The following is a 221,267-nucleotide window of genomic DNA, read 5'->3' on the forward strand; positions in this document are numbered from 1 at the left end:
CGGCCATGAGCCCAGCAGGGTTGCCCTTATAGGGGTCCACGGCTTCGGCGCGCACCACTTGCAGAACCTCGAAAGGCTCCAGGCCAACGGCGTCGTCCGCCTTGTTGCCGTGGCAGATCCGAATCCGCCTGCCCCCGGCGCCCTCCCGCCCGGAACCGCTGTATTCGGCACCTTGGACGAACTCCTGGCGGGAACCCCGGCGCTGGACCTCGTCATTGTGGCCACTCCGATCCAGACGCACGCGCAACTCGCCCTCTCAACGCTCGCCTATGCCGATTTGTACCTCGAGAAGCCTCCGGTCGCTTCCCTCGCCGATTTCAATCGTTTGCAGGAAGCCGCCACTGCGGCCGGCAGGAGCGTCCAAGTCGGCTTCCAGAGCCTCGGATCCCGCGGCCTCCAGGCCATAGAGGAGTTGCTTGCGGAAGGAGAGATCGGCACGCTTCTGGGCATCTCGGCCACCGGGCGTTGGGTGCGTGACCGCGCCTATTACAAACGCTCCCGCTGGGCGGGCAAACGCAGCCTTGACGGCATCGACGTCGTTGACGGTGTAGCGACCAACCCGCTGGCCCACGCCATCGCCACCGCCCTGAGGATCGCGGGAGCGCGGACGGTGGACGATCTTGCCTCTGTGGAAACGGACCTGTACCGCGCCAATGACATCGAATCCGACGACACCTCCGTGATCCGGATCCGCACGGCTGCGGGCCTGCCGATCACGTGCGCGCTCACCCTCTGCGCCGCCGAATCCGTGGAACCGTACATCACCCTGCAGGGCAGCGAGGGCACGGCGAAGTTCTATTACACCGAAGACCGCCTCACGGTCAGCTCTGCCGCCGGGACGCGCGAAACCGTGTACAGCCGGGTGGACCTCACCGAGGACCTGCTGGAGCATCGCCACCAGCAGCGCTCGACGCCGGTTACGGGAACGATCAGCCCCGCAACCGGCGCGCCGCTGATCAGCCCGCTCGCGGACAGCGGCGCCTTCATGCAGGTCCTGGAGGCCATCCGCACCGCGGAATCTCCCGCACTGATCCCGGAGCAGTACGTCACTTGGGAGGGCGAAGGTGACGGCGCCCGTGCCGTGGTCGACGGAATCGAAGACGCCCTGGAACGCGCGACGGCGGCGCACGCCACCTTCAGCGAACTTTGCTTGCCTTGGGCGCGGCCAGCCGTCGACGCCGGAAGGCCGGTTTTGAGCCTGTCCGACGGCGGCGAGCCTGGCGCCTTTGCGATTGAAAGCGGCCAGGCCGCCGTCGCATTGGCAACCCTGCAGAGCGGCGCCGGCCTCGCCGCGCGGCTCTCCCCGCGGCCCTATCTGCACCCGGTCCGAACCCTCGTCGGAGTCACCGTCACCGACCATCTGCCAGCGGACCACTCCTGGCACCTCGGCGCGGGATTCGCCTTGCAGGATGTGAACGGAACCAATTTCTGGGGCGGCAAGACGTATACCCGCGCTGCCGGCCGTTACGAAGAACGGCAAGACCACGGGCGCATCATCGAGGTGTTCACCACGTCCGGTCCAGGCCATCTGGAGCAGGAATTGAGCTGGCAGGCACCGGACGGCGCAGAACTTCTCCGCGAAGGCCGCGCCACCCGCTCCCGGCAGCTTGACCACCGCACGTGGCAACTGGAGCTAAGAACGGAGCTGACCGCCGTCGTCGACTCCTCACTTGGCAGTCCCGGCTCGAACGGCGCCCTCGCAAGCGGCTACGGCGGCTTCTTCTGGCGTTTGCCCGCCTCCGCCGGGGCAGAAGTCTTCACAGCGGAAAGTCGCGGTGAACCCGAAGTCCACGGCTCGGCGTCGCCATGGCTGGCCTGGGCAGCAGACTTCCCTGAAGGTCCCGCCACACTGGTGTTCGCCGCCCCGGCCGAGGCGCAGGATCCTTGGTTCGTTCGGATGGCGAATTACCCAGCAGTGGGTTCGGCCCTGGCTTGGGAGCGGCCGGTGGACCTTGCGGCAGGCGAATCCTTGGTCCGCACCTTCGCGGTGTGGATCGTCGACGGCAGGCTGTCTCCGGCCGAGGTCGCCGAGCTGCTGGCCGGAGGTTCCGCCGCAGGATAAGCACGCAGAAAGGCGGGGGCTCAGTTCAGTTCAAACTGAGTCCCCGCCTTTTGTATTGGGTGCCTAGGCGTACGGAACCACGAGTTCCGCGTAGAGCTGTTTCATGGTTTCCAGGACCGAATCGCCGTCGGCGTCCCAGATGTCCTGGTTGAAGATTTCCACTTCGATGTCGCCCGTGTAACCGGCGTCGCGCACCCAGGTGCCGATCGTCGCGAAGTCGATCACTCCGTCGCCCATCATGCCGCGGGACAGCAGGGCGTCGGCAGCGATCGGAAGGTTGAAGTCGCACACCTGGTAGGAGGCGATCCGGTTTTCGCGGCCGGCCCGCTGGATCTGTTGCTTCAGTTCCGGATCCCACCACACGTGGAAGGTGTCGACGGCGACGCCAACCGCCTTCGCGTCGTACGGTGCGGCGAGGTCGAGTGCCTGGCCCAGCGTCGAGATGAGGGCCCGGTCCGCGGCGTACATCGGGTGCAGCGGTTCGAGCACCAGCCGGACCCCGTGTTCGACGGCGACGGGCACCAGGTCCTCGAGGCGATCGGCAACGCGCTGGCGGGCTGCGACGACGTCCTTCTCGCCCGGGGCGAGCCCGCCGACCACCAGGAACAGCTCCCGCGTATCGAGCGCCACGGCTTCCAGGATGGCCGTGCGGTTGTCCGCCAGCGCAGCCGCCTGCCCTTCGGCGTCGGCCGCTGTGAGGAAGCCGCCCCGGCAGAGGGACGAGACGCGAAGTCCGGCGTCCTTGATCAGCTTGGCCGCCTTCTCCAGGCCGGTGTCGGCGACGATGTCCCGCCACGGTCCGATCGCAGGAATTCCGGCCCGGACGCAACCGTCCACGGCCTCGGCGAGGGTCCATTTCTTGGTGGTGGCGCTGTTAAGTGACAGCCGTGAAAAGTCGCTCATGCGCCAACTCCGTTGATGCGGAGGTAATCCGACATCCGGAAGGCTGCCAGTGCGGGATCGCGCAGGAGCCCGGCCTGGTCGGCGAGTTCGAAGGTGCGCGCCAGGTGGACCACGGAGCGCCCCGAGTGCAGTCCGCCGACCATTTGGAATCCGGGCTGCTTGCCATTGAGCCAGGACATGAAGGCGATCCCGGTCTTGTAGTAGAACGTCGGTGCACTGAAGATGTGTTTGCCGAGTTCGCGGGTGGAGTCCAGGATGGCGCGCCCGTCCGCGGCGTCGCCGGCGTCGTACTTCTGCAACGCCACCGAAGCGGCAGGGTAGATCGCGGCGAAGATGCCCAGCAGCGCGTCCGAGTGGTGGACGCCGTCGCCGTCGATCAGTTCCGGGTAGTTGAAATCGTCGCCGGTGTAGAGGCGGACGTCTTCCGGCAGGGCTGCGCGCAGTTCAACTTCATGGGAAGCGTCCAGAAGCGAGACTTTCACGCCATCCACTTTGTCCGCGTGATCGCGGATGAGGCCAAGGAAGGTGTCTGTTGCCTCGGCGACGTCGTCCGAGCCCCAATAGCCGGCCAGTGCGGGGTCGAACATCGTCCCGAGCCAGTGCAGGATGACCGGTTGGTCCACTTCGCTGAGGAGCGTGGAGTAGACGTGCAGGTAGTCCTCGGGGCTTGCAGCCACTTTGGCCAGCGCCCGGGACGCCATGACGATGACCTTCGGTCCGGCTTCGCTCACGACGGCAATCTGCTCGCGGTACGCGTCCAACACTGCCTTGATGCCCGCGGGACCCTCGGGAACAGAGTCAAGGTCCAGCTGGTCCGTTCCGGCGCCGCAGGAGACGAGGTCCTGGACGCTCTTGCCGGCAGTGGCGGCGTTGCCGGACGCCACGACGGACGCAGCTTCGACGCCGGTTCGCTTGATGAGCTGCTGCGTGGCGGCCCAGTCCAGGCCCATGCCGCGCTGGGCGGTGTCCATGGCATCGGCAACGCCCAGGCCGTAGGACCACAGCTCGTGCCGGTACGCCATCGTGGCGTCCCAGTCCAAGTGCGCCGGGGCGCCCGGGGTGTTGTCGGCCGTCGTTTCTGGGATGACATGTGCCGCGGCGTAGGCGCGCCGGGACGTCAGCGGTGCCGTCGGCCTGGACCACGACGTGGCCGGCTGCACCTTGTAGAGGCGGGTCCCGCCGTCGTGGTTTGGAAGCAGAAGGGAAGTCATCAGAGCACGATCTCCGGGATATCAATGGTGCGGCGCTCGGCCGAGGACAGCAGTCCGAGTTCGGCGAGCTGCACGCCGCGGGCGGCGGAAAGGAGCCCGAAGCGGTGTTCCCGGCCGGCGACGACGTCGCGCAGGAATTCTTCCCACTGCAGCTTGAAGCCGTTGTCCAGATCGGCGTTGGCCGGGACTTCCTGCCACTGGCTGCGGAAGGACTCCGTGACGGGCAAGTCCGGGTTCCAGACCGGCTTGGGCGTGTGGGCGCGCTGCTGCGCCACGCACTTGTTCAAGCCCGCGACGGCTGAACCGTGCGTGCCGTCGATCTGGAACTCAACGAGTTCGTCGCGGTAGACGCGGACGGCCCAGGAGGAGTTGATCTGTCCGACGACGTCGTCCCCGCCCGGGGTCTCGAGCTCGAAAATGCCGTAGGAGGCGTCGTCGGCCGTGGCCTTGTATTCCTTGCCCTGCTCGTCCCAGCGGGCCGGGATGTGGGTGGCGGTCTTGGCGTTGACGCTCTTGACCTTGCCGATGATGCCTTCAAGAACGTAGTTCCAGTGGCAGAACATATCCGTTGTCATGCCGCCCCCGTCTTCCTTGCGGTAGTTCCAGGACGGGCGCTGCGCTGACTGGACGTCGCCTTCGAAGACCCAGTAGCCGAACTCGCCGCGGATCGAGAGGATCCGGCCGAAGAAGCCCTCGTCCACGAGGCGGCGCAGCTTCACCAGGCCAGGCAGGTACAGCTTGTCGTGCACCACGCCGGCCGTGACGCCGGATTCCTTGCCGATACGGGCCAGTTCGATGGCTTCCTCCAGCGTCTCCGCCGTCGGCTTTTCAGTGAAAATATGCTTCCCGGCGCGCATGGCCTTCTTCAGCGTCGCGGCGCGGAGGCTGGTCATTGACGCATCGAAAACGACGTCGACCGTGGGGTCGCTGATGACCGCGTCGAGGTCGGTGGACCACTCGGAAACCTTGTGGAGTTCGGCGAGTTCGCGGATCTTCGCCTCGTTGCGGCCCACCAGGATCGGTTCGACCTGGACGCGCGTGCCGTCCGCCAAGGTGAAGCCCCCGGCGTCCCGGATGGGGAGGATGGAACGCAGCAGGTGCTGGCGGTAGCCCATCCGGCCGGTGATGCCGTTCATGGCGATTCTTATCGTCTTTGTTTCGTAGCCCATGAGTCCTTCTTCAGGTGGAAAGTTATGAGATGGGAAAGCGCATTCCCAATGCATTCATGATGACACGCAGCTCGAGGTCTGGCAATCGCTTTCCCAAGGCCGGTTAGCACTGCAATAATCGGATGTTGCTGAAAGTGCCGAGGCTGAGGCTTTTGAAGAGGAGTTGTCCGTGACTGCAAGCACGCTGTCCGAAGTGGCCAAACTGGCCGGCGTCTCCCCCGCCACGGCCTCCCGGGTGCTCAATGGTTCCGCCAGGACACCCGCACCGGAGATCGCCGAGCGCGTCCGGCAGGCGGCAGACACCCTCGGCTACATCGCGAACGCCCAGGCCCAGGCCCTGGCGAAATCGAGCACGGGGCTCATTGGCCTGATCGTGCACGACATCGCGGACCCATATTTTTCCGCCATAGCGCAGGGCGTCCAGGCCGCAGCGCGGCAGGAGCGCCGCATGGTCCTGCTCGCCACCACCAACGGCACACCCGCCGAGGAGAAGGAAGCTGTCGCCGCCTTCGCTGCACGGCGGGCCGAGTCGATCGTCATCGCAGGATCGCGTTCAACACGTTCCGAAGACGCCCGCGCGAACACCGAGCTAGCCGCCGAATTGGACCGTTACTGCCGCAACGGCGGGCGCGTGGGCGTCGTCGGGCAAGCGATTCTAGGCGTCGCCGAAACGGCAAACTACCGCACCATCGCGGTCCCTAACGAGCAACTTGCGCGGGATCTGGCGCGCGCATTGGCGCGCACCCACAAAGGGCCGTTCGTCATTGTGGCCGGGCCGGAGGGGCTGACCACTTCGGATGAGCGCGTCATGGGATTCCAACGAGGCTTGTCCGACGCCGGCCAGCCCGCCGCGGATGTTGTGCACGTCGCGTTCAACCGGAACGGCGGTTTCGACGCCGGCATTGAACTGGCCTGGCGGATCAAGGCGTCCGACGGATCGGGGTCGGATCAACGCTTGTGCATTTTCGCGACCAACGATGTCATGGCCATCGGCGTGGCCGCCGCATTGAGGGACCAGGGGCTCAGAGTCCCCCATGACGCCGGCCTCGCAGGGTTCGACGACATCGAATGGCTCCGGGACTTCCGGCCGGCGCTCTCCACCGTAAGTCTGCCGCTGGAAGAAATCGGACGACTGGCAACCATGGCGGCCCTTTCCGACGACGACGGCGATCCTTCCGCCGTCGCGGGCAGCGTCACCCTCCGCAGGAGCACGAGTTCGCCCTAGTTCCCCGGGTTCGCGGCGGCTCTACCGATGACCCGATCATGCCGGGCCGATAGGTCCCGCCGGTGTGACCGGCGCAACAACTTAACCTTGACAGCGGGGCTGTGCGGGTGTCTGATGGAAAGCGCTTACCAGATGGGAAAGCGCATACCAAGCGGAAGTTCACTCCGATTCTTGCGATGGCGCTGCACTCCTACTGGAAACCACACCCAAAGGCGGGAAGGCCCTTCCAGTGGCCCCAACGACTTGTCCAAAGGAGGACAATATGAAGATCGACGCGAGCAGGCAGCGAAGTTCAATCGAACCGCGACAGTCCAGCACCACGAGGAAGGCGGCAGCCAGCGGCTGGATCGGCAGCGCCCTTGAGTACTACGACTGGTTTATCTATGCACAGGCCGCCGCGCTGGTGTTTCCCGGCGTCTTCTTCCCCTCGGGAAACCCGACCGTTGCGCTGATCGCTTCGCTTGGCACCTACGCCGTGGGCTATGTAGCCCGCCCCATCGGCGCATTCGTCCTGGGACAGTGGGGCGACAAACATGGCCGCAAGAACGTTCTGGTCTTGGCCATGTTGATGATGGGCGCGTCGACCTTCGCAGTCGCATTATTGCCCACCTACGGCCAGGTCGGCGTCTTGGCACCCGTCTTGCTGGTTGCCGTCCGGCTCATCCAAGGCTTCGCGGTGGCCGGCGAACTGAGCGGTGCCAGCGCCATGATCGTGGAGCACGCACCTTTCGGCCGCCGGGGCTTCTACGCAAGCTTCGCGCTCCAGGGCACCCAGGCCGGGCAGATCATCGCCGCCGCGGTCTTCCTCCCGCTCTCTGCCATGCTCTCCAGTGAATCGTTCAAATCCTGGGGCTGGCGCATTCCGTTCCTCCTCAGCGCCCTTGTGGTGTTCGCCGGGTACATGATCCGCCGCCGGGTCGAAGAAACCCCCATCTTCACCGAAGAAAAGGCGCACCAAGAGATCCCGAAGATGCCGATCGTCCGCGTGCTGCGCGAAAGCGGTCTCGACGTGGTTCGCGCAATCTGCATGACCCTGGTCAACGTCGTCGGCGTCACGGTGGCAGTGTTCGGTGCGGCTTACGCCACCCAGCCGGGCTACGGCGTCGGCATGAGCACTACCGTCTACCTCTGGATCCCGGTCCTGGCCAACGTCGTCGCGCTGGCCCTCATCCCCTTGTTCGGAGATCTGTCGGACCGTTTCGGCCGCAGGCCGTTGATGATCTTCGGCTCATTGAGCTCCGGGGTGCTGGCCTACGCCTACCTGTACGCGGTCAGCCAGAACAACGTACTGCTCACCATCATCCTCTCGATCCTCATGTGGGGCACGCTCTACCAAGTCTGGAACGCAACGTTCGCCAGCTACTTCCAGGAACTCTTCCCCGCCCGCACGCGAGTCACGGGATTCGCCATCTCGCAGAACATTGGCCTTGTCATCACCGCGTTCCTTCCGAGCATCTTCACGGCAATCGCCCCGCCGGGGTCCGCGAACGTACCGCTCATCATCGGGTCCATCTGCTTCGGAATCTGCATCATCGGAGCCGTGGCTGCCTGGTCGGCCCGGGAAACGTACCGCATCCCCCTCAATCAGCTGGGCACGCCGGACGCGACGCCGGTTCCCCGCGAGGAGTACCGGCGGCTCAGGAGCGGCACCCGGTAAGCTGCGCGATTTGCGGTGATTCGCGGGCTTTGAATGAAACGATTCACAGTAGGAGGAGAACCCACATGCGCATCTGCTTCCGTTCCTCGGTCAAACCCAGCCAGATTCCCGAATATCGACGCCGTCATGCGGTCGTATGGCCGGAGATGCTCCGAGAACTCAAGGCGGCCGGCTGGAACAACTATTCGTTGTTCCTCGCCGACGACGGGCTGCTAGTGGGATACGTGGAATGCGACGATTTCGACGCGGCACGAGCCCGCATGGCCCTGACTGATGTGAATGCCCGTTGGCAGGCAGAAATGGCACTGCTGTTCGAAGACGACGCACGGGCGCCGGACCAGGGATTCGTCCAACTCACGGAAATCTTCAATCTCGAGGACCAGTTGTCCAGGGACTGAGGCCTCACGCTCAAACCGGGGCTTGTTTCCCATCGCCGCGCTTCAAGCTCCGGCCTGGGAAACGAGCCCCGGAATGGCGCCCTGTGCCGCCGTCAAAGCGGCGTCCCGGAAACCCCTCAAACGATCGCGGAGACCCCTGTCACGGCCCGGCCCACGATGAGCGAGTTGATCTCGAACGATCCTTCATACGTGTAGATCGCCTCGGCATCGGCAAAGATCTTGGCCATCCGGTAATCGGTCACGATGCCGTTCCCGCCCAGGATGGACCGGCCCATCGCCACGGTTTCGCGCATCCGGGCGCTGCAGTACGACTTGGCCAGTGCCACCTGGGCCATCTGGGCTCCGCCGTGCCGCACTCCCTTGCTGTCCGTGTAAATGTCCTCCTGCAGCTGGGCGATCCGCACCATCATGCCCATGCTGGCCACGGCGTTGCCGAGCATGTCCACCAATTGCTGCTGGATGAGTTGGAACTTCGCAAGCGGGCGGCCGAACTGCTGGCGGTCAAGCGCATACTGGCGGGCGACGTCGAATGCCGCCAACTGCTGCCCCACGGCCTGCCAGGCCACCATGAGCCTTGATCCGCGCAGCAGGTGGTTGGTGTCGCTGAAACTGTTGATCCCGGAAAAACGATCCGCCTCGGCAATCCGGACGTCTTTGAGGACAATGTCGGCGTTTTGCACGGTGCGCAGGGCAATCTTGTTTTCGATCTTGGTCCGTGTCACCCCGGGCAGCGTGCCGTCCACGATGAAGCCGCGAATAGCGCCGTCGGCTTCGTCCCGGGCCCATACCAGCATGTGGTCGCAGAACGTCCCGTTGCCGATCCAGCGTTTGGCGCCGTTCAGCACCCAGTAGTCGCCGCCGTCGTCGGCTCCCCCGGCGACCCGGCGGGCCACCGTCTGCAGGCCGCCGGCCACGTCGGAGCCGTGGTCCGGTTCCGTGAGCGCGAACGCTCCGGTGGTCCGGAGGTTGGAGGCGTCGTCGAGGTAGCGGTCCTGCTGGTCCTTGGAGCCGAACTCGTAGAGCGCTTCGATGAAGAGGTCGTGGTGGACCATGAAGAACGTGGCAATGGAGGTGTCCACGCGGGTCATTTCCGCGATCACCAACCCTGCGAACAGGTTGCTGTAGCCGCGGTGCGTGGGGGTGCTCAGGCGAAGCGCGGCGAGCTTGGGCAGGATGTGCGCCGGAAACTCGGCCTTGTCCCACCAGTCCTTGGCATACGGCGCGATTTCCGTGGCCAGGAATTCCCGGAGCTCGTTGAGCTTGCGCTGTTCCTGGACGCTGAGGAGAGACTCGAAATCGAAAAAATCTGCCGAAGGCAGGGAACCTGCCGAAGGTTCGACGGCGGCCGCCAGCTTGTGGGCCTGGCTCACTTCGGTGCCATCCGGATCGCGCCGTCGAGGCGGATGGTTTCGCCGTTGAGCATGGCGTTTTCCACGATGTGCGCCACGAGGTTGGCATACTCGGCGGGGCGGCCAAGACGGGCCGGGTGCGGTACCTGCTGGCCGAGGGAGAGCTGTGCGTCCTGGGGCAAGCCGGCCAGCATGGGTGTTTCGAAGATGCCCGGTGCAATGGCCACGACACGCACCAGCGAGCGCGCAAATTCACGGGCCAGGGGCAACGTCATCGCGGCCACGGCTCCCTTTGACGCGGCATACGCAGGCTGCCCGATCTGGCCGTCGAAAGCCGCCACGGAGGCCGTGTTGATGATGACACCGCGCTCCTCCCCACCGAGCTCGGTAGACGCAGGTTCGTTTTCGGCCATCGCGGCGGCAGCCAGGCGGATCACGTTAAACGTGCCCACGAGGTTGATCTGGACGACCCTGTTGAAGTTCTCGAGCGGCAGCACGCCGTCTTTGCCGAGCACCTTGCCCGGGGTTGCCACGCCGGCGCAGTTGACCAGGATCCGGAGCGGGCCCAGCGCGACGGCAGCGTCGACGGCGGCCTGCACCTGCTCTTCATTGGTGACGTCGGCGGGGACGAACACGGCCCTGCCGACGGCGCCCGAGGCATTGAGTTCGGCGGCGAGGGACTCCCCGGGAGATGAGTGGAGGTCAAGCAGCACCACGGATGCTCCGGCGTCGAGCAATCGCCTTGCGGTTGCGGCCCCCAATCCCGAAGCCCCGCCGGTTATCAACGCAACTGCGCCCTTGATGTCCATCCATCCTCCTCGATGCAGAACCAAAATCCGTTAATGAATGTTAACTGAATCACTTTGATTGTGCACTGGAGAGGGGCCTGCGGCCAAGCGCGCGGCGTTAGGCTGTCACCATGTCCGCCCCCGAGACGCCGCACCGCTCCTCCGGAACACCGGATTGGGCCGCGCGAGCCGACCACGCCGCACGTTCGGTGACCCGGCATTTCGGACGGCGCCTCCTCTTGCTTCCCGGAACGCATCTTGCGGCGTCGGTCCGGCCGTCAACGCGTTTTCCGGGTCAGCCCTGGAACTACTGGTGGCAGGCGCATTACGTCGATTGCCTCGTGGACGCCGGGTTGCGCGAACTGGCCTCGGGATCAAGGTTCGACGGCGGTGATCGCCCTAGCGCTGGCGAGCTCGCTTCACGCCTGGTCACCACTATCCGCTTGCGCAATTTCGTGCGCTACGTCAACAGCTACTACGACGACATGGCATGGCTCGCCCTCGCCGTCCTGCGTTTGGACTCCCTGGCCGGGCGGGCGCACAAGCCGGGCCGCCGACGCAACGCCCGGCTGCAGAAAATCCTCTCACCGCGGTTCGAGTTGGCCTCCACGGACGACATGGGCGGAGGCACCTTCTGGAGCACCAAACGCGATTTCAAGAACACCCCGGCCACAGCGCCGGTGGCCCTGCACTTCGCCCGGACCGGCAAGCAGGACCGGGCCCAAAGGCTCCTGGACTGGCTTGATGCCACGCTCTTCGAACCCACCCGCGGCCTGTATCTCGACGGCGTTTGGATCAAGGAGGGCAAGCTCGTCCTCGCAGAAGAGATCTACACCTACAACCAGGGCCCCGTGCTCGGCGCCTTGTTGGAGTTGGGTGGAGACGCGAACCTGGGACGCGCGGCCGCCCTGGTGGCCTCGGTGGCCGAACACTTGACCGTCCCCGGTCCGTCTGACGGGCCGGGGAGGCTGGTTCTTCGCGGCGAAGGCACCGGCGACGGCGGACTCTTCACCGGGATCCTCGTCCGCTACCTGGCGCTCGCCGCCGGAGACGTGCGGTTGCCCTCCGTTACCCGCATTACCGCCGGGCATCTCGTGCTCAACACCGCGGAGGCGGTCTGGGCGGGGCGGACTGTGCGCACCGACGCTGCCAACTGGACGTCCGTGAAAGACGACGACGGCTGGCTCATCTTCTCGACGGAACCCCAGCGTCCGGCCGCCGAGACGTATCCGGAGGGCACCGCCGTCGAACTCTCCAGCCAACTTCAGGCGTGGATGCTGCTGGAAGCCGCCACGCGCGTCCGGCAAATTGTCAGTGCCGGGGCCTAGTCTGGAGCTGTGAACCCGATCCCGAGCCCGATACCTGTCACCGTGGTCGGTGCACCGCCGGAATGGTGGCAGATCGTTGGCGCGCTCAGCCCGCTCGCTGTCCTGGTTGCGGCGATCGTTGCCGCGATCGTTGGCCTCCTGTCGCTGCGGCAGAAGGCGCGGGCGGATAACAGGTCCGAATGGTGGCGTCGAGCTCAATGGGCGCTGGACGCTTCCCTGTCCCGCAGCCGCTCGGAGGCCGAAATGGGCCAGAAAGCCATCGAGATTCTGGGCCAAAGCGAACTCGCGTCACGGGAGGAACTCGCCCTCCTCAAAGTGGGCACAGAGGATGAGCTCCTGGCAGCTGCCACAGCATCCGAAACCCGCGCCGTCGCCCCCTCGCAGCGTCCCGATTCGGTGAGCGCTGAAGACCGCAAGGTCCAGATCGCCGCAGCAAAGGCCAGGGTCTTGCTGGACCAGCGGCTCGGGGAAGACACTCCAGGCTGGATCGTCGCTCTATCCCGAGAGAAGCCCGAAAAGCCCGAGTAGATCCCCGCGGTTACTCTGCCACCGCGGGCCTTTTCTTCTGCGGATACGGTGTCTCCTGCCGGGCCAACATCTCGACAAAGCCAGCGATCTTCCTGGCCCGCGTTTCCGCCTTCTTCACAGAGTTGGTGCGGTAGATCAGGGAATAGCGGTTGACCGCGGTCAGCACATCGAACATCGCCTGGGCCGCGGGAACTGCGGCGATGGCGGCCGCGAGGTCCTCCGGGACTTCCGCGTCCGCTTGGCCCACGTAGGCGGCTTCCCAACGCCCGTCCGCTTTGGCGCTGTCGACGGCGGCCCATCCGGCCGGGGTCATCTTGCCTTCAGCTTCCAAACGGGCAATGTGCCCCACGTTCCTTTTGGACCATGGGCTTTTGGGGCCGCGCCGGGTCATACGCTGGAAGACGCTTTCGTCGTCGCGCCTTCTGCCTTGGCCGTCGATCCAACCGAAACAAAGGGCCTCATCCAAGGCAGCGGCGTAATCGAGTTCCGTCACGTTGCCGCCCTTCTTGTGCAGCACGAGCCACACGCCAGGGCTATCGGCGCCGTTCTCTTCGAGCCAGGACCGCCACTCGGCAGCGTCTTTGACGATCAATTCTTCAAGTTCAACAGCCATGGCCCCATTCTGGTGCCAGCTAGGCTGTGACGAAAGCCCACGCACTACATGCCCAACCCTCGCTCACCTATATGGGCGCTTCCCGAAACGCCCGCTCATATATATCGGCCTTTCTCGAAACGCCCGCTCACCAATACTGGCCTTTCCCGAAACGCCCGCTCACCTCATCTGAGCGCGGGATCCCGATTTTGGCCACATACGTGAGCGAGCGTCGCCCGAATGGGCGATATAGGTGAGCGAGCGTTCCGGGGTTTGGGCTCGACGCAATCCTGGCTGTCTGATTCGTACGGCATGGAACTGCATGGGATGGGGTAGAACTTAACCATGAGTGTTCGTACCCCTGACCCGTACTCCGGTTGGCTTTCCGATGAAGACCTCTTCGAAGCCCGCGGCCGCCTCCCCATGGTTTACGTGGAGGCGGTTCCCGTGCGCCTGGATCCACTCGGATTCGTCAACGAGGTAGGTACCCTGCTCCAGGGCGACGCCGACGGCACCATGGTCCGATCCTTCGTGTCCGGCCGCGTGCTGTACCGCGAAACCATCCGGGCCGCGCTTTTGCGGCACATGGAAAAGGACCTCGGGCCCCTGGCCTTCCCCCAGTTGCCCGTCAGTCCCGTGCCGTTCACGGTGGCCGAATACTTCCCGGCGCCGTCGCAGACCGGCTTCACGGACGACCGCCAGCACGCAGTGTCCCTGGTCTATGTCATCCCCGTGACGGGCGAGTGCGAACCGCGCCAGGACGCCCTCGAGCTGACGTGGATGACGCCGCAGGAAATCCTCAGCGACGACGTCCAGCAGGAATTCAGCGGCGGTCGAGGCAATCTGGTACGCCAGGCCTTGGCTTTTGCCGGCGTCGGACAGTAGCGGCAGCGCGGGCAGTAGCCACCTCCCCGATTTGTCGGGTGGGTTTTATAGACTGTTGGGCGGACCCCAAGAGAACCAAAGGACTTCCGATGACTCACAGCCCGGCCGGCCAGCAGTACCGTGAAAAGCAGGCTGGGGCCCTGCAAATCGGGGACTACCTGTTCCTCCCTGGGGAGGGTCCCGCGGAGGAAATCACGCACGTCGAGCTCGAACACGACGATTTCGGCGTGCCCGCACTCATTCTGGTGACCACGCTCGACGGCGGAAAAGTGCGGATCGCGATCGGGTCCAGCGTCCCGGTGGGCGAAGCAGCTGTCGTTCCCGACGACCACGCGCTGCCCACGGAAGATCCGGCCACGCTTGCGGAGCCGGTTTCCGGCGACGCGCCCGACGCCGGTACCTCCGACGCCGGTGACTCACCCGCGGAAGCCGTTCCAGCCGTCGTCGTACCTCCCTTGCCTCCGGTGGCACCGACTGTCAGCCGGCCTGCGGGGCCGGACCCCGAGCAGCTCGCGCTGATCCCGGAACCGACCGACTCGCCGGAGGACGTCGTGGCCGCCGCTGCCGAAGCGCACCCGGGCAGGAACGGCGTCGCGGTACTGAGCGAACGCCTCATCAAGGGCATCAACACGAAGTCGGGAAGCTGCCTGCGGGATCTGAGCGACCTGGCCCACGATGTTTTCATCGAACTGCGGGATCCGGACCACGCCCTCGCGGTGGCCGATATTCTCAACGTGCTCCCCTACGACGGAAACCGCGACCGGTGGATGTCCGTTGAACGTTCCCTCGCACTTTCCAGCTTCATTTGCCGCGAGCTCGGCCAAACGGAACGCGCGGAAGTCTACGATCAACTCCTGCAAGCGCCGGACACCGTGGAGACAGACCCGTTCAAGGCCCGGATCGCCGCCAAGGTCCGGCAGCGCGGGCTCAACGAACCGAACCTGTACGACAAGGAAATCTTCCGCTCCATCGACAACGGCAACCGCGATGCCGAGCGTGAATGGCGGCTGCTCCGGCTCGAAACCCTGCTGTTCCTCCGTTCGCACGGCGGCTCGAACACCCTTGGCGTAGGTGAACTCGATCACCGGATCGCGAACGAACTCGAGGCCGTGCGGGCCTAGGCGCTATCGGAGGATTTCGCAAGACCTGTCGCGTTCGCGCCAAGGGCGGTAGATTCGGGCCATGACGAACAATCTGAGCGTTGTTGTTAATGCCGACGCGCAGCAAGTTTGGACTTCGCTGCGCGAACCGTCGCTCGTGGCTCAATGGCACGGCTGGGAGGCCGACGAGCTTGCCGACGAAATCAACCAGATCTACTTCAGCACCGCCGTGGTCGAGGGGCCTGACCACACAAGCCTCACGGTGAACGGCGGGGACGTCTTCGAACTGACCCCGGTCAGCGGAGGCACCGAAGTCCGCGTGACGCGGGCCGCCTTGGACCACGATTCCGAATGGGCCGCGTGGGACGAGGACATCACCCAAGGCTGGCTGACCTTCCTGCACCAGCTCCGATTCGCCCTGGAACGCCATCCACACGGGCACCGGCGTACGCATTTTGTCTCCCTGCCCGGCGGTAGCGGCTCCGGGATCCAGAAACTTGGCCTGGCCAACGTCCCGGCTCCCGGGGAGGAATACTCACTCACGCTCCCCACAGGCGAGGCCCTTTCCGGCAAGGTCTGGTTCCGGAGCAACCACCAGGTTGGCCTCACCGTTCACGGTTATGCGGAACACGGGGATGGGCTGCTGATTGTGGCTGACCAGCCGGTGATTCCGGAGAAGAGGCCCGACGGCGGCACTATCGTGATCGCTTCGACCTACGACCTGGGCGCGGCCAGTCTGGACTCGATCCGCTCCCACTGGGACGGCTGGAAGGCTGAGAACTACCCCACAGAGGTGCATTCGCACTGACGATTCACGCTCCGGGGCTGGCAGACTGTAACGGTGCCAGCCGATTCTTCACTGCCTGCTTCCGGGTCTAACTCCAAGTCCGATCCTTCCGCGCTCGGGGCTGCCCTTCAGTCCGCATTTTCCTTCGAGGTAGGTACGCGGCTCAGCGAAACGCGCCCGCCGTCGTCGGGCCCTTTGAACGCCGACGGCGACAGCCGCCACGGCGGCGGCAAGCGCGGGGAGTTCCTGGGCCGCACCGGTACCATCACCACACCGCACGGCCAGATCCAGACGCCCGCGTTCATCGCCGTCGGGACCAAAGCCACGGTCAAAGCCGTGCTGCCCGAATCCATGAAGGAGCTCGGCGCGCAGGCTTTGCTGGCCAACGCCTACCACCTATATCTGCAGCCTGGACCGGAGATTCTGGACGCGGCGGGCGGACTCGGCGCGTTCATGAACTGGGACGGGCCGACGTTCACGGACTCTGGTGGATTCCAGGTGATGAGCCTCGGCTCGGGGTTCAAGAAGGTCATCGACATGACCTCCGTGGATGCGTCCGGGCCTGACGACGCCGTGGCCCCGGGCAAGGAGAGGCTGGCCCACGTGGACGAGGACGGCGTCTGGTTCAAGTCGCACTTGAACGGGGACCGGCACCGTTTCTCCCCGGAGATCTCCATGCGGGTGCAACACCAGATCGGCGCCGACATCATGTTCGCCTTCGACGAGCTGACCACGCTGCAGAACTCGCGCGGCTACCAAGAGGAATCCCTGGAGCGGACGCGTCGCTGGGCTGAGCGCTGCGTGGTGGAGCATGAGCGGTTGACAGCTTCCCGGGTGGGCAAACCCTACCAAGCCCTATTCGGCGTCATCCAGGGTGCGCAGTACGAGGACCTTCGCCGTAAGGCCTGCCGGGACCTTGGCGGCATGCCGTTTGACGGTTTCGGCATCGGCGGTGCCTTGGAGAAGGAGAACCTCGGCACCATTGTGCGTTGGTGCAACGAGGAACTTCCCGAGGACAAGCCCCGCCACCTCCTGGGCATCTCCGAGCCGGACGACATCTTCACGTCCATCGAAAACGGCGCCGACACCTTCGATTGCGTCTCCCCCACCCGCGTGGCCCGCAACTCGGCGTTCTACACTCCGTCCGGTCGGTACAACCTGTCCGGGGCGCGCTACAAATCGGATTTCGGACCCTTGCAGGATGGTTGCGACTGCTACACCTGCGCCAACTATTCGCGCGCGTATATCCACCACCTGTACAAGGCGCATGAATTGCTCTCGCATACGCTCATCTCCATCCACAACGAGCGCTTCGTGGTGAAGATGGTGGACGACGCCCGCTTGGCCATCGAATCCGGGGACTTTTTCGAGTTCAAGGCCGAGACCTTAGGGCAGTACTACTCGTAGGTCTCGGTCGCTTCCCGCCGTCGAGATCGCTGGAACCGTGCCCTCGCGCCTGGAACCACATCAGGGGCGGTCCGCGGTCGTCACTCCGATCACCAGGAGCACCACGTTGAGCACGACGGCGGGCGTGACCAGCAGCTCCGGGGCGTTGAACAGCATGCCCAAAGCCAAAGGGACCAGGGCGAAGAGGCACAGAACGTAGCCTCGGATCCTGGTTCCCAGCATGGCGGGTCCGCTCCGTCCAAGCTGCATCAGGTACACCAGCTTGGTCAGGTCTTCCTGCTGGCGGAAGGCTCGTCGCAGCATCCCCGCGCCCAAACCACCGCCCGCCGCCGCGCCTAGGACGAGGAGCTCCACCCGGAAGCCGCCCGCCAGCACGAAGAATCCGGCAGCCGCCGTCGTCCACAAACCCATCAGCATGACCGGCAGCGCGACGTGGACCCAGCGCGAGGCCGTCCTGGAGATCGGCAGGAGGGCGTCGAGGCTGGGAGCCATGCGCAACTGCCAAAGCGGCCCGGCCGCCGCGGTGGAAGAGAATATCGCTGCGGCAAGCAGCAGAGGAAGCAGGATGATAGGTGAATCGAACGTCCGGACCAGCCCGGTCAAGGGAACGACGGCGAGGCCCAGGCCCCAGCGCCACAGCCGGGCGGGTTGTCGAGCGAGCACGGTTGCCTCCGCGTGAAAGAGCGCGCCCGCTGCCGTGCGCGGCGTCCCCGGGAGCTTCACCCGGCTCCGTTTGCCGCCGCTGGAAAGCGAGGCACTGAGCTCCCCCGTGTCCATTAGTGTGAGCGCAGCTTGGACATGTCCCCTCGCGGACCCTGCCTTGAGCAGCGATGTCGTGCGGACGCTGGAGAGCTTGTTTCGCATGGCGAGCGCCGCGGCCATCAAAGCGACTGCAGGGGCGACGGCGAAGACCCAGTTTCCTTGCAGCGTCCCGAAAAGCATTGCTCCGAGTGCGGCCGAAGCGGCAGCCAACAGCCACGAGGTTGCCCGGCCTTGCGGCCGGGCGGGCGTCTGCGGCCGGCCCGGCGCTGCCAAGCGGGTCTGGGCGAACGCGGCCAGCGCGAGGATAGCCGCGCCTGTCAGTGCCCCTGCCAGGACCCGTCCGGCAAACACCACCGCGTTCGAGCCGCTGATGACTGCTACCGGAATTGTGGTGAGGGCCCCGACAACGGCGGCAGCCCAGACTGCGCGGCGCAAGCCTCGGGCTAGAAGCGGCTCGCGGTTGATAGCCAGCGAGTACCACCAGTGCCGCTGATTCGCCGTGATGGCCAGTGGCCCGAGCCTGCCCGCCACCCAATAGGCCGCGAGGCCCAAGAGCCCGAACCCGGCCACTAGGCCGTATTCAACAGAGACGACACCGTAGCCAGCCGAAATCAGGTGACCGCCGAAGCCATGCTCCGCTGCGGCAGTGAGCCCATTGAGGAGGCCTGTCGCATAGATCAAGCCGACGCCGAACGTCAGGAACTGGATGTATAGCTCGTTGAGCCTGGAAAGCAAGGACTGGCCGCGCGGGCGGATGACCTTGCGCGTGGCACTCTCGGGGTCGAAGTCCACGAACTCCGGCTGCGCTACGGCAGCAGTAGACATGCTCACCTGCGGATCCTCGCCACAGCCTCGTCGGTGCTAACCACGCGTGCCCCGCCGTCGTCTACTATTACCGCCCGGGTACACGCCGCTTGGGCGACGTCCGCATCGTGAGTGACCATGACGACGGCGGCACTCTTCTTGGCAGTCCGCGCGATCCGCTGCGCGAGCAGGCCGCGCATGCGGGTATCGAGCCGCTGCTCCGGTTCGTCCAGGACCAGCAGCTCGAAGGGGCGGATAAATGCCGAGGCCAGCAGGAGCTTGCGGCGCTGTCCCGAGGAAAGCTGATCGGGAAACGCATCCGCCACCGTTTGGAGCTCGAAGAAGCCGATCTCTCCCTCTACGGCAGCATCGGGGTTGGCGAGGCCATGCCCCCGGGCCACCAAGGAAAGGTGCTCGCGGACCGTGAGTGAATCAAAGTAGGCATCCTCGTCCAGCAGGACCGAGACCTTGCTGCGAAAGAGGGCCGAGCGGTCGTCCGGCATCAAGCCAAGAACGTGGGCATCGCCCTCAATGGCAGCCTGCGCGCCTATCATCGTCCGCAGCAGAGTGGACTTGCCGGCACCGTTTTCGCCCACCATCCCGAGCACTTGCCCGGAGAAAACCTCGACGTCGAGCGGCCCGCACACTGCATGCTCGCCATAGCCTGCAACAAGATTCTCGGCCGTGAGCACGGCGTTTCCCAGCTTCATCCTCTGAAACTACCGGACTTCCCTGCGGTTCACCTGAGCCAACAACGCCCGCTCACATATATGGCGTCCTGAGCCAACGCCCGCTCACATATATCGCGTCCCGGGCCAACGCCCGCTCACATATATCGCGTCCCGACCCAACGCCCGCTCACATATATCGCGTCCCGACCCAACGCCCGCTCACATATATCGCGTCCTGAGCCAACGCCCGCTCACATATATCGCGTCCCGAGCCGACGCTCGCTCACATATGCGGCCCGCGTCCCGGATTCACTGCTCAGGCCCAGTAGCTTGGCTCGCGCTTCTTGATCCAGCCAATGACCAAGGACGTCACGGGCACAAGGATGTATTGGACACCGGTCTTGTACAGGAACCCGGTCAGTAAGTAGTTGATGAAGCTTCCAAAGTCTGTGATGCCGATAACCGAGGCAGCGATGCTGCAGAAGATGAGCGTGTCCACGAATTCCCCCAACCCGGATGACCCCATGAGCCGGGCCCAGAGGGTTCTCTCACCCGAACGGGCTTTCATCTTGACGAGGATCCACGAGTTGATGGTCTGACCGGCGAAAAACGCCAGCAACGAACCTAGGACGATCAACGGGACGGGGCCCAGCGCTCCCTCGATGGCTGCCTGTTTGGCGGTGCCATAGTCGTCATTGAAACCGGGCAGCGCGATGATGATCCAGTAGCAGAGCGACGCGAATGCTGACAGGGCGAACGAGGTGACGATCGCTTTGCGGGCAACCTTGAATCCATAGATCTCGCTCATCACATCGCCGAGGATGTAGGCAAGCGGGAAGAGGAAGAATCCGCCGTCGGTAATGATCGGACCGAAGACGACGCCTTTGGCAGCGCCAATATTGGACAGGATCAGCACGACCGCCATGCATGCCAGCATGATGCCGAAGTACGGAGAGCCTATCGACGCGAAGCGCGGCGCGGGTTTACTCAGGGTCTGGGATTCTGATGATGACGTCATCGCTTGTCCGTTCATAGTGGTTCGCGCAGGCGGCCGGAGTTGGCACGGCGCCCCGCTGTATTAGCACTGGTGGTGGACCCGCCTGCAAAACCGCGGAGCCTCCCCCATTCTCGCATCGAGGAATCGAGAATTGTCAGGCAAACTCGCCACCGCCCACGATACTCATCTCCCCAGGTGAGCGAGCGTCCAGCCAAAACCCGACATACGTGAGCGAGCGTCCAGCCAAAACCCGACATACCTGAGCGAGCGTCCGGCCAAAACCCGACATACGTGAGCGAGCGTCCAGCCAAAACCCGACATACCTGAGCGAGCGTCCGGCCAAAACCCGACATACGTGAGCGAGCGTGGGAGTCGCCCGGAACGTCTTCGACCCCCTCTGGCGGGGCGGCGCGGGCTAAGGCAAGCTTGGTCCAAGACGGGCTGACCGGCGGGATTTGGGACGGAACGAGGGACGCGCATGGCGGAGCACTTTGACACGGTGGACGAGTACATCGCGTCGCGTCCAGACGAGGTTCGACCCATCCTTCACGAGATTCGACGGCGGGCCCTGGCAGCGGTGCCCGGAGCCGGGGACAGGATCAGTTACGGTATCCCCACCATCACGCTCGACGGCCACTATGTGTTGTATTTCGCGGCGTGGAAGCACCACATTTCCGTCTACCCAGTGCCCGACGGCGACGCGAACTTTGAGCGGGAAATCGCCCCATTCCGGGCGGCCAAGGGCACATTGAAGTTCCCCCTAGGGAAGCCGATGCCGTATGGGCTCATCGAAAAAGTAGCAACGCTCCTGGCTGAGCGCGAGCGGCAGCGGGGCGGCTACTGACAATCGGCCGGTGCGGGGGTACGGTACAGCCATGCGCCGCGATGAGCTCGAGCACGCCATCCGGGCCGCTACGGATATCATCCACGGCGACCGGGTGATCGTGATCGGCAGCCAGTCAATTCTGGGATCCTTCACGGAGGACCAGTTGCCTGCGTCCATCACCATGTCGGATGCCGTCGACATCGCCCCGTTCTCCGACGACGACGCCGGCACACTTGCTGACAGCATCGACTCCGCCCTTGGTGAGTGGTCACCCTTCCACAAGGAGTTCGGTTTCTATGTCCAGGCAGCCGAAAGGGAGACCGCGGTGCTCCCGGAGGACTGGGAGTACCGCCTTGTCGGTGTGCGCAATGAGCGGACCCGGAACAGCACCGGGCTTTGCTTGGATCCCTACGATCTCTGCGCGGCGAAGCTCATTGCGGCACGCCCCAAGGACCACGCGTTCGTTCTGGCACTCATCGAGTCATCCCTCATCGACCGCGTCCGGCTCGTCGACAGAATCAGGCTGATAGACCCCTCCGAGCCTCGCCGCGCTGCGGCTTTGTCTTGGGCCATGTCCGTTTGACCCGGGCCAAACCCGTCCGAAACCGCAGGAGCAAGGTAATGACCAAGGTAGTGGCGTTCATGTCGATGTCCCTCGACGGCTATGTGGCGGATCTCGAGGACGGCGTCGACGAGGTCTTCGACTGGTACTTCGCAGGCGACGTCGACGTCCCTACCTTCAACCCGGGTTTCACATTCCATGTTTCTGAAGCGAGTGCCCAATACCTGCGTGCCCTAATAGGCGATGTGGGCGCGATGCTCACCGGGCGACGCACCTCAGACCGGGCCGACGCTTGGGGCGGCCAGCACCCGTTCGGCGTGCCCGCGTACGTCGTGACTCATCGGATGCCCGAGGGGTGGCCCCGTTCCGACTCCACCGTCCATTTCGTCACCGACGGTCTGGAAAGCGCTGTCGCGCAGGCAAAGGCCGCGGCCGGCGACAAAATCGTCGTCATGCACGGGCCGGACACCATTCGGCAGTGCCTCGACGCCGGCCTGCTCGACGAGATCCGCATCGACCTGGTTCCACTGCTGCTTGGATCCGGCATCCGGTTGTTCGATCGGGTTGAGAACGCGCCGGTCACTTTGGGCGACCCGACCGTCGTCGAGGGTGTTGGCGCCACGCACTTGAGCTACCCGGTCCTCAAGTAGCGGGGCTGTCCAAGCTGCCGGAATCCAAAAAGTTGCGTAGCGTGACGCGCCTCGCACGAAACTACCCCGAGTGCGCCTCCAGAAACGCGTACACCTCGGTCTCGTCGACGCCGGGGAACGCGCCCGGCGGCATGGCGGCCAGGAGATGCGAGTGGGCCCGGGCGGACGGCCAGGCGTTGCCTGCCCAGGATGAAGCCAACGACGCCGGCGGGCGCTTGCAGCAGTTCGGGTCCGGGCACGTCGAAGTAGCCCGCGCCGTCGTCTCCCTCCCGCGGAACCACTTCACGTGCTGGTACGGCACGCCGATGCTGAGCGAAAACTCCCCCGCCGCCGAGCGCTCGGTTCGGGCCGTGCACCAATACGTGCCGGAGACGGTGTCGGTGTATTGGCTGTAGGCGCTGAACTTGTCCGGAACGTCGAATACGGCACGCGAAGTCCACGCCTTGCACGCCGGTTGGCCCTCGATGGCGCCGGTATGGTCCTGGGGGAAGGCCACGCCGTCGTTCTCGTAGGCCTTGTAGATGATGCCGCTCTGGTGGGTCTTCTGGAAGTGCGTCGTGATGCCCAGGTGTTTCGTGGCGAGGTTGGTGAAGCGGTGCGCCGCGGTTTCGTAGGAGACGGCAAAGGCGTCGCGGATGTCCTCGACCGCGATCTCCTTGGCGGCTTTCGCCTTTTGGAGGAACTCCAGGGTGGCGTGTTCGGGCAGGAGGAGCGCCGCGGCGAAGTAGTTGGTCGCGACGCGCTGCGCAAGGAAGTCGCCGTAGTTCTTGGGCGTTTCGTGGCCGAGCACGTAGTGGCCCAGGGCCTGCAGGAGGACCGAACGGGGATCGTGGTCCTGCCGCTGGCTCTGCGTGAGATAAATTCGGTGATTCTTAAGATCGGTCACCGAACGGGTGGAATGGGGCAGGTCGCCCACGTGGTGCAGGGTGAATCCGAGGTGGTCCGCGATGTCTGCAATGACGTGCTGGCTCAAGGGACCGGTCGTGTACCCAACCCCTTTGAGGACCTTCTGCGCTTCGGCCTCGTACTCCGGAAAATAGTTGCCGCGCTCACGCATCATGGCACGCAATTCACCGTTCGCGCGCCGGGCCTCTTCCGGCGTCGCGACCTGCTCGTTGAGCCTGCGCTCAAGCTCCTGCAGAAGGCCCACTTGCGACTCCAGTACATCGAGCGGGAGCCGCGAGCTGACGCGGATTTTCGGCAGGTTCAGCGACTCATACAACGGCCCGCGCTGGTACCGTTCCAGCTCGATTTCCAGGGCCGCGCGGCGGCTGGGCGGTTCCGCTCCGAGCAACTGTTCGATGCCGACATTCAAAGCCGCGGCAAGCTGCTTCAACAAGCCCAGTTTGGGTTCCCGCTTACCGTTCTCGATGAGGCTCAGCTGGCTGGGGGCGGTCCCGACGGCGGCGCTCACGTCGTCGAGGGTCAGCCCGGCCTGCTTGCGCAGATACCGCACGCGGCGGCCGAGGCTGATGACGTCCAGTTCGGCGTCGGAGGCGGACGACGACGGCGGCGGTACTTCGCGGTTCCAGCTCACAGGTGACATTTCTTGAGGATACGCGAAGAAGTGCGTTTCTTTCCATGCTTTTTATCTAGCAAGCCCCTTGGAAGTACTGAAAAGTAAGAACTACGGAAACCCCGGCCGGCCTGAACTGCAAAGGCGCAGCGAAGACCGGCCGGGGCTACATACACCGCAACACGCCAAAGTAGCGTCAAAGGAGACAGAACAATGACCGCAGCATTTGAACCAGAGCAGCCCACCTCCGCTCAGCAGGCCGCCGCACTGGAGCTCGAATGGGCTGCCAACCCGCGATGGGAAGGCGTCACCCGCGATTACTCGGCCACCGACGTCGTCCGCCTCCGCGGCCGCGTCTCCGAAGAACACACCCTGGCCAGGCGTGGCTCCGAGAAGCTGTGGAAGCAGCTCAGCGAGGAGGCTGCCACTGGCGGTTACACCAACGCCCTCGGTGCGCTGACCGGTAACCAGGCCGTGCAGCAGGTCAAGGCCGGGCTGCGGGCCATCTACCTTTCCGGTTGGCAGGTAGCCGCGGACGCCAACAACTCCGGCCACACTTACCCGGACCAGTCGCTGTACCCGGCGAACTCGGTCCCCACCGTTGTCCGCCGCATCAACAACGCCCTGCTCCGCGCCGACCAGATCGAATTCTCCGAGGGCATCCAGACCGTCGAGGACTGGCTGGTCCCGATCGTCGCCGACGCCGAAGCCGGTTTCGGCGGCCCGCTGAACGCCTACGAACTCATGAAATCCATGATCCAGGCCGGCGCCGCGGGCGTGCACTGGGAAGACCAGCTCGCGTCCGAAAAGAAGTGCGGCCACCTCGGCGGCAAGGTGCTCATCCCCACCCAGCAGCACGTCCGCACCCTGAACGCCGCCCGCCTCGCGGCCGACGTCGCGGGCACGCCCTCGGTGATCATCGCCCGCACCGACGCCGAGGCAGCAACGCTGATCACCTCCGACGTCGACGAGCGCGACCAGGAATTCATCACCGGCGAACGTACCGCGGAGGGCTTCTACAAGGTCCGCAACGGCATCGAACCCTGCATCGCCCGAGCCAAGGCCTACGCCCCGTACTCCGACCTCATCTGGATGGAAACGGGCACCCCGGACCTTGAGCTGGCCCGCAAGTTCGCCGAGTCCGTCAAGGCCGACTTCCCGGACCAGATGCTCTCCTACAACTGCTCGCCGTCGTTCAACTGGCGCAAGCACCTGGACGACGCCACCATCGCGAAGTTCCAGCGCGAACTCGGCGCCATGGGCTTCACGTTCCAGTTCATCACCCTGGCCGGCTTCCACGCCCTGAACTACTCGATGTTCGACCTCGCCCACGGCTACGCCCGCGAAGGCATGAGCGCCTACGTCGAACTCCAGGAAAAGGAATTCGCCTCCGAGTCCCGCGGCTACACCGCAACCAAGCACCAGCGCGAAGTCGGCACCGGCTACTTCGACGACATCGCAACTGCGCTCAACCCGAACGCATCAACCCTGGCCTTGGTGGGATCCACCGAAGAAGGCCAGTTCCACTAATCCCCAGCCGCCCCCTCCACTCGCAAGCTCGCGAGGGAACCCGGCGGCCGTGGGCCCACTCCCCAACTAGGTAGCAGTAGGTGTCGTTTTGAGCCCCCAAAACGACACCTACTGCGAGTCAGTTGGGACCCTCAAGAGGAGAACTCCCATGAACAGCTTCACCGACAATTACACGATCAACGGCATCACGCTGACCGCCCAGCCCATTCACCGGCAGAACGAGGTCCTTACTCCCGATGCCCTCGAGTTCGTGGCAACCCTGCACCGCGCGACGGCGGAGCGCCGCCAGGAGCTGATGCAGGCGCGGCACGCCCGCCGCGGCCAGATCGCGAGCGGACAGGATCCGCGGTTCCTCCCGGAGACGGCGGACATCCGCAACGATCCGAACTGGCGCGTCGCTCCCCCGGCCCCGGGCCTGGAAGACCGCCGAGTGGAAATCACCGGACCGGTTGACCGGAAGATGACCATCAACGCGCTGAACTCGGGCGCCAAGGTGTGGCTGGCCGACATGGAAGACTCCTCCACCCCCACCTGGCGCAACGTCATCCAGGGCCAGCTGAACCTCACCGATGCGCTGGAACGCCGGATCGACTTCACGTCACCGGAAGGCAAGGAATACAAGCTCCGTGCCGCCGAGGAGCTGCCCACCATCGTGGTGCGGCCCCGCGGCTGGCACCTGCCGGAGAAGCACATGCTCATCGACGGGAAGCCCGTTGCCGGTGGCGTGGTCGACTTCGGCCTGTTCTTCTTCCACAACGCCCGCCGCCTGCTCGCACAGGGCAAGGGCCCGTACTTCTACCTGCCCAAGATCGAGAACCGCCTCGAGGCCCGCCTCTGGAACGACATCTTCATCCAGGCCCAGGACCTCCTCGGCATCCCGCAGGGCACCATCCGCGCCACGGTGCTGATCGAGACCATCACCGCGGCCTTCGAAATGGAAGAGATCCTCTACGAGCTGCGCGATCACGCTTCGGGACTGAACGCCGGCCGCTGGGACTACATCTTCTCCGTCATCAAGAACTTCCGCACCCGCGGCCCCCGCTTCGTGTTGCCGGACCGCGCCCAGGTCTCCATGACCCAGCCGTTCATGCGCTCCTACACCGAGCAACTCGTCCGGGCGTGCCACCGCCGCGGCGCCATGGCGATCGGCGGCATGGCCGCTGCCGTCCCGAACCGCAAGGACGAGGCTGCCAACACGGCAGCGTTCGAGAAGGTCCGCGCTGACAAGACCCGCGAAGCCGGCGACGGTTTCGACGGTTCCTGGGTCGCGCACCCGGATCTGGTTCCGGTGTGCCGCGAAGTGTTCGACGGCGTACTCGGCGAGCGTCCGAACCAACTGGACCGCTGGCGCGAGGACGTCACGCCAGACGACCGCGCGCTGATCGACGTCGCCTCCACCGAGGGAACCATCACCGAGACGGGCATCCGGAACAACATCGAAGTGGGCATCCGCTACATCGAGTCCTGGCTGCGCGGCAACGGTGCCGTGGCCATCCACAACCTCATGGAAGACGCAGCCACGGCGGAGATCTCCCGCTCGCAGCTCTGGCAGTGGATCTACTCCCACGCCATCACCGACACCGGTGAAGTCATCACCCGCGAGTGGATCAACGATCTCCTGGACGAAGAGTTCGCACGCCTGGAACGCTTCGACGACGACCGCTTCAACGACGCCCGCAGCATCTTCGAAGAAGTCACCCTCGCCGAGGAGTTCCCCACCTTCCTGACCATCCCGGCCTACGCCCGCTACCTCACCGAAGCCCGCGAGGAAGCGACCAAGGAAGAACTCGTCGCCGCCTAGAACAGCAGACAAAAGCCCCCGCCGCTGGGCTGCCTGCACTCTTCGCAACAAGTGACCCCGATGGTCGGGGAGGCAGCCCAGCGACGGAACCCCGCACCAAGCAACTGGCTCGCAGTTGTTGTCGTTTTGAAGCCTCATAACGACAACAACTGCGAGTTAGTTGGGTACGACGGCGAGACTCGCCTACCGTCGTGAGCGGACCTAGCGTTGACGGGCCACCCAGCGCACCGAGAGGGTGGTGCAGACGCAGAACGCGGCGACCGAGCCAAGGATCACCAGGAGCGGCACGGTCCAGCTGCCGGAGATGCCGTGCACGTAGCCGATGATGGTTGGCGCCAGGGCCGCGAAGCAGTAACCCACCCCTTGCACGACGGCGGACATCTTGCCTGCCGAGGCTTGGTCGCGGGCGAACTTGATGATGGCGATGAAGATGACCGTGATGCCGCCACCCTGCGCTACTCCACCGAGGGACGACCATAGCCACCACCAGCCCGGGGCCAACAACAAACCCAGGGGAACCGTGAGCCACAAGGCACCCAAGGTGGCCGCCACCGCCGTCGTACTGGCGAAACGGGCGAGCAGCGGCACGCCGAGCCCGCCCACAATCGCGAAAATCTGGAACAGCGACGATCCCGCGCCGGCTTGCGCTGTGCCCATGCCAAGCTCATCGGCCAGGAAGCTTGGGAGCCACGCCGTCACGCCGTAGTACGAAAACGCCTGGCCGGCGAAGCCGAGCGTCAGGCCAACGGTCAGCCAGCCAACACCGGAAGCCTTGCCGCCCCGCGAGCCCGAGGCGGCCGGCACCGCAGCGGGAACGAAAGCTTGCCGGGCACCGACAGTGGGGATCCAGAACAGGATGGCCGCCAAGGCCAGGAGGGCACTCGCCGCGAGGGCAAGCCGCCAGCCTACGAGTTCGGCGAGCGGGGCAGTGGCCACCGAAGTCAGGAAGGACCCGATGTTCAGCGCAGCCGTGTACACACCCATCGCGGTTGCCTGGCGTCGCGGCGCGAAGTCCCGGCGGATGATGAGCGGCACTGCGATGTTGCCGATAGTGATGGCAAGGCCGATGAGGACGGTGCCCACCATGACCGGAACACCTCCGCCGCTGGAGCGGATCACGACGCCGGCCAGGACACCCACCAGCGTGAGCATCACCGCGAATTCGGCTCCGAGCCTGCGTCCGGCCATTGAGGCCAACGGCGCGGCGAGCGAGAAGCAGAGCACGGGAATGCCCGTCAGCAGCCCGAGTTCCACGGGCGAGAATCCAAGATCCCGTTTCAGGGAATCCACCACCGGCGCCACCGCGACGAACGGTCCCCGCATGTTGAGGGCGATGAGGCCTATGCACGCGAGGATCAGCCAGCCTCGCGGGACCTTGGCGAGGAATTGGCCGGTCATGGGGCGCAGTGAAGGGCAGGGAAAGTAGGCATCACCTTCATTGCTATCACGGCATGCCGCGGCCGAACGCCATAAGACGCCCGTCAGCCCGTTGCTTGGAGCGTGGCTTCAATCACGGCCGGGGACAAAACGTGTTGGGTGACCATCTGGCTCGCACCGAGGATCGCGGCCTGGTCGCCCGCCATCGAGATGCCGATGCGCAGATGCGAGGTGGCCAAGGGGAGGGAGCGCCGGTAGACAACTTCGCGGATGCCGGCCACGAGGTGCTCGCCAGCCTCCCCCACGCTGCCGCCGATGACGATCATGGAGGGGTTGAGCAGGTTGACCACGGTTGCCAGGACATCGCCGACGTCGCGTCCCGCCTGCCGGAGTGCCTGGATGGCCTGGAGGTTCCCCTCGGCTACGAGCCGCAGCACGTCGCCGCCGTTGGTAGCCGCCAGGCCCTGGGCTTGCAGCTGGCGCGCGACGGCGGGTCCGGAGGCGAGTGCTTCAAGGCAGCCATAGTTCCCACAACGGCACAGGACGTCGTCGCCGCGGGGAACCCGGACGTGGCCTAGGTCCCCGGCCGTTCCGTTGGCGCCGCGCTGCAGTTCACCGCTGCTGATGATGCCCGCGCCGATGCCCGTCGCGATTTTGATGAAGAGCAAATTGTCGTGGTCCGGCCAATACGCCGTGCGTTCGCCCAGGGCCATGATGTTGACGTCGTTGTCCACCAGGACGGGAACGGGCAGTGAGCGCTGCATGTAACGGACTACATCGAATCCGTCCCAGCCGGGCATGATCGGCGGTTTGATCGGCCTGCCGGTGTCGTGTTCCACGGGGCCGGGCAGTCCGATGCCGATCCCGGCAAGGTCTTCAAGGTTGCGGTCGGCTTCGGTGAGAAGCTCCCGCCCTGCCGCCACCACCCTGCCGAGCACCACGTCGGGACCGTCTGCGACTTCCTGCGCGAGGCGCCGCTCGGCCAGGACTGTTCCGCCGAGATCGGTGACCGCGACGATCACGTGCGTCGCTCCGACGTCGACCGCCAAGACAACCCGGGCCGCAGGGTTGAAGGCAAAGCGCGACGGCGGCCTGCCGCCACTGGAACTCGCCTCACCGGCAGGGCCCACCAGTCCCGAATTCATGAGGGCGTCGATGCGCGAGGCGACCGTGGAACGGGCCAGTCCGGTAGTGAGGGCGAGTTCGGCGCGGGTTCGTGCCTGGCCGTCGCGAAGAAGCTGAAACAGGTCTCCTGCACGCGAAAGGCTCCCGGCGTCCTGTACGGCGCCGTCCTTGCCGGGGTCTTTTCCGGGTGCTGAGGTCATGCATCAGTGATAGCACGATTGCTTATGGGTGTCACGCAGCAAAAGATTGTCGACTGATTTTCAACTTTTGCTTGCTCATCGTCAAAAGTAGTCGTAGGTTGTTTGTGAGAAGGGTCACGTAGCCCACAAAGCCACGCTGACACTCAGAGACTCCGTTTACGAAGAGGTAACTGATCTTGTCCAGCCAGTCACAGGCAGCACCTTTAGGATCACCACAGCCCCTCGGTGTCGGCATCCTTGGCGCCGGCCCGGTCACCCAAGCAATCCATCTTCCTTCCCTGGCCCGGCTCCGGAACATCCTGGAAGTCCGCCACATCATGGACGTCGACGCCGCGGTTGCCGAATCGGTCGCAGCACGCGTCGGCGCCAACCACAGCACCAGCATGGACGCGCTCCTGGGCGATCCCGACGTCGACATCGTCGCCATCTGCAGCCCCCACCAGTTCCACGCGGACCAAGTGATCGCTGCGTGCCGCGCGGGAAAGAAGGCCGTCCTCTGCGAAAAGCCCTTCGCCATGAGCGGTGAGGAAGCGGCCCGGATTTCGGCGGTCAGCGAGGAGACCGGCGTGCCGATCATCGTGGGCGCCATGCACACTTTCGATCCAGGCTGGCTCGCAGCCGAAGCCAGATGGGGCGATCTCCCCGAGAACGTCCACACCATCCGTTCCTCCATCGTCCTTCCGCCCAACGCCCGCTTCGAAGACTTCGCCACCGAAATCATCACGCGTCCTGCAGGGGGCACCCCTGACTACAGCGACGTCGAGGTCATCAAGAACGCCCTCCGCGGCGGCATCATGGGACTCGCCATCCACGACCTTCCCCTCATCCGCCGCTTCACCCCGGATTTCGAAGACCTGGAGGTCTTGCAGGCACGCCACGTACGCCCCTTCGGGTATGTGATCTCCCTGCGAGCCGGTGACCGGATTATCGAGCTCAGGGCAGCGATGAACAAGACGTGGAAGCCGGAATGGGCCTTCGAGGCGATCTCGGACGAGGCAGCCCTTCGCGTGGACTTCACCCCTTCCTACGTGCAGGCGGGTTCCGCCGTCGCAACCATCACCCGCGGCACCACAAGCACAACGTACGGGCCGTTCGAGCACAACGGCTATGAGGGCGAATGGCGCGAACTCGCCCAACTGGCCCTCGGAACCAAGCAACCGCCGTCCGCCGAAAGCCTCATCAATGACCTCACCTTCGCGATAGCGATCGCCGACGCCACAGTGGACATCGCCGCGGCCGAGCACGCGAACAGCCATGCAGGAGCCCGCTCATGAGCCCCCATTACACCGTCACTGCCACTCCGCAGGCGGAAGAGAGCGGCGCCGTGGCACTCGCGGTCGCTTCGCTTCCGGCGAGCTTCGGCCCGGTGGCAATCGGGGAGGCCGCACGGGTATCCGCGATCGACGGCGCTCCTGGCTGGACTACTGAGGCAGTCAAGGCGATCGACGGCGGCGCGTCGGGCATCGTCGTCGTCAACCCGGTTCCGGAAAACACCGCCGCTCTGCTCAACGCCGCTGGGGCAGCCGGCGTCGCGGTTGTCCTGGACCAGCGCTGGGCATCCAACCCCGGTCTGGCCGGTGCCGAAGACGCCGTCCGCTCGGTAGCTGGTCGTGCCGCCATGCTGGACACGGTCGCGACGGCCGCGGCAGGCACGGATCCGGAACGGCTGCTGACCGAGCATCTCGCCGCCGTCGTACGCGTCACCGGTCAGCTGGACGCGCTTCGCGTCCTCCGCCGCGGCACGCACGGCTACACAGTTTCCGGGCGCCTCGCCAACGGCGCTCCGGTTTCGATCCAGGGCGTACTGAGCAACTCCCGGCCCGCCGGCGTCGACTTCCGCCTCTACACCGACGACGGCGGTGTCAGCATCGCGGTCCCGGAACCGCTTGCTGCCTGGCCGGCGGAAGTCCGGGCCACCGGGCCCCAAGGAGAAATCCTCCTGCCCACGCTTTACGAATCCGCCCACCGCACCACCTGGCGCCGCCTCAAGGAACACCTCGACGCCGGTACTCTCACCTCCGATCTGGCTGGCTTCGGGCGGCTGACGGAATCCATAGCGCACCTGACCTGAACCCGCACTTCTCCTCAACTACGCAACCAGCACCATCGAGCAAAACAGCACCAAAAGCAATCATCAGCCTTCTCGACGACGAGCCGGACCGCACCGAACGCGAAGACCACGCAGCGGTCCCGAAAGGAATAATCATGAATGTTCAGTCCGAAGCCAGCCGCAATTTCTCCCGCAGGGGTTTCCTCGGCCTCACGGCGGCGGCAGCGGCTGTCCCCCTGCTCGCAGCCTGCGGAGGCGGTTCCAGCTCGAGCTCCGCCGGCGGCGCCATCAAGTTCTGGGACATGCCGTGGGCCACCCCGGCCTATAACGATGCCGCGAAGAAGATCGCAGAGAGCTACGTACCCACAGGCAGCAACGGCAAGGCCAGCTACCAGATCATCCAGTGGAACAACTTCTACCAGACCTTCTCCTCGGCCATCGCGTCCAAGACCGGGCCTGCGGTGTCCACCGGTGGCGGTTTCCAGGCCTTCCAGTTCGACCAGCAGGGTCAGATCGCGTACGCGGACAAGGTCATCGACGCGCTCAAGAAGAACGGCCAGTTCGACGACTTCCTGCCCGGCGTGCTGGACCCGTTCAAGTCCGACAAGGGCTACGTCGCCGTTCCGTGGCAGCTGGACATGCGCGTCTTCTGGTACCGCAAGTCCCTCTTCGACCAGGCCGGCGTCGCGCTGCCCACCGACTGGGCCTCGCTGCTTGACGCAGGCAAGGCACTGAAGAAGATCGGCGCCTTCGGCTTCGCCACCGGATCCGGCGCCGGGAACAACATCGGCAACCACTCGATGATCATGATGATGGTCAACAACGGCGGTGGCGTCTTCACCAAGGACGGCCAGCTGGACGTCATGAACGACCGTAATGTGGAAGCCACGGAGTACCTTCTGGAGCTGGTCTCCAACGGCATCATCGACCCTGCTGCAGTCAGTTACACGACGGACAACCTCAACGCGCAGTGGAAGGACAAGAAAGCCGCCTTCGGCCCGTATGTCCTGGGCGTGCCGGCTCGCGTCGGCGACACCTCCGGCGACATCATGGTTGCCAGCCCGATTGCGGGCCCGCACGGCGACAAGCACGGACTCGTTTTCCCGAACAACATCATGATGTACAAGAACACCCCGTCCCAGGAATCCTCCGAGGCCTTCCTGACCTACTACATGGGACAGCTCAAGGAGCTGTGGCGCCAGAAGCTCATGAACGCCCTGCCGGTATTCAAATCCATCACGGAGATGCCCGAATTCACAAGCGACGCCAACAACGTCAAGATCGTCAAGGAATGGCAGCCCATCGCCAAGACCTTCGCGGCGCAGGGAACCTCGCTCAATGCCAACCTCGCTGTCCTCGACGGCGGCCAGGCACTCAACCAGTTCACCCAGACCATCCTGACCGGCAAGACCGACGCCAAGACGGCGCTCACGGCCTTCAAGACCGGCCTCGAGTCCGTCATGAAGAAGTAAAGCCGTCGCCATGTCAACCACCACAACACAGTCCGGCCTCGCCCGGGCCCGTCGTGGGCTCGCTCCCGGCGGGTCCGGCGGCGGGTCCCTGAACCGCAAGAGCAAACTTTCGGGGCAGACCAAGCGGACGTTCTTCTGGCTCTTGCTGCCCTCGGTCATCCTGCTCGTCCTGATTCACGGCTACCCGCTGGTCTATGCCGGCGTCCAGGCCACCCACGACGGCTCCCTGATCGACACCGGCAACTTCGTCGGAGCCGACAACTTCGGCCATGTCCTGACCTCCCCGGCTTTCTGGAAGGCCGCCCAGTTCACCCTGTGGTTCACGATCGTCGGCGTCTTCGGCTCGTGGCTGGTTGGCCTTGGCCTGGCCCTGCTGCTGCGCACCAAAATCCCGGCGGGCGGGACCTTCAAGGTCCTGCTCCTGCTGCCCTGGGTGGTTCCGATCGTGGTCTCCTCCACCGCCTGGAACTGGCTCGTCGCTACCCCGGACAGCCTGATCCCCTCCATCTTCCGCAACCTTGGATTGGGCACGCCCCTGTTCCTGGCGGACCCCCACTTGGCCGCGGTCATGGTCATGGTGTTCAAGGTCTGGGTCAGCTTCCCTTTCATGATGATGATGATTTCGGCAGCACTGGCCTCGGTAGACACCACCGTGTATGAAGCCGCCAGCATGGACGGTGCCAGCAAATGGCAGCAGTTCACCCAGATCACCCTGCCGCTGATCGCCCGCTCCACCTACATCAGCTGGATCCTGATGACGATCTTCTGCGTCAACGACTTCCCCACGATCTACCTCCTCACCGGCGGCGGACCCGTGGACGCCACTACCTCCCTCGTGGTCCTGGCGTACCGCACGGTCTTCCAGGACTTCCAGACCGGTCCCGGCGTTGCCATCGCCTTCCTCATGACCCTCACCCTCGTCGTCGTGTCGGTCTTCCTGTACCGCCAGATCCGAAAGTCGAGCGTCGAATAATGAGCGCAGTACTCCACGCCCACCCCGAATCCGGACCCGCGCTCGGTGTCGCAGGACCCGAGAAATCCCGCCGCGTCCTCTCCGAAGCAGGCATGCGCGGACGCTGGTGGCGGTTCGTCCTGATCCTGGCCATCACTGCCATCGTCCTGGTCCCCATCATGGTCACCGTGGTCCTGGCCCTGACCCCGGGCCCCAACAGCACCGCCACCGGCCTCACTTTTGAGAACCTCAGCAACGTCTTCTCCGAGACCCTGGCGGCCACCTGGCTCAAGAACAGCCTCATCACCACCGTCAGCACCGTGATCGTCGCCGTCGCCGTAGCCGCACCTGCCGGCTATGTCCTCTCCCGCGGCCGGTCCAGGGCCGTTTCCGGCTACTCCCTGCTGCTGTTCGTCATGCAGTCCCTGCCGATCATCACGTCCGTGGTGCCGCTGTTCATCCTGTTCGCAAACCTGGGACTCGTGGACAACCTCATGGGACTGATCATCATCTACGTCGGCTCGACAATGACAGTCGCCACCTGGATGATGGCGGCCTACTTCGACTCCATCCCGGTCAGCCTCGAGGAAGCATCCTGGATCGACGGCTGCTCGGTCTTCGGATCGTTCACGAAGGTGGTGCTGCGCAACTCCCTGCCGGGCATCCTGTCCACGGCCATCTTCGCCTTCCTGTTGGCCTGGAACGACTACCTCGTAGCGATCGTGTTCCTGCGCTCCAACGAAATCTTCACCCTCCCCATGGGCGTCCAGTCGTTCTTCCAGCAAAACCAGACCGACTGGTCCGGCGTCATGGCCCTCGCGGTCATCATGATGCTCCCGCCGATCATCGTCTTCGCCACCCTGAACAAGTACTTCAGCGTCGGCGGCATCGGCGGATCCCTCGCCGGCCGCTAACAGCCGGTACCCGAACTTTTCACGCAACTGACAACGCAAAGGAAAACCATGTCTTACTCCATCCAGCTGTACACCCTGCGCAATGCCATGCAGGAAGACCTGCCGGGCACCATCAAAAAGGTTGCCGAGATCGGTTACACGCAGGTTGAACCCTACAATTTCGTGGCCACGGCGAAGGAGCTCGGCGCTGCGCTGAAGGAGAACGGGCTGAGCGCCCCGTCCGGTCACGCGCCGTTGCTGAGCCAGGACCAGGACGAGATCTTCGCAGCCGCCAAGGAACTCGGCATCAGCACGGTCATCGACCCCTACCTGCCTGCCGAGCACTGGCAGAAGGCCGAGGACATCCAGGCCACCGCGGCCAAGCTCAACGCCGCCGCCAAGAAGGGCGCCGAATACGGCATCCGCGTCGGCTACCACAACCACGCCTGGGAACTTGAGTCCACCATCGAGGGCCAGACCGCCCTGGAGTACTTCGAAGGCCTCCTTGACCCGGAACTGGTCCTGGAAGTGGATACCTACTGGGTATCCGTCGGCGGCCAGAACCCCGTGGAACTGCTCGCCCGCCTCGGTGACCGCGTGAAGTTCATCCACATCAAGGACGGCCCCGGCACCACGGACACCAAGGCCCAGCTGCCGGCAGGCCAGGGCACCATCCCGGTGCTCGACGTCGTTGCTGCCGCCAAGTCCCTGGAAGTCGGCGTCGTGGAGTTCGACGACTACGCCGGAGACATCTTTGAAGGCATCGCCGAAAGCCTCGCCTTCCTTCAGGACAACGCAGCACAGGAAGTGAACGCATGAGCGCCGCAACGCACCAGTCCACACCGTCCACCCGGCGGGGGCCCGTGGGCGTCGCCGTGATCGGCGCGGGCAACATCAGCAAGGCTTACCTGGACAACCTGACAGTCTTCCCTGACCTGAAAGTCCACGTCATCGCGGACTTGTTCGAGGAAGCCGCGGAAGCGCGGGCCAAGGAATACGGCATCCCCGAGTGGGGCGGCGTGGACGCGGCCCTGAACCATCCCGACGTCGAGATCATCGTGAACCTGACCATCCCGGCCGCGCACGTCGAGGTGGCCACGGCCGCCGTGAACGCCGGCAAGCACGTCTGGACCGAGAAGCCGTTCTCCCTGGACCGCGAATCCGGGCTGGCGCTGCTGAAGACCGCCGACGCCGCGGGCATCCGCCTGGGCTGCGCACCGGACACCTTCCTGGGCGCAGGACTGCAGACCGCCCGGCGGATCATCGAACGCGGCGACATCGGCACCCCGCTGACCGCGCTGACCATGTTCCAGACCCCCGGCCCGGAATCCTGGCACCCGAACCCGTCGTTCCTCTTCGCCCACGGCGCAGGCCCGCTCTTCGACATGGGCCCCTACTATGTCACCGCGCTGGTCCAGACCTTCGGTTCGGTCCGCAAGGTCGCCGCCGTCGGGTCGAAGGCCAAAGACGTCCGCGTGGTCGGTTCCGGGCCCAAGGCAGGGGAGGAATTCCCCGTCGAGGTCCCCACCCATGTCTCCGCGATGCTCCAGTTCGAGGGCGGCGCCTCCTCGCACAGCGTCTTCAGCTTCGAATCCCCCCGCCTGCGGATGGGCTTCGTGGAGATCACCGGCACCGAGGGCACCCTCGAGCTGCCCGATCCGAACTACTTCGACGGCGACCTCAAGCTCTGGCGCGCCGGAGCCGAGGAAGCGGAAATCATTCCCGCCACGGGACCGGCCAACGGCCGCGGTATGGGCGTGCTGGACATGGCCCGGTCCCTGCGCGCCGGTGTTCCGCACCGCGCCCAGGGAGCCCTCGCCTATCATGTGGTCGATACCCTGGTTTCCATTTCCGAGTCCGCCGAAACCGGCACGTTTGTAGGCGTCGACAGCTCCGCCGTGACCTCCCAAGCCCTCCCCGAGGACTGGGACCCGATGGCCGCCACCCTCTAGGAATCACTCATGACTAGCTCCGCCCCTACCCCCACCACCCCTCACGACGGCGAACCGGTTAAGACAACCCTGGGTGTTGCCGCGATCGGCTACGCGTTCATGGGCAAGGCCCATTCGAACGCGTGGCGGAACGTGGGCAGCTTCTTCGATGTTCCGGCCTTCGAGCAGAAAGTGCTCGTGGGCCGGGACCCGGAACAGGTCGCCGAGGCCGCGGCCCGGTACGGGTGGAGCGAGTCCGCCACGGACTGGCGCCAGGTCCTGGAACGCGATGACATCCACATCGTGGATATCTGCGCCCCGGGCTGGATGCACGCCGAAATCGCCATCGCGGCGTTGGAAGCGGGCAAGCACGTGCTCGTGGAGAAGCCCCTCGCGAACACCCTGGCCGAGGCCGAAGCCATGACGGATGCCGCGCGGGCAGCCCGCTCGCGCGGCATCCAGTCTATGATCGGCTTCAACTACCGCCGGGTACCGGCCCTCGCGCTGGCCCGCGAGCTCATCGCGGAAGGCCGGCTGGGCACGGTCCGGCACGTCCGTGCGGCCTACCTGCAGGACTGGCTCGTGGACCCGGACTCCCCCATGACCTGGCGGTTGAACAAGGAAACCGCCGGATCCGGCGCGTTGGGCGACATCGCCTCCCACGCCATCGACCAGGTCCTCTTCCTGCTCGGGGACACAGTCACCGAGGTCTCCGGCCGGCTGCACACCTTCGTGGACAGCCGCCCCGGCGCGGACGGTCCGGAACAAGTAACGGTCGACGACGCCGCCTGGGCCACGCTGACCCTCGCCTCCGGGGCGGTCGCCTCCGTGGAAGTCTCCCGCATGGCCACGGGCAAGAAGAACTCGCTCACGATGGAAATCTACGGCGACAAGGGCTCGCTCCTGTTCGACCTGGAATCCATCAACGAACTGGGTTTCATGGACGCCACGGTGCCCGTCCGGGAGCAGGGCTTCCGACGCATCCTGGTCAACGAACCCGAACACCCCTACATGGACGCCTGGTGGCCCCAGGGCCACGTCATCGGCTGGGAACACACCTTCACCCACGAAATCCGCGACTTCCTGGCAGCCATCGACGCCGGGACCCCGCCGTCGCCGTCGTTCGAGGACGGGCTCGCCGTCCAACAGGTCCTGGCCGCCATCGAAGAATCCGCCGATGCCAAGTCCGCGATCATCCAGGTCGCCGGGCACTGACAGCCCTGGCCTGAGGCACGCCCCGAAACTTTTCCCTAGGAGAACCAATGCCCCGCCCGTATACCTTGTTCACCGGCCAGTGGGCCGACCTGCCCTTCGAGGAAGTCGCCCGCCTCGCCTCAGGCTGGGGCTATGACGGCCTGGAGATCGCCGTGTCCGGCGACCACCTGGACGCCTGGCGCTGGGACGAACCCGGCTACGTCGAATCCAAGCTCGCCATCCTGGACAAATACAACCTCAAGGTCTGGGCCATCTCCAACCACCTCAAAGGCCAGGCCGTCTGCGATGACCCCATCGACTTCCGCCACCAAGCCATCGTCGGCGCCAAGGTCTGGGGCGACGGGGACCCCGAAGGCGTCCGCCAACGCGCCGCCGAGGAAATGAAACACACCGCCCGCCTCGCCAAAGCCCTCGGCGTGGACACCGTCGTCGGGTTCACCGGCTCCTCCATCTGGCAGTACGTCGCCATGTTCCCGCCCGTCCCCGAGAAGGTCATCGAAGCCGGCTACCAGGACTTCGCCGACCGCTGGAACCCCATCCTGGACGTCTTCGACGAATGCGGTGTCCGCTTCGCCCACGAAGTCCACCCGAGCGAGATCGCCTACGACTACTGGACCACCGTGCGCACCCTGGAAGCGATCGGGCACCGCGAAGCGTTCGGGCTGAACTGGGACCCCTCCCACTTCATGTGGCAAGGCATCGACCCCGTCTCCTTCATCTGGGACTTCAAGGACCGGATCTACCACGTGGACTGCAAGGACACCAAGCTGCGCCCCACCGGCCGCAACACCGTCATGGGTTCCCACCTGCCCTGGGGCGACCCCCGCCGCGGCTGGGACTTCGTCTCCGCCGGACGCGGCGACGTCCCCTGGGAATCCTCCTTCCGCGCCCTCACAGCGATCGGCTACAACGGCCCGATCTCCGTGGAATGGGAAGATGCAGGCATGGACCGCCTCCACGGCGCCCCGGAAGCCCTCGCCGCCCTCAAGAAGTTCGACTTCCCGCCCTCGCAGACCTCCTTCGACGCCGCCTTCAGCCAGGACTAACCACCCCTGCGGTTAGCGCGAATTGGCAGCAGATGACCCCAAAATCCGATTTTGCGGGCATCTGCTGCCAACTCGCGCCCCGAGTTCTCCCGAGGAAGCACTGTGATACGAACCCTCCAACCCGGCCAGCGCTGCGAAGTATGGATCGCCTCTGCGACCGGCACGTCCGAGCTGGCCTTCAACACGGACAATTTGCTCCTGGAGGCACCCAACTGGACGCTCGATGGCCAGGCCCTCATCCTCAATGGTGACGGCGCCCTGTGGCGGCTGGATCTTTCCGGCGGACTCGAAAAGGTAGCCATCACCGGCATCCCCGACCTCAACAACGACCACGTCCTCGCGCCCGACGGCACCACCATTTACCTCTCGGCGAATGACGGCCACATCTACAGCGCAGCCCTCGACGGCGGTGAGGCCACGAAGATCACGGACGACGACGGGTGGTTCCATTTCCTCCACGGCGTCAGCCCCGACGGACAGACCCTCGCCTACGTGGGAATAGAAGCAGGGGATTTCACCCAGCCGGGCCGGCTCATCACGATTCCAGCAGGGGGCGGACCAGCGTCCGCAATCGACGTCGACGGCCACTGCGACGGCCCCGAGTACTCGCCCGACGGCGAATGGCTGTACTTCAATACCGAGGCCTTCACGGATCGGCCGGGCCACGCCCAACTTGCCAGGGTGCGGGCCAGTCACCGCGGCACGCCAGAGCGCCTGCTTGAAAGCGGCACCGTTGACTGGTTCCCGCACCTCTCGCCCGACGGGCGCCTGGCCAGCTACATCCGTTTCCCCGGCGGCACGGTGGGCCACCCCGCGGACTTGCGGGTCGACGTCGTCGTTGTTTCCACGAGCGACTGGGCCACTCCGCTCCACACGTGGCCCCTCTTCGGCGGCCAGGGAACCCTCAATGTCAACAGTTGGTCACCCGACTCAACTAGGTTCGCCTATATCGCCTATCCAGGCGATCTCTCAGAAGGGGTCTCATGACCGACATCGCCGCTGTTGAAGCATTGGCAGCGCTCAAGCGCCAAGAAGAGGAGCTGATTTTCACTTCCTTCGATCACGGAGACGCCTGGAGGCTCGGCTCACTGTTGACCAACATGGCCCAGGAGGCCGGTCACGCGATCGGCATCGATATCCGGCGCCCCGGGCTCATTCTTTTCCGAGCTGCGTTGCCCGGAATCACACCGGACCAGGAATCGTGGATCGCACGGAAATCCGCACTCGTCTTGCGAATGGAAACAAGCAGCGCACTTGTCGAAGCCCGACTGTCCTCCGCCGGTATCGATCCGGTAGCCAGCGGGTGGCTCGGCGCCGACTATGCCGTGACAGGCGGCTCGTTTCCCGTGCGGGTCCGTGGCGTCGGCGTGGTCGCGGCTGTCACTGCGTCAGGCCTTTCATCGCAGGAGGATCATGACCTCATTGTCGAAGGGATCCGCCAACATCTCACCGCTTAGGCAAGAACTTCCGCCAAAAAATTGTTGAACAATTCTTCCATGTGATGCATCATTGGTTGTAGACCCCGATTGAGATCGGGATCACAAAGCCCGCCCAACGTTCCATGGAGGAACCATGTCCGCGACCACTTCGCCAAGTCCAACAAGGCGCAGCAAACCCTCGGCAGGCGCCATCAAGGCCTTCATTGCCAGCGTCACAGGCACCTCCCTGGAGTACTACGACTTCGCCATCTACTCCGTTGCCTCCGCGCTCGTCTTCCCCAAGATTTTCTTTCCCACGAACGACGAAACCACGGGCCTCCTGCTCTCCTTCTCGGCCTTCGCGGTGGGTTACCTCGCCCGGCCCATTGGCGGCGTTGTCTTTGGCCGGCTCGGAGACAAGATCGGACGCAAGAACGTCCTGGTCATCACCCTCATCCTCATTGGCGCGGCCACGGTCCTCATCGGCGCGTTGCCGGACTACCACACGATCGGCATTGGAGCCACGATCATCCTGGTCCTCCTTCGCTTGGCCCAGGGCATCGGCGTCGGCGGCGAATGGGGCGGCGCCGTGTTGCTGTCCAGCGAGTACGCCAATCCCAGCAAGCGCGGATTCTGGTCGTCCGCGGCCCAGATCGGGCCGCCCGCGGGCAACCTGCTGGCCAACGGCGCACTGGCTGTCCTCGCTGCCGTCATGAGCAACGATGCCTTCATCGCTTGGGGTTGGCGCGTGGCCTTCCTCAGTTCGGCCATCCTGGTTGCCTTCGGCCTGGTCATCCGGCTCAAGCTCGAGGAAACCCCGGTTTTCAAGGCCATCGAAGCCACCGGCGAACGGCCCAAGGCTCCCATCAAGGAAGTCCTCACCACCCAGTTCCGTCCCCTCCTCGCCGCCGCGCTGTGCCGGATCTGCCCCGACGTCTTATACGCGTTGTTCACCGTCTTTGTCGCGGTCTACGCCACCAAGGAACTGGGGATGACCACCGGCAACGTCCTGGGTGCAGTCCTGGTGGGCTCGGCATTCCAGCTGTTCCTGATCCCGGCCGCAGGAGCTGTCACGGACCGGTTCAACCGCCGGCTCGTCTACGGCATCACCGCTGCTGCCACAGCCGTGTACATCCCGTTGTTCTTCCTCATGATCCAGTCCCGCTCCGTCCTCCTGTTGACTGTCGGCGTCGTGATCGGCCTCGGGCTGCACGCCTTCATGTACGGTCCGCAGGCGGCCTTCATCACGGAACAGTTCCCGGCCCGGCTCCGCTATGCCGGAAGTTCCCTCGCATACACGGTGGCGGGCGTAGTGGGCGGAGCTGTGGCACCGTTGATCTTCACCGCCCTCTACGCCGCCACCGGTAACTGGATCCTGATCGCCGCATACCTGCTCGCCACGGCCGTCGTCACCATTGTCGGCCTCGCTTTGGGCAGGGATCCCGAGCCGGATGAGGATCTTCGCCTGCTTGCGGAAGCCCGCGCCTAAGCAGCCCGGCTCCGCGAGCGGAAAGCGGGCGGGCCACCGCCGTCGTAATCTTTCCTGAAATGCCCCTTAAGATCAGTCTTGAGGGGCATTTCTGCGCCCGATTGCCAGAGAGGACCGCATGAGCCAGACAATCCGTGAAGCAACAGCGGACGACGCCGGACGGCTGGCGGAGCTTGCCGCCGTCACCTTTCCGCTCGCCTGCCCGCCGGACTCCTCGCCCGAAGACATCGCCGCGCACCTGCGCAGGACGCTGAGTGCGGAGAAGTTCACGGAATACCTTGCCGATCCGGACGTCACCATCCTGGCCGTCGACGCCGCCGGGGAACTCCGCGGCTACAGCATGCTCGTGGCCCGGCCCACAACCGATACCGATGTAGCGTCGGCCCTGACGCTCAACCCCTCCACAGAGCTGAGCAAATGCTATGTGCATCCGGAACACCACGGCCTCGGTGCTGCCGCCGAACTCATGAAGGCCACGTTGGACCGCGCTGCCGGCTCGGGTGCGGCCGGGGTGTGGCTGGGCGTCAACAGCCAGAACGCCAAGGCCATCCGCTTCTATGGGAAGAGTGGATTCAGGAAGGTCGGGACCAAGTCGTTCCGCCTGGGCGATACCGTGGAGCACGATTTCGTGATGGAGCGGGCGGTCTAGGACGCCGGGCTGTGACCAGTCCAACAGCCCCTTCCGGGAATGCCCGGGCCCCGCTTCCGGTTGTCGCCACCATGAAGATTGAGATCTGGTCAGACGTCGCTTGCCCGTGGTGCTACATCGGAAAGCGCCGGTTCGAAACAGCCCTTGCTGAATTCCCGCACCGCGACTCGGTCGAGATCCAGTGGCGCAGCTACCAGTTGGATCCGAGCATCCCGGAACACTACGACGGCACAGAGCTCGATTACCTGAGCAAGCGCAAGGGCATGGACCCCGCGCAGGTCAGCCAGATGTTCAAGCACGTGGCGTTGCAGGCAAAGGGCGAGGGCCTCAACTACCGTTTCGACGACGTCGTGGTGGCCAACAGCTTCACGGCACACCGCCTCATCCACTTGGCTGCCGCCCACGGCAAGCAGGACGAAGCCAAAGAGCAGCTCCTGAGCGGCCATTTTGAACACGGCGAGGACATCGGAAGCCAGGAATACCTGGCCAAGCTCGGCAGCGAGTTGGGCCTGCCGCAAGCCGAGGTCGCGGAGCTGTTCAGCACCGACAAGTACGCAGAGGACGTCCGCGGCGACATCGCCGAAGCCCGGATGCTCGGCGTCACCGGCGTGCCGTTCTTTGTCATCGACCGCAAGTACGGACTCTCCGGCGCGCAGCCCTCAGAGGTCTTCACGCAGGCCCTCGCGCAGGCATGGCAGGAAGCGAATCCCCTGGTCGCCGTCGGCAGCCCCGACGCCGACGCCTGCGGCCCGGACGGCTGCGCGATCTAGAACCTTTGCGCGAGCTGGCAGCAGGTGACCCCAACGGCGCGTTGCAAGGTCATCTGCTGCCAGCTCGCGCCGCACACACCCAACTTTGCTGACAGATCCCTGTAAAGTGTCTGTATGCCTAGGATTACGGCCGCCAGCAATGCGGCGCAACGCGCTGAAACCCGACGCCGGGTCCTGACAGCTTTCGGGGAACTGCTCTTCACCCACGGCCTGCCCGGCTTGACCATGACCGACGTCGCGCGGCACGCCGGCGTCGGCCGGACGGCGGTATACAACTACTACGCCGACATGGAACAGCTCCTCATTGCGTACGCGCTCGACGAGACCGAGCGATTCCTGGGCGATCTGCGCGAATCCCTCGCCGCACTGCAGAACCCGGTGGACCGCCTGGCCCTCTACGTGCGCGCCCAGGTGGAAGACCTGAGCCGCCGGCACCTCCCGCCGGGCCCTGCGATGGGGGCTGTCCTCTCTCCCGCTTCCTTTGCCAAATTGGCAGATCACGTCGGCGAACTCAACCTGCTGCTCCAGGACATCCTGCGCGACGGAATCGCAGCCGGCTACCTCCCGCCCACAGACGTCGGCCAGCTGGCGAGGCTCATCCACGGAACTCTTTCCTCCAGCGCGGCACGCGGCAATGCCGCGATCGGAACAGAGCTGAACGAGCTTGAGGAGCGGTTAGTCCAGACCGTGCGGTTCATCCAGTTGGGCGCAGGAGCAAGGTTCGACGACGACGGCCGGCCCGCGCGCTTGGCATGACCTTGCCGCGGGGCCTTGCCGCGGGGCCGGCGGTAGCTGGCTCAGTCCATGGAAGGCCAACGCTACGGCGTCGGCATTACCGGCAGCTTCGCGTTGTCGGCGATCCGCTGCTCCAGACGGGGACAACTGAGCTTGCCCGGGGTGTTGTCCACGAGCTCCGGCGGCACCAGTGCCGAGAAGCCGGGCGCGAGGATGAGGTCCACGGAGGCATCCGTCCGTTGGTCCTGGAAGTAGTCGGTGCCCGCGATGTTCCGCTGGATGTTGAAAGCCGCCGCTTGACCGCCCGATCCCGAAACAACCATGGCCGGGCCGGTGTAGCTGGTGGTGGAGTTATCGACCGTGCCGACGTTGTATCCCCGGGCCTTCAACTGGTCCGCAATGTTCTTGGCCAGACCGGCCCTGCCGGCGGCATTGTAGATGTTCACGCTGATCTTGTTGTTGGGCATGTAGTCGAAAACAGTGGCAGGACACACTGCCGCCGGCACCTGGCTTGCAACGGCGGAAGGGAAACGGATCACGCCGTTGATGACTGCCCAGGCGCCCACGAGTCCGGCAACCACCAATCCGACGAGCAGCGCGAGAACGATCCCATGCAAGAGGCGGCGGCTGAACCACCCAGGATGGCTCTCGGGTCCAGGAGTCTCGGCAAAAGTTGCCCGGAGTTCCGGCCCGGTGACAACCCGATGCCCGTGCAGGATCGCCACGTCTTTCTGACGACCGGGACGTTTCCGGCGCTTCCTCGGGTCCGCATTTTCGGACACTGCCACTTGCTCCTCCGGGATTGTTTCGTTAACCATCTATCACCAAGACCCGGGCGTGGATGGCCGTACGCTGGTGGAGCGCAGTACGGACTGCACGGTGGAGCCCGTCTTCGAGATACAGCAGGCCTTGGTACTGCACTACATGTGGGAAAAGGTCGCCGAAGAAGGTTGAATCCTCAGCCAACAGTGCTTCCAGGTCAAGCGTGCGTTTGGTGGTGACGAGTTCATCGAGCCGGACAGGACGGGGCGGCAGCGAGGCCCAGTCCTTGGGCGTGGAAAAACCATGGTCGGGGTACGGGCGTCCCTCGCCCACAGCTTTGAATATCACTTTGCAAGCCTAAAGAAGTAAGGCGTCCAAGGGAACTTATGAGAAGTCGGTCACCAAGGTTGTGGCCAAAAGGTAACCGTTGACGGACGGTGCGAGCTGAAACAGGGCCGGCGGCCGCCGTCGGCCTTCACACCGCTGCCGCCACGGACTAACAGAGACGCGGGGCTGACAGAATGGGTTCATGACTGCTTCAATGCCAGGCACGCACCCGGCTGCTCCCGCCCTCGCACTCCTCCTCGACGTCGACGGCCCTGTCGCGAGTCCCGTGACGCGCGACGTGAAGCCGGAAATCATCGCCGACCTCGTGAGCTTGGCATCCGCAGGCATCCCCGTCATTTTCAACACCGGCCGTTCAGACGCTTTCATCCGCGAACAGGTCATGGCACCCATGATTGCCGCCGGAATGCCCGCGGGAACGGTGGTCCATGCGATCTGCGAGAAGGGCGCGGTGTGGTTCAGCTACACCTCGGGCGGCCCGGGACCCATCCATGTGGACCACGCCCTTGCTGTTCCGAAGGCCTACGGCGACGACGTCCGCCGTATGGTGGCGGAGGACTACGCGACGCACATGTTCTTCGATGAGACAAAGCGCGCCATGGTGTCGGTGGAACAGCATCTGGACGTCTCAAGTGACGATTACCTGGCCGAACAGAAGCTCTTCGACGCGGATGCTTTGGAGCTCATGGGCAGGCACGGGCTCTCCGCCGCGCTCCTGGATCACCACGCGCCAGAGTCCGACGACGCCGCCGACTACCGTCTGGATCCCACCATCATCTCCACGGACATCGAGTCCATCCGGCTCGGCAAGGACCTCGGCGCGAGCCGCGCGGTGGAGCTCCTCGCAGCCCAGGGAATCACCCCGCAGGCCTGGCGGACAGTGGGCGATTCGCGCACGGACTACGCCATGGCGGATTGGCTCCACCACAATGACCACAGCGTCAAGCACGTCGACGTCCGGCCCGCCGACGGCGTGCCCAACAAGCCCTACGATGTTCTTACAGCCACAGACCTCGGCCTGGGCGACGACATCATTCACGACGACGCCGGAGGCGCATTCCTGCGCAGTTGGCGTGAAGCCTTAGTGGGCTAGGTCCACCAAGCTCGCGCGAACCACAACCTTTCGGAGAAAAGCCATCACAGACATGGACCAGCAAGCAATCTACTTCGGTAGCCCCCCGTCCGACGACGATGCGGTCGTTCCTGAACCAACATCGCCCGCGGTCGACGCGCGCCTCAAGCACCGCCCCGACGTCGTCCGCCACCGCGGCCGCTACAGCTTGCTGAACCAGAACCGCACGCCGCAGCAGGTGATGGTCGAAGACCTCCTCGTCATCCGCGCCGCGCTGGACGCGGCAGGGCTGGACTTCATCCTGGTCCGCGGCAACGACCACCGGCCTGTGATCGCCGTCGATTGGAAGCTCCGGAAGAAACTGCGCCAGGCTCTGGTCTCTGCTTTCCGGAACGAGCCGTTCTACTCCATGACCGTTGACGCGCGGAAGAAATCCACGTTGCTCGTAGCCGATGGCGAACTCTCAAGCAACCGGAAGGCCAGGATCTTCCGGCTCTTCCGTCCACGCGTGGAACCCGGGGGCGGGCTGACTTACGGTCCTTCCTTGGGCGTGCAACTGGAATTGTGGGAGTTCGACGGCGATCAGCTCGTGTTGCCGGTGGAGAACTCCCTGACCCGGCGAACCATGCTGCGCCAGGACGCTGTCCGGGGCACAGTGGAACGCCACGGGCTGAGCTGGCCGACCATCGAGAACATGTTCGCGGACCACGCGAGCGACATCGACTTCGACGTCGACATCGTCTTTTCATGGGTGGACGGCAACGATCCCGCATACATCGCGGCCCGTCGCGAGCAGATGAAAGACGCAATCGTGGGCGAGGGCGACGCCCACGAGGCCCGTTTCCGGCAGATCAACGAGCTCAAGTATGCCCTGCGCTCCGTGTACATGTATGCGCCTTGGATTCGCCGGATCTACATCGCCACGGACTCCCCCGCCCCGGAGTGGCTGGCCGAGCACCCGAGCGTCAGGATCATGCGCAGCGAGGAATTCTTCAAGGACCCCACAGTGCTGCCAACCCACAATTCCCAGGCCGTGGAATCCCAGCTGCACCACATTGAGGGCCTCTCCGAGCACTTCCTGTATTCCAACGACGACATGTTTTTCGGCAGGCCCGTTGCACCGGACATGTTCTTCACTCCCGGCGGCATCACCAAGTTCATCGAAGCCTCCACCCGGATCGGACTGGGAGAGAACGACGCCGAACGCAGCGGCTTCGAGAACGCTGCCCGCGTCAACAGGAAGCTTCTCTGGGAGCGGTTCGGGCGCATCACTACGCGCCACCTGGAGCACACCGCAGCGCCCCTTCGGCGCAGCGTGATCGCAGAGATGGAGCGCGAGTTTCCGGCCGAATTCACCAAGACAGCGGCCAGCAGGTTCCGTGCGGCGGACAACATCTCCGTGACCAACTCGTTCTACCACTACTACTCGTTGCTCACGGGCCGGGCCGTGACGCAGACGGCAGCCAAGGTCAGGTATGTGGACACAACCCTGTGGTCCGGGCTGCACTACCTGCCCACCTTGCTCGCCAAACGCAATGTGGACTTCTTCTGCCTCAACGATGGGAGCTTCCCCGAGGTGGCTGCCGACGAAAGGGCCGGACTCGTGACGGACTTCATGGAGAAGTACTTTCCGGTCAAGGCGCCCTGGGAGAAGTAGGCCCCCTAGCGTCGAGTCATCTCCGGGCTCTTCGCGTCGACCCTGGAACCGCGTTCGTGGGTAGCTCTCTGGGGAATCCGGATGCCTGCTTCGGCGAGCCGACGCCTCGTGGCTTCCGGGCTGACGTACTCACCGACAGTCGGCGATTTGCCCAACGGCACCACCGAATGCACGATCGTCTGCTCGTAAACGTGGACAAGGTTGAACGCTTGGGCACCGTCACGGCCGCGGGTCCCGCCCTGCGGAACGTTGAGGTCCTGCGTGTAACAGCTCGCGGAAGCCACCGATACGGGGACACCGGCGAACATGGCCGTAGTGGAGTAATGCAGGTGGCCGCCCAGGATGGAGCGGACATCCGAATTGCGCACGACGTCGGCCAGCGCGGCTTGGCCGCGCAGCTCCACGAGGATCGAGAGATCGAGGACGCTTGGGACCGGAGGGTGGTGGAGGGCAAGGATCGTGCCGTCCGGAGCCGGCGTCGCAAGCTCCGATCCCAACCAGTCGAGCTGGCTCTGGCTTAGCTCACCGTGATGGAAGCCGGGCACGGAGGTATCCAGTGTGATGATCCGCAGCCCGTTGACGAAGTAGCTGTGATCCACCGGCGCGTTATTGTCACTCTGGTCGAAGAGGCCCGCACGGAAATTCGCCCGATCGTCGTGGTTTCCCATCGCCCAGATCACCCGCGCTCCCATCTCTCGACAGGCAGGTTCGACGATCGACCGGAGTTTGGCGTAGGCACCGGGCTCACCCTGATCGGCGAGGTCCCCGGTGAAGATTACGGCGTCGGGGCGGACCTTCGACGCATGCACTTCCGAAAAGAGTTGCCTGAGGTGGGCTTCACTATCAACCGCGCCGTAAAGGGGTTCCGACCCTCCCAACAGATGGGAGTCGCTAAGGTGCAGAAGTACGTGTCCTGGCCGCGGGTACTCGGCCTCGATGAGCTCCATTACTACCTTCGGGTCGGTAGGAGACGGCGCCTCCAGTGTCTGCCCCAATAAACCCAATCCAACCAGACAAAAGGCTAACGCAGGGTAACTTACGGTCGGAATGTTGGAAAATTACTCGCGTTGCCCCCGCGATCCTCGCTCACTTACAGGGCCACTTTCGACGACGCTAGCTCACCTTTGACTGCATTCCACCGAACGCTCGTTCACCAATAAGGCCATCCCACCCAACGCTCGCTCACCCAAGGTGAGCGAGCGTCCGGGGTTAGCGCCCGACGGCGGGCTGCCGCATCGGAGTGCCGCAACCCGCCGAAGTACGCTCAGCCGGCTCGTCATCGATCTGCTTCAGTCCGAAGGAATCCCCCCGCTCACGGTCGGCAAAGACCTCGGCCGCCCGGACTTCGATGCCTGGCGTGGTTACCCAGGAGGACCCTTTATCATGCGGGGCTCCAGCAGCCGATAGCCCAGCACTCACCAACGACGACATAAGTGAGCGAGCGTTCGCCAAAAAGGCGATATAGGTGAGCGAGCGTCGGGGTTGCGTGGTCCGGGGAACAAGCCCCGGAACAGACCCTCTTGACTGAAACATGTGCCGCCCCTCACAATAAGCGAATGGCTTTCACTAAAGAAGAGGCGGCCCTCATGCCGTCCGCGCCCGTCAGCGTTGACGGCGGATTGAAGAAGAACGCAATCGGCACTCGCGACATTGTGTTCATGTTGGTGTCAGCGGCCGCTCCGCTGACCATCGTCGTCGGCATCGCCCCGCTCGCCCTCGCGGTGGGCGGCGTCGGCGCTCCCTCCATCTACATCGCCGCGGCTATCGGCCTGGGCCTGTTCGCCATCGGTTTCATGGCGCTCACCCGCCACGTCCGCTCGTACAGCGGCTTCTACGGCTACATATCGAAAACCCTCGGCCGCGTGGTCGGCCTCGGCTCCGGCCTCACCGCTTGGATGAGCTACAACGGCCTGCAAATCGGCCTCTACGGACTGCTCGGTATTCAAGCCAACCTCGCCGTCAAATCCTTCACCGGCGTGGAACTTCCCTGGTGGCTCTACGCGATCGTCTCAATCGGGGCCGTCTGGTACCTGGGCTGGCGCGGGATCGACGTCGGCGCCAGGGTCCTCGCCGTCCTGCTCACCCTCGAAACCGCGATCGTTGCCATCGTCGCCGCGTTCGTCCTGGCCCAAGGCGGCGCACACGGCATCAGCTTTGAATCATTCAGCCCGCAGGCCATCTTCTCCCCGCAGTTCGCCGCGGTCCTGGGCCTGGGTTTCTCCGCCTTCATGGGATTTGAATCCGGAGCCCTGTACCGGGAAGAAGCCCGGGACCCGGACCGCAGCGTCCCCCGTGCCACTTACATCTCCGTCGCCTTCATCGGCGCGTTCTACGCCTTCGCCGTCTGGATCATCGTCCAGGCCTTCGGAGCTGACGCCGTCCAAGCGTTCGCCGCCGGCCACCTCGACGCCGGGGACACCGCCTACATCGCAGCGGGCAACTTCGCGGGCGGCTGGTGCGTGAACCTGATGAGCGTGCTGATCGTCACCAGCATCTTCGCCGCCCAGCTCTCCTTCCACAACACCATCAACCGCTATACCTTGTCCCTGAGCCGCGAGGGCATCTTCCCGAAGCGCTCAGGCCGGATCAGCCCGCGATACCGCACCCCCTCGGTGGCCGGCTTCGACCAGACCCTCCTCGCGCTCGCCCTCGTGATCGGCGCGGCCCTGCTCCAGCTGGACCCGTTCACCCAGTTCCTGATCTGGACGAACACCCCGGGAGTGATCGGCGTCCTCCTCCTGCAGGCACTCACGGGCGTCGGCGTCGTGGTCTTCTTCACCCGCCTCAAGGACCACGGCCTTCGCTGGTACGTCATGCCTTCCGCCGTAGCAGCCACGATCATCATGTGCGCGGTGACCTACCTGATGGCCAACAACGCCCAATTGCTCACCGGCCTCCCGGCCGGGGACCCCGTCAACACCACACTGCTCGTATTTGCACCGCTCTTGTTTGCGGCAGGAACCGTGCTGGCCCTCGTGCTACGTAAGGTCAACCCGGCGGCCTACCAGCGCATCGGCCACGCCGAGTGATCCCGGAGCCTAGTCTTGAGGAATGCAGACTCCCAGCAAAACCAGCCAGCTAGGACGGCCCCGGACACCAAGGCTCTCGCGGAAGGCGATCGGCCGCGCGGCCCTGGAGATGTTCGAGGAGGAAGAGAGCCTCTCGATCCCGCGGCTCGCGGAACGCTTGGGCGTCAGGCAGTCATCTTTCTACAAGCACGTCACGGGTCGCCAAGAGATCATCGAGCTGGCCCGTGGCGCGCTCGTGGACAGGGCTCCGATGCCCGAGTTGCCGTCCGGCAGCCTCGACGACGTCATCCGCGAGATCTTCGACTCCCTCCGCAAGGCCTACAGCCTGGTCCCGGCACTCCTTCCCCTCCTGCTCACGCAGCCGGTGTCACACCCGGCGGCCTTGGAGCGATACGACCAGTTTGTCGAAGCGTTCGAGATCGCGGGGGCACCCCGGCACCTCATCATTCCCGCGTTGGAAACCCTCGACAGCGCAGCGATCGGCGCGAGCCTCGACGCAATGACGATGGAATCCGCATGGAGCATCAACCAAGAGGAGGAACGCACTTATCCCCATCTGTTTGCGGCAAAAAAAGCCGTGGCAGAGCACCCCGTAGACCGCTTCGCGTTCCTGGCCGATGTCCTTTCGGCCGGATTGAAGGCGGCCATCGACGACGACTGATCCTCACCGGGCCGGCGTCGGAAACCCGAACACAACAAGGAGTTACATCGTGACCACGCCCGAGCCCATCGATCTCGTCATCTTCTCGTCCAGCATCCTCGACGGTGAGGCGCTCACTGAGACCGCCGGTTTCGTCGCCATCTCACATGGCCGCATCGCGTACGTCGGCCGCGCCGAGGCTGCCGATGAATGGACCGCACGAGCCAAACAGGTGATCGACGTCGGTGACGCAACAGTCTGCCCCGGCCTGATCGACGCCCACATCCACCCCATCCATGGAGCGGAAATAGCCCGTGGCCTTGACCTGGGCGGGATCACCGAGCTCGACGACGTCCGCGTAGCCCTTGCGTGGTACGCAGCTTCCACGCCGCACGCCGTCGGCTCCGATTGGTTGTTCGCTTGGGGCCTCGACCCTGCCATCTTCGGGGATGCGGTCTTCGACAACTCCCTCTTCGACGGCATCCTCGACGACGAACTCGTGTTCATCACCCTGTTCGACGGCCATGCCTCGCTTGTGTCCGACGCCGCCCTCAAGCTCGCCGGCGTCACCGGAACGGAAGAACTGCCCAGCACCGGCTACGTCGGCCTCGACCAGCACGGCAAGCCCAACGGCATGCTCTACGAAATGGCCGCCCAGGAGCTCGTTCGCCGCGTCCTTCCCCAGCCCTCCTTCGAGCAGCGCGTCAACGAACTTGGGAAGCTCCTGCGTTCCATGGCAGAATCCGGGCTCGTAGCGGGCCAGATGCTGGACTTCGGGGCCCCGGACACCCTCGAAGTGCTGGAGGCCCTGGAGCGCAAAAGCGAGCTCGCCATCCGGCTGCGGATCTCGCCGTGGGTCATGCCCGGCGCCACCGAGGAGGACCTGAAAGCCATGCTGACGATGCAGGGCCGGCACGGGAGGCGCTGGCACGTTCACGGCATCAAGCTCATGATGGATGGCACCATCGACAACGGCACGGCGTGGCTCTTTGAACCCGACACCCACGGAGAATCACTCCACCCGCTCTGGCACGATCCGGAGGCCCTTGCCGCAGCCATGAAGTTCTTCCACGAACACGGCATCCCCACCACCACGCATGCCATCGGCGACCGGGCGGTGTCCTTCGTCGCGCGGACCATCGGCGCCCTTCCCAAGAACGGCACGGTCCACCGGATCGAGCACATCGAGTCCATCCCGGATTCGGTCTTAGCGGAAATCATCAGCGCGGGTGCCGCAACGAGCCTGCAGCCGACGCATTGCGCCCTCTACAGCCGCGCCGACCACACCGACAACTGGTCCCGCAGGCTTGGCAGCGAACGGGCCAACCACGCGTGGCGGACCCGCGATCTCCGCGCCGCCGGAGCCATCGTCGCACTCGGATCGGACTGGCCTATCGCGCCTTTCGACCCGCGGGCGATCATCGCCTCAGCGCAGACGCGCCGACCGGCCGGCCGGCCCGACGTCGAGCCCGTCCAGCCCCAGCAGGCGCTGTCCGCGCGTGCCGCTCTCGAAGGTTACACGAGCCAATACTGGCGATCGGTCGGCGAGGAAGGCGGAATCGTAGAGAGCGGAGCCCGCGCCGATCTGACGGTGGTCCTACACAATCCGCTGACCACCGCGCCGGACGAATTCGCGCAGACGCCGGTGATCCTGACGGTTGTTGACGGAGAAATCGTTGTTGACAACCGTCAGACCCTCGCCAGTGGCATCGCCGACCTTGGTGAGGAATCTTTCCAGCCTGCTTAAGCGAGAGCCTCTTCGAGTGCCTCGATGAGCTCTTGGGAATCGGGCTCGACGACGGACGGGAAGCGGGCGATTACCTCGCCTTCGCGGCTCACGAGGAACTTTTCGAAGTTCCACTTCACCTTCTGCGGTTTGGAGCCGTCGGCCGTCCGGGTGAGTTCGGCGTACAGGGGGTGCTGCTCCTTGCCCCGGACCTTGGACTTGCTCGCGAGCGGGAACGAGACTCCGAAATTGCGCTGGCAGAAGTCCGCGATCTCGGCGTCGGAACCCCGTTCCTGGCCGGCAAACTGGTTGCACGGCACACCCAGAATCTCGAATCCACGGTCGCGGTATTTGCCGTAGAGCTCCTCAAGTCCCGAGTACTGGCGCGTGAAACCACACTTCGAAGCCACGTTGACTACCAGTACGGCTTTGCCCTCGAAACGCCCGAAGTCGGCCTGGGAGCCGTCGTTGAACGTCAAGGGGATGCTATAGATCGGGGACATTGAATCGCTTCCTTACGACGTGGAACCTTGGCAAACTGCCGCATTCGAGTCTACGCGCGGCTGGACGGGCTCCAGGAAGGCGATGACTTCTACGGCTAAGGGGCCGTAGGGGTGGTTTTGGTAGTTACGGTAGCCGACGGCTTGGGGCTGGCGGGCGCTGACGGCGTGGGTTTGATGGGTGCCGGCGTCGTGGGCGCCGGCGGGGGCGACTGGGTGTGTGTCACGGTCGGTACCGGCGCGGGAAGGCTCGACGTCGGCGCCACCGTGGGCGGTACCGTCACCGTGGGCGGTGCGGTCACGGTGGGAGCCTGAGTCACGGTAGGGCTCGGCGTCTTGCTTGGAGTGGGAGTGGCACTCGGCGAGGGCGTCGCGGTCGGGGTGCCAGTCCGCGGCGCACTCGGGGTGCCAGTCCGCGGCGCACTCGGGGTGGCAGTCGGCGTCGCGGTCGGGCTCGGCGTCCCCGTTCGGGTGCCAGTCGGACTCGCCGTCGGACTACCAGTGGGTGACGCCGTCGGCGTTTGCTTGCCTGTAGCAGACGGGCTCGGCGGCACAACCTTCGCTTCCTGCACTCCGCCGGTCACCGCCTCTCTCGAGGGCACGGCTCCCGGGTCAGTCGGCACGGCCCCGGGGATGGACCAGACAGACCCCGCCGAGGTCGCGGTGGCGGAACCTGGCTGGTAGCTGACCATCGGGATATCGCCGAGGGGATCCACCTGATTGGTTGGCAGGAACGTCCAGTTCATAGGGTTGGTGTAAACGCCCTTGAGGATCGTCTCGAAGTGCAAGTGGCAACCGGTCGAGGAACCCGTGGTTCCCACTCTGGCAATGACCTCGCCTACCCGGACCGATTGCCCCTTGGTCACTGCAATTCCCTGCAGGTGGTTGTATGTGGTGACAAGGCCGTTGCCGTGATCAATTTCCACGCGGTTGCCGCCACCCCACGGGTGCCAACCCACGGCCCGGACAACGCCGGAGTCGGCTGCGTAGACGAGCGTGCCGCAAGCCGCGGCGAAGTCCTGGCCCCAGTGGAACTCACCCGGTAATCCGGTGAAAGGATCGATCCTCAACCCGAAGGGAGAGCTCGGAAGCAGCGTTTCCAGCGGCGCGTAGAGTTTACCGGCAGGGGGCCGGTCGAGGGAACTCGACGAGACGTTGAGAGTGCCGACGCCGTTCTTGTCGAGGGTTTGGACCGGGGAACGTTCAAAAAACACCGTGGCTTTGTCACCTGCCTGGACCGGGGCCGATGTCACGCTTTGAGGCGCGGCCTCCTGCGCGCTGGACGCGGCACCATCGGTGGGCAGCATGCCGGGTTCGACTTGGCCCGTGGCCAAGGATCTGTCCCTTGCCGGTCCGCCCAAGCCCGGGCCCTGGAAACCAAAAGCGAGGATCACCACGACAGCGAGGAAGCAGGCCGAAAGGACCCGTCCAAATTTTCTTGTGAGCACCAGATCGACAATCCGGTCAGACTCATGATGCTTTCCCACAGCGGCTCCTGAGACAGGCGCTCATCCCCAGTACGGGCGCGCTTGTCCCATTGTGGCCGCTATGAAATTGATTGGGAACACTCGACTTCATACTTGGCCGGTCCGCGAAACACTCGCCGGACCGTAGCGGGCTACTCGCCGAGGTTCTCTTTCAGCAGCGCGCGGTGCTCGACGGCGGCATCCGAATGCAGCGCGCGGCCGGCGTCGGTGAGCTCGAGGTACAACGAGCGGCGGTCATCCGCGCAGGTTACGCGCGAGACGAGTCCGGCTTTCTCCAAGCGGTCGACAACCTTGGAGACGGCGCTCTGGGTCATGGGAGTCCGCTCCCCGAGTGCCTTCATGCGGCAGGCGGAGTCGACGCTTTCGGCAACGAGATCGAGGATTTCGAATTCGTTGAGGCCGATGTCGAACTTGGCTTCGAGGGCGCGGTCGATGGCGGCCGCGGTGCGGAAGTACGAGTTCTGGATGCTGCGCCATTGCTCAACCAGCTGGCGATCCTGCGTTGTTGCCATGGTGCGATTCTAGTCGAAACCCCAAATAAAGTCCACGTCATAAGATTCCTAGTCATATTCCTTGTCATTGAATGACGCGTCATATAGATTGATTTCCATGACTTCCCCAAGCACCCTCACTAGATCTGCCGAGCAGCTCCATACAGCCGTCCGCTGGACCCGGGCCCAGTGGCTGCTGCTAATGGTGGTGTGCACGGTCCTGGCTCTCGACGGCCTGGACGTTTCCATGGTGGGCGTGGCCCTTCCCTCCATCGGCCACGAACTCCACCTCGGAACCGATTCCCTGCAGTGGATCGTTTCCGCTTACGTCCTGGGCTACGGGAGCCTGTTGCTCCTGGGCGGGCGGCTCGCCGACCTGTTGGGCCGGCGTCGGATCTTCCTGATCGCCTTGACCGTGTTCGCTGCGGCTTCACTCCTCGGCGGCCTCGTGAACGATCCCACCCTCTTGATCGCGACGCGCTTCGTCAAGGGCCTGGCCGCAGCGTTCACCGCCCCTACCGGGTTCTCCATCATCACCACCAACTTCGATGAAGGCCGTGAGCGCAACAAGGCGCTGTCCATCTTCACCACGTTCGGCGCGAGCGGCTTCTCACTCGGGCTGGTGGTTGGCGGGCTCATGACCAGCCTGAGCTGGCGCTGGACCTTCCTCGTATCGGTACCGATCGCCGTCGCCGTCGTGCTTCTCGGCATGTTGTTCATTCCCCGGGACAAGCCGTCCACGGAAGAGAGTGGCCATGATGTCTGGGGCGCAGTCACCCTCGCGCTCGGCATGCTTGGCCTCGTGTACACCCTGGTTTCGGCTCCGGAGAAGGGCTGGGGATCTGTGGCAACAATCGCCGGATTCGCCATCTCTGCTGCCGTGCTGGCAACCTTCGCCGTCATCGAAAACCGCGTCAAGCACCCTCTCATCCGCTTCGGCATCCTTCGTGAAGGCTGGGTGGCGCGCGCCAACCTGAGTGCGGTTGGACTGTTCGGTTCCTATCTGAGCTTCCAGTTCATCCTCACCATGTACTTGCAATCGGTCCTCGGCTGGTCTCCCCTGGGCATGGCACTTGCCTTGCTTCCCACCGGGCTCCTGGTGGCAACGAGCGCACCCTTCGCGGATAGGTTCATCGAGAAATTCGGAGCTCCGAAGCTCATCCTCACCGGCCTGACCGCCATGGGACTGGGCTACGTCCTGTTCCTCCGCGTGGGAACCTCACCCAACTACGTCCTGGACATCCTGCCCTCGGTGATCCTGCTGGGCATCGGGTTCGCCTTGGCCTTCCCATCCATCAACGTCCAAGCCACCGCTGGAATCCGGGATTCGGAGCAGGGGCTGGCCGCCGGACTCATCCAGACCAGCACGCAGGTTGGTGCAGCCCTTGTCCTTGCCGTGACGACGGCCCTGGTGAGCGGGCATGACACCGGCGCAGGCACCAGCAACACGCTCAGCGCCGCGGCCATGCTCGATCAGTACCGGCCCGGCCTGGTCTTGAGCGCTGCCGTGGCAATCGCGGCGCTGCTGGTGGCAGCGTCCCCGGCACGCCGCCGTCGGGCGCTTGCCGAGCAACCCGCGGCCTAAGCGGACTCGCGTAAAAGGTGCCGGCCCGCTGTTTCCACAGCTGGCCGGCACTTTTTGCGTTAACACGTCGGCCCCTTGCGCCAACAGGATGCTGCGCAACAATGGACCATGGTCAACTTCCTGAAGAAGTGGCAAGCGGAGCTGCGGATGACTTTTACGGGTCACCCGCAGTCCACGCCTGACTGGGTGCTGCGGCTTGCGGAGGGAAACGACCCCGGATACCACCTTCCCGGCTCGGCCGTCTGGGCCGTCCACGGGTCCATGTCCACGATCGTCGCGGGAATCCGGGTGCTGCTCATGCAGTCCCTGCACCCTGGTGCCCTGGCGGGCGTATACGACCATTCAGGCTTCAAAAGGGATCCCCTCGGCCGGCTGGCAAATACCATCCGCTGGATATTCACCGTGAGCTACGGCTCCATGGACGCAGCCCACACGGCAACCCATTTCGTGCGACGGGTCCATGATTCCGTCAAGGGCAGCTACGTTGACGCGCACGGACAGGCCCGCGAGTATTCAGCCAACGACCCCGAGCTTCTCCGCTGGGTCCACGTTGCCTACGCGGATTCCTTCGTGGCCGCGCACCGGATCTGGGGAGGTGCGGTCCCCGGCGGCGCCGACGCCTACATCCGCGAGTGGGCCCAGGCCGGCCGCCTGATGGGAGTCGAGGACCCTCCCCTGAGCCTCGCGGAAGTGACGGCGGAAATGGACCGCTGGTACGCCTCCGGACATCTCCGCGCCGACGAGCGGCTCCGGGAAACCATCGATTTCATCCGATATCCCCCGTTGAAAGCGTCGCTGCAACCCGGTTACCGGATTTTGTTCGCCGCGGCCGTGTCCAGCCTTGAGCCCCGGTACCGGGAACTGTTGGGGCTGGAAAAGGCCCGTTTTGGCCCCATCCCGCTGCCGTCGATTCTTGCCGCGCGGGTGGTCCTCGCCGTCGTACGCCTCACTTTGGGACGCAGCGGCCCCAGCGAGCAGGCCGCCCGTCAGCGGTTGCGGCGCTTGGGGTACGAGGCTTAGACGCAAAGAAGCCCGGCGGAGCGGCTGGTGCCGTCCCGCCGGGCTTTTTGAGGAATCGCTAGATCAGCGCGTCCGACAGGTGGTTCGGCGTGCCGAAGCGGTGCGCCGTGATGCTGATGGCCTGCTCGTGCAGGAACGGCAGCATCTCGATGCGTCCGGCCGGGGTCACCGTGCCGTGGTAGATCGCGACGTCGGGACGACCGCCGGTGGCGGCGCTCAGCGCGCTGCTGTCCCCGCCGATCAGGCGGATGCGGCCACCGTTGATGCCTGCCGCGGAAGCCAGCCATTCGGCGTCGTTCTGGATGCGGGTGCTCACCCCGAGTCCCGCGAACGCTGCGATAACGGCTTCGGGAAGCTCGACGGCGGTAGACACCGTGAGTGCCGAACCCGCCACTGCCCCGGCTGCCACGACGCGAAGCAGGTCCACGAGCTTCCCGCCCTCGGACAAGCGGATGGTCACGGGGAAGGCCCGGTACCGGAAGACGTTGCGCTCGGCACTCAGGCCGGAGACGTCCTTGCGGGTGCCGAATTCCGTGGCCCATGCCGCGGCGTCGCTGAAGAGCGCCTTCTGCAGGGCCTCCGCGTCGCTGGCCTCAACAAGCGGGCCTGCGGCCTTGGCCGCGGCCAGGATCGAAGCCGCCGCACCCTTGAGCGTTGCACCGCGCTTCGCGGCGGGCTCGGCAGGGAGCCAGCTGCCAAGTCCGACCAGGTAGTTGGGTCCGCCGGCCTTGGTGCCTGCGCCCACGGCCGACTTCTTCCAGCCGCCGAATGGCTGCCGCTGGACGATGGCGCCCGTGATGCCGCGGTTCACGTAGAGGTTGCCGGCCTGGATGGTGTCCAGCCAGACGCCCATTTCATCGGAATCGAGCGAGTGCAGTCCGGCGGTGAGGCCGTATTCGATCTCATTCTGGATGGCGATGGCTTCTTCCAAGGTGGACGCGGTCATCACGCCGAGGACCGGGCCGAAGAATTCGGTCAGGTGGAAGTAGGATCCGCGCTTGACGCCGAACCGGATGCCCGGGGACCACAGCCGGCCGCTCTCATCGAGCTTCTCCGGCTTCACGGCCCAGGTCTCGCCGTCGCCGAGGGTTGTCAGGGCGTTGAGGAGCTTGCCGTTGGCCGGCTCGATGATCGGGCCCATCTGGGTGGTTGCCTGTTCCGGGTAGCCCACCTTGAGCGAGCGGGCTGCATCCACGAGTTGGTTGTGGAAGCGCTCGGAGGTGGCAACGGAGCCTACCAGGATCACGAGCGAAGCGGCGGAGCACTTCTGTCCGGCGTGCCCGAAAGCCGAGTACACGACGTCCTTGGCGGCGAGATCGAGGTCCGCGTGCGGAGTGACGATGATGGCGTTCTTGCCCGAGGTCTCCGCGAGCAGCGGGAGGTCCTGCCGGAAGGAGCGGAAGAGCTCGGCGGTCTCGTAGCCACCGGTGAGGATCACGCGGTCAACGCTGGGGTGCGAGACCAGTTGGGTGCCCAACTCGCGTTCTTCGAGCTGCACGAGCGCCAGCACTTCGCGCGGCACACCAGCTTCCCAAAGTGCGTCCACCATGACGGAACCGGAGCGGCGGGCCTGCTTTGCCGGTTTGATCACGACGGCGGATCCCGCCGCGAGTGCCGCCAGCGTGGAGCCTGCGGGAATCGCCACCGGGAAGTTCCACGGCGGGGTCACGACGGTGAGGTTCGCTGGAACGAACGTGGCGCCGTCGACCGTTTCCAGGTCCTTGGCACGCTCGGCGTAGTAGTGCGCGAAGTCGATTGCTTCGCTGACTTCGGGGTCGCCCTGTTCGATCGTCTTGCCGGTCTCGGAGGCCATGACCTCAAGAAGTTCGGCGCGGCGGGATTCCAGAATGTCGCCTGCCCGGTGCAGGATGGCTGCGCGCTCGGCGGCCGGCATGGCTCCCCAAGCTTTGCCGTGTTCGACGGCGGTGGCAATAATGCGGTCCAGCTCCTGGGCGTCCCTGACCTTGCTGGCTTCAACGATCGCGTTGCCGGCGGTGGAGCCCGTAATGCGCTCCAGGATGGCACGGCCCCAGGCCCGGTTGGCGGGCAGGGCAGGATCGGTGTCCGGCGTGTTGGCGAAACCATGGTTTGGCATGGCGGCCGCAAGCTTGTTGCGGTCCTGTGTGCGGTTGGGGGCCGGAACGGCGTCGTCCAGCTCCGCGAGGGAGGCGAGGAAGCGCTGCTTCTCGCGTTCGAACAGGGTTTCATTCTCGCTGAGCTCAAACACGGCGGACATGAAGTTGTCCTGGCTGGCGCCTTCTTCGAGGCGGCGGATCAGGTAGGCGATGGCGACATCGAACTCGCCCGGGTGCACCACCGGTGTGTACAGCAGGAGGCTGCCGACGTCCTTGCGGACAGCCGTGGCTTGGCCCGTGGCCATGCCGAGGAGCATTTCGAACTCAATGCCCTCCGTGACCCCGCGCTCCTTGGCCAGCAGCCACGCGAAGGCAACGTCGAAGAGGTTGTGGCCTGCGACGCCGATGCGGACCGCATCGATGTGCTCAGGGGTGAGCGCGTAATTGAGGACTCGCTTGTAGTTGGTGTCCGAATCCTGTTTGGTGCCCCACGTTGCGAGCGGCCAGCCCTGGATGGACGCCTGGACCTGCTCCATGGGCAGGTTGGCACCCTTGACGACGCGCACCTTGATGGGAGCGCCGCCGTTTGCCCGGCGTGCCGCAGCCCATTCCTGCAGTTCCTGCATGGCCGAGAGCGCGTCCGGGAGGTAGGCCTGGAGCACGATCCCGGCCTCGAGGTTCTTGAATTCGGGCTTGTCCAGGATCCGGGTGAACACGGCCATGGTCAGGCTGAGGTCCTTGTATTCCTCCATGTCCAGGTTGATGAACTTGGGCTTGGGAAACGATGCAGCCAGCTTGTAGAGCGGCGTGAGCTTCTCGACCACGTGGTCCACTGCTTCATCGAAGGCCCACAGCGAGTGCGGGGCCACCGTGGAGGACTCCTTGATGGAGACGTAGTCGACGTCGTCACGCGCCAGGAGCTTGAGGGTTCCCTCAAGCCTGCGGCTGGCTTCGCGTTCGCCCAGGACGGCCTCGCCCAGCAGGTTCACGTTCAGGTGGACGCCGTTCTGCTTAATCTTGGCGATGGCCGGGCCCAGTTTGGCGTCCGTGGCGTCCACAATCAGGTGGCCCACCATGTCGCGCAAGACCTTGCGGGCGATCGGAATGACTACCTGCGGAAGAACCGGAGCCATGACACCGCCGGTGCGCACGGCGGCACGCATGTACCAGGGCAGGAAGGCCGGGACCTTCGGGGCAAGCTTCGCCAAGTTGCGGCCGGCGACGGTCAGATCCTCTGGGCGGATGACGCCGTCGACGAATCCCACCGTGAAGTCCAGGCCATTCGGGTCCTTGAGGACGCCGGCGAGGCGCTGGGCGGAAACGTCAACGGGCACCTTCGAGGCTTCGGTGAGCCAGTGTCGAACCAGTTGGATGGCTTCGTGGGCCAACTCCTGGAGGTGTCCGGATTCCGGGGTGGACTGCGTCCTGGCGTCGATGCTCGAATCCCGGGTTGGTGTGCTCATGCGCTTCGTTCCTTTTGGTGCGGAGAGGGCTTTGTTTCCATCAGTATGGATCTACAATCAGATTAGGAAAAGCGATCTTTTCTGAAGAATATTCATTAGATTTCTCGACCCTTCTGGAGAGCCGAATGCTGGATGTCCGCAGGCTGCGCCTGCTGCACGAATTGAAGATCCGCGGAACGCTCGCAGAAGTGGCCGACGCGATGAAGTACAGCCCGTCGTCGGTGTCCCAGCAGCTGACCTTGCTGGAGAAGGAAGCCGGCGTGAAACTGCTGCGAAAGTCGGGGCGACGCGTGCAGCTGACGGCGCAGGCCGAGATCCTTGTGGAGCACGCGGCATCCTTGCTGGCCACCCTCGAGCGGGCAGAGACGGATCTCGCGGCGTCTCTCTCCACAGTGACGGGAACAGTGCGGCTGGCCGTGTTCCAAACCGCCGCCCTGGCCCTCATGCCGGACTTCCTCACCATCATGAAGGGCGAGTACCCCGAAGTGCGCGTAGAGATGATCCAACGCGAACCCGAGACTGCGCTCTATGAAACGTGGGCCCGCGACTTCGACATCGTGGTGGCCGAGCAATACCCCGGACACGCGGCACCGCACCATCCCGGCCTGGACCGCGCAACCCTGACCAGCGACGCCATCAGGCTGGCCACTCCCCCGATTGGCCTTGGCGGCGAATCGATCTCCTCACTCGCGGACACGGCTGCGCTGCCATGGGTCATGGAACCGCATGGCGCGGCGTCCCGGCACTGGGCGGAGCAAGCATGCCGTTCCGCCGGTTTCGAGCCCGACGTCCGCTACGAAACCGCCGACCTCCAAGCGCAAATCCGGCTCATCGAGTCCGGCAATGCCGTGGCCCTCATGCCGGACCTCGTCTGGACGGGGCGGACCACGCCGGTCCAACTGCTTGACCTGCCGGGACTCCCGAAGCGGACAGTCTTCACCTCAACGCGCACCGCCGGCCGGATCCACCCGGCAATCCTGGCGTGCCGCGAAGTGCTGGAACGGGTGGCTGCGGAACGGATGTAGGGCAGGGGTTGATTGGCTGGCGCCCTCGGATTCTGCACGATCATTCTGCCCGCAGGGGCAATTCGAATAGAGCCGGAACGCAAAAAGGCCCCGGTCCAAAAGACCGGGGCCAAACGCGGAGAATGGGGTGTGTAGTTTCACGACATAGTTCACACATGAGTCGGGTCATCGTTCCCGGTTGACGCTTCACCGGTGAGTCGGGACATCGTTCACGCCCCGGGCGCGGCGAGCATGTTTCATGTCGAAGCAGAAAGTGATCGTCCTTGCAGTCCGTGACCAGGGCCTGAGCGTCGCGGATGCGGCCCGCCGCTATGGAGTCAGCCGCCGCTGGGTCCATGAACTCCTCAGGCGCGAAGCCGAAGGGGGCATCGACGCCGTCGAGCCCCGGTCCAAACGCCCGCTGAGCAACCCGCGCCGAACCACCGACGCTGTCACCGGCCGGGTCCAGGCCCTGCGGCGGGAACTGGACGCTGCCGGCCTGGACGCCGGGCCCGTGACGATCGCCTGGCACCTTGGACGTGAAGGACTACACGCGCCGTCGACCTCCACGATCCGCCGGATCCTGCACACCGCGGGCCTGATCGCCCCGGAGCCGAAGAAACGCCCGAAGTCCTCCCTGCACCGCTTCGAGGCGCCCCAGCCCAACGAAACCTGGCAGTCCGACTTCACCCACTGGGCCCTGGCCGACGGGACCGATACCGAGATTTTGAACTTCCTCGATGACCACTCCCGCTACCTGCTCGCCTGCGCCGCGTTCACGCCCGTCACCGTCACTGCGGTGGTGTCCACCTTCCTGGCCGCCGCCGCGGAACACGGGTTGCCGGCCTGGACCCTGACCGATAACGGCATGGTCTACACCACCCGCCTGGCCGGCGGAAAAGGGGGGCGCAACGCCTTCGAACACCAGCTCCACGCCCTGGGCATCACCCAGAAAAACGGCTCACCCAGCCACCCGCAGACCCAGGGAAAGATCGAACGCTTCCATCAGACCCTGAAGAAATGGCTCACCGGCCAGCCCCGCGCCCACACCCTGGCGGACCTGAACGAACAACTGGACAAGTTCCGCCACATCTACAACCACGAACGCCCCCACCGGGCCCTGAACCGCAGAACACCGCACGAGGCCTACACCGCGACCCCCAAAGCAGCACCGTCCGGAGCGAAACAAGGAGACCACTGGCGCCGCCGCATCGACCGCGTCGACCGGTTCGGGAAACTCACCCTCCGCCACGCCGGACGGCTCCGCCACATCGGCATCGGGCGGGCCTACGCCGGCAAACACGTCCTGATGCTCATCCACGACACGGACGTCACGATCAGCGACACGGCCACCGGAGAGATCATCCGCGAACTCACCATCGACCCCGCCCGCGGCTACCAACCCAGACAAAGAAAAACACCCCGGTCCGAAGACCGGGGTGTTACCGATGACCCGACTCATCCATGAAGGATGTCTCGACTCACCACAAACGCGGAGAATGGGGGATTTGAACCCCCGCGTAATATCGCGTCATAAAGCTGTTTTTGCGTATATCTAGCGGGAAACGACTGCATGCGGTTTTGTGATCCGGAAGCCGATTTTGCGGGTTTTGTTGACGGCGTCAACATCTAGAATCGCCCGTTCTGGCCATCATGCGGCCATCCTCAACGCAGCTTCACGAACGGCACCAAGCTCAGACTTTGTGAGCGTCTGAAGGTACGTTTCGAGCACGCTCGGCAAGACGCCAAGCTCGGCAGCCACTGCCACAGTTGATTGTTGCACTGCCGCCGCCGTCAACACGCGGTCGAACTCAATCAACCGGCAGGCCGCCCACCTGTTCGCCAAGGCCTCCTGTTTGCCGGTCACCCCCACATGTCCGTAATAGGCGTGTCCCAGCTCGTGCATCAGCGTGCACGCTGACTGGATCGGTCCCAAACCAGGCCGAAGCGTGACAAGCCGTCTTTGATGGTCATAGGCACCCCACCAACCGGCCGGCGTCACAGCGGTCCTCACACGCACCCCCATCCGATGGGCAACAACCCTAGGGTTCATGCGGTAGATCGTCGTGTGCAATATTTTCGTCCCCCTTGTAAGCCGCCAAATCATAAGCACCCTGCTCCGACATTTTTGAGTAGTCAGGATCCTCGTCAGGGTCGCCTTCTTTAGCGGCCAGTTCGACCCACTTCGGGTTAATGAACTCTTGGTACCGCTCAAACCTCTCGGCATTCCAACTCGAGGCCCTGTCGCCCCTTCGAGATGCCCGACTTCTAAGCTCATTGAGTAGGTCAGTGTCAGAAAATGGCATGAGTAAGTGCGCCCGTCTTGCTTCGGGATGAAGTCCAGGTTCTGGGAAGCCTGCGGGCTTTGCGGGTTCAGCCTCTTGCGCTGCACTGCCTTCCTCGGCCCATCGGTTCTGAACCTCTTCAGGCGGCAGGGTCTCCTTAAAGGACTGGAACGACGCTTCGAGGTCGAGAGCTTCACGGATAGCACCACCAATAAGCTTTTCGACTCGCGGCACGCGACGGGCCGGGACGCCACTGGTTTCCCAGTTCACGATCGTCCGCGGTGACACATCCAGGCGTTCGGCAAGCTCTGCCTGAGTCAGGTCTAAGTGGTTCCTCGTGAGCCTCAAGTCTTCTGCGCTAATCTCCATACCCTCACGTTATGGCAACTCAAGGCAACTTCGCAAGGCAAACTTTCCGGAAATTACACGGTTTGCGAAAGAACTTTGTTGCGTAACTTGCTTAAGTTGCGCTTAGTTGCTTAGAGTTTTCACTATGGAAACCGCGATGAAGCGCCGAGTTAACGGTGCGGCAGTCCGAGTAATTCGCGAGGCACTCGGCATACGACACATGGACCTCGCCGCCCGAGCAGAAGTAAGCAAGGGCTCACTTAGTCACGTAGAAAACGGATCCCGCGAGGTATCTCCGGCAACTTTGCGCAAAATTGCCGTTGGTCTTGGCGTTCCTATGGAGGCAATCAGCTACCCCGACTTCTCTGCAAAGAAATAGCCCCCAGCTACTGGCATAGCTGAGGGCCAAGAGAAAAACCTAGAGAAAGGAATCAGGTGTCCGAGATTACCACTTTCAACTTCAACCAGTCCCCTGTTCGCACTGTCACCATCGACGGCGAGCCATGGTTCGTCGCCGCAGATGTTTGCGACTACTTCGGAGTCACCAACCGCAACCGCGCCATGCAGGTTGTAGACGTAGAGGACAAGGGGGGTACGCAGATTGACACCCCTGGCGGCCGCCAGATGCTGTCGACGATCAACGAATCCGGGCTCTATGCTCTCCTGTTCTCCCTGCAACCGCAGAAGGCCCGCGGCCTGCATCAGGCTGAGATCGAGGCCAAGATGGAGAAAGTTCGTCAGTTCAAGCGGTGGGTAACCCATGAGGTTCTGCCTCAGATCCGCAAGACCGGCGGCTATGGGGTTCAGGCCATTCCGCAGACGCTTCCGCAGGCCCTTCGAGCCTACGCCGCGGAGGTGGAGGCCCGTGAGGCTCTGGCCGCGAAGGTCGCGGCCGATGCCCCCAAAGTCCTTTTCGCCGATTCGGTGGCTACCTCGGAGACGACCATCCTCGTCGGTGATCTGGCGAAGATCCTCCGCGGCAATGGCATCATGATCGGCGCTAACCGTCTGTTCGCGCAGCTCCGCGAAGACGGTTACCTGATCAGGCGTCAGGGCACCGACTGGAACATGCCAACCCAGCGCGCCATGGAACTTGAACTATTCAAGGTAAAGGAAACGGCAGTAACCCACTCGGACGGACACGTGACCGTGTCCAAGACGCCCAAGGTAACCGGCAAAGGGCAGGCCTACTTCATCAACCGATACTCCGTTGAGGACGCGGCGTGAACGAGGACGATGAACTGCTGACTGTCACCGAGGTTGCCCAGGCGCTCCGGATGGACGAGCACTACGTCTACCGCTGCATCAACAGTGGGAAACTTCTGGCAACGAAGCACGGCAACAGATACCGGATACGCCGGTCCGACTACCAGACATTCATCACGCCAGCAACCAAACCTGTTGAACGTCCCAGGACTCAGCGACAGAACATCAAGCGCCTCATGAAGAGCGCTTAGCCCGCTCCGCTCCCCGCATAGTCGGCCTCGCCAATTCTGGCACCCTTCGCCCGCATCTGGGCAATCTCCATGAACTAACCATCACTCTCGTGTTCTTTGCGAGAAGAAGGGTCTATTTGTCATGCCCAAAAGCACTGATTACCTGTCCAAACTCGCCACCTACAACGCCAAGCACGGCATCACCGCCACATTTTCCGAGATGAAGAAGACTGCACGTCGCATGCAGAAGCTGCACGACGAACGCGGCCCGGTCGACCTCGACGCGTTCTTCCTCGACCACCAAGATCCCACAGGCGAAACCGCCGTCGAGAATGTCCTCGCCGAACGCGCCACCCAGAACGAAGCAAACGCGGCGCGGAGGTTGGCGGCATGAAGGCTGACGACGAGTACACCGACGTCCACACCCTTCTACGGGAGACGGCGGTGAGCTGCGCATGAAAGCGGCGGTCTTTGAGGACAACACCTGGATTGAGGACGCCGTGGCGACGATCGACGCAATCTCCCTCGCGCATGAGGTGTTCTCAGCCGACGACCTTCGCCGGGAAATGCGGCCTCCGGCCCACAAGAACTGGCCAGGCAAGGCTCTCATCGCCGCTCGCAAGGACGGCCTTATCCAAGCCGTCGGCTACCAGACCTCGAGCAGCAAGTCCCGCAAGCACGGCGTGACCCGATCATGGGCCCGCAAAACGAAGAGAGAAGGAACCCCATGAACGGTCTTCAGTTTCTTGTCCTTGTGGCGTCGATATTCGGCGCCGCGACCATGATCCCGGCCAGCATGCGGCACGACCGGTTGCTTGAGGAACCGGAAGACATTGATTACGACATGCTCGACGCCGAGCGTGACACCCGCGCCGCTGATGATGCGGACGCCGCCCGAAAGGAATACGGATTCTAATGACCACCACACCCCGCCGCGCCAACCGCTGGACGCTCACCCGACGACTCGCTGACCTGATCCCGCACGTTCTCCCGGGCCGCCACCACATCATTTGGGAAGCACGATGACCGGCTACATCGAAGCGGACACCTACCTGCAGCTGCGCCGAACCGAAGGCGTTTGGAATCGACCGTTGCGCGTCATCAAATCGACTCAGCGGAAGCCGGCCGTCTTGGAACCTGGCTGTGTCGTCGTCAAGGTGCGGATCCGAGTCCCGGCCGCCGCATTCGAGCCGCTGACGCCGGAAGCCGTCGTCACCGTGCCCGAGTCGCTCATCCAGCACTCCGTTCAAGCCACAGCCGAGGAAATGCCATGACCGCCGAGCTGATGGCCCGTAACCCGGTGACGAACCCGGCGCCGGCTGAAGTGTTCAAGAAAGCCCGGGAGCACAACATCACGGTCATGGAGGCCCGCCGCGTCATCATCGCCGCCAACAAGGTAGCTGCGGCCGCCGTGACGATTCCGACCGCTACCCGCCCGATCGAATTACCGAACTTCGGTCTTGACCCGGAGCGCAACGACAGGCTGATCGCGAAGCTTCGCAACCTCCCGGCCGAGCTGCGACAAGAAATCCTAGCGGCGGACCAGTGAAGTTCACTCGCCGTACCTACCGAGTTGCTATCCGACGATCACTCAACCTTGAGTGCCAAGCATTCAATGACCACCTGCGGGCATGCCGCGGCCCCGAACAATGGGCCAAGCATCGCGCCCACACAAACGCCCTTATGGCGCGCCGGATCCGAGAAATTGGGCGGGCATCCGGTGGGTAACCCGTACTGCCCCAAGTGCGGCCACCACCACACAGACCGGTGCAACGCCGTCAACCACGACGCCCAAACCGACGCCGCCAGCCGCTGCGGCTGCACCCGATAACCACGGCCCCCATGAGGGGCCTTTTTCATGCCCAGATTGGGGACACATGAGCTTGCAAATATTCAAGGAACTAGAGCAGGGGACGCCCGAATGGCTGGCTGCACGCTGCGGCATCGTCACGGCGTCCGTCGTCGGTCAACTCGTCACTAAGGGATTACCCGACGCGCTGGCCGTCGAGTGCCCGAAGTGCCAGGCGCTCGCCGCCGAGCCTTGCATCAGCAGCGCCCGCAAAGTACCGACGCCGATCAAGACCCCGCACGACGAGCGGGCAGCCAGGGCGGCCGAGTTGCCGCCCGTCTACATGGTTGCCGACAACGAAACGTCACGCGGCCTGACCATGATTCTCGCCGCCGAACGCATCACAGGGCACGTCGAGCCCGTACAGCCATCTCGGGCGATGGAGCGCGGCACCTTGGACGAGCCATACGCGAGAGAAGCCTATTCGGAACATCACGCGCCTGCCTCTGAGCTCGGCTTCATGATTCGGCAGTTTGACGGCTTCAAAATCGGCTACTCACCAGACGGCCTCGTCGGTGAAGAAGGGCTAATCGAAATCAAAAGCCGGGCCCAGAAAGCACAACTTAAGACAGTCCTTGCTGATGAAGTGCCAGCCGAGAACATGGCGCAACTGCAAACCGGGTTGCTCGTCTCCGGCCGGGCATGGATCGACTACACCAGCTACTGCGGCGGCATGAAGCTCTGGGTGAAGCGCATCTACCCTGACCCCGCATGGCACACAGCAATCCTCCACGCAGCCGCGCAATTCGAGAAGACCGCAACTGAAATGGTCAGCAACTACCTCGAAGCAACCGCCGACATGCCAATGACCGAACGCATCGACCACTTCCCAGAACTGGAGATCACCTTCTAATGGACATATCAAAGGCGCTTGTAGCCAAATCGGACCAAATCAACGCCTCGGACCTCACCGGGTCGCCGATCGTCGCAACGATCAAGGATGTCCGGAAAGGCGATGCGGCCAAGCCGGTCATTGTTGACCTCGTTGGCATGGACGGCCGCCCGTGGAAGCCATCTAAGGGGATGCTCCGCGTAATCGCGCACGCATGGGGCACCGAATCCGACAAGTGGATTGGGCGGCTGGTCAAGCTGGTAAACAACCCCGAAGTGATCTACGCGGGCGAGCCGGTCGGCGGCGTCGAAGTTATCGCCATGTCGCACATTGAGGCCCCTTTCACCATCCCCGTGCGTATCAGTCAGAAGAAGGTCAAGCAGCACGCGGTAACGGTCCTGTCCGAACCAATAACGGAACCGTGGCGAGCGCAATGGCAAGCAATCACCAATGCACTAACCGCAGCCGGTTATGAAGGTGACGGACCACAGATCCTAGCAGCGGCCGGGCAGGTTATAGGTGCCGCATGGGATCACCCGAACAAGATCAGCGCCGAGGACGCGCAGAAAATCCTTGCATCAGTACGAGAAGACAACCACCAGGAGCAGACCACATGAGCAAGATAATCCGCCTCGAGTCCACCAACTACAAACGTCTCAAGGCTGTTGAGATCGTCCCGGATCCGGACGGCAGCCTCGTCATCGTCGCCGGGAAGAACGGGCAGGGCAAGACGTCCATCCTCGACAGCATCACCGCAGCCCTGGGCGGTGTGAACGGGAAGACCACGCCGAAGCCCATCCGTGACGGCGAGGACCGCGCCGAGATCGTCCTCGAAACGGAAGACCTCATCGTCACCCGCAAATTCACCGCTTCCGGACCGACCCTTCTCGTCAAGTCTCGCGACGGCGCCGTGTACCCGAAAGGTCAGGCGAAGCTTGATGACCTGCTCGGCAGGCTGTCCCTCGACCCGCTGGCATTCACGCAGCTCTCGGACCGCGACCAGCTGGCCACGCTGCTTGAACTCGTGCAGCTGCCGTTCGACCCGGACAGGCTGGCCGCCGAGCGAAAGGACGTCTTCGAACGTCGGACCGACGCCAACCGCAAGGTCAAGGAACTCACCGCCCGCGCCGCCGATTACATTTCCCGGCCCGCCGACCTGCCCGACGAAGAGGTCAGCGTCTCCGAACTCGTTGCGGCGTACCGGTCAGGGCAGACGCTCAACCACGCGATCGACGTCGCCCGCACTGCTCGCGACGGTTGGGCCGAGAAAGTCGATCGGGTAAGGCGTGAACTCGAAGACGCCGAGCTCCAGTTGAAGGACGCGCAGAAGCGCTTCGAGACGGCACCATTCAAGGTGGACCTCGAAGCCATTCAAGAGCAGATCGACAACGCCGAGCACATCAACGTCGAGGTACGCCACCACAAGGTAGGCGAGAAGGTGCGCGCCGATCTGACCATCGCAGAGCAGGAAGCCGCCGAGCTCACGGAAGCGATCGCCGAGATCGACAAACAGAAGGCTGATGGACTCGCTGCTGCAGTCTTCCCGATCGATGACCTCGGCTTCGATGACACGGGTGTGACTTACCGTGGCGTGCCGTTCAAGCAGGCATCCGGCGCCGAACAGCTGCGCGTCTCGCTTGCCATGGCCATCGCCCTGAACCCGAAGCTTCGCGTCATCCGCATCGCCGACGGCTCCCTGCTCGACTCCGACAACCTGGCGCTCGTTGAATCCATCGCCCGCAAGCACGACTTCCAGGTGTGGATCGAAATGGTTGGTGACGGCGACGGCCGCGGGATTGTGATCGAAGACGGGATGGTCGCATAAATGGCTGGCGAAACCTTTATTACCGTCATCGGGAAAGTTCACGAGGTAACCGACCCGAAGTACATGGACGACGGTTCGGCGGTCACCAAAGTAACCGTGATCAGTAATCCCCGGAAGTTCAACCGGCAGAAGAACGACTGGGAGAACAAGCCAGGCAAGTTCTGGGACTGCCGAGCATGGAACCAAGGCAAGATGCTGCTCGCTGACAACGTCTCGAACACCTTGAAGAAGGGTGACAACGTCATCCTCTACGGCGAACTCGAAACACGTGAATGGGAAGTCGAAGGCGGCCAGAAACGCCGCGCAGACCAGCTACGCATCGAAACCATCGGCAAAGACCTCCGCTGGCACCAAGCACCCGCCAACGACATCCCGGCCGCTGCTCCGGCCGACCAAGGATGGGGCGCCGCCCCGGACACATCCGTCGGTTGGGGATAACCGCACACCCGTACTACAAAACGCAAGGCCCCATTGAGGGCCTTTTTTCATGCCCGCGGCGCCCGGACCCCCTGGCGGGCGCCGCGTCACACCCGAAGGACACCATGACAACCGAAGCAATTGACCTCACCGCCCGAATCCAGGCACGCGACGGCGTCGCAGTCGTCGTCTACACCAAGAACGACTGCCGCCAATGCGACATGACCAAAAGCTTGCTCGCTAAGGAAGGCATTCACTTCACATCCGTGAACGTCGAGGAAGACTCGACTGCCTACCGCTACGTCACCGAAACTCTCGGCTACAGGCAAATGCCCGTCGTGATCACGTCAACCATCGAGGGTGACGAAGTCTGGTCCGGCTTCCAACCCCAGAAGATCCGCGATCACATCACGCACAGGGCTGACGCGGCTTGATCTCGGACAACTGCTGCTCGCGTTGCAAAGGTCCGCACGGCATCTGCCGGACCCGCGGGCGGTGCGATCACCATATCGCTGTGCGCCGTCGGCAAGACGCTGACGACAGCGGGCCTCGCTTCTACCGGAACCCAACGCAAGACCAAGCCATCGCCAACGTGATGCGCCAAAACCAATTCAGGGCCGCTGCAAAGCGGCCCTTTTCGTACCCAAAGGAGGACCGATGACGCGGCCAAAGCCCAAACCAACATCGCCGACGCACTTATTCCGTGGTGTCTGGCCCGTCATCGAGGGGACTGGCACGGCAACGACCGACGCCGAGCTAATCTCCCAAGCCATCGGCGATCTGCCCAACGTCGCCCACCGCCACAACGCGACCATCGTCGGCCCGCCACGGGCATGCATCGCCGATGGCCGCCGAGTCCCCGGCTCCGGCGGGGCACGCCACGTCGTGGTCATCGAAGCACCCGCCGTGCCAGCCACTGGCCGCGGCTACCGACACAGCTCCGGCGGCTGACATTGGACGAGATCTTGGAAGGCCAGACAGACATTTTCGAGCTGCTGGGCCCTCACGAACTCGAAACTCAGCCGCCCCCAATCATCGAGACCGTCAAGCACCAGCTTGCACAAGAGGACACCCAATGACGATCACAGTTACAGACATGTTTTGCGGGGCCGGCGGATCATCCACCGGCCTTTCTGCTGTCCCGGGCATAACCGTCAAGACGGCCATGAACCACTGGGCCCGTGCGATCGAAACGCACAACACCAACCACCCCGAGGTTGAGCACGTCTGCGCGGACATCCAACAGGTGGACCCGGAATTCATCCCGTCGACGGAGATGCTTTGGGCGTCGCCGGAGTGCACCAACCACAGCGTGGCGAAGGGGAAGAAGCGCGTCACCCGCCAAACCGCGCTCTTCGGCGAGAAGCTGCCAGACGAGGCCGCGATCAAGTCCCGGGCCACCATGTGGGACGTGCCCCGGTTCGCCGAAATCCACGACTACAAGATCATCATCACTGAGAACGTCGTGGACGCCGCCAAATGGCTCATGTTCGACGCCTGGCTACTAGCAATGAAGTCGCTTGGCTACGAGCACCACATCGTCTACATGAACTCCATGCACGCGCAGCTCGGCGGCCTTCCGGCTCCGCAGTCGAGGGACCGTATGTACGTGATGTTCTGGAAGCAGGGCAACACCAAGCCGGACTTCGACAAGCTCCGGCCGCTCGCGTACTGCCCGTCCTGCGACGAGACTGTACGGGCGCTGCAGGTCTTCAAGAAGCCCAACGAGCGCTGGGGCCGCTACCGCGCACAGTACCTCTACCGCTGCCCCAAGGTTTCGTGCCGCAACGGGGTTGTGGAGCCCGGCTGGCTGCCAGCATCTCACGCGATCGACTGGACCATCGAAGGTCAACGCATCGGCGACCGCGGCAAGCCGCTTGCCGAAAAGACGATGGCCAGGATCCGGGCCGGGCTGGCAAAGTACGGACCGGCGCGGTTGTCAGTGGATGCAGTGCGCGGGGCCCAGATCCTCACGCCTGTGGATACCGAGCCTCACCGGACACAGACCACCAGCTACACCCGCGGCCTGCTTGTTCCGGTGGAAGGTCGGATTGGGAAGGAAGCTCAGTCGATCGAACAGGCAATGCGCACCCAGACCACCCGGAACGAGACTGCATTCCTCGGCTACCCGCCGTTGATCATCAACCATGTGTCTGGCTCCTATGCATCACGCACGGCCACCGTGCACGATCCGCTGCGCACGCTCGTCGGCGGCGGGAATCACGAGTCCCTACTAATGCCCTACTACGGTTCGAGCAATCCGCAGGGCGTTGACAGGCCAATCGGCACCCTGACCACCGTTGACCGATACGCCATGATCACTCTGCGTGGTCAGAACGCACCCAAGGATGTCTACGACCCGCTAGACACCTTCGCGGCCAACGGCAACCACCACGCCCTCATGGGCGTCCGGCCGCCCGAGGTCGAGGACTGCACCTTCCGCATGCTCGAACCCCACGAAGTCACCTGGGGCATGGCATTCCCGAAGGACTATCGGATGACCGGAACCAAACGGGAGATGGTCAAGCAAGCTGGGAACGCCGTCTGCCCGCCTAACGCTCGCGACCTGGGTATGATCGCCGCCGAATCCCTCGGGGTAGCAGCATGATGTCTTGACTATTGCCCAGCGGGCGGAAGTTCAATTGTGTGTGCTTGTACCCCGAACCCATGCACCCTGTAGTACGATTCTGGGCCATCAAACTTCTTGCTCAGGTCAGCCAGGATGCCGGACCCGAGAATCACTTCAAGACCGATTTGAGGGTTTTGCCGAAGCGCATGTCCGGCTTCAAATGCGACGCCTTGAGGATCGTTACTGTCAGCCAAAGCATTTGCCGCGGCGACTCCGAGCAAGTCTTCGTCAACTTCGAGTACCCCATGGACTACGAACTGGAACAAGGCCACAGCTGCCTACTTTCTTTGGGATCAACCACCTACCCGGCCAACGGTACGCCCAAGCCCGGATGGGTTCCATGATTCGCCATCCGGCCGATCGGAAACCTGAAACTCAAGACGCATTGAAATGGCCATGGATCATCACGGCAGAAAGGATCATCCTTTGGCAGAGCCGGATGAGAAGGGCCGCTGACTCGGGGCCAAGATCGACGTCGACTACTTCGAGAGCCTCTCTCGCTGTACCACAATGTTGTTGCGCTCGGATTCAAGCTCTGCCGCCCATGTAAGACGAACTCTTCGAGGTATACGGCCCCAGTATCTTGTGCGTGAGGTAACAAAGCGGCTGGCGTCGCGAAGCAACGCATAGGCCTGGCCGTACTTGGCCAAATCCCCCGCATCGCGGAATTCGATTGCCTTTGCAGCAAGTCCCCCTAGATCAAGGCCCCACATACTCAACTCGTAAGCGAGTTTCAGATCATCCATCTCCATCAACATCCTGTCGCCGGCGGCGTCAGCCTGCATTACTAAGGATTGGATAACCTCCAGCCCGTCCTGAAATCTGCGTGGAAGAGCGGAGATTGCAGCATTGAAGTCAGCAATTGCACCGAGCACTCGCCCATGAGACGCCATCTTCCGTTGGTGGGCGTTCGTCATCCGCACAACCATCAATGCGACGATGCCACCGATCACCGCAGCAACGAAGGCGCCAATGGCTCCGCTCCATAGCTGCACCCACGTTCCGCACGTAATCCCGAGCGTATCCCCACAAATCAAGTCCATCCCCGGATCTTATATGGGCATGCCTCGACAGCTGCCAGACAGCTGAGAAAGGAATATTCAATGGCTAGGCAATACGGGCAGATCAAGGTGAGCATCTGGGTTGATGATGACTTCCTTGACCTGTCCCCAATGGCTCAGTGGTTGTTCATCCATTTGAGTACCCACGCCGATCTGAGCCACTGCGGAGTCGTGGACTGGCGGCTGAAGCGCATCGTTCCGAAGGCTAAAGGCCTGACCTTGGACGTGCTGGAATCAGCCGCTCAGGAGCTCATTGAGCAGGTCTACATCGTGACCGACGACGACACCGAAGAAGTGCTCGTCCGCTCGTTCATGCGCAGCGACGGACTACTGAAGCAACGGAACATGGGCGCCGCAGTAGCCAAGGCATACGCCTCCGTAGCGTCCAGGACGATCCGCGGCGTCGTCGTCCATGAACTCCACCGGTTGAAGGCCGAGAACCCGGAATGGACCAGCTGGGGAGCCTTGAAGGATGCCATGGCGGGACGGTCCATAAACCCCCGCGAAATGGTATCCGGCGAGGCTGCATAAACCCATCGTTAAAGGGTTCGGGAAACCCTTCCAGAAAGGGTTTCAAACGCGGTCAGGAAAGGGTTTGTCGATGCCTTCAGGAAAGGCATCGGTAACACCTGCACCTAACACCTACACCTTCACACCTACACCTAAAAGTGCCAACCAAGTCTGTTTCTTAACTCACCAGAGCCCAGAAAACCGGCAACAACCAGCGGCGAGTCAGGCGACGTTTTGGCTTGAAAGGAATCCCAATTTGATCATCACAGACCAGCAAAAGCGGGCCGTCGCCTACCTGCTCCACGAGATCCGACCAGACTGGCCCGTCGCGTCGCTGGTGTCACTCATCGACAAGCACCGCGACGTCCCAAGCCTGGGCGCTCTGACCATCGCTGCAACCACTAAGGCCATGGAACGCACATGCCAGACCCCGGCGCCGATCTTCCACCCTGGTCCGCACTGGCCGGAAGCGGCGAGGGCCCAACTGCCCAAACCGCCGCCCTGCGAGGACCACATAGGCCAAGACGCACACACTTGCAGGTCCTGCTGGGCGGACGTCAAAGCCGGGATCCGCCCACAAACTCACATCGGAAAACACCACGAAGCCGTCTCGGAGGAGGCGGCTTCAGTCATTGAAGGAGAACCATGATCCGCAAAGAGGGTAAGTGCCGCTGGACGTACACCTGCGAGCCCTGCGAAGTCCGGGCCACGTTCCCTGACCAGTTCCGCGCCATCGAAGCCTGCCATCGGCACGAGCGGTCCATCGAGCACGGATTCAAGCTCATGACGCGAGCGCTCAAGCCGATCATCGACGCCTACCTAGGCTTCGCCAACGGCATCATCGGATCTCAGAAGGACTACGCGCTGATCCCACCGCCGAACCTACCGCACGATCCAACCCTGGTGCGTGACCGTCGGAAGTGGGGCGGACGATGACCTCGCTGCGCGTCGTCGCCTACGGGCTCCCCGCCACGCAAGGCAGCAAAAAGGCGTTCAAGCGTGGACGGAAGATCGTACTGGTCGAGATGGACGAGAAGCTGCCAGCATGGCGCGCCGCCGTCGAAGGCGCAGCGAGAGCCGCGGCCGGGATGCACTGGGCGACCGTCGACGGGCCAGTGTCCATCAGCGGCGAGATCCGGCTACCGAAACCCCGCACAACCAAGTACCCGGACGTACCCGCCGGCACGCCAGACCTCGACAAGCTCCAACGAGCAGTAGGCGACGCCCTCACCAAATCCAAGGTCATCAAAGACGACGCCCGAATCGTCCACTGGAACATCCGCAAAGTCTGGGCCGAAAACCTAAGCGGACTCGACATCACCATCACCCAGGAGCAGCCATGAGCAACATCAAGATCGAACACGCCGCCGACGACAAGAAGATCGGCATGACAGTCGGCGACGTCTTCGCATTCGCCCAAAACGCCCTCAACCACAACATCGACCCACGCACACCCGTCAAAGTCACCACCGGATTCCGCATGCAAATCCAGAAACTCGAAGCAGGAGGCAGCCGATGAAAAGCAAGAGCTACTACGCCTTGCCGATCGCCGAAGAACGACTGCGACCACTGGCAGAGGACATGTCACTCAGCAGCGGCTCCAGCTACGACTTCGCCCTCGAATCACTCAGGCAACTCGCCAACGACAACACCATGGCGCTTCCCCGGTACATGACCACGATCACCGGTAGCCATGTGCGGCTCTGGGGCAAGAACATCGTCCACAACGGAGGCAAGCCGTGACCTTCCACGGCAAGACTGAAGAGCCCAAACCGCCACGGCCACTACGCAACTTCGCCTACTCGGTTTACGACGGCGGCATTGAGCATCAAGTGTCATCCCACGAGGTCTACTTCTACGAAGCCGGACGCGTCGGATTCTGGAACTACGGAGACGACGACGAACGGATCCTCGTGCTCGCCACCAAAGCCTTCCAAGTCCGCCAAGTGACCCAACCCAAAGAAAGGCGAGATCAGGCTTGAGTAACGAATGCACCACGGAAGACTGCGCGAACTGGACAAGCACCTACCTCTGCACGCAATGCGTCCGGGACCTGCAGGCATGGTTGGACAAAGTGCCCGTTATGATCGCCGCGCTTGGCGTCACCATCGCCAAGCTCGACAACGTCAGGCCAGCCGGCGGCGGATGGAACAGTGGCAGCAAACCCGGCAGCGCTGCGCCCATCAACCTCGACGCGCTGCAACTCCAAGAGAACCTTCGGACAGTCAACAAGACTCTGGCATCAGAACACGCCAAGGACCCTCGCGCCGCTGGCATGGCTTGGATGATCCGAGACTGGGTAACCAAAGCCGAACTACTCGTCAGCGGGCCAGAGGAACCGCCTGTCAACCATGCAGCCAACCGCGAGCGCGTCAGAGGCATCGCACCCCCAATGCCAACCCGCCAACTAGTGCCCTGGCTCAGGGACAACGCGAGGATCGTCGTGACCGGGATGGACATCCGAAACTGGGTGCGCCGTGGCAAATTCAAGGCAGTCGAAAGCAAACCATCGCCCACCTACAACCCACACGAAGTACTTGACGCATGGTACGAAACACGCCGTGAAGAAAGCCGCACATGAAGCCGCACGGTTGTGTTAAAGTGTGTCACTGAGGGGTATTTGTCGTACCCAGCACCAAGCCGCACCTGATGAACAGGGCGGCTTTTTTCGTGCCCAAAACTTCCACATTGGGCGCGCACACAACACAATTTCATAGCCCGCCGGACATGAACGGCGGGAGGGCTGCGAGGCACCGGCGGATGGAACAAGCCGTGGTGTTGGCTCCAAGCAGGTTCGAAGCCTGCCAGCTCACGGGAACCACAATGGTTCCCCGAATCGAGGCACCGCCGAGAGGCAGGCGTCCGGCCCGCGCAAACCCCCATGAGCGCGGGCCATCTGGGGAGTTAGTGAAGAGGCATCACGCCGGTCTCCAAAACCGGAATCGCAGGTTCGAACCCTGCACACCCTGCTATTTCAACTCTCCTATATGGAGACCGTAGGCCGGTACTGGGCAAGTCACCCAAAGCGCGGCCAAGGATCAACCCGGGCGCCCCTGGCATCGTGGTGGGATCACTGATCTACGGCCTAAGAACGAGGCGACGCTACGCGCCTACTCCATGCAGGAGCCAATTGTGCTAGCGATTAAACCCGCACGTCGTGCAGAACTCGTCACCGGTTCGACTGGCGTAGAGGACCTCTGCCATGAACTCCGGGTGATCACATGGCTTGTTGCCGGCCGCTGCCCATGCCTCTCGGAGGGCGTTTTGTCAGTGATGGTCGAAAAGTGAGCCGTTTCGTGGGTGGAAAAGTGAGCCACGTTGACGTTGGTTATTCTGCCGTATTTTCCGGTCTTGTCGAGGGCAGTGAGTCTGTCCGTGTGTGTCTGAGCCGGTAGCTGGAGCCTTTGAGTGTGAGGACTTCGGCGTGGTGGACGATGCGGTCGATCATGGCTGAGGCGACGACCTGGTCTCCGAACACGTCTCCCCAGCGGGCGAACGGCAGGTTCGAGGTCAGGATCAGGGAGGCGTGCTCGTAGCGTGAGGAGACGAGCTGGAAAAACAGATTTGCGGCGTCCTGTTCAAACGGGATGTAGCCGACCTCATCGACGATGATCAGCCCGTAGCGGCGCAGCCGGACCAGTTCCTGGGGCAGCCTCCCGCTCTGGTGGGCGGACTGGAGCCGGGCGACCCAGTCGATGGCGGTCGCGAACAGGACCCGGTGGCCCAGCTGGGTGGCACGCAGTCCCAGCCCGGTTGCGAGGTGGGTCTTGCCGGTCCCGGGCGGTCCGAGCAGGACGATGTTGGAGGCCTCTGTGAGGAACGCACCGGTCGCCAGGTGCGCGATGGTGTCGCGTTTGAGGCCGGGCTGGTGGTCGAAGCTGAAGTCCTCGAGCGACTTGCGGGCTGGGAACCCGGCTGCCCGGGCACGGGAGTCGGCGCCGGAGGCTTCGCGGGCGGCGACTTCCCGTGAGAGGACCGCGGCGAGGTATTCCTCGTGGGTCCAGCCGTTCTCACGGGCCTGGTCCGCGAGCCTGGCTGCTGCTTCGCGGATCCGTGGTGCCTTCATGGCCCGGGAGTAGTACTCGATCTGGCCGGCGGTTTCCTTCGCTTCGGTCATCAGGCGACCTGCCCGTCATCGAGGACGACATTGAAGGCCCGGTCGTAGTCGGCCAAATCCCGCAACCCGGCCGTGTCTGCGGCGGGGACCGGGTTTTGGAAGGCTTTCCGTAGCGTCCGGGCGGCCTCGACATGGTCCGGATCGGTGATCGTCAGGCCGGCGCCCCAGGATCTTGCGTGGTTCCCGACGCCCCGGCCGTCCAAGGTGATGGTGACTGTTTCCAGGTCCGCGGTGACATCGACGAACCTGCCGATCGCCTGCGGGTGGACGGAGTAGTCGTTGGATCCCATCCGGACGTAGTAGTCCCGCGGGAGCCGGACCCTGGCGGTGAATCCGGTCACGGGCGGAACCGGCGGCAGTCCCAGCATCCCCGCCTTGTCCCGGCCAAGAAGCTCCGTGGGCCGGGCACCGGTCCGCCGGACCAGACGGGCGTTGGCGATGGGCAGCCACTGGCCAAGTTGGGCGTTGAAGTCCTCCGGCGAGGCGAAGGTCCGGCCCGGAAGGAACGAGGTCTCCAGGAACTGGTTGGCCCGCTCCACCACGCCCTTGCTCTCCGGATCGTAGGGCTTGACCTGCACGATCCTGGTCGCGAGGACCCCGGCAAACGCCGCGACCCCGGCGGCGTAGCTGTTCCGTCTGCCGATGCCGGTTTCGTTGTCCCAGATCAGCCGGCGCGGAACCGCACCCAGGGACCCGATCAGCGCCCACATCCCGGCCAGCAGGTCCCCGGTCATCCGGGACGGGATCATTCGGGCCATGATGAACCGCGAATGCGAGCACACCATGACCAATACCGGCAGAACCCGAAGCTTCCCGCTCCCGACGGGTATCCGCACCTCCGGGAACCACAAGTCGCACTGGGCCTGGTCTCCGGGTTCGTAACTGATCCGATCAGCGGGATCCGGTGGAGCATACTCGGGCCGGATCCGGGCCACGTTCTCCCGGAACCACGCCGGGGACCCGGACCAGCCCACACGCTCCGCCAACACCGTAGCCGGCATCCGCGGGTTCTCCCGCAACAGCGCACGGATGGCCGGTTCCACGGCCTTGATCCCGGAGTCCTGCGGCGCACGCACATATGTTGGCGGACCGTCGGCACTGACCGCTTTCGCTACGGTGTTCCGGGAAATACCCAGCCGCGCCGCTATCGACCTCATCGATTCACCCTCGGCAAGATGCAACCGCCGAATAAGCGCCCAATCCTCCACTGTGATCACCCACCCAATCGTTTGGAACAGGTGGCTCAGTTTTCAACCGTCACAATGGCTCACTTTTCGACCGTCACCGACACGTTTGCCTTGTGGTAATCCTTCATCAGCTCATAGTCGCTGCTCATCAAAGTAACTCCTTCAGTCCCATGGCAGGTGAGTCTACGTGGCAACCTCACGCACAGGCACCAGTCAATGGAAGAAACTTCGAGCCAAGGCATTGCGCCTCGCCCAAGCCCAAGGCCTAACCCACTGCCCGCATTGCCGAGTCATGCTCGACTACGAGACAAGTAGAACGCCACCAAGCGCAGAGGTAGACCACATCGTTGCCCATGCCAACGGCGGACAAGACGCGCTCGACAACGTTGCAGTGTGCTGCCGACGCTGCAACCAATCCAAAGGCAATCGGACGGCACCGAAAACACAATCAGTGCTTGCAGCAAAGCCGCTCAAAACCAGCCGTCGATGGTGACTGTGGATAACCCCAGATACGAAAACTCGTATTTCCGAACCCCATATCGGGGGTATGGGGAGGGTCCCCTCCCGGGGGGCCTCCCGCTCGCACCCCTAGGCATTAGCGAAATATCCCCCCGCGCTGGCTCGTGAGGCCGGCGGGCCTCCCCTGGCCGTCTTTGTAGCCGCCGCGCCGTTTGCTCGTAGGGCATTTTGACCAGATTCAAAATGCCCTCGCGGATGGCGCGCCCCCAAACTTCTAGGAGGTCGGCGTGGATGTTCCGGCGGGCCTTGGTGAGCGTGGTCTTGCTTTGTGGGCGGCGATGTCCGGCAACGACGTCGCGCGCAATGCTCTTGTGCTTGAGTGCGCGCGCCTGGCCGACCGCTTGGACGAGCTCGACAACATCATTCAGGGCAAGGGCGTTCTGAACTTGATGCAGTTTCGGGTGATCGATTCGCTGGTCAGTGACGACTCGCTCGATATCAATGTCGAGGTGAAGTTCCAGAACGTATTTTCGGAGGCCCGGCAGCAGGCGACGGCCCTCGCGATTATCTTGGCCAAGCTCGCCGTTGGCAGTGATGCCGCTCAAAAGCATGTGCCGGCCGCCGAGAACGTCACCCCGCTTGATCGAATCAAGGCTCGGGGTTTGAAGAAGGCCTGACGGGTGGTGGTGTCTGTTGCAGGGTTCGCAGACGCCCCGGCTCCATATTGTCCCGGCGCCCCGTGGCTATTCGTGTGATCACGCTGAGGCCGCGATTGATTTGGCTGGCGCGTATGGCCTGACGCTGGACGAGTGGCAGCAAACGGTTGTTCGGGCGTGGCTGCGGACGACGACCACGGGTCGCTGGTGTGCTGGCACGTGGGGTTTGTCCGTGCCTCGCCAGAATGGCAAGAACGGCAGCCTTGAGGCCGTCGAACTGTACATGCTTGTTGTGCTCGGACTGAAGATCCTGCACACCTCGCATTTGCTCGGGTCTGCGCGCAAGGCGTTCAAGCGCCTCATGTTCTTCTTTGGGACGAAGGTCAACGACCCGCACGCGAAGTTTCCTGAACTGAATGCGCTCGTCAAAGAGATCCGCAAGACGAACGGCCAAGAGGCCATCGAGCTCCACAACGGAGGCTTGATTGAGCTGGGCGCCCGAACGGGCGGCGCCGGACGCGGTAGTTCCTTCGATGTCCTTGTTGTTGACGAAGCCCAGGAGTACGAAGAGGACGAGCAGGAGGCCCTGAAACCGACGATCTCGGCCGCTCCTTCCGGCGACCCGGTGACGATCTTCATGGGCACCCCGCCCCGGGATTTGTCAGAGCGCGGCGAGCCGTTCGTGCGGGTCCGCAATAACGCCGTCTTGGGTAAGAACAAGCGTGCTGCATGGATTGAGCATTCGCCTGAGGGCGACGTCGACCGGATGGATGAGGCAACGCTTATTGCGTTTGTCCAGGATCCGAAGAACTGGGCGGCCGCTAACCCGGCCCTTGGCATTCGCGTGCTTTTGGAGACCGTCCAGGATGAGCTCCATGAGTTCTCGCCTCGCTCTTTTGCGCGCGAGCGGCTGAACATGTGGCCTACGCCTACCGAGGCGGGCAAGCGTGCTTTCACTAAGTGGGATGACCTGGCGATTGATGACCCGGATCCTGAGTGGCCTGTTGCCGCATACGGCGTGGACATGAACCCGGAGCGAACCAAAGTAAGCATCGGTGTTTCGACGTTTGCTGAAGGCGATGACATCCATCTTGAGTTGGCCGCTGACGCTCCTTTCGATGAGCGTGGCACGACGGCGCTTGTTGAGTGGTTGTGGGAGCGAGCGAAGCGGCGTTTCCCGATCGTCATTGATTCGTTCTCGCCCGCCCGGGACTTGCTCGAAGCGCCGTTGAAGGCCAAGAGGATGAAGGTGTTCATCCTTGGTGCTGCTGAGTACACGCAGGCGTGCGCTGGTTTGCATGAGGCCGTGGAGAAGTATCCGGCGGTCTCGCACTTCGGGCAGGAGCATCTTGATCTTTCCGCGAAGAACACGGTGCAGGATCAAATCAAGAACCGTCCGGGCTCATTCAAGTGGAATCGTCTGAGCCTTGATGTCGATCTGTCTCCGATCGTTTCCGTCACGTGCGCCCATTTCGGCGCCGTCAAGTTCGCCAAGCGGCCCCGTCCTGGGCCTGCGAAGAAGCGATACGCAATTGTTGGTTAGGGGTGACGCTTGTGGCTGTTCTCGACGTGGTTCGGAAGCTCTCTTTTGAGGAGTCGGCGGCGTTTTACCGGATGCTGTCCACGATCCGGCGTAAGGCCTCGCGTAACAAGCTGCGGGAAGCGTACGTCGAGGACAAGAAGCGTCTGGACAAGATCGGCTTTTCGGTTCCGCCGCACATGATCGACTTTCAGACGCCGATTGGCTGGGCGTCGAAGGGGATCAAGGTTCCGGCGTCGCGGATCCGCCCTGACGGCTTCACCCTTCCGCGCCCGTCAACGCTGCTGGACGAGGTCAACGAGACCTTCGAGGACAACTACCTTGGCGCCGTAGAACGGATGGCAATTGAGTCGTCTTTGCAGCATTCTGTCGCGTTCGTCTTTGTGACCCCTGGCGATTCGGATCTTGCCGAGCCTGATGTGATCGTCGCGGCCCGCACGGCACTCGAGGCCACGGCGGAAGTTGACGCCCGGACGAACCGCGTGACACTGGCTCTTGAGATGGTTTCGGCCACTAAGGCTTTGTTGTACGTTCCGGGCAAGACGTTGCGCTTGGATTCTGGCCAGAACGGCTGGATGGTCACGCGCGAAATTGAGAACTTGTCTGGCCTCATTCCCTGCATCCCGTATATCTGGGGTTGGTCGCTGTCCCGCCAGTTTGGCCGGTCCAGGGTGACGCGCCCGTTGATGGGTTACATCGACAAGGGCGTGCGAACGATGCTCCGGCAGGAAGTTACTGCCGAGTTCTTCTCTGCCCCGCAGCGGGCATTGCTTGGCGCTGACGAGGCGCATTTCACCGGCCCGGACGGTAAGCGAATCTCGCCTCTCGAAGCCTTGATCGGCGGCATGTGGGCGCTGCCTGACGTGTTCGATGAGGACGAGCAGAAGCTTGTACGCCCGGACATCAAGCAGCTTCAGCAGGCTTCGATGCAACCGCATTCGGAGATGATGCGCACCATCGGTTTGATGGTGTCCAGTGAGCTGTCAATCCCGGTCGGTTATCTCGGCATCATCCATGACAATCCGTCCTCTGCTGATGCGATTCTCGCTACAGAGTCGGACATGGTTGCCATGGTTGAGCATGAGCGGGATATCAGCTACAAGATTGCGCACGAGTCGCTGGCCCGGACGATCCTGGCAGTCAAGCACGGCGGGACCACGCCGGCGATGGTTTCCGAGTTGCGCGGGCTGACGGCCAACTTTGCGAACGCTGGCACACCGACTCGTTCGTCGCGCGCCGATGCGGCCTTGAAGTACACGACAGCGTTCCCCGACGGTGACCCTGAGGTCGCCATGGAGGAATACGGGCTGTCCAAGTCGAAGATCGAGCGGAACCTGGCGTATGCGAAGCGAGCGGAGTCCTCCGCGAAGCTTGGCGCGTTGCTGGCGGCTTCCAAGTCGTCCAACGCTCCGGTGTTCAGCAATGCTCCGACTACTGGGCCGTAGTCGTGGCTGACCTGGCGATCATTGAGCAGTTCCGTTCGGACAGTGCAGCTCTGAGCGATCTGGTGAAGGGTGAGCTTGAGGGCTTTTTCAATTCACTGAATCTTGCAAAGCCTGAAGCGGTGCGCAACGCGCTACTGGAGTTCGTCCCGCTGTTGGTGGCTGAGTATGGACCGGTCGCAGAATCGCTCGCTCTGGATTACTACGACGAGTTGCGGGCAGCTTCCGGCGCTGCTGGCGTGTTCCGCGCAGCGGCTGCTTCCACGGGCATTCCAGCATCGGCAGTGGAGGCGAAAGTCCGCTACCTCGCCGGGCAGCTGTGGACCCCGGATCCTGCATCGATGCTCGGCGGTCTGCTGACGGCGACGGACAAGTACGTGAAGCAGCCGGGCCGCGATGCGATCGCCTTCAACGCCAAGCGCGAAGGCGCTCGATGGGCCCGCGTGCCGACCGGCGCCAAGACATGCAGTTGGTGCTTGGTGCTCGCCTCGCGCGACGCCGTCTACCTGTCCAAGCAGTCCGCCGGCGATCGGCGCGGCACTGGCAAGGGCGATGGGTTCCATGGCGACTGCAACTGTGCGGTTGTCCGCATAGGTAAAGAGTCGGACTACCCGCCCGGCTACCTTCCGGACAAGTACTACACCATGTACTCCGACGCGCTCAAAGCTGACGACCCTGAGATCAGAGCCTTCATTGAGTCGTTGCCAGCCAACGACAAAAACAGGCAGTTGAAGGCCGCGGCGTTTGCAATACGTCGCAACTTTCCAGAAGCCGTCCATGACGGAGTCCACGCCCACTAACCGCTCCGGCGGTTCACGCTCTCCCTTCCGTGCGATGCGGGCAGGGTTATTCGCCGTGCGATGCGGCATCCAATAAGGAGTTCGAATTGAGCAAGAATTTTCCCCACGGTATCGACATCACCGCCCCGGGCGGCATTCAGAAGCTGCTTGGCTTCCACCGGCTCACCTTTGGTGACGCGGTCATGGAGGATCAGACCGACGCTGAGAAGGCCGCTGCACAGGCAGCTGCCGATGCTGCCGCAAAGGCTGCGGCTGACGCTGCCGCCGCTGAAGCAGCGAAGGCCAACGAGAAGCTTGGTGAGGGCGGGCTCAAGGCTCTGCAGGCTGAGCGCGACGCTCGGGCCGCTGCCGAAAAGCGAGCCGCTGATGCTGAGGCGAAAATTCAGGCCGCGGAGAACGCCAAACTGTCGGACATCGAGCGGGCGAACAAGGCGGCTGCAGACTCAGCCGCCGAGGCTGCTCGGCTCAAGGCCGACAACGCCCGTCTCGCTGCACTGGCGAAGCACCCGGTACCGGAGGACTACCAGGACCTCGTCACCGGCACGGACGCGGCAAGCTTCGAGGCGTCTGCCAAGAAGATCTCCGAACTCTATGCCCGCGCCGAGGGTAAAACTCCCAAGGGCTCCCCGGTGCACGAATCCGGCAACCGCTCCGGCGAAAACAACCCGGCTGGCGGCTCCATTGCTGCTGGCCGCGATATCTACGCATCCAAGCACAACAAATCTTCCTAGAAAGGATCCACCATGCCTCGTCTTCGCACTGAAACTTACGGCAGCGGAAACCTTACCTGGCTCGGTTCCGGACATGCCATCGGCAATGCCCGCACCGAGACGGTCAGCGTCGCCGCTTTCACCAAGGCAACCCACTTCCCGGACGGTTACCTCCGCTCCGGCCAGCCCGTGGCCAAGGTGGGCGGCGTCCTCGTCCCCTACGACGCCACGGAGGGCACCGTGACGGGCCCCGGCATCCTCGCGGGCCACATCCTGTTCGACCTGCAGGTGGAAGGCCAGACCAACGTTGCCGCCCCGCTGCTGGACCACGGCCGCGTTGTGGCCTCCAAGGTCCCGGGTGTCTTCGTCAAGCCCGCCGCGGCCGCCAAGCTGTCCGCCACGACCATCGTCTACGTCTAAGAAAGGAGTGACTGATTATGCTTTGGACTGATCTCGTCACCCCCGCCGAGGCCACAGGGTACGCTCGCGCCGCCCTGTCCGACCTCGAAGTCAACAAGGCCTCGCTGGCCCGCTGGATTCCGAATACTGAGGTTTCTGACCTCTCGGTTCGGTTCCGCAAGGGGCAGGCCGGTTTCGTGCAGGAAGCCGCCTTCCGCGCCTTTGACGCCGAGCCGGAACTGGCCGGTTCCACCTCGGGTCAGCGCGTCACCATTGACCTGCCCGCCCTCGGCCAGAACCGCCCGGTCTCGGAATACGACCAGCTCCTGCTGCGCAACTCGCCGGATGAGGTGATCCGCGACTCGATCTTCAAGGAGATCTCGAACGCGGCCCGCGCCGTCGCCGACCGTATCGAGCGCTTGCGCGGTACCGTGCTGGCCACGGGCAAGGCCACGATCAACCAGACGAACTTCATCTCCGATGACGACTTTGGGCGCTCCGGCGCCCATAGCGTCACGGCGGCGTCGCTCTGGTCTGACCCGGCGGTGTCGCGTCTGAGCGACCTGAATGCATGGTCGGACGTGTACTCCGCGACGAACAACGGCACGGTCCCTGGCTGCATGTTGATGTCCCGCCGCGTGTTCCGTGCGCTGGCTGCGGGCAAGGAGTTCGCGACGCTGCTGGCGAACGGCGCTACCCGCCCCGGTCTGGAGGCTGACGTGCGCGGCCTCCTGACTGCCGCTGGCCTGCCGGAGCTGTTCATCTACGACCGCTCCACCTCTGGTGGCCGTGTGATCGCTGATGACAAGCTGCTGTTCCTGCCGGCCCCGGTCGATCCGCAGTCCGGCCAGTCCGAGATGGGCGCAACCTTCTGGGGTCAGACGCTGACCTCGATGGATTCGAACTACTCCATCGAGCCGTCGGAACAGCCCGGCGTCGTCGTCGGCGTCTACAAGAACGAGAAGCCCCCGATGATCGCCGAGGTTGTCTCGGATGCCATCGCCCTTCCCGTTCTGGCGAACGCGAACCTGTCCTTCGTGGCCAAGGTTCTCTAGTTGACCGCTGGGCGGCGCCTGGGCTTCGAGCCCGGGCGCCGTTCGGCCCCAATCTTTAGGAGTCAATATGGCGACTTTTGCCGCACATGTTTTTGTTCACGCTGAGTCTGGGCCCGTGCACTTTGCTCCCGGTGACGAGCTGCCCGAGTGGGCGGAAGGTCTCGTCGGCAAGCATTGCCTTGAACCTGAGGTCGAGACCGACGCCCCTGACTTTACCGCCGGTGGTGCTGAGGGCGGCGAGAGCAACCCGGAAGGCGCCGACGGCGATCTGGCCGACGACGCTGACAAGGGCGACGCCGACGGCGAGGAAGAGGGCGAAGGCAAAGCTGACGAAGGCGACGACGTCGACCCCGCCGCGAAGACCGACGCCCCCGACTTCACCGCACCGGCTCCACCCCCCGGCCGTCCCCGGAAGGCCTAACCATGGCGGCCGACTACGCGACGCTGGAAGACCTCCAGGAGCACTGGTCGGCTCTTCCCGCCGCGAAGGAATCCGAGGCTCAGCAGAAGATTCATGAGGCGTCCGTTGAAGTCCGGGCACTGTACCCGGATCTCGACGGCCGCATCGTCGCTGGCCTGATTGATGCTGATGTGCCGCGCCTTGTCGTGTGCCGCATGGTCAAGCGCGCGCTTGAGCCGAAGGACGAGAACGCGCCGCCGTCGGGCATGGAGTCGTTCCAGTTCGGCGCCGGCCCATTCTCCATGGGCGGCAAGATGGCCAACCCTGACGGCAGCCTCTACTTGACCGCCGCTGACAAGCGGCTCCTTGCCAAGTCGAAGCGACGCCAGGCTTGGACGATCTATCCGGGAGGCTGACGTGGGCATTGTGAGCATGTTTCCGAAGTCGTGGCGCACCGATGTTGTGGTGCTCCGCGGCGGCGGCCGAGACGCGAAGGGCAATCCGTTGCCAGTGCAGGAGCTCCCCGCGACGGGCTGCCTCATCGGCGATCAGCACTCGGCTGACGGCGTCGGATTCACTGACGTGGTTGATCATGACGCCGTGCTGTTTCGGGATCCCGGATTCGAGTTCCACGCAACTGACCGCATCCGGACTCCGAACACATCGCTGATGCCTGGTAACTGGCAGATTGTCGGGCGCCCGTTCACCTACCCGCTCGGCACCGTCGTTCGGCTAAAGGGGATCTGATGGGCCTGCACAAAGTTCCCGGCTCGAAGTCGTACCTTGCGGATGATTCGGGGCTCAAGGATCTGGGAACGTCGTCGGCGGTGGCTGCAGCATCGTTGGCCGCCGCGCAGCGGTTGGCTGGGAACGCTCAAGCTGTAGGGCGTGGCACTTACGAGGCCGCGCCGGCTACGGTCACGGCTGGCTGGGCCAACAATCGGCGCGCCGGGGCCGTGGTGCGCGAGTCCCGGGCCGACTGGCGGGACACGCGCGACGCGATCTTGCTGCGCGTCGCTGAGTCCATGAAGGCGAGGGGCAAATGAGTGATGCTCTGGTCTTCCCGGACACCAAATCGGCACTGTTCGATCTGATCGACGGAACCATGCACATCGGAGTCGTTGTCCACGCTTTCACGTGGCTGCCGGCCGACGATTACGGAATCCTGAAGGGTCCGTTTCCTATCGCGCACATCTACGGGAGCGGCGGCAACCGGGGATTCGTCGACCGCGTTGACCGGCGAACAATCGAGGTCTACGCCCCGGGGCAGCAGGCTTTGGAAGTTCTGGAGTCCATCACGGCGGCCATCTGCGGCGAGAACATCGATACGCCGTCCGGGTTCTTGGACAAGGTCGAATCCGACATCGTTCCGGACGATGTCCCCTACCAGTCGGACACTCTCAATAAAGCCGTCGCGACCTTCTTGGTCACTTCCCGGCCCATCTGACCCCGCCAGGGGAACCAACACACTCCAAGCCCTTGAAAGGGGTTATCTGCCATGCCAACTTTTGCCACGATTCAGCAGGAAGCCGACGACCGGAATCTGATCCGCAAGATCCAGAAGGCCGTCGCATTCCTGGCACCCAAGTCCGTTGAACTGCCCGCGAGCCTCTTTGGGGTAGGCGGCGCCCTGATCGACCTCAAGGCGCTGGGCTACCTGCCGGTTGGCATGGTCACCCCGGATGGTTTCGAGTTCGGCCGCGACATCAGCAAGACCGATGTGTCCGCACTCGGCTATGCCGGCCCTGTCCGCTCCGACATCGACACCGTCGCGCGTTCGGTGAAGATGACCGCGCTGGAAACCGGCCGGAAGCACATGCTCGAACTGACCTACGGAACCAACCTTTCGGCGGTGACCCAGTCGGCGACAACCGGTGAGATCGTCTTTGACGAGCCGGACTTGCCCGTTGGGCAGGAGTACCGCCTTCTGATCCTGGGCAACGACGGTCCGGCCGCCGACAACTGGATCCTTGGCCGCGGCTACGGTTCCGTGAAGCTCGCCTCGACGGATTCCCAGAAGTGGGGCACGAGCGACCCGGTGCAGCAGGCCTACACCTTCGACGTGTTCACCGATTCCGAGATCGGCGTCCCCGTGAAGCACTACATCGGCGGCACAGGAGCCCTGAAGGCCAAGACGGCGCTCGGCTTCACCGCCGGGACCTAACCCGTCCCCTCAAGCACGGTGCGCGTCGCTCTCCGGGTGTGGCGACGCGCACCGTTTCCACCTCACACCCGACGTTCTCAGGAATCGATCACATGGCCCGCTTCATTTCCAAGGACGGCAAACACGCCGTCGACACCGACGTCGCTACCGAAGCCGCTGAGCTTCGCCGCGACGGCTACACCGAACAGAAGGCCGAGGCTCCCAAAGCCGACGCCGCCAAACCCACCAAGTAATTCCACCCCTCACACCCGGAGGTAACACCATGGCTGCAAACGATAAGCCGAACATCAACCTGACCCTCGCCGCGCTCGAAGCGGAGGTTGCCAAGCCTGAGCCGTTCGTTCTCGGACTGAAAAACGGAAAGCGCATCACTTTCCCGGACCTCTTTGACATGCCTGTCGACGAGGGAAACGAGTTCTTCAAGGACCTTGAAGAAACGGGTCAGAATGACTTCGCCTTCCTCGAGAAGTGGCTGTCCGAGAAGGACTTCGAGGCTTACAAGGCAGAGAAGATTCCGATGCGCGTTCACGCCGCCCTCGTTGAGCGCGTCATGAACTACTACCAGCAGACGGTAGGGAAGCCGGGGGAAGGCGCCGCCTCCGCGAGCTGATTGGCCGCTACCGTCCCCAGATCCGCGCCGACCTCCTAAGGGAGTACGGCGTGGATCTGGCGGAATGGTACGTCGCCAAGCGGTGGGTTGGGCTGCTCGAACTGATCGATAACCTGCCCACCGCATGCAGGCTCAACGAGGCGATCGCCAACGATCCCGAAATGGCCGCCATTATGGCGGAGCAGCGGCTTGAACGCTCGGACGATGCCGATCCATGGGCGCCGCCACTTTCAGAGTTCGACCTGAACATCACCGTGCTGCGCGAGATCCTGCACGCCGTTAAAGGCTTGCGGCAGGTCAGCATCGCAGCGGCCGGCGGGAAGCCGGGCGAAGAGACGCCATTCCCCGCCCCATACACCGAGATTGACCGCCACGTAGCGGCTGCGGAACGCAACTGGGCCGAAATGTTCGTCCAGCAGTTCGGATTCTCCCCAGAGGACATCTGACAACTTCATAGGAGGCCACATGCCCACGATCGGTGTCGCCGACATCCTTGTGGTTCCGGTATTCAAGGACCTCCAGAAGAAGGTTGGTAAGGAGCTCGACGCGGCCGCCAGTAGTGCTGGTGACAGCGCCGGTCAGAGCCTCGGCAGCAAACTGACCGGCGCTGTTGGCGGCTTCATGTCCGGAACCATGAAGGCTGCTGGCATCGCTGGCGGACTGAGCGTCGGCGCTGCCTTCGGTACGGCCCTCGCGAAGGGCTTTGGACGGCTCCAGGCAATCGAGGAGGCCAAGGCCAAGCTGAGCGGCCTGGGCCACTCGGCTGAGTCCGTGCAGGGCATCATGAACGACGCCATGGCCGCCGTGAAGGGCACAGCTTTTGGCCTTGGCGATGCCGCGAAAGTCGCCGCTGGTGCCGTCGCTGCTGGCGTGAAGCCAGGCAAGGATCTCGAAAGAACCCTCAAGCTGACTGGCGACGCGGCGACAATCGCAGGCGTCGGCATGGGCGAAATGGGCGCCATCTTCAACAAGGTGAGCGCGTCCAACAAGATCCAGGGCGACGTGATTGCCCAGCTGAACGACGCCGGTATCCCGATTATTCAGCTGCTCGGCAAGGAGCTCGGCAAGTCCGCCGAGGAAACCGTCAAGCTCGCCTCCGAAGGCAAGATCAATTTCGAGACCTTCCAGAACGCCATGGAGAAGGGTCTCGGTGGGGCTGCTCTCAAGTCAGGCGAAACTCTGCGGGGCGCGTTCAAGAACACCATCGCCTCAGTTGGCCGTATCGGTGCTTCGCTGCTGTCCGGTGTGTACCCGAAGATCCAAGCCTTTTTCGCCGGCGCAATCACGTGGCTGAAGCCTCTTGAGGAAGGCGCGAAGATAGCGGGCGCGGCGATCGGGACCTTCCTTGATAAGGCCCTTTCCGGCGCGCAGGCGATCTGGGATTTGGTTGTTGGCGGGAATTTCACGTCCAAGTTTCGCGAGATTTTCCACGTCGAGGAAGATTCTCAGCTGGTCGATTTCCTTCTGAAGGTCCGCGACGGCGCGAAGGGTCTTTATGACCTGATCGTTGGGGGCGACTACACGGGGAAGCTTCGGCAGGCGTTCGGTTGGGAAGAGGATTCCCGTTTCGTTGACTTCCTTCTGACTGTCCGCGACATGGTCCTAAAGATTCCTGACGCGCTCGGCAAGGTCATCTCGACAGGGGCCGACGTGGCCAAGTTCCTTTGGGACATGCGCGAGCCCATCGGCATCATCGCTGGGCTGATCGTTGTCTCCCTGATCCCGCACTGGGTTGCACTCGGCGTGGAGGCGATGAAGTCCGCTATTCAGCAGAAAATCGCATGGGGGATCACGAAGGCCGAGGCCATCAAGGCGGCCTTCGCTCACTCGTGGGCAGTCACGACCATGATCGCCGGCTGGGTTCTTATGGGGACGCAGGCGACCATCCAAGCGGTGAAGATCGCTGCCGCATGGCTCATTTCCTTGGGCTGGGTCGGCCTGATCATAGCGATCGTTGCGGCCTTGGTTGCTGGCTTCATATGGGCCTACAACAACCTCGATTGGTTCCGGGCCGGCGTCGATGCCGCCATGAAGTGGATCTCGGATACCGTTTCGACGGCCTTCCAGTGGGTGCAAGGTGCCATTGCCGCGGTGGTCGACTGGTTTACCGGCACGGCCGTACCGGCATGGCAGTCCGCCATCCAAGCCGTAGGCGACTTTTTCACGTACCTGTGGACGGACTGGATCAAACCAGCCATCGACGGAATCGCCGCCGTAATTTCGTGGGTCTACGAGTCGGTCATCAAGCCGATTTTCGACGGAATTTCTTTCGCAGTAGGCCTCGTCGGCGCGATTTTCAGCTGGCTGTATACGAACATCCTCAAGCCGGTCTTTGACAGCGCCGCAGTGGTAATCGGCGGGTTCTATCTGCTGTTCCGGGGCATTTTTCAGGTGATCGTTTCGATCATTCAGAACATCCTGGCGCCGCTGTTCATGTGGTGGTGGAACAACGTCATGGTCCCGGTTTTCCAAGGGATCGGTTCGACCATCGCTGACTGGTGGAATTCGGCTGTCTCGATTTTCAATGGCGCCATCGGTTTCGTCCGGGACGTCCTTGCGGCCGTGTTTACGTGGTTCCACGACGCGATTATCAAGCCGGTTTTCGATGCCATTGGCGCGGCTATTTCGTGGGTCTCCGACAACGTGATCCGGCCGGTGGTGGACGCCTGGAACCTGTGGTTCGGAACGATCCTCCCAGCGGCTTTCACGTGGCTCTACAACAACGTCATCAAGCCCGTTTTTGACGCAATCGGTCAGGCGATCAATTGGGTCTGGCTGAACGTCATCAAGCCCACGATCGACACGTGGGTGTACTTCTTCCAGAACATCCTCGGCCCGGCTGTGAAGTGGCTGTACGAGACGATCATCAAGCCGGCGTTCGACAACATCGGTTCGGCGATCAAGTGGGTCTGGGAAAACGTCATCAAGCCGGTGTTCGATACCCTCGCGGACTTCATCACGAAGACCATTCCGAAGGCCTTCGAGGACGGCGTCTCGTTCATCAAGAAATTCTGGGATGGACTACAGGAAATCGCGAAGGCCCCTGTCCGGTTCGTCGTGGACACGGTCATCAATGATGGACTGATCGGCGCGTTCAACACCATTGCCGGGATCCTGCCGGGCGTGGACAAGCTGCCGCGTGTGGCGCTCCCCAAGGGCTTCATGAACGGCGGCTATACGGGCAACGGCGGCAAGGACGAGCCTGCGGGCATCGTTCACGGCGGCGAGTTCGTGTTCACCAAGGAACAGACCCGCCGCGCTGGTGTGCGGAACCTGTACGCCTTGGCGGACTCGCTGGCCGGTTACATGAACGGCGGGTTCGTGAGTCCGCTCAAGCAGATGGTCGAGACGCAGGGCTATAACCGGGTCCACAAGGGCATTGACCTTGCGGCTTCGGTGGGCACTCCGGTGTTCGCGACGGAGAACGGCCGGGTCAGCTGGTCTGGTCCTGGCGTTGCGGCGCCGGGTGTTTGGGGCGGCAACGAGGTCCACGTCGACGGCGGTTCAGGCATCCAGACGTGGTTCGCTCACCTGTCCTCCATGGCTGTGAGGGTCGGCGAGATGGTTCGGGCCGGGCAGCAGATTGCGCTGTCGGGCAATACGGGCATCACGTCCGGGCCTCACCTGCACTTCGGCACGTTCGCTGGCGGCTGGCCCAACGACGTCGACCCGCACGGTTACCTGGGCGGGGCCGGGATTCCTTCGGGCGGCGGCTTCAACCCGTTCGCCGGGATAATCGACGGGCTGCTCTCGCAGTTCAAGTCGGCGTTCCCGGCGGCGGGCATCATGGCTGACATTGCCATCGGCATCGGCAAGAAGCTGTTCAGCACTGTCGCGGATGTCATTACCGGCGGCGGCAAAGGCTCCGCGATCGGAGATCCCGCACTGTACGACCTAGGGGGCATCCTGCCTCCGGGCGTCTCGCAGGTCGTCAACCGGACGGGCCAGCCTGAGGCGATCCTCAACCCGCAGCAGTGGGCCGATATTCACCGGCTCGCGACTCTCCGGAGCGAAAGCGCCGGCGGCCGTGGGGACGTGATCTTCAAGGGCAACGTCGGTTGGGATCCGGATGAGGTTGCCAACCGTATCGAGACGAAGCGGCGGGATACTTTCGCCGCCTTCGGGATCTAGGAGGTCACATAGTGGGTATCGTTTACGCCGCCCCGTACAGGCCGCCAGCACCTCCGGCGAATCCATGGCGGGGCATTGGCCTCTCATGGACGGGCTGGGATGGCAGCGAATGGGAGCTCACCAACCCGGCCGCAGGATTGTTCCTGCGGCCGGGGGTGCGCGGCCTGCAAATGCCGTCGTTTGAACGGCAATCCAGTTCCTCGCCATCAGTGGCAGGCTCACGGCATCTTGGCACGTCCACCAAGGACCGGGACGCTTTCTGGCCGCTATACCTCTACTCGGATAAGAGCTCTGCAGAGTTCATGGAGCGGGACCGTGCTTTCTGGCGCAGTCTCGACCCTGACCTCGAAGGCACGTGGACGGCGAAATTGCCGAACGGTGATCGGCGCACGCTCGGTCTGCGGCTCGTCAGTGCAGATGACGAACTGACCCATGACACGATCCAGCGCGGCTGGGCAAAGTACGGCATCAACCTCTTGGCTGATAAGCCTTACTGGCTTGGTGAGAAGGTCGTGAAGTCGTGGGCGCAGGGCGACATGCGGAACTACTACATCACCGAGGCGGACCGGGTTACCTACGGTTATCCGGCTGATGCCATCTACTACCTCTCGGCGGGTGGGGCGCTCGGTTCGGCGACGTTCACGAACGACGGCGACGTACCCGCGTATCCGGTGTGGACGGTTGTCGGGCACACCGCGGCCGTCTCATTCGGTGTCGGCGGCAACGACATCATCGTCCCGTTTGAAATCCCGGCCGGCTACGCGGTGCAGCTGGACACTGATCCGGTCAACGGCCAGGTGCTCTGGTACGGGCAATGGGATGAAGCAACGAAATCGATCCTGTCGCCATTGGACCGCACGCCGGAGCTTGACCCGGCGTCGGCGTTCGTCGCGATTCCCCGCGGGCAGGACCGCCCGCTGACCATCCAAATGACTGGCACTGGCAGTGTGATTGCCGAGGTGCAGAACCGGTATCGGAGGGCTTGGTAGTGGCTTCCGAGATTCCCTACGAGATCGTTGTGTACAAGGGCTGGGAGTTTCGGGGCTGGGTTGGGCGGCCGCTCGATTTGAAGCCGACCATCCGGCACAACGTGCGATCCACGGCGACGTTCACGATCGAAGCGGACCACCGGCGGGCATCGGAACTGATGGAGCCTGCCGCCCGGGTGATGATTTACCGGCACGGCGAGTTTCAGATGTCCGGGCCCGTCAGGTTGGCCGGCGGCCAGTTCACGACGGCGGCCACGCTGACGTTCACGGTCGAGGATGATTTCAGGATCCTCAACAACTGGCTGGCATGGCCGAAGCCCACGGCCCCTCTGACGGGCCAAGACGTCGCGTACCGGTCGATTACCGGCCCGGCTGAGACTGTCGTGAAGACGGTGATGGCTGAGGCCGCAACCCGGCTCGGTTACCCGCTGACCGTGGCGCCGTCGCTTGAGCGCGGAGCATCCGGGAAGTACACGTTCCGCTTCCACCCGGCCTATGACCGGCTCTTCCCAGCGGTGGACCAAGCTGGGGTCGGGGTGACCGTCCGGCAACAAGGCAACGGCCTGCTGCTGGACTGCTACACGCCCCGGGACTACGCCCACCACCTCTCACCGGAGAACGGGACGGTCATCGGTGGCACGTACTCGCTGGCCGCGCCGGCCGTGACCCGAGTGGTTGTCGGCGGCCAAGGTGAGGGCGTGGAGCGCGAGTTCAAAGGCTTCTCCGAACCAACGCGCGAGACCGATTGGAACGACATCATCGAGGTCTTGCAGGACGCCCGCGACTCATCCTCCGGCGATGTCTACGCGGACCGCGCCAAGGAAGTCCTCGCGGAAGGCGCACCGCTGGCCGGGCTGTCGCTTGAGCTGTCCGAGACAAAGCACTTCCGTTACGGCGGGGACGGGCTGCGCGTGGGCGACCGGGTGACGGCAATGATCCGCGGCCAAGCGTTCACCGACGTGCTCCGGGAAGCCCGCCTGTCCTGGGACAAGGACGGCGACAGGGCCACGCCCGTCGTGGGTGAACGAACCGACGATCCCGATACGGCCTTGGCCAAGAGAATCCGCGCTTTGCAGCGCGACAACGCAGACAGGAAGGCCCGCTAATGGCTTTGACCAGTGTCTTTTACGACGGCCCGGTGACTGAGACTGACCGTGCGAAGAACTGTGCCGGGGCGCCCGATTACGGCGTGTACGGTGCCGAAGATTTCAAGGTGAAGCCTCACCCATCGATCCCGTACGCGGTGATCGTGACCAAGGGCAAGGCCCACGGTTGGGGTGTCACGGATGAGGCGGCCACGGATCAGGTAGTGCAGTGCGGGACCATCGTCTCTGGGATCCGCTACGACTTGATTGTGGCCCGCAGGAATTGGCAGCCAGCCGCCGGCGGGCCGTCCACTTTGGTGGCCATCCCCGGCGGCGACACACCTGCGATTCCGGCAGCCCGCAAGGTCGGCCCCGGCGTCGAGGACGATCAGCCGCTCGCGCTGGTCAAATGGAAGGCCGGACTCAGCGCGCCGGAGTCGATCATTGACCTGCGATGCTGGGCCGGCAACGGCGGCATGATCGCAAAGGACGAACTCGCGCTCGGCTACCTCGCCAGCCTCGGCGCCTCCGTCAAGATCAACGGCAACCGCTGGTCCTACGAACTCATGGCCAACGAAATGCCCGGCTGGGTCAATGAAGACGGCTCTGGACCGTGGGTCAACCTGACGCTGGGGACCGGTTGGATCAATAGCCCGAACTTCACGTCACGGGCGCGCAGTGTCGGCCGCGGCAAGTTTGTGCAGGTCTCCGTCGATGCCCGCTACACAGGATCGGCCAATCCTGCCCCTGACTGGCTTGTGGCGAGCCTGCCCGCGAGCTTGCTACCCACGACACCGACCATGGTTGCTGGCGCCACGGACTCTTACCAGCGTCTTGGCATGTTTTGGATCGGCCCGAACCATGTGCAGATCGGCGCCGGCAATGCCGGGAAGATCGTCCAGATCAGCACGACAGTATCGGTGGTGTAGGGATGCCGCCAACCGAAGAGGTGACTTTGGGCGAAGTATCCCGGACTTTGGCCGGGCTTGTGCAGTCAGTGGAAAAGCTCACGGAGAAGTTGGACAAGTACCCTCAGTGGCCCGATGTGCTGCGCATTGAGAAGCAATGGCAAGACAAGCTTGACGCGGCCATCGCTCAGCGGGAGCAGGCGATTGCGGAGGCTACGCGCCGGATTAGCGAGCTTGAATCATGGCAGCTTTGGGCGGCCCGGATCGTCATCGGCGCAGTCATCTTGGGAGTCATCTCGGCGTTCTTCATCTTCAAGCCTTAGGAAGGATTCGTCATGGTGACATTCACACTCCCGACTTCCCGACCGGTCACGCAGGATTGGGCGCAGGAGTTTTACAACTTCAACGGCACCCTCTACCCGAACGGCTTCTATCGCTCGCTCGGCTGGAACGGCCACAACGGCATCGATTACGGATGCTTCGAGGGCGACCCGGTTGAGGCCGTCTGTGACGGCGTGATCGAGTACGTCGGCCCAGGTAACAACCATCCGCTGCTCACTGGCGGCGGCAACACGATTTTGTTGCGCAATGACGAGCTGGGCATGCGGTTTGAGTATCTGCACCTGTCCCAACAGAACGTCTTCGCCGGCCAGCGCGTGAAAGTGGGGCAGGTCATCGGATTGTCCGGCGCGACGGGCGCCGCGACCGCCCCGCACCTGCACCTCGGGGCTATCCCCGTCGGCAACGTCGACCAAAACGACGGCTGGCGCGGCCGCGTAGACCCGACCCCGTATCTGTACGGCCCGATGAACCCGGAGTTCGCCGTACCAGGAGCCATCATCCCGCAGGATGCGCCTGCTTCCACCTACACGCCTGACCAGCAGTTCTTCATCGACCTCAGCCTTCCGCTTCCGTAAGGAGAAAGACCATGCCTGATTTCCTGCCGGATACCGACATCGATATCCCAAACAATCAGAAGAAACTCAACGACATTTGGTGGCGCATCGCCTCCGTCACCGGCGCCGGAAAGACCATCCTGCGCTCATGGATCCCACGCCTTGGCCCGGACTGGAAACCACTCCCCGGCCAGCACACCACTCCAGAGACCGAGCTAGGCGCGCTGCCCCAGAACTTCGCGGTAGTTCTTGGCGCCGTCGCTGGCCTGTCGGAGCAGATCCGGCAGCTCTCCGTGGCTACTGGCGCCGTGATCGACGCTGACGCCATTGCAAAGAAGACGGCTGACGAGATCGCGAAGCGGCTCAGCGGGCAGGGAGGCAAGTGATGGGCTCGCACGCAGCAGTTGCCAGCACTCAGGAGCGGAACCCACGCTCGGCTGTGGCCCGCACGGTTCTGGCCGCCGCCGTGGCACTGTTCCCACTCCTGAACGGTGTATTCGTGGCCGTCATCGAGGTTCTGCGCCCGTACGAGGTGGATTTGCCGGGCTGGGTGTTTCTGGTCCTGAATGGTGCGCTGGCGGTGGTCACGGTCATCACGGCCCTGATTACCCGCGTCCTCGCCGTGTCGGGCGTCAATGACTGGCTCCGTCGTTACCTTCCGCTCTTCGCCCCCGAAGACCGCACCTAACCAACGAGCCTGAAGGAGGCCTCTTTGCCTACCACCTACCCTTTCGAGGCGCCGCTGTTCGTTGATGCAGTGACATTCACTCGTGCACCGAACGCGCAGATCACCATCTACGACGAGGCGGACACGGCCGGCACCACGCCGCTTGTCCTGACGGATCCGAATGGGTTGTCACTCGCCAACCCCTTGACCTCGTCGCCGGACGCGTTCGGACCTAACTTCCGCGCACCAACCCCGAGGGTGAAATGGTCTGGGGGCGGCTTGACCGGATTCCTCTCATCGCCGACGGCGGTGCTGGACGAGGCCAAGGCGGCAAAAGCAGCTGCGGAGACCGCCCAGGCATCCGCAGCCGATGCCGCGTCGATGGCGGCGGCCGCGGCGAGCGCGCAACTCGAGTCGGCGGTCTCATCTGCCGCCGCGTCTTCAGCATCAGCGACAAGCGCCCGAGCCGCAGCGTTGGCAGCACAGGCAGCAGCCGAAGCGGCCGCGCAAGCCGCGGCCGGAGCAACGGGCGGGGCCGCGGTGCGGGAAGACCCGGCCCACCCTGGATTCTATTTCGTCGCCACTGGCGGCCAACTCACCGCAGACCCAAACAACCCCGGCTTTTTCACCGTGACAGGAGCATGACAAATGACGCAAAGAATAGTTTCAGTCGGAGACGACTTCACCCTCCCCGCCGGCACGAAGGTGAAAGACGAGCACCTGCCGTCCAGGCTCCAGGCGCAGTCGCTGAAGGACACCTTTGCCCTAAAGGGCTCAGTCTCCCCAGCACAGGGCCACAACATCACTGACCCGACCAAGGCGCACGCTTCGCGCGGCACTCTAGTGAACATCCCCACTTATGAGGGCTCCGGCGTCGCGGTCCACCCGTCGGTCTACTTCAACCCAGACGGCTGGGCCGGGCACAAATACTGGATGGCCTTCACCCCGTACCCGAACAGCAACAACCAGCTCGAGAACGCCTCCATCGTCTGCTCCGACGACGGAAACGCCTGGGCCGTACCCGCCGGATTGACCAACCCTGTGGGGCCGCCCGTGACCGACCCACTGGGCGGCTACAACTCCGACCCGAACCTTTTCGTGGACAATTCCGGGCTGATGTACCTGTTCTGGCGCGAATACATTTACGGCACCGCAGAACGGCACGTCTTCAAAACCTCAACGGACGGTGTGACCTGGTCAGCGAAAACGCTTGTCCGGCAGGACGACCCTGCCGTTCGCCGCATCATGGCTCCGTCGTACTTCCAGCTCAAAGACGGTTCTTGGGTTATGTACGGAGTGGACATCAAACCGTCACCGGCCCGCAAGTTCGTGCGCTCCACGGCGCCCACGGTCACGGGTCCCTGGACAACGCCGGAAGTCTGCACCATCGCGGGAAACGCTGGCGTGCCTTGGCACGTTGACGTGCAGCGTGTCGGCGGCGAATGGCAGGCACTTGTCATGTGCAGCGTGTCGGACGGGGCCGGAGGCGACCTTTACGCCATGGTCTCGCAGGACGGGTTGAACTTTACGGCCGGCCCTAACTTCATCAGCCGGGGTGCGCCAGGCATCGATTGGGACGCCACCTATTACAAGTCCTGCTTTGTCCCTGCGACCCGTTACGGGCTTGCTGGGTGGGATACATGGGTAGGTGGGGCGGCGTTCCCGGCGTCTGGGCAGATCGTGGGTCGAACGTTTGTGGCGTTCGATACGACTTCCGCGCAGGTCGCCGCGGCGGTCGCAGCGCTTCCTCCCGCCGCCAGCGCCAAGACGGTGGAGATCCTCGCCGCAAAAAACGGGTTAGCACCGTGGATCGCGTCGGACACGTTCGCCCGGGCCGATACCGGTTCGCTGACCACGGCGGACACCGGACAGGCTTGGACCGCCTCAGCCGGAACGTTCGGCATCGTGTCCAAGGGGGCAGTTCCGACTGCCGCAGCGAACACCCGAGCTGTCATCAATGCGGGTGTATCGGATGCGACCGCGACCGTTGAAATCGCGGGTGCGAACTCGGCGCAGCACTGGCTGATTGCCCGGTACGTGGACGGTTCGAACTACTACCGCTACGGAATCGCCTCGGACGGGCGTCTTGCGTTTCAGAAGGTTGTCGCCGGGGCCGCAACGGACTTCCCCACCGTGCAGCAGACCGCACCCCCGACCGGCACCGAAATTTCGCTAAAGGTGTCCGGGTCAACTCTGATCACCTACATTGACGGCGTTCAGAAAACGACCGTCGAGGACAGCACGTTCGCCGGCACGTCGTTCGGGATCCAGGCATCCGCAACCACCGCGAAGCTCCGCAACTTCCGCGTTTCCACTCCGTAGGTCAGACTCGAAAGGCCGCGCCGCACCGGTAGCGGGTCCGCCACTGTAAAATCTGGACATGGTCTCAACCCTTATCAACCGCGTGACGCCGCCAGCCAAGGCAATCCTCCCGTGGACCGTCCCTCTCGCCGTCCTCTGGATGGTGACCGTGGACGCGTTCACGGGAGTGGGGTTCGGGCCCGTAAGCCTATCGGGGGCACTGACACTCGGTGGTGCGGTTATTTGTCTGTTCTTCGCCCCGGTGATGTTTATCGCCAGGAACGGGGCAATGAAACCCACGCAGCGAAGCCCGATCCCCTTGGCCCTCACGTTCTTCCTGCTCTACGCCATTGCCCGCGTCCTGTTCGATCCCACAATGGCCGGAATTCAGAACGTCGCCGTTCTCGTGACGTTCATTCTGGCAATAGGGTTGACCGCAGTCTCCGTCACCACAGCGAATATCGCTAGAGTCGGAAAGTGGCTTCGCCGCTCGGCGGCTTTGGCATCCGTCGTTGCGGTCATCTCCTTCCTGACCGGGGCCCACCTCTACGGAAGTCGCACATACGCGCTAGCAGCAATTGTCTTCTTGGCCTTGATGGTCCCGCATCGGCCAAAGAATGCGCTGGCCAGGTTCATGCCGGTCCTGCCTTTCATTGGCATAGCGCTAAGCCTTTCCAGGGTCGCTCTCGCAATAGCAGCGGTCCTGTTGATGTTCGTGGCCGTTAGGAAGCAAAGAGGGCCGCGGCTATTCTTCTCGATCCTCTTCTTGGGCGGCGGTGCCGCCGCGGTCCTGAACTGGCTCATCGACAATTACCAGCCGCTTCACGATCGATTCCTTGAGACTGGCGACGGCGCTTTGATCGTCGGAGGGATCGCTTTCAACACCTCTGGCAGGTCAGCTCTCTGGGAGACCGTCCTGAACTCTGCCATGGAAAGCCCTATATTCGGGAAGGGCGCAGGCTCGGCAACGGACCTGGTCACTGCTGTATATGGCAGCATCGCACACCCCCACAACGACTATCTGCGTCTTCTCCATGACTACGGGTTCGTTGGGCTGGGACTGTTCTGCCTTGGCTATTTGATACTGATCATCAGGACCTTCAAGAGAGCGGTGCGCTCGAGTGAGCCGATGCACTGGTCCGCGGCCCTCGGGCTCGCCGGGGTTGCCGTAGCAATGATCACAGACAACGTCGTGATCTATCCCTACGCAATGATCCCTCTGGGCGTTGTCGTTGGTGCATCGCTGGCACTCCCAGCACCGCCGAAGCCCGTCAAAGCGCCTAAAGAACGGCGTCAGTCGGCGACCGAGATCCGTATCCTTCGGGACCTTGAGCGACAAGAACGCTTGGCGCGACCCCGCCCTGAGGGAACTAGCCGAACTTTCCATCAACCGTCGGACCGAAGTGGACATGATCAAACCATGCCTGCCCTATCAGGGACTCGATCGCAAAGAACACCTCAACAAACGATGCCCCGACCGTAGCCGGCACCTGAACTTCGTTGTGAGCCCACCCGGTATTGGTGAGGAACGGGGTTGAATAAACTTCCTTCAGGACTTCAAAGTAGGGTCCTCGGACGACTACTTTGGCGTAGATTTTTGCTCCATTGCCCGATGTTTTGATCGAGACTTTGTCGCGGAAGGAAAGGGAGTAGGCCCTGTTGTCCTCTATTCGTACCGTCTGGGAGGCCGTCACGTAGCCTGTTGGGCCAGGGTTTGACAGGTGCAGGGCCCTCGCGCCAGGGATGTTGACGTCTGGCGCGAGGATGACCGACTCCGCCACGGCAGACTCGTTGCCGCCGTTCTTCTGCAGGTTCCATTGGTAGAGGTTTGGATCTTCAAATGATGGGTCCATCAGGTTGCATGGGCAAGCCGGGAATGCTTCCTTTGCTTGAACACATTGGACTCCCAGAGTCTGGGCGAGATCCAGCGCTTCCGCGAGGTATCCGTTGTCGATCATTGGAGCTGCATCGTGGGCGTAAATGACCGCAATGATGGGACTGTTTGCTGCCTGCCTGATTAGCTGCAAGACCTTCGCATGCTGCATCGGATATTGTGCCCAACCGAACCGCTTGATGAGGAATGGGCTCGGGCCTGTACTGAATCGTGGGTATACCGCGGTTTGAGGTTCTCCGGACGTGTCCAAGAGTCGGTCGTAACGGAGATAGAGCTCTTGATCCGTGGTTGGTGTGCGACCAGGGGGCGAATAGGCCGAGCCATACGGATAAGTCCATGTCGTCACCGGTTCGCCGATTAAATTCTCTAGGAACGACCGTGAGGCGGTGTATTCCGTGAGTCTTTGGGCGGGGCTAAGCTGGGTCATGTTGGGGTGGCCCAGGGAATGGCATGCGATCTCGTGGCCCGCCGAGTGCATGTTCACGACGTCGGCATTGGAAAGACGGTCCAACATCAGGTTCGGAGTAACACAGAAGGTGTGCCTCTGCCCCCTGTCCGCTGCCATTTGGGAAATCTGTGGCCACGAAGAGTACGCATCATCCCAGGTGAAGCAGACAACCCCCCGGGCCGGTTGCGCAGGATCCGGCCCCGTTGCAGCCTGAGCTGGTGCGGTGCCTGCCATGGCCAGCGCACCACCGCTGGCGGCCGCAACACCGCCCCATCTAAGGAGGCCACGGCGGCTTAGAGTATCGGTTTCCGCAGATTCTGTCGGTCGTTTGAAGAGTCCCATGATGCCCTCGTAGGTTCCCGTAGTGGTGGTTTCACTGCAGGTTACTTATGGGGCTGATGTGAATGAATCAGTGTCGAGTACCCGTCTTTTGACCGAGATATCGCCGACCCATACGCGATTTACACTTGGTTGCCACTCGCTCGCCCATGTTGCCTGCTCGCTCGACCACGCGTTGTAGACTCAGGGCATGAGAGACAGCCTTGGGGAAAAAGAGCCGAATGACTATGACGCCTGGTACAAGACGGCATTGGGAATAGGCATTTTGGGGGGTTGCTTTCTGGCCATCGGAGACGCTGTTGTTGGTTACACGCTCTGCGGGATTGCGTCTTCTATCGTGTTCTTCCGCAAGTGGGTTGGCCGCGACATCGATAAGCACCGATCCACGGCTCGTCGCCACTCGTCCCGACCGGCTGACAGATCGTAGGCTTCACCAGCACCATCAGCTCGGAGACAAGAACAGGGCCGCGCCGAAAGCGGCGCATGCTCACCATCAGCTCCAAGAGCTTTCCAAGGTTATGATTCCCGCATGGGCGGCCTCGCAAGGCACCGAGGATTCGGGCCGAAATCGGTAATTTTGCTTCTTTTGGTTTTGTCTCTGGCTGTCACTGCCGTCATCTTTTTAGGGAAGGTGATGGCTACGAGCCCTCCGTTGGTCGTCGACTGTAAACCATCAACGCCCGTCTATTGTGTTCCAGCACCTTCTGGTGTCGCTGAAACTGACACTTCGAACATCCAGAGAGCCATTGACGCAATGCCCGATGGTGTAGGCGGAACAATTGTTCTGCAGGCCGGCTCGTACACACTAAGTCGCCCTGTTACGGGCTACCTGACCGGCACAACAATCGTGGGTTCCGGAGGAACAGCGCAAGGTCTTGGCCTGACCCAAGGAACAACGAGGATCATCGCTCCACCATCCGGGTGGGCCTTCGATGTTGGCAAAGCGGGTGAGGGAAATGCGAACTTCAGCGGTGCAACATTTCGTGATTTGCAAATCGTTGGCAATGATACTGCCGCTGGAGGGATTTGGATTAAGGGCCATTCAAACTTCCGAATCCAAAACTGCACAGTTACCGGATTTACGGCCGGGACAGGGTTGCTCCTCGATAGTGCGGGGAGTGGCAGTCAATACGGGGAACTCTCCGGATTCCAATCGACTGACAACCATCTCGGTTTAGATGTCCGCGGGACGAACGGGCTTCGTATCCTCGGGGGCATGTTTGATGGCAACCACAACTCAGGCTCGCCCCGCAGTGGTTCGACGGCCATCAGGGTCACGGAAGGGGACACTCTTCGAATGTTCGGCACGGTTATTCAGTACTACGAAACCGGTGTAGATCTTGCCGTGGGCATCAACTCCGAGCTCTACGGAGTTCGTTTCGAAGGGTTCGCGACGGCTGTGCACAATGCCGCGCCTTCTACGAGGATCTACGGAGGCTCTTTCGATAACAGTATTCTTGGCGCACCATCTGGAACAGCCGTCAAGAACGATTCCACTGCGAGGCAATTGTTTTTTGATCCCGGCGATGTGACCGAGGTCCTCCATTTTCTTGTAGACCAAGGCTCAGGAACCCAGACCCCAGTCAGGCGCCTTGCATCAAAGAATTACAATCCAACGCCGTCTGTTACCAGGACCGTGTCGGGGTCTTCCTCTGAGGACGTTGACCACGCTAACGCCACCATATCTTTTGACTCGCCACCATCCGGGACGGTCACCCTAAAGTTGTCGACAAATTTCAAAGCTGCCGAAGGTTCAAGCCTCTTTCTATTCCTAAGGCGAGGGGGAAGCGACGTGCCCGGAACGCGTCGGCTGGTTGCCCAGGGAGGCTCCAACTCAGGGATTGTAACTATTGAGTGGGAAGTATCGCAGCTGGTCCCGGGGGAAAGGTACACCTATGACCTCGGCGTGGCCTCCAGCGGGGGAGTTGCCGAGCTTCGTTTCGGTGACCAATGGGGTCCGCTGGCGATTTCGGTGACTGGCTAGTTTCTTTGCAACTTCAGGTCAACGTGGTGCGACCGTCCGCTGCTCCCATGCCGGGCCATGTGAGGACTACGCCGACGACGGCAAGAATGATGGCAAACCACCGCCCCTCAGTCGGATTGGGCCGCACTTCCGACCGCTCTGACGACTAGACCCTTGCGGCGGCGCGCAGTTCCCCGTCCCCGGGTTCGGTGTCCCAATGCGTCGCCTAAGCTTCGCCTCTACCCTGTGCCTGAGTCACTGCTACTGTTGCCCGCAAATGATCAGGTTCGCGCAGCCGTGATCGACTTGACCCGCCCCATGGTCCAAGCCGTGACAGGGGTCTCAACCAAGCGGAAGTAGATGAGGCCTGCCGTCACGGCGGCGACTGCTCCGATGACCGTGATGATGTCAGCCGGCAGCTTTATCGGCGACATCTCGAGCAGCCTGCCGAGGATGTAGAGAACTGGGATGTGGACAAGGTAGAGCGAGTATGATGCATTTCCGAGCCGAGCTAGCCCGGCTCCGACGAAGTTTGCACCGAGCCGCATAGGCAGTGCGGCGACGAAGATGAGGAACGCGGGAATGCCCCACATCACTACGCGTGGGAGGCTTTGCGACCCGTCAAGCACGGCGCCCATGTCCCAGACGCCCCCATACCCCGTTACGATCTGGGCCGCCAGCGCCAAAGCACCGGCAACCCCACCAGCGAAACAAAGCCGACGGTGCCTCGATGTCCATTTCGAAGACCACAACAGGTAGGCGGCGATTCCTAGCGCAAATTCGAGCATGATCGGATTGGAGAACCAGCGCAGGATGAAAATGTCGGTCGGGAACACCAACGCGACAGAGACGATTGCCACCAGCGCGAAAGCAAGCCAACCCATGCGCTGAGCCAAGCCGAGCGCGACCATCGCCGCAACCATCAGGTAGAACGAGAACTCAAACGACAGCGTCCAGCCTACAAATAGTGGCGGGACGCTGTAAGTGGAGGCATCGGTCCACGGGATGAACATGATGAGGTTGAACACGGACCCCGCGTCGACTTTGACCGTGCGCAGCAGGCCCACGATCCCCAGGAAGACCATAGCGCCGCCCACGATCCAATACGGCGGGGCAATCCGAGCCCAGCGCTTGGCCAGGAAGACACCCGCGCCACGCGGCCCTTTGGACGATGCGACCGAGAAGGCCATGACGAACCCGCTGATGACAAAGAACAGGTCAACTCCAATAGCGCCGAAGTGCTCGAAGTTGCCCAGGTGCGCGACGAGCGCCCATCCCTCGCGGGCGCGGCCCGAAAAAGCCAAGGCGATGCTGTGGGCTACTACCACCAAAACTGCCGCTATGCCGCGCATTGCCTGAATGCTCTCGATGCGCTCGGCGCGCCTCCGGACCGGTTTGAGTGATGTCGCGTCCCCCATAATCATGCCCCAAGTGTAAGGGGTCGGGCGGTTAGATGCCCGTTGTTACTGACGGCCAGCGGCAATACGCTCCCAATCCGAGCTCACGCTCGGATCCGCGCCGAGATGCAGGCCCTGTGGGATTGGGGAAGCCGGCAACCTAGCGGGCCGTGTACACCGTCAGCCCCGACTCATCAGGAGCGGGGGCTGCTTTTGTTGTGTCCGAAGCAGAGAGGTTCATCTTGGGCGCCGACGGATCGGAGCAGCCTTTGGCAGATAGAATCCATGTGCGGGCAATGGCGCCTTTCCATCCCCAAGCGATAGAGGACTGCATGACCAGCACCAGTACTCCGGAGGCAAGAACAGCGCCCCGCCGAAGACGGCGCAAGCTCATCATCAGCATCATCGCCTGGTGCGTAGCCCCAGTCCTGCTTTGGGCAACTGCGGGCCTGTTTCTTTACGTAGCGCCCGCAGCTGATGCCCCGAAACACGCCGACGTGCTCCTCGTACTCGGACCTGCTGATGACCGCGTGGACTACGCCGAGAAGCTGATGGACCACGGTTACGCGCATACGCTCGTAGTTTCTGTTCCACAAGGCGTGGCCGGCTCCCCTCGCCTCACTCTCTGTGATGAAAAGCGCCCGTATCGAATCATTTGCTTCAACCCGGATCCCGGCACAACGCAGGGCGAAGCGAGAGAGCTCCGAACTCTTTCGGAAAAATACGGGTGGACGAGCGCCGATGTGCTCACCGCCCAGTACCATGTCACGCGAGCCCGGGTCATAGTGCAGCGCTGCTTCCACGGCGAGCTGAGCATGGTTTCATACCAGAAGGATCTACCTTTGGTGTCGTCACCTGATGCCCCGTATTCATGGGCCTACATGTACGCGTACCAAACCGCAGCATTCGTAAAGGTGGCGCTCAATCAAGAATGCTGACCAACCCGGTCGCGCCGGGATGTAGGTCCTGTGGGTTTGGGAAGTCGGCAACCTAGCGGGCCGTGTACCCTCGCGCACGACTGGTCCAGTCCGGCCGCTTCTCCCTACCTTTGCTTGCCTTCACTTTGAGGACTTCTTTCATTACTATTCCTGTCAATTCGCGTGAGGCTTCTACTGTGGGTCTCAGGCGAACCATGAGGGTTGGGGATGATGGGGATGGCGGCAAGATATTCGAGGTACCACAGCAACTTCGAGAGACAGAACCGGCGCGCCCGCCAGTTCAGGATGCTCTCGTATGTGCTGCTGGGACTGCTCGCGACAGCCACCACCGTGGTGGTCTCCTACGTCCTGAACCGATAGCCCCGGGACGCCACAAGGCCGTGTACCGCGCCCACGACTACACGCCAGCTCTTCGCCATTTACCCCGCGGTGAGGGGCTGCTTCTAGTCCCGGCGGGGAACCATAAGCATGCTTGCAATTTGTACTCGGTGACGCATAGGCTGTGTCCCGGTCCCAGGCCGGACCTTTGCCGGGATGCAGCCCCTGTAACAAAGGGGTGGCCGGCATGAGAGCAGCCCCTCACCGCCCAGACGGTGAGGGGCTGTTTTTGTGTTTAACGCACTCTTGGGTCGATTGTCCGGCGCCGCACCCTGGATGCTTCCACCCAGACTTCTTTGCGGCCCTCGTAGTAATCCATCGGCCAGGGCACGCTCACGAGGACGAGCGTCTTCGTCCATCCGTATGCGAAGGCTGGCACCTCGTGGCTTTGCCCGTTGTTGTAATCGAGCATCACCAACACCGGCAGCGGCTCCTTGGGCATCGTCGCACCATCCACGGCAGCCGGATCCACAGGCGGCACCACAGGCGTTGGCCTATGCGCACGCGGCGGCTGCCAGAACTTCTTTTCCTCCACAGCCCGAGTCTGCCACCGCAGGCAGACATTCGGGGTGTGTTCCCCGGTCAAGATGGCTAGCAGCCAAGCCTGTCCATGGTCCGTTGGGTTATGGCAATGAGCCTGTCGGCGATGCGGGTCGGGATGGATCTACCAGAATGGGATTCCAGGTAGGTGATGAACGAGGCCAGAGCCGCGCAGGCCCGGGCGTGGGCACCGGTAGGAGGTGGCGGGGTACAGTTCGCCCCGCAAGCAGTCGGTGTTATGGCCGATGCAGTATTCGGCGCGACGAGCAAAGCGGACGCGCTGTGGGCGGTGTACTGAACGGAGGTTTGGGTGCTTGCCGCAGTGGCGACACCCGGTGCGCTGAGCGACAAGACTGACAGGACCAAGGACATAACCAATGCCCAACCAAGCTTGCGGAAAACTTCGTGTATTGAGGGACGCATTTACTCATCCTTTCGATTTGAGTAGCGCAAAAAGCTTGTCCCCAGTGTGACAACGTTACGTCGGTTCGTCCCGAAGGAATAGGACCAACAGACTAAAAACTGTCAGTCCTAATCGCGATCATCCGACTTCCCTTCAGCATCTGAGCCCGGGCTGCGGCCAGTGCTTCCTCATAGCTCGCGGCCGTCTCGGTGACATGGCTGAAGCTGCCGTCCGGTGCTTCGATGGTGCAAGTAATATCCACCGCAACAGTCTATTGCGTGGCATTTCAAGCGAACGGGTCATTGGCTTTGACGGGAAAGCCGAACGCGTCATATTCTCCGTCCGGCCTCGGAGGATTCTTGATCTTGGCAATGAGGTCCTCGACATCCTCCGACGTGAGCATGACCCGCCCTCCGACCTTGGTGAACGTCTTGTATTGGCGGGCAAGGCGGCGAACCGTCGCTTCCATTAGCCCTAGTTCCGAGGCAACCTCGGCCGGAGTCTTGAAGTAGGTCATGCCTTCATTGTTGCGGATCAACTGAAACGATTTGGAGTTGCAATTTCATGCGGCAGGTCCTCTCGATGATGCGACGGCTGGTAGATTCCATCAATGGTCAAACAGCCATCAGAACTGTCCCTGGACTCGCTTTGGGCCTACCGCAGCGGCAAGAACGCCGACTTCCAGAAGGTGCGGGTAGTCAAGCTTGGAGTCAAGTATCCGAAACGTGCCTACGTTGCATTCCTCGCACCAGAGGAAGAGGGCGAAGAGATGTGGGCACCGATCGGCAGGCTGAAATGCCCGTGGGAGGATCTTGACCCCTTCAAAGACATCGAAGCAAAGTGGGAGGCGGTGGCAGCGGCTTCGCTGGGCGCATCTGACGTCCAAGCCGAAGTTGCCGGGCTCGTGTTCGGATGCTTCGATACGACCAACTCCGTCAACTACTGGGCGTGGAACTGGCCAGGGGTGACAGCCGTTGCCCAGCCGGGCACCTTCGAGAAGATTCACTCAATACGATGGGCTGACTTCACAGGAAACCTATGTTTTGAGGACGAGGGTGAACTCGTCATGCCCCTTGCTGAAACATTGGAGCTTATGCGCCGGCTTGCCGTGAGCGACGCCCCGAGAATGCTCACGTACCTCGACAATGAACTGGAGAAAGCCGCCGAAGAGCACCTAGTTGACGTGGCGCGTGGAATCGCTGACGAGCCGCATATGACGCTCAGCGGATCCTCAACGCGGCCTTACATCGAAGATCTGGCCGATGCGGCCGGTGTCATAAGGGGCTGGCTCGATGCACCTCAAGTCGAAGTTTGGAATGAAATCCAAGCCTTGCGCGCGGAAATCGTGCGCCTCAGCTCGATAATCAGTAAGGCGTCAGGCGTACTCCATGACCACGGGCTCACGCGCGACGCGACCAGCATCCGCAGGCTTCACGGCCTGACCAAGTATCCAGTTCCGCGCCTCAAGTCCTACTACGAAATGACGCGCGAGATGAACAAGGACACGCATGAGTGACCAAAGCTGGGTAACCGGTCCGCGTGTGGGCACGTAGCCGTTATTCAGACGTCATCCTGGTCAGAGAGCTTTCGGAGTGCGGCGGCGATACGGTCCTTGTCGTAGCCGCCAGGTCGCGTTCCGGCGATGATCTGCGCGATTTCGTCTTGCTGGTCTGGGGAGAATCGGTAGAGCCGCCCGATGCGGTCACATGGCCACTCCCCAGTCTGAGCCTTGCGCCGCACCGTGTGGTCGCTGAGACGGTACTTCGCGGCCATGTCCTGCGTCGTGGCATAGGACTCTGAATTTCTGGTCATTAGACTGCCGCCTTCGAATACGTCGATCTTAAGTTCGACGCAATCTTCTCAGGTGAACGCTTAGGCCTCCAACGCCTTCTCGGCGATGTCGATTGCCCGGAAGTGAGCGTCCGGCACGAGGTGGGAATACCGGTCGATCGTTGTCTGAATACTCTCATGACCGAGCCGCCTCGACAGCTCGTAAATGCTCATGCCTCCGGCGAGCATCAGTGACGCGTGAGTGTGACGCATGTCATGAATGCGCGGCCGATCGTCCTTAGGGTACTTGAGCGTCTCAACAGCGTTGTTCCAGAATTGCCAGAACGTCGAGTGCCGAATGGGGCCTCCGTACGTGGTTCGAAAGACGTGCTGCCCAGGGGGTGTGGATTCCACAATCGGGCGAACGTCCCGGACGAATGACGGCGGGAGACTGATCGTCCGCCGCGACTTCTTGGTCTTCGGCGCCCCGAGGTAGAAGCGATTGTTCTCGTCACGTTTCCATGCCCGCTCAACGCGCACCGAGGGCGTCGCACTGTCTAGGGCGAAGTCATCTGCAAAAAACGCCGTCACCTCTCCGAAGCGGGCTCCGGTCGCGCGAAGGCCCGACACGAACACCTGGTATCGGTCAGGGTGCGCGTTGACGATCTCAAGAGATGCCTGAGCCGTCATGAAGTACATCTTCTCTTCGGTCGCGTCATCCTTGGGCAGCTTTATGCCACGGCACGGGTTGTCGGTGCGATGCTTGAGCCGGATGGCCGTCTCCATCGACGCCGACAAGAGCCCATGATGGTTCGCGATCGTCTTGGCCGACAGTGACTTGCCCTTGTAGGTGCTCCCCTGCATGAACTTGACCCAAAGGATGACGTCCTCGTGCTCGACAGCGGCAACAGGGATCTTGCCAATACGCCCACCGAAGTAGTTGTTGATCGCTCGTTCATAGCGCCTGATCTGGTCCGGGCCGGCACTCGTAAGCAGCTCGACGTGCCGAAGGAGGTTCTCCGCCACGGTCGGTCCTCCGATGGCTACTTTCTCTAGGATCTTCTCTACCGCACTCAGCGAGTTGCCATTGGCCTCCACTAGGCGCTTGAACCTCAGCGCTTCCGCTTCGCTTTCCCACGGGTATGAGGTTTGCTTGCCGGTGTCTGAGTCACGCCAGAGAACGGCGTATGAGGCTGTCCCATCTGCACGTCCACGCTTTCGAATGCTTGCCATAGGAGCACTGTAACGCCGAGGTCTGTCAACAAATCCGGACTCCGTGTCAACGTAGACGCAAAAATGCCCCTAGATCGTTGAAATCTAGGGGCATTTCTCGCGGAGAATGGGGGATTTGAACCCCCGAGGGCGTTAACCCAACACGCGTTCCAGGCGTGCGCCATAGGCCGCTAGGCGAATTCTCCATGCTTCTGAATCAAAAGCAGACTCCACTGTACCCGAGAATTTCAGCATCGCCCAATCGGGACTTTCATCGTGCCGAGCCGCCCCACCCTGCGCTTAAACGTAAAAATGGACGCCCCCAATGCGTCCATTCCTCCGGCACTCCGTTGAGCTGCTGGGTCCAGCCCCTGAAACCAGGCCCTGCAGCTCACAATCTTGAGATTGCCCCAATCGGTGTACATACCCATAGTCCGCTGCGTTCAGCGGTTTGGCAATGGAGATCAGAAACCATCCTTTGACCTGTTTTTGGGCGGCCGCTGGCAGGATGGTGCCATGAGCCAGATACACGCCCTCGTCGTCTACGTCCCGGTGTCACACAGCGAGACCTTGCTGGCCGCAATCGGCGATGCCGGGGCGGGCAGAATCGGCGACTATTCGCATTGCTCCTTCACCACTCCCGGCACAGGACGTTTCACTCCATTGCCAGGGGCACAGCCGTTCGTCGGAGCCGTGGGGCAAGGCGAGACCGTACCGGAAATCCGGGTCGAGTGCGTAGTTGAAGCGGACATGCTCGACGCCGTAGTGCAGGCCCTACGCTCAGCCCACCCATATGAGGAGCCCGCATTCATGACGTGGCCAGTGAACGGTTGGCGCTAACCACTGGACATGCCCTCCCCTGCTAGCGAGCACTGGACATAATCCCAATATGTCCAGTCCTTGGCTCACACAAGGGACATGCCCCTTGGTACCACCGAGCATCAAGGGGACATGTCCATTTTTTGGCGCTCACAAGGCACATGTCCGCAAATTCGGAGGGCTCGAAAACTTCGGGTAAGCTTGTCGACGGCCCCTCATGTGGCGTCATCCTGTTGAACTCCCCCAGGACCGGAAGGTAGCAAGGGTAGATGGGCTCTGGCGGGTGCATGAGGGGTCTCTTATTTAAATGTCAGTCCCTATAGGTAGGTTTCCCCTGTGACTGTTACTACTGCGCTTTACCGCAGATATCGCCCCGATTCTTTCGCGGACGTTATCGGGCAGGAACACGTCACCGAGCCGCTCATGACGGCCCTGCGCAAAAACCGGGTCAACCACGCCTACCTCTTCTCCGGCCCGCGCGGCTGCGGAAAAACCACCTCCGCCCGCATCCTCGCCCGCTGCCTCAATTGCGCCGAAGGGCCCACAGACACTCCTTGCGGCAAATGCAACAGTTGCGTTGAGCTGGCCCGCGGCGGCTCCGGCTCGCTCGACGTCATCGAGATCGACGCCGCCAGCCACGGTGGCGTTGACGACGCCAGAGATCTTCGCGAACGCGCCACCTTCGCCCCGGTCCGGGACCGCTACAAGATCTTCATCATTGACGAAGCCCACATGGTCACATCTGCCGGCTTCAATGCGCTGCTGAAGATCGTCGAAGAGCCGCCGGAACACATCAAATTCATCTTCGCCACCACGGAGCCGGACAAGGTCATCGGCACCATCCGCTCACGCACGCACCACTACCCCTTCCGGCTGGTGCCGCCCGAGCCGCTGATGCAGTACCTCGAGCTTCTCTGCCAACAGGAGAATGTGCCCGTCGCTCCCGGTGTGCTCTCCCTCGTCATCCGGGCCGGCGGCGGGTCGGTGCGCGATTCCCTCTCCGTACTTGACCAGCTCATGGCCGGCGCCGGACCCAACGGCCTGGACTATGAACTCGCCGTCGCGCTTCTTGGATACACCCACGCTTCACTGCTCGACGACGTCGTCGAGGCAATCGCCGCGTCCGATTCCGCCACCGTTTTCCGTGCCGTGGACCGTGTCATCCAAACCGGGCACGATCCCCGCCGCTTCGTCGAGGACCTGCTGGAGCGGTTCCGCGACCTCATCATCGTCCAGGCCATGCCGGAAAGCGCCCAAGCCATCCTCCGCGGCATGCCGGCGGACCAGATCGCCCGCATGCGGAGCCAGGCCAACAACCTCGGTGCCGCTGAGCTCTCCCGTGCCGCGGACGTCACTAACACCGCGCTTACCGAGATGACCGGCGCCACCTCGCCCCGCCTGCATCTCGAACTGCTCTGCGCCCGCATCCTGCTGCCCAGTTCCGAGCAGACCGAACGTGGCATCGCCGCCCGGATCGACCGCGTCGAACGCCGCCTCAACTACGGCGGGGCACTTCCTCCCGGGGAAGCCCAAACGCCGCCGGAAGCTGCCGCGGCTCCTTCGATTGTCGCCGCGCCGCCCGCCCGCCCGGCGGATCAAGCAGTGGAGCGCCCGACGGCGGCCGCCAGTCCCGCTCCCGCCTCACCACCGCCCGGCTCACCAGCGCCCGTGCCACCGGCGCCCTCGCCATCCGAGGTCGCTGAGGCTCCCGCGCCCGGCCGTTCGCCTGCCTCCGGCGAACCGTCCAAGGAACAACTGACACCGCCACAGGTCTCCACTACTGACTGGCCCGTGGATGAATCCAGGCAACAGGCCAGCCGTCCGGCTCCCGAAAAAGCTGCCCAAGCTCCTGGTCAGCTTCCTGCTCAAGCTCCCCCTGCGCGCCCGGTTGCCCAGGCGCCATCCGTTCAACCAGCGGCAGATCAGGACCGGACCCAGTCCCTGGCCGCACCAGCTCAAACGGCCGCGCCTAGCCAAACGCCCGAGCCTGCCCGGGCCCAGGCGTCAGCCCCCGCACAACCGTCAGCCCCCGCACAACCCTCCCGGCCCGCCACCGGGGGCGCCGATGTCGAGGTGATCCGGCGGGCTTGGCCCGAGATCCTCCAGACGCTGACCAAGATCAAGCGCAGCAGCTGGGCTCTGGTCGGAGCGAACGCACAGGTGGCGCAGTTCGACGGCCAACTTCTGACTCTGGCATTCAGCACTGACGGCCTTGCGAGCGCTTTCAGCCGAGCAGACCATGCCGAGAACCTTCGCCAGGCAATCCACAAGACGATCGGCATCGACTGCCAGATCACTTCGGTCGTCGGCGGCAACAGCTCAGGTAGCTCTGAACCAAACCCAAAAGCACCGGCTGACCCGACGCCCTCTGTAGGCGGTGGCGCCTCTCCCGTTGTGTCATCCGCCGTGGACAGCGCATGGGGACTTGCCCCTGCGGCACAAAGCCCTGCCGCCCAGGAAGCCGAAAGGGCCGTCCCGGCACCAGCCCCCGAGGCCGCTCCGACCCAAACCGTTTCCCGTGCGCAGGCTTCCGCTTCGGCAGCTGCCCCGGCATCGTCCGCCGCAGCAACTGCGTCGTCCCCAACGGCACCGACAGACCTGGCCGCGGACTACTCGTACTCGGACGATGATTGGGGTCCCCCGCGGGACGAAGACGCTCCCCCGCTTGACGAAGAACCGCCCATGGATTGGGAGCCGGCCGCACCTTCGCCAGCCCCTTCGCCCCGCGCTGATTCGGCGCAGAACAGCTCAGCCCCCGCCACCTCTGCCCCCACGAGCAAGCGCTCCACCCAAGCATCTTCGGAGAAGAAGTCCAAGGCCCCGGAAGATCCATGGTCGAAGGCTGTCGAGCACGCGCCGGGTTCCTGGGTGGTCGGCACGGAGTCCAACGTTGGCTCCACAGCTTCGGGCATCTCTGCCGATCCTGACGGTCACGCCAATTCATCTGCCCCGACGACACCCAGTCCCGTCTATGAACCTGCCGCAGCGCAGATTCCAAACCAGCCGCAGGCTGCAGTGCCGGCACCGGCCACCGCGCCGGCGGCCGAACCCGCGCCTTCGCCTGCACCCGCCCCTGCCCAAGGATCAACCCCCGCAACAGTGCCGGTGCCTTCGGGAACCGGGAAGCAGAGCCTCTACCAACGGCTTTCGAACAGCCCGGAAGCCATGGCCGGCCGTGAGAAAGCACCGGCACGGGCAACCGTCGCGCCTGGCAGCGTGGTGGAGGACATTCCGAGTGCCGACGATGAAACCATCGAGGAGTCGGGAGTCTTTGGACGCGCAGCCGTCGAGCGTATTCTGGGCGGAAAGCTACTGGAAGAACGGTCACTGGACAGCATGCGCCGCTAACAACGAGACGCCGTCCCAACACCCTGCGTGGGCCCGCAAGGTGTTCGGCGGGGAACCTCAAGGAACCCTGTCTAAGAGCCCGCCGGCGCCCGAGTAAGGTGCCACCAAACCGCGACGCCCGCCGAACAGCGACGGCGTCCACACCAAACGAACGAGGACATTGTGTACGAAGGCGCAGTACAAGAGCTGATCGACGAGCTCGGCCGGCTCCCCGGCGTCGGGCCGAAGTCAGCGCAGCGCCTGGCCTTCCACATCCTTGAGGCCGATCCCGAGGACATGAAGCGGCTGGTCGCGGCCATCACCACAGTCAAGGAACGCGTGAAGTTCTGCACGGTCTGCGGCAATGTCACCGAGCAGGAGCTGTGCAACATCTGCCGCGATCCGCGCCGCGACCCCTCCGTGATCTGCGTGGTCGAAGAATCCAAGGACGTCCTGGCGGTGGAACGCACACGGTCCTTCCGCGGCCGGTACCACGTCCTCGGCGGCGCCATCAATCCGATCGCCGGAATCGGGCCCGAGCAACTCCGTATCCGCGAGCTTCTGACCCGGCTCAACGACGGCGCCATCCAGGAAATCATCATCGCGACCGACCCCAACCTTGAAGGCGAAGCGACGGCCACCTACTTGGCCCGCATGTTGAAGTCGATCGGCATCACCGTCACCAGGCTTGCGTCCGGCCTCCCGGTGGGCGGAGACCTGGAGTACGCGGACGAAGTTACCCTGGGAAGGGCCTTCGAGGGTCGCCGCAACGCCCTCATGTAGCGGCTTAGGCGATCCGCGTCCCGCTGGCCAACCGGCCTGCGGGCGTCCGCAGCGAACGCCAGCCGAGCCACATGAGCAGCCCCGTCAGGACCAGTTGCAGGCCGAGTCCCAGTGGCCACAAGGGCGTCGTCTGCTTGAGGTACTGCGGCTGCGGCACGCCGTTTGCGCATAGGTAGGAGTGGTCCGGGCCAGCAAGCGCGGACCTGGCGCCTTGGCTGATGCCTTCGATCATGCCGACCGAATAGAACGCCGACCCGTTCCGGTCCGGATACGGAATGGCGTCGGCCACCACCACGTAGGGATTCAACGCGAGCATCCACGCCACGCGTTCGGTCCGGGCGGCCGGGTGCTCCACCAAGGGACCCTCGCAGGTATAGGCCGGCTGCGCCGGTTCAAGCGGTTGCCCCTGCTGACTCGGCTGCACCGGCGCATACAAGACACCACGGCCAACGGGAGAGTTGGCCAATACCGTGCCCTGCGCCAGTTGCGTTCCCAGTCCGAAGGAAATCAACGATCCGACCACCAGTGCGGCAACTACCAAGTAGCTCACCACGATCGAGAACAAGGGCCGCCCTGCAAGCGCGGAAATCCCCACTCCGATCCCGCAGACAACGGCCAGTTCCACCGCCAGCATCAGCAAGGAAACCACCACGTGCCCCGGGGTCAGCCCGCCTTGGAACATTCCGAAGACAAGGAACGGGGCACTCGTCGCGAGGAAGGCGAGTGCCGCTAGCCACCCCGCACAGAACTTGCCCCAGAGAATCTGGCCCGGGGTCAACAAAGTGATCTGCAGGATGGCGAGCGTGCCTCCGGCGCGGTCGCCGTTGATGGCATTGGCGGACAGCGCGGGCGCCACAAGCAGGGCAAACAGGAGCACGAAAGCCAAGACGACCTCGAAGATCATGGACCCGGCACCGTCCTGCTGCGCCAGTGCCGACGGCGGCATCGTCGAACGACGCGCTTCCATGCTGGCGTTCCAGGCTAGCCAGGTCAGCCATGTCACTACTGCGATCACAAAGAACCAGATGCCCAACATGATGTACCAGCCGCGGGAGCGCAAGCGTTGTTTCATCTCAAGGACCACAACGTCGCGGATCCCGCTAAGATAGCCGACGACGGCGTTTCCGCCACCCGTAGCTCCCTGCGGTTCCGCTGGTCCCGGCACGGTGTCATTCACGTTGCTCATGGCCTCTCCGTATCCAGGTTCATGTACGTCTCTTCGAGGGCACCGGCTGCCGGGGCGAAGGAAACCACGCCGATGCCGGACCGGACGAGTTCGCCCAAGAGGGCGGCAGCGCCGTCGTCGTGCGTCAGCAGCAAGGTGACCGACGGGCGGCGGCCCGCCTCAACGCGGTGTTCCTGCCCCAGTTCGTTGAGCTTTGCGGTGAGGGCCTCGTTGTCGAGGGCTGTGATGGCATAGCGCCGGCCCTGCAGGGCGGCCTCCTCGAGGGTCTGCTGTTTCACGGTGCGGCCCTGGCTGACGAACACCGCTCCGTCCGCGATTTCATCGAGTTCACTGAGCACGTGGGAGGAAACCACCACGGCTTTTCCTTCCCCGGCCAGGCGGCGCAGCAGGATTCGGAGCTCCACCCGGGATCCCGGGTCGAGGCCGGACGCAGGCTCGTCGAGCAGAAGCACAGAGGGGTCGTGGATGAGGGCCCTGGCCAGGCTGAGCCGTTGTTGTTGGCCCCTGGAGAGGACGCGGGCCGGCTGGTCGGCAAGGGTGTCCAGCCTGACAAGCTCGAGCAACCCGGCAACACGCGGGGCGATACCGACCCTGGGCAGACGGTAGAAGCGCGCCATCTGGACCAGGATTTCCCGGGCGGTCAAGGACTCCCATACACCGAGTGTGTCCGGCATCCAGCCGATCCGGAGCCGCGCGGCCGCGCTGTCGTGAACGGGGTCCAGCCCGTTGATCCGGATGGTCCCGGAGTCGGGCCGCAGAAGCGAGGCAAGCATGAGGAGGAGCGTCGTCTTGCCAGCCCCGTTGGGACCAATGAGCGCCGTGACCTTCCCTGGCGGCGCATGGAAATCGATGTGTTCGACGGCGTGGACCGTACCGAAGCGGCGTGAGACGCCTTCGGCGGATACTCCGAGGGCGCCACTGCCCGGAACGTTTGAACTTTCAGCTATGGACATGCTCTACTCACCTGTTTCCCCCAAACAGAACAAGTACGCTTCAATTCCCGTGAGCCCACATGCCCGCAGGCTGCGTATTTCTTGATCGTACGCCAAGCCGAAACCGCCGGGCATGCACGCAAAGGCCGAGATTTGGTCACAATTCCCCCGCCCGCCGCGCCCGGCGATAAACTGGCCACATAAGCCACGTAGCTATGCCGCTACCTGGCCACGCAACGTACGATCCCCAATTGATGCAGTGAGGGTGCGCGCATGAGTTTGCCCACTACCGATGTGAAAACCGAAGACCTGACCGCGCCGGCTGCCAAGACAAAGCAGCTGATCGTGCAGAAGTTCGGTGGCTCCTCGGTGTCCGATGCAGAAGGCATCAAGCGTGTCGCCCGCCGCGTGGTTGACGCACAAAAGGCCGGCAACGAGGTTGTCGTAGTGGTTTCCGCCATGGGAGACACCACGGACGAACTCCTGGATCTCGCCGCCCAAGTCACCGATTCTGCTCCCGCTCGTGAGATGGACATGCTCCTCTCCGCAGGCGAGCGCATCTCCATGGCCCTGCTCGCCATGGCCATCAACAAGTTCGGCGCCTCCGCCCAGTCGTTCACCGGCTCGCAGGCCGGCATGATCACGGACGGCATCCACGGCAAGGCCCGCATCATCGACGTCGACCCCCACCGCATCCGAACCGCATTGGACAAAGGGCACGTCGCCATCGTGGCCGGCTTCCAGGGCATGACCCGCAGCACAAGGGAGATCACTACCCTTGGCCGCGGCGGATCCGATACCACCGCTGTGGCCCTCGCCGCCGCGCTCGAAGCGGACGTCTGCGAAATCTACACCGACGTCGACGGCATCTACACCGCGGACCCCCGCGTGGTCTCCACCGCCACGAAGATCGACCGTATCTCGAGCGAGGAAATGCTGGAACTGGCAGCTTCCGGCGCCAAGATCCTGCACTTGCGCTGCGTGGAATACGCCCGCCGATTCGGCGTGCCCCTGCACGTCCGGTCCTCATTCAGCCAGAACGAAGGCACCTGGGTCCTGCCCAGCGCCGATGACAAGATCACGATTCAAGAGGGAGTTGCCTTGGAGCAGCCAATCATCTCCGGTGTTGCACACGACCGTTCAGAAGCCAAGGTCACCGTGGTCGGCGTCCCGGACATCCCGGGCAAGGCCGCCGCAATTTTCCAGGTCATCGCCAAGGCGCACTCGAACATCGACATGATCGTCCAGAATGTGTCCACGCACGGTACCGGCCGCACGGACATCTCATTCACCCTGCCCATCGTCGAAGGCGCCGACGCCCTCACTGCCCTCCGTGCGGCGCAGCCTGAAATCGGCTTCGAAAGCATCGAATACAACGAGAACGTCGGCAAGCTTTCGCTGATCGGTGCCGGGATGCGTTCGCACCCGGGCGTCTCCGCGACCTTCTTCAAGGCACTCTCCGACGCCGGGATCAACATCAACATGATTTCCACCTCGGAGATCCGCATCTCTGTCGTCACGCACGCCGATCTGCTTGATGATGCCGTTCGCGCCATCCATAAGGCGTTCGATCTCGACGGCGACGCCGAGGCAACCGTCTATGGCGGCACCGGCCGCTAGACGCCCTCCGCCGTCTAGCGGACGCCGTCGGGAGTGCACAGCCAGGCACCGCCGTCTAAATCTGAAGTGTTTTAACGTGAAAGAACCGGAGCTTTGGCTCCGGTTCTTTTGCTTTCCCGCGGCTTTTGGTCCCGCACGCGGCTTCAGGCGCTTTCCTTGCGGACTCCGTAGTGGTGGCCCTGGTCGTCCGTTTCGACGACGAAATGCCCCAGGTCTTCTTCCGACGCCGTCTCGAAGTCGTCATGCTTGTGGACTACGGGCGTATCAATGTCGCCCCGGGTTGCCGGGCCGAACCAGAAGCGAAGCCGATCGGTTACCCTCATGAAACTATCGAGTGCATGTCCCACAATTCCCACCTCCTTCCCCGCTGCGAGGTCCAGCCGTACGGTTGGAGCTGAGTGGTTCCAGTGAGGCCAATTTTACGCCCGGAACCCGCAAAAGGCCCGGGTCGGCGTCGATCGGTGAGAGGCAGGAACTGGGCCCACACCGGCAAGGGACTAGCGAAGGGATTTGTCGTCCGGGTTCTTGGGGACCACGTAGGTGCTGCCATCCGGGCGGCGGACGGTCTCCCACTGCTGCGCTTCGGCCTGGCGCCTCGCGAGGAGGCGCTTGTTCTCCTCGGTCATTTCATGATTCAGGGAACTGCTGTGCGCCGGACCGAAAATGATCCGCAGCTTGCCGGTTGCACGCATGAATCTCTGGGTCATGGTCTCTTTGGCCACCTGGTCTACCCTCTCTCAAAAGGATGTTGTGGTTTAAGAGTACACTAACAATTAGTGCACTAACTATCGGCCGGTACGGATCGGTCGCCCACACGGAACGGAGCAAACCATGGCTGCCGCAAGCACACCCATTGCCCCTGAAACCACCGCCCCGCCGGAAGACGATCTGTTGCTGGAGCGTCAATTGTGCTTCGCCCTGACCGTGGCGTCGCGGAGCGTGGTGGGCGTCTACAAACCGGTGCTTGAAAGGATGGGGCTGACCCATCCGCAGTACCTCGTGATGCTCGCCCTATGGGAACGCAGCCCGCGCACGCTCAAGGAAATCAGCGAGGCACTCCTGCACGAGCCAGCCACTCTTTCACCGATCCTGCGCCGGCTCGAAGAAGCAGGATTCGTGACCCGGAACCGCATCCACGGAAACGAACGGGCCCTCGCCATCACCTTGACCGAAGCCGGCGCCGCCCTCAGGGAACAGGCGACGGCTGTGCCTGGAACCATCATGGAGCGGCTCCAACTCACGCGCGCCGAAGTAGCGGAACTGCACCGGGCGATGACGGGCCTCATCGCAGCCACGCAACACCCTGCTGCCGGTACGGGCGATAAACTGGCATAAATCAAGGAGAACCCCCATGCGTCTGCGAATAGTCCGGTCAGTGCTGGCCATCCTCGCTGTCGCTGGTCTTGCCGCCTGCACGCCCGGCGCCGGAGGCGGTTCGCCCACCAGCCCGGCGCCTGGCAGCAGCGCGTCGTCCTCGCCGTCGAGCAGCCCTACCGGACTTTTGCCTGACGAAACGGCGTCTCCCAGCGGCAAACCGACCCCTTCGTTCTCCCCCACCGCGCCCAGCTCACCCGGCCGCGGAGAAGCCGAGCTTTCGATCATCGTCAAGCTCTCCCCTACGGCAGCCCCGGAAAGCTACACGCTCGTCTGCACCGGCGGTGTCCCCTCCGCGGAGAGCCACCACCCCACCGCAGCCGCTGCGTGCGCCGCCCTGAAAAAGAACCCCGCCCTCCTCACGCGAACGCCGCGCTCTAGCGACCAGGTCTGCGACCAGCGTTACGGCGGACCCCAGACGGCAATAGTCACCGGGGCCGTTGATGGCGTGGGCGTCGAGTCCTCCTACAAGCTCACGGACGGCTGCGAAATTTCCGCCTGGGCCGCCGTCGCCGACATCATTGGTTCAAGCGGTGCCGGAGCTTAAATACACGCACCTCCCGCAAGAGAAATGGCTCGCGCTGGAGGCCGCCCACCACGCCCGCGTCGAACGCTACGCCAAGCCATACTTGGCCCGCCGCTCCGCAGGCCAGAAGCATCCCGTCGAAGACTTCCTCTTCACCTACTACACCCAGAAGCCCGGCCAGCTGCTGCGCTGGCACCCGGGCGATGGCGTCGCGCTCTCCGGCCCGAAAGCGGCGGAGCGGGCCGGGTGGAAGTATTACCGAGCGCTCGACGACGGCGCGCTGGCGGCCGCGGGTCTGCCCGCCCGTACCGTTGCGGTCATCTTCGATCGCCGCAAGTTCGCGGCCGACCGCACCGAAGCCCTCCGCTTCGCCGGCATCATCCTCTCCGGAACCGTCGCGCGGCCCGCCCAGTTTGGTTGCTTCGGACTGCACGAGTGGGCCATGGTCTACCGCCAGGACAAGTTCGATCTTCGCCACGAGTACCTCAAGCTGCGCCTCGGCGCCGAAGGCACAGACACCGTGGTGGAAGACAACCGGATCCGCTGCTCGCACTTCGACGCCTTCCGTTTCTACACTCCGGACGCCATCCCGCTCAATGAGCTCACCCCCACGCGGAACAACCAACGCACCATGGAGCAGCCCGGCTGCCTTCATGCCAACATGGACCTCTACAAATGGGCGTACAAACTGACACCGGCCCTGCCGAGCGATCTGGTGATGGACTGCTTCGAACTGTCCTGGCGGATCCGGGCCATGGACATGCAGGCCTCCCCCTATGACCTCGAAGAGTGGGGATATCCGGCCATCAGGATCGAGACACCACAAGGCAAGGCCGAGTACGTTGAGTATCAGAGGGCATTCGCCGCAGAGGCCCAGGCGCTCCGTGCGCGGGTCCTCGACGAAGTGCAACCGCTCCTGGAACTCCTCGTACCAACACCGTCTCACGAAGGACAGCGATGACTTCAAGCAATGGAAAGTACGACGTCGAACTCACCATCACGCTGACGGAGGCACCAGGCGCGGCGGACTATGAGTTCGTCCTGCTCGGCTCCGGCGGCGAAGTCTCCGAAGGCTCGACCCTTCCGGACCCCCGCGCGGCACTTGCCGCCGTCGAGCAATTCGGCGAAGAGATCTTCTTTCCGGTTCCCCGGCCGGACCGTATTTGCACCCAGCAATACGGCGGTCCGCAGGTGGCAACGGTTACGGGCAGCTTCCGCGGGCGCGAAGTGAGTAGCCGCTTCAGCCGGACTGACGGCTGTGAGATCGCCCGTTGGCGCACCATGGCAGCACTCCTCGGCGGCGTGGCAGGATCCACAGGAAACATCTAACGACGCCCGCTCACATATAACCGTCCCGGGCCGGACGCCCGCTCACATATAACCATCCCGGGCCGGACGCCCGCTCACATATAACCATCCCGGGCCGGACGCCCGCTCACATATAACCATCCCGGGCCGGACGCCCGCTCACATCATCTGCAAGAGGGTTCCACCGTTAAGGTTCAAAAGTGAGCGAGCGTCCGCCAAAAGGGCCATATAAGTGAGCGGGCGTCCGGGGGTCACGAAGAAAACGGCCGGCGGGATATCCCGCCGGCCGCTGCCTTGCATTTCTGTCAGACGATCATTGCCGCACTAAAGGGCGTTGTTTGACTGGTCCTCCCCGTCATTCTGCAGTTTGGCCTTGCCGTGCTCGCCTTCCTGGTCATCCTTCGGCACCACGGAAACGCTGCCATTTGCCGAGACCAGGACGGACACAAACGTCGGCGAGCTGGTGCCGGCAAAGGTGAGTCGGCCGATGTAGGAACCCGGTGTCAGGTTGTTCCACGCGAAGGTGAGCTTCCCGGATTTGCCGTTCTTCATCTTGATCGGGTTGGGCGTGACGGTGGCGTTGCCTTGGTTTGCGCCCAGGATCGCGGCATCAACGCTGGCCTTGGTGGGCCGGTTGTTGGGGCTGGCAAACAGGTTCGCGATGATGGTGTAGGTCCCAGGCTGCGGGTTGTCGAGCGAGAGCGACTCACTGGCACTCGGTGTCGCTGCCGTGAACAACTGACCCGACGGCGACAGGACATACAGATCGAAATCCGCGGTGGGATCGGAAGAAATCACCGAGAACTTCGCGAACGCCGTTCCAGGGGGAACGGTGGCGGTCTTGACGAAGTTCGAAGCATCGTTCGCCACATTCACTGGACCTGGAACCAGCTCCGCGGCCGAGGAGTCAGCCTTCGAGAGGCCGTCAACGGTCACGGCCGTCGGAGAATCGGAACCGGAGACGATGTTGATGTCCGCGGATCCGCTTGCCTGCTGCGATGTGAAGGCGACGCTCTTGGAGGCCACCACCGACTGCGGACGGACCGCAATCGGAGAGACCACCGACTTGTTGGCGCCTTCCCACTTCAACGATCCCATCGCGAAAGCACCCAGTGGCGCGCTCTTGTTTTCGAAGGTCACCGTGAAGGTCTTCTCCTGGCCGACTTCGTTGAAGTTCAGCACAGACGGGGTGACCTTGACGTCAACCCCGGGGACGTTGACTGTTGCCCGGTATTGTCCCGGGGTCAGGGCCGTGACAGTGCGGGTGACCGCGATCTTGCCCGCGAGGTTTCCCAGGGCGAACGACGGAAGGTTCATGTCGCGCGGCAGTGTCGAGCCAAGTCCCGGCTTGCCGAGATCAACGCCGGTGCCCTGGATGAACTTCAGGTAGTCCTCGGTTCCGGCATCGTAGACCAGGCCCGGTTCCAGCACGCTGGCAGGGTTCATCTCTCCTGCACCGGTAGCGAAGACGTCCTGGTTCTTGCTTCCATCGGCGAGCTTGACGTCACTCGCCGTCGTCATCATGGCCGACTTGACCATCGCCGGTGACCAATCGGGATTCTTCGCCAGGATCAAGGCTCCGAAACCTGCAATGTGCGGGGATGCCATGGAGGTACCGGACATGAATCCGTACTCATCACTCTTGCTGCCGATCGGCGAAACACCCGCCAGCACGGCAACGCCGGGAGCCGAGACGTCCGGCTTGAGGAGATCCGAATCGGTGGCGAGGAGCGGGCCGCGGGAGGAGAATCCGGCGATCTGCGGCTGGGCCTCGAGCGGAAGACCGGTGGTGTCGTGGTCAACCAGGGAAACAGTAAGTCCCGGCCTTGCCGCGACCTTGTCCTTGATGGCTTGCGAGGCCGGAGGATTCACGTGGACGGTGGGCACCGCGTGCTTGTCGGTGTCCAAGGAGGAGTTGGCGAGGTTCACGAGGATCATGCCCACGCCGCCACCGCGGAGCACCTCGGCGCTCTTGGCGACGCGGTCAACCACCCCGCGGTCACACACCACTACCTTGCCGGCGATTTTCGCCGGGTCCAGGGATCCAGGCGCACAGAGTGCCGCGTTACCGGCACCTGAGGCGGCGTTGGCAGAGAGCACGACGCCGGCCCCGCTCACCTGGTGGTTCATGATGCTCGCTCCGCGGAATTTGGTGCCGTCGGAGAATTCGACGGTTCCCTGGAGCTCCTGGGAGAAGGAAGTAGCCGCAACCGTGGTCATCCAGGGTGCGCCGTGGTTGACGGTACTGGCCTGCGGACCCGAGTTACCGGCGGACGCCGCCACAAAGATCCCGGCCGACGCAGCAGAGAGGAACGCGAGCGAGACAGGGTCGGTGGTGGTGTCCGTAGCGCCGGAAATGGAGTAATTCAGGACGTCCACGCCGTCGGCAACGGCCTGGTCAATGGCGGCGATGGCCGCGGAACTGTAGCAACCGCCCGTATTGGGGTCGGTGTCTTCCCAGCAGACCTTGTAGATCGAGAGCTTGGCAGCTGGTGCCACTCCGCTTGTCTTGCCGAAGCTGCGGCCATCCACGAATGTTTCCACACCGGAGTTGCCAGCGGCGGTGCTGGCCGTGTGCGTACCGTGGCTCACGACGTCGATGGGCGAGATCTGTTCCTGGGGTGCCCGTTGGGCTGGCGGAACCGTCTTAAGGAAGGCATCTGCGAAGTAGTGCGCGGCGAGGACTTTGGAATTGCAGGCAGTTCCGTCGAACGCTGCCCCTGTGTCCGTGCCCTTCTGGCACTCGCCTACGAAGGTATCTCCATTGGCCTTCAGCATGGCGATCTTGCCGTCACTCGTGCGGTACGGGACGCCCACCTGGGGGTCCCCGACCAGCGGCTGGACGGGATCGCCGGCGAAGAACTTGCTTGTGGGCGTGTAGCCGGTGTCGATGACGCCCACCACAGTGCCCTTGCCGGCCTGATCCTGGCCGCCGAACTGGGTATTCCACACGCCGTTCGGTCCGCTGAGGTTGAGGAAATCGGTGGTGGAGTAGTCAGGAGCGGACTGCGTGTCCGGGGCAACGAGGAGGACGTCGGGGTTCTTCGCGAGATTGACGGCCTGGTTCGCGGAAAGGGTGGCGCTGAAGCCGTTGATGGCTGTGGTGTAGTCGCGATTGATGCTCACGCCCTGCTGCTTGGCCACGTCCTGCTGCTTCTGCTGCAAGTGGGCCTGGTACTGCCTCACTTCGGCCCTGCCGACGTCAAGCTTCTTGCCGGATTGCGGCTTGGTGGGCACATAGCCGGGAGTTCCGCCGTCGTAAGTGGCCGCCGGCTTCTCTGCCAGCACCACTACGTAGCGCCCATCCTGATAAGACTTGGGGTCGACATTCCGGGCAACCCCCGCAACCGTTGATCCGAAGGCCGTTGAGCCGGAAGCGGGCGAAGCATGAGCGGGTGTCAAAGCCACCGAGGAGAGCAGAACCGGTAGTCCAACTGCCAACGCCGCAGCTTTTCGAAGCCCCCCGCTTCTAATGAAGCTCTTTCCTTGTGAATTCACGAGTGATTGCACCTTTCCGGGCGATCGTGGCGGTCATGTCAAGATCAATCAACTTAGGACGGGCACCGATTGACAGTTCCTGTAATCAGCTAAAGCCCAGCCGACTCAAAGAGTACAGAGTGATAGCTGAATATGACATAGGACACATTTCACGTTTTTTGTCATGTCATTCGGCATCAGAATACATCCGCACGCAGCAACGGGCACGCCCCCGTCGGAAGGGGACGTGCCCGCCGTGCGGACATTCAGATATTGATCACGAAGGCGGCCTGAAAGGAGCCTCAGGCGTGCTGGTACGTCAAGCAATCAGCCGCTTCGGCACCGGGGCCGATCCGGACATCGTGGGCCTCGCACATGAGGTTGTTGTTGTGGGTGCATTCCGAGCGCTGGCAGGCACCGACATGCGCCAGGACTTTGGGGAGTCCTCCCATGAGCGCGGTGTCAATGAAGGTGGCGCAGGAAGCGTGATCCGCGGTTCCGCCGATCGTAATCCCGTAGGCGGTGCAGCCATGATGGTTGAATCCGCAGCTGCCAACGCTGCATGCGGACACTTCGGCGACGTGTTCGGTCATTGCTCCTCCTGTTGGACGGGGAATTTCCTAGACAGTAATTCCAAGCTACTCCCGAATACGCGCCTTTAACCCGGAGGATTAGCGCATTTGCGCGTACCCTATTGCGCCCCAGACGGTGTCAGCGGCCCGGGCCGCGCTAAGAATGGATCCCTCTCAGCGCGTCGCTGATTTTGGCCCTTGTCGAAGCATCCGGCGGGACGGAAATGCGGTTTTCCCGGGCAGCCCGGTCCGCCATGATCCTTTGGAAAACCACCCTGCCCAGGCCGGCGAAAACAGCGGCAAGGACTACGGGCAAAACCATCGACTTAGCGTTTTCGGCCATGCCGCAATCCTAGTGACGCAAACCACCCCCGGCCAGAGCCGCCGTCGTTCAGTGCCCGGAGCCGCCGTCGGGCGTTGAATACCCCCGACGACGGCGGGGCGCCGCCGCGAATTGGCGCGTACCTTTTGCTTGGTAGCCACCTCTTCACCGATCTCCCGCAAATAGGGTATGTAGCGATTTGGCCGGTAGAATGGGCATGCAAGCTCGCGGAGCGCCCCCCTTATTCCGTAAGACCCTGCCGCTAAACACTGTTGCTGAACGCTGTTTGGAGGCAGTTCCGGCGTGAGACGGCACCACTCCGCGGCAGCCTTTAACCAAGGTTTAACCAACGCTCACGCACAGGAGTTACCGGATGCCCCGGATCGTCGTCGACGTCATGCCCAAGCCCGAGATTCTGGACCCTCAGGGGAAGGCCATCGTGGGCGCACTGCCCCGCCTCGGCTTCACCAGCTTTAGCGCAGTCCGCCAGGGCAAGCGCTTCGAACTGACCGTCGACGGCGAGGTGACCGATGCCATCCTCGCCCAGGCTCGCGAGGCCGCCGAGACCCTGCTGTCCAACCCGGTGATCGAAGACGTCGTCAACGTCGAGGTCGTCGAGGCCTGACATGACTGAACTTCCTTTGATCGGCGGAGCCCCTGTGGCCGTCGAACCCCATTTGCTTGGGGCCAAGATCGGCGTCGTCACCTTCCCCGGCACCCTTGACGACCGCGACGCCGCCCGCGCGGTCCGCCTCGCAGGCGGCACCGCCGTCGCGCTCTGGCATGCGGACACCCACCTGGCCGACGTGGACGCCGTCGTCATCCCGGGCGGTTTCTCCTACGGCGACTACCTGCGCGCCGGCGCGATTTCCCGCTTCGCTCCGCTGATGTCCCGGATCATCGATGCCGCCAACAGCGACGCCAAGCTGCCCGTGTTGGGTATTTGCAACGGCTTCCAGATCCTGACCGAGTCGCACCTGCTCCCGGGCTCCATGATCAAGAATGACCACTTGAAGTTCTTGTGCCGCGACCAGGTGCTGCGCGTGGAGAACAACAAGACGGTGTGGACCTCGGACTACGAGGCGGGCGAGGAAATCACGGTTCCGCTGAAGAACCAGGATGGCCAGTACATCGCCGACGACAAGACCCTGGACGCCCTTGAGGCCGAGGGCCGCGTCGTGTTCCGCTATGTCGGCTGGAACCCGAACGGTTCTCGCCGCGACATTGCCGGCATCAGCAACGCCGCCGGCAACGTGGTGGGCCTCATGCCGCACCCGGAGCACGCGGTGGAGCCCGGATTCGGTCCTGAGTCCAACGCCGGCACGGATGGCTTGGGCTTCTTCACCTCCGTCCTGAACAAGATCGTGGGAGGCGCACAGTGACTACCTCAGCTGAAACCGTCGGCAAGAAGTTCAACATCGACACGGTGGAGAACGCGGCTAAGACGCCGGACACCGAGCTTCCCTGGGCCGAACTCGGCTTGAAGCAGAACGAGTTCGACGAGGTCGTGAAGGTCCTGGGCCGCCGGCCTACCGGCGCCGAGCTTGCCATGTACTCCGTTATGTGGAGCGAGCACTGCTCCTACAAGTCCTCGAAGAACCACCTGCGCCAGTTCGGCGAAAAGGTGACCGAGGAGATGAAGAAGGACATGCTCGTAGGCATCGGCGAAAACGCCGGTGTCACCAACTTGGGCGACGGCTGGGCCGTGACGTTCAAGATCGAGTCCCACAACTCGCCGTCGTTCGTGGAGCCCTACCAGGGTGCCGCGACCGGTATCGGCGGCATTGTGCGGGACATCATCTCGATGGGCGCCCGCCCGGTAGCCGTGATGGACCCGCTGCGTTTCGGTGCCATCGACCACCCGGACACGGCCCGCGTCATGCATGGTGCCGTTGCCGGTATTGGCGGCTACGGCAACTCGCTTGGCCTGCCGAACATCGGCGGCGAAATGGTGTTCGACTCCGTGTACCAGGGCAACCCGCTGGTCAACGCGCTGGCAGTCGGCGTCATGCGCCACGAAGACATCCGCCTGGCCAACGCCTCCGGCAAGGGCAACAAGGTAGTCCTTTTCGGTGCGCGCACCGGCGGCGACGGCATTGGCGGCGCCTCGGTGCTGGCCTCGGAGTCCTTCGACGACACCAAGCCGTCCAAGCGCCCCGCCGTCCAGGTAGGCGACCCCTTCGCCGAAAAGGTGCTCATCGAGTGCTGCCTGGAGCTGTTCAAGGGTTCGCTGGTTGAGGGTATCCAGGACCTCGGCGCCGCTGGCATCTCCTGCGCCACGTCCGAGCTCGCTTCCAACGGCGACGGCGGTATGCAGGTTGAGCTGACCTCCGTGCTGCTCCGCGATCCCACCCTGACCCCGGGCGAAATCCTGATGTCCGAGTCGCAGGAACGCATGATGGCGGTAGTCACCCCTGAGAACATCGCCGCTTTCGAAGCGGTCATGGACAAGTGGGCCGTGGAGTACTCCTGGCTGGGCGAAGTGACCGACACCGGCCGGCTGATCATCACGTGGGAAGGCGAAGTCATTGTCGACGTCGACCCGCGCACTGTTGCCCACGACGGACCGGTCTACGACCGCCCGTTCGCCCGCCCCTCATGGCAGGATTCCGTGCAGGCCGACACCTTCACGGGCTCCGTGCAGGACGCCGGGCGCCCTTCGACGTCCGGGGAACTGGCTGCCGCCATCACCGAGCTTATTGCTTCGCCGAACATGTGCAGCAAGGCCTGGATCACCAAGCAGTACGACCGCTACGTCGGCGGCAACACCGCCATGGCGTTCCCGGACGATGCCGGAGTGGTCCGCGTGGACGAGGAAACCGGCCTTGGCGTTGCCCTGGCCACTGACGCCAACGGCCGCTACACGTACCTCGACCCGTACCACGGCGCACAGCTGGCACTGGCCGAGGCGTACCGCAACGTCGCAACCTCCGGCGCCGTCCCGATGGCCGTCAGCGACTGCCTGAACTTCGGTTCCCCCGAGGACCCGGATGTTATGTGGCAGCTGGCCGAGTCTATTCGCGGCCTGTCCGATGCGTGCATGGAGCTGGGCGTCCCGGTCACAGGCGGCAACGTCTCGCTGTACAACCAGACCGGTACCGTGCCGATCCACCCCTCCCCCGTGGTTGCAGTGCTGGGCAAGCTCGACGACGTCGCGCGACGCACGCCTTCGGGCTGGAAGGAAGATGGCCAGGCCATCTACCTGCTGGGCACCACGGCTGCAGAGCTGGACGGTTCGGAATGGTCCAACCTGCGCGGACACCTCGGTGGCTTGCCGCCGAAGGTTGACTTGTCCATCGAGCGCCAGCTCGGCGAAATCCTCATCAACGCTTCGCGCGACGGCATGATCGACGCCGCGCACGACCTCTCCGAGGGCGGCCTTGCCGCTGCGCTGGTGGAGTCCGCACTTCGCTACGGCGTGGGCGCCCGGATTGCGCTGGACGAACTCGTGGAGCGGGACGGCGTGGACCTGTTCACCGCATTGTTCTCCGAGTCCCAGGGCCGGGCCATCGTGTCCGTTCCGCGCTCCGAGGAAATCCGCTTCAAGGACATGTGCACTGCCCGCGGCTTCGCCCACCTCCGGATCGGCGTCGTCGACGCTGCCGGCGGCAAGCTGGAGATCAACGGCGTCGACGAGCTCTCCTTGGACGCCCTCAACGAAGCCCACGAGGCCACCCTGCCGAAGTACTTCGGCTAAGCTCCGGTAACCCCAACGCGGGGTCACTTACGGCCCAAGAATCCCCTCGGGATGGGCCGTAAGTGACCCCGCGTTGTGTTTTCAGTCTTCGCTGTGGAGGTCCCGGCGTCGGGCGCTCAGCAGCTCCAGTTCGGGGCGCGCGGCAACGAAGCGTTCGACGGCGTCGAGCACCTCCACGAGATGCGCCCTGTCTGCTGCCACTGCGCCTGCGCCGATGAGCACACGCCGATGCTGGTCCAAGTGCCCGGTCTCGGCGGCAGAGACCTCGAAACGCCGTTTCAACTCGGCGATCAGCGGGCGCACGAGAGAGCGTTTCTCCTTGAGGCTGTGCACCTCGCCCAGGAGGATGTCGAACTCGATCCACGCGATCCACATGCGCCCATCGTATCCAGTGGTCGCGCGCCCTCCCGCTTGGGAGCCCACGGTGGCAAGATGAGGACAGACCAAAGGAGCTCCATGGGCGCGGACGATCATATGAACAAAGCTGGCAATGCCGTATCCCGGGGCGCCGATTCGGTGGGAGATGCCGTAGACGACGCCAAGGATTCACGGACCGTCAGGATCGTGGCGCGGGCCGGCTTTGTCGCCTTAGGGCTGATACACCTTCTGATCGGGATCATCGCCCTCGGAATCGCGCTGGGCTCATCCGGCCAAGCCGACCAAAGCGGTGCGGTCGGCCAGATGGCCGCCACGCCCGGCGGCGTCGTTCTTTTGTGGGCGGGACTTGTGGCCTGCGGCGCCCTCGCTCTGTACATGGCGAGCGACGCCGTGATGGGGTGGAGCGGGCGCGACAGCTCCAAGCGCTGGATGAATCGGCTCAAGGCGGCCGGGCAGGCGATCGTCTTCGCTGTGGCCGCAGTGACTTTCGGCAGTTTTGCGCTCAGCCGTCCAAGCAGCAGCAGCGAGAAATCCCGTTCGACCAGCGCAGACCTCATGTCCAGCACTCCCGGCACCGTCCTCCTGGTGATCATCGGGGTGGCGCTGCTGGCAGCCGCCGGCACATACGTCTTCATGGGAATCACGCGCAGGTACGAAAAGAACTTGAGGGGAAAACCGTCCGGGGCCTTGGGAGATGCGTTTACGGTGCTTGGCGTGGTGGGCTATTGCGCGAAAGGGGTGGCGCTCGGCGCCGTCGGCTTGCTCATCCTGATCGCCACAGCGGCGCACGACCCCTCCCAACAAGGCGGCCTCGACTCGGCGCTCAAGGCCTTCCTGAAACAACCCTTCGGCGGATGGGTGCTGGGGTTCGTCAGCCTTGGACTCATTGCCTACGGTATCTATTCCTTGTTCCGTTCCCGTTACCAGCGCCTTTGACTCGGGCCGCGCCGGTTGGCACGGAGCAGCCGGCAGAAACGCCCGACGGCGGCCCTCACCAATGGTGGGAACCGCCGTCGGCGTTTTTTGGCTTGGCCGTGCTACTTGGACGTGCCTTGCGACACCGAACCCTGAAGCTGGCGCTGGAAGATGACGTAGACGATCAGCACGGGAACGACGGTGACCGTGACGGCCGCGAACAAGGCCCCGAAGTCCACCGCATAACCCATTTGGCCGGCAAAGGCGGCCAGTCCTTGGGATAGCACGCGGGGCCCTGCCGCGTTGATGGCCACCGGAATCAGGAACTGGTTCCACAAGCCCAGGAAGTTGAAGATGGCAACCGAGGCGAGTCCCGGCTTGGCCATCGGCAACATGACCTGGAAGAACGTCCGCCACTCGCCGGCCCCATCCAAGGCAGCCGCTTCCGTGATTTCGTGAGGAAGCGACTTGAAGAAGGAAAACAGGAAGAAGACCGTGAACGGCAGCGCGAAGCCGACGTACACCAAGGTCAAACCCGGCAGGGTGTTCAGGAGGCCGATTTTCTTCATGACGAAGAACAAAGGCACCATGGCGAGGAAGATCGGGAACGTGAGCCCGGCCAGCATGAGGTAGTAGATCGCCTTGCTGCCGAAGAAGACATAGCGCGCCAGGACATAGGCGCACATGGCTCCGAGGACCATGACGATCACCAAGGCCGACCCCACCACAATCACGGAGTTGAGGAAGTAGCTTCCGATGCCTGCCTCGGTCCAGGCCTTGACGTAATTGTCGAAGCGCCATTGGGAGGGCAAGGCGAACGGCGAAGCGAAGATCTCGCTGGAGGTCTTGAAGGAGGACATGAAAGTCCACAACAAGGGCAGGATCACGATGAGCGACCAGATGGTCAGGGCCGTATGAGAAACGGCACCCACCACTTTGTCTCCGGGAGTCGTGGCCGGTTTGCGAGGGTTGAAGTGCAGCGACTTCATTTCCTGGCTGGCAATTTTGGTAGTCATCAGAGGGACACATCCTTGTCGCCACCAGTGAGCCTGTTGACCAGGAACACGAGGCCGGAGAAGATCAGGGTGGCTACGGCCAACACAACGCCCATGGCGCTGGCCAGTCCGAACTGGCCCTTGGTGAAGGCGGTGAAGAAGAGCTGCTGGGACATCACCAGGGTGGAGTTGTCCGGGCCACCGCCGGAGTTCAGGGCTGCCATATAGACGAAGGCATCCAGCGCCAAAATGCCCATGTAGATGTAGGCCGTCTGGATGTTGTCCCGGATCAACGGGATGGTGATCGACACGGCAGTGCGGAAACGCCCCGCCCCGTCAATCCGGGCCGCCTCAAACAGCTCGGCCGGGATACCTTTAATGCCCGCCACGAAAAGCACCATGTAGAAGCCAATGAAGCCCCACACGATCACGAACATCGTGGCGATCATGGCCGTGTTCTTATCCCCAAGCCAAGCGTAGGACTTGAACTGGTCCATCCCGAGGGAAGTGAGGATGCCGTTCAGGAGGCCACCCGAGGGATCGTAGATCTGGCCCCACATGATGCCGATGGCAATCGCCGGAATCGTGTAGGGGAAGAAAGAGACAACCCGGTAGAAGCTGGAATTGCGCAGGCCCTTGATCTGGCCCTTGCTGCTGCCGCCCACGGTCACCAACGTTGCTAACACAAGGCTGAGGATGATCGTGATGATGGGCAGGCAGATGACCAACAGGATGTTGTTCCCCATGGCCTTCATGAAGATGTCATCCGTGAAGAGCTTCCGGTAGTTCTCAAGTCCGATGAAGTTCTGGTCAGGTGAAAAACCGCTCCAGTCCGTCAGGGAGTAGCCGAACGCCTGGATGAAAGGCCAAATCACAAACAGAAGGTAGATCGCCAGGGGCAGGCCCAGGAAGACCACGAAGAAACTGACCTTGTCGAATGTCAGGGGCTTGCGCCGCCTCTTGTAGACGGGTGGTGCGGTATCCGGAACGACGGCGGCGGAGGCGCCGCCGTCGACCCGGAGTGTTTTTGCTTTCACTGAAGTCACTTCACTTCAATCTTCTTGACCGAGCTGTCGTTACGGACCTTGTCGGTGATCTTCTGCAGGTCCGATGTCAGCGTGGCGACGTCGGACTTTCCATCGAGGAACGTGTTCCACACAACCAGCTGGTCCTTGTTGGTGCCGTAAAGGTCAATGAAGTTCCAGGTGTAGATATTGTCGCCCGCGTCGCTGAGCAGCTTGGTCTGGGAGACGAGTGCCGTGGAGCCGAAGCCATCGGAGGGAACCGTGTCCTTGACGATGGTGGGCGCGAGCTTCGTCTTGGCGAAGTTGGTGGCAGCGTCCTTGGACAGCATGATGCGGAGCAGTTCCTTGCCGCCCGGCACGTTCTTGCCCTGTGAAGGAACCACGAAGGGTTCGCCCGCTGCGCTGTGCAGTGACGCGTACGGCAGTTTGGAGCTAGTGGTCACCGATGGGACGGGCGCACCAGTCATCTTGAAGCCGGCCTTGGTCTGGTCCTTCATTTCGTTTTCGATCCACGAACCGGACGGGTAGAACACTGCTTCCTGGGCGTTGCTCCACTGTGCCTGTGCTGCCGTGAACTGGGTGCCTGAACCGCCGGGCTTGAAGTGGCCTGCCTTGACGATCTTGTTCAGGGCGGTAAAGACGCTCTGGAGTGCAGGGTGGGACCAGCAATCTGCTTTGAGGTTTTCCAATCCGAGGCGGACGTCGTGTCCGCCTTCCTTGATGGCGGAAGCGATCGCCATTTCCTGGTAGTACGTGGCGGCTTCCTTGCCCCACACGAAGAGGTATTTGCCCTTGGCCTTGGCCTGCTCGCCGAGTGCGTACATCTCATCCCAAGTCTTGGGAACGGACCAGCCGTTGTCCTTGAGCAGGGCGTCGGAGTACCACATTGCGTAGACGGTCAGGACGTAGTTCAAGGCCGCCAGCTTGCCTTCGAAGGTACCCGGCGCGAGGACTCCGCCGTAGAGGGTGTCCTTGATGACCTTGCCCTCGAGGTTCTTTGCGTTGACTACGCTGGTGAGGTCTTCGAGCTGGGCCAGGATGGTGCTGAACCCGATGGCCTTGGCACCGGAGTTGTCGATCAGGTCAGGCGGGTTGCCTCCGACGAATCGCGGCTGGAGTTCCTGCGCGATGTCCGTGGACGGGGAAATCTTGGCGGTGGAACCTGAATGTGCGCTTTCGAAGCCCTTGCCCGCGAAGTCGACGTAGTCGATTCCATACCCGCCTTTGAAGATCACGGCGTCAACGGTGGACTTGTCTGCCATGCCGAACGGATTGGTATCCGAAACGGTCCCCGTTGGACCAGTGGTTCCTCCGCCGCCACCCCCGGCGCAAGAGGCCATCGAACCGGCCAACGGCACAAGCACGGCCGCGGCCAGCGCGCCGCGAAGGAAACCGCGGCGTGCAAGGGACTGCTGCTGAACGTTCATCCTAAAACCCTCCAGAGACTCGTTGTACCGAACTCTGACGGCGTCTTGGCCGGCAGTCGATCGGTCCGGGCACCGCCGCTGCGACGCGCCCTTCGTGTGACATACTTCACCACGAGTGATTGAAAAGCAATATTTGAGGGCAGTTTCGATCAACTTTTGTCAAAATGTGATCTGACGATCCTGCCGTCCGAAGGGGTCATTTGGGTGTTTTAACCCCGTAAATTCAGGGATTTTGCGCACTGAGCGATGGCCTCGCGCGCCCATTGCTGCTGTTGCTCGGTTCCTACCCGCTCGGCCCACTGCTCAGCGAGCTGGAATTCCACCATCGCCTCGGTGCGGCGACCGTCGTCGTACATCGCCCAACCGAGGTTGTTGTGCAGGGAAACCATCCACCGTTTGGTGCGGGAATCGTCGACGGCGGAGGCGTACTCAAGCGCGCTGCGCGTCCATGATTCCTGGTGGCCGGAGTCCGCGATGGCCAGCATGTGAAGTGCGTCCACGGCGAGGAAATCTTCGCCCAAGAGGTCGCCCATCTCGGCGGCCTGTTCAAAGAGCGGAACGGCCATGGCCGGGTGGCCGGCGGAGTTGAGCAGGCGGCCACGTTCCAGGAGGATCCGCACGGCGATGGTGGGCTCCTCCTCGGCGTCAATCCCGTCCAAGAGAGCGTCTGCTTCCTCGAAGCGGCCTTGCAGGCCGATCGCCCGGCCCAATTGGGTAGCGAGCTCGGCCCGCTCAAACGCATCGTAGGCGGGATCCGCCATGGCTTCGCGGAAGCGGGCTTCCGACAACGCGGGGTCCTCAAAATTCCACAGCTCATCGAGGGTCTTTTGTTCCAGCATCTGGCTCCTCCTGATTGCTTCGAGGCGATGGAAGGTGCGGTCCACTCACAATCTAGCCGAAGCAGCAGACGGGGTCCGCGTGTCAGTCCTTGGCGAGCCGGGCCCAGCCCAGCTGCTCCTGCTGCTTGCGGTTCGACGAGGAAACCACGAGGTCATAGGAATCCTCCACCATGTCCCGGACCATGGAGTCGGGGAGGGCGCCGTCCAAGCGGACGCCATTCCAGTGCGTCTTGTTCATGTGCCAGGCGCCGGTGATTTCCGGATGGGCCGAGCGGAGTTGCACAGCCAAGGCGGGATCGCATTTGAGGCTTACTGCTAAGTTCTGGTCGTCCATGGCGGATGCGGCGAACATCTTGCCTTCCTGCTTGGATCCGCCGGACACAGCGGACCGGACTTTGAAAACCGAGGTTTCCGGGCCGAACGGGAAGTCTTCATAGGTCCCGGGGAAGGCAAGGCAGATTTGGCGGAGTGTGGCAGCGTCCATGTAGCGAGACTAGCGGAGTGCGATGACTAGCGGACCGACCGCCTCAAGCAACGTCCAGGAAGTCCTCGAGGAGCACCACTTCCAGTCCGGCAGCCACTTGCGCCGAGCGGAATGCCTCGAAGTCCGCCGCGAATTCGGGGCGGAAGTGCATCAGGACGATGTCGCCTGGTCGGAGGGAATTGCCGTACTGGTAGTCCATGCGCCCGGCATTGGCCTTGGCCTCCCACGTAACGATCGCCTTCAAGCCGGCGGCGGCAACGGCTTGGCGCATGGCGGTTGAGTAGGCACCTCCGGGAGGCCTGAACAGGGTGGGCTTGCGGCCGTACTGCTGAAGGGCGAAATCCTGCATGCCTGCGATGTCGTCAAGCTGACGCTGGTAGCCCCATTGCGTGGTCATGTTGACGTTGTGGCTGACCGTATGGTTTTCAACCAGGCTCCCCTGCGCCATGAACGCCTTGAAGAATGCAGGGTTGTCGCGGACCGTGTTGCTCGTGAGGAACAGTGTGGCCGGGTAGCCGTTCTCCGCGAGGAGCCGGACGCTTTCCGGGGACTTGACCAGTCCGTCGTCGATCGTGAGGAACACCACGGGATGTTTGGTGGGGATTTTGGTAATCACGGGAGCCAGTCCGCCTTGGATAGGCGGCAGCGTGAAGTCGGGGGTGAAGGGGTTCCGGAGCCGCACAGGACCCGCTGGGCTTGGTGTGGGACTCATCGCGCCGCTTGCGGACGACGACGGCGAGGGTCCCGCCGTGCGGGGAGCCGCCGTCGGGCTATCTTGAGACGGGTTTCCCGGGACCGCGCATGCCCCCAGCCCAGCCACGAGGGAAGCCCCGAGGAAACCGAGCGCGGTGCGTCGGCTGGCGGTGGAAGGGTGGTCGTCACACATGGAAATTCCCTAATCTCGAAAGGGTGATTGCCCCAAAAACATACCAGCGTCCGGTTAACGGAAAACGACGGCTAGATGCCGCTCCGCCAACCCATCTGTGCCGGACAAGCGTTCATGACGACGTCCAGGCCCGCAGCTTTGGCCCGTTCCGCTGCGTCCTCGTCAATTACTCCGAGCTGGAGCCAAACGGCTTTCGCCCCCACGGCAATCGCTTCGTCCACTACGGCGCCGACGCGCGAGGAGTTCACAAAGCAGTCGACGACGTCGATCGGCTGCTTCTCGAAGGGCACGTCGGCAAGGAATTTGTAGCCGGTTTCACCGTGGACGTCTTCGCCTTTTTGGTTGATCGGGATGATCTCCATGCCCATCGTGTCGCGAACGTAGAGAGCAACCTCGAACGCAGAGCGCCACTCATTCGTGCTGAGTCCCACGATTGCCCAGCGGCCCTTTGTTCGCATAAGCCGGTCAATGACTGCCGGATCGTTGACGTGTGTCATAGCTTCAGCCTACTAGCGGGACAGCAGTCCAAGGAGCCAACGCAGCGACGGCCCGGCAGGCTTCAGGGACACGTCGTCCTGGGCGTTCTCGACTGCTTGCTGAACGCCGTTTTGGAGGTCCTTCGCCGTCGGGGCCGAGGGGATGGCCGGTTTGGGCTGCGGAGGGATTCCCTGCGAGTCGGTCTTAGGCTCGGTGTGCGGTTGCTTCGGCGCTTCGGATTGCTCGTCGCTTGGCCGGCCTGCAGGGGCGGGAACGGCCGCTGGCGTCACGGGCTCGTGCGGCGCCTCGCCGATGCCAGCTGGGGCAGTGACCACGGGGTCCGCCGAAGCGCCTGTCACTGGGGGCACCGCCGGCGGCAGGTCGGCGGGAGCCGGATGCGTCGCGACTTTCGGGGAGTCCTGGGCGGGGGCTGGAGGTACCAGCGACGGCGGAGCTGTGGTCCAAGCGGGCGCCCAGCCGGAGATCAGCGTCTGCATGAATTCCGGGGTTCCTTTGCTGAATCCGCCGCTCGCGGCCGCAACGCCACCAACACCCAGGCCCATGGCGGTCAGGACGGCGGCACCAATGACGACGGGGCGATGCTTGCGCAACTGACGCCGTTTGCCGAGCTCGTCGAACGGAAGATTGTTTGCAGAGTCACGGGCGGTCGTGGCGGAGCCGTCACCCGGCGTCGAGCCAGCCAGCATCGCCGCGAGTGCAGGCCCTGGGACAGGCGCCGGCATGGACGCAAAGGATTCCAGTGCTTTCAACGAGTCCGTGACTTCGGGGGCGTCCGTTAGGCCAGCCTCAAGCATGAGCTCGAGGATGACCGCATCGCGGTCAATGTCCTTGCAATCCCAACGCATCATGGTGCCACGTATTCCTTTACTACCGAGTGCTCGCGGAGCGCATTCAACGCCCGGCGCTGGAGTTGCTTGACTGCGCCTTGGCTTTTCCCCATGATTTCGGCTGCTTGGTCCACGGTCAGACCGGCAACAATACGAAGCGTCAGGACTTCCCGCTGATCTTCCCCAAGGAAGTCCAACAGCGCCATGACTTCCCCGGGCGCCACGCGGTTCATCGCTTCGGCTTCCGCCGAACTCGACTGGCGCGTGTCACGTTCAGGTTCAAACTCGTGGTGCTCAGGTGCCCTGCTTTGCCGACGATGGTCATCCACCATCCGGGCATGGGCCACCGAGAACACGAACGTCCGCAGACCACTGACACCGCCCGTAATCGTCTCGACGCGAGGCAGGACGGCAAGAAAGACGTCTTGTGTGACAGCTTCGGGATCCGAAACACCTTTTGCCGTCAGGTAGCCGAGCACTTGGCCCGCAAAGGCCTGGTAGACGGCGCTGAACAGTTCAGCTTCCCGGCCGCGAAGGGCCAGCAATGCTGCATCGGTCAAGGCGTCGGTCACTGAAGCGTGGCTTTCATTGGGGAGCGAATGTCCGGACCCATGCGAGATCCTCGGTGCCGCCCAGACGCGGCAGGGCCGGGCAACCTCACCTAGCTTAACCGCTGCTCCCGCTATGCCCAAGGACCAGCCTTCGGTTCCGGGGGCTGGCCTCTCCCGGACTTTTTGCACATCCACGAAACCCCTTCAGACATGAAAAGGGCCGAGCTGAAACTTGATGGGGGACAAATTTCAGCTCGGCCTTTCAAAGAGGTAATCGTCGAGGCACTCCAAAGGGTTACGCGGATTCCAAAAAAGTTTTTTCGACGGCGTTCTTTGTGCCTTTTTGGCGCGGAACGCACGACGGCGGGCCGCCCCCGAAAGGGCGACCCGCCGTCGTCGTAATTCGCTTTTGGTGACTAGTCCTCGATGAGGTCGTGCACCACGATCGTCTGGTCTCGGTCCGGGCCCACGCCGATCGCGGAGAACCGCGTGCCGGAGAGCTTCTCGAGGGCCAGCACGTATCTGCGGGCGTTCTCGGGGAGGTCTTCGAGCGTCTTGGCTGCGGTGATGTCCTCGGTCCAGCCGTCGAAGTACTCGAAGATCGGCACTGCGTGGTGGAACTCGGTCTGGGTCATGGGCATTTCGTCGTGGCGAACGCCGTCGACGTCGTAGGCCACGCAGACCGGGATCTGCTCGATGCCGGTCAGAACGTCCAGCTTGGTGACGAAGTAGTCCGTGAAGCCGTTGACGCGGGATGCGTGGCGGGCAAGGACGGCGTCGTACCAACCGCAGCGGCGCGGGCGGCCGGTGTTGACGCCGAACTCGCCGCCTGTCTTCTGCAGGTACATGCCCATCTCGTCGAAGAGCTCCGTGGGGAACGGACCGGCGCCTACACGCGTGGTGTAGGCCTTGATGATGCCGATGGAACGCGAGATCCGGGTGGGTCCGATGCCCGAGCCAACAGACGCACCGCCGGCAGTCGGGTTGGAAGACGTCACGAACGGGTACGTGCCGTGGTCTACGTCCAGGAACGTGGCCTGGCCGCCTTCCATGAGGACTACCTTGCCCTCGTCGAGAGCGTTGTTGAGGACCAAGGTGCTGTCAATGACCAGCGGCCGCAGGCGCTCTGCGTAGGACAGGAAGTACTCCACGATCTCGTCCACCACCACGTTGCGGCGGTTGTAGACCTTGACCAGGAGCTCATTCTTCTGACGCAGCGAGCCTTCCACCTTCTGGCGGAGGATCGATTCGTCGAAGACATCCTGGACGCGGATACCCAGGCGGGCCACCTTGTCCATGTAAGCCGGACCAATGCCCCGACCTGTGGTGCCGATGGCGCGGCTGCCGAGGAAGCGCTCCGTGACCTTGTCCAGAACCTGGTGGTATGGCGCTACGAGGTGGGCATTGGCCGAGACGCGCAAACGGGATGTGTCGGCACCGCGTGCTTCCAGGCCATCGATCTCCTGGAACAGCGCTTCAAGGTTCACCACGCAGCCGTTGCCGATGATCGGAATCGCGTTCGGGCTCAGAATACCGGCAGGAAGGAGTTTGAGCTCATACTTCTCACCGCCCACCACAACGGTGTGCCCGGCGTTGTTGCCGCCGTTGGGCTTGACCACGTAGTCAACGCGGCCACCGAGCAGGTCGGTTGCTTTGCCTTTGCCTTCGTCGCCCCACTGGGCTCCGACGATCACGATAGCTGGCATGGGATCCTCCCCCATTCTTTCGGGCCGGTCCTGGCGGGATCACCAAGGCTCAGCGCCGTACATGAGAACGCCCCGAATCTTTCGGCCCTGCCCGCAGACTTTCGCAAAAGTTCACCGGCGGGATCAGCAAGAGTTCCGGGGCTCTTACCAGCCAAGTTTAGCCGATGCGGCTCTTGGACCTGTTGTCACACGGTCGGAGGACGACACGAAAACAGGCACAGCGCCCTCGAAGTTCCCTGTGAGCAGAATGTGAACTCTTCCCAAACAGTCCGCATTGAGCGCCGAAAACGGCCCTTGGGCTCCAAGCGAGCGGCTACATTCTTTGTGAATCCTCACCCCCAACTGACTCGCACTTGTTGTCGTTATGAGCCCTCTAAACGACAACAAATGCGAGTCAGTTGGGCGGGCACTTTCCGTGAACCTGAAGGGAAATCCATGAATTTTCGCAACAAGCGACTCCTGTCAACGGCGGGAATGAGCGCACTCGCAGCCTCCACGATCGCTGCCGGCATGATCGGGTTCGGCATGACGCCGGCCTCGGCCAATAGCGACCACAAAGATACCGCGACGCCCATCAAGCACGTCGTCGTAATTTTCGGCGAGAACGTCTCCTTCGACCACTACTTCGCGACCTATCCGCAGGCTGCCAACACCGCCGGCGAAACCCAGCAAGGAAGCGGCGCAGCGGCTCCCGTGTTCACGGCGGCCAAGAACACGCCGAAGAACATCGCCACCCTCGCCCACGACAAGCTGTTGGCACCTAACAATCCCAACTCGGTTCAGCCCCAGCGGCTGACTCCGGGCCAGGCAATTACGTGCGACCAGGACCACGAATACACCGCGGAGCAGAAGGCCTACAACGGTGGCCTGATGAACAAGTTCGTCGAAAACACGAGCATGGATACCTGTTCGGGTGGCCAGTTTGGCCGTCCCGGGCTCACCATGGACTACTACGACGGCAACACCGTTACCGGGATCTGGAACTACGCCCAGAACTTCGCCATGAGCGACTCGCACTTCAGCACCGTGTTCGGCCCGTCCAGCCCGGGCGCGCTCAACCTTGTGTCCGGCCAGACCCACGGCGTCACCGAATTCACTGCCGCCGGGCAACCGGTCAAGCCGGCAAGCAGCGACTACACGGTCAAGTTCCCGGACGCGAACGGCGTCGGCACCATGACGGAAGACCCGGATCCGGTCTACGACGACTGCTCCAACAAGAGCCACGCAAGCAAAAACAACCTCGCGGGCATGCAGGGCAAGAACGTCGGCGACCTGCTCAACGACAAGGGCGTCAGCTGGGGCTGGTTCCAGGGCGGCTTTGCACCGACGACGCCGGCCACGGACACTACCCCGGCTGCGTGCATGACCACCCACACCAACATTGCGGGTGCTACGGTGACTGACTACAACCCGCACCACCAGCCGTTCCAGTACTACAAGTCAACGTCCAACCCGCACCACCTGGCTCCGGCCAGCGTGGACGAGATCGGACACAACGGCCAGGCGAACCACCAGTACGACACCACGGACTTCGCCAAGGTGGTCAACTCGGACAACATGCCTGCCGTCTCCTTCCTGAAGGCGGGAAACTACCAGGACGGCCACGCCGGCTACTCCGATCCCCTGGACGAGCAGAAGTTCATCACGCAGCAAGTGAACGCCATCCAGAACTCGAAGAACTGGGAAAACACTGCCATCGTCCTCGCCTACGATGACTCGGACGGCTGGTATGACCACGTCGCTGCCGGTGTGAAGAACTCCTCCAACACCACCGACGACGCCGCGTGGTGCCTCAACGCCTACAACAAGGGTGTGCCGATGGCCGGAGGCTATGCCGACCGTTGCGGCCCCGGCCCGCGCCAGCCGCTCGTCGTGATCTCCCCGTTCGCCAAGAAGAACTTCGTGGACCACACCCAGACGGACCAGTCATCCATCCTTCGCTTCATCGAGGACAACTGGCACACCGGCCAGATCGGCGACTCATCGGCAGACGCCAAGGCCGGCTCCATCAACGCGATGTTCAACTTCGACAACGGGCGGGACGTGAAGCTCATCCTCAACGAATCGAACGGCACCGTGGTTTCCCGGACCAAGGAAAGCGACGACCAGAACGAGAACAAGCAGTAGCAGGCGCTTCCGAAACGGCACCGTCCCGAATCCATCGGGACGGTGCCGTTTCCGTTAATGCACGGCCGCTTTATGCCAAATCCGGCTCCCGCCATCGAGAGACCCAACACAGAAGTCCCGATTCACCCCACAGCTCACCGTCGTTCCGGTAGAGTTAACCAGCCCCCAACACTGCATCCAATCTGACCGGTCGCGGCAAACCGCTCCCGGCCGGATAAGTGCGCCTCGCTACACCTAGGAGACCAAAGCCCATATGCAAGACCTGGCGACTGAAACACTCGAAGAGCAGCTCTGGAACCGACGTTTCGAACCCCACATCGCCGAGGTCACGGGGCTTTGCGATTCCCTCAAAGAACAGAAGCCGGGCAGCGAAGTCCTCTACGTGGACCCCGTCCACAGCGTCGACGAGTGCCGCATCATCAGCCTTTTCTCCAACACCCGCACCACTGAGGGCTCGGGCTTCATCATCCCAGGTGACGCGGATGCCGCGACCCGCATGGTGGGCATGCAGTGGCAGTTGGGGCTGCGTCCGGAACTCATGATGCCGTGGAACGTTTACCCGTGGATCGAGCCCGACGGCGAGCCGGGCAAGCTGACTCCCGCCAACATCACCGAAGGCCTCAAGCCGCTCCTGCGTCTCCTGGCGATCGTGCCGCGCACCTCCGTGCTGGTAGCCCACGGCAACGAAGCCCATCGTTTGGCAGACCAGCTCATGAAGGCCGCACCGCAGAGCATCCACCGGAGGGGCTTCAAGACATTCAAGGTCCGCTCGCTTGGTGGACGCTCCTTCGCTGGCTCCCCCACGCGCCAGCAGGAGTACCTGGACCTCATCCATGGCGCCTACGCCGAGGCCATGGCCCGGACCGGGCTCACCCCCGTCTCCTAGGACCCGCCCGGCCCAACTGTCCCCACCGCCACCCTCGCCTCGCAAGCTCGGCCAGGGAACCCTGGCCGCCCGGCCCAACTGACTTGCATTTGTTGCCGTTATGACGCCTCATAACGACTATGAGGATTGGAGTGGCTGGTCTGGGACTGGCTGGCAGAGTAGGTGCTGGCCGTTCCGCCCTGCGGTCGTGACTCACATAACGGCTGGCCCCGTCGGGGTGCCATTTTAGTGACTTGTCCGTCCGCGGGGTGGGCGGCCGGTACCTGCCCGGCCCACCTCGGTGACTTGATCAGAAGGTTGCCCGCCCTGTTTGACGGGGCGTGGCTCGTCACAGTGCTGTTCCGAAGTGACCTCTACCCGGACTGGTACCGGCCGTTTGCGGCCCTGACCATATCCGCGAAATAGAGGAAAGTGCCGGAACCGCTATGACTATCGTTGCGCATTCCCACCCGTTTGTCGTCGGCGTCGACACCCACGCCAAAAACCATGTCTACGCCATCATCACCGCTACCGGGGAACTGCTCCAGACCCGGGATTTCCCGACCACCAGCGCCGGCATCAACCGGGCCATCGCCTGGGTCGCGCGCCGCACCGGCGCCGATCTGGGGACCCTGTGGGTGATCGAGGGCGCCGCGTCCTATGGCGCCCTGCTCGCCGGTGCCGTCGGCGCCGCCGGCTACCAGGTCGCCGAAGCCGCCCGGATGGACGCCCGCACCCACCGCGGAGTCGGCAAGTCCGATGTGTTGGACGCGCACCGGATCGCCGCGGCCGTCCTGCCCCTCCGGGAGCAGCAGCTGCGCCGCCCGCGGCTGAACGAAGGGATCCGTGCAGCCTTGCGGGTCCTGGTCACCGCGCGGGAGTCCATGACCACCGAGCGCACACGGTCCGTGAACGCACTGACCGCGCTCCTGAGGGTGAACGATCTGGGCCTGGACGCCCGCAAACCCCTGACCGGAACCCAGATCGCCGAGGTCTCCCGTTGGCGGGCCCGCGAAGAACCGCTGGCATTGTCCGTTGCCCGCTCCGAAGCGGTCCGGCTGGCCAGACACATCAGCGAACTCGACGCGGACATCAAAACCAACGGCTCCCGGATCACCGAACTGGTCGAAATCAGCGAAGCCGCGCCCCTGCTGCAGGAAACCGGATTCGGTCCCGTCACCGCCGCAATCTGCCTGACCGCGTGGTCCCATCAGGGCCGGGTCCGTTCCGAGGCCGCCTTCGCTTCCCTGGCCGGGGTCAGCCCGATCCCGGCCTCCTCCGGGAACACCGTCCGGCACCGGCTCAACCGCGGCGGCGACAGAACCCTGAACAAAGCCCTGCACATGATCGCCCTCAGCAGGATGACCTTCGACACCGAGACCATCGGATACGTCCAGAAACGACAAGCCGAAGGACGGACCAAAAGGGAGATCCGCCGGTGCGTGAAACGCTATCTCGCCCGACGGATCTACCGAACACTCAACAACACAAACCCAACACCCAGCCACGCTTGACGAACCATAGAAGGGTCATTAACTGCGAGTCAGTTGGGCCGGGAAAGCGCGACGGCGGCCGCCCACCTGAGTGGGCGGCCGCCGTCGGCGTTTAACTAAGTTTTCCTAGCCTTCGATCGCTGCCTTCGCGGCGGGATCGGAGTCGTTCAGGAACTTCTCGATCCGCTCCGGTTCCTCGGCTTCGCCGATGGCAGAGGATGCCCGGCCGAGGGAGTAAAGAGCGCGCAGGAATCCCCTGTTGGGCTCGTGCTCCCACGGGATGGGCCCGACGCCGCGCCAACCGTTGCGGCGCAGCGAATCCAGTCCACGGTGATATCCCACACGGGAATACGCGTAGGAATCGATGGTCCGGCCGTCAGCCCAAGCTTCCTCGGCCAGGATCGCCCACAGCAGTGAAGACGTGGGGTACTTGGCGACGAGGTCCAGTGCTTCCTGCCCCAAGGCAAGGTGCTGGTAGATCTCGGTCTCTGCAGGGAGGAGCGTCGGCTCCGGTCCCATCAGGTTCTTGCGGAATTCGTCGGACATTAGAAGGTCTTGCCTACCGAACCGAGCTGCTTCGCGGCTTCCACGATGCGGGCGGCCATGCCGGCTTCGGCGGAGGCTCCCCAGACGCGCGGGTCGTACGTCTTCTTGTTGCCCATTTCGCCGTCGACCTTCAGGACGCCGTCGTAGTTCGAGAACATGTGTCCGGCAACCGGGCGGGTGAACGCGTACTGGGTGTCGGTGTCGATGTTCATCTTGATGACACCGTAGGAAACGGCATCCGCGATTTCCTGCTCGGTGGAGCCGGAGCCGCCGTGGAAGACGAGGTCGAACGGGTTGGTCTTGCCGATCTTGGCACCGACCTCGGCCTGGATCTGCTTGAGCAGCTCGGGACGGAGCTTGACGTTGCCCGGCTTGTACACGCCGTGGACGTTGCCGAAGGTCAGGGCAGTCAGGTAGCGGCCGTTCTCGCCGGCGCCGAGTGCCTCGATGGTCGCGAGGGCGTCTTCGGTGGTGGTGTACAGCTTCTCGTTGATCTCGTTCTCGACGCCGTCTTCCTCGCCGCCGACCGTGCCGATTTCAACCTCGAGGATGATTTTGGCCGCAGCTGCGCGGCCCAGGAGTTCGCGGCCGATCCGCAGGTTCTCGGACAGCGTCTCGTGCGAGCCGTCCCACATGTGCGAGTTGAAGATCGGGTCCTTGCCGGCCTTGACGGCTTCCTCGGAAGCAGCCAGCAGCGGGAGGACGAAATCAGCCAGCTTGTCCTGCGGGCAGTGGTCCGTGTGAAGGGCGATGTTCACGTTGTAGTTCTTGGCGACCTCGCGGGCGAAAGCCGCGAAGCCCAGGGAGCCGGCAACCATGTCCTTGACGGAGGCGCCGGACCAGTAAGCCGCACCACCGGTGGAGACCTGGATGATGCCGTCCGACTCGGCCTCGGCAAAGCCGCGGATGGCGGCGTTCAGGGTCTGCGACGAGGTGACGTTCACTGCCGGGAACGCGTATCCACCGGCCTTCGCGCGGTCGATCATCTCGGAGTAAATCTCTGGGGTTGCGATGGGCATGCTGACTCCTATGCTGATTTTCGTCTGTGGGTTTTGTTGACCCTGGAGTAGACCTATACGGCTAGGCACCATCCTAGCGACTGAAGAATCCGGCACCGTGTTTCCGGTCACGGAGGCGGGTAACACTTGCGGATCTTTTGTCCCAGGGGTCCTGCTAGGAGCCGGGGTCCTCCAAGGAGAGGGGGTCCGCTCAGGAGACCCGCTGGCCGAAGTTGTGCCTGCGGATCCACGCGTGCATCGCGATGGCCGCAGCCGACGCCGCATTCATGGAGCGTGTGGAACCGTACTGCTCGATCGACAAGGTCGCGACGGCGGCGTCGTGCACCTCGGGAGTCAGGCCGGGGCCCTCCTGCCCGAACACGAGCACGCAGTTGCGGGGAAGTTCGTATGTTTCCAGCGGCACGGAATCGGGGAAGATGTCGATGCCGATGATGGCCAGCCCTTCCCCCTGCGCCCACTCCACGAAATCCTCCACGGTGGGGTGGTGGCGGACGTGCTGGTAACGGTCGGTGACCATGGCCCCGCGACGGTTCCACCGGCGTCGTCCGATGATGTGGACCTCCTTGGCGAGGAAGGCGTTGGCGGTGCGAACCACAGTGCCGATGTTGAGGTCGTGCTGCCAGTTCTCAATGGCAATGTGGAAATCGTGCCTATGGGCATCCAGGTCAGCGACAATCGCTTCGTGCTTCCAGTAGCGGTACTTGTCGATGACGTTGCGGCGGTCGCCGTCCGCAAGGAGGTCCGGGTCCCACTGCTCGCCTTCCGGCCAGTCGCCTTCCCAGGGCCCGACGCCGACCTCCGGTTTCGCTTCGGACTCCCCCTCGGTAGGGGAGAGGATGGACGGGACAGCAGCGGAGTCGGTAGGGGCAGGGTTCTGGGGCCGGTCAGTCACTCTTCAACCCTAGCCCGGGCGGTGCCGACCGCGGCGCCGAAACCCAGTGCCGTAACGCAGGACACCCGGGTGTCTCGGAGACCGAAAGATGAAAGACTTGGGACGAGAAACAGCCAATACGCGGAGGAAAAGCATGGAGAACGCAACCGAAGCCCCGAAAAGCTCAGCCATTTACCGCAACGGCCACGAAATCGAATGCTGGCTCACCGATATGGACGGCGTCCTGGTCCACGAAAACCAAGCGGTTCCCGGAGCGGCTGAACTGATCCAGCGCTGGGTGGACACGTCCAAGCGATTCCTCGTCCTCACCAACAACTCGATCTTCACCCCGCGGGACTTGGCGGCCCGACTGAGCTCCTCCGGCCTCGAAATCCCGGAAGAGAACATCTGGACGTCGGCCCTGGCCACGGCACAGTTCCTCAAGGACCAGGTGCAGGGCTCGGACTCTGGGAACCGCGCCTACACCATCGGTGAGGCGGGGCTCACGACGGCGCTGCACGAGGCCGGCTTCATTCTCACCGACCAGAACCCGGACTTCGTGGTGCTCGGCGAGACCCGTACCTACTCCTTCGAAGCGATCACCATGGCCATCCGGCTGATCCTTGCAGGGGCGCGCTTCATCGCCACCAATCCGGATGCCACCGGCCCCTCGAAGGATGGTCCGATGCCCGCCACCGGCGCGATCGCAGCGCTCATCTCCAAGGCGACCGGCCGCGAGCCATACATCGTGGGCAAGCCGAACCCTATGATGTTCCGTTCCGCGATGAACCAGATCGACGCCCACTCCGAGACCACGGCAATGATCGGTGACCGCATGGATACCGACATCATCGCGGGCATGGAAGCCGGGCTGCACACCGTCCTGGTGCTCAGCGGCATCACCCAACGCGAGGACATCGCGGCCTTCCCGTTCCGGCCAAACCAGGTCCTGAACTCGGTAGCGGACCTCAAGAACCAAATCTAGGAAAAAGGGGCTGGTGCCATGGCTGTTCTGAACCTCCGGGCCCTGGCCGGTGGCCGCATCCTGAGGGGCAGCCAGCCGTTTGGCATGGATACCGCTGCGACGGCCGCCTTTCTGGAACTTCATGGCATCCAGGCGGTTGTGGATCTCCGGAGCGAGTACGAGCGCGCCATCGTGCCCTGGCAACTGGCCAATGGTGAGGTGGAGCTCGTGGAGAACCCTCTCGATCCGCGTACCGCTTCCGCGGGGCTCCAGTCGATCCACACGGCCGAAGATCTTGGCGAGCTGTACCTTGGCTGGGTTCGCACCCGCCCGGATTGGGTGGCCGAATCGTTGCGTCCCGCGGCCCAAGGCAAGCGCACGCTCATCCACTGCTCGCTCGGCAAGGACCGCACCGGCGTAGTATCCGCTCTGGCGCTCCTCGCGACGGGCGCTGACCGCGCCGCTGTCGTGGCGGACTACGCCGCAAGCACCGTTGCCCTCCCCACGATGCTGGAAACCATGTCGGCAGCCTGGCGGCTGGCTGTCCCTGAGGTTCCGGAGGAAGCATTCAGTCCCTCACTCATGCTGCTGCAATCCCCCGAAGCTGCGATGGAATACTTCCTCGACCGTTTCGGGCACGAGTTCGGCAGCGCGGCGGACTACTTGCGAGACGCCGGCCTCAGTGGCTCCGAACTGGATGGACTACGGCTCAGGTAGGGGCGTTCGGAGCACCGGTCAGTAGAACACCACCCGCGAGCCGGAGCGGGGCAGCGGGAAGAGCTCGTTCTCCAGGCCCTCGATGATCGGATTGTAGATAAAGGGATTCCACTGCGGGCTAGCGTGGGCGGGTCGGGCACCGTCGGTCCTGCGGCCCGTGGATGCGATGTTGAGGGGGAAGGCCTTGGCCCACGCAACCCGGGCCGTTCCATAGTTCACCGTGTCATCGTTCGGGTTTCCGATGAAGGCCATGCGGGTATCTCCCAGCCCGTCGACAAACCTTGTGCCGTCAAAGTGGTAGATGTAGTCCGATTCGCTCTGGATCAGGACGCTCGACGGCGCGATCGGCGAGAGCTGCTCCAGGGTCTGGTTCCAGATCTGCCCCCAGGTGCGTTCGTTCTTGTTCACCACCCGCTCGCCCAGCTCGTAGCCGCCGCGGAGGACCGACGGAACCTGGAAGCCACTCTCGTACAAGAACACCACGCCGTCGAACCAGCTTTGGTCGAGAATGTCGTACTTGCTGAACGGCGAAGAATCCAACAGGATCAGCTTGACGGCGACGTTCCGTTCACGCAGGCGTACGGCCACTTCAGTGGCCAACATCCCGCCGAAACTGTGACCGTAGAAGTAGAGCGTGTTCAGCTTCCGCTCATTGACGTAGGCGAGCACGGAGTCCACCACCTCGGCCACCTCCAGGCCCAGATTGGAGTATCCGACGGCGGCCATCTGGCCGCGCTGCCGGAGCGAACCACGGAGCGAGTTGAGGATCCATTGGGCCTCTTCCCAACTGGTCTTGTACCCAGGGAAGAGGATCCAGCTCGAGTTGGGGTAGTACGACTCTGCGAAATCATCCCCCACCGGGAGGATCTTGGTGGCGCGGCGTTCTGCCTGGACCTGGCGGGTGAGCAGCATGTCGGCTGCGAGGGCCGTGGAAGCACCCGCTCCGATGAGGAAGGAGCGGCGTGAAAAACTCTTCAGCTCGGCGGCTTGCCGGAGTACCCGGGCGAGAGAGCCCGGGTCCTGCCAGCGCTGCTGCTTCCGGGGAAATTTCCCGGCCTGAAGGTTCACGCAGCCAGCTTAGGCTCTTCGGCCGACGGGCACACGATCCCCATCAAACCCGCCTAGGCTTGGGCGAGTTAGTCGAGTCCCAGCTCGTCCTTGCCGAAGGCGAAGAGGTACGGCACGCCCGTTTCGGCCTCGATCTTTTCCTTGGCGCCAGTGTTGCGGTCAACGATGACGGCCACGGCCACCACGTTGCCGCCGGCTTTGCGGACGCCTTCGACGGCGGTCAGCGCCGAACCGCCGGTGGTGGAGGTGTCCTCGAGAACCACGACGTTGCGGCCCTCCACCGGGGGACCTTCCACCTGGCGGCCCATGCCGTAGGACTTCTGTGCCTTTCGCACCACGAAGGCGTCGACGGCACGGCCGGCGTCGGCAGCGGCGTGCATGACGGCGGTTCCGACCGGGTCCGCACCCATCGTCAGGCCACCGGCGCACTCAACGGCGATTCCGGCGTCGTCGATCATGGAGAGCATGACCTGGCCAACCAGCTTCGAAGCCTCGTGGTGGAGGGTGATGCGCCGCAGGTCGATGTAGTAGTCCGCCTCGGCACCGCTGGAAAGGATCACCTTGCCGCGGACGACCGCCAGTTCTTTGATCAATTCAAGGAGGCGGGCACGGGCAGCAGCAGTGGCGGTGGCAGCATCAGAGGCGACAGTCATGGTGCCTATTCTACGTAAAGCCGCTGGAGGCAAGAGAATGGCCGGCGTCATGGAAAGTCCACGATGCCTGCACGTCACTCGCCGTAACCTGTGAAATATCTGCTTCGGAGTCGGTGTTGCCGCACATATGACAACAATCGGAATCATCGGTGCAGGACACATTGGCAGCCAAGTCGCACGCAAAGCGGTTGAGCTTGGCTATGACGTAGTGATCAGCAACTCGCGGGGCCCGGAAACGCTGGCGGAACTGGTGGCGGAGCTTGGCACGCATTCCCGGGCCGCAACACCGGCCGAGGCAGCGGCGGCAGGCGATTTCGCCGTCGTGACCGTTCCCCTGAGGAGCTACCAGGACATTCCCGTGGAGCCGCTCGCCGGCAAGATTGTGATCGACACGAACAACTACTACTGGGAGCGGGATGGCCGCATCCCGGAGCTGGACAAGGGCGAGGCCACAACGTCGGGCCTGCTGCAGAAGCACCTGCCCACGTCCAAGGTGGCCAAGGGCTTCAACCACATCATGGCAAAGGAGATCGGCACCGACGGCACCCCTTCGGGCACCGAGAACCGCCGCGCATTGGCCACCGCCAGCGACTACCCCGAGGCCGCGGAACTCGTGGCGAAGCTCTACGACGAGTTCGGCTTCGACACCGTCAACATCGGGCCGCTCGATGAGAGCTGGCGCGTGGAGCGTGACCGCCCGGCCTACGTGGTGCGGCAGAATGCCGCCGAACTCAAGGACAACCTAGCCAAAGCAACGCGCACGATCTAGAGCCCACAACACAGCAGCCGCTTGCCTTGGAAAGGCAAGCGGCTGCTGTGGTTAACCGGCGCGGAGCGAGGCCGTCAGGGTGCCGAGGCGGGATCCACGACGGCGAACCCGGCCAACGCGGCCGCCTTGCGGACATACGCCAGGTTCGACGCCGTCCGTTCCTCCAACGGAAGCTCGGTGGAAAAGTCTTCCAGCGTGACCCAGGAGTCGTAGCCGACTTCTGCGAGCGCGCGGAAGTAGGCGAGGACGCTTGCTTGGCCTTCGGCCAAGGGAGCCCATTCGTTGACCCACACAGCCGCACCCGATTCGTCCTTCGAGTCGGTGCGTACCCAGCGGGCGTTCTTCACATGGACATGAGCCAAATAGGGGCCCAGGAGCTGGAGGGCAGGCAACGGTGATTCCCAGCCCTCGATCAGCAGGTTGCCGAGGTCATGGATAACGCCGACATGCTGCGGGTCCAGGCCCTCCAGCAATCGCCGGGCCGACGAGGCCGACGCCGTCACTGTTCCATGGTGCAGTTCCACGAGGGCTTTGACGCCGTGGTGTGCTGCGCGGGAGGCAACCCACTCGTAGTGTTCCCGGGTGGCGGCAAAGAGTTCCGGATAGGGCAGCCCTGTGGGTTCCGGGCCGCCCATATTCGAGTTGCCCAGCGGCAGCACGTTCACGCGGACCTGCTTGGCACCCAAGGCTGCGGTCGCCGCGAGGACGCGATCGACGTCGTCGTGGTTGTCGCAGCGTGCGTAGCCGCCGAGGCCGGAGAATTCCAGCCCTGCGTCAGCGGTGAGCCGGGCAATCTCCGGGATCGAATCTTCCAGGCCCGTCATGGGCCAGGTGGCCCGGTTCCCTGCCCAGAAGCCGGGCTCTGCCGCCTCTGCCTGGTCCGTGACGCGCCATTCGATGCCGTCCCACCCCTGGGCGGCAAGCTTTGTGGCGGCTTCCTGCGGCGACCATTCGGGGGTGGATGCGGTGAAGACGGAGAACTTCATGCCGATACCTCTTCGAGATTGGTCCCGGGGTGGGCAGGGGCCCCGCCGGTGCGAACCTCCACGTCGTTGTACTTGCCCGCTATGACGTCGGCGATCAGGACGGGCTGTCCCAGCGTTGCCGAGACATACAGGGCACGCACCGTGGCCAAGGCGGTCACGGCGTCCCGGACGGTAACGCCCGCGGGGCGTCCTTCCCGGATCGCCGCGATGATGTCGCGGTACTGCCGGACATGTCCGGCCGGGTACACCGTGGGATCCAGTGCTTCGACGGTGTCGTCCGGGTATTTTGCGAGCTCGACGGCGGCTTGGTTCCCGCCGCCGAGGATGCCCATGGCACTGCTTTCCGAAGGGTCGGCGGCGTCGGACGCGTGCAAGTACGCGAGGTCGTCGTTGTCGATCACTGCGGAACCCTTGCTGCCCATCACCTGGAGACGGACGGTCAACCCGGGGTACGCCGCCGTCGTCGCGTGCAACACGGCAAGGGCACCGGACTCGAAGGTAACAGTAGCTACGGCCGTGTCCTCCACCTCAACGCCTTCGTGGGCGAGAAGCGCGGTTTTGGCGCTGATCTCAAGGGGCCGGCCGAGGAACCACAAAAGCAGATCAACGGTGTGTACGCCCTGGTTCATGATGGCGCCACCGCCGTCCATCGCCCAGGTTCCACGCCACGCGCCCGAATCGTAGTAGCCCTGGCTTCGCCACCAGCTGACGGAGGCAACGGCGGAGGTCAGCGTGCCGAAGCGTCCGGCGCGACGGGCCTCGTCCACCACCCGGCTGGCGGGATCGAAGCGGTGCTGGCTGATCACCGTGACCACCAGGCCCTTGGCCTCGGCAGCCTTGGCGGCAGCCAGGATCTCGTCTGCCTTGCTCAAGTCAACGTCAAGGGGCTTTTCGATCACGACGTGCTTGCCGGCCTCGAGCGCTTCCAGCGCCAGCTGGATGTGCAGCCCGCTCGGCGTCGAGATGATGACCAGATCAACCGGTGCGGCGGCGAGGGCCTCGGCCAGCGTCAGGAAGACTGCCGGCTTCGGGTCGCCCTGGGCTTCGATCTTGGCGGAAAGCGCCTCCGAAGCCTCGGGAACCACATCCACCAGCGCCGTGATGACGACCTCCGGGAACTCGCGGACCGCGGCCGAGTGGGTGCGGCCGATGACTCCGCACCCTACGATTGCGGCCCGGATCTCCGCGGGAGCGCCTAGAGCATTTGAGGTTTCGCTCACTTCGTCTCCACTCCTGCTTCGTTGAGGACTTTCGCGAACGCCCTCGCTGCGATGCCGAACGCCGTCGGGCCGGAGAAACCGCCCAGTCCATGGGCGCCGGCCAAGTGTGGCTCGAGGCTCGCGAAACCGGTGTATCCGTCGGCCTTCAAGGCCTCAACGGTGCGGAGGACATCGCCGTCGCCCTCGCCCGCCGGGACCACCGTGGCGTTCGAAAACAAGGCATCCTTCACCTGCAGGTATTCAAGGTGCGGGCGGAGCTTGGCGTAGCCGTCGTCGAAAGGCTTGACGCCTACCTGGACGAAGTTGGCCGCATCCCAAGCGACTTTGAGGGCGGGAGAGGCCACGGATTCGATGATGTCCAAAACCCGTTCGGGGATATCCCCATAGATGTCCTTCTCGTTTTCGTGCAGAAGCACGACGCCGGACTCTTCCGCGACGTCCGCGAGGGCACGCATGCGTTCGATGACCGCGTCCCGGATGCTCTCCACCGCGACGTCCTCGCCGTAGTAGAAGGAGAAGATCCGGATGTAACGGGATTCCAGGACCTTTGCGGCGTTGATGGCGCGGCGAAGCCGTTCTACCTCGTGCTCCACGGGAAGGGAAACGTCCACTTTCCCGATCGGCGAAGCGATTGCGGAAACCTTCATGTCCGCGGCATGCAGCAAGGACTTCAATTCACGAAGCTGCGCGTCATCCAGGTCCACGATGTTGGTCCCCCATGCGCTGCGGACCTCAATGTGGTTGGCTCCCAATGCCTGCATCACGGCAATCTGGATCTTGGGGTCGTCGTCGATCTCGTCACCGAAGCCCGAGAGCTCCCATTCAACAGCTGGCGTGCTCATAGTTACTTGACTCCTCCGGCGGTCAGGCCGCCCACTAGGTAACGCTGGAAAATGAGGTACAGGATGACCACCGGGGCAGCACACACAAGGGAGGCTGCCATCATCTGGCCGTAGAAGGGAATCGCGCCGCCTTCTTGCGAAGCACCGAAGACTTGAAGCGCGACGGCGGCCGTCTGGCTTTCGGGCCGCGTCATGACTGAGGCGAACAGGACGTCGTTCCAGCCGAGCAGGAAGGCGAAAATACCGGAGACGACGACGCCGGGCCAGCTCAGCGGAAGGATAATCCGCACCAGCACGCCCAGGTTGCTGGCGCCGTCGATCCTTGCCGCCTCTTCGAGTTCGCGCGGCAGGCCGCGCAGATAGGTGACCATCACCCAGGTGGAGAACGGCATCGCGAACGTCAGATAGGTGATAAACAAGCCCCACTGCGTGCCGATGACCTGGATGCCCAGGTAGGTGGCGGAAGAAGAGAACAGCACGAAGACCGGAAGCACCATGAGGGTGCCGGGAACCGACTGGAGTCCGAGGAGCCCGCGAAGGATCGTCAGACGGCCGCGGAACTGGTACCGGACCAGGACGTAGGCGGTGGCGATCGACATCAGCGCGGAGACCACCGCGGTGGAACCGGCCACGAGCACGCTGTTCGCCAAGCCAGTAGCCAGTCCAACGCTCGTCCAGATCGTCGAGTAGTTCTCAAAGGAGAAGCTGGACGGGAAGAACTCGCCCCGGGCCACGCCGATGTCCGAGTTCACGGACGCGAGGAAGATGTACGCCACCGGGATGAGCACCAGGGCACACAACAGTGTCAGGATGATGGCGAGCATGGGCCCTGGCAAGAGTTTGGTGACTTCGTGCTGGCGTTTGGAGCCCGGGCGGAAGTGTTCGCTCGATTGGCGTCCGACGGCGGTAGTTGCGGTGCTCACTTTTTGCCTCCGGGAGTTTCGGCGTCGTCGAGTTTGACGGCCCGCAGATAGACGAACAGGGGAATCGCGATCAGGATCAGCGAAATGAAGGCCATGGCTGCGCTGAGCCCGAACCTGAAGCTCTGGAAGCTCGTGACGTAGGTGAGGATCGGGAGCAGCTCCACATCGGACGGAGCAGGTACCCCGAACAGGACGAACGGCAAGGTGAAGTTGTTGATGTGGTGCAGCATGCCGATCAGGAACGCCAAGGAGAGCGGGCCCTTCAGGTACGGGAAGACCACATAGCGGAGCTTGTTCCACCACAGCGCACCGTCAAGGGCCGAGGCCTCGTGGACCTCATGGTCCACTGACTGGAGCCCGGACAATGCCAGTAGGTAGACGAACGGCCACGATGCCCAGATCTGGACCAGGATCAAGGTCCAATAAGACTGGGGACCGTTGAGCCACAGTCCGGGGTCGATGCCTACCGAATGCAGCGCCGAATCGATCACGCTGCCCGGCTGGAACATCGTCCGCCACACCGTGGCCACCACGAAGGAGGGAAGGACGTAGGGGACCAGGAAGATGGAACGGATCACGGCCCGGCCCTTGAAGGCGTTCTGGGTCGCGACGGCGCCGGCGATGCCGAGCGGGATAGTGATAACCATGGCGAGCAAGGAGTAGCTGACGCTGAGCCAGATGGCGTGGAGCAAAGGCGATGCGGTCAGCGCTTCGACGAAGTTCTGGACTCCGATGAACGGAGCGCTGACCCACTGGCGCAGCGAATACTGGTCCAGGTCCAGCCCCGACATGAAGATGCCGAGGAGGAGCGGCACTACGATGATGATCACCATCAGCAGGCCGCCTGGAATCAGCATCCACAAGGGGCGGTTACGTTCGCTCAGCCCCTTGCGGCGCCGGGGCGTGTTGTCCGGCGACTGCGGGTCCGGCTTTGCAGCGCGTGACGATTTGCGGCGCGCGGACTTCCCCGCAGTCAATGAATCGGTGGACATGTCAGTTCCTACTTACTTCGATGCCCGGTCAAGTGAGGCCTGGCCCTTGGATTGTGCGTCCTTGAGGCGCGCCTGGAGGCTGGAGTCGTCCACCGAACCCTTGGAGAGATCGGGGATCGACTGGACCACTACGTTGAGGAGAGCGAGCTGGATGTCGCCCCAAGCTCCGGTGAAAGGCGTTGCCTTGGACTTCGCTGCGGTGTCGGCAACCGGTTGGAGGACAGGGTTGTTCAAAGCCTTCAGGGCTTCGGCGTTGGCCGGCAGGTCTCCGAAGATCTTCTGGTAGTTCAACTGCTCGTCCTTCGAGGTGATCAGGTTGACGTAAGCGAAGGCAAGGTCCTTCTGCTTCGAGTAGTCGGCAACAACCACGTTGTCACCGGACAGGATGCTGGCCGCATTCGCGGCATCGCCCTGCGGAGACGACTGGCCCGGGGCCGTCGTCGGCATGGCCGTGTAGGCGTACTTTCCCGCGACCGCCGACTTGTCGAGAGTCGGGAGGGAACTCGATGTCGTCATCATGAGGTATCCAGCCTTGCCCGAGGCAAAGGCGGCAACGGCATTGCTGTTGCTCCACCCGATGGAAGCCGGATCGACTACCTTGTCCTTGGTAAGCCAGCCAAAGTAGGTTTCATAGGCTTTCTTGACGGCCGGGTCATCAAGCTTGAGCGTTTTGCCGTCCACGAGCGGGTTTCCTGCCTGGACGGACATGGCCCAGATGAACTTCCAGGGGTCAAAGCTGTCCTTGTACCCCGTGGCGAGGCCGAAGGTGCCCGTGGACGGGTCAGTCATCTTCTTGGCCTGGGTTGCAAGCTCGTCCCAGCTGGTGGCGGGCTTGTCGATCCCGGCCGCTTTCAAGATGTCCTTGTTGTAGGCCATCACGAACGGCCGGCTGACAAAGGGAATGCCCGCTTGGTGCTGGGCGTCCGGGCCGGAAATTCCCAGGGCAGCCTGGTTGAACCTGTCTTTCCCGCCTACTTTCTTCCAGTCGTCGTCGGACAACGTCACGAAGGCCTTGGTTGCATAAGCGGTGGGCGTGAAGGTGGTACCGAGGCTGTAGACGTCGGGTCCCTGTCCGGAGACGACGGACGTCTGGATGCGGGTCAGTTCATCGTTGGCCGAAGCGAAGGTTTCGAATTGGACGTCGGCACCGGTCTGCGCCTTGAACTTGGCCGCAATGTCGGTGAACCATTGCTTCTGCTGGGCGGGATAGGCGGCGCTGGAGTTGACCAGGACGCTCAACTTCTTGCCCTTTCCGTCAACGGGGCCGGTGCTCCCCCCGGAGCTGGTGCTGCCGCCTCCGCAGGCGGTCAAAGCTAGGGCTGCTGTTAGGGCAACAGCGGCAAATTTGGCGGACGATGCAAACTTCATTGTTTTCCTCCCTGGAGCCCGATGGCCTCATTGGCGTGGTGCGCGTCACATCGGGTGATTTCTCCGAGTCTAGGCAAGCGCAACAGCGATGACAAGCGATTGCCAAAAATTGTCATCGGTGCTGCAATTGTGGGACAAGTCACTCGTTGAAGAGCGGCTGCGGCAGATGAGGAACACCTAGGCGATGGCAGAACTCCAGCTCCAGTCACCGGGCAGGCAGCCCACGATCCGCGATGTCGCGGAGCTTGCGGGAGTGGCAACATCAACAGTCTCGAGGGCCCTGAGCAATCCCGGCAGGGTGAACCGGGTAACGCGCGAGCGGATCGAAGAAGCGGCCGCGCAACTGAATTACATTCCAAGCTCCCAGGCCCGCGGGCTCAGCTCCGGACGCACCCAGACTGTTGCCGTCCTGGTTCCGGACATCACCAATCCGTTCTACTTCGACATCATCCGTGGGGCGCAGCATCAGTTGAAGGCCGCCGGATACACGCAATTGCTCGTAGACACCGAGGAATCAGCGGAGATGGAAGCAGATGCCCTGCAGAAAATGCGCCGCTCAGCAGACGGATTCATTCTTGCCGCGTCCCGCCTGACGGATGCACAACTGGCCGAGGCTGCGGCACAGCAGCCCCTGGTCACCATCAACCGGGCTCCGGCAATTGCACCCACTGTGGTGATCGATACGCCGTCGGCCATCATCCAGGCGCTGGAACATCTGGTCTCGCTGGGGCACACACGGATTTGCTTCGTCGGAGGCCCGGCCACTTCCTGGTCCAATGCCAAGCGGTGGCAAGCGTTCCAGGACGAAACCACCGAACGGAAGCTGACCACATTCAGCGTCGGGCCGTTCGCGCCCAAGACCACATCCGGAGCGGCCGCAGCGGACGCCGCAGTGCATACGGGGGCCACCGCGTGCATCGTCTTCAATGACCTACTGGCCATCGGGATGCTGCAGCGCCTGCGCGAACGCGGTATCCGGGTGCCCGACGACATGAGCATTGTGGGCTGCGACGACATCTTCGGAGCCGATTTCTGCAACCCTCCGCTGACCACCATGGCGTCGCCCATCGAACAAGCCGGGCGCGTGGCCGTCTCCATGCTCCTGTCCCGGCTGAATCCCCAATACGGCGGCACCAGCCGGCGCTTGGCCGTCATGCCCACGCACCTCACGGTCCGGGCATCGACGGGCACGGCGCCGGTGCGCTGAATGGGCTCCGTGCCGCCCAACTGAACCAGCCCGGGCCGCCCAACTGACTCGCAGTTGTTGTCGTTTTGGAGCCTCATAACGACAACAAATGCGAGCTAGTTGGGTGGGGACCGGCGTTCCGGGCCACAACACGGGAAGTGACACAGTTGAGTGTTTCAAGTGCTGGTTACTAGTGTTGGGGACATGCGCACACTCCAGGCCACGATCATTGCGGAAATGGGCGTCCAGCCCCGGATCGACCCTGCCGAGGAGGTCCGCAAACGCGTCACGTTCCTGAAGGAATACCTCAAAGCCACGCACACCAAGGGCTTTGTCCTGGGCATTTCCGGCGGACTGGACTCTTCCCTCGCCGGGCGGCTTGCCCAACTGGCTGTCCAAGAGCTTGAGGCCGAGGGCGTGGAGGCGAATTTCGTGGCCGTCCGGCTCCCCTATGGCACCCAGCACGATGAGGACGACGCCCAGGCCGCGCTCGACTTTATCCAGGCCAAGACGGAATGGACTTTCAACATCTCCCGCGCAGTGGACGGTTTCGAGGACGAGTTCGAGAAGACCACGGGCGCGCGCATCTCGGATTTCCACAAGGGCAACACGAAGGCCCGGGCCCGTATGACCGCCCAGTACGCGCTAGCCGGCGAGCACAACTACCTAGTGATCGGCACCGACCACGGAGCTGAATCCGTCACCGGATTCTTCACCAAGTTCGGCGACGGCGGCGCGGACATCCTGCCGCTCTTCGGCCTCAACAAACGGCAGAACCGCGCACTCCTCGCCGAGCTCGGCGCCCCGTCCCGCATTTGGGACAAGGTCCCCACGGCCGACCTCCTGGACGGCAAGCCCGGCCGCACCGACGAGGACGAGCTCGGCATCACGTACGACCAGATCGACGACTACCTCGAAGGCCGGGAGGTCTCCGACGAGGTGGCAGAGACCATCGAGCAGAAGTACCTGCGCACGCGCCACAAGCGCACTGTTCCAGTCACGATTTTCGACACGTGGTGGAAGTAGCCTCGTAAGCCAGGGCGCCGCCGTCACGCTGAGCAACTTTTGCAGCGCACGACGGCGGTCTACCGCGCCGTGGCGGGGGCGCCGCCTTCGTGATTCCGCAAAAGTCTGCCCGTCGTGACGGGACGAAGCCCCCACCGCCCCTTCCAAACCCTTGGATGTCCTAGTATATTGCAGTGAGGCGGATCACACGGCCAGCTGGTTCCCGGTCCGCACTGACCCCATTCACGCAGGGCGAAAGGCAGACAATGACAGTCACCGACGACTTCCGTGCAGCCCGCGACCGGCTCCTCGAGCTGCGCACTGACTACTCCCGCGCACACGGCGAATTCCAGTGGCCCCGCTTCAACGAGTTCAACTTCGCCCTCGACTGGTTCGACCAGATCGCGGCCCACGCCGCAACGGCGAACAACCCTGCGCTGGTCATCGTCGAGCAGGACGGCAGCTCCACCCGTCGCAGCTTCGCCGATCTCTCCGCACGATCCTCGCAGCTTGCCAACTGGCTCCGTACCAGGGGCGTCCGCCGTGGCGACCGCATGATCATCATGCTCGGCAACCAAGTTGAACTGTGGGAACTCATGCTCGCCGGGATCAAACTCGGCGTGGTCCTGATCCCCACCACCACGCTCATGGGTCCTCGCGACATCACGGATCGCGTGGAGCGCGGCGGCGCCCGCTGGGCCGCCGTCGGGAGCGCCAACATAGCCAAGTTCGCAGAGGTGCCGGGCGATTACACCCTCATTGAAGTGGGCGACGGCGCCACGGCTGGCCACCAGAACAAGAGCGCCCTTCAGTACGCCGAAGCGGATTCCGCCGAGACGACGTTCGTCCCGGACGCCCCCACCGCCGCCGACGAGACCATGCTCCTCTACTTCACTTCGGGCACCACGTCGCGCGCCAAACTGGTGGAGCATACCCACACCTCGTACCCCGTGGGACACCTCTCCACGATGTACTGGATCGGCCTGGAACCCGGAGACGTCCACCTCAACGTGGCTTCTCCCGGCTGGGCCAAGCACGCGTGGTCCAACGTTTTCACGCCGTGGATCGCCGAGGCCTGCGTCTTCGTCTACAACTACGATCGTTTCGATGCCAAGGCCCTCATGGAACAGATGGGCCGGGAAGGCGTTACGAGCTTCTGCGCCCCGCCCACCGTATGGCGCATGCTCATCCAGGCGGACCTGACCCTGCTCAAAACGCCGCCCACGAAGGTTGTTTCGGCGGGCGAACCCCTCAATGCCGAGGTGATCGGGCAAGTGGAGAGGGCCTGGGGCCAGACCATACGCGACGGCTTCGGCCAGACGGAGTCAACCGTGCAGGTCGCCAACACTCCCGGGCAACCGGTCAAGACCGGCTCGATGGGACGGCCCCTGCCGGGCTACGACGTCGTACTCGTAGACCCAACCACAGGTGAAGAGGCCGACGACGGCGAGCTGTGCTTGCGCTTGGACCCTCGCCCGGTGGGGCTCATGAAGTCCTACTTCGGCGACCCGGAAAAGACGGCCGAGGCTTTCCGTGACGGTTATTACCACACGGGCGACATGGCCAGCCGGGACGGGAACGGCGTTATCACCTACGTGGGCCGGGGCGACGATGTCTTCAAGTCCTCCGACTACCGTTTGTCCCCTTTCGAACTCGAAAGCGTGCTGATCGAACACCCCGCAGTGGCGGAGGCCGCCGTCGTGCCCTCTCCGGATCCGGTCAAGCTTTCGGTGCCGAAAGCCTTCGTGGTGCTCGCCGCCGGCTACGAGCCCGGTCCGGCCGTGGCCGAGGACATCCTCAGGTACTGCAGGCAGCACCTGGCGCCGTTCAAGCGCATCCGTCGACTCGAATTCGGCGAATTGCCCAAGACGATTTCCGGCAAGATCCGCCGTGTCGAACTTCGAGGTACGGAGGTGGCCCGTCACGGCGACGGTCCGCTGCCTGCCGGCCTGGGTGTCGAGTACACCGAGGACGAGTTCCCGAGTCTGAAAGAATAGGCAGCCAAGCAAATGTCAGGAGGAACCGTGGGCAGCCCGCTCCCCCGCGACCCCATCGCCGACGCCCAGCGAAACTGGGAACGCCACGGCTGGGGCGAAGTCGCCGCGCCCATGGCCGCCATCACCGCGATCATGCGCACGCAGCAGATCCTGCTGGCGCGGATCGAGGGCGTGCTGAAGCCGTACGGCCTGACCTTCGCGCGCTACGAACTCTTGGCCTTGCTGAGTTTCGCCCGCAGCGGCGCTCTGCCCATGAACAAAGCCAGCGCGCTGCTCCAAGTGCATCCGACGTCGGTGACGAACGCCGTCGACCGCCTTGAAAAGGCAGCCCTCGTGGTCCGCTCGCCGCACCCAACCGACGGGCGCACCACGCTGATCGAGCTCACCGCGGAGGGCCGCACCCTCGCGAAGCGCGCGACGACGGCACTCAACAACGAGGTGTTCGGCCAGTCCGGCTTCGGGGAGGAAGACGTCGAGCACCTGATCCGCGTACTGGGAGACTTCCGCAAGGCCGCGGGCGACTTTACGGACGGCTAACGCGTAATCGTCGATCATGTGCGTCATCCAGGCTTGCCTGCCGGCGCCGGCTGCTAGGCTGCGGTTCTGAACTTCCAGGAGGAACACCGTGGGCTTTGCCGAACTACTAAGGAGCAACTGCGCCGCAGATTGGGACGCAGCGGTCAACCATCCGTTCGTGGATCAGCTCTTCGACGGGAGCCTTCCCGATGACGACCTGCGCCGCTACCTCGTGCAGGATTACCAGTTCTGCGATGCGTTCACAGCGCTCCTAGGCCAGGCGGTTGCCTCAGCACCGTCGCTTCCTTCTCGACTCGTGTTCGCACGGGTGCTCGGGGCTTTCGCCTCGGACGAGAACACGTACTTCCAGGATTGCTTTGAGGAATTATCCGTACCTGAGGCCGACCGGATAGCGCCTTCACTGGGTCCTGCGACCCGTGACTTCGATGCCCTCATGCGGAGCGCTATCGCCACGCGCTCCTACGCGGACGTGTTGGCCGTGGTACTGGTGGCGGAATGGCTGTACGGCGACTGGGCATCCCGGGCCGGCGACCCCGCTCCATGGCCGTCAGCAGCAAAGCATTCGGAGTGGATCCGCCTGCACAACAACCCCGAGTACAACACGTGGGTTGAGTGGTTGCGGGCGGAGTTCGACGCCGTCGAGCCCGTCTCCGCCGAAGACCGTGCCCGCGTGGCCGGGACGTTCGCCGAGGCAGTCCGGCTCGAGCGCACGTTCTTCGACGCGGCGCTGGTCCGGCCGGACAGCAATGGTGCAATTCGTGGGCTGTGAAATCGTTATTGGCGTCGGCGCCGAAACCGTCCGCCGTTACGAACTCCTGGACAACCAGCTGGACTCTACGCCGGACCAAGGATGTCCATAAGCCCTTGGCTGTGTGACACGCTCGTCGCATGATCACATTGTGATATTCGTGTATCAAATAATGAGACAGGCACGTAGCATTGTGGCCATGAAGAGTGCAGCGATAGAACCCTTTGTCGATCTCGATTGGTTGGCTCAAAACCGTCGCCGCGTGGTGCTGGCCGATGTGCGCTGGTACCTCGACGGGCGCTCAGGCCGGGCGGCGTACGACGGCGGGCACATCCCCGGGGCGGTCTTTGTCGACCTGGATCGCTGGCTCTCGGCTAAGGGATCGCCACTCGAAGGAAGAAACCCGCTCCCCCCGCCGGAAGATTTTGCCCTTGGGATGCGGGAAGTGGGAATCAGCGACGACGACATCGTGGTGGCTTACGACGACGCCGGCGGAGTCATCGCCGCACGCTTGGTCTGGATGCTGCGCGCCACAGGCCACAGCTCCGCCATTCTGGATGGCGGGTTGGCCAGCTATGAAGGGCCCTTGGAAACCGAACATCCTTCGAGGCCCGCAGGTGATTTCACCGCACAACCGTGGCCCAGGAACCGCCTGGCGGAGATCCACGAGCTCTCGATCGAATCAAACCTCGCCGTGGACGCACGCAACCGCGACCGATTCGAGGGCAGGCAGGACCCCATCGATCCCAGGCCCGGGCATGTGCCCGGCGCGCGGAACGTCCCGTGCAGGGAGAACCTGGACCCCAACGGGAAACTGCGCAGCAAGGCCGAGTTGCTGCGCAGTTTCGCTACGGCGGGCATCACATCGGCCGAGAACGTGATCAGCTATTGCGGGTCCGGAGTAACGGCTTGCCACAATCTTCTGGCCTTGGAATATGCGGGCCTTGGACACGGCAGACTCTTCACGGGCGGGTGGTCCCAATACGGCCATGCGCTAGAATTCCCGGTCGAGCTCGGGCCCGCGAAACCTTAAAGGTGCTTGAACTCCGGCTGGCGCTTCTCGGTGAATGCCGCCATGCCTTCTTTTTGGTCCTCGGTGGCGAACAATGAGTGGAAGATCCGGCGCTCGAACAAAACACCTTGGGACAGGCCGGTTTCGAAGGCTGCGTTGACGGCCTCCTTGGCCACCATGGCAACCGGCTTGGACTTCGACGAGATCACCTCGGCGGCTTTCAGCGCCTCCTCCACCACGGAGTCGGCCGGCACGACGCGGGAAACGAGTCCCGCCCGCTCGGCTTCTTCGGCGTCCATGAACCGCCCAGTGAGGATCATGTCCATTGCCTTGGCCTTGCCCACGGCCCGGGTCAGCCGTTGCGAGCCGCCCATGCCCGGAATGACACCGAGGTTGATTTCAGGTTGGCCGAACTTGGCGTTGTCCCCGGAAATGATGAAATCGCACATCATGGCAAGTTCGCAGCCCCCACCGAGGGCAAAGCCGGACACCGCGGCAATCACGGGAATGCGCAGGCGCGTGAGGTTTTCCCAGGCGCGGAACCAGTCGGCGGCATACATTTCCATGTACCCCTTGGATGCCATCTCCTTGATGTCGGCGCCGGCGGCGAAGGCTTTCTCCGAACCGGTGATCACCACGGCCCCCACGGCGGGATCCGCATCCATGTCCGACACGGCCGCCACGATCTCATTCATGGTGGCCTGGTTCAACGCGTTGAGCGCCTTGGGCCGGTTCAGGGTCACCAGGCCCACGCGTCCACGGAGTTCCACCAGGATGTTTTCGTACTGCTGCGCCAAGCCGTGCCCCTTTTGTCGTAAATGACTTACCCGCCAAGGCTACTTGGCGGACTTGTCCCGGATGTCCGTGATGATGCCGGAGAAGTCGCGTCCGGCTCCGCCTTCGGCCGCGAAGGCGTCGTAAATCTGCGATGCCAGGTGCCCCATTTGCCCGTCGACTCCTGTGCTCTCCAGCGCGTTGACCGCGAGCCGGAGGTCCTTCGCCATGAGCGCTCCGGCGAATCCGGGTTGGTAGTCGCGGTTGGCCGGGCTCGTGGGGACCGGGCCGGGAACCGGGCAGTTGGTGGTCAGCGCCCAGCACTGCCCCGAGGCGTTGGAAGCGACGTCGAACAGCGCTTGGTGCGTAAGGCCCAGCTTCTCGCCCAGGACGAATGCCTCGCTGACGGCAATCATGGACACCCCCAGGATCATGTTGTTGCAGACCTTGGCGGCCTGGCCGGCTCCGTGGTCACCGCAGTGCACGATCCTCCGGCCCATGAGCTCCAGGATCGGCTTCACCGTTTCGAAGTCCTCCGGCAGCGCCCCCACCATGAAGGTCAGGGTTCCGGCTTCGGCACCCACCACGCCTCCGGAAACGGGCGCGTCCACGGAGCGGTGGCCGGCCTCCAAGGCAATGGCCGCGGCCTCGCGGGCCTCGTCGACATTGATGGTGGAGCAGTCCAGGAACAGCGTGTTCGGCGCAGCCACCGAGAGCAGGCCCGGCGCTCCGTCCACTCCCCGGTAGGCGTCAAGGACGTGCTTGCCGCTGGGCAGCATGGTCAGGACAACGGAGGCGTCAGCGAGGGCCTCCGGAGCGGAATCCACCGTGGCAATGCCATGTTCACGGGCTGCCTCGAGTGCTGCCGGCACGGGATCGTACGCGACTACTTGATGACCCGCTTTGACAAGGTTTACGGCCATGGGGCCGCCCATGTGGCCAAGGCCGAGGAAAGCGATGGTGCCGGAAACTGCGTCAGACATGGTCGGACTCCTTTGAATGAAGTTTGAGTTCACGGTCGCCGAGCGGCGCGAAGAAGCCCTCGACGGCGGCCCGCGACACCTCCGCCAGGGAAGCTGGCTTCCACTGTGGGTTGCGGTCCTTGTCCACCACTTGGGCGCGGATCCCCTCGCGGAAATCCGGGCCAGCCAGGCAGCGCACGCCGACGCGGTATTCCTGCTCCAAGGCCTCCTCGAGGGATAGCTCCCCGACGCGCCGCAACGATTCCAGGGTGACTTTCACGGCCGTAGGCGACTTCGCCTCGATGGTGTCCGCGGCTGCAGCGGCTTCCCCTCCGGCGTCCCGCAGCCTTGCGACGATTTCCTCGGCGTCGTCGGACCCATAGGCCTCATCGATCCAATCGCGCTGGCGGGACAGTGCCGAGGCCGGCGGCTCCTGCACGAAGCGCCCGACGGCGGCCTCCGCCGTCGAGCTCTCCAGCGCTTCCGCAAGCGCGGGCAGGCTTTCGGACGGGACGAAGTGGTCCGCTAGCCCCAGGAACAAGGCGTCGGCCCCGCTCAGGTGGGCGCCCGTGAGGGCTGCGTGGGTGCCAGACTCGCCCGGTGAGCAGGACAGCAGAAGGGTTCCGCCGACGTCGGGCACAAAGCCAATGGTGGTTTCCGGCATGCCGGTACGGGTCCGCTCGGTGACTACGCGGACGGAGCCGTGGGCCGAGATGCCGACCCCGCCGCCGAGGACCAGCCCGTCCATGAAGGCCACGTAGGGCTTCGGGTACCGGGCGATGAGCGAGTTCAAGCGGTATTCCGCAGCCCAGAAGTCCGCGGTCTGGTCCCCGTGGCGCAGCATGTCGTCGTAGATCGCCACGATGTCCCCACCCGCGCACAGTCCGCGGTCCCCGGAGCCGTGCACCAAGACCGTTTTGACCGCGTCGTCGTCCGCCCACGCGGTGAGCTGCTCCAGCATGGCGTGCACCATCCCGGCGGTGAGTGCGTTGACGGCCTGGGGCCGGTTCAGCGTGACGACGCCGAGGTGGCCGCGCTTCTCGAACAGAACCTCGGCCATTAGCTGCCGGCCGGCATCACGAAGCTGGCGCCTTGGCGGATGCCCGAAGGCCAGCGGGTGGTGACCGTCTTGGTCTTGGTGTAGAAGCGGAAGGCGTCCGCACCGTGCTGGTTGAGGTCGCCGAAGCCGGAGGCCTTCCAGCCGCCGAAGGTGTAGTAGGCGATCGGAACCGGAATGGGAACGTTGATGCCGACCATGCCCACTTCGACGCGGCTGGCGAAGTCGCGGGCGGCGTCGCCGTCGCGGGTGAAGATCGCGACGCCGTTGCCGAACTCGTGCTCGGAGCAGAGCCGCAGCGCTTCTTCGTAGTCGGACGCGCGGAGGACGCTCAGGACCGGCCCGAAGATCTCCTCCTTGTAGATGGACATGTCCTTCGTGACGTTGTCGAAGAGGGTCGGGCCAACCCAGAAACCTCCGTCGTATCCATCGACCTTGAGGCCGCGTCCATCGGTGACGAGCGTGGCGCCTTGGTCGACGCCGGCCTGGATGTAGCCTTCAATGCGTTCTTTCGCCGAGGCCGCCACCACCGGGCCGAAGTCCGAATCCTTGGCCAGGCTCGGGCCGACCTTCAGTCCCCTGATGCGGTCCTGCAACTTGGAAACCAGTTCGTCGGCCGTCTCTTGGCCGACCGGTACGGCCACCGAGATCGCCATGCAACGCTCGCCGGCGGAGCCGAAGCCGGCACCGATGAGTGCGTCCGCGGCCATGTCGAGATCGGCGTCGGGCATGATCACCATGTGGTTCTTGGCACCGCCGAAGCACTGGGCGCGCTTGCCGTGGGCCGCTGCCGTGGCGTAAATGTACTGCGCGATCGGCGTGGAACCGACAAAGCCGATGGCCTTCACGCGCGGATCCTCGAGAAGGGCGTCAACGGCCTCCTTGTCGCCGTTGATGACGTTGAAGACACCGTTCGGCAATCCAGCCTCGGTGAAGAGCTCGGCCAGGCGGAGCGGCACCGAGGGGTCGCGCTCCGAGGGCTTGAGGATGAAGGCATTGCCGGCCGCCAGCGCGGGGCCGGACTTCCAGAGCGGAATCATCGCCGGGAAGTTGAAGGGCGTGATGCCCGCGACGACGCCGAGTGGCTGGCGCAGCGAGTGGACGTCGATGCCGGTGCCGGCGTTGTCCGAGAATTCGCCCTTGAGCAGGTGCGGCGCACCTGCGGCGAACTCCACCACCTCGATGCCGCGCTGGATGTCACCCTTGGCATCGGGGAAGGTCTTGCCGTGCTCGGAAGAGAGCAGCGTAGCGAGTTCGTCCATGTTCTCGTTGACGAGGTCCACGAACTTCAGCAGGATCCGGCCGCGCCGCTGCGGGTTCATGGCAGCCCATTCGAGCTGGCCTTTTTCCGCGTTCGCGATCGCGTTCCTGACCTCATCGGCGCTGGCCAAGGGGAGCTTTGCCTGGACCTCGCCGGTGCAGGGATCGTAGACATCGCTGAAGCGCCCGGAGGTCCCGTCGATCCTCTGGCCGTCAATGTAGTGGGAAAGTTCGCGCACCATGGAATGCTCCTTTGCATATGGGGAATGCCCGCCATCGGCCTCGAAGGCACATGTCCAACTGCGCTCCGGGACGTCTTTGATCCCGAATATACTCGGACTTCCTACTAATTTCTAGAGCACACCAGCTGGTGCTCAGGTGAGCCCGCTCAGCGAGGCAGGTTGCCGTAGGCATCCAGAGCCTCCCGGCGCGAGGCCTTAAGGTCCACCACCGGCTCCGGATAGTCCGCCGTGGACAGTTCCGGGATCCACTGGCCGACGTAGCCGCCATGGGGATCGAATTTCTTGGCCTGGGTCTCCGGATTGAAGATCCTGAAGAAGGGCGAGGCGTCCGCACCGGAACCGGCTACCCACTGCCAGTTCGCGGGATTGGACGCAGGATCGGCATCCACCAGGGTGTCCCAGAACCATTGCTCGCCCACTTGCCAGTGGATTCCAAGGTTTTTCACCAAGAGACTGGCGGAAACCATGCGGACCCGGTTGTGCATCCATCCTGTGTGCCACAACTGCCGCTGGCCTGCGTCAACCATGGGGAATCCCGTGCGGCCCTCCTGCCACGCGCGAAGGAGATTTGCGGCTTCCTGGGCGGCTGGTTCGTGCGAGCCGGCACCCCGACCACCCGGCCAAGCCCACGGATAGTGGTCGAACCCGGGCCGCAAATTGGCCGTTGCCAGATCCGGATGATGGAAGTACTGGTGCCAGCAGAATTCACGCCAACCGAGTTCCGCGGCGAAGACAGCCGCACCGTCGCCGAGTTCCCGACGCCGGCGTTGCTGGGCATGCCATACCTCGAACGGGCTGAGTTGCCCCCACCGCAAAAAGGGCGACAACCGGCTGCTGCCCGGCACGTCCGGACGGTCCCGGTTCACCGAATAGTCCGCAAGCCCGTGCTCCACGAAGTCGTCAAGAAGCTCACGCGCCTGGGCCGAACCCGGCTGCCAGCTTTCGGACAATCCGGCCGGCCAGTCGGGGTTTCGCGGCAGCAATCCCCACGTGTCCAATTCCTCGGACTCAGGGAGCCGGCCGGAGAATCCCCGACCCGGTTCCGGAGCCTCTAGCGGTTCACGGAAATCCAAGCCGGACACGGTCCGCCAAAAAGGCGTGAAGACCTTGAAGGGTCCGCCTTGCTTCGTGGTCACAGCCCACGGCTCGTGCAGCAGGGAGGCCTGGAAACTCTCCGCATGCATCCCGGATTCGCGCGCCCAGGTCTTGATGCCGGCGTCGAGCATTCGCTCCGGCTTGCCGTAGCGGCGGTTCCAGTACAGCGACTCCGAACCCACCGCCGTCGCGGTTTCCCGGACGACCTCCGTTGCCGGTCCGCGGCGCAGCAAAAGCGGAACACCCAGGGCGGCAAGGTCATCGCGAAGGGCAAGCAGGGAATGATGCAGCCACCAGCGGGAGGCGCCGCCGAGCGGCCTGATACCAGGTGATTCCTCATCGAGGACGTAGAGCGCGACGGCGGAACCGTCGTCGGCTGCCGCCCGCAGTGCCGGGTTGTCCGCGGCCCGGAGGTCGTCCCGGAACCACACGATCGACGGCTTCACTCATCCCCCTCGGATTTCGTGCAAAGGTCATGCCCCCTAAGACGAATCTTAAGGGGCATGGCCGGTACTGAGATTTACTTGGGCATCAGGACGGAGTCAACCAGGTACACCGTGGCGTTGGCGGTGTGGACGCCACCGCAGATCACGGCGGAGCCTCCGTCAACCTTGAGAGCGTCCTTGGTTCCCGTAACTGTCACGGAGTCGCCCTCAACCGTCTTGTGGGTGCCCACGATCTGGTCCGGGGTCAGCTGGCCGGGGATGACGTGGTAGGTGAGGATCTTGCTCAGGAGAGCATCGTCCGTCTTGAGGGTATCGATGGTGGCGGCGGGGATCTTGGCGAAGGCGCTGTCCACAGGAGCGAAGACAGTGAACTGGCTGCCGTTAAGCGTGTCCACCAGGTTCACCTTGGGGTTCAGCTTGCCGGACACCGCGGCCGTGAGGGTCTTGAGCAACGGGTTGTTGGAAGCGGCCACGGCTACGGGGTCGAGAGCCATTCCGGCAACCGAACCTGCACCACTGGGAACCTGGGAGGCGTAACCTGCACAGCCCGGGCCAACCAGGTCTTTGGTCGGGTCCATCGCGGCGCTTGCCGAGGCGGAGGGGGTCGCCGCCATGGTGGACGACGAGCTCGGAGCGGCCGACGACGATGAGGCCGTGGAAGCGGAGCCGCCACAGGCAGTGAGGCCCAGCAGGGCGGAAGCGGCGAGGCCGGCGATCGCAAAAGACGTGCGCTTTGTAGCAAGCATGACATTTCTCCTTCAAACGGACTGACATTCGGTGCCGGTTGATTCCGGCGTGAAAGCACTTCACCCTTGCGGGCTAAGTCCTTATGCCAGCTATTCGGAGGTGCGGGCCGGGTGGATGGGTAGATCTTCAAAACTTAATTTGGCGCCCCTCAAGCGGGGCTCATGCGGTGCGCTTCTTCCATGAGCAACTTGCCGAGGAATTCCTGGCGTTCAGGACGGAACCGCGGCTCAATGCCTGTGAGAGACAATGCGCCGATTGGCCGGCCCAGCTGGTCGAAGACGGCAGCCGCCATTCCCCAACTGCCCTCGAGGACCAAACCGGGATTCACCGAGTACCCGGCCATTCGGGTCTGCGCAAGGTTCCGGCGCACCACACTCTCGGTGTGGCCGGCGGCGAAGTCCCCCGCATGCCGTTCCCAGCCGGACAGGATCATTTCCTGTTCTTCGTCCGGCAGGAAGGCCATGATTGCCGTGCCAGCCGACGCTACGCCGAGCGGGAACCTGACGCCCTCGTGCAAGACAAACGAGCGCACCGGAAAGCTGCCTTCCTCGCGGAGCACGCACACGGTTTCGTCGCCACGACGGATCGAATAGAAGGCGCTCTCCCCGCTCTCCTCGGCCAGGCGGCGCAGACTGGGCCGGGCCAAGTCCTCAAACGGGAACCGCGCAGCCGCCACCGACCCCAGCAGGAAGATCTCGGGTCCCAGGATCCAGTTGCCGGTCCGCTGGTCGTGGTCCAGCAGGCCTTCGGCGGCGAGGGACGCGAGCAAGCGGTGCACCGTAGGGCGGGTTAGTCCGGACTCGCGGACCAGGCCAGCGATGGACATGCCCTCCGGCTTGCGCCCCACGAGCCGGAGGAGCGCGGCGACCCGAGCGACGACTTGGGCGCCCTGGACCGGCGCGGTTTGCGGCTGCTGAGTTGGCAACACTACCTCTTTCCCAAAGATTTCCTCCACAATGTGGACACTTCCAAGACTAGCGTCCACACTGTGCGAGTTCAGCCCTACTGGCCGCGTGGGGCCGTTGACCCTCCGCGCAGAGCCGCCCTAAGCTCCTTTTCAGACCGCTAACTCAGCCCAGTGTCCACAAAGTGGATGGCCGCTGAGTGATCCTACTCAAAGACGAGGACAAAGCCATGGCCAAAATCCAGCCCAGCGCCGCCGTTGCACTTCAGGACGTCCTGCGCGACGGCCAGACGATCGCCGTCGGCGGCTTCGGGCTCAGCGGCATCCCCGCGGACCTGATCGACGCCGTCCGCGATTCGGGCGTCAAGGACCTGACCGTGGTCTCCAACAACATGGGCATTGACGGCAAGGGGCTTGGCGTCCTCATCGAAGCCGGACAGGTCCGCAAGGTCATCGCCTCGTACGTGGGCGAGAACAAGCTCTTCGCCGAGCAGTACCTCTCCGGCCAGCTCGAGGTCGAATTCGCTCCCCAGGGCACCTTGGCCGAGCGCCTCCGCGCCGGTGGTGCAGGCATCCCCGCCTTCTACACGCGGACCGGCGTCGGCACCCTGGTCGCCGAAGGCAAGCCCCTCGAAGAGTTCGACGGCGTCACGTACGTCCGCGAGCGCGGGATCGTCGCCGACGTCGCACTGGTCCACGCGCACACCGCGGACACGGACGGCAACCTGATCTACCGCTACACGGCACGGAACTTCAACCCGGTCGTGGCGACGGCGGGAATCGTGACTATCGCGGAGGCCGAAGTGATCGTGAAGCCCGGCGGATTGGATCCGAACCACATCGTGACGCCCGGCGTCTACGTCCAGCGTCTGGTCCAGGCGAGCGGCCGGACCAAGGACATCGAGCAGCGCACCGTCCGGCCCCGCACTGAAGCCCTGGCCGGCTAAGCACCCACCCGACAAGGAGAACCACCATGGCATGGACCCGCGACGAAATGGCCGCCATTGCGGCCCAGGAGCTCAACGACGGCGATTACGTCAACCTCGGGATCGGCATTCCCACCCTCGTTGCCAACAACCTGCCCGACGGCGTGCGGGTTGTTCTGCAAAGCGAGAATGGCCTCCTCGGCATGGGACCTTTCCCCTACGAGGGCGAGGAAGACGCCGACCTGATCAACGCCGGCAAGCAGACCGTCACGGTCCTGCCCGGCGGCAGCATCTTCGACTCGGCAACGTCTTTCGGCATGATCCGCGGTGGACACGTCAAGGTTGCCATCCTCGGCGCCATGCAGGTTTCCGGCAATGGCGACCTCGCCAACTGGACCATTCCGGGAAAGATGGTCAAGGGCATGGGCGGCGCCATGGACCTGGTGGCCGGCACCCCGCGCGTCGTGGTCCTCACCGAGCACAATGCCAAGGACGGGAGCGCCAAGATCGTCCGGGAATGCACCCTGCCGCTGACCGGACTGGGGGTGGTGGACCGGATTGTCAGTGACCTCGCGGTGTTCGATCTTGTGCGGAACGCACAAGAAACGGACGGCGGGCGGCAGCTCACGCTGACGCGCCTCGCCCCCGGGGTCACCGTCGAGGAACTCCGCGAAAAGACCGGGGCAGCGTTCGACGTCGCCTTGGAAACCACTCCTGCATTGGAAGGAACACTGGCATGAGCCTGAAAGAGCAGTTCGGCAAAGATGTCCTCCTCACCGGATGGGGACACAGCAAGTTCGGCAAACTCACGGACGAGACGCTGGAGTCCTTGATCGTCCAGGTGTCCGCGGAGGCCATCCGGAACTCCGGCTTTGAGCCGCGGGACATCGACGAAATCTACCTCGGCCAGTTCAACTCAGGCATGCAGCCCCTTGGCTTCACGTCCTCACTGGCGCTGCAACTGTCCGAGGACCTGGCAAACGTGCCGGCTACGAGGACGGAGAACGCCTGCGCTTCCGGTTCTGCAGCGTTCCAGCAGGGCGTGAAGTCTGTCTTGGCCGGCACTGCCCGCAACGTCCTGGTGATCGGGGCTGAAAAAATGACCGACGCCGGAGCCGACGTCGTAGGCGCAGCCCTTCTGGGAGCGTCTTACGAAATGGCGGGCAAGGCCTCCACCACCGGTTTCACGGGGTTGTTCGCCGAGGTGGCCAAGCACTACGAAAAGCGCTACGGAGCGGGCCTCGAGCGCCGTGGATTTGCCGGCGGCCTAGGCGACATCCTCGGTTCCATCGCCGCTAAGAACCACCGCAACGGCATGGACAACCCCTTCGCGCAGATGCATAGGGACTTCGGCGAAGAGTTCTGCCGGACGGTTTCCGAGAAGAATCCCATGGTTGCCGAACCGCTGCGCCGCACCGACTGCTCTCCCGTGTCCGACGGCGCCGCCGCCGTCGTGCTTTCCCTCGGCCCGGCGTCGGGCGCTGCTACCGAACCCGTGCGGTTGGCGGGCTTCGGGCACGCGAACGCCTTCTTCCCGGCGGAGCGCCGCGACCCCACCGAGTTCGCCGCCACGCGGGTCTCCTGGGAGCGCGCGCTGGGGATGGCCGGCGTCGGGATCGACGGACTGGACTTCGCCGAAGTGCACGATTGCTTCACGATCGCCGAACTGATCATGTACGAGGCCATGGGGCTGACGCCGCGTGGCGAAGGCTCCCGGGCGGTTCAGGAAGGTTGGGTCTACAAGGACGGCAGGCTGCCCGTCAACGTGTCCGGCGGCCTCAAGGCCAAGGGCCACCCCGTCGGCGCAACGGGCGTATCGCAGCACGTCATCGCAGCCATGCAGCTCACGGGCACTGCGGGAGCCATGCAACTGCCCAACGCCCGCCGCGGAGCCGTGCAGAACATGGGCGGCGTAGGCATCGCGAACTACGTCTCAGTTTTGGAGTCGGTCTAGCCCCTCGAATGCCCTACTTCGCCGCAAGCACCGCCGCACCAGCCGCCGCGCAGGCTTCGTCCAGGACGCCGTCCGGTGCGCCGCCGACGCCGATCCCGGCGACGGAGACGCCGTTCACCGTGAGCGGCACCCCGCCAGGGAGGAAGAGGGTGCCCGGGAGGTCGGCGATCGACGGGCCACGTGACGGCGGGCGAAGAAAAAATTGGGGTGCAGGTGTCGATTTGGCCGGTCGCCATTCGTATAGGGGGTGACCGGGCCGCAGAGAGCGGTCCGCAGAAGCAAAGGAGCATGTCATGCGCCAGATCAATGCCACGCTGTCCATTACCCTCGACGGAGTCATCCAGGGACTGGGCCGTCCGGACGAGGACACCCGCGGTGGCTTCACCCACGGTGGGTGGGGCGGCAGGTACAACGACGAGGTCATGGGCCGTGAGATGGGCAAGGGCATGGCGAAACGCACGGACATGCTGTTCGGACACCGCACCTGGACCGACTTCATCACCGCCTGGAGCACCCGCGCCGACGACAACCCGTTCACCGTGTACATGAACGCAGCGACCAAGTTCGTTGTGTCAAGGACGCTGGAGAACGCCGATGCCTGGCAGAACTCCATCCTGCTGTCCGGCGAGGCCGCCGAGACGGTGGCCAAGCTCAAAGCCGAGCCTGGCAACGATCTGACGATCATCGGCAGCGCGTCGCTGGTCCGCTCCCTGCACGCCGCCGGCCTCATCGACAACTTCACTCTGCTGATCCACCCGCTCACCCTGGGTACCGGGACGCGGCTGTTCGAAGGCCCAGCCCCGCTGACCGAGTTCGAGCTCACCGGCTCCGTCACGACCACCAAGGGGGTGATCATCGCCCACTACACCCGCCGATAACGAAAGAGGCGGCCTCACGCGTGCTGGCCCATTCCCCAGCTGCCGCCCCGGGTCTAAACTGACCCTATGTCCGACACCGCAGGACGCAAGTTGTTCCAGCATTCAGGAACGGCGCTCATCTTCCGGGGAGCCTTGGCCCTTCTGTTGGCCTTCCTTGTCGCTTCCCTGCCAGTCGCCACGGTGTTTGCGCTCGTCTACGTCTTCGGCGTCTTCGCCATGACGGACGGGCTCACCAATATGGCCCACCACTTCTACGACCCGGCGCGCCACTCCCGCTGGAGCCTGATCGGCGGCTTCATCTCCGTCGCGACCGGCATCGTGGCCGTTTCGTGGCCAGGCATCACCGCCGCAGCACTGGGCGTCCTCATAGGAGCATGGGCCTTGGTCCTCGGCATTTCGCAGATCATCCTTGCCATGGACACCAGGACGACGGTCAGGGCTTGGTGGATCTGGATGTTGACAGCGTTGGTCACCACTTTGTTTGGGCTCTTTGTGCTCGTCAATCCGGGCGCGGGATTCCTGAGCGTGGTGGCTCTCCTCGCGACATATGCCGCGGTCAGTGGCGTTTTGTTGATCGCCTCCGGCATCAAACTACGCAGGCGTGCCTCTTCTTCGGTGATGCTCGCCCACTAGCCCGGTGGCAGCAATCTGCTGCGGGGGGATGCGCCAGGTCCCAAGTTCGGTAAGTTAGTGGCTGTGAAGATAGCTACCTGGAATGTGAATTCGCTCCGCGCACGTGCCGACCGCGTCGAGGCATGGCTGCAGCGCAATGACTGCGACGTCCTCGCCATGCAGGAAACCAAGTGCAAGGACGACAACTTCCCGTGGGAGCTCTTCGAACGCATGGGCTACGAGGTTGCCCACTTCGGCCTGAGCCAATGGAACGGCGTGGCGATCGCCTCGCGTGTAGGGCTCGACGACGTCGAGCGCACCTTTGTTGACCAGCCCGCCTTCGGAAAAGCCGGCAAGGATCCTGTCCAGGAAGCCCGTGCGATTGCCGCAACGTGTGGCGGGGTCCGGGTGTGGAGCTTGTACGTTCCCAACGGCCGTTCCCTGGACGACGAACACATGCCGTACAAGCTCAAGTGGCTGGACACCCTCAAGGGCCACGCCGCCGGCTGGATCACGGAGAACCCCGAGACCCAGGTGGCGCTCATGGGCGACTGGAACATCGCGCCGCTGGACGAGGATGTCTGGGACATCGATTACTTCCGGGCGAACGCGCTCACTCACGTCAGCGAACCTGAGCGCGAGGCCTTCCGGGCGTTCGAAGCGGCCGGTTTCACCGACGTCGCGCGCGCTTACACCCCGGGTCCCGGCGTCTACACCTACTGGGACTACACGCAGCTGCGGTTCCCCAAGAAGGAAGGCATGCGCATCGACTTCGTCATGGCCTCCCCCGCGCTGGCCGCGCGTGTCACCGGGGCCTCGATCGACCGCGAGGAACGCAAGGGCAAGGGCGCCTCGGACCACGCTCCGGTGATCGTGGAGCTTACGGACTGAGCAACAACAATGACGGAGGAGGCGGGCCCGCGATGAGCGGAAAGCTATACGGGAGCCAGGCAGGGCTGCCCTTCTCTTCAGCGTTGCGCGTCTACGAACCACTCGAGGCATTCCCCGAGGACCAGCGGCAGCAGCTCGTGGCGAGCGGTACCCGCAGCGGTTCGCGGGCCGCCGTCGAAACTGCCGAGCTGCTCGCTTCCCTCGGACGGGTCACCCGTAAAGGCGGGGACCCGTTCCCCACCGGCAGCACCGATTTGGTCCGCATTACGCGGGTTCCTTCCGGAGAGCCGAACGACCCCGACGCCGGCCGGCTGCTTTACTGCCCCAGCCAACTGGTCATCCGGGCAGGATTGGCGGCCAATGCCCTCATGGAAGGTATCCACGGACCCCTCGCGGACCTGCTCATCCCCGTGGACCAGCGCGACCGGCACCAAGCACGCATTGACCGCATCAACGCCAGCCACGACGCGAAACGCGTGCACACGCGGGCCTCCACTTGGGGCATCCCCTTCAGCTGGTTCTCGCTGTTCCAGGAGTCGGACCGTAAGGATGTCGTGGAATCCGGCGGACGCATCCTGACGGTCAGGGTCTGGGCCTCGCTGACGGACGCCTTGGACCGGGCCCGGTTCGCCGTAGCCAACCTTGCCCTCGCCGCCCCGGACCTGGACATGCTGGACGACCTCACCCAGCTCACCGAGTGGCTCGAATTGTTCCACGTGCAGTCAATGGTCGAACTGGACTACGGCGCCGTGGCGGACAAGGTGTACCCGGACGAGTCGCCCATGGATGTCAGGCTCGGCATCGAATGCCTGGCCGAGGGGGACATGACAGGAGCGGCCGCGGCTTATCGCAGGCTGGCTTCCCGCTGGATCCCCATCAGGCAGCTGGCCCGGGCTTCCTAGCTTCTGTGCTTCCTCGCTCTTGGGGCGAGTTAGCCCTTGGGGCGAGGCCGACCGGTGGTTTCGCGGACGATCAGCCGGTGGGGTGCTTTCATGGACCGCACGGAACCTGCGGCCCCGGCCAATTCGTCCAACAGCATGCGCGTGCCCAGTTGGCCTTGTTCAACGGGGTCCTGCGCCACGGTTGTCAGGCCCATGGCCTCGGCGAATTCATGGTTGTCAATGCCGATGATGGACAAGTCCTCCGGTACACGAACGCCACGGCGCCGCGCCTGCAACATGGCTCCCATGGCCATTTCATCGGAGGCGCAGAAGATCGCCGTCGGTTTAGGCCCGGGCTTGCTCCAGAGCTCGTCGAAGGCTTCCTGGCCGCTGCCCACCGTGAAGTTTCCGAAAATGTCCCATTCCGGAGGCATGGAGAAACCCGCGCTCGTCATGGCATCCGTGAAGCCATCAACGCGCAATCGCGGGACGGTGAAGTTCAGGTCCGAATCGTCCTGGCCATGCAGCAGGGCGATCTCCCGGTGACCGAGGTTCAACAGATGCATGGTGGCTTCGACCGAGGCGGCGTAATCGTCGATGCCGATGCTGGGGCAATCCTCCACCGGACCGCCGACAATGACCAAGGGGATTTCGATCCTTTGGAGATCTGCGATTTCCTCGGGCGTCAGGGACATGCAAAGGACCAGGAGCGCATCGATCTGCTTATAGACCATCGTCTTGCTGAAGAGCCGTTCCCGCGCTCCGCGCTGCCCGCCCAGGTTGAACAGGGATAGGTTGTAGCCGCGGGCATGGAGCTCGCGGTCCACGCCCTCGATGGCCTTGAAGAAGAACCACCGGTCCACGTAAGGTGCCAGGACACCGATCGTCCTGGTACGGCCCGTGGCCAGTCCCGAAGCGGACGACGACGCCACATACCCAAGCTCGCCGGCGACCCTGAGGATCTTCTCCCGGGTTGCAGGAGATACCCGGGGAAGGCCGCGCACTGCACGGGAAACGGTGGCGGTGGAAACACCCGCGGCCTGTGCGACGTCCTCAATGCTGGCTCCTGCGTGGCCGCCACGCTGGGACCGTTCACTCGTTTTTGCCACTCAAGCCCCCTCAAAGATTCCGTGCGGAAGCCGGGGGTTCCTTCCCAGACGGCAGATAACCAGCGTATTCCGCCTGGTTGTCCTCCGCCGATTCCGCGCTACTTATTTCGGTTCGCTGCTCACCTGATGCGCCTGGTTGTCCGTGCTGGGAGCCGCCGGCGAAGCCGGAGCATCCCCCACAGGGCCAGTAACACCGCCAGCAGGCCCAGGGCCCAGCCCAATGCGGGCTGGGCCGTGAGCTCGGCGGCCACAGTGATGACCAACAGGACCAAGGCCCAAAAGCCGAGAAAACCGATCACGAGATCGAAATCTTCCGCCGATTTCACTCGCGAGTGCTGCTCCTTGGCCGGCCCGCCGAGGGACGGGCCGGCCGAATCCGGAGTCTGCGTCATTTGACAGCGCCCGCTGTCAGGCCCGCCACGATCTTGCGCTGGAAGACCAGCACAAGGATCACCAGCGGAATCGTCACAACCGTTCCGGCCGCCATGACGGCGGTGTACGGCTCCTGGTGGGCCTGGGCACCGGCAAAGTAGGCGATCGCCACCGTAACGGTCTTGGTTTGCTCATTAGACAGCTGGCTCGCGATGAGGAACTCGTTCCACGAAGCGATGAACGCCAGGATTGCGGTGGTAAAAACAGCCGGCGCAGCAAGCGGCATGATCACCTTGCGGAATGCCTGGCCCTGCGTGCAGCCGTCAATTCGAGCCGACTCCTCCAGCTCCCAAGGCATTTCCCGGAAGAAGGAGGTCAAGGTGTAAACCGTCAGAGGCAGCACAAACGAGATGTTCGGAATGATCAGCGCCTGATATGTGCCGTACCAGCCGATGTTCGTGAACAGCTGGAACAGCGGCGTCACCAAGGCCACGCCCGGGAACATCGACGCTCCGAGGACAAAGCCGAGGACCAGGAACTTGAAGCGGAATTCAAGCCTGGACAAGGCGTACGCCGCGAATACCCCGAAAAGCAGCGCGACCACAGTGGTTACCCCTGCTACCAAAAGCGAGTTCAGGAGGTTCCGGCCGAAGTGGTTGCCCAGGTTCTCCGAGAACACCGTCGTGAAGTTGTCCCAGGTGACGTGGGTGAAGAACGGAGTCGAGTCGAAGGTATATCCAACGTCGCGGAACGCGGTCACGATCATCCAGTAGAAGGGAATCAGGCACCAGATGAAGATGAGCGCTGCGCTGATGTACGTGCGACTGCTCGCCAAGCGTTCCCGCCGTCGGGCGGCTGTCTTGGGCGCGGCGTCAATGCTCACGGCTGTCATTTTTCCTGCCCCTTGGTCTTGGGTGTGGCTGAGGCGACCGCGTTGGCTCCCAGGAAGCGAACGAAGATGAACGCGACGAGGAAGATGATGAGGAACGTGATGGTGGACAAGGCCGCTGCTGAGTTGAATCCCTGACGGATCTGTTCAACCACCAGGATGGACAACGTTGTGGTGTTGTTCGAGCCCTGGGTCATGATGGCCGGGAGGTCGTACATGCGCAATGCGTCCAGGACGCGGAACAGGACAGCCACCATGAGCGCAGGCTTCACCAAGGGCAAGGTGATCTGGGTGAAACGCTGCCATGCCGAGGCGCCGTCGACCTTCGCGGCTTCGTACACTTCCGCAGGGATGATCTGGAGTCCAGCCAAAATCAGCAGGGCCATGAACGGCGTCGTCTTCCAGACGTCGGAAATGATGATCGCCCAGCGTGCCGGCCATTCGCTTCCGGTCCACAGGATCGCCGTGCCAAAGAGCTTGTTGGCGATGCCGTCGAAGGCGAAGATGAAGAACCACAGCTTCGCGGTAACGGCCGTTGGAATGGCCCACGGAACCAGGACAGCAGCGCGAAGGGCGCTGCGGCCGCGGAACGTCCTCGCCATGATGATGGCCATCCAGAACCCGAGGACAGTCTCCAAGACTACCGTGACCACAGTGAAGAAGAACGTCGTCCCAACGGCGCTCCAGAATTGGGAACCGAGAGTGCCGGGAGCACAGGCGGCGGGGCCACATTGCTGGGCCAACCAGTGGACAAAGTTATCGAAGCCCGCGGGTCCACCCTGAACGAATAGCTTGGTCGCCGGGTCGAGGCCCTGGTCCTTCTGGAACGCCATGATAATGGCGTTGACCACCGGGTAAACGATCACGACGGCGAGCAGCACCAAGGCGGGGGAAATCAACCAGAACGCCCACCGGCCTTGGGACGTGGCTGCCCGGTCCTGTCCTACTTCTTTTTGAACTTTTTTGGTTTTGGGGCTTGGTGTCTCTGGCGCCCGCTTAGGCTGCGCAAGGGTGGACATTTCCCCTCCTTCCGGAAATTGATAGTGTGCCCCCCGGGCGGCCGTCCGCCTTATGCGTCGGCCGCCCGAGGTTCACTGGAAGTGTCGCTATTGGCTGGCCGAGTTGATGGCCGTGTCCATATCCTTCAATGCCTGATCGACAGACTTGTCGCCCTTGATGGCAGCGTAGGCGTTGTCCTGGATGGCCTTGGTGACGGCCGGGTAGAACGGTGAGACCGGGCGCGGCACGGCATTCGAAATCGAGGTCTTCAGCACCGGAAGGTACGGCAGCTGCGTGACCAGCGTCGGATCGTCGTACAAGGAACCCAGCACCGGGGCCAGCGATCCCTGTGTTGCGTAGAACTTCTCGGTTTCTTCGCTGGTCATGAAGGTCAGGAAGTCCTTGGCCGTGGCCTTGTGCTGCGAGTAGACGCTGACGGCAAGGTTGTGTCCGCCGAGGGATGAAGCGCCAGGGCCGCTCTTACCCGGGAGCGGAGCCATGCCGAAGGTGTCCTTCACCTTGGATGAGCCGTCCGTCTTCGCGAGGTTGTAGACGTAAGGCCAGTTGCGTAGGAAGAGGAGTTTGCCGTCTTCGAAGGACTGCCTGCCCTGTTCTTCCTGGTATGTGACGCCCTGCGTGGGGATGTTTCCGTTCTTGTAGGCCGTGACCAGGTTGTTAAGGCCGGCCTTGGCCGCCGTGGAGTTCACGCTCGATTTGCCGTCGTCTCCAACGATCGTGCCGCCTGCCGTGTTGATGGCTTCAGCCGCGTTCACCGTGAGGCCTTCGTACTTGGCGAACTGTCCCGCGTAGCAGTCGATGCCGTTCTGTTTCGCGATGGAGCACATGCTCATCATCTCGTCCCAGGTCTTGGGCGGGGTGGGCACCAAGTCCTTGCGGTAGAACAGAATGCCGCCGTCCGAGGTCTGCGGTGCGGCGAAAAGGGTGTTGTTGTACGTTGCCGTCTTGACTGTGGCCGGCAGCATCTTGGAGGTATCGATGCTCATCTTGTCCGAGAGCGGTTGCAGCCAACCCTTCGCGGCAAACTCCGCCGTCCAGACGACGTCCACGTCAACCACGTCGTAGTTGGCATCCTTTGACTGGAAGTGCTGCACGAGGTCATCGTGCTGCTGGTCCGCCTGGTCGGATTGCTCCTTGAAAGTGACCTTCTGGTCCGGGTGCGCCGCATTCCACTTATCGACGAGCGGGCGGACAACGTTGCTGTTGTCCTTGCCTTGGACGTAGGTGATTGGACCGCGTCCGTCGAGGTTCGCTGCGGCATCTCCGCCGCTTGAGGCTGTGCTGCCGCCACCGCCGCCACCACAGGCGGACAGGGACATGGCTAGCACGCCGGCAACAGCGGCCGGCAAAAGGTACTTGCGTGTGTTCATGCTGGGAACTCCTCAGTGAGTGGACCAGGTATTTCCGCAGTGCGGTTGATGTGGTGAGCCTCACATTAGTAAGCTTCCCGGTAGTAATGCAAGCGTTTACACAAAAATATGTCATCGAGAGGAATCCAGTGCCGCACTCCCCGATCCCAACCCCCGGTTCCAGCAATTCCGCGTGGTGGGCAAGCGCCGTCGTCTACCAGATTTATCCCCGCTCGTTCGCCGACGCCAATGGCGACGGAATGGGCGACCTTGCCGGGGTCACCGCGAAACTGCCTTATCTCCAATCGTTGGGCGTGGATGCCGTGTGGCTTTCCCCGTTCTACAAGTCGCCGCAGGCTGATGCCGGATACGACGTGGCGGACTACCGGGTGGTCGATCCCCTCTTCGGCACCTTGGCTGACTTCGACGCCATGTTGGAGAAGGCACACAGCCTGGGCATCAAGGTGATCGTCGATCTCGTGCCCAATCACACCTCGGACGAGCACGCCTGGTTCCGCGAAGCCCTCTCCGCCGCCCCCGGCTCCCCTGAACGCGAGCGCTACATGTTCCACCCGGGCAAAGACTCCAAACCGGGCTCCGGGGACGGGGCCTTGGCCCCGAACAATTGGAAATCCATCTTCGGCGGCCCTGCGTGGACGCGGCTAACGAACGACGACGGCACTCCCGGCGAGTGGTATCTGCACCTTTTCGATACGAAACAGCCCGATCTCAACTGGGACAACCCGGAAGTCCACGCAGAGATGCGCTCGGTACTGCGCTTCTGGCTGGACCGCGGAGTTGACGGCTTCCGGGTGGATGTTGCCCACGGCCTGGTCAAAGAAGCCGGTTTGCCGGACTGGGAAGGCTCTGCCGCCATGGTCGAAGGTGGTCTGTCCGCGCCAGGCGCCCACAGCGAAGCGGTCGAACCGCACACCGCCAGGCTTCACATTGTCCCCGCGGCCGAAAACCCGGCGGCCGAGAACCCGGCCACCGCCGCGACCGCCGTCGCGACCGCCGTCGAGCACAAGGTCAAACCGCCCCTGGACCCGCCGTCGCCTTTCTTCGACCAGGACGGCGTCCATGAGATCTACCGCGAATGGAACAGGGTCCTCGCCGAATACGACGGCGACCGCATGCTGGTTGCCGAGGCGTGGGTGGAGCCTGCGGAGCGGCTGGCCCGGTACGTCCGCAAGGATGAAATGCAACAGGCCTTCAACTTTGATTTCCTCCTGGCAGGCTGGGACGCGGAGCGCATGGCGGAGGCAATCGAATCTTCGCTGGACGCGGCGGGATCCGTCGAGGCGCCCTCCACCTGGGTCCTGAGCAACCACGACACTGTCCGGCACCCCAGCCGCTTCGGGCTGGCAGATCCCACCACCTTCCCCAAGGGAATCGCAGCAGAAGACGAACAGCCCGACGCCGTTCTAGGCCTGGCGCGGGCAAGGGCCGCCTCCATGGTGTCCTTCGCCCTGCCCGGCTCGGCCTATCTTTACCAGGGCGAGGAACTCGGCCTGCCGGAGCACACGTCCCTGCCGGCCGAGGCGCGTCAGGACCCATCATTCTTCCGCACCAAGGGCGTGGAGCGCGGCCGCGACGGGTGCCGCGTGCCGCTGCCCTGGAAATCCGACGAGCCCGGCTTCGGGTTCTCGGAGCCGTCGGCTGGTCCGGGCGGCGCCGGTGCGGCTCGCATAGCACCCGCAGCGCCCTGGCTGCCCCAGCCCGAAGCGTTCGGCGAGCTGGCGGCGGACGTCCAGGCCGGCGTCGGGGGCTCCACCCTGGAGCTGTACCGTTCCGTCCTGGCATTCCGCCGCTCGCACCGCCTGGGCTCAGGCACGTTCCAGTGGGCTGAAGAGCACGATCCCGCTAACGGCGTCCTGGCCTTCCACAACCGGGACGTTCTGGTAGTGGTCAATATGGGCACTACCGACCTCCCCGTGCCGGCCGGGTTCCGGGTGGAACTCTCCAGCGACGGCGGCTCGGGCGGGGCTTCGATTGTCCCGAACAGCGGGGCGTACCTCGTGGCGGAGTAGGGCCTTCCCTCCCCGACCTTCTTTGGCGCGAAAACGGGGCCGACACGCACTACTTGCTGCGTGTCGGCCCCGTTCTGTAGCCAAAGAGGGTCAAGAAGGCGCCGTAATGGCGAGGAGCCTACTTACCGCCCTTGAAGAAACCGACGATCTTGGAGCCGAGGCCCTTGGCGTTCTCGGCCACGTCGCCCGCGATTTCCTTGGCGTTCCCGGCAACATCGCCCGCGAGGTCCTTGGCTTTCTCAGCCACGTCACCCGAGAGGAACTCCTTGACGTGCTCAGCGGCATCGCCGGCCAATTCCTTCGCGTTCCCGACCGCTTCGCCGGCGAATTCCTTGACGTGTTCCGCGGCATCGCCTGCGACGTTCTTGGCCTGTTCAGCCGCGGCTTCGGCGGTTTGCTTGATGTTGTTGACTTCTTCGCTCATGGTTTTCTCCTTGTTCCTGGCCCAAGTTTTTTGGTCCATCGGCTTGACTCGGACCCTAGGTCCGGTGTCGGCCGGGCAAGCCCAACCAAAGGGAAGAGTTCCCCCCTACCCTTCAAACTATGGCCCACACGGACGCCTCTGCAACGCAAAATGCCTGGGAGGTAACGTGGCTATCCGATTAACACGGGTTGCTATCAGTTCAACGAACGCGCTCGGCCTTGCTGAACCGGGTCCGCGCGCCTGCCCCGATATGAATCAAAACTGGAGTCCTGCGTCCCACCACCACGTCCAACGCCTCCACCAGCCGGGAGACGTCCGCGGCCAGCAGGTGCGGGGAAACGCCCTGACGAGGCTGGACCCTGACCCGGAGCCCGGGACGACCGTTGACCTCGTAGGTTGCCACCGTCACACCCGCGAGATCCGTACGTTCTGCGAGGGCCGCCTTGAGAGCCTGCTCGGCAAGGTTCCCGCCGAGGTTGACGTCGCCAGGCGTCCGGGCGTCGTCGTACTCCGACACGATGAGGTTGGCGCGGCCTTTGCCCTGCTGCGACACCCAGGCCACCATGAGCACGATCAGCACCACAAGCACCGCTGCTGCGGCAACCCAGAGCCAGCTTTCCTCCCGGCCGGGAATGCGGGTCTGCTCTGAGAGGTACTTGGCGTGTTCCCAGAGCCCGGTGGACCAGCCTTGCCACCAACTTCCCACCGCGGGAACAGTGGCGAGCAGCATCAGGAGAATGCCGATGGCCAGCAGCTTCAGGCCAAGGATGCCGATCAGGATGCGATTGAGGACGTGCGGAGTGCCGTTCATGCACCGATCACCCCGGACGTAGCGACATTAACACGGACTGAAGGCATGGGCGAAGGGGCCATTTTTCGAAGTTCATCCTCGACGGCGGCAAGGATCCGTTCCTCGTGCAAGGGCACGCCCGAGGTGGGCCGGACGTTGACCACAACCAGCCGCTGCGAAACCACCACCATGACTTGCTCCTGGGTGACGTTCGCTGCGGTCCGGGCTACCCTGGCCAGTGCCGAAGCGATGACCTCGTCGTCCACCACTACTCCGGCCCGGGAGTCCTCAAGCAAGTGGCGGGACTTTCGGCCGGGCAGGACCGCGTTCAAGAAGAAAATCAGGCCCACCATTGTCACGACCCCGCCGAGGGAACCGAGCAGCAAGGGCGAAATACCTGCAGGAAGCGCCGTGAGCCGTTCGGCAGCCGTTTGCGGCTCGATGAGCCACGGTGGTTGGCCAATGGCGCGCAAGGCGGATTCGAGGAGGGCGTAGACACACGCCGCGATCACAAGGGCCGCGGCCAGCCCGGCAATTCCCGCACGAGAGGAACGGGTCTCGCGCTTGAGGATGCGCTGGAGTCCGACGTCGATCCGGTCGCCGACGTCAGGGGTCCCCTGTGTCTGGACGCTGGGGGTGTCGCCGTCGGCGGTCTGCGCGTGCGCTGTGTCCGGGTGGCTGCGCCGGGCGTGCGGGGTCTGGGCGTGGCTCATTGGACGCGGGCTCCTTCGCTGACGCGTGCGCCGCTGATCCGGATATCCACGCGGCTCAGGGTGGAACCGCTCAGTTGGGTGACGCGCTCAAGGATGGCCGTCTTGGCAGCGACGGCCCGGTCCCAGACCGTTCCACCGTATCCTTCTACCCGCCGGGGGTCCCTGAGGACTTCGGTCAGCGAGGGCACACGGATCGGGGCGGCAATCGAGAGTGCCAGGAGGCCGTCGTCGTCCGACCATTCGGCGCGAACATCCTGCGCCGAGACACCGAGCGCTTCCGCGGCGGCCGCCTGGGCCAAAGTGGTGAGGGCCTGGGTGCTGATTCGGTTGTGGCCAGCCAGGGAGACGGCGGGCTGCACAGCCTCAGCCGTGGAACTCATGACGACGAGCGGCGGCCGGTGAGGGCATCCAGCACGCTGCGCAGGTCAAGCTTTCCGTCCGCGGCGCGGCCCAGAAGTGCACCGATTCCCATGAAGAGAAGGGCGATGATGAAACCCCACAATCCGAATTGGAAGGCCATGAACGCCACGAAGGCGCCGATCCCGATTCCGACAACGGTCAAGTTCACTGGAGTGGCTCCCTTTCCGATAATGCGCCTCTTGTTCCGGCTTTGGCTGGAGGGGCAACGTACACGTCGTTGATCTCGACGTTGACCTCAATGACTTCAAGGCCCACCAACGATTCGACGGCGCGATAGACGGCCGCGCGGACCTGGTTGGCGACATCATGCAAAGGGTATCCGTAGACGGCCACCAGATTGAGGTCCACGGCCACTTGGGTTTCTCCGACCTCGGCGCGGACACCCGCAGCATGGTCCTGGCTGCCGACGGCATCGCGAATGGCTCCGAGGGCGCGCGACGGAGCCGAGCCGAGGGAATAGACGCCCGGAACAGCCCTGGCGGCAATGCCGGCAACCTTAGCGACAGCGGAATCCGAGATCACTGTACGGCCTCTTCCTGCCACCGCTTGCCGGTCCTCGGATACCGGAGCCCCAACGGCTTCCGGTTCAGGCGCGAAGTAGCTTTCCTGCTGGTCCATTTAGCCCTCCCCTTCTCTTGAGTACCACCCTAGCGCTTGGCCAAGACAAGGCGGAGACAAGAGCAGAATCCGTCGCAGGCAGAAAAATGATGCGCGTGCACGGAAATGTTCGACTTTTGGGCACAAACCGAAAAACCCGGGCTTTTCAACTGCAGGTTAAATGAAGAAAAGCGCCCACTGCCAGACAGCGACGCGGAGCAGGCGCGATGGAAACCATCATCCATCCCGCCCCACCGCCGCCGCTAACGAGCACTGCCACCGGAACAAGGAGGAGTAAACCCAATGCCTCATGTTTTAAACTCCGTGGAGTCAGAGAGCCGCGCGGGGTCGCAGGACTGGCACGAATTTCAGCGCGGGGACAAGCTCCACGTCGCCCACCCGCTCCTCGGGAGGTTTTCAGGGGGCATAGACGAAAAATCTGATGATTCCCGGTTCCTTTGGATCATCAAGACTGATTCCGCGACCCGCCACGTCTATGAGGACCGGGAGGGGATAGGAGCATCAAGAAGCGCACTCTTGGCTAAGGCAGCATTCAAATACTGCAGTGCCACTGCAGGCGCGGCCGTTTTCAAAGGGGCAATCCCAAAGGGACAGGAGGCCCGGCGGCCACGCACTCTTGGTGCCCCCTTGTTTCGTTCGCCTGCTTGCGTTGCGGGTGACATCCCGAGCGAATTACAACGGCGTGGTGTCCTTTGGACACGGAACTCCGGCCGACCGCTCTTGGCCGGGGTTCCGACACTGGGGACCATCAGGGAACCGTAGGCGACTCGTATGAAGCGCCGGCAAGAACAATGCAGGTTGACGGAACATCCACTCTGGGCTGGTTTTCCCTACGCGCAGAGGGGGTTGATTCTGGTTCCTCTTCCGCCGTGCGCCGTCGTGCACGAAAGCCTGCTTATGACTTGGTGTCCATTTCTTGACGCACCTGCGCCGGCCTCGGACTTGCCGCGGCAGCGGCGGTGAGAGGTGTCGGTTGGTAGGCCAGGAACTTCCAGGCTTCCGCGTCTGTAACCCATACGGCGAGGTAGCTGTTCTTCAGCGTCCTACGTGAGCCGCTGACAGTGATCTCAGCGCTCATCTGGCCTGTCACGAGAGACACATCTCCTACCCGCACGATGTCCGCTATGGCATGCTCGATGCGGTGGTAGCGAAGGGTGCCACCTCGGAGTTTTCCTAAATAGGTGGCCAGTGAGTCCCGGTTTCCGCCTGTGTGCCCGTATGTCAGTTTTGCGTGACAGAGACCTTCGAATTGGTCGTAATCTTGGTCGAGGACAGCTTTATAGCGCTTATTTTCAAGCTCGTGGATGACGGCGTGGCCCGTGTCTAACGTGGTACTCAATCTGTAATGCTCCTTGGCGGTTCCCGCTGGTGTATATCTGTCGGTCGTGTGGAGCTATGCCGTTCAACTTTGAGGTGAGGGCCTGCTGCCTGAAAGTCTGTGAGGTCAAAAGCCATAGTCGCGATAGCAACTAGATTGTCGTTTGACTGCTGAGGCGCACGTGAGAGGCGTTCGACTGGGCCTCCGGCCTTGTACTGCGGCGCTGGCTTGGGCTACGCCTTGAGTGATGTCTCTCGCGTCAGTGTTGACTCTGCGATCCTGGTGACTATCCAGTCTCCAACGATCCTGGCGATTTCGTCGGAGTTCGCTTCGAAGATTAGTCCGTGTCCGTTTCCTTCGATCCCGTGTTCGGGCAGGTGGATCCATTCGACGGCGGCGCCTGCGGTCTTGAGGAAGTCGACGACTTGCGGGGCAAAGGTCGCGAAGACGGATGCTCCGCCTGTGAGGACTGCAATGGGCGTCTCTTCCAGGGCTGGGATGCGTAGGGTCCGGGCCGGCGCCTTTGCGGCTTCGTCGGCGCTTGCGCGCCGGGGTTCGTAGGTTATGGGGGCGGCCGTCAGTCCCCAGTCCAGGCGGCCGATTCCAGGGAACTCGGCGAAGGCCGGCCCTATCGGTTCCACAGCGACGATCGCCTTGACGAGGTCCGGGCGTTCGTTGGCGGTAAGCCAGCCCGCGGGTGCGCCGGCGGAATGCGTGACCAGGACGGCGGGGCCTGTCAGGTCCAGGAGGCGGCCCAGACGCTCGGCATCCATTCTCTGGGACTCGGCGAGGTCCTCGGGCAGGGGGCCCATCGCGGCGACCAGCTGGTCGATTTCGTCCGAATCACTGGTACGGGCGCATGACCATTGGGTTTGTTCGGTGGCTGCGTCGTCGGGATAGAAGAGCGACTTGGCTCCTTCGTAAGGGAACGGTGCGCCCATCTCGCCGACCACGGCGGGGTGATACGGAGATCGGCCGTGGCCTGGGCGGTCAACCACGTACACAACGAAACCGGCCTCGACAAACCTGGTCGCCCAGCCTGGCCGTCCATCGGGCGTGCCGGTCCAGTCCGTTCCCTGCCCACCCCCTCCGTGGATGAGGATCAGCGGGTAGGGATGGATTACCCTCTCGGGTGCCTCCCACGATGCAAAGAGCGGGGCGCGTTGGACCGTGCCGTATGCGCTGGAGGTCTTTTCGCCGGCAATCCACATCTGACCCCGTCTTGAGGTGATGAGCGGGTTGGCGGCATTATGGGGAGCAGGTGTAGGTCCCATGGAGAAACTTCCTTCGGTCGGGTTGCTTCTATGCGTCTTGGGGGGCAAGGACGATGTCGAAGCGGGTACGGGCCCAGGACTGATTGCCGAGGTCGCGGCCGTCGGGGGTGGGGCTGCCGGGCGTCTGCTGTTCGAACTTCTTGATGAGGGATTCCTTGACGCCGAACACGGAGTCGCCAATCTCAATCTGCGGGTCGCCGTCAACGAAGATGTGGGTAACAAGTGTCCGCAGGCCGGGGGCGGTGACCATGAAGTGCAGATGGGAGGCACGGACGGGGGACCTGCCGGCGGCCTCAAGCATTTTCCCTACCGGCCCGTCGTGCGGGATTGGGTAGGGGGTGGGGGTGAGTCCCCAAAACGCGTATTTGCCGTCCTCATCGGCGAACAGGTGGGCCCGTCCGGCGACCCTTCCGTCGGAGTACTGGACGTCGTAGAAGCCGTCGTCGTCCGCTTCCCAAACTTCGATGCGCGCCCGTGGAACCGGATTACCGTCGGTGTCGGTGACGGTTCCCTCGACCCAGCAGGGCTGGCCTGCCGCACCACCGGCTATGTCGCCACCCAGGGGGGTTTCGGGTGCGTCCTCCACAAAGAAGGGCCCGAAGACTGTGGCCTCGGTGGCGGCGGCGACGCCGGTGTACGTGGTGTTGTTGATCGCGATGGTCTGCATGGACAGGCCCAGCACGTCCGAGAGCAGGATGAATTCCTGGCGTTTGTCATCGGTGATGTGGCCGGAGGCGGTAAGGAATTCGATCCCGGTGTTCCACTCGTCTTCGGTGAGGCGGACTTCGCGGACGAAGTTATGCAGGTGCCGGGTCAGGGACTGCATGAGCTCTTTAAGGCGAGGATCTTCAGTCTTTTCGAAAGAAGCAACGACGGTGTCCACGAGTTGCAGCTCAACGGCGGACTGCTCGGAAGAGATCGGTTGAGTTGATGAGGGTGCAGTCATAGCGGTTCCTTAGAGTCCCGGTGTGGTGCCGGACCAGGCAGCGGTCAGGAGCGCTTCGAGGTTCTCGACCGTGACGGCCCGCGGATTCGAAGCGGGTATGAAGGGCAGGATGAGTTGTGCGGCTTCGGGGATGTTCTCCTCGGCCAAGCCGTGATCTTTCAGCGCCGTGGGCGCATCGAGAGCCGTGCGCAGGGCGTTGAGCCCGTCAACGGCGGTGTCAGAGCTGAACGCCGCTGCGATCCGCCACCCGGCCTCCGGTGCGAAGGGTGCGTTGAAGGCGAGCACGTAGGGAAGCACGGCGGCGTGGGTCTGGGCGTGGGGCATGTTGTATGCCCCGCCCAGGACGTGGCAGATCTTGTGGTGTATCCCCGATCCCGCCGAGGCGAAGGCCACGGCGGAGAGGTACGCGCCATACAGCGTCTCCTCCCGCCCGTCGCGGTCGTGGAGATCTCGCTTGATCGTGCGCAGCCCGCGATTCAGGGCCCGGATGCCCTCCGCGGCCAGCGTCTGGTTGATAGGATCGGTCCGGGGAGCCCACATCGAGTCCACGCAGTGCGCGAGTGCGTTCAGGCCTGACGCCACCGACAACTCCACGGGCAATGCCAGCGTGAGGCGCGCGTCGTAAATAACGGTGACCGGTAAAACCTTGTCGTCCACGCCGGTGGTCTTCCGTGAGCCCTCGGTCAGACCCCAAACGTTGGTCGCTTCGGAACCCGCATAGGTGGTTGGTACCGCGACGATGGGCAGGCCGGAGGTCAACGCGATGGCCTTGGCCAGGCCGATGGTGGATCCGCCGCCGACGCAGACCAACAGGTCGATCCCGAGGTCGGCTGCAGCGGAGCGACCCTTCTGCGCCTTCTCAAGCGGGACATGCGGGGCCACGTCGGCGTAGTTCAAGGCAACGTCGACGTCCTTCGTGAGGTCTTCCGCAACCGCAGACTGGGATGGAGATGCAATGACCATGACCCTTCGCGCCCCCAGCCGCGCGATCTCGGAGGCCAGATATTCCTCGGCCTGCCCGGTCCCGAACAGCACACGCTGCCCGATGGTGGTGTGCTCAAACGTCAAACTCATTTCCGCTTCCTACCCAACGACCGAGGCTTCACTCAACGAATGCCAGGCGCGATTGTGGTAGACGAGCGGGTGGGTGCTTTCCGCATCGTGTTCGATCTGGTCCGCAACGCTGACCTGAAGCACCTGGACGGCCACGACGGTGGAGTCCCCGGCCTCCATCCGGTTGACGATCCTGCCGCGCAGCCAGGCGTTGGCGCTGTGGAGTACCGGTTCTCCTGTGACGAGTCGGGACCAGGTCGATGTGTCGGCGAAACGGTCGATGCCGCTGGTGGCAAACGTCTTGGCCAGTTCGAGCTGGCCGGCTCCCATGAGGTGGACGACGATGGTCTCCGCATCGCGGATGGCTGGTGTGGACGAGGAATGTGTGGAGAGCGAAAAAACCAGCAACGGGGGGTTCGCCGAAAAGGAGAACACCGAGCTCGCGGTGAGCCCTACGGGCCCGTTGACGCCCTGGGTGGTGATGATGGACACGCCGGCCGGATGGTTGCGGAAGGCGGCCTTGAAGTCCTCGGCGCTGACCGTTTCGGGAAACGCCGAGGCGGGACCGGCTGTGGGCCGGACTTGGTGTGCGGATTGAGATGTCATGGTGGCTCCTGGAAAGTCGGGGGTCGGTGCGCTGTGTGGGTTTTGCGTGTGCAGGGTGGTGGCTACTTCTTGACCAGGCTGAAGTAGCTCCACTTGGAATCCTCGGCCAGGCCGGTCAGGATCTTGCCGCAGTTCTGCAGGACTACCGGACCGGAGGTGACGTGCTGGGTGCCGGCGTGCATGTCGCGGAAAAAGCGCTGTAGGTCTCCCGAACGCAGGGCGGCGGTGGCCGCCCACTTATAGACGGTCATGCAGACATCGTGCGCGGACCAGGTGGCGTTGTTCAGCGCCAGCCGGGTGAGTGTCTCTTGCTCGCGGGTGAGTTTTTCGCCGCGGCCGAGGGTGGCCTCGTTGCCTGACCAGACCTCGAAAACGAACGCCCTTGCGGAGCGGAGCTTCGCCTCGGCCTGCGCATACTCGGCGTAGTACTGCTCCGTGTCCACGCTGGCGCCGGGATTGCCTGTTTTCTTCTGCGCCAGTTCGCGCATCTCGTCCAGCAGGCGGCGTGCGACGCCCAGGGCCCACCCGGCGTGGTTGATGCCGGACATGTTCGCCAAGCCCATTTTGTAAAGCGCTCCGCCGTTGAGGGGTTCCATGGTGGTAGCTGTGTAGGTGAACGCCGTCGGGACGAAGACGTCCTCACAGACGTAATCGATGCTGCCGGTGGCCTTCAAGCCCATGACATCCCAGTTGTCGATGAGCGTGGCCTGCTCCTTGGGGAGGGTAAAGATGAGGGCCTCACCCGTTTCCTCCACGATTGCGGCCGTGTGGATCCAGGAGGCTTGGGGCATGCCCGAGGCGAAGCTCCACGATCCGGTGAGCTTGTAACCGCCTTCTACTGCGTTGGCCTTGCCCATGCGGGTGCCCTGCCCGGCGATCAACGAATAGCCGCCGTCGGGGAAGATCGTCCCGATAGCCTCGGCGCCCAGATAGGCGGCCGTGGTTCCTGTGATCATCTGCAGCGCCATAACTACCCAGCCCGAGGAGGCGTCGGCGTAGGCCACGGTTTCAATGGCCTCGATCACCTGCCGGGGCGAGGCCTCGTAGCCGCCCACGGACCGCGGGATTCCCAAGCGGAAGATGCCCGATTCGTGGAGAGCCGCGGTCACTTCGTCCGTGAGTTGGCGCCCGGCCTCGTTGGCCGCACCGTTGGCCTTGAGCACCGGGGCAATGGCGTGGAGCCGTTCGAGCAGATCGGAAAAATCGCTCATCTCGTGCAGCTGGGTTGTCTCTTCGACGAGTTCCTGCGTCATGGTGTTTTCCTCACATCAGTGTGAATGGGGCGTTTCCATGAGTGTTGCAGGTCACAGTCTGGGCTGGTCTGGCATGGCGCGAACGGGCAAAGTGCATGGCAGAACGAGACAAGGGGGTCGGAAACCCGGGTGGGCGGTCCCAGCGCGCGGGCTACGGCTGGTGTGCCCGGCCCCGATCCCTGGCCTCGCGTGCGGTGAACCCGAACTTGTTCCTGAAGGCCCTGGAGAAATGCGCCGCCGAGATGAATCCCACGGAGAGGGCAACGTCACCGACCTGCAGGTGCCTGGAACCCGTCTCTGTCAGGAGCTGGTGCGCCCGCTCGAGGCGGGTGTCCATGACGAACCGGGCGACGGAGGATTCCTCCGCTGCGAAGACCCGGGCGAGGTGCCTGTCGCTGATGCCCACGGCGCGGGCAATGCTTGAGGTGCTGAGGTCCGGCCGGTGGAAGTTCCTGCGGATAAAGCCCTTGGCCGCCAAGAGGTAGGCCTGGCCCGAAGACCCGGCGTTCGACCCGACAAGGATCCCGAAAAGATCGAGGGCTTCGTCCTCCAGTAACGGTTCGGGGGCAGTGGTGGACCGGAGTGTCCCTTGAATGACTCGGGCCAGTGTGCGCGCGTGTTGATCGGCCGCGACGCTCTCCCTGCCCCTGAGCACGCGGGGCTTTCCCGGGCTGCTGCTACCGGTGTTTTCCCGGAAGACGTCGCGGGGCATTTCGAGGATGAGCTGCCTCATGGGCGTGTGGAACCCATACATAAAGGGCCGGTCGGCGTCGTACAGGATCGCGTCACCGGCCCCCAGAGTGTCAAACCCGTCCTGATGGTAGTAAAAGGCGTTTCCCTCGAGGAGCAGGCAAAACAGGACAGAGTCGGCAGGCAGCTGCCTGATATTGGAGGCAGCACGTTCGATGATGTGGTCGTTGCCGTAGATCTCAGTGAACCTCAGCCGTTCCAGACTGAGGTTGTACATGGTGCTGACCACACTGTCCCTGGCCAGTGTCGACACGTTCAGGCCGATCAGCGACTGCTGGTTGCGTTCCTCCCACAACCCCACCCGGTGGCTCACGGGAGCCTTCCCGGTGGAGAAAACACTCACCGCAGGAACTGCCGACCCTGCCCTGGGCGCAGGCCCATCGGATGCCCCGTTCGGCGGGATGCCCGCAGGGTTAGAGTTCGTCATCGGACTCCTTAGATACAACGCCCGCGGCCCAATGGGGCCGCCGTCCTGTCTAGGGATTGTACGTCCCCTCGGATTATTCCTCCCACTGGAACCGTCGCCCTGGGCCCGCACCCGCGGCCATTTGACCGTCCCGGCCAGACTTCATGTCCAGTTCGGACAACTTCGCCCCACTCGCTCCCTATAAGGCCACGATGAGACCTGCATCACAGAGTTGTCGTTTCGGCCTTAGGCATCTGGGGACGCAACCGGGCCACCGACGGAACGAACTCCACCCATGAAACACACGCAACCGATTTTGTAACCACCCACACAGAGGCCTTCCATGCCTCGCACCTTCACCTTGCGTCCTTCCGAAAGGCCTACCTCATGATCTTGCGACAACGCCGCCGCAACCTGCTGGCATTGGCGGCCGTCCCGGCACTCCTGGTATCGCTGGCCGCCTGTGGCGGTCAAATTGACGCTGCAAACGCAGGCTCCGGCTCCAGTTCCGCGGGCAACGCCTCCTCCGTGGCCGAGGCCACGGCGCTTGCCGGACAGATGAAGCAACCGCTTAAGGAGGAGATCCCCGCCTCATCGGCCAAGATCGCGTCCAACAAATCGATCGTGGTCATTCCCTGCACCTACGCTTCGGAGGCGTGTGCCCGCGGCGCCGACGCCGCCATGGAAGCAGCGGCCTTCCTCGGCTGGAATGCCCGCATGATCGATCCCGGCGGTGACCCCGAGAAGTCGCGCCAGGCCGTGGACCAGGCCGTGCAACTCCACGCCGACGGCATCGTCTTTACAGCCGGCGTCGGCGACCTGATCGAGAACAACCTCCAGGCTGCCCGGAAGGCTGGAATCTTTACCGTCAGCACCATGGAACCGGCGGACAAACGATTCGATGTCACTATCGCCCCCGATGAGGATCTCGCCGGCAAGATGGCCGCCGCAGCCATCGCCTCCGACAGCAAGGGAGCTGCGAAGGTAATCGTGGTCACGGATCCGCAGTACCCCTCCGTCAAGCTCCGTACCGAGGCTTTCAAAACATGGCTGCCGAAGCTGTGCCCCGACTGCAAGGTTGTCCAGACCATCGAGACACAGTTCTCCCAGATGCAGACCAACCTGCCCGCCCAGGTCCAGGCGACGCTCACTGCAAAGCCCGATGTCAACTACATCTGGACCTACACCGGTGCCGCCGTCGCCGCGCTGCAGCCGACCGTCGAACGCAGCGCCAACGGCGATGCCATCCGCATGCTTTCCTTCGATGGAAACTCCGCGAACCTCAGCTTCATCACCCAGGGAAAAAGTCAGGCATTCGATGTGATCAAGCCCATGGAATACACCGGCTACCTCGCTGTCCATGAGCTGAACAGCCTGTTCGCGGGCGAAACCAAAGGCGCCAAGACCGTGCTAATGCCAGAGCGTCTGGTTGACGCTGCCTCCATGCCGAAACTTCCCTGGACCGGAGATACGGACTGGAAAGGCGCCTTCGACAAGCTCTGGACCTCCGCCAAGTAGAACGCGCCTGCCGCCGGGCTTGATGCTGCTTCCAGCCTCAAGCCCGGCAGCAGTTGAGTTGAGGGCGCACAAGCTCCCACAAGATCCGACCACTGAGGATGCAGTCCATGACCCACACCCTTGAAATCCCTCTTCCTGCCGCGTTGAGCGTCCGGAACATCAGCAAAACCTTTGCCGGCCAGCGTGCCTTGGACGATGTCTCCTTCGATGTTCCTGCGGGGAAAATCACCGCGCTGCTCGGAATGAACGGCTCCGGCAAATCAACGTTGATCAAGATTCTGGCGGGGATTTATGTCCCGGATCCGGGAGGGACGCTCAGCATCCGGGGTCGGGACCTCCGGCTCCCCCTTACCCCGGCCCAGGCGCATGACACGGCGGGACTGCGTTTCCTCCATCAAGACATCGGGCTTGTCGACAGCCTCACGGTCGCCGACAACTTCGCGTTGGTGGACAGGTTCTTCGCAGCCGGGCCGCTGGGACGGATCAACCTGCGCCGGCAGCACGAACACGTTGCCGCGACACTCTCTCTGCTCGATATCGACCAGGACCCCGGTGCCTTGGTTGGATCGCTCTCGCCGTCGGCGCGGACCATGATCGGCATAGCCCGCGCCTTTCAGGACCGCGACCGCGGCATCAGAGCGCTCCGCCAGAACATTCTCGTGCTCGACGAGCCCACAGCCTCTCTCCCGGCGGACGAAGTGGACAAGGTCCTCGGGATCCTCGAGAAACTCCGGGACAACGGCGGGACCGCCATGTACGTCAGCCACCGCATCGACGAAGTCCGCCGAATCGCTGACCAGCTCGTGGTCCTCCGCGACGGCCAGATGGTGGCCGAGGAACCGCTCGGGACCAAACTCGGCAGTGACATCGTGTCCCTGGTTATTGGCAGGGAACTCCAGGCCCGGCAGGACAAAACCCTCAACAACAGCACGGGCGCCGTGGTGCTGTCCGCGACAAACCTCCACGGCAACCGGCTCGCCGGCGTGAACCTGCACGTCCGGGCCGGAGAAATCCTCGGGATTACCGGCCTGATCGGGTGCGGGCGAAGCGAACTCATCCGTATCCTTGCCGGTGCACAACACCGGCATGACGGTGAAATGGAGCTCTCGGGCACCCCGTATTCCCCACACGACCCCGCCTCCGCCGTTGCCGCCGGCGTCACCTGCGTACCGCAAGACCGTCGCAAGGACGGGTGCGTGCTGGAGATGACCGTCGGCGAAAACCTCACCCTGGGCCGGCTCCACCACTACACCACGAACGGCGCCATCGACCGGCGCAGGGAACAGGCAGACGCCGCACAGCTGGCGAAGGACTATCTCGTGAAGGCTGCCGGGCTGCAGATGCCCATCCGTGCCCTCTCCGGTGGAAACCAACAGAAAGTCGTCGTTGCCCGTGCCGCCAGCGGCAACGTTAAGGTCCTCCTGCTGGACGAGCCCTCCCAAGGCGTCGACGCTGCGGCGAAACACGAAATCTCCCAGCTGCTGCGAACCCTCGCCGCCTCGGGCGTGGCCATCATCATTGCCTCCACGGATTACGACGACTTCATCGACCTCGCCCACCGTGTCGTGGTGCTTGACCGAGGACGAGAAGTCGCGGCACTCGAAGGCAGCGACATCACCGGCGACCGCCTCGCCCTGGCCTGCACCACATCCGTGCACGCCAACTAACACTCCAACTGCAAAGAAACCCATGAGGTACCAAAACATGACCCCCAGCAGCAGGGACCTACAGCGGCCACGCGCCCTCCGCTTCCCTTCCCCCGGCGCACTTATGAAGAACTACGGCATCGCGCTCTTCCTGGCCCTTATGATCATCGTGTTCTCCATCCTCATGCCCGCAACCTTCGCCACCGAAGGAAACCTGCGGATGATCCTCGCAGACCAGGCCATCCCGGGAATCCTGGCACTTGCGGTTGTACTTCCCCTTGCCGTCGGGGAATTCGATCTCTCTGTCGGTGCGAACCTCGGCATCTGTGCGATCTTCGGCATCATTCTCGCTGGCCAGGACCTCCCCCTTGTGCTGTTGATTGTGCTCCCGATCCTGCTGGGAACGCTGATCGGCGCGGTGAATGCCTTCATGAACATCGTCGTCGGAGTCAATGCCTTCATCTCGACCCTCGGCATGGCCACCATCCTGGGTGGCCTCAACCTGCTCCTGACGAACAGCACCCTGATCACGCACGCTTCCAAGGTGTTCACCTCCTTGGCTGGTACCAAGGTTCTCGGCCTGCAAACCGTCCTGGTCTTCTTTGCCGCCGTCGCAATTGGCCTTTGGTTCGTCCTGGAAAAAACACCATTCGGCCGCTATCTCCGCGCCACAGGCATGGGCCGCGATGCGGCCCAGCTCAGCGGTGTCCGAACTAAGCGCTACCTCGCCGCGGCCTTCATCGGCGCAGGCTTCCTTGGTGGACTTGCCGGAATGCTCCTGGCCTCGCGGTCCGGCAGCGCCACACCCAACCTGGGTCCTGAATTTCTCCTTCCCGCATACGCCGCTGCATTCCTCGGTGCCACCGCCATCCGGGCCGGCTACTTCAACGTCTGGGGCACCGTGATCGGCGTATACCTGCTCGCAGTGGGCGCCAACGGACTCGTCATCCTCGGAGCGCAAACCTGGGTGATCAATATCTTCAACGGCATCGCGCTCCTCGTGGCTGTTTCCGCAGCCACACTCGTCCAGCGCAAAAAGAAGAAGACAAAACCGGACGTCGCAACCAAATCCAAGAGCGGCGCCCCGGTAGGGGTCAGTTAGGAGACTTAGTAGCTAGCACAAAAGCACCAGCCTCTGCACGTCGCCGCCGCAATGGATGCATACAGCCCCACCTCACAGCCAATCGAATCAGCCAATCAGTAAGGACTTAGCACATGTTGAACGGAAGGCCGACCCGAATGAACAGTCTCAACCTATGTAAGCCCCTAGATACCCACAGAGGAAACGCCATGCAGGTAACGGAACCCGGCGTCCAAACGCCAAACTGGGCGACCCCACTACCTGACACACCCGATGACTGGCATTCCTGCCCGCTAACCCTGATTCATACAGCCTGGGCTGGATGGGATTACGAGCCCTGCGGCCATCACTAGGAGTCCGTAAATCCCAGGCGCTTGGCATAGAGGCAGCAGCCCCTGGCGGCACAAGGATGGTCTACGCTTATCAACTTTTTTGCACCGATATCCGCAGTGTTATCAGGAACTCTATGGCCCAAGCCGACTGCGACTGAAAAGGAACACCTTGTACATCCACAAGCCCTCGTGCGGCGCGACTCCCGGGATAGCTATCCCGGTCCTTGACCCGGAGGACTGTCTGAATAACGGTGTGTGGCTCCGGCCTGATCCGAAAGGAGACGGCCGTGTCTGAATCCACGACCGAGATGACAGGGGTGATGATCGATCCTGTGACGGGAGAGATCATCGATCAGAAGGAGCTTGCGGAGCGGCTGCTCGCGCAGGCCAAGGAACAGGGCGTGAGCCTGGTGGGCCCGGGCGGGCTGCTGAACCAGCTCACCAGGAACGTGCTGGAAACCGCTCTGGAAGCGGAACTTACCGAGCACCTCGGGCACGAGCACGGCCAGAGGCCGATCGCAGCCAACATGCGCAACGGCACCCGGCCCAAGACCGTGCTGACCGAGATCGGCCCGGTCGAGATCGAGGTGCCCCGGGATCGGGAGGGCTCGTTCGAGCCGGTGATCGTGCCCAAGCGGAAACGGCGCCTGGACGGGATCGACCAGATCGTGCTCTCGCTCTCCGCCCGGGGGCTGACTACCGGGGAGATCGCCGCGCACTTCGAGGAGGTCTACGGGGCCAAGGTCTCCAAAGACACCGTCAGCCGCATCACGGAGAAAGTCGCCGGGGAACTGGCCGAATGGTCGTCCCGGCCTTTGGACCGGATCTATCCGGTGCTCTTCGTCGACGCGGTCGTGGTCAAGGTCCGTGACGGGCAGGTGCGCAACACCGCGTTCTATGTCGTCATGGGCGTCACCGTGAACGGGGAGCGGGAGATCCTGGGGATCTGGGCCGGCGACGGCGGCGAGGGTGCCCGGTTCTGGCTGCAGGTCTTTACCGAGCTGAAGAACCGGGGCGTGGAAGATGTGTTGATCGCTGTCTGTGATGGGCTCAAGGGCCTGCCGGAGGCGATCACGACCACGTGGGAGCGGACGGTCGTGCAGCAGTGCATTGTCCATTATGCCGACCTTCGGATTATGCCGATGTGGTCGCGGGATCCTTTGCGGGACAAGGGCCCGACCCTGGCAAGGTCGGCATAATCCAGTGCGCTGATCCATGCTTGCCTTTCCGTCGTGGAGAGGAGAACGTCATGGTCAAGGTATTGCGGTCGTTCGTGCGGGGACCCTTGGAGCCGCACGTCGAAGGGTTCGCCGGGCAATTGCTTCGACAAGGGTATTCGCGGGCCTCGGCCGAGCAGCAGGTCTGTTTCGTCGCGCATCTGGACCGTTGGATGCAGGGTGCGGGCGTCGGTCTAGGCGATCTGAATGGGGTGGTGCTTGACCGTTACCTGGCCGAGAGACGTGGAGCTGGCTATCGAGAATATCGGTCGGTCAAGGCGTTGCAGCCGCTGCTGGACTACCTGGTTCCGCTTGGAGTGCTGCCTGTCCCGCGTGAGGTTCCGTTGGGGCCGGTGGAGGAGTTGTTGGCCGACTTCCGCGGCTGGCTGCTCCGTGAGCGGGGTCTTACCGAGGGCACGGTTCGCGGCTACGTCGACTGCGTGCGGCCTTTCGTCGCGGGTCGCCTGCGCGGTGAGGTGCTCGACCTTGCCGGCCTGACCGCAGCTGACGTCACCGGGTTCGTGCGGACTGCTTGTCCCGGACGGGCTGTCGGGTCGGCGAAGTTGATCGTGTGCTCGTTGCGGTCGCTGCTGGGCTGGTTGCATGTCACCGGCCAGGTGCCCATGTCGCTGGCCACAGCGGTGCCGTCGGTGGCGGGTTGGCGGCTGTCAGCCTTGCCGAAAGGACTCGAGCCTGACGAACTGCGGCGTTTGCTGTCCGGCTGCGATCGGCGCACCACGGTCGGTCGGCGCGATTTCGCAGTGATGCTGCTGCTGGCGCGGATGGGCCTGCGCGCTGGCGAGGTCGCAGCTCTCGGGTTGGACGATATCGATTGGCGCCGCGGTGAGGTGGTGATAGTGGGGAAAGGCAACCGGTCCGAACGATTGCCACTGCCCGATGAGATCGGCGCGGCGATCGCGGCTTACCTTCGCCGGGGCAGACCTGCCGACGCCGAGGGACGCAACGTCTTCGTTCGTGTTCACGCCCCGCACCGGCCATTGACCACCGGAGGCGTGACCATGATCGTGTTCGACGGCGCGCAACGCGCAGGGCTCCCCAGAATGCACGCCCACCGGCTGCGCCATACCGCTGCCACCGCGATGCTGCGCAGCGGCGCCCCGCTGACCGAAGTCGGGCAGGTCCTTCGGCACCGGTCAGCGATGTCCACGGCGATCTATGCCAAGGTCGACCACGCGGCTCTGGCCGTGCTGGTCCGGCCCTGGCCCGTCGACCCGGCCAGTGGTCTGTCATGAGCCGGCTTCTGAATGAGCAATTGGCTGACTACCTGGGGCTGCGCCGTGCGCTGGGTTACCGGTTGGCCCGGCCGGAGAAGCTGCTCCGCCAGTTCCTCGATCATCTCGAGCAGGCCGGCGCGGATGTCGTCACGACCGAGGCGGCGCTGGACTGGTCGCGGCTGCCTGCCAACGCAGACTCTAACTGGCACGCCTATCGGTTGTCGGTGGTTCGTGGCTTCGCCACCTACCTGCGCACCCTCGATCCGGTGCATCAGGTCCCAGCCCCGGACATGCTGCCGCAGCGGCCGCACCGCGCGAGCCCGTACTTGTATTCCGACGCCGAGATCGCAGGGCTGATCGCCGCGACGGCCACGCTACGCACCCCATTGCGGCGGGCCACGTTCTCGACGCTGATCGGTTTGCTTGCCGTGACCGGCATCCGCGTCGGCGAGGCGATCGCATTGAACCAAGATGACCTGGACCTCACGCAACGGCGGCTCCTGGTGCGGTTTGGGAAGTTCGGTAAGACCAGAGCGCTGGTGCTGCACCCAACGACAGCAGACGAGCTGCGCGGCTACCAGCAGCTGCGTGATCGGCTTGCCCCGTCGACCGGGACGTCGGCTCTGCTCGTATCCACGGCGGGAACCAGACTGATCTACTGCAATGTCCACCACACGTTCAAGCAGTTGTCCCGTCTCGCCGGTCTGCGACCGCGATCCGGGTCATGCCGGCCCCGCATCCACGACCTTCGGCATTCCTTCGCCGTGCGGTCGATGCTCGACGCCTATGCAGCAGGCCAGGACGGGCAGACCCGCCTGACGCTGCTGTCCACCTGGATGGGCCACGTCCATCCGGCCAGCACCTACTGGTATCTATCCGCATCGCCCGAGCTCATGGCCTTCGCCGGGCAACGCCTCGACGCATACCTCGCCGACCAGTCAGCAGGCCGGTCATGAGCGCCCTCGCCCCGACCTTGGAAGCGTTCTTCACCGACCGCCTTATCCGGCAGCGGAACGCCAGCGCACACACAGTTGCCGCCTACCGCGACAGCCTGCGGCTGCTGCTCGGATACGCCTCGGCACAGACAAGGCTCACGCCGTCAGCACTGGATCTATCCGATCTCGACGCACCGTTGATCGCCGGCTTCCTCGATCACCTCGAACACGACCGGGGCAACAGCATCCGCACCCGCAACGCCCGCCTGGCCGCGATCCACTCCTTGTTCCGGTTCGCCGCAATGGCCCACCCCGAGCACGCCGCCAGCATCGCCCGGGTGCTGGCAATCCCGCCAAAACGCTTCGACCGGGCCCTGATCACCTACCTGAAAGAGGCCGAGATCAATGCGCTTCTCGCCGCCTGCGACCGAACCACCCGGACCGGCAGACGCGACCACGCGCTGCTGCTGCTCGCCGTTCAGACCGGGCTACGGATCTCCGAAATCACCGGGCTCACCCGCGCTGACGTGCACCTTGGCACCGGCGCGCACGTCGCTTGCCACGGCAAAGGGCGCAAAGACCGGATCACCCCGCTGACCAGCGGCACCATCACCGTCCTCCGCGGCTGGATCAACGAACAGCACGGCGACCCCAACAACCCCCTGTTCACGACCCTCCGCGGCGCGAAGCTCAGCCACGATGCAATCGAGCACCGAATCGCCCACTACGCCAGCACAGCGGCCGCCGCCTGCCCATCACTGCAGGGCAAAACGATCACAGCACACGTGCTCCGGCACACCTGTGCCATGCGGCTCCTGCACGCCGGCGTCGACACCAGCGTGATCGCGCTATGGCTCGGTCACGAGAGCGTCGACACCACGCAGATCTACCTACACGCAGACCTCGAACTCAAGGAGAAGGCCCTGGCCAGAACCAAACCACCCACCGGCCGGGCCGGCCGATACCAGCCGCCCGACAGCCTCATCGCCTGGCTCGAAGGGCTCTGATTATGCCGACCTCGCCAGCGTCAGACCCCTGTCCCGCAAAGGATCCCGCGACCACATCGGCATAATCCGAAGGTCGGCATAATGCACGTTATGCCGACGTCGGCATAACGTGCACCTGATCCGCAACAGCTTCCGCTACGCCGGCCGCCAGCACCGCGACGGGATCGTCAAGGCGCTCAAGCCGGTCTACACGGCCCCGTCCGAGCAAGCGGCGAAGGACCGGTTCGCCGAGTTCACGGCCGAGTGGGGCCAGCGATACCCGGCCATCGTGCGGCTCTGGGAGTCCTCCTGGGCGGAATTCGTGCCGTTCCTGGAGTACGACGTGGAGATCAGGCGGGTGATCTGCACAACAAACGCGATCGAGTCGATCAACGCCCGCTACCGGAGGGCCGTGAGGGCCCGCGGGCACTTTCCAAACGAGGCCGCCGCCCTGAAATGCCTGTATCTGGTCACCAGGTCCCTTGATCCCACCGGCGGAGGTCGGGCACGCTGGGTCATGAGGTGGAAGCCTGCGCTGAACGCGTTCGCGATTACCTTCGCCGGCCGGTTCGAAAGAACCATTCACTAATGAAAACCGGCCGGACCCACACACCGTTTATCGGACAGTCCCTGACCCGGAGCAGCTACAGGGGAGAGAAGTTGAGATAGGCCGGTACGATCGCATCATCGACGCGGGTGTGGTCGACTGCATAACTGCTGATGGTTCCGTCTTGTGGCTAAAGCCGGACGCCCTGAACCATCGCCGCCTGATTCAGCTCTCTCCGGGACTTAATATCCGGGTCCTGGCGTCAGATGACATGGTCGTTGTGCAGCTCTCACAGCCTGCTGCTTCCGGGACGGCGTCTGCCAGAAGCGACTTGAAAGCCCTCGTGACGCAAGGCCAAGCGGGAGATGCGGCACCACTCCCCCGTTCGCCCTTTTCAGGCCACGCAGGCCAAAATATGGCCGGGTAATTAGCTCACAACCTAGCACAATTCTCGTTGCCTATCGCCGCTACCGCTCAAAGGACCTGGCGCAGTCCTTCCGAAGCGCTTCCAGTCCCGGTCCGGACTAAAGAACCGGAAAACGGGCGACTCTTACTGGTCCATCAGGCGGTCTGGAAGGATCGTTTGGATAATCCGATGACGAAGCCATCGATGGTGGTAGTGACGGGCGCGGTGGGATCCGTTGCTGCGCCGAGGGTGACGAACAATGGGGTGAAGTGCTCGACGGTGGGGTGTGAGCGTTGGGCGCCTGGAGCGTGGGTGCGGAAGCGCGCAAGTTCGTCGACGTCGCCGCGGGCGAGGGCGTCTGCGGCCCATTGGTCGAACTCGATGGACCATGTGGGTGGGGTGGTCCGGTGGGAGGCGTCGGCGTATTGCAAGCCATGAGTCATGAACCCGGAGCCAATGACGAGAATTCCTTCTTCCCGCAGCTTTTTGAGCCGCTGCCCGAGGGAGAATAGCCGTCTGGTGTCGTGGGTGGGGAGTGACAGTTGCAGTATGGGGATGTCCGCAGCGGGGTACATGGCTTTCAGGGGCACCCAAGCGCCGTGGTCGAGCCCGCGGCCGCGGTGTTCGTATACGTGCTCCGTTGTGGGAAGGACGTTCATGATCTGCTGTGCGAGGTCGGAGGGGTCAGGAGAATCGTAGCGCAGCCCGTAGTACATGGGGGCGAAGCCGCCGAAGTCGTAGACCAGTTCGGCGGGTGTGGTGCTGGTGATCCCGAGGCTGTCGGATTCCCAGTGGGCGCTGATGACGACGATTGCTTTGGGTTTGGGCATTGATCGCGCCCATCCGTGGAGCTGCTGCATCCAGGCGGTGTCCTCGAAGGTATTGGGTGCGCCGTGGCTGATGTACAGGCTGGGCATCGGTCCATCCTGGGCGCTCCATGGCTGATGCGGCGCTTTCTCGTTGGCCAGTGCTGCGCGGCGCAGGTGCGCGGCGAGCGGATGACTGGCAGGAATGAGGGCGTCAGCGGCCGCCGTGCTCCGAGATCTTCCGGCAGGGGCCGCTGTGGTGTTGCCGGGGTTGGGCGTTCTCATGGCTGTCCTCTTTCTAGTCCGTGGCCAGGTTTGGTTGGTCTCACTCGGCCGGCGGGATGGTGAGGGTGTGTGCGGTGTGGTCGCGTTTGGCGCTCAAATAGGCGTGGTTGGCGGGGGTTAGGTGCACATCGGTGGGAAGCTGTTCGGTGATGGTAATGCCGCGGGCGGTCAGTTGGCCGGCCTTCTCGGGGTTATTGCTGAGCAGGCGGACGGAGTTGATGCCGAGGGCGCCGAGCATTTGGGCGGCGGGCGTGTAGTCGCGCTCGTCTTCGCTGTGGCCCAGCGCGACGTTGGCTTCGTATGTGTCCAGGCCGGTGTCCTGCAGTGCGTAGGCATCGAGTTTGGAATACAGGCCGATGCCGCGGCCTTCCTGGCGGAGGTAGAGCAGGAACCCACCGGCGGCGGAAATTTTCTCGATGGCTTCTCGCAGTTGGGGCCCGCAGTCGCAGCGCTGGCTCCCGAACACGTCGCCGGTCAGGCATTCGCTGTGCAGCCGGACCAGCGGCGCCGGATCCTCTGGCTTCGGGTTCAGCATGGCCTGCTCCCACTCGCCGAGGGCGAGCAGCAGGTGTTCCTTTCCGTCGACCAGGCCATGGAAAGTCATCACCTGGGCGGTGGCGCTGAGGCCGTCCGGGAAGTGCAGTGGCACGGTGACCTGGCTGCGTACGGTGGCCCCAGCCACTAGTCCCGCCAGCGGGGCGGGGGTTTCAGTTAGAACAGTCATCTCAGGTCCTCAGGAGTAGGGCGGTCATGCGGGTAAGACGACAGTCCAAGTCGTCGAATAGTTCAACCTTGAAGTTAATAGTAGGGGTGCTTAGTTCAAGATGCAAGTAATTTGGACCGGCTATAAGTTAAAGCATGAAGTTAACGGGCTATGCTTGTCGCATGGAAGCTTCCGGGGAACCGCGATGGTTAAACAGCGAAGAGAGCCAGGCGTGGCTCGCTCTTGTGGGAATAATGATTCGGCTTCCCTCTGCACTGGACGCGCAGCTTCAGCGGGATGCCGGGCTCAGCCACTTTGAATACCAGGTCCTCGCGGGCCTCTCAGAGGCCCCGGACCGCACGCTTCGGATGAGCGATTTGGCCAAGTTCGCGGAATCAGCACTTCCTCGTCTGTCCCAGGTCGTCGGGCGCCTTGAAAAGCGTGGTTGGGTAAGTCGTTCATCCGACCCCACCGACGGGCGCATCACTATGGCTAAGCTAACCGCAGCCGGCTGGGGGAAAATCGTTCAGACCGCACCTGGACATGTAGAAGAAGTAAGGAGCCTCGTCTTCGACCCCCTCACGAAGGTCCAAACACGCCAGCTGACCGACATTGGCCGACGCATTATGCGGGCCATAGACCCTGAAGATCGTTGTCTCCGCAGTTCCGATTAGCCCAGCCCGTTGGTGATGAACCACCAGGGGTGCTGCTCGACTTCAGGGGTAATTCGGGAAGATGTGGCGGTGCCCGAAGGCGTTTGTGTTAAGGGCTGCTGCCGGCTGCCTTGGAAACCGAGGCGGAAGCCAGGAAGGGCCGGGCGCCAAGCTCGAACTTAGAGCTGTGAGTTTCCGCAGAGTGATTGGCCGTTGCGACGTGTCGCGATCCGCATGAACTGCTTCCGGCACAGATGGTGTTCAGCCACCTTCGCTGGTTCTGACCTTGCATGGCAGGCGGGTAGCGAGCGATTCGTGGACGGCGAGGCGCACAGCGAGGTTTTGTTCGGTTAATTCCCTGTTTATGATGCCTGCTGCATGGCCGCGTGCCAGGATGCTGCTGAAGCGTTCAATCTCGACCTTGAAATCCTTCAAAGCCGCAGTCGAACGTTCCCAGGACTCCTTTGTAGTCGAGGATGGCTGCCACGGTTGTTTCAACGGGATCCGAGGAGCTTGTTCCTTTGGCGTAAACGCTGGTCGGAGGGCCGCCCATGACCATGTTCATGATGTCGATGGCGTAGCAGCCGACGTCGTTGACTGCCCCGCCTTCCAGGTTGGGCTGGAGCCGGACCTCGCCGGGGACCCGGTCCATGTTGAAGTGGAAGCGGGCGTGCGTGGAGACGACGTCGCCTATCCTGCCTGCATCCAGGAGCTCCCGGACTTTATGGTGCTGTGGGTGGAAGCGGTACGTGAACTCCTCCATGAGGCTTACCTGGTTCCGTTCGCACGCTTCCGCCACCCGCCGCTAGTCATCCAGACTGCATACCAGCGGCTTCTGGCACAGGATGTCCTTGCCGGCATTTGCCGCTGCGATGATCCACTCTGCGTGAAGGCCATTGGAATTGGGAGGTAGACAGCTTCGATGTTCGGGTCGGCGAGGAGTTCTTCATGCGATGAGTAGGACGCCGGGACCCCGAACCGATCAGCTATTTCAGCAGCCCTCCCGTTGGGGCTGGAGACTGCCGAGGCCGCGGCGTTGCGGGCCTTCTTCATGGCGAGGAGAAATCTATCCTGGGCGATGCGGGCGGTCGTGAGCGCTCCCCAGCGTACGGCTGTCATGAGGCAAGTTCCGCCTTCTTCCGCAACCGCGCCAAACTCGTGGCCGCACGCATCCCCACCAGCCAGGAACCATGGATGCAAGACCTGACCTCACAACTCCAGAACATCCCGGACCCTGACCGGCGACGGCGAACGCTCCAGGAGATCCTCATCTACCGGGACCGCTAGGCCATCACCGACACCACCACCCCGCTCGGAACCCCTGTCAGCTGGGACGAGCCTGACATGCAACACCAACGCCAACGGCTCCAGACGAAGTTCTCCCCCTGTTATCCAGACCCGCACCAGTCCCGCGACGGCAACGGTGGACCCCTCCCAGCTGTCCGCTTCGACACGGGACATGGGACTGCGGATCTAGACGTCGGTCATGCTGTATTCGAGTCCGGCAGCGTTTCGTCCTGCGAAAATTCCAAGTCGGTGCTCCGTGTTTCGCTTACAAATTCTTGTCCGATAACCGCCGCGTCGCGCCCATCACGTCCCGCAATGCCAATAGCTACAGTTTCAGCTACACCTAGATGCACTGCACCCCCAAGAAACGAAAAAACCCCCGAATTATCGGGGGTTTAAGGTGGCTCCGACCGGCGTCGATCCGGTGACCTTTCGATTTTCAGTCGAACGCTCTACCAACTGAGCTACAGAGCCTTAGGTGACAATGTCACCATGATTGCCGGAATTTCTTCCGGCAATCAGAGCGACCCTGACGGGACTTGAACCCGCGACCTCCGCCGTGACAGGGCGGCGCGCTAACCAACTGCGCTACAGGGCCTTGCTTGTTTGCAGTATCTCTACCGCTTTTTTCAAGGCTTCCAGCTTACCAGACTTTCCAGTCCGGCCTGACCAGTTCCTTGCGTACCCCCAACGGGATTCGAACCCGTGCCGCCGCCGTGAAAGGGCGGTGTCCTAGGCCGCTAGACGATGGGGGCCTGGAACAATCCGAATTCGCGACGGTCAACAACGCTATGCGTTTACCGCTTCTCGCTCGTCCGAACTGGACTCTAAAACTTTAGAGCATAGTCGGGGATATTCCCAAATCGCGCCCTGCGGAACGCAAACCAGAACGCAAACGAGGACGCAAACCGGGCCTCAAACCGCCGTTCAAATCCACTGCGTCAGAGTTGGCGGTTTCTTGTTGAAAGACGTCCGAATTCCGCCAGTCCGTCGAGCCCATCCCGGGCTAGATTGGCATCATGGCCACAAGCACCCCAATCTCTCCGGCGACCACCCCCTCCCGGACCATCAGTAAGCTCGGCATCGCCGCCGTCATCGTCACCGTTGTCCTCTGGGCATCCGCCTTCGTGGGCATCCGGGCCGTGGGACCCAGCTTCTCCCCCGGTTCCCTGACGCTCGGACGGCTGGTGGTTGCCGCCGTCGCGCTCGGCATTGTCGCCCTGCCCAGGCTCAAACGCTGGCCCAAAGGCCGCGAATGGCTGCCTATCGTGGCCTACGGTGTCATGTGGTTCGCGGGTTACAACCTCGCCCTGAACGCCGCCGAGCACATGCTCGATGCCGGAACCAGCGCCATGCTCATCAACGTCTCACCGATCCTGATCGCCGTCCTCGCCGGCGTGATCCTGAAAGAAGGCTTTCCGCGGTGGCTGATCATCGGCAGCCTCGTGGCGTTTGGCGGCGTTGCGCTCATCGCGCTCGGTTCGGGACAGCGCTCGACGGCGGATGTCGCCGGAGTGCTGTTGTGCCTCCTTGCCGCTGTGCTCGCCGCGGTGAGCGTGATTGTTCAGAAACCCGTGCTGCGCAAGTTCTCGGCGGCACAGGCCACATGGTTTGGCATCATGGTGGGCGCCGTGTGCTGCCTGCCGTGGGCCGGACAACTGGTGGCCGAAGTGCAGGCCGCACCTCTTCCGGCCACTCTCGGCTTGGTGTATCTGGGGATCTTTCCGACAGCCATCGCTTTCACCACGTGGGCCTATGCGCTGTCCCTCATTGAGGCCGGTAAACTTGCCGCCACGACGTACCTGGTCCCGGGCGCCACGATTCTGATTTCCTGGGCGGTGCTCAAGGAGATCCCCACCATCTGGGGCCTCGTGGGCGGCGTCATCTGCCTCGTGGGCGTCGGGTTGACGCGGCGCCGGTCCCGCTAGGATCACGTCCCGCCGTCGAACCCCCGCCGCAGCTACCTCGCCATCCCGGCGAGAAGCTCGCGGTGCGTGGGCGGGTTGGCTCCCGGGCGTCCGACGGTAATAGAGGCGGCCATGGAAGCCGTCTGCCCGATGCGTTCGAGAACCGTGGGCGCAAGCCCTTGGCTGCCGCGCAGCAGCAGCCCGAGGATCAGTGCCGACATGTAGGAATCACCGGCGCCGATGGTGTCCGCCACCACCGAGGTCACCGCGGGAACCGTCAGTTGGGTGTGCGGCGTCGCCATGAGGGAACCCTGGGCGCCGCGCGTGACGACGGCCAGGCCCGCACCGAGGCCCAGGATGTGATTGGCAGTCTCTTCCAGGGACTTGCGGGGGTAGAGCCAGAAGGCGTCGTCATCGCTGAGCTTCACCACGCTGGTCAACGGCACGAGTTCCTCGAAAATGCGGAGCGCCTCGCCGTGGCTGCCCAGGAGGTCGGTGCGGATGTTGGGGTCGTACGTGACAATGCACCCGCCTTGGGCCTGCTCGAGAAGGGTCCTGACGACGCCGGCACCGGGCTCAAGGAACGTGGCGATCGAGCCCGTGTGGAGCACCTTCGGGGCATAAGGGAGCGCGGCGGGACCCAGCTTCCACTCGATGTCGAAGGTGTATTCGGCCGAACCGTCCGCGGCGATCTCCGCCGTCGCCGTCGCGGTCTTCGCGAGTGATTGCGAGCCCGGTAGGACAACCACACCGGCGCTTGCCAAGTGGGCGGCGATGGACTCGCCGCGGGAATCACGCCCGACGGCGGTCAGTAGCCCGGCCTTCACGTCGAGCCGCCCGAGGCCGTAGGCGACGTTCGCAGGCGAGCCGCCGGGGTATTCGGTCTGGCCTGCGGGCGAATTGACGATGTCAATGAGGGCTTCGCCGACCACGACGACGTCGAGCGGCTCGGACGCAAGGGGCGAGTGGTTCATAGGTTCCTGTTCCTTGGTTGGGGAGTTTCAGTGGCTACTTGTGGTTTTCAGGGGCGCCGCCACGGAATGGCGTTCGATGAGGGGACATTCAAAGTATTCGGTACTGCCGTCACGTTCCGCGCCGGCCAGCAGCAGTTCGATGGCGCGCCGGCCCATCTCAACGAAGGGCAGTTCCAGCGTGGTCAGCCCCGGCCGCAAGTGCGGGGCGAGCGTTTCCTGGTTGTCGAAACCCACCAGTGACATGTCGTGCGGGATCGACAGCCCGAGCTGGCCCAATGCTTGGTAGGCGCCCCAGGCTGTGCGGTCGTTCGCGCAGAAGATTGCAGTGGGTGGCTGCGGAGCCATCATGAGTGCAAGGGCATTGTCGAAACCGCCGGACTCATGACCGTCGCCGATCCTGTGGAGCCCGGGGTCCGGGTTGAGGCCTGCTTCCTCGAGTGCGCGGAGATAGCCCGCATGGCGTCCGACGGCGGCGGGAAGCTCACCGTCCACTGCGCCGATGTTGATCATCGCGATGCGGCGGTGACCGGCGTCGAGCAGGTGTTTGGTAGCGGTGTACCCACCCAGCTCCTCTCGGGGGACGATGCTCGGAAAGCGCCCGGAACGGTCTCGCGAATTGAGCACGACGGAGGGCACCTCGGCCAGGACGTCCGGCACGTCAAGGACCCGGTGGTACATGGCGGCGTAGACCACTCCGGCCACCTTGTAGGACAGCATGGCCTCCAATGAAGCGGCCTCGAGGTCCTTGTCACCGCCGGTGTTGACGGTCAGGAGGAGCAGCCCGGCCTCCCAAGCCCTTGCTTGGGCGCCTTCGATGATCTTGCCCGCGAATGGCGCAGTGGCGACGAAGTCGCCCACGAAGCCGATCATGCCCGCCACTCCGTCGCGGAGCACTTTGGCGTGTGCGTTGGTCCGGTATCCGAGTTCGTGGGCGGCGGCATGGACCCTGCGCCGGGTTTCCTCCGAGAACCTGGTTCCCGCGGCGTCGTTGAGCACCAGGGAGACCGTGGCCTGGGAAACACCGGCAGCGGCAGCGACGTCGTTCATCGTCGTGCCGGAGCGGCTTCCGGGGCGGGTCATGGGCCGGCCTGTCTCTTGAATGCGTTTCTGTTGAATGAACTGGGGGTCCTTGCACCGGATCCGCACGGCTGGCCGGGCTTAACCTGGGGGCGAGTTATACGAATTACCAACGCGAAAAACTCTAGCTGCCACGACATCCGGCGTCAACGACCGGGCCACGGACTAGAGTCAGATCATGCCCGCGAATCTACCTCCCGGCCTGCCGATTGTTCCCGACGGCGATACCCCTGGCGGCCAGCTCATTTCCTCCCGGCTCCCTGGTGCTGGCGAGGGGGTTGGCACTGGCGCTAGCGCTGGGGCTGCGCAGTCCAATACCGTTCCGTTCGCGATGTCGCCGGAAGACTTCGAGGCGGCCGTCAGCGATGCCTTGCTCCTGATCCCCGACAAAGCGGCCCGGGCCATGGACAACGTGGCCATCTTCATCGAAGATGACTACACCCCGCAGCCTGGAGAGGATCCGGACACCGTACTTCTGGGCCTGTACGAGGGTGTGCCGTTGACGGAACGGGACTCTTGGTGGGATGCCGGTTCCCTCCCCGACAGGATCACCATTTTCCGGCAGCCGATCCTGGATATCTGCGGATCCCGCCAGGAAGTAATCGACGAGGTGGCCATCACCGTGATCCATGAGATCGCCCACCACTTCGGCATCGGTGACGACCGTTTGCACGAGCTCGGCTGGGGATAGGCTAGATAGCCACCGTCCCCGCGGCGCCATCCACCGTGATCGTGTCGCCGGAACTGATCCGGGACGTGGCATCCGGGACGCCGACGACTGCGGGAATCCCGTACTCACGGGCCACGACGGCGCCGTGTGAGTTGGGACCGCCCATCTCCATCACGAGTCCCCCGGCGGTCAGGAACAGGGGCGTCCAGCCGGGATCCGTGGAGGGCGCGACCAGGATTTCTCCTGGTTCGAGATGCGCGCCCACCGGGTCCATGATCACCCTTGCTACCGCCGTCACCGCTCCCGCCGAAGCCGGAGTTCCCAGCAGCATGCCGTCCGACGCCGGCGCCCCCGTCCCGCCGCTCAGGAAACCAGGCAGGGCTTCCGGCTCGGTGCCGTCGGAGAGCAGTACGCGCGGCACGTGCCGGCGCTTGAGTTCAAGTTCGTAAGCCTCGCGCCGCTGCGCTACCAGATCGTGGAAATGCTTGCCGTCCAAGCCGCGGTGGGCGTCATTGAAATCCAGGAAGAAGACGTCGCCGGCGTCATCGATGACTCCCGCGTCCGCCAAGGCCTCTCCTACTTCCGAAAGTTGGGCGCGGACCGCAGCGAAGCCCCGCACGAGGTGGTACTTGGGGAGCTCACGCAGTCCCGCAAACATGCGTGTACGTTCAAGCGCCATTTTGACGATCCTCGCGTGCAACGGACCCTTGGACCGTGCACGGGCCACCAGCACGGCGACTTGCTCCTCGGCGTCGTGGGCAGCTTTTTCGAACTGTTTGTCCGGCGCCAGTCGGGGATCGTCGAGGCGAAGGTAATTGACCAGGACTCCGATGATGTGGGTGGGGTCGTCGGACCAGCGGGGCATGCCCAGGTCGATTTCCGCGATGGCCCGGTGCCCGTAGTCGCGCAGGAACGAGGCCAATCCCGCCTGCGCGACGACCGGAAGCCCGCCGCCGCGGTAGCGCTCCGCGAGCGCAGCGGGATCGCCATCGGTAAAGGCCTCCGCGGAAGCGGGATCGTGGCGGATGCTGGCCGAGAGCCGCCACAGGGCGAGGTCCATTTCGGTGGTGACGTTGTTGGGCAGGCCGCGGATGATGGTTTGAAGCTCACCCCAGGAGGCCTGCTCGCCAAGTATCTTCCGGACCACCCCGATCATCGCGAAGCCAAGGGCTACCGGAGGCAGGATATTGGGCAGTATGGGGAATAATCCCTCGCGAAGTATCCGCTCGGCGTTGTCCAGCTTTTCACGGGGAGCGACATCGGCGGGAACTTCATGTATGGCCTTCAGTTTCCCGCCCAGCTGTTCCACCTTGTCGAGGGCAACGTCCGGCCGAAAGAGGGCGCGCAGCAGGATCTCCGGAAGGCGGAAGCGGAGCACGATCGGGCCAACGTGCCTGAGCAGTTTGAAGGGCGTCTTGCTGGTGACGGCAAAACGCGGGTCCTCGAACAGGCCGCGCACAATGGCCGCGGAACGTGCTTCCATGACGTCGAAGATCCTGGGCACGATGGCCCGCCCGGCCTCGCTTCGGAACACGGAAGTGAGGTCAAAATAGATCCGCTGCCCTGCTTCGTAGTAGGGCGAAGGCCCGTCCCGCGGTTCCGGAACCCGGAATCCCGCCGCGTCGGCTACCGAGGACCCCATGAGCCGGATGCCCGCGAGGCCCATGGGAGTCAGGGGACGGGTGAGCCCTTGGGCGAGGCTGAAGCAAAGGTACGCGTGGGGCCCGGGGACTGCGGGTTGGCGGGTCATTTGGGGGTAGAGCGTGGTGATAGGCCGGGCTTGGGTGAGCCACAGTTTGCCCTCGCCATCGATGGCCCATTCAGTGTCCTGCGGTGCTCCGTAATGCTCCTCGACGCGCTGGCCAAGGACAGCGAGCGCCCTGACCTGGGAGTCGGCAAGGCAGGCATCCCCGGCTGTTCCGTCTTCGGCCTGCGCCGCCGGGCCGAGTCTTTCGGTCCCGCCGCCGGGAATGGAGCGAATCACGAGCTTCCGGTCGCCGATCCTTCGTTCCGTGATCCTGCCGGTGAGGGAGTCCACCACAAAGTGGTCCGGATTCACCGCGCCGGAGACCACGGCCTCACCGAGCCCCGGGTTGGCGTCGATGACAGCTTCGCGGCGCCGCCCGGTCACCGGATTGGCGGTGAACAACACCCCTGCAGCTTCAGCCTCCACCATCCGTTGGACGACGACGGCGAGCGTCACCGTGGCGTGGTCGATTCCGTTGCTTGCGCGGTAGCTGGCCGCCCGGTCGGTCCACAGGGACGCCCAGCACTTCCGGACGGCCTGCAGCACGGCGTCGGCCCCCACGACGTTCAGGTAGGTGTCCTGCTGGCCGGCGAAACTCGCAAAGGGCAGGTCCTCGGCCGTGGCCGAGGACCTGACGGCCACCGCGACTTCCGAGCCCAGCGCCGAGTAAGCCGAGCGAACGGCGTCTTCGACGTCGGCCGGGATCCCGGCGTCGAGCACCGCTTTCCTGGCGCGGGCCGCGAGGGAAGCGAGCCCCTCAAGGTCGCCGGGCTCCACGGCCTCAAGGCCGCGGAGGATGTCCGGGAACGCCGACCTTGAGCTGCCATCGGGCTGAAGCGCTCGCTGGTAAGCCTCGGTGGTCAGGCAAAACCCGGGCGGGACCGGAAGCCCCGCCCAGATCAGCTCGCCGAGATTGGCAGCCTTGCCGCCGACCTCTGGAAGCATGGTTGCCCGGATCCGGCGCAGCTCGACGATCAAGCGCGATGCCTCACCGGGCTGTGCGTGCTCCGCCATTGTCGTCCGCCTGCGTCCACCGGTCCTTGGGTTGCCTGTTATGCGGCGAGCATCGGACCGAAGTTGGCGCGGTCCGCCAGCCTGGGATCCTCGCGGTCGGGAACAACCAGCACGGGCCCTTTGGCATGGTGCAGGACGCCATCCGACGTCGATCCGAGGAGCATTCCTGCGAAGCCTCCCCGCCCGCGCGTGCCCAGCACCACGAGTTCGACGCTTC

230 protein-coding genes, 5 tRNA genes, 1 other RNA gene and 3 pseudogenes (2 of these 239 only partly in view) are annotated in these 221,267 nt (G+C 63.5%); 141 read left to right on the top strand and 98 right to left on the bottom strand.

What is annotated here, in order from left to right; genetic code table 11:
- Window positions 1-2,062, top strand: partial view of a DUF6807 family protein gene (locus tag ACSVHC_RS08470; protein ID WP_437772302.1) — the 3' portion only. 44 nt of this gene lie to the left of the window's left edge; only the last 2,062 of its 2,106 coding nucleotides appear in the window; the start codon falls outside the window, past its left edge; the stop codon is at window positions 2,060-2,062.
- Between the two features lie 63 nt (window positions 2,063-2,125).
- On the opposite strand, the gene ACSVHC_RS08475 is transcribed toward ACSVHC_RS08470, so the two are convergent.
- From ACSVHC_RS08475 to ACSVHC_RS08485, 3 genes are read right to left on the bottom strand one after another with little or no spacing between them, the layout of a single operon-like run.
- Window positions 2,126-2,965, bottom strand: a complete 840-nt coding sequence (locus ACSVHC_RS08475; RefSeq protein WP_437772301.1) for a sugar phosphate isomerase/epimerase family protein — start codon at window positions 2,963-2,965, stop codon at window positions 2,126-2,128.
- Window positions 2,962-4,176 (bottom strand): dihydrodipicolinate synthase family protein, encoded by a 1,215-nt coding sequence (locus tag ACSVHC_RS08480; protein WP_439180809.1) that lies wholly within the window; start codon window positions 4,174-4,176, stop codon window positions 2,962-2,964. The genes ACSVHC_RS08475 and ACSVHC_RS08480 overlap by 4 nt, the downstream gene beginning before the upstream one ends.
- The gene (locus ACSVHC_RS08485; RefSeq protein ID WP_437772299.1) at window positions 4,176-5,345 is read right to left on the bottom strand and encodes a Gfo/Idh/MocA family protein; all 1,170 of its coding nucleotides are present in this window, start codon (window positions 5,343-5,345) and stop codon (window positions 4,176-4,178) included. The genes ACSVHC_RS08480 and ACSVHC_RS08485 overlap by 1 nt, the downstream gene beginning before the upstream one ends.
- A 169-nt stretch (window positions 5,346-5,514) precedes the next feature.
- Here ACSVHC_RS08485 and ACSVHC_RS08490 point away from each other — a divergent pair, with 169 nt between their 5' ends.
- From ACSVHC_RS08490 to ACSVHC_RS08500, 3 genes are all read left to right on the top strand, one after another.
- Window positions 5,515-6,570: a LacI family DNA-binding transcriptional regulator gene (locus tag ACSVHC_RS08490; protein WP_437772298.1), complete on the top strand. Its 1,056-nt coding sequence runs from the start codon at window positions 5,515-5,517 to the stop codon at window positions 6,568-6,570.
- 262 nt (window positions 6,571-6,832) lie between these two features.
- Window positions 6,833-8,227: an MFS transporter gene (locus ACSVHC_RS08495; protein ID WP_437772297.1), complete on the top strand. Its 1,395-nt coding sequence runs from the start codon at window positions 6,833-6,835 to the stop codon at window positions 8,225-8,227.
- A 65-nt stretch (window positions 8,228-8,292) separates the two neighbouring features.
- The gene (locus ACSVHC_RS08500) at window positions 8,293-8,625 is read left to right on the top strand and encodes an L-rhamnose mutarotase (RefSeq protein WP_437772296.1); all 333 of its coding nucleotides are present in this window, start codon (window positions 8,293-8,295) and stop codon (window positions 8,623-8,625) included.
- Window positions 8,626-8,741: 116 nt separating this feature from the next.
- Here ACSVHC_RS08500 and ACSVHC_RS08505 read toward each other — a convergent pair whose 3' ends face one another.
- Window positions 8,742-9,995 (bottom strand): acyl-CoA dehydrogenase family protein, encoded by a 1,254-nt coding sequence (locus ACSVHC_RS08505; protein ID WP_437772295.1) that lies wholly within the window; start codon window positions 9,993-9,995, stop codon window positions 8,742-8,744.
- Window positions 9,992-10,783 (bottom strand): SDR family NAD(P)-dependent oxidoreductase, encoded by a 792-nt coding sequence (locus ACSVHC_RS08510; protein WP_437772294.1) that lies wholly within the window; start codon window positions 10,781-10,783, stop codon window positions 9,992-9,994. Before ACSVHC_RS08510 ends, ACSVHC_RS08505 begins: the two co-directional genes overlap by 4 nt.
- A gap of 110 nt (window positions 10,784-10,893) precedes the next feature.
- Here ACSVHC_RS08510 and ACSVHC_RS08515 point away from each other — a divergent pair, with 110 nt between their 5' ends.
- Complete coding sequence (locus tag ACSVHC_RS08515; protein ID WP_437772293.1) at window positions 10,894-12,090, top strand: glycoside hydrolase family 76 protein; 1,197 nt, start codon at window positions 10,894-10,896, stop codon at window positions 12,088-12,090.
- A 9-nt stretch (window positions 12,091-12,099) separates the two neighbouring features.
- Entirely contained in the window at window positions 12,100-12,618 is a 519-nt protein-coding gene (locus ACSVHC_RS08520) for a hypothetical protein (RefSeq protein ID WP_437772292.1), read from the top strand.
- A 10-nt stretch (window positions 12,619-12,628) separates the two neighbouring features.
- On the opposite strand, the gene ACSVHC_RS08525 is transcribed toward ACSVHC_RS08520, so the two are convergent.
- A complete protein-coding gene (locus ACSVHC_RS08525) occupies window positions 12,629-13,231 on the bottom strand; it encodes a YdeI/OmpD-associated family protein (protein ID WP_437772291.1) in 603 nt (200 codons plus the stop codon).
- Between the two features lie 324 nt (window positions 13,232-13,555).
- On the opposite strand from ACSVHC_RS08525, the gene ACSVHC_RS08530 reads away from it, so the two are divergent.
- The 4 genes from ACSVHC_RS08530 (at window position 13,556) to tgt (ending at window position 17,389) form a co-directional block, all read left to right on the top strand.
- Entirely contained in the window at window positions 13,556-14,095 is a 540-nt protein-coding gene (locus tag ACSVHC_RS08530; protein ID WP_059388553.1) for an NUDIX hydrolase family protein, read from the top strand.
- A gap of 89 nt (window positions 14,096-14,184) precedes the next feature.
- Complete coding sequence (locus tag ACSVHC_RS08535) at window positions 14,185-15,216, top strand: DUF6707 family protein (RefSeq protein ID WP_437772290.1); 1,032 nt, start codon at window positions 14,185-14,187, stop codon at window positions 15,214-15,216.
- Between the two features lie 61 nt (window positions 15,217-15,277).
- On the top strand, window positions 15,278-16,003 hold the full coding sequence (locus ACSVHC_RS08540) for an SRPBCC family protein (protein ID WP_437772289.1): 726 nt from the start codon (window positions 15,278-15,280) through the stop codon (window positions 16,001-16,003).
- 51 nt (window positions 16,004-16,054) lie between these two features.
- Window positions 16,055-17,389, top strand: coding sequence for a tRNA guanosine(34) transglycosylase Tgt (gene tgt, locus ACSVHC_RS08545; protein ID WP_437773949.1), 1,335 nt, complete (start codon window positions 16,055-16,057; stop codon window positions 17,387-17,389).
- A 60-nt stretch (window positions 17,390-17,449) separates the two neighbouring features.
- Here the strand turns inward: tgt and ACSVHC_RS08550 are convergent, their stop codons facing one another.
- From ACSVHC_RS08550 to ACSVHC_RS08560, 3 genes are all read right to left on the bottom strand, one after another.
- On the bottom strand, window positions 17,450-18,976 hold the full coding sequence (locus ACSVHC_RS08550) for a DUF6297 family protein (protein WP_437772288.1): 1,527 nt from the start codon (window positions 18,974-18,976) through the stop codon (window positions 17,450-17,452).
- A gap of 2 nt (window positions 18,977-18,978) precedes the next feature.
- Window positions 18,979-19,665 carry an ABC transporter ATP-binding protein gene (locus ACSVHC_RS08555; RefSeq protein ID WP_437772287.1) on the bottom strand — a complete coding sequence of 229 codons (687 nt, stop codon included), beginning with the start codon at window positions 19,663-19,665 and terminating at the stop codon, window positions 18,979-18,981.
- A gap of 277 nt (window positions 19,666-19,942) precedes the next feature.
- Complete coding sequence (locus ACSVHC_RS08560; RefSeq protein WP_437772286.1) at window positions 19,943-20,644, bottom strand: queuosine precursor transporter; 702 nt, start codon at window positions 20,642-20,644, stop codon at window positions 19,943-19,945.
- A gap of 457 nt (window positions 20,645-21,101) precedes the next feature.
- Here ACSVHC_RS08560 and ACSVHC_RS08565 point away from each other — a divergent pair, with 457 nt between their 5' ends.
- From ACSVHC_RS08565 to ACSVHC_RS08575, 3 genes are read left to right on the top strand one after another with little or no spacing between them, the layout of a single operon-like run.
- Window positions 21,102-21,467, top strand: coding sequence for an iron chaperone (locus ACSVHC_RS08565; RefSeq protein WP_437772285.1), 366 nt, complete (start codon window positions 21,102-21,104; stop codon window positions 21,465-21,467).
- A gap of 31 nt (window positions 21,468-21,498) precedes the next feature.
- Window positions 21,499-22,032 carry a DUF6036 family nucleotidyltransferase gene (locus ACSVHC_RS08570; protein WP_439180813.1) on the top strand — a complete coding sequence of 178 codons (534 nt, stop codon included), beginning with the start codon at window positions 21,499-21,501 and terminating at the stop codon, window positions 22,030-22,032.
- 38 nt (window positions 22,033-22,070) lie between these two features.
- Window positions 22,071-22,661, top strand: a complete 591-nt coding sequence (locus ACSVHC_RS08575; protein WP_437772283.1) for a dihydrofolate reductase family protein — start codon at window positions 22,071-22,073, stop codon at window positions 22,659-22,661.
- Window positions 22,662-22,722: 61 nt separating this feature from the next.
- Here ACSVHC_RS08575 and ACSVHC_RS08580 read toward each other — a convergent pair whose 3' ends face one another.
- Window positions 22,723-24,207, bottom strand: coding sequence for a helix-turn-helix domain-containing protein (locus ACSVHC_RS08580; protein WP_439180814.1), 1,485 nt, complete (start codon window positions 24,205-24,207; stop codon window positions 22,723-22,725).
- 183 nt (window positions 24,208-24,390) lie between these two features.
- Between ACSVHC_RS08580 and aceA the strand changes: the two genes are divergently transcribed.
- A complete protein-coding gene (gene aceA, locus ACSVHC_RS08585) occupies window positions 24,391-25,707 on the top strand; it encodes an isocitrate lyase (RefSeq protein ID WP_437772281.1) in 1,317 nt (438 codons plus the stop codon).
- 148 nt (window positions 25,708-25,855) lie between these two features.
- On the top strand, window positions 25,856-27,508 hold the full coding sequence (gene aceB / locus ACSVHC_RS08590; protein WP_437772280.1) for a malate synthase A: 1,653 nt from the start codon (window positions 25,856-25,858) through the stop codon (window positions 27,506-27,508).
- A gap of 201 nt (window positions 27,509-27,709) precedes the next feature.
- On the opposite strand, the gene ACSVHC_RS08595 is transcribed toward aceB, so the two are convergent.
- Window positions 27,710-28,906 carry an MFS transporter gene (locus tag ACSVHC_RS08595; protein WP_437772279.1) on the bottom strand — a complete coding sequence of 399 codons (1,197 nt, stop codon included), beginning with the start codon at window positions 28,904-28,906 and terminating at the stop codon, window positions 27,710-27,712.
- 83 nt (window positions 28,907-28,989) lie between these two features.
- Window positions 28,990-30,210, bottom strand: a complete 1,221-nt coding sequence (locus ACSVHC_RS08600; RefSeq protein WP_437772278.1) for an ROK family transcriptional regulator — start codon at window positions 30,208-30,210, stop codon at window positions 28,990-28,992.
- A 176-nt stretch (window positions 30,211-30,386) separates the two neighbouring features.
- On the opposite strand from ACSVHC_RS08600, the gene ACSVHC_RS08605 reads away from it, so the two are divergent.
- The 15 genes from ACSVHC_RS08605 (at window position 30,387) to ACSVHC_RS08675 (ending at window position 44,851) form a co-directional block, all read left to right on the top strand.
- Window positions 30,387-31,484, top strand: coding sequence for a Gfo/Idh/MocA family protein (locus ACSVHC_RS08605; RefSeq protein ID WP_437772277.1), 1,098 nt, complete (start codon window positions 30,387-30,389; stop codon window positions 31,482-31,484).
- Window positions 31,481-32,281 (top strand): hypothetical protein, encoded by an 801-nt coding sequence (locus ACSVHC_RS08610; protein ID WP_437772276.1) that lies wholly within the window; start codon window positions 31,481-31,483, stop codon window positions 32,279-32,281. Before ACSVHC_RS08605 ends, ACSVHC_RS08610 begins: the two co-directional genes overlap by 4 nt.
- Window positions 32,282-32,415: 134 nt before the next feature.
- The gene (locus ACSVHC_RS08615) at window positions 32,416-33,732 is read left to right on the top strand and encodes an ABC transporter substrate-binding protein (RefSeq protein ID WP_437772275.1); all 1,317 of its coding nucleotides are present in this window, start codon (window positions 32,416-32,418) and stop codon (window positions 33,730-33,732) included.
- A 10-nt stretch (window positions 33,733-33,742) separates the two neighbouring features.
- Window positions 33,743-34,705, top strand: coding sequence for a carbohydrate ABC transporter permease (locus ACSVHC_RS08620; protein WP_437772274.1), 963 nt, complete (start codon window positions 33,743-33,745; stop codon window positions 34,703-34,705).
- Window positions 34,705-35,598, top strand: coding sequence for a carbohydrate ABC transporter permease (locus tag ACSVHC_RS08625; RefSeq protein ID WP_345451599.1), 894 nt, complete (start codon window positions 34,705-34,707; stop codon window positions 35,596-35,598). The genes ACSVHC_RS08620 and ACSVHC_RS08625 overlap by 1 nt, the downstream gene beginning before the upstream one ends.
- A gap of 48 nt (window positions 35,599-35,646) precedes the next feature.
- Complete coding sequence (locus ACSVHC_RS08630) at window positions 35,647-36,396, top strand: sugar phosphate isomerase/epimerase family protein (protein WP_437772273.1); 750 nt, start codon at window positions 35,647-35,649, stop codon at window positions 36,394-36,396.
- On the top strand, window positions 36,393-37,529 hold the full coding sequence (locus tag ACSVHC_RS08635) for a Gfo/Idh/MocA family protein (protein WP_437772272.1): 1,137 nt from the start codon (window positions 36,393-36,395) through the stop codon (window positions 37,527-37,529). Before ACSVHC_RS08630 ends, ACSVHC_RS08635 begins: the two co-directional genes overlap by 4 nt.
- 9 nt (window positions 37,530-37,538) lie before the next feature.
- Window positions 37,539-38,723, top strand: coding sequence for a Gfo/Idh/MocA family protein (locus ACSVHC_RS08640; protein WP_437772271.1), 1,185 nt, complete (start codon window positions 37,539-37,541; stop codon window positions 38,721-38,723).
- A 47-nt stretch (window positions 38,724-38,770) separates the two neighbouring features.
- A complete protein-coding gene (locus ACSVHC_RS08645) occupies window positions 38,771-39,769 on the top strand; it encodes a sugar phosphate isomerase/epimerase family protein (protein ID WP_437772270.1) in 999 nt (332 codons plus the stop codon).
- A 102-nt stretch (window positions 39,770-39,871) separates the two neighbouring features.
- Window positions 39,872-40,756: a TolB family protein gene (locus ACSVHC_RS08650; protein WP_437772269.1), complete on the top strand. Its 885-nt coding sequence runs from the start codon at window positions 39,872-39,874 to the stop codon at window positions 40,754-40,756.
- Window positions 40,753-41,226: a heme-degrading domain-containing protein gene (locus ACSVHC_RS08655; protein ID WP_437772268.1), complete on the top strand. Its 474-nt coding sequence runs from the start codon at window positions 40,753-40,755 to the stop codon at window positions 41,224-41,226. Before ACSVHC_RS08650 ends, ACSVHC_RS08655 begins: the two co-directional genes overlap by 4 nt.
- A gap of 115 nt (window positions 41,227-41,341) precedes the next feature.
- A complete protein-coding gene (locus ACSVHC_RS08660; protein WP_437772267.1) occupies window positions 41,342-42,676 on the top strand; it encodes an MFS transporter in 1,335 nt (444 codons plus the stop codon).
- Window positions 42,677-42,794: 118 nt separating this feature from the next.
- On the top strand, window positions 42,795-43,325 hold the full coding sequence (locus ACSVHC_RS08665) for a GNAT family N-acetyltransferase (protein WP_437772266.1): 531 nt from the start codon (window positions 42,795-42,797) through the stop codon (window positions 43,323-43,325).
- A gap of 71 nt (window positions 43,326-43,396) precedes the next feature.
- A complete protein-coding gene (locus ACSVHC_RS08670) occupies window positions 43,397-44,095 on the top strand; it encodes a DsbA family oxidoreductase (protein WP_437773948.1) in 699 nt (232 codons plus the stop codon).
- Between the two features lie 114 nt (window positions 44,096-44,209).
- Complete coding sequence (locus tag ACSVHC_RS08675) at window positions 44,210-44,851, top strand: TetR/AcrR family transcriptional regulator (RefSeq protein WP_437772265.1); 642 nt, start codon at window positions 44,210-44,212, stop codon at window positions 44,849-44,851.
- A gap of 62 nt (window positions 44,852-44,913) precedes the next feature.
- On the opposite strand, the gene ACSVHC_RS08680 is transcribed toward ACSVHC_RS08675, so the two are convergent.
- Together ACSVHC_RS08680 and ACSVHC_RS08685 are read right to left on the bottom strand one after the other, a co-directional pair.
- Window positions 44,914-45,648, bottom strand: a complete 735-nt coding sequence (locus tag ACSVHC_RS08680) for a LytR C-terminal domain-containing protein (protein WP_437772264.1) — start codon at window positions 45,646-45,648, stop codon at window positions 44,914-44,916.
- The gene (locus tag ACSVHC_RS08685; protein ID WP_059388531.1) at window positions 45,641-45,940 is read right to left on the bottom strand and encodes a type II toxin-antitoxin system VapB family antitoxin; all 300 of its coding nucleotides are present in this window, start codon (window positions 45,938-45,940) and stop codon (window positions 45,641-45,643) included. The genes ACSVHC_RS08680 and ACSVHC_RS08685 overlap by 8 nt, the downstream gene beginning before the upstream one ends.
- Before the next feature lie 181 nt (window positions 45,941-46,121).
- Here ACSVHC_RS08685 and ACSVHC_RS08690 point away from each other — a divergent pair, with 181 nt between their 5' ends.
- Window positions 46,122-47,030, top strand: a complete 909-nt coding sequence (locus ACSVHC_RS08690) for a Cof-type HAD-IIB family hydrolase (RefSeq protein WP_437772263.1) — start codon at window positions 46,122-46,124, stop codon at window positions 47,028-47,030.
- 52 nt (window positions 47,031-47,082) lie between these two features.
- A complete protein-coding gene (locus ACSVHC_RS08695; RefSeq protein ID WP_345449499.1) occupies window positions 47,083-48,666 on the top strand; it encodes a stealth family protein in 1,584 nt (527 codons plus the stop codon).
- Window positions 48,667-48,671: 5 nt separating this feature from the next.
- On the opposite strand, the gene ACSVHC_RS08700 is transcribed toward ACSVHC_RS08695, so the two are convergent.
- Window positions 48,672-49,613 (bottom strand): phosphodiesterase, encoded by a 942-nt coding sequence (locus ACSVHC_RS08700; RefSeq protein ID WP_345449501.1) that lies wholly within the window; start codon window positions 49,611-49,613, stop codon window positions 48,672-48,674.
- A gap of 609 nt (window positions 49,614-50,222) precedes the next feature.
- Between ACSVHC_RS08700 and ACSVHC_RS08705 the strand changes: the two genes are divergently transcribed.
- From ACSVHC_RS08705 to ACSVHC_RS08715, 3 genes are read left to right on the top strand one after another with little or no spacing between them, the layout of a single operon-like run.
- Window positions 50,223-51,695, top strand: coding sequence for an APC family permease (locus ACSVHC_RS08705; protein ID WP_437772262.1), 1,473 nt, complete (start codon window positions 50,223-50,225; stop codon window positions 51,693-51,695).
- A gap of 22 nt (window positions 51,696-51,717) precedes the next feature.
- Complete coding sequence (locus ACSVHC_RS08710; RefSeq protein ID WP_437772261.1) at window positions 51,718-52,356, top strand: TetR/AcrR family transcriptional regulator; 639 nt, start codon at window positions 51,718-51,720, stop codon at window positions 52,354-52,356.
- Between the two features lie 49 nt (window positions 52,357-52,405).
- Window positions 52,406-54,082 (top strand): amidohydrolase, encoded by a 1,677-nt coding sequence (locus ACSVHC_RS08715; protein ID WP_437772260.1) that lies wholly within the window; start codon window positions 52,406-52,408, stop codon window positions 54,080-54,082.
- On the opposite strand, the gene ACSVHC_RS08720 is transcribed toward ACSVHC_RS08715, so the two are convergent.
- The 3 genes from ACSVHC_RS08720 to ACSVHC_RS08730 all read right to left on the bottom strand — a co-directional run bounded on the left by ACSVHC_RS08720 (window position 54,079) and on the right by ACSVHC_RS08730 (window position 56,560).
- Window positions 54,079-54,564: a glutathione peroxidase gene (locus tag ACSVHC_RS08720; RefSeq protein WP_437772259.1), complete on the bottom strand. Its 486-nt coding sequence runs from the start codon at window positions 54,562-54,564 to the stop codon at window positions 54,079-54,081. The two genes, ACSVHC_RS08715 and ACSVHC_RS08720, sit on opposite strands and share 4 nt — an antisense overlap.
- Before the next feature lie 95 nt (window positions 54,565-54,659).
- Window positions 54,660-56,048, bottom strand: coding sequence for a M23 family metallopeptidase (locus tag ACSVHC_RS08725; RefSeq protein WP_439180815.1), 1,389 nt, complete (start codon window positions 56,046-56,048; stop codon window positions 54,660-54,662).
- A 131-nt stretch (window positions 56,049-56,179) separates the two neighbouring features.
- Window positions 56,180-56,560 carry a MarR family winged helix-turn-helix transcriptional regulator gene (locus tag ACSVHC_RS08730; RefSeq protein ID WP_364540001.1) on the bottom strand — a complete coding sequence of 127 codons (381 nt, stop codon included), beginning with the start codon at window positions 56,558-56,560 and terminating at the stop codon, window positions 56,180-56,182.
- A 97-nt stretch (window positions 56,561-56,657) separates the two neighbouring features.
- Between ACSVHC_RS08730 and ACSVHC_RS08735 the strand changes: the two genes are divergently transcribed.
- Together ACSVHC_RS08735 and ACSVHC_RS08740 are read left to right on the top strand one after the other, a co-directional pair.
- Window positions 56,658-58,124, top strand: coding sequence for an MFS transporter (locus tag ACSVHC_RS08735; RefSeq protein ID WP_437772257.1), 1,467 nt, complete (start codon window positions 56,658-56,660; stop codon window positions 58,122-58,124).
- A 108-nt stretch (window positions 58,125-58,232) separates the two neighbouring features.
- A complete protein-coding gene (locus tag ACSVHC_RS08740) occupies window positions 58,233-59,144 on the top strand; it encodes an oxygenase MpaB family protein (RefSeq protein WP_437772256.1) in 912 nt (303 codons plus the stop codon).
- Between the two features lie 58 nt (window positions 59,145-59,202).
- Here the strand turns inward: ACSVHC_RS08740 and ACSVHC_RS08745 are convergent, their stop codons facing one another.
- Window positions 59,203-62,682: a proline dehydrogenase family protein gene (locus ACSVHC_RS08745; RefSeq protein WP_437772255.1), complete on the bottom strand. Its 3,480-nt coding sequence runs from the start codon at window positions 62,680-62,682 to the stop codon at window positions 59,203-59,205.
- A gap of 125 nt (window positions 62,683-62,807) precedes the next feature.
- Between ACSVHC_RS08745 and ACSVHC_RS08750 the strand changes: the two genes are divergently transcribed.
- Window positions 62,808-63,707, top strand: coding sequence for a LysR substrate-binding domain-containing protein (locus ACSVHC_RS08750; protein ID WP_437772254.1), 900 nt, complete (start codon window positions 62,808-62,810; stop codon window positions 63,705-63,707).
- 238 nt (window positions 63,708-63,945) lie between these two features.
- Window positions 63,946-65,154: an IS481 family transposase gene (locus tag ACSVHC_RS08755; protein WP_439180816.1), complete on the top strand. Its 1,209-nt coding sequence runs from the start codon at window positions 63,946-63,948 to the stop codon at window positions 65,152-65,154.
- A 183-nt stretch (window positions 65,155-65,337) separates the two neighbouring features.
- Here the strand turns inward: ACSVHC_RS08755 and ACSVHC_RS08760 are convergent, their stop codons facing one another.
- Window positions 65,338-65,793 carry an ImmA/IrrE family metallo-endopeptidase gene (locus ACSVHC_RS08760; protein WP_439180817.1) on the bottom strand — a complete coding sequence of 152 codons (456 nt, stop codon included), beginning with the start codon at window positions 65,791-65,793 and terminating at the stop codon, window positions 65,338-65,340.
- Window positions 65,729-66,340, bottom strand: coding sequence for a helix-turn-helix transcriptional regulator (locus ACSVHC_RS08765; RefSeq protein WP_439180818.1), 612 nt, complete (start codon window positions 66,338-66,340; stop codon window positions 65,729-65,731). The genes ACSVHC_RS08760 and ACSVHC_RS08765 overlap by 65 nt, the downstream gene beginning before the upstream one ends.
- 136 nt (window positions 66,341-66,476) lie before the next feature.
- Here ACSVHC_RS08765 and ACSVHC_RS08770 point away from each other — a divergent pair, with 136 nt between their 5' ends.
- The 16 genes from ACSVHC_RS08770 (at window position 66,477) to ACSVHC_RS08845 (ending at window position 75,651) form a co-directional block, all read left to right on the top strand.
- Entirely contained in the window at window positions 66,477-66,698 is a 222-nt protein-coding gene (locus tag ACSVHC_RS08770) for a helix-turn-helix domain-containing protein (RefSeq protein ID WP_439181381.1), read from the top strand.
- 56 nt (window positions 66,699-66,754) lie between these two features.
- A complete protein-coding gene (locus ACSVHC_RS08775; protein WP_439180819.1) occupies window positions 66,755-67,546 on the top strand; it encodes a phage antirepressor in 792 nt (263 codons plus the stop codon).
- The gene (locus tag ACSVHC_RS08780) at window positions 67,543-67,776 is read left to right on the top strand and encodes a helix-turn-helix domain-containing protein (RefSeq protein ID WP_439180820.1); all 234 of its coding nucleotides are present in this window, start codon (window positions 67,543-67,545) and stop codon (window positions 67,774-67,776) included. The genes ACSVHC_RS08775 and ACSVHC_RS08780 overlap by 4 nt, the downstream gene beginning before the upstream one ends.
- A gap of 121 nt (window positions 67,777-67,897) precedes the next feature.
- Window positions 67,898-68,149 carry a hypothetical protein gene (locus ACSVHC_RS08785; protein WP_439180821.1) on the top strand — a complete coding sequence of 84 codons (252 nt, stop codon included), beginning with the start codon at window positions 67,898-67,900 and terminating at the stop codon, window positions 68,147-68,149.
- Between the two features lie 61 nt (window positions 68,150-68,210).
- On the top strand, window positions 68,211-68,486 hold the full coding sequence (locus ACSVHC_RS08790; RefSeq protein WP_439180822.1) for a hypothetical protein: 276 nt from the start codon (window positions 68,211-68,213) through the stop codon (window positions 68,484-68,486).
- Window positions 68,483-68,671: a hypothetical protein gene (locus ACSVHC_RS08795; RefSeq protein ID WP_439180823.1), complete on the top strand. Its 189-nt coding sequence runs from the start codon at window positions 68,483-68,485 to the stop codon at window positions 68,669-68,671. Before ACSVHC_RS08790 ends, ACSVHC_RS08795 begins: the two co-directional genes overlap by 4 nt.
- A gap of 106 nt (window positions 68,672-68,777) precedes the next feature.
- Window positions 68,778-69,029 carry a hypothetical protein gene (locus ACSVHC_RS08800; RefSeq protein ID WP_439180824.1) on the top strand — a complete coding sequence of 84 codons (252 nt, stop codon included), beginning with the start codon at window positions 68,778-68,780 and terminating at the stop codon, window positions 69,027-69,029.
- Window positions 69,026-69,304: a hypothetical protein gene (locus tag ACSVHC_RS08805; protein ID WP_439180825.1), complete on the top strand. Its 279-nt coding sequence runs from the start codon at window positions 69,026-69,028 to the stop codon at window positions 69,302-69,304. Before ACSVHC_RS08800 ends, ACSVHC_RS08805 begins: the two co-directional genes overlap by 4 nt.
- 328 nt (window positions 69,305-69,632) lie before the next feature.
- Window positions 69,633-70,457, top strand: coding sequence for a YqaJ viral recombinase family protein (locus ACSVHC_RS08810; protein ID WP_439180826.1), 825 nt, complete (start codon window positions 69,633-69,635; stop codon window positions 70,455-70,457).
- Window positions 70,457-71,053, top strand: coding sequence for a hypothetical protein (locus tag ACSVHC_RS08815; protein WP_439180827.1), 597 nt, complete (start codon window positions 70,457-70,459; stop codon window positions 71,051-71,053). The genes ACSVHC_RS08810 and ACSVHC_RS08815 overlap by 1 nt, the downstream gene beginning before the upstream one ends.
- The gene (locus ACSVHC_RS08820) at window positions 71,050-72,261 is read left to right on the top strand and encodes an AAA family ATPase (RefSeq protein WP_439180828.1); all 1,212 of its coding nucleotides are present in this window, start codon (window positions 71,050-71,052) and stop codon (window positions 72,259-72,261) included. Before ACSVHC_RS08815 ends, ACSVHC_RS08820 begins: the two co-directional genes overlap by 4 nt.
- Window positions 72,262-72,699 carry a single-stranded DNA-binding protein gene (locus ACSVHC_RS08825; RefSeq protein ID WP_439180829.1) on the top strand — a complete coding sequence of 146 codons (438 nt, stop codon included), beginning with the start codon at window positions 72,262-72,264 and terminating at the stop codon, window positions 72,697-72,699.
- Window positions 72,700-72,803: 104 nt separating this feature from the next.
- Window positions 72,804-73,112 carry a glutaredoxin family protein gene (locus ACSVHC_RS08830; RefSeq protein ID WP_439180830.1) on the top strand — a complete coding sequence of 103 codons (309 nt, stop codon included), beginning with the start codon at window positions 72,804-72,806 and terminating at the stop codon, window positions 73,110-73,112.
- Between the two features lie 223 nt (window positions 73,113-73,335).
- A complete protein-coding gene (locus ACSVHC_RS08835) occupies window positions 73,336-73,629 on the top strand; it encodes a hypothetical protein (RefSeq protein ID WP_439180831.1) in 294 nt (97 codons plus the stop codon).
- Window positions 73,630-73,753: 124 nt separating this feature from the next.
- Window positions 73,754-75,286 (top strand): DNA cytosine methyltransferase, encoded by a 1,533-nt coding sequence (locus ACSVHC_RS08840; RefSeq protein WP_439180832.1) that lies wholly within the window; start codon window positions 73,754-73,756, stop codon window positions 75,284-75,286.
- A gap of 59 nt (window positions 75,287-75,345) precedes the next feature.
- Window positions 75,346-75,651 carry a hypothetical protein gene (locus ACSVHC_RS08845; RefSeq protein ID WP_439180833.1) on the top strand — a complete coding sequence of 102 codons (306 nt, stop codon included), beginning with the start codon at window positions 75,346-75,348 and terminating at the stop codon, window positions 75,649-75,651.
- A gap of 135 nt (window positions 75,652-75,786) precedes the next feature.
- On the opposite strand, the gene ACSVHC_RS08850 is transcribed toward ACSVHC_RS08845, so the two are convergent.
- Window positions 75,787-76,350 carry a hypothetical protein gene (locus ACSVHC_RS08850; RefSeq protein WP_439180834.1) on the bottom strand — a complete coding sequence of 188 codons (564 nt, stop codon included), beginning with the start codon at window positions 76,348-76,350 and terminating at the stop codon, window positions 75,787-75,789.
- 60 nt (window positions 76,351-76,410) lie between these two features.
- On the opposite strand from ACSVHC_RS08850, the gene ACSVHC_RS08855 reads away from it, so the two are divergent.
- From ACSVHC_RS08855 to ACSVHC_RS08895, 9 genes are all read left to right on the top strand, one after another.
- Entirely contained in the window at window positions 76,411-76,899 is a 489-nt protein-coding gene (locus ACSVHC_RS08855) for a hypothetical protein (protein ID WP_439180835.1), read from the top strand.
- 235 nt (window positions 76,900-77,134) lie between these two features.
- Window positions 77,135-77,527, top strand: coding sequence for a hypothetical protein (locus tag ACSVHC_RS08860; protein WP_439180836.1), 393 nt, complete (start codon window positions 77,135-77,137; stop codon window positions 77,525-77,527).
- Window positions 77,524-77,814 carry a hypothetical protein gene (locus tag ACSVHC_RS08865; protein WP_439180837.1) on the top strand — a complete coding sequence of 97 codons (291 nt, stop codon included), beginning with the start codon at window positions 77,524-77,526 and terminating at the stop codon, window positions 77,812-77,814. Before ACSVHC_RS08860 ends, ACSVHC_RS08865 begins: the two co-directional genes overlap by 4 nt.
- Window positions 77,811-78,221 carry a RusA family crossover junction endodeoxyribonuclease gene (locus ACSVHC_RS08870; protein ID WP_439180838.1) on the top strand — a complete coding sequence of 137 codons (411 nt, stop codon included), beginning with the start codon at window positions 77,811-77,813 and terminating at the stop codon, window positions 78,219-78,221. The genes ACSVHC_RS08865 and ACSVHC_RS08870 overlap by 4 nt, the downstream gene beginning before the upstream one ends.
- Window positions 78,218-78,397: a hypothetical protein gene (locus ACSVHC_RS08875; RefSeq protein WP_439180839.1), complete on the top strand. Its 180-nt coding sequence runs from the start codon at window positions 78,218-78,220 to the stop codon at window positions 78,395-78,397. The genes ACSVHC_RS08870 and ACSVHC_RS08875 overlap by 4 nt, the downstream gene beginning before the upstream one ends.
- Entirely contained in the window at window positions 78,394-78,621 is a 228-nt protein-coding gene (locus ACSVHC_RS08880) for a hypothetical protein (protein ID WP_439180840.1), read from the top strand. Before ACSVHC_RS08875 ends, ACSVHC_RS08880 begins: the two co-directional genes overlap by 4 nt.
- Window positions 78,618-78,860 (top strand): hypothetical protein, encoded by a 243-nt coding sequence (locus ACSVHC_RS08885; protein ID WP_439180841.1) that lies wholly within the window; start codon window positions 78,618-78,620, stop codon window positions 78,858-78,860. The genes ACSVHC_RS08880 and ACSVHC_RS08885 overlap by 4 nt, the downstream gene beginning before the upstream one ends.
- Window positions 78,857-79,459 (top strand): hypothetical protein, encoded by a 603-nt coding sequence (locus ACSVHC_RS08890; protein WP_439180842.1) that lies wholly within the window; start codon window positions 78,857-78,859, stop codon window positions 79,457-79,459. The genes ACSVHC_RS08885 and ACSVHC_RS08890 overlap by 4 nt, the downstream gene beginning before the upstream one ends.
- 317 nt (window positions 79,460-79,776) lie before the next feature.
- Window positions 79,777-79,847 (top strand) — tRNA-Trp (locus ACSVHC_RS08895).
- Window positions 79,848-80,206: 359 nt separating this feature from the next.
- Here the strand turns inward: ACSVHC_RS08895 and istB are convergent.
- A complete protein-coding gene (gene istB, locus ACSVHC_RS08900) occupies window positions 80,207-80,995 on the bottom strand; it encodes an IS21-like element helper ATPase IstB (protein WP_439180277.1) in 789 nt (262 codons plus the stop codon).
- Window positions 80,995-82,212 carry an IS21 family transposase gene (istA, locus tag ACSVHC_RS08905; protein WP_439180275.1) on the bottom strand — a complete coding sequence of 406 codons (1,218 nt, stop codon included), beginning with the start codon at window positions 82,210-82,212 and terminating at the stop codon, window positions 80,995-80,997. Before istA ends, istB begins: the two co-directional genes overlap by 1 nt.
- Before the next feature lie 262 nt (window positions 82,213-82,474).
- On the opposite strand from istA, the gene ACSVHC_RS08910 reads away from it, so the two are divergent.
- The 28 genes from ACSVHC_RS08910 (at window position 82,475) to ACSVHC_RS09045 (ending at window position 104,877) form a co-directional block, all read left to right on the top strand.
- Window positions 82,475-82,675 (top strand): HNH endonuclease, encoded by a 201-nt coding sequence (locus tag ACSVHC_RS08910; protein WP_439181382.1) that lies wholly within the window; start codon window positions 82,475-82,477, stop codon window positions 82,673-82,675.
- A 253-nt stretch (window positions 82,676-82,928) separates the two neighbouring features.
- Complete coding sequence (locus ACSVHC_RS08915) at window positions 82,929-83,318, top strand: hypothetical protein (protein ID WP_439180843.1); 390 nt, start codon at window positions 82,929-82,931, stop codon at window positions 83,316-83,318.
- Between the two features lie 211 nt (window positions 83,319-83,529).
- On the top strand, window positions 83,530-84,840 hold the full coding sequence (locus ACSVHC_RS08920; RefSeq protein WP_439180844.1) for a hypothetical protein: 1,311 nt from the start codon (window positions 83,530-83,532) through the stop codon (window positions 84,838-84,840).
- Between the two features lie 11 nt (window positions 84,841-84,851).
- A complete protein-coding gene (locus tag ACSVHC_RS08925; protein WP_439180845.1) occupies window positions 84,852-86,282 on the top strand; it encodes a hypothetical protein in 1,431 nt (476 codons plus the stop codon).
- Between the two features lie 2 nt (window positions 86,283-86,284).
- Window positions 86,285-87,079, top strand: coding sequence for a VG15 protein (locus ACSVHC_RS08930; RefSeq protein ID WP_439180846.1), 795 nt, complete (start codon window positions 86,285-86,287; stop codon window positions 87,077-87,079).
- An 86-nt stretch (window positions 87,080-87,165) separates the two neighbouring features.
- Entirely contained in the window at window positions 87,166-87,810 is a 645-nt protein-coding gene (locus tag ACSVHC_RS08935) for a hypothetical protein (protein ID WP_439180847.1), read from the top strand.
- A 12-nt stretch (window positions 87,811-87,822) separates the two neighbouring features.
- A complete protein-coding gene (locus ACSVHC_RS08940) occupies window positions 87,823-88,209 on the top strand; it encodes a hypothetical protein (RefSeq protein WP_439180848.1) in 387 nt (128 codons plus the stop codon).
- 17 nt (window positions 88,210-88,226) lie between these two features.
- Window positions 88,227-89,243 carry a major capsid protein gene (locus ACSVHC_RS08945; protein WP_439180849.1) on the top strand — a complete coding sequence of 339 codons (1,017 nt, stop codon included), beginning with the start codon at window positions 88,227-88,229 and terminating at the stop codon, window positions 89,241-89,243.
- Window positions 89,244-89,358: 115 nt separating this feature from the next.
- Entirely contained in the window at window positions 89,359-89,664 is a 306-nt protein-coding gene (locus ACSVHC_RS08950; protein ID WP_439180850.1) for a hypothetical protein, read from the top strand.
- A gap of 2 nt (window positions 89,665-89,666) precedes the next feature.
- Complete coding sequence (locus tag ACSVHC_RS08955; protein ID WP_439180851.1) at window positions 89,667-90,059, top strand: hypothetical protein; 393 nt, start codon at window positions 89,667-89,669, stop codon at window positions 90,057-90,059.
- A 1-nt stretch (window position 90,060) separates the two neighbouring features.
- Window positions 90,061-90,390 carry a hypothetical protein gene (locus tag ACSVHC_RS08960; protein WP_439180852.1) on the top strand — a complete coding sequence of 110 codons (330 nt, stop codon included), beginning with the start codon at window positions 90,061-90,063 and terminating at the stop codon, window positions 90,388-90,390.
- Window positions 90,390-90,689 carry a hypothetical protein gene (locus ACSVHC_RS08965; protein ID WP_439180853.1) on the top strand — a complete coding sequence of 100 codons (300 nt, stop codon included), beginning with the start codon at window positions 90,390-90,392 and terminating at the stop codon, window positions 90,687-90,689. Before ACSVHC_RS08960 ends, ACSVHC_RS08965 begins: the two co-directional genes overlap by 1 nt.
- Window positions 90,686-91,090 (top strand): hypothetical protein, encoded by a 405-nt coding sequence (locus tag ACSVHC_RS08970; protein ID WP_439180854.1) that lies wholly within the window; start codon window positions 90,686-90,688, stop codon window positions 91,088-91,090. The genes ACSVHC_RS08965 and ACSVHC_RS08970 overlap by 4 nt, the downstream gene beginning before the upstream one ends.
- A 51-nt stretch (window positions 91,091-91,141) precedes the next feature.
- Entirely contained in the window at window positions 91,142-91,807 is a 666-nt protein-coding gene (locus ACSVHC_RS08975) for a hypothetical protein (protein ID WP_439180855.1), read from the top strand.
- 92 nt (window positions 91,808-91,899) lie between these two features.
- Window positions 91,900-92,040: a hypothetical protein gene (locus ACSVHC_RS08980; protein ID WP_439180856.1), complete on the top strand. Its 141-nt coding sequence runs from the start codon at window positions 91,900-91,902 to the stop codon at window positions 92,038-92,040.
- 29 nt (window positions 92,041-92,069) lie between these two features.
- A complete protein-coding gene (locus ACSVHC_RS08985; RefSeq protein WP_439180857.1) occupies window positions 92,070-92,417 on the top strand; it encodes a hypothetical protein in 348 nt (115 codons plus the stop codon).
- A gap of 50 nt (window positions 92,418-92,467) precedes the next feature.
- Window positions 92,468-92,863 carry a hypothetical protein gene (locus ACSVHC_RS08990; RefSeq protein ID WP_439180858.1) on the top strand — a complete coding sequence of 132 codons (396 nt, stop codon included), beginning with the start codon at window positions 92,468-92,470 and terminating at the stop codon, window positions 92,861-92,863.
- Between the two features lie 19 nt (window positions 92,864-92,882).
- A complete protein-coding gene (locus ACSVHC_RS08995; RefSeq protein ID WP_439180859.1) occupies window positions 92,883-96,548 on the top strand; it encodes a peptidoglycan DD-metalloendopeptidase family protein in 3,666 nt (1,221 codons plus the stop codon).
- Between the two features lie 11 nt (window positions 96,549-96,559).
- Complete coding sequence (locus tag ACSVHC_RS09000) at window positions 96,560-97,537, top strand: phage tail family protein (protein ID WP_439180860.1); 978 nt, start codon at window positions 96,560-96,562, stop codon at window positions 97,535-97,537.
- Window positions 97,537-98,643, top strand: coding sequence for a Gp37-like protein (locus ACSVHC_RS09005; RefSeq protein WP_439180861.1), 1,107 nt, complete (start codon window positions 97,537-97,539; stop codon window positions 98,641-98,643). Before ACSVHC_RS09000 ends, ACSVHC_RS09005 begins: the two co-directional genes overlap by 1 nt.
- Entirely contained in the window at window positions 98,643-99,551 is a 909-nt protein-coding gene (locus tag ACSVHC_RS09010; RefSeq protein ID WP_439180862.1) for a hypothetical protein, read from the top strand. The genes ACSVHC_RS09005 and ACSVHC_RS09010 overlap by 1 nt, the downstream gene beginning before the upstream one ends.
- A 2-nt stretch (window positions 99,552-99,553) precedes the next feature.
- Window positions 99,554-99,853, top strand: a complete 300-nt coding sequence (locus ACSVHC_RS09015) for a hypothetical protein (protein ID WP_439180863.1) — start codon at window positions 99,554-99,556, stop codon at window positions 99,851-99,853.
- Between the two features lie 12 nt (window positions 99,854-99,865).
- The gene (locus ACSVHC_RS09020) at window positions 99,866-100,447 is read left to right on the top strand and encodes a M23 family metallopeptidase (RefSeq protein ID WP_439180864.1); all 582 of its coding nucleotides are present in this window, start codon (window positions 99,866-99,868) and stop codon (window positions 100,445-100,447) included.
- A gap of 11 nt (window positions 100,448-100,458) precedes the next feature.
- Complete coding sequence (locus ACSVHC_RS09025; RefSeq protein WP_439180865.1) at window positions 100,459-100,812, top strand: hypothetical protein; 354 nt, start codon at window positions 100,459-100,461, stop codon at window positions 100,810-100,812.
- Window positions 100,812-101,114, top strand: a complete 303-nt coding sequence (locus ACSVHC_RS09030; protein ID WP_439180866.1) for a hypothetical protein — start codon at window positions 100,812-100,814, stop codon at window positions 101,112-101,114. Before ACSVHC_RS09025 ends, ACSVHC_RS09030 begins: the two co-directional genes overlap by 1 nt.
- Before the next feature lie 24 nt (window positions 101,115-101,138).
- Entirely contained in the window at window positions 101,139-101,738 is a 600-nt protein-coding gene (locus ACSVHC_RS09035) for a hypothetical protein (protein WP_439180867.1), read from the top strand.
- Between the two features lie 3 nt (window positions 101,739-101,741).
- Complete coding sequence (locus ACSVHC_RS09040; RefSeq protein WP_439180868.1) at window positions 101,742-103,415, top strand: glycoside hydrolase family protein; 1,674 nt, start codon at window positions 101,742-101,744, stop codon at window positions 103,413-103,415.
- A gap of 58 nt (window positions 103,416-103,473) precedes the next feature.
- On the top strand, window positions 103,474-104,877 hold the full coding sequence (locus ACSVHC_RS09045; protein WP_439180869.1) for an O-antigen ligase family protein: 1,404 nt from the start codon (window positions 103,474-103,476) through the stop codon (window positions 104,875-104,877).
- Here ACSVHC_RS09045 and ACSVHC_RS09050 read toward each other — a convergent pair.
- Window positions 104,765-105,970, bottom strand: coding sequence for a polysaccharide deacetylase family protein (locus tag ACSVHC_RS09050; RefSeq protein WP_439180870.1), 1,206 nt, complete (start codon window positions 105,968-105,970; stop codon window positions 104,765-104,767). The two genes, ACSVHC_RS09045 and ACSVHC_RS09050, sit on opposite strands and share 113 nt — an antisense overlap.
- A gap of 634 nt (window positions 105,971-106,604) precedes the next feature.
- On the opposite strand from ACSVHC_RS09050, the gene ACSVHC_RS09055 reads away from it, so the two are divergent.
- Entirely contained in the window at window positions 106,605-108,059 is a 1,455-nt protein-coding gene (locus ACSVHC_RS09055) for a right-handed parallel beta-helix repeat-containing protein (protein ID WP_439180871.1), read from the top strand.
- Between the two features lie 260 nt (window positions 108,060-108,319).
- Here ACSVHC_RS09055 and ACSVHC_RS09060 read toward each other — a convergent pair whose 3' ends face one another.
- Window positions 108,320-109,462, bottom strand: a complete 1,143-nt coding sequence (locus tag ACSVHC_RS09060) for an acyltransferase family protein (protein WP_439180872.1) — start codon at window positions 109,460-109,462, stop codon at window positions 108,320-108,322.
- Window positions 109,463-109,767: 305 nt separating this feature from the next.
- On the opposite strand from ACSVHC_RS09060, the gene ACSVHC_RS09065 reads away from it, so the two are divergent.
- Complete coding sequence (locus ACSVHC_RS09065) at window positions 109,768-110,373, top strand: YdcF family protein (RefSeq protein WP_439180873.1); 606 nt, start codon at window positions 109,768-109,770, stop codon at window positions 110,371-110,373.
- A gap of 216 nt (window positions 110,374-110,589) precedes the next feature.
- Window positions 110,590-110,733 carry a hypothetical protein gene (locus tag ACSVHC_RS09070; RefSeq protein ID WP_439180874.1) on the top strand — a complete coding sequence of 48 codons (144 nt, stop codon included), beginning with the start codon at window positions 110,590-110,592 and terminating at the stop codon, window positions 110,731-110,733.
- A gap of 253 nt (window positions 110,734-110,986) precedes the next feature.
- Here the strand turns inward: ACSVHC_RS09070 and ACSVHC_RS09075 are convergent, their stop codons facing one another.
- A complete protein-coding gene (locus ACSVHC_RS09075) occupies window positions 110,987-111,286 on the bottom strand; it encodes a hypothetical protein (protein ID WP_439180875.1) in 300 nt (99 codons plus the stop codon).
- Window positions 111,287-111,442: 156 nt separating this feature from the next.
- On the opposite strand from ACSVHC_RS09075, the gene ACSVHC_RS09080 reads away from it, so the two are divergent.
- The gene (locus ACSVHC_RS09080) at window positions 111,443-111,589 is read left to right on the top strand and encodes a hypothetical protein (RefSeq protein WP_439180876.1); all 147 of its coding nucleotides are present in this window, start codon (window positions 111,443-111,445) and stop codon (window positions 111,587-111,589) included.
- A 217-nt stretch (window positions 111,590-111,806) separates the two neighbouring features.
- Here ACSVHC_RS09080 and ACSVHC_RS09085 read toward each other — a convergent pair whose 3' ends face one another.
- Together ACSVHC_RS09085 and ACSVHC_RS09090 are read right to left on the bottom strand one after the other, a co-directional pair.
- Complete coding sequence (locus tag ACSVHC_RS09085) at window positions 111,807-111,956, bottom strand: hypothetical protein (RefSeq protein WP_439180877.1); 150 nt, start codon at window positions 111,954-111,956, stop codon at window positions 111,807-111,809.
- A 24-nt stretch (window positions 111,957-111,980) separates the two neighbouring features.
- On the bottom strand, window positions 111,981-112,211 hold the full coding sequence (locus tag ACSVHC_RS09090) for a helix-turn-helix domain-containing protein (RefSeq protein WP_439180878.1): 231 nt from the start codon (window positions 112,209-112,211) through the stop codon (window positions 111,981-111,983).
- Between the two features lie 93 nt (window positions 112,212-112,304).
- On the opposite strand from ACSVHC_RS09090, the gene ACSVHC_RS09095 reads away from it, so the two are divergent.
- The gene (locus tag ACSVHC_RS09095; RefSeq protein WP_439180879.1) at window positions 112,305-113,210 is read left to right on the top strand and encodes a hypothetical protein; all 906 of its coding nucleotides are present in this window, start codon (window positions 112,305-112,307) and stop codon (window positions 113,208-113,210) included.
- Window positions 113,211-113,254: 44 nt separating this feature from the next.
- Here the strand turns inward: ACSVHC_RS09095 and ACSVHC_RS09100 are convergent, their stop codons facing one another.
- The 3 genes from ACSVHC_RS09100 to ACSVHC_RS09110 form a co-directional block, all read right to left on the bottom strand.
- Window positions 113,255-113,506: a hypothetical protein gene (locus ACSVHC_RS09100; protein WP_439180880.1), complete on the bottom strand. Its 252-nt coding sequence runs from the start codon at window positions 113,504-113,506 to the stop codon at window positions 113,255-113,257.
- A 60-nt stretch (window positions 113,507-113,566) separates the two neighbouring features.
- Window positions 113,567-114,490, bottom strand: coding sequence for a tyrosine-type recombinase/integrase (locus tag ACSVHC_RS09105; RefSeq protein WP_439180881.1), 924 nt, complete (start codon window positions 114,488-114,490; stop codon window positions 113,567-113,569).
- Between the two features lie 307 nt (window positions 114,491-114,797).
- Window positions 114,798-114,882, bottom strand: a tRNA-Ser gene (locus ACSVHC_RS09110).
- A 310-nt stretch (window positions 114,883-115,192) separates the two neighbouring features.
- Between ACSVHC_RS09110 and ACSVHC_RS09115 the strand changes: the two genes are divergently transcribed.
- The 4 genes from ACSVHC_RS09115 (at window position 115,193) to recR (ending at window position 119,605) form a co-directional block, all read left to right on the top strand.
- On the top strand, window positions 115,193-115,516 hold the full coding sequence (locus ACSVHC_RS09115) for a YqfO family protein (RefSeq protein ID WP_439180882.1): 324 nt from the start codon (window positions 115,193-115,195) through the stop codon (window positions 115,514-115,516).
- A 185-nt stretch (window positions 115,517-115,701) separates the two neighbouring features.
- An RNA gene (gene ffs, locus ACSVHC_RS09120) (signal recognition particle sRNA small type) lies at window positions 115,702-115,798 on the top strand.
- Between the two features lie 33 nt (window positions 115,799-115,831).
- On the top strand, window positions 115,832-118,843 hold the full coding sequence (locus ACSVHC_RS09125) for a DNA polymerase III subunit gamma and tau (protein WP_437772252.1): 3,012 nt from the start codon (window positions 115,832-115,834) through the stop codon (window positions 118,841-118,843).
- Between the two features lie 162 nt (window positions 118,844-119,005).
- On the top strand, window positions 119,006-119,605 hold the full coding sequence (recR, locus tag ACSVHC_RS09130) for a recombination mediator RecR (protein ID WP_028265726.1): 600 nt from the start codon (window positions 119,006-119,008) through the stop codon (window positions 119,603-119,605).
- A gap of 4 nt (window positions 119,606-119,609) precedes the next feature.
- Here recR and ACSVHC_RS09135 read toward each other — a convergent pair whose 3' ends face one another.
- Window positions 119,610-120,791: an ABC transporter permease gene (locus ACSVHC_RS09135; RefSeq protein ID WP_437772251.1), complete on the bottom strand. Its 1,182-nt coding sequence runs from the start codon at window positions 120,789-120,791 to the stop codon at window positions 119,610-119,612.
- Complete coding sequence (locus ACSVHC_RS09140; RefSeq protein ID WP_439180884.1) at window positions 120,788-121,744, bottom strand: ABC transporter ATP-binding protein; 957 nt, start codon at window positions 121,742-121,744, stop codon at window positions 120,788-120,790. Before ACSVHC_RS09140 ends, ACSVHC_RS09135 begins: the two co-directional genes overlap by 4 nt.
- 252 nt (window positions 121,745-121,996) lie before the next feature.
- Between ACSVHC_RS09140 and ACSVHC_RS09145 the strand changes: the two genes are divergently transcribed.
- Window positions 121,997-123,343, top strand: a complete 1,347-nt coding sequence (locus ACSVHC_RS09145) for an aspartate kinase (protein WP_437772249.1) — start codon at window positions 121,997-121,999, stop codon at window positions 123,341-123,343.
- 143 nt (window positions 123,344-123,486) lie between these two features.
- Here the strand turns inward: ACSVHC_RS09145 and ACSVHC_RS09150 are convergent, their stop codons facing one another.
- Together ACSVHC_RS09150 and ACSVHC_RS09155 are read right to left on the bottom strand one after the other, a co-directional pair.
- Entirely contained in the window at window positions 123,487-123,666 is a 180-nt protein-coding gene (locus ACSVHC_RS09150; protein WP_437772248.1) for a hypothetical protein, read from the bottom strand.
- Window positions 123,667-123,840: 174 nt separating this feature from the next.
- Window positions 123,841-124,050: a hypothetical protein gene (locus ACSVHC_RS09155; protein WP_437772247.1), complete on the bottom strand. Its 210-nt coding sequence runs from the start codon at window positions 124,048-124,050 to the stop codon at window positions 123,841-123,843.
- Window positions 124,051-124,174: 124 nt separating this feature from the next.
- On the opposite strand from ACSVHC_RS09155, the gene ACSVHC_RS09160 reads away from it, so the two are divergent.
- From ACSVHC_RS09160 to ACSVHC_RS09175, 4 genes are read left to right on the top strand one after another with little or no spacing between them, the layout of a single operon-like run.
- Window positions 124,175-124,678 (top strand): MarR family winged helix-turn-helix transcriptional regulator, encoded by a 504-nt coding sequence (locus ACSVHC_RS09160; RefSeq protein ID WP_437772246.1) that lies wholly within the window; start codon window positions 124,175-124,177, stop codon window positions 124,676-124,678.
- Window positions 124,679-124,694: 16 nt separating this feature from the next.
- The gene (locus ACSVHC_RS09165; RefSeq protein WP_437772245.1) at window positions 124,695-125,264 is read left to right on the top strand and encodes an SSI family serine proteinase inhibitor; all 570 of its coding nucleotides are present in this window, start codon (window positions 124,695-124,697) and stop codon (window positions 125,262-125,264) included.
- Window positions 125,161-126,204, top strand: coding sequence for a 3-methyladenine DNA glycosylase (locus ACSVHC_RS09170; RefSeq protein WP_437772244.1), 1,044 nt, complete (start codon window positions 125,161-125,163; stop codon window positions 126,202-126,204). Before ACSVHC_RS09165 ends, ACSVHC_RS09170 begins: the two co-directional genes overlap by 104 nt.
- Window positions 126,201-126,572 (top strand): serine protease inhibitor, encoded by a 372-nt coding sequence (locus ACSVHC_RS09175; protein ID WP_437772243.1) that lies wholly within the window; start codon window positions 126,201-126,203, stop codon window positions 126,570-126,572. Before ACSVHC_RS09170 ends, ACSVHC_RS09175 begins: the two co-directional genes overlap by 4 nt.
- A gap of 303 nt (window positions 126,573-126,875) precedes the next feature.
- Here the strand turns inward: ACSVHC_RS09175 and ACSVHC_RS09180 are convergent, their stop codons facing one another.
- The 3 genes from ACSVHC_RS09180 to ACSVHC_RS09190 all read right to left on the bottom strand — a co-directional run bounded on the left by ACSVHC_RS09180 (window position 126,876) and on the right by ACSVHC_RS09190 (window position 130,943).
- On the bottom strand, window positions 126,876-130,025 hold the full coding sequence (locus ACSVHC_RS09180; RefSeq protein WP_437773947.1) for a S8 family serine peptidase: 3,150 nt from the start codon (window positions 130,023-130,025) through the stop codon (window positions 126,876-126,878).
- A 305-nt stretch (window positions 130,026-130,330) separates the two neighbouring features.
- Window positions 130,331-130,621, bottom strand: a complete 291-nt coding sequence (locus tag ACSVHC_RS09185) for a DUF1540 domain-containing protein (protein ID WP_345449533.1) — start codon at window positions 130,619-130,621, stop codon at window positions 130,331-130,333.
- Window positions 130,622-130,757: 136 nt separating this feature from the next.
- Window positions 130,758-130,943: a hypothetical protein gene (locus ACSVHC_RS09190; RefSeq protein WP_437772242.1), complete on the bottom strand. Its 186-nt coding sequence runs from the start codon at window positions 130,941-130,943 to the stop codon at window positions 130,758-130,760.
- Between the two features lie 352 nt (window positions 130,944-131,295).
- On the opposite strand from ACSVHC_RS09190, the gene purS reads away from it, so the two are divergent.
- Genes purS through purL form a run of 3 tightly spaced genes read left to right on the top strand, consistent with a single transcriptional unit; the run spans window position 131,296 to window position 134,619 of the window.
- A complete protein-coding gene (purS, locus tag ACSVHC_RS09195; protein WP_028265707.1) occupies window positions 131,296-131,547 on the top strand; it encodes a phosphoribosylformylglycinamidine synthase subunit PurS in 252 nt (83 codons plus the stop codon).
- A 1-nt stretch (window position 131,548) separates the two neighbouring features.
- The gene (gene purQ, locus ACSVHC_RS09200) at window positions 131,549-132,304 is read left to right on the top strand and encodes a phosphoribosylformylglycinamidine synthase subunit PurQ (protein ID WP_437772241.1); all 756 of its coding nucleotides are present in this window, start codon (window positions 131,549-131,551) and stop codon (window positions 132,302-132,304) included.
- Window positions 132,301-134,619, top strand: a complete 2,319-nt coding sequence (purL, locus tag ACSVHC_RS09205; RefSeq protein WP_236814546.1) for a phosphoribosylformylglycinamidine synthase subunit PurL — start codon at window positions 132,301-132,303, stop codon at window positions 134,617-134,619. Before purQ ends, purL begins: the two co-directional genes overlap by 4 nt.
- An 81-nt stretch (window positions 134,620-134,700) precedes the next feature.
- On the opposite strand, the gene ACSVHC_RS09210 is transcribed toward purL, so the two are convergent.
- Entirely contained in the window at window positions 134,701-134,994 is a 294-nt protein-coding gene (locus ACSVHC_RS09210) for a DUF503 domain-containing protein (RefSeq protein WP_236814542.1), read from the bottom strand.
- An 81-nt stretch (window positions 134,995-135,075) separates the two neighbouring features.
- Between ACSVHC_RS09210 and ACSVHC_RS09215 the strand changes: the two genes are divergently transcribed.
- A complete protein-coding gene (locus ACSVHC_RS09215; protein WP_437772240.1) occupies window positions 135,076-135,933 on the top strand; it encodes a DUF1206 domain-containing protein in 858 nt (285 codons plus the stop codon).
- Between the two features lie 101 nt (window positions 135,934-136,034).
- Here ACSVHC_RS09215 and ACSVHC_RS09220 read toward each other — a convergent pair whose 3' ends face one another.
- The 10 genes from ACSVHC_RS09220 to ACSVHC_RS09265 all read right to left on the bottom strand — a co-directional run bounded on the left by ACSVHC_RS09220 (window position 136,035) and on the right by ACSVHC_RS09265 (window position 145,150).
- Window positions 136,035-136,928, bottom strand: coding sequence for a carbohydrate ABC transporter permease (locus ACSVHC_RS09220; protein WP_437772239.1), 894 nt, complete (start codon window positions 136,926-136,928; stop codon window positions 136,035-136,037).
- Window positions 136,928-137,953, bottom strand: a complete 1,026-nt coding sequence (locus ACSVHC_RS09225) for a carbohydrate ABC transporter permease (protein WP_437772238.1) — start codon at window positions 137,951-137,953, stop codon at window positions 136,928-136,930. Before ACSVHC_RS09225 ends, ACSVHC_RS09220 begins: the two co-directional genes overlap by 1 nt.
- Entirely contained in the window at window positions 137,950-139,359 is a 1,410-nt protein-coding gene (gene ngcE, locus ACSVHC_RS09230) for an N-acetylglucosamine/diacetylchitobiose ABC transporter substrate-binding protein (protein WP_437772237.1), read from the bottom strand. Before ngcE ends, ACSVHC_RS09225 begins: the two co-directional genes overlap by 4 nt.
- 209 nt (window positions 139,360-139,568) lie before the next feature.
- Window positions 139,569-140,198 (bottom strand): hypothetical protein, encoded by a 630-nt coding sequence (locus tag ACSVHC_RS09235; RefSeq protein ID WP_236814526.1) that lies wholly within the window; start codon window positions 140,196-140,198, stop codon window positions 139,569-139,571.
- 82 nt (window positions 140,199-140,280) lie between these two features.
- Window positions 140,281-140,682 carry an MmcQ/YjbR family DNA-binding protein gene (locus tag ACSVHC_RS09240; protein ID WP_439180885.1) on the bottom strand — a complete coding sequence of 134 codons (402 nt, stop codon included), beginning with the start codon at window positions 140,680-140,682 and terminating at the stop codon, window positions 140,281-140,283.
- Between the two features lie 43 nt (window positions 140,683-140,725).
- Entirely contained in the window at window positions 140,726-141,568 is an 843-nt protein-coding gene (locus ACSVHC_RS09245; protein WP_437772236.1) for a polysaccharide deacetylase family protein, read from the bottom strand.
- Window positions 141,569-141,639: 71 nt separating this feature from the next.
- On the bottom strand, window positions 141,640-142,065 hold the full coding sequence (locus ACSVHC_RS09250) for a CoA-binding protein (RefSeq protein ID WP_236814520.1): 426 nt from the start codon (window positions 142,063-142,065) through the stop codon (window positions 141,640-141,642).
- Window positions 142,066-142,077: 12 nt separating this feature from the next.
- Entirely contained in the window at window positions 142,078-142,914 is an 837-nt protein-coding gene (locus tag ACSVHC_RS09255) for a hypothetical protein (protein WP_437772235.1), read from the bottom strand.
- Window positions 142,911-143,465, bottom strand: coding sequence for an RNA polymerase sigma factor (locus tag ACSVHC_RS09260; protein WP_437772234.1), 555 nt, complete (start codon window positions 143,463-143,465; stop codon window positions 142,911-142,913). Before ACSVHC_RS09260 ends, ACSVHC_RS09255 begins: the two co-directional genes overlap by 4 nt.
- A 395-nt stretch (window positions 143,466-143,860) precedes the next feature.
- Window positions 143,861-145,150, bottom strand: a complete 1,290-nt coding sequence (locus tag ACSVHC_RS09265) for an adenylosuccinate synthase (protein ID WP_364541104.1) — start codon at window positions 145,148-145,150, stop codon at window positions 143,861-143,863.
- A 435-nt stretch (window positions 145,151-145,585) separates the two neighbouring features.
- Here ACSVHC_RS09265 and ACSVHC_RS09270 point away from each other — a divergent pair, with 435 nt between their 5' ends.
- The 3 genes from ACSVHC_RS09270 (at window position 145,586) to ACSVHC_RS09280 (ending at window position 149,656) form a co-directional block, all read left to right on the top strand.
- Complete coding sequence (locus ACSVHC_RS09270) at window positions 145,586-147,277, top strand: phospholipase C (protein WP_437772233.1); 1,692 nt, start codon at window positions 145,586-145,588, stop codon at window positions 147,275-147,277.
- Window positions 147,278-147,530: 253 nt separating this feature from the next.
- Window positions 147,531-148,163 (top strand): uracil-DNA glycosylase family protein, encoded by a 633-nt coding sequence (locus tag ACSVHC_RS09275; protein ID WP_437772232.1) that lies wholly within the window; start codon window positions 147,531-147,533, stop codon window positions 148,161-148,163.
- Window positions 148,164-148,588: 425 nt separating this feature from the next.
- Window positions 148,589-149,656 (top strand): IS110 family RNA-guided transposase, encoded by a 1,068-nt coding sequence (locus ACSVHC_RS09280; RefSeq protein ID WP_437770106.1) that lies wholly within the window; start codon window positions 148,589-148,591, stop codon window positions 149,654-149,656.
- A 105-nt stretch (window positions 149,657-149,761) separates the two neighbouring features.
- On the opposite strand, the gene ACSVHC_RS09285 is transcribed toward ACSVHC_RS09280, so the two are convergent.
- Genes ACSVHC_RS09285 through ACSVHC_RS09295 form a run of 3 tightly spaced genes read right to left on the bottom strand, consistent with a single transcriptional unit; the run spans window position 149,762 to window position 152,092 of the window.
- Window positions 149,762-150,181, bottom strand: a complete 420-nt coding sequence (locus ACSVHC_RS09285; protein ID WP_437772231.1) for a DUF3151 domain-containing protein — start codon at window positions 150,179-150,181, stop codon at window positions 149,762-149,764.
- Window positions 150,181-151,464 (bottom strand): class II fructose-bisphosphate aldolase, encoded by a 1,284-nt coding sequence (gene fbaA, locus ACSVHC_RS09290; RefSeq protein WP_439180886.1) that lies wholly within the window; start codon window positions 151,462-151,464, stop codon window positions 150,181-150,183. The genes ACSVHC_RS09285 and fbaA overlap by 1 nt, the downstream gene beginning before the upstream one ends.
- Window positions 151,391-152,092: a TrmH family RNA methyltransferase gene (locus ACSVHC_RS09295; RefSeq protein ID WP_437772230.1), complete on the bottom strand. Its 702-nt coding sequence runs from the start codon at window positions 152,090-152,092 to the stop codon at window positions 151,391-151,393. Before ACSVHC_RS09295 ends, fbaA begins: the two co-directional genes overlap by 74 nt.
- A gap of 133 nt (window positions 152,093-152,225) precedes the next feature.
- Here ACSVHC_RS09295 and ACSVHC_RS09300 point away from each other — a divergent pair, with 133 nt between their 5' ends.
- Both ACSVHC_RS09300 and ACSVHC_RS09305 read left to right on the top strand, forming a co-directional pair.
- On the top strand, window positions 152,226-153,056 hold the full coding sequence (locus ACSVHC_RS09300) for an HAD-IIA family hydrolase (protein ID WP_437772229.1): 831 nt from the start codon (window positions 152,226-152,228) through the stop codon (window positions 153,054-153,056).
- An 18-nt stretch (window positions 153,057-153,074) separates the two neighbouring features.
- Window positions 153,075-153,752: a tyrosine-protein phosphatase gene (locus ACSVHC_RS09305; protein WP_437772228.1), complete on the top strand. Its 678-nt coding sequence runs from the start codon at window positions 153,075-153,077 to the stop codon at window positions 153,750-153,752.
- 18 nt (window positions 153,753-153,770) lie between these two features.
- Here ACSVHC_RS09305 and ACSVHC_RS09310 read toward each other — a convergent pair whose 3' ends face one another.
- On the bottom strand, window positions 153,771-154,820 hold the full coding sequence (locus tag ACSVHC_RS09310; RefSeq protein WP_437772227.1) for a thioesterase domain-containing protein: 1,050 nt from the start codon (window positions 154,818-154,820) through the stop codon (window positions 153,771-153,773).
- 68 nt (window positions 154,821-154,888) lie between these two features.
- Entirely contained in the window at window positions 154,889-155,473 is a 585-nt protein-coding gene (gene pyrE / locus ACSVHC_RS09315; protein WP_437772226.1) for an orotate phosphoribosyltransferase, read from the bottom strand.
- A 127-nt stretch (window positions 155,474-155,600) separates the two neighbouring features.
- Here pyrE and ACSVHC_RS09320 point away from each other — a divergent pair, with 127 nt between their 5' ends.
- On the top strand, window positions 155,601-156,242 hold the full coding sequence (locus tag ACSVHC_RS09320) for an NADPH-dependent F420 reductase (RefSeq protein WP_439180887.1): 642 nt from the start codon (window positions 155,601-155,603) through the stop codon (window positions 156,240-156,242).
- Between the two features lie 74 nt (window positions 156,243-156,316).
- On the opposite strand, the gene ACSVHC_RS09325 is transcribed toward ACSVHC_RS09320, so the two are convergent.
- The 6 genes from ACSVHC_RS09325 to ACSVHC_RS09350 all read right to left on the bottom strand — a co-directional run bounded on the left by ACSVHC_RS09325 (window position 156,317) and on the right by ACSVHC_RS09350 (window position 162,573).
- Entirely contained in the window at window positions 156,317-157,228 is a 912-nt protein-coding gene (locus ACSVHC_RS09325) for a sugar phosphate isomerase/epimerase family protein (protein WP_437772224.1), read from the bottom strand.
- The gene (locus tag ACSVHC_RS09330; protein WP_437772223.1) at window positions 157,225-158,448 is read right to left on the bottom strand and encodes a Gfo/Idh/MocA family protein; all 1,224 of its coding nucleotides are present in this window, start codon (window positions 158,446-158,448) and stop codon (window positions 157,225-157,227) included. Before ACSVHC_RS09330 ends, ACSVHC_RS09325 begins: the two co-directional genes overlap by 4 nt.
- A complete protein-coding gene (locus ACSVHC_RS09335) occupies window positions 158,445-159,290 on the bottom strand; it encodes a sugar phosphate isomerase/epimerase family protein (protein ID WP_437772222.1) in 846 nt (281 codons plus the stop codon). Before ACSVHC_RS09335 ends, ACSVHC_RS09330 begins: the two co-directional genes overlap by 4 nt.
- Window positions 159,291-159,292: 2 nt before the next feature.
- On the bottom strand, window positions 159,293-160,114 hold the full coding sequence (locus ACSVHC_RS09340; RefSeq protein WP_437773946.1) for a carbohydrate ABC transporter permease: 822 nt from the start codon (window positions 160,112-160,114) through the stop codon (window positions 159,293-159,295).
- A 95-nt stretch (window positions 160,115-160,209) separates the two neighbouring features.
- On the bottom strand, window positions 160,210-161,205 hold the full coding sequence (locus ACSVHC_RS09345; protein WP_437772221.1) for a carbohydrate ABC transporter permease: 996 nt from the start codon (window positions 161,203-161,205) through the stop codon (window positions 160,210-160,212).
- Between the two features lie 12 nt (window positions 161,206-161,217).
- Complete coding sequence (locus tag ACSVHC_RS09350) at window positions 161,218-162,573, bottom strand: ABC transporter substrate-binding protein (protein WP_437772220.1); 1,356 nt, start codon at window positions 162,571-162,573, stop codon at window positions 161,218-161,220.
- Between the two features lie 184 nt (window positions 162,574-162,757).
- Between ACSVHC_RS09350 and ACSVHC_RS09355 the strand changes: the two genes are divergently transcribed.
- The 6 genes from ACSVHC_RS09355 to ACSVHC_RS09380 all read left to right on the top strand — a co-directional run bounded on the left by ACSVHC_RS09355 (window position 162,758) and on the right by ACSVHC_RS09380 (window position 169,079).
- The gene (locus ACSVHC_RS09355) at window positions 162,758-163,780 is read left to right on the top strand and encodes a LacI family DNA-binding transcriptional regulator (RefSeq protein ID WP_439180888.1); all 1,023 of its coding nucleotides are present in this window, start codon (window positions 162,758-162,760) and stop codon (window positions 163,778-163,780) included.
- Window positions 163,781-163,963: 183 nt separating this feature from the next.
- Window positions 163,964-164,785 carry an ammonia-dependent NAD(+) synthetase gene (gene nadE / locus ACSVHC_RS09360; protein WP_437772218.1) on the top strand — a complete coding sequence of 274 codons (822 nt, stop codon included), beginning with the start codon at window positions 163,964-163,966 and terminating at the stop codon, window positions 164,783-164,785.
- 245 nt (window positions 164,786-165,030) lie between these two features.
- Window positions 165,031-166,761: an AMP-binding protein gene (locus ACSVHC_RS09365; protein WP_437772217.1), complete on the top strand. Its 1,731-nt coding sequence runs from the start codon at window positions 165,031-165,033 to the stop codon at window positions 166,759-166,761.
- A 27-nt stretch (window positions 166,762-166,788) separates the two neighbouring features.
- A complete protein-coding gene (locus ACSVHC_RS09370) occupies window positions 166,789-167,298 on the top strand; it encodes a MarR family winged helix-turn-helix transcriptional regulator (protein WP_439181383.1) in 510 nt (169 codons plus the stop codon).
- Between the two features lie 88 nt (window positions 167,299-167,386).
- Window positions 167,387-168,067, top strand: a complete 681-nt coding sequence (locus ACSVHC_RS09375) for a TenA family protein (RefSeq protein WP_439180889.1) — start codon at window positions 167,387-167,389, stop codon at window positions 168,065-168,067.
- 178 nt (window positions 168,068-168,245) lie between these two features.
- Entirely contained in the window at window positions 168,246-169,079 is an 834-nt protein-coding gene (locus tag ACSVHC_RS09380; protein ID WP_437772214.1) for a sulfurtransferase, read from the top strand.
- On the opposite strand, the gene ACSVHC_RS09385 is transcribed toward ACSVHC_RS09380, so the two are convergent.
- From ACSVHC_RS09385 to ACSVHC_RS09415, 7 genes are all read right to left on the bottom strand, one after another.
- A complete protein-coding gene (locus ACSVHC_RS09385) occupies window positions 169,076-169,855 on the bottom strand; it encodes an enoyl-CoA hydratase (protein WP_437772213.1) in 780 nt (259 codons plus the stop codon). The two genes, ACSVHC_RS09380 and ACSVHC_RS09385, sit on opposite strands and share 4 nt — an antisense overlap.
- Window positions 169,856-169,894: 39 nt before the next feature.
- A complete protein-coding gene (gene mmsB, locus ACSVHC_RS09390; protein WP_437772212.1) occupies window positions 169,895-170,815 on the bottom strand; it encodes a 3-hydroxyisobutyrate dehydrogenase in 921 nt (306 codons plus the stop codon).
- Entirely contained in the window at window positions 170,808-171,854 is a 1,047-nt protein-coding gene (locus ACSVHC_RS09395; RefSeq protein WP_437772211.1) for an enoyl-CoA hydratase/isomerase family protein, read from the bottom strand. Before ACSVHC_RS09395 ends, mmsB begins: the two co-directional genes overlap by 8 nt.
- Entirely contained in the window at window positions 171,854-173,353 is a 1,500-nt protein-coding gene (locus ACSVHC_RS09400; RefSeq protein ID WP_437772210.1) for a CoA-acylating methylmalonate-semialdehyde dehydrogenase, read from the bottom strand. The genes ACSVHC_RS09395 and ACSVHC_RS09400 overlap by 1 nt, the downstream gene beginning before the upstream one ends.
- Window positions 173,354-173,499: 146 nt before the next feature.
- Complete coding sequence (locus ACSVHC_RS09405) at window positions 173,500-174,894, bottom strand: cryptochrome/photolyase family protein (RefSeq protein ID WP_439180890.1); 1,395 nt, start codon at window positions 174,892-174,894, stop codon at window positions 173,500-173,502.
- Window positions 174,895-174,968: 74 nt separating this feature from the next.
- Window positions 174,969-175,640, bottom strand: a complete 672-nt coding sequence (locus ACSVHC_RS09410) for a fasciclin domain-containing protein (protein ID WP_437772208.1) — start codon at window positions 175,638-175,640, stop codon at window positions 174,969-174,971.
- A gap of 149 nt (window positions 175,641-175,789) precedes the next feature.
- Window positions 175,790-176,566: an IclR family transcriptional regulator gene (locus tag ACSVHC_RS09415; protein WP_437772207.1), complete on the bottom strand. Its 777-nt coding sequence runs from the start codon at window positions 176,564-176,566 to the stop codon at window positions 175,790-175,792.
- A 209-nt stretch (window positions 176,567-176,775) separates the two neighbouring features.
- On the opposite strand from ACSVHC_RS09415, the gene ACSVHC_RS09420 reads away from it, so the two are divergent.
- Genes ACSVHC_RS09420 through ACSVHC_RS09430 form a run of 3 tightly spaced genes read left to right on the top strand, consistent with a single transcriptional unit; the run spans window position 176,776 to window position 179,425 of the window.
- Window positions 176,776-177,492, top strand: coding sequence for a CoA transferase subunit A (locus ACSVHC_RS09420; protein ID WP_437773945.1), 717 nt, complete (start codon window positions 176,776-176,778; stop codon window positions 177,490-177,492).
- A gap of 26 nt (window positions 177,493-177,518) precedes the next feature.
- Window positions 177,519-178,211 (top strand): CoA transferase subunit B, encoded by a 693-nt coding sequence (locus ACSVHC_RS09425; protein WP_437772206.1) that lies wholly within the window; start codon window positions 177,519-177,521, stop codon window positions 178,209-178,211.
- A complete protein-coding gene (locus ACSVHC_RS09430) occupies window positions 178,208-179,425 on the top strand; it encodes an acetyl-CoA acetyltransferase (RefSeq protein ID WP_437772205.1) in 1,218 nt (405 codons plus the stop codon). The genes ACSVHC_RS09425 and ACSVHC_RS09430 overlap by 4 nt, the downstream gene beginning before the upstream one ends.
- 13 nt (window positions 179,426-179,438) lie before the next feature.
- Here ACSVHC_RS09430 and ACSVHC_RS09435 read toward each other — a convergent pair.
- Window positions 179,439-179,609 (bottom strand): annotated as a pseudogene (locus tag ACSVHC_RS09435) (heme-binding protein); the annotation flags it as partial.
- Window positions 179,610-179,718: 109 nt separating this feature from the next.
- Here ACSVHC_RS09435 and ACSVHC_RS09440 point away from each other — a divergent pair.
- From ACSVHC_RS09440 to ACSVHC_RS09455, 4 genes are all read left to right on the top strand, one after another.
- Window positions 179,719-180,303, top strand: a complete 585-nt coding sequence (locus ACSVHC_RS09440; RefSeq protein ID WP_437772204.1) for a dihydrofolate reductase family protein — start codon at window positions 179,719-179,721, stop codon at window positions 180,301-180,303.
- 66 nt (window positions 180,304-180,369) lie between these two features.
- Window positions 180,370-180,936: an HdeD family acid-resistance protein gene (locus ACSVHC_RS09445; protein WP_437772203.1), complete on the top strand. Its 567-nt coding sequence runs from the start codon at window positions 180,370-180,372 to the stop codon at window positions 180,934-180,936.
- A gap of 63 nt (window positions 180,937-180,999) precedes the next feature.
- Window positions 181,000-181,806, top strand: a complete 807-nt coding sequence (locus ACSVHC_RS09450; RefSeq protein WP_437772202.1) for an exodeoxyribonuclease III — start codon at window positions 181,000-181,002, stop codon at window positions 181,804-181,806.
- Window positions 181,807-181,838: 32 nt separating this feature from the next.
- Window positions 181,839-182,708 (top strand): hypothetical protein, encoded by an 870-nt coding sequence (locus ACSVHC_RS09455; RefSeq protein WP_437772201.1) that lies wholly within the window; start codon window positions 181,839-181,841, stop codon window positions 182,706-182,708.
- A 29-nt stretch (window positions 182,709-182,737) separates the two neighbouring features.
- Here ACSVHC_RS09455 and ACSVHC_RS09460 read toward each other — a convergent pair whose 3' ends face one another.
- From ACSVHC_RS09460 to ACSVHC_RS09480, 5 genes are all read right to left on the bottom strand, one after another.
- Entirely contained in the window at window positions 182,738-183,796 is a 1,059-nt protein-coding gene (locus tag ACSVHC_RS09460; protein ID WP_437772200.1) for a LacI family DNA-binding transcriptional regulator, read from the bottom strand.
- A gap of 119 nt (window positions 183,797-183,915) precedes the next feature.
- The gene (locus ACSVHC_RS09465; RefSeq protein WP_437772199.1) at window positions 183,916-184,188 is read right to left on the bottom strand and encodes a hypothetical protein; all 273 of its coding nucleotides are present in this window, start codon (window positions 184,186-184,188) and stop codon (window positions 183,916-183,918) included.
- Window positions 184,185-185,060 carry a carbohydrate ABC transporter permease gene (locus ACSVHC_RS09470; protein ID WP_345449583.1) on the bottom strand — a complete coding sequence of 292 codons (876 nt, stop codon included), beginning with the start codon at window positions 185,058-185,060 and terminating at the stop codon, window positions 184,185-184,187. The genes ACSVHC_RS09465 and ACSVHC_RS09470 overlap by 4 nt, the downstream gene beginning before the upstream one ends.
- On the bottom strand, window positions 185,057-186,076 hold the full coding sequence (locus ACSVHC_RS09475; protein ID WP_345449584.1) for a carbohydrate ABC transporter permease: 1,020 nt from the start codon (window positions 186,074-186,076) through the stop codon (window positions 185,057-185,059). Before ACSVHC_RS09475 ends, ACSVHC_RS09470 begins: the two co-directional genes overlap by 4 nt.
- Window positions 186,077-186,163: 87 nt before the next feature.
- Window positions 186,164-187,444 (bottom strand): ABC transporter substrate-binding protein, encoded by a 1,281-nt coding sequence (locus ACSVHC_RS09480; RefSeq protein WP_437772198.1) that lies wholly within the window; start codon window positions 187,442-187,444, stop codon window positions 186,164-186,166.
- An 86-nt stretch (window positions 187,445-187,530) separates the two neighbouring features.
- Between ACSVHC_RS09480 and ACSVHC_RS09485 the strand changes: the two genes are divergently transcribed.
- Window positions 187,531-189,453: a glycoside hydrolase family 13 protein gene (locus tag ACSVHC_RS09485; RefSeq protein WP_439180891.1), complete on the top strand. Its 1,923-nt coding sequence runs from the start codon at window positions 187,531-187,533 to the stop codon at window positions 189,451-189,453.
- 118 nt (window positions 189,454-189,571) lie between these two features.
- Here the strand turns inward: ACSVHC_RS09485 and ACSVHC_RS09490 are convergent, their stop codons facing one another.
- The 13 genes from ACSVHC_RS09490 to ACSVHC_RS09550 form a co-directional block, all read right to left on the bottom strand.
- A complete protein-coding gene (locus tag ACSVHC_RS09490; RefSeq protein WP_437772196.1) occupies window positions 189,572-189,877 on the bottom strand; it encodes a hypothetical protein in 306 nt (101 codons plus the stop codon).
- Window positions 189,878-190,076: 199 nt separating this feature from the next.
- The gene (locus ACSVHC_RS09495; protein ID WP_437772195.1) at window positions 190,077-190,688 is read right to left on the bottom strand and encodes a hypothetical protein; all 612 of its coding nucleotides are present in this window, start codon (window positions 190,686-190,688) and stop codon (window positions 190,077-190,079) included.
- The gene (locus tag ACSVHC_RS09500; RefSeq protein WP_437772194.1) at window positions 190,685-191,380 is read right to left on the bottom strand and encodes a hypothetical protein; all 696 of its coding nucleotides are present in this window, start codon (window positions 191,378-191,380) and stop codon (window positions 190,685-190,687) included. The genes ACSVHC_RS09495 and ACSVHC_RS09500 overlap by 4 nt, the downstream gene beginning before the upstream one ends.
- A complete protein-coding gene (locus ACSVHC_RS09505; protein ID WP_437772193.1) occupies window positions 191,377-191,760 on the bottom strand; it encodes a hypothetical protein in 384 nt (127 codons plus the stop codon). Before ACSVHC_RS09505 ends, ACSVHC_RS09500 begins: the two co-directional genes overlap by 4 nt.
- A complete protein-coding gene (locus ACSVHC_RS09510) occupies window positions 191,757-191,948 on the bottom strand; it encodes a DUF2273 domain-containing protein (RefSeq protein ID WP_059388473.1) in 192 nt (63 codons plus the stop codon). Before ACSVHC_RS09510 ends, ACSVHC_RS09505 begins: the two co-directional genes overlap by 4 nt.
- On the bottom strand, window positions 191,945-192,418 hold the full coding sequence (locus ACSVHC_RS09515) for an Asp23/Gls24 family envelope stress response protein (protein ID WP_437772192.1): 474 nt from the start codon (window positions 192,416-192,418) through the stop codon (window positions 191,945-191,947). The genes ACSVHC_RS09510 and ACSVHC_RS09515 overlap by 4 nt, the downstream gene beginning before the upstream one ends.
- An 895-nt stretch (window positions 192,419-193,313) precedes the next feature.
- The gene (locus ACSVHC_RS09520; RefSeq protein WP_439180892.1) at window positions 193,314-193,757 is read right to left on the bottom strand and encodes a nuclear transport factor 2 family protein; all 444 of its coding nucleotides are present in this window, start codon (window positions 193,755-193,757) and stop codon (window positions 193,314-193,316) included.
- Window positions 193,758-193,969: 212 nt separating this feature from the next.
- Window positions 193,970-195,010 (bottom strand): alpha/beta fold hydrolase, encoded by a 1,041-nt coding sequence (locus ACSVHC_RS09525; protein WP_437772190.1) that lies wholly within the window; start codon window positions 195,008-195,010, stop codon window positions 193,970-193,972.
- A 28-nt stretch (window positions 195,011-195,038) separates the two neighbouring features.
- Window positions 195,039-195,956, bottom strand: coding sequence for a dioxygenase family protein (locus tag ACSVHC_RS09530; RefSeq protein ID WP_437772189.1), 918 nt, complete (start codon window positions 195,954-195,956; stop codon window positions 195,039-195,041).
- 9 nt (window positions 195,957-195,965) lie between these two features.
- The gene (locus tag ACSVHC_RS09535; protein WP_437772188.1) at window positions 195,966-197,030 is read right to left on the bottom strand and encodes a maleylacetate reductase; all 1,065 of its coding nucleotides are present in this window, start codon (window positions 197,028-197,030) and stop codon (window positions 195,966-195,968) included.
- A gap of 9 nt (window positions 197,031-197,039) precedes the next feature.
- Window positions 197,040-197,615, bottom strand: coding sequence for a flavin reductase family protein (locus ACSVHC_RS09540; protein ID WP_439180894.1), 576 nt, complete (start codon window positions 197,613-197,615; stop codon window positions 197,040-197,042).
- A gap of 62 nt (window positions 197,616-197,677) precedes the next feature.
- Window positions 197,678-198,868, bottom strand: coding sequence for an acyl-CoA dehydrogenase family protein (locus ACSVHC_RS09545; protein WP_437772186.1), 1,191 nt, complete (start codon window positions 198,866-198,868; stop codon window positions 197,678-197,680).
- Window positions 198,869-199,019: 151 nt separating this feature from the next.
- On the bottom strand, window positions 199,020-200,045 hold the full coding sequence (locus tag ACSVHC_RS09550; protein ID WP_437772185.1) for a helix-turn-helix domain-containing protein: 1,026 nt from the start codon (window positions 200,043-200,045) through the stop codon (window positions 199,020-199,022).
- A 366-nt stretch (window positions 200,046-200,411) separates the two neighbouring features.
- On the opposite strand from ACSVHC_RS09550, the gene ACSVHC_RS09555 reads away from it, so the two are divergent.
- The 8 genes and pseudogenes from ACSVHC_RS09555 to ACSVHC_RS09590 form a co-directional block, all read left to right on the top strand.
- Window positions 200,412-201,542 (top strand): sugar ABC transporter substrate-binding protein, encoded by a 1,131-nt coding sequence (locus ACSVHC_RS09555; RefSeq protein ID WP_437772184.1) that lies wholly within the window; start codon window positions 200,412-200,414, stop codon window positions 201,540-201,542.
- 107 nt (window positions 201,543-201,649) lie between these two features.
- Window positions 201,650-203,209: a sugar ABC transporter ATP-binding protein gene (locus ACSVHC_RS09560; RefSeq protein ID WP_439180896.1), complete on the top strand. Its 1,560-nt coding sequence runs from the start codon at window positions 201,650-201,652 to the stop codon at window positions 203,207-203,209.
- A gap of 37 nt (window positions 203,210-203,246) precedes the next feature.
- Window positions 203,247-204,290, top strand: a complete 1,044-nt coding sequence (locus ACSVHC_RS09565) for an ABC transporter permease (RefSeq protein ID WP_437772182.1) — start codon at window positions 203,247-203,249, stop codon at window positions 204,288-204,290.
- A 631-nt stretch (window positions 204,291-204,921) separates the two neighbouring features.
- Window positions 204,922-205,719 (top strand): annotated as a pseudogene (locus ACSVHC_RS09570) (IS256 family transposase); the annotation flags it as partial.
- Between the two features lie 131 nt (window positions 205,720-205,850).
- A complete protein-coding gene (locus tag ACSVHC_RS09575) occupies window positions 205,851-207,071 on the top strand; it encodes a tyrosine-type recombinase/integrase (protein WP_439180390.1) in 1,221 nt (406 codons plus the stop codon).
- Window positions 207,068-208,009, top strand: coding sequence for a tyrosine-type recombinase/integrase (locus tag ACSVHC_RS09580; protein WP_439180391.1), 942 nt, complete (start codon window positions 207,068-207,070; stop codon window positions 208,007-208,009). The genes ACSVHC_RS09575 and ACSVHC_RS09580 overlap by 4 nt, the downstream gene beginning before the upstream one ends.
- A complete protein-coding gene (locus ACSVHC_RS09585; protein ID WP_439180392.1) occupies window positions 208,006-208,995 on the top strand; it encodes a tyrosine-type recombinase/integrase in 990 nt (329 codons plus the stop codon). The genes ACSVHC_RS09580 and ACSVHC_RS09585 overlap by 4 nt, the downstream gene beginning before the upstream one ends.
- Window positions 208,996-209,104: 109 nt before the next feature.
- Window positions 209,105-209,563: pseudogene (locus ACSVHC_RS09590) on the top strand (transposase); the annotation flags it as partial.
- A 519-nt stretch (window positions 209,564-210,082) separates the two neighbouring features.
- Here the strand turns inward: ACSVHC_RS09590 and ACSVHC_RS09595 are convergent.
- The gene (locus ACSVHC_RS09595) at window positions 210,083-211,018 is read right to left on the bottom strand and encodes a dioxygenase family protein (protein WP_437772181.1); all 936 of its coding nucleotides are present in this window, start codon (window positions 211,016-211,018) and stop codon (window positions 210,083-210,085) included.
- 40 nt (window positions 211,019-211,058) lie between these two features.
- Window positions 211,059-211,742, bottom strand: a complete 684-nt coding sequence (locus ACSVHC_RS09600) for a GTP cyclohydrolase II (RefSeq protein ID WP_439180897.1) — start codon at window positions 211,740-211,742, stop codon at window positions 211,059-211,061.
- A gap of 233 nt (window positions 211,743-211,975) precedes the next feature.
- On the opposite strand from ACSVHC_RS09600, the gene ACSVHC_RS09605 reads away from it, so the two are divergent.
- Entirely contained in the window at window positions 211,976-212,395 is a 420-nt protein-coding gene (locus ACSVHC_RS09605) for a MarR family winged helix-turn-helix transcriptional regulator (protein ID WP_439180898.1), read from the top strand.
- Between the two features lie 388 nt (window positions 212,396-212,783).
- On the opposite strand, the gene ACSVHC_RS09610 is transcribed toward ACSVHC_RS09605, so the two are convergent.
- The 5 genes from ACSVHC_RS09610 to ACSVHC_RS09630 form a co-directional block, all read right to left on the bottom strand.
- Complete coding sequence (locus ACSVHC_RS09610) at window positions 212,784-213,137, bottom strand: Gfo/Idh/MocA family protein (protein ID WP_439180899.1); 354 nt, start codon at window positions 213,135-213,137, stop codon at window positions 212,784-212,786.
- A gap of 5 nt (window positions 213,138-213,142) precedes the next feature.
- Window positions 213,143-213,493 (bottom strand): Gfo/Idh/MocA family oxidoreductase, encoded by a 351-nt coding sequence (locus tag ACSVHC_RS09615; protein WP_437772177.1) that lies wholly within the window; start codon window positions 213,491-213,493, stop codon window positions 213,143-213,145.
- Window positions 213,494-214,062: 569 nt separating this feature from the next.
- A tRNA-Phe gene (locus ACSVHC_RS09620) sits at window positions 214,063-214,135 on the bottom strand.
- A gap of 50 nt (window positions 214,136-214,185) precedes the next feature.
- Window positions 214,186-214,259: transfer RNA gene (locus tag ACSVHC_RS09625), tRNA-Asp, on the bottom strand.
- 84 nt (window positions 214,260-214,343) lie between these two features.
- A tRNA-Glu gene (locus ACSVHC_RS09630) sits at window positions 214,344-214,416 on the bottom strand.
- A 264-nt stretch (window positions 214,417-214,680) separates the two neighbouring features.
- Between ACSVHC_RS09630 and ACSVHC_RS09635 the strand changes: the two genes are divergently transcribed.
- Window positions 214,681-215,589 (top strand): DMT family transporter, encoded by a 909-nt coding sequence (locus ACSVHC_RS09635; protein ID WP_345447907.1) that lies wholly within the window; start codon window positions 214,681-214,683, stop codon window positions 215,587-215,589.
- A 32-nt stretch (window positions 215,590-215,621) separates the two neighbouring features.
- Here the strand turns inward: ACSVHC_RS09635 and ACSVHC_RS09640 are convergent, their stop codons facing one another.
- Window positions 215,622-216,542, bottom strand: a complete 921-nt coding sequence (locus tag ACSVHC_RS09640) for a carbohydrate kinase family protein (protein WP_437772176.1) — start codon at window positions 216,540-216,542, stop codon at window positions 215,622-215,624.
- Window positions 216,543-216,569: 27 nt separating this feature from the next.
- Window positions 216,570-217,622 carry a LacI family DNA-binding transcriptional regulator gene (locus tag ACSVHC_RS09645; protein ID WP_437772175.1) on the bottom strand — a complete coding sequence of 351 codons (1,053 nt, stop codon included), beginning with the start codon at window positions 217,620-217,622 and terminating at the stop codon, window positions 216,570-216,572.
- A gap of 328 nt (window positions 217,623-217,950) precedes the next feature.
- Here ACSVHC_RS09645 and ACSVHC_RS09650 point away from each other — a divergent pair, with 328 nt between their 5' ends.
- Window positions 217,951-218,310: a metallopeptidase family protein gene (locus tag ACSVHC_RS09650; RefSeq protein ID WP_437773943.1), complete on the top strand. Its 360-nt coding sequence runs from the start codon at window positions 217,951-217,953 to the stop codon at window positions 218,308-218,310.
- 1 nt (window position 218,311) lies between these two features.
- Here the strand turns inward: ACSVHC_RS09650 and ACSVHC_RS09655 are convergent, their stop codons facing one another.
- Window positions 218,312-221,050 (bottom strand): PEP/pyruvate-binding domain-containing protein, encoded by a 2,739-nt coding sequence (locus ACSVHC_RS09655; RefSeq protein ID WP_439180900.1) that lies wholly within the window; start codon window positions 221,048-221,050, stop codon window positions 218,312-218,314.
- A 38-nt stretch (window positions 221,051-221,088) separates the two neighbouring features.
- A protein-coding gene (locus ACSVHC_RS09660) for a universal stress protein (protein ID WP_437772173.1) crosses the window boundary here: on the bottom strand, window positions 221,089-221,267 show its 3' end. Its footprint extends 871 nt past the window's final position; 179 of the gene's 1,050 nt are visible here — the last part of the coding sequence; its start codon lies beyond the right edge, outside the window; its stop codon occupies window positions 221,089-221,091.

It is taken from the genome of Arthrobacter sp. KNU-44 (assembly GCF_051843155.1).
Classification (GTDB): domain Bacteria; phylum Actinomycetota; class Actinomycetes; order Actinomycetales; family Micrococcaceae; genus Arthrobacter.

What these genes read in the sequence shown, in the direction of transcription:
- ACSVHC_RS08475 (WP_437772301.1), bottom strand. Translation starts at nt 2,965, where the DNA reads ATGAGCGACTTTTCACGGCTGTCACTTAACAGCGCCACCACCAAGAAA.
- ACSVHC_RS08480 (WP_439180809.1), bottom strand. Translation starts at nt 4,176, where the DNA reads ATGACTTCCCTTCTGCTTCCAAACCACGACGGCGGGACCCGCCTCTAC.
- ACSVHC_RS08485 (WP_437772299.1), bottom strand. Translation starts at nt 5,345, where the DNA reads ATGGGCTACGAAACAAAGACGATAAGAATCGCCATGAACGGCATCACC.
- ACSVHC_RS08495 (WP_437772297.1), top strand. Translation starts at nt 6,833, where the DNA reads ATGAAGATCGACGCGAGCAGGCAGCGAAGTTCAATCGAACCGCGACAG.
- ACSVHC_RS08500 (WP_437772296.1), top strand. Translation starts at nt 8,293, where the DNA reads ATGCGCATCTGCTTCCGTTCCTCGGTCAAACCCAGCCAGATTCCCGAA.
- ACSVHC_RS08510 (WP_437772294.1), bottom strand. Translation starts at nt 10,783, where the DNA reads ATGGACATCAAGGGCGCAGTTGCGTTGATAACCGGCGGGGCTTCGGGA.
- ACSVHC_RS08515 (WP_437772293.1), top strand. Translation starts at nt 10,894, where the DNA reads ATGTCCGCCCCCGAGACGCCGCACCGCTCCTCCGGAACACCGGATTGG.
- ACSVHC_RS08525 (WP_437772291.1), bottom strand. Translation starts at nt 13,231, where the DNA reads ATGGCTGTTGAACTTGAAGAATTGATCGTCAAAGACGCTGCCGAGTGG.
- ACSVHC_RS08530 (WP_059388553.1), top strand. Translation starts at nt 13,556, where the DNA reads ATGAGTGTTCGTACCCCTGACCCGTACTCCGGTTGGCTTTCCGATGAA.
- ACSVHC_RS08535 (WP_437772290.1), top strand. Translation starts at nt 14,185, where the DNA reads ATGACTCACAGCCCGGCCGGCCAGCAGTACCGTGAAAAGCAGGCTGGG.
- ACSVHC_RS08540 (WP_437772289.1), top strand. Translation starts at nt 15,278, where the DNA reads ATGACGAACAATCTGAGCGTTGTTGTTAATGCCGACGCGCAGCAAGTT.
- ACSVHC_RS08550 (WP_437772288.1), bottom strand. Translation starts at nt 18,976, where the DNA reads ATGTCTACTGCTGCCGTAGCGCAGCCGGAGTTCGTGGACTTCGACCCC.
- ACSVHC_RS08555 (WP_437772287.1), bottom strand. Translation starts at nt 19,665, where the DNA reads ATGAAGCTGGGAAACGCCGTGCTCACGGCCGAGAATCTTGTTGCAGGC.
- ACSVHC_RS08560 (WP_437772286.1), bottom strand. Translation starts at nt 20,644, where the DNA reads ATGACGTCATCATCAGAATCCCAGACCCTGAGTAAACCCGCGCCGCGC.
- ACSVHC_RS08565 (WP_437772285.1), top strand. Translation starts at nt 21,102, where the DNA reads ATGGCGGAGCACTTTGACACGGTGGACGAGTACATCGCGTCGCGTCCA.
- ACSVHC_RS08570 (WP_439180813.1), top strand. Translation starts at nt 21,499, where the DNA reads ATGCGCCGCGATGAGCTCGAGCACGCCATCCGGGCCGCTACGGATATC.
- ACSVHC_RS08575 (WP_437772283.1), top strand. Translation starts at nt 22,071, where the DNA reads ATGACCAAGGTAGTGGCGTTCATGTCGATGTCCCTCGACGGCTATGTG.
- ACSVHC_RS08580 (WP_439180814.1), bottom strand. Translation starts at nt 24,207, where the DNA reads ATGTCACCTGTGAGCTGGAACCGCGAAGTACCGCCGCCGTCGTCGTCC.
- aceA (WP_437772281.1), top strand. Translation starts at nt 24,391, where the DNA reads ATGACCGCAGCATTTGAACCAGAGCAGCCCACCTCCGCTCAGCAGGCC.
- aceB (WP_437772280.1), top strand. Translation starts at nt 25,856, where the DNA reads ATGAACAGCTTCACCGACAATTACACGATCAACGGCATCACGCTGACC.
- ACSVHC_RS08595 (WP_437772279.1), bottom strand. Translation starts at nt 28,906, where the DNA reads ATGACCGGCCAATTCCTCGCCAAGGTCCCGCGAGGCTGGCTGATCCTC.
- ACSVHC_RS08600 (WP_437772278.1), bottom strand. Translation starts at nt 30,210, where the DNA reads ATGACCTCAGCACCCGGAAAAGACCCCGGCAAGGACGGCGCCGTACAG.
- ACSVHC_RS08610 (WP_437772276.1), top strand. Translation starts at nt 31,481, where the DNA reads ATGAGCCCCCATTACACCGTCACTGCCACTCCGCAGGCGGAAGAGAGC.
- ACSVHC_RS08615 (WP_437772275.1), top strand. Translation starts at nt 32,416, where the DNA reads ATGAATGTTCAGTCCGAAGCCAGCCGCAATTTCTCCCGCAGGGGTTTC.
- ACSVHC_RS08620 (WP_437772274.1), top strand. Translation starts at nt 33,743, where the DNA reads ATGTCAACCACCACAACACAGTCCGGCCTCGCCCGGGCCCGTCGTGGG.
- ACSVHC_RS08625 (WP_345451599.1), top strand. Translation starts at nt 34,705, where the DNA reads ATGAGCGCAGTACTCCACGCCCACCCCGAATCCGGACCCGCGCTCGGT.
- ACSVHC_RS08630 (WP_437772273.1), top strand. Translation starts at nt 35,647, where the DNA reads ATGTCTTACTCCATCCAGCTGTACACCCTGCGCAATGCCATGCAGGAA.
- ACSVHC_RS08635 (WP_437772272.1), top strand. Translation starts at nt 36,393, where the DNA reads ATGAGCGCCGCAACGCACCAGTCCACACCGTCCACCCGGCGGGGGCCC.
- ACSVHC_RS08640 (WP_437772271.1), top strand. Translation starts at nt 37,539, where the DNA reads ATGACTAGCTCCGCCCCTACCCCCACCACCCCTCACGACGGCGAACCG.
- ACSVHC_RS08645 (WP_437772270.1), top strand. Translation starts at nt 38,771, where the DNA reads ATGCCCCGCCCGTATACCTTGTTCACCGGCCAGTGGGCCGACCTGCCC.
- ACSVHC_RS08655 (WP_437772268.1), top strand. Translation starts at nt 40,753, where the DNA reads ATGACCGACATCGCCGCTGTTGAAGCATTGGCAGCGCTCAAGCGCCAA.
- ACSVHC_RS08660 (WP_437772267.1), top strand. Translation starts at nt 41,342, where the DNA reads ATGTCCGCGACCACTTCGCCAAGTCCAACAAGGCGCAGCAAACCCTCG.
- ACSVHC_RS08665 (WP_437772266.1), top strand. Translation starts at nt 42,795, where the DNA reads ATGAGCCAGACAATCCGTGAAGCAACAGCGGACGACGCCGGACGGCTG.
- ACSVHC_RS08670 (WP_437773948.1), top strand. Translation starts at nt 43,397, where the DNA reads ATGAAGATTGAGATCTGGTCAGACGTCGCTTGCCCGTGGTGCTACATC.
- ACSVHC_RS08675 (WP_437772265.1), top strand. Translation starts at nt 44,210, where the DNA reads ATGCCTAGGATTACGGCCGCCAGCAATGCGGCGCAACGCGCTGAAACC.
- ACSVHC_RS08680 (WP_437772264.1), bottom strand. Translation starts at nt 45,648, where the DNA reads ATGGTTAACGAAACAATCCCGGAGGAGCAAGTGGCAGTGTCCGAAAAT.
- ACSVHC_RS08690 (WP_437772263.1), top strand. Translation starts at nt 46,122, where the DNA reads ATGACTGCTTCAATGCCAGGCACGCACCCGGCTGCTCCCGCCCTCGCA.
- ACSVHC_RS08695 (WP_345449499.1), top strand. Translation starts at nt 47,083, where the DNA reads ATGGACCAGCAAGCAATCTACTTCGGTAGCCCCCCGTCCGACGACGAT.
- ACSVHC_RS08700 (WP_345449501.1), bottom strand. Translation starts at nt 49,613, where the DNA reads ATGGAGCTCATCGAGGCCGAGTACCCGCGGCCAGGACACGTACTTCTG.
- ACSVHC_RS08705 (WP_437772262.1), top strand. Translation starts at nt 50,223, where the DNA reads ATGGCTTTCACTAAAGAAGAGGCGGCCCTCATGCCGTCCGCGCCCGTC.
- ACSVHC_RS08710 (WP_437772261.1), top strand. Translation starts at nt 51,718, where the DNA reads ATGCAGACTCCCAGCAAAACCAGCCAGCTAGGACGGCCCCGGACACCA.
- ACSVHC_RS08720 (WP_437772259.1), bottom strand. Translation starts at nt 54,564, where the DNA reads ATGTCCCCGATCTATAGCATCCCCTTGACGTTCAACGACGGCTCCCAG.
- ACSVHC_RS08730 (WP_364540001.1), bottom strand. Translation starts at nt 56,560, where the DNA reads ATGGCAACAACGCAGGATCGCCAGCTGGTTGAGCAATGGCGCAGCATC.
- ACSVHC_RS08735 (WP_437772257.1), top strand. Translation starts at nt 56,658, where the DNA reads ATGACTTCCCCAAGCACCCTCACTAGATCTGCCGAGCAGCTCCATACA.
- ACSVHC_RS08740 (WP_437772256.1), top strand. Translation starts at nt 58,233, where the DNA reads ATGGTCAACTTCCTGAAGAAGTGGCAAGCGGAGCTGCGGATGACTTTT.
- ACSVHC_RS08745 (WP_437772255.1), bottom strand. Translation starts at nt 62,682, where the DNA reads ATGAGCACACCAACCCGGGATTCGAGCATCGACGCCAGGACGCAGTCC.
- ACSVHC_RS08750 (WP_437772254.1), top strand. Translation starts at nt 62,808, where the DNA reads ATGCTGGATGTCCGCAGGCTGCGCCTGCTGCACGAATTGAAGATCCGC.
- ACSVHC_RS08755 (WP_439180816.1), top strand. Translation starts at nt 63,946, where the DNA reads ATGTCGAAGCAGAAAGTGATCGTCCTTGCAGTCCGTGACCAGGGCCTG.
- ACSVHC_RS08760 (WP_439180817.1), bottom strand. Translation starts at nt 65,793, where the DNA reads ATGATTTGGCGGCTTACAAGGGGGACGAAAATATTGCACACGACGATC.
- ACSVHC_RS08765 (WP_439180818.1), bottom strand. Translation starts at nt 66,340, where the DNA reads ATGGAGATTAGCGCAGAAGACTTGAGGCTCACGAGGAACCACTTAGAC.
- ACSVHC_RS08770 (WP_439181381.1), top strand. Translation starts at nt 66,477, where the DNA reads ATGAAGCGCCGAGTTAACGGTGCGGCAGTCCGAGTAATTCGCGAGGCA.
- ACSVHC_RS08785 (WP_439180821.1), top strand. Translation starts at nt 67,898, where the DNA reads ATGCCCAAAAGCACTGATTACCTGTCCAAACTCGCCACCTACAACGCC.
- ACSVHC_RS08790 (WP_439180822.1), top strand. Translation starts at nt 68,211, where the DNA reads ATGAAAGCGGCGGTCTTTGAGGACAACACCTGGATTGAGGACGCCGTG.
- ACSVHC_RS08795 (WP_439180823.1), top strand. Translation starts at nt 68,483, where the DNA reads ATGAACGGTCTTCAGTTTCTTGTCCTTGTGGCGTCGATATTCGGCGCC.
- ACSVHC_RS08800 (WP_439180824.1), top strand. Translation starts at nt 68,778, where the DNA reads ATGACCGGCTACATCGAAGCGGACACCTACCTGCAGCTGCGCCGAACC.
- ACSVHC_RS08805 (WP_439180825.1), top strand. Translation starts at nt 69,026, where the DNA reads ATGACCGCCGAGCTGATGGCCCGTAACCCGGTGACGAACCCGGCGCCG.
- ACSVHC_RS08810 (WP_439180826.1), top strand. Translation starts at nt 69,633, where the DNA reads ATGAGCTTGCAAATATTCAAGGAACTAGAGCAGGGGACGCCCGAATGG.
- ACSVHC_RS08815 (WP_439180827.1), top strand. Translation starts at nt 70,457, where the DNA reads ATGGACATATCAAAGGCGCTTGTAGCCAAATCGGACCAAATCAACGCC.
- ACSVHC_RS08820 (WP_439180828.1), top strand. Translation starts at nt 71,050, where the DNA reads ATGAGCAAGATAATCCGCCTCGAGTCCACCAACTACAAACGTCTCAAG.
- ACSVHC_RS08825 (WP_439180829.1), top strand. Translation starts at nt 72,262, where the DNA reads ATGGCTGGCGAAACCTTTATTACCGTCATCGGGAAAGTTCACGAGGTA.
- ACSVHC_RS08830 (WP_439180830.1), top strand. Translation starts at nt 72,804, where the DNA reads ATGACAACCGAAGCAATTGACCTCACCGCCCGAATCCAGGCACGCGAC.
- ACSVHC_RS08835 (WP_439180831.1), top strand. Translation starts at nt 73,336, where the DNA reads ATGACGCGGCCAAAGCCCAAACCAACATCGCCGACGCACTTATTCCGT.
- ACSVHC_RS08840 (WP_439180832.1), top strand. Translation starts at nt 73,754, where the DNA reads ATGACGATCACAGTTACAGACATGTTTTGCGGGGCCGGCGGATCATCC.
- ACSVHC_RS08845 (WP_439180833.1), top strand. Translation starts at nt 75,346, where the DNA reads ATGCACCCTGTAGTACGATTCTGGGCCATCAAACTTCTTGCTCAGGTC.
- ACSVHC_RS08850 (WP_439180834.1), bottom strand. Translation starts at nt 76,350, where the DNA reads ATGGACTTGATTTGTGGGGATACGCTCGGGATTACGTGCGGAACGTGG.
- ACSVHC_RS08855 (WP_439180835.1), top strand. Translation starts at nt 76,411, where the DNA reads ATGGCTAGGCAATACGGGCAGATCAAGGTGAGCATCTGGGTTGATGAT.
- ACSVHC_RS08865 (WP_439180837.1), top strand. Translation starts at nt 77,524, where the DNA reads ATGATCCGCAAAGAGGGTAAGTGCCGCTGGACGTACACCTGCGAGCCC.
- ACSVHC_RS08870 (WP_439180838.1), top strand. Translation starts at nt 77,811, where the DNA reads ATGACCTCGCTGCGCGTCGTCGCCTACGGGCTCCCCGCCACGCAAGGC.
- ACSVHC_RS08875 (WP_439180839.1), top strand. Translation starts at nt 78,218, where the DNA reads ATGAGCAACATCAAGATCGAACACGCCGCCGACGACAAGAAGATCGGC.
- ACSVHC_RS08880 (WP_439180840.1), top strand. Translation starts at nt 78,394, where the DNA reads ATGAAAAGCAAGAGCTACTACGCCTTGCCGATCGCCGAAGAACGACTG.
- istB (WP_439180277.1), bottom strand. Translation starts at nt 80,995, where the DNA reads ATGACCGAAGCGAAGGAAACCGCCGGCCAGATCGAGTACTACTCCCGG.
- ACSVHC_RS08910 (WP_439181382.1), top strand. Translation starts at nt 82,475, where the DNA reads ATGCTCGACTACGAGACAAGTAGAACGCCACCAAGCGCAGAGGTAGAC.
- ACSVHC_RS08940 (WP_439180848.1), top strand. Translation starts at nt 87,823, where the DNA reads ATGCCTCGTCTTCGCACTGAAACTTACGGCAGCGGAAACCTTACCTGG.
- ACSVHC_RS08945 (WP_439180849.1), top strand. Translation starts at nt 88,227, where the DNA reads ATGCTTTGGACTGATCTCGTCACCCCCGCCGAGGCCACAGGGTACGCT.
- ACSVHC_RS08955 (WP_439180851.1), top strand. Translation starts at nt 89,667, where the DNA reads ATGGCGGCCGACTACGCGACGCTGGAAGACCTCCAGGAGCACTGGTCG.
- ACSVHC_RS08965 (WP_439180853.1), top strand. Translation starts at nt 90,390, where the DNA reads ATGGGCCTGCACAAAGTTCCCGGCTCGAAGTCGTACCTTGCGGATGAT.
- ACSVHC_RS08970 (WP_439180854.1), top strand. Translation starts at nt 90,686, where the DNA reads ATGAGTGATGCTCTGGTCTTCCCGGACACCAAATCGGCACTGTTCGAT.
- ACSVHC_RS08975 (WP_439180855.1), top strand. Translation starts at nt 91,142, where the DNA reads ATGCCAACTTTTGCCACGATTCAGCAGGAAGCCGACGACCGGAATCTG.
- ACSVHC_RS08980 (WP_439180856.1), top strand. Translation starts at nt 91,900, where the DNA reads ATGGCCCGCTTCATTTCCAAGGACGGCAAACACGCCGTCGACACCGAC.
- ACSVHC_RS08985 (WP_439180857.1), top strand. Translation starts at nt 92,070, where the DNA reads ATGGCTGCAAACGATAAGCCGAACATCAACCTGACCCTCGCCGCGCTC.
- ACSVHC_RS08995 (WP_439180859.1), top strand. Translation starts at nt 92,883, where the DNA reads ATGCCCACGATCGGTGTCGCCGACATCCTTGTGGTTCCGGTATTCAAG.
- ACSVHC_RS09010 (WP_439180862.1), top strand. Translation starts at nt 98,643, where the DNA reads ATGGCTTTGACCAGTGTCTTTTACGACGGCCCGGTGACTGAGACTGAC.
- ACSVHC_RS09015 (WP_439180863.1), top strand. Translation starts at nt 99,554, where the DNA reads ATGCCGCCAACCGAAGAGGTGACTTTGGGCGAAGTATCCCGGACTTTG.
- ACSVHC_RS09020 (WP_439180864.1), top strand. Translation starts at nt 99,866, where the DNA reads ATGGTGACATTCACACTCCCGACTTCCCGACCGGTCACGCAGGATTGG.
- ACSVHC_RS09025 (WP_439180865.1), top strand. Translation starts at nt 100,459, where the DNA reads ATGCCTGATTTCCTGCCGGATACCGACATCGATATCCCAAACAATCAG.
- ACSVHC_RS09030 (WP_439180866.1), top strand. Translation starts at nt 100,812, where the DNA reads ATGGGCTCGCACGCAGCAGTTGCCAGCACTCAGGAGCGGAACCCACGC.
- ACSVHC_RS09040 (WP_439180868.1), top strand. Translation starts at nt 101,742, where the DNA reads ATGACGCAAAGAATAGTTTCAGTCGGAGACGACTTCACCCTCCCCGCC.
- ACSVHC_RS09045 (WP_439180869.1), top strand. Translation starts at nt 103,474, where the DNA reads ATGGTCTCAACCCTTATCAACCGCGTGACGCCGCCAGCCAAGGCAATC.
- ACSVHC_RS09050 (WP_439180870.1), bottom strand. Translation starts at nt 105,970, where the DNA reads ATGGCAGGCACCGCACCAGCTCAGGCTGCAACGGGGCCGGATCCTGCG.
- ACSVHC_RS09055 (WP_439180871.1), top strand. Translation starts at nt 106,605, where the DNA reads ATGGGCGGCCTCGCAAGGCACCGAGGATTCGGGCCGAAATCGGTAATT.
- ACSVHC_RS09060 (WP_439180872.1), bottom strand. Translation starts at nt 109,462, where the DNA reads ATGATTATGGGGGACGCGACATCACTCAAACCGGTCCGGAGGCGCGCC.
- ACSVHC_RS09065 (WP_439180873.1), top strand. Translation starts at nt 109,768, where the DNA reads ATGACCAGCACCAGTACTCCGGAGGCAAGAACAGCGCCCCGCCGAAGA.
- ACSVHC_RS09070 (WP_439180874.1), top strand. Translation starts at nt 110,590, where the DNA reads ATGGCGGCAAGATATTCGAGGTACCACAGCAACTTCGAGAGACAGAAC.
- ACSVHC_RS09080 (WP_439180876.1), top strand. Translation starts at nt 111,443, where the DNA reads ATGAACGAGGCCAGAGCCGCGCAGGCCCGGGCGTGGGCACCGGTAGGA.
- ACSVHC_RS09090 (WP_439180878.1), bottom strand. Translation starts at nt 112,211, where the DNA reads ATGACCTACTTCAAGACTCCGGCCGAGGTTGCCTCGGAACTAGGGCTA.
- ACSVHC_RS09095 (WP_439180879.1), top strand. Translation starts at nt 112,305, where the DNA reads ATGGTCAAACAGCCATCAGAACTGTCCCTGGACTCGCTTTGGGCCTAC.
- ACSVHC_RS09100 (WP_439180880.1), bottom strand. Translation starts at nt 113,506, where the DNA reads ATGACCAGAAATTCAGAGTCCTATGCCACGACGCAGGACATGGCCGCG.
- ACSVHC_RS09115 (WP_439180882.1), top strand. Translation starts at nt 115,193, where the DNA reads ATGAGCCAGATACACGCCCTCGTCGTCTACGTCCCGGTGTCACACAGC.
- ACSVHC_RS09135 (WP_437772251.1), bottom strand. Translation starts at nt 120,791, where the DNA reads ATGAGCAACGTGAATGACACCGTGCCGGGACCAGCGGAACCGCAGGGA.
- ACSVHC_RS09140 (WP_439180884.1), bottom strand. Translation starts at nt 121,744, where the DNA reads ATGTCCATAGCTGAAAGTTCAAACGTTCCGGGCAGTGGCGCCCTCGGA.
- ACSVHC_RS09145 (WP_437772249.1), top strand. Translation starts at nt 121,997, where the DNA reads ATGAGTTTGCCCACTACCGATGTGAAAACCGAAGACCTGACCGCGCCG.
- ACSVHC_RS09150 (WP_437772248.1), bottom strand. Translation starts at nt 123,666, where the DNA reads ATGAGGGTAACCGATCGGCTTCGCTTCTGGTTCGGCCCGGCAACCCGG.
- ACSVHC_RS09155 (WP_437772247.1), bottom strand. Translation starts at nt 124,050, where the DNA reads ATGACCCAGAGATTCATGCGTGCAACCGGCAAGCTGCGGATCATTTTC.
- ACSVHC_RS09160 (WP_437772246.1), top strand. Translation starts at nt 124,175, where the DNA reads ATGGCTGCCGCAAGCACACCCATTGCCCCTGAAACCACCGCCCCGCCG.
- ACSVHC_RS09165 (WP_437772245.1), top strand. Translation starts at nt 124,695, where the DNA reads ATGCGTCTGCGAATAGTCCGGTCAGTGCTGGCCATCCTCGCTGTCGCT.
- ACSVHC_RS09170 (WP_437772244.1), top strand. Translation starts at nt 125,161, where the DNA reads ATGGCGTGGGCGTCGAGTCCTCCTACAAGCTCACGGACGGCTGCGAAA.
- ACSVHC_RS09175 (WP_437772243.1), top strand. Translation starts at nt 126,201, where the DNA reads ATGACTTCAAGCAATGGAAAGTACGACGTCGAACTCACCATCACGCTG.
- ACSVHC_RS09185 (WP_345449533.1), bottom strand. Translation starts at nt 130,621, where the DNA reads ATGACCGAACACGTCGCCGAAGTGTCCGCATGCAGCGTTGGCAGCTGC.
- ACSVHC_RS09190 (WP_437772242.1), bottom strand. Translation starts at nt 130,943, where the DNA reads ATGGCCGAAAACGCTAAGTCGATGGTTTTGCCCGTAGTCCTTGCCGCT.
- purS (WP_028265707.1), top strand. Translation starts at nt 131,296, where the DNA reads ATGCCCCGGATCGTCGTCGACGTCATGCCCAAGCCCGAGATTCTGGAC.
- purQ (WP_437772241.1), top strand. Translation starts at nt 131,549, where the DNA reads ATGACTGAACTTCCTTTGATCGGCGGAGCCCCTGTGGCCGTCGAACCC.
- ACSVHC_RS09210 (WP_236814542.1), bottom strand. Translation starts at nt 134,994, where the DNA reads ATGTGGATCGCGTGGATCGAGTTCGACATCCTCCTGGGCGAGGTGCAC.
- ACSVHC_RS09215 (WP_437772240.1), top strand. Translation starts at nt 135,076, where the DNA reads ATGGGCGCGGACGATCATATGAACAAAGCTGGCAATGCCGTATCCCGG.
- ACSVHC_RS09220 (WP_437772239.1), bottom strand. Translation starts at nt 136,928, where the DNA reads ATGACTACCAAAATTGCCAGCCAGGAAATGAAGTCGCTGCACTTCAAC.
- ngcE (WP_437772237.1), bottom strand. Translation starts at nt 139,359, where the DNA reads ATGAACGTTCAGCAGCAGTCCCTTGCACGCCGCGGTTTCCTTCGCGGC.
- ACSVHC_RS09235 (WP_236814526.1), bottom strand. Translation starts at nt 140,198, where the DNA reads ATGCTGGAACAAAAGACCCTCGATGAGCTGTGGAATTTTGAGGACCCC.
- ACSVHC_RS09240 (WP_439180885.1), bottom strand. Translation starts at nt 140,682, where the DNA reads ATGGACGCTGCCACACTCCGCCAAATCTGCCTTGCCTTCCCCGGGACC.
- ACSVHC_RS09245 (WP_437772236.1), bottom strand. Translation starts at nt 141,568, where the DNA reads ATGTGTGACGACCACCCTTCCACCGCCAGCCGACGCACCGCGCTCGGT.
- ACSVHC_RS09250 (WP_236814520.1), bottom strand. Translation starts at nt 142,065, where the DNA reads ATGACACACGTCAACGATCCGGCAGTCATTGACCGGCTTATGCGAACA.
- ACSVHC_RS09255 (WP_437772235.1), bottom strand. Translation starts at nt 142,914, where the DNA reads ATGATGCGTTGGGATTGCAAGGACATTGACCGCGATGCGGTCATCCTC.
- ACSVHC_RS09265 (WP_364541104.1), bottom strand. Translation starts at nt 145,150, where the DNA reads ATGCCAGCTATCGTGATCGTCGGAGCCCAGTGGGGCGACGAAGGCAAA.
- ACSVHC_RS09270 (WP_437772233.1), top strand. Translation starts at nt 145,586, where the DNA reads ATGAATTTTCGCAACAAGCGACTCCTGTCAACGGCGGGAATGAGCGCA.
- ACSVHC_RS09275 (WP_437772232.1), top strand. Translation starts at nt 147,531, where the DNA reads ATGCAAGACCTGGCGACTGAAACACTCGAAGAGCAGCTCTGGAACCGA.
- ACSVHC_RS09280 (WP_437770106.1), top strand. Translation starts at nt 148,589, where the DNA reads ATGACTATCGTTGCGCATTCCCACCCGTTTGTCGTCGGCGTCGACACC.
- ACSVHC_RS09285 (WP_437772231.1), bottom strand. Translation starts at nt 150,181, where the DNA reads ATGTCCGACGAATTCCGCAAGAACCTGATGGGACCGGAGCCGACGCTC.
- fbaA (WP_439180886.1), bottom strand. Translation starts at nt 151,464, where the DNA reads ATGCGGCGTCGGCTGCGGCCATCGCGATGCACGCGTGGATCCGCAGGC.
- ACSVHC_RS09300 (WP_437772229.1), top strand. Translation starts at nt 152,226, where the DNA reads ATGGAGAACGCAACCGAAGCCCCGAAAAGCTCAGCCATTTACCGCAAC.
- ACSVHC_RS09305 (WP_437772228.1), top strand. Translation starts at nt 153,075, where the DNA reads ATGGCTGTTCTGAACCTCCGGGCCCTGGCCGGTGGCCGCATCCTGAGG.
- pyrE (WP_437772226.1), bottom strand. Translation starts at nt 155,473, where the DNA reads ATGACTGTCGCCTCTGATGCTGCCACCGCCACTGCTGCTGCCCGTGCC.
- ACSVHC_RS09320 (WP_439180887.1), top strand. Translation starts at nt 155,601, where the DNA reads ATGACAACAATCGGAATCATCGGTGCAGGACACATTGGCAGCCAAGTC.
- ACSVHC_RS09325 (WP_437772224.1), bottom strand. Translation starts at nt 157,228, where the DNA reads ATGAAGTTCTCCGTCTTCACCGCATCCACCCCCGAATGGTCGCCGCAG.
- ACSVHC_RS09335 (WP_437772222.1), bottom strand. Translation starts at nt 159,290, where the DNA reads ATGAGCACGCCAGCTGTTGAATGGGAGCTCTCGGGCTTCGGTGACGAG.
- ACSVHC_RS09340 (WP_437773946.1), bottom strand. Translation starts at nt 160,114, where the DNA reads ATGCTCGCCATCATCCTGACACTGTTGTGTGCCCTGGTGCTCATCCCG.
- ACSVHC_RS09345 (WP_437772221.1), bottom strand. Translation starts at nt 161,205, where the DNA reads ATGTCCACCGATTCATTGACTGCGGGGAAGTCCGCGCGCCGCAAATCG.
- ACSVHC_RS09350 (WP_437772220.1), bottom strand. Translation starts at nt 162,573, where the DNA reads ATGAAGTTTGCATCGTCCGCCAAATTTGCCGCTGTTGCCCTAACAGCA.
- ACSVHC_RS09355 (WP_439180888.1), top strand. Translation starts at nt 162,758, where the DNA reads ATGGCAGAACTCCAGCTCCAGTCACCGGGCAGGCAGCCCACGATCCGC.
- nadE (WP_437772218.1), top strand. Translation starts at nt 163,964, where the DNA reads ATGCGCACACTCCAGGCCACGATCATTGCGGAAATGGGCGTCCAGCCC.
- ACSVHC_RS09365 (WP_437772217.1), top strand. Translation starts at nt 165,031, where the DNA reads ATGACAGTCACCGACGACTTCCGTGCAGCCCGCGACCGGCTCCTCGAG.
- ACSVHC_RS09380 (WP_437772214.1), top strand. Translation starts at nt 168,246, where the DNA reads ATGAAGAGTGCAGCGATAGAACCCTTTGTCGATCTCGATTGGTTGGCT.
- mmsB (WP_437772212.1), bottom strand. Translation starts at nt 170,815, where the DNA reads ATGTCTGACGCAGTTTCCGGCACCATCGCTTTCCTCGGCCTTGGCCAC.
- ACSVHC_RS09395 (WP_437772211.1), bottom strand. Translation starts at nt 171,854, where the DNA reads ATGGCCGAGGTTCTGTTCGAGAAGCGCGGCCACCTCGGCGTCGTCACG.
- ACSVHC_RS09400 (WP_437772210.1), bottom strand. Translation starts at nt 173,353, where the DNA reads ATGGTGCGCGAACTTTCCCACTACATTGACGGCCAGAGGATCGACGGG.
- ACSVHC_RS09410 (WP_437772208.1), bottom strand. Translation starts at nt 175,640, where the DNA reads ATGCTTGCTACAAAGCGCACGTCTTTTGCGATCGCCGGCCTCGCCGCT.
- ACSVHC_RS09420 (WP_437773945.1), top strand. Translation starts at nt 176,776, where the DNA reads ATGGCCAAAATCCAGCCCAGCGCCGCCGTTGCACTTCAGGACGTCCTG.
- ACSVHC_RS09425 (WP_437772206.1), top strand. Translation starts at nt 177,519, where the DNA reads ATGGCATGGACCCGCGACGAAATGGCCGCCATTGCGGCCCAGGAGCTC.
- ACSVHC_RS09430 (WP_437772205.1), top strand. Translation starts at nt 178,208, where the DNA reads ATGAGCCTGAAAGAGCAGTTCGGCAAAGATGTCCTCCTCACCGGATGG.
- ACSVHC_RS09440 (WP_437772204.1), top strand. Translation starts at nt 179,719, where the DNA reads ATGCGCCAGATCAATGCCACGCTGTCCATTACCCTCGACGGAGTCATC.
- ACSVHC_RS09445 (WP_437772203.1), top strand. Translation starts at nt 180,370, where the DNA reads ATGTCCGACACCGCAGGACGCAAGTTGTTCCAGCATTCAGGAACGGCG.
- ACSVHC_RS09455 (WP_437772201.1), top strand. Translation starts at nt 181,839, where the DNA reads ATGAGCGGAAAGCTATACGGGAGCCAGGCAGGGCTGCCCTTCTCTTCA.
- ACSVHC_RS09465 (WP_437772199.1), bottom strand. Translation starts at nt 184,188, where the DNA reads ATGACGCAGACTCCGGATTCGGCCGGCCCGTCCCTCGGCGGGCCGGCC.
- ACSVHC_RS09470 (WP_345449583.1), bottom strand. Translation starts at nt 185,060, where the DNA reads ATGACAGCCGTGAGCATTGACGCCGCGCCCAAGACAGCCGCCCGACGG.
- ACSVHC_RS09475 (WP_345449584.1), bottom strand. Translation starts at nt 186,076, where the DNA reads ATGTCCACCCTTGCGCAGCCTAAGCGGGCGCCAGAGACACCAAGCCCC.
- ACSVHC_RS09480 (WP_437772198.1), bottom strand. Translation starts at nt 187,444, where the DNA reads ATGAACACACGCAAGTACCTTTTGCCGGCCGCTGTTGCCGGCGTGCTA.
- ACSVHC_RS09485 (WP_439180891.1), top strand. Translation starts at nt 187,531, where the DNA reads ATGCAAGCGTTTACACAAAAATATGTCATCGAGAGGAATCCAGTGCCG.
- ACSVHC_RS09490 (WP_437772196.1), bottom strand. Translation starts at nt 189,877, where the DNA reads ATGAGCGAAGAAGTCAACAACATCAAGCAAACCGCCGAAGCCGCGGCT.
- ACSVHC_RS09495 (WP_437772195.1), bottom strand. Translation starts at nt 190,688, where the DNA reads ATGAACGGCACTCCGCACGTCCTCAATCGCATCCTGATCGGCATCCTT.
- ACSVHC_RS09500 (WP_437772194.1), bottom strand. Translation starts at nt 191,380, where the DNA reads ATGAGCCACGCCCAGACCCCGCACGCCCGGCGCAGCCACCCGGACACA.
- ACSVHC_RS09505 (WP_437772193.1), bottom strand. Translation starts at nt 191,760, where the DNA reads ATGAGTTCCACGGCTGAGGCTGTGCAGCCCGCCGTCTCCCTGGCTGGC.
- ACSVHC_RS09515 (WP_437772192.1), bottom strand. Translation starts at nt 192,418, where the DNA reads ATGGACCAGCAGGAAAGCTACTTCGCGCCTGAACCGGAAGCCGTTGGG.
- ACSVHC_RS09525 (WP_437772190.1), bottom strand. Translation starts at nt 195,010, where the DNA reads ATGGGACCTACACCTGCTCCCCATAATGCCGCCAACCCGCTCATCACC.
- ACSVHC_RS09530 (WP_437772189.1), bottom strand. Translation starts at nt 195,956, where the DNA reads ATGACTGCACCCTCATCAACTCAACCGATCTCTTCCGAGCAGTCCGCC.
- ACSVHC_RS09535 (WP_437772188.1), bottom strand. Translation starts at nt 197,030, where the DNA reads ATGAGTTTGACGTTTGAGCACACCACCATCGGGCAGCGTGTGCTGTTC.
- ACSVHC_RS09540 (WP_439180894.1), bottom strand. Translation starts at nt 197,615, where the DNA reads ATGACATCTCAATCCGCACACCAAGTCCGGCCCACAGCCGGTCCCGCC.
- ACSVHC_RS09545 (WP_437772186.1), bottom strand. Translation starts at nt 198,868, where the DNA reads ATGACGCAGGAACTCGTCGAAGAGACAACCCAGCTGCACGAGATGAGC.
- ACSVHC_RS09550 (WP_437772185.1), bottom strand. Translation starts at nt 200,045, where the DNA reads ATGACGAACTCTAACCCTGCGGGCATCCCGCCGAACGGGGCATCCGAT.
- ACSVHC_RS09555 (WP_437772184.1), top strand. Translation starts at nt 200,412, where the DNA reads ATGATCTTGCGACAACGCCGCCGCAACCTGCTGGCATTGGCGGCCGTC.
- ACSVHC_RS09560 (WP_439180896.1), top strand. Translation starts at nt 201,650, where the DNA reads ATGACCCACACCCTTGAAATCCCTCTTCCTGCCGCGTTGAGCGTCCGG.
- ACSVHC_RS09565 (WP_437772182.1), top strand. Translation starts at nt 203,247, where the DNA reads ATGACCCCCAGCAGCAGGGACCTACAGCGGCCACGCGCCCTCCGCTTC.
- ACSVHC_RS09575 (WP_439180390.1), top strand. Translation starts at nt 205,851, where the DNA reads ATGGTCAAGGTATTGCGGTCGTTCGTGCGGGGACCCTTGGAGCCGCAC.
- ACSVHC_RS09580 (WP_439180391.1), top strand. Translation starts at nt 207,068, where the DNA reads ATGAGCCGGCTTCTGAATGAGCAATTGGCTGACTACCTGGGGCTGCGC.
- ACSVHC_RS09585 (WP_439180392.1), top strand. Translation starts at nt 208,006, where the DNA reads ATGAGCGCCCTCGCCCCGACCTTGGAAGCGTTCTTCACCGACCGCCTT.
- ACSVHC_RS09595 (WP_437772181.1), bottom strand. Translation starts at nt 211,018, where the DNA reads ATGAGAACGCCCAACCCCGGCAACACCACAGCGGCCCCTGCCGGAAGA.
- ACSVHC_RS09600 (WP_439180897.1), bottom strand. Translation starts at nt 211,742, where the DNA reads ATGACTGTTCTAACTGAAACCCCCGCCCCGCTGGCGGGACTAGTGGCT.
- ACSVHC_RS09605 (WP_439180898.1), top strand. Translation starts at nt 211,976, where the DNA reads ATGATTCGGCTTCCCTCTGCACTGGACGCGCAGCTTCAGCGGGATGCC.
- ACSVHC_RS09610 (WP_439180899.1), bottom strand. Translation starts at nt 213,137, where the DNA reads ATGGAGGAGTTCACGTACCGCTTCCACCCACAGCACCATAAAGTCCGG.
- ACSVHC_RS09615 (WP_437772177.1), bottom strand. Translation starts at nt 213,493, where the DNA reads ATGACAGCCGTACGCTGGGGAGCGCTCACGACCGCCCGCATCGCCCAG.
- ACSVHC_RS09635 (WP_345447907.1), top strand. Translation starts at nt 214,681, where the DNA reads ATGGCCACAAGCACCCCAATCTCTCCGGCGACCACCCCCTCCCGGACC.
- ACSVHC_RS09640 (WP_437772176.1), bottom strand. Translation starts at nt 216,542, where the DNA reads ATGAACCACTCGCCCCTTGCGTCCGAGCCGCTCGACGTCGTCGTGGTC.
- ACSVHC_RS09645 (WP_437772175.1), bottom strand. Translation starts at nt 217,622, where the DNA reads ATGACCCGCCCCGGAAGCCGCTCCGGCACGACGATGAACGACGTCGCT.
- ACSVHC_RS09650 (WP_437773943.1), top strand. Translation starts at nt 217,951, where the DNA reads ATGTCGCCGGAAGACTTCGAGGCGGCCGTCAGCGATGCCTTGCTCCTG.
- ACSVHC_RS09655 (WP_439180900.1), bottom strand. Translation starts at nt 221,050, where the DNA reads ATGGCGGAGCACGCACAGCCCGGTGAGGCATCGCGCTTGATCGTCGAG.